Origin of the sequence: Bacillus sp. A260, assembly GCF_009861435.1 — a bacterium.
Lineage (GTDB): Bacteria > Bacillota > Bacilli > Bacillales > Bacillaceae_G > Bacillus_A > Bacillus_A cereus.
Genome location: NZ_CP046398.1, coordinates 520,001 through 725,000 on the forward strand (window position 1 = coordinate 520,001; position 205,000 = coordinate 725,000).

Consider the following 205,000-nt stretch of genomic DNA (forward strand, 5'->3'; position numbering starts at 1 on the left):
CGTGTGCCTACAAATAGTCAGAGCCCGTTAACGGGTGATGGCGTGCCTTTTGTAGAATGAACCGGCGAGTTACGATCCCGTGCGAGGTTAAGCTGAAGAGGCGGAGCCGCAGCGAAAGCGAGTCTGAATAGGGCGTTTAGTACGTGGTCGTAGACCCGAAACCAGGTGATCTACCCATGTCCAGGGTGAAGTTCAGGTAACACTGAATGGAGGCCCGAACCCACGCACGTTGAAAAGTGCGGGGATGAGGTGTGGGTAGCGGAGAAATTCCAATCGAACCTGGAGATAGCTGGTTCTCCCCGAAATAGCTTTAGGGCTAGCCTTAAGTGTAAGAGTCTTGGAGGTAGAGCACTGATTGGACTAGGGGTCCTCATCGGATTACCGAATTCAGTCAAACTCCGAATGCCAATGACTTATCCTTAGGAGTCAGACTGCGAGTGATAAGATCCGTAGTCAAAAGGGAAACAGCCCAGACCGCCAGCTAAGGTCCCAAAGTGTGTATTAAGTGGAAAAGGATGTGGAGTTGCTTAGACAACTAGGATGTTGGCTTAGAAGCAGCCACCATTTAAAGAGTGCGTAATAGCTCACTAGTCGAGTGACTCTGCGCCGAAAATGTACCGGGGCTAAATACACCACCGAAGCTGCGGATTGATACCAATGGTATCAGTGGTAGGGGAGCGTTCTAAGGACAGTGAAGTCAGACCGGAAGGACTGGTGGAGTGCTTAGAAGTGAGAATGCCGGTATGAGTAGCGAAAGACGGGTGAGAATCCCGTCCACCGAATGCCTAAGGTTTCCTGAGGAAGGCTCGTCCGCTCAGGGTTAGTCAGGACCTAAGCCGAGGCCGACAGGCGTAGGCGATGGACAACAGGTTGATATTCCTGTACCACCTCTTTATCGTTTGAGCAATGGAGGGACGCAGAAGGATAGAAGAAGCGTGCGATTGGTTGTGCACGTCCAAGCAGTTAGGCTGATAAGTAGGCAAATCCGCTTATCGTGAAGGCTGAGCTGTGATGGGGAAGCTCCTTATGGAGCGAAGTCTTTGATTCCCCGCTGCCAAGAAAAGCTTCTAGCGAGATAAAAGGTGCCTGTACCGCAAACCGACACAGGTAGGCGAGGAGAGAATCCTAAGGTGTGCGAGAGAACTCTGGTTAAGGAACTCGGCAAAATGACCCCGTAACTTCGGGAGAAGGGGTGCTTTCTTAACGGAAAGCCGCAGTGAATAGGCCCAAGCGACTGTTTAGCAAAAACACAGCTCTCTGCGAAGCCGTAAGGCGAAGTATAGGGGGTGACACCTGCCCGGTGCTGGAAGGTTAAGGAGAGGGGTTAGCGTAAGCGAAGCTCTGAACTGAAGCCCCAGTAAACGGCGGCCGTAACTATAACGGTCCTAAGGTAGCGAAATTCCTTGTCGGGTAAGTTCCGACCCGCACGAAAGGTGTAACGATTTGGGCACTGTCTCAACCAGAGACTCGGTGAAATTATAGTACCTGTGAAGATGCAGGTTACCCGCGACAGGACGGAAAGACCCCGTGGAGCTTTACTGTAGCCTGATATTGAATTTTGGTACAGTTTGTACAGGATAGGCGGGAGCCATTGAAACCGGAGCGCTAGCTTCGGTGGAGGCGCTGGTGGGATACCGCCCTGACTGTATTGAAATTCTAACCTACGGGTCTTATCGACCCGGGAGACAGTGTCAGGTGGGCAGTTTGACTGGGGCGGTCGCCTCCTAAAGTGTAACGGAGGCGCCCAAAGGTTCCCTCAGAATGGTTGGAAATCATTCGTAGAGTGCAAAGGCATAAGGGAGCTTGACTGCGAGACCTACAAGTCGAGCAGGGACGAAAGTCGGGCTTAGTGATCCGGTGGTTCCGCATGGAAGGGCCATCGCTCAACGGATAAAAGCTACCCCGGGGATAACAGGCTTATCTCCCCCAAGAGTCCACATCGACGGGGAGGTTTGGCACCTCGATGTCGGCTCATCGCATCCTGGGGCTGTAGTCGGTCCCAAGGGTTGGGCTGTTCGCCCATTAAAGCGGTACGCGAGCTGGGTTCAGAACGTCGTGAGACAGTTCGGTCCCTATCCGTCGTGGGCGTAGGAAATTTGAGAGGAGCTGTCCTTAGTACGAGAGGACCGGGATGGACGCACCGCTGGTGTACCAGTTGTTCTGCCAAGGGCATAGCTGGGTAGCTATGTGCGGAAGGGATAAGTGCTGAAAGCATCTAAGCATGAAGCCCCCCTCAAGATGAGATTTCCCATAGCGTAAGCTAGTAAGATCCCTGAAAGATGATCAGGTTGATAGGTTCGAGGTGGAAGCATGGTGACATGTGGAGCTGACGAATACTAATAGATCGAGGACTTAACCATATAATATGTAGCAATGTTATCTAGTTTTGAGAGAACATAAAAAACTTGTTGACTTTTAAAGTAAATAAGTTATAATAATGATTGTCTCAAAAGAATAATGTCTGGTAATGATGGCAGAGAGGTCACACCCGTTCCCATACCGAACACGGAAGTTAAGCTCTCTAGCGCCGATGGTAGTTGGGACCTTGTCCCTGTGAGAGTAGGACGTTGCCAGGCAATATTATTCCGCAGTAGCTCAGCGGTAGAGCTATCGGCTGTTAACCGATCGGTCGTAGGTTCGATTCCTACCTGCGGAGCCATTGGAGAGCTGTCCGAGTTGGCCGAAGGAGCACGATTGGAAATCGTGTATACGTCACAAGCGTATCAAGGGTTCGAATCCCTTGCTCTCCGCCATAGGATTTATAATATTTGGCCCGTTGGTCAAGTGGTTAAGACACCGCCCTTTCACGGCGGTAACACGGGTTCGAATCCCGTACGGGTCACCACTTTGGAGGATTAGCTCAGCTGGGAGAGCACCTGCCTTACAAGCAGGGGGTCGGCGGTTCGATCCCGTCATCCTCCACCATATAAATTTTATATGAATAGTATTATCGCGGGGTGGAGCAGCACGGTAGCTCGTCGGGCTCATAACCCGAAGGTCGCAGGTTCAAATCCTGTCCCCGCAACCAAATGGTCCCGTGGTGTAGTGGTTAACATGCCTGCCTGTCACGCAGGAGATCGCCGGTTCGACCCCGGTCGGGACCGCCATTTTAATAAGGCTCGGTAGCTCAGTCGGTAGAGCAGAGGACTGAAAATCCTCGTGTCGGCGGTTCGATTCCGTCCCGAGCCACCATTTATTTTAATAAAATACGCCGGCTTAGCTCAATTGGTAGAGCAACTGACTTGTAATCAGTAGGTTGGGGGTTCAAGTCCTCTAGCCGGCACCATGTAAGTTTCGGAGGGGTAGCGAAGTGGCTAAACGCGGCGGACTGTAAATCCGCTCCTTCGGGTTCGGCAGTTCGAATCTGCCCCCCTCCACCATTTACATAGGGGCATAGTTTAAAGGTAGAACTGAGGTCTCCAAAACCTCCAGTGTGGGTTCGATTCCTACTGCCCCTGCCAAATATATTTACACAACATGGCGGTTGTGGCGAAGTGGTTAACGCACCGGATTGTGGCTCCGGCATTCGTGGGTTCGATTCCCATCAGTCGCCCCATTTTTATTTTAAAAATTACAAATAATCTAATGGATACTTACATATAATTAAGTAAGAATTCGATGGGCTATAGCCAAGCGGTAAGGCAACGGACTTTGACTCCGTCATGCGCTGGTTCGAATCCAGCTAGCCCAGCCATTTTTGCGGAAGTAGTTCAGTGGTAGAATACAACCTTGCCAAGGTTGGGGTCGCGGGTTCGAATCCCGTCTTCCGCTCCAATAAAACTTTATATGGCGGCATAGCCAAGTGGTAAGGCAGAGGTCTGCAAAACCTTTATCACCGGTTCAAATCCGGTTGCCGCCTTTTCTTTTGTGCCGATGTGGCGGAATTGGCAGACGCGCACGACTCAAAATCGTGTTCCTTCGGGAGTGTCGGTTCGACCCCGACCATCGGTATCATGAACGGCGTAATAAAAGACTCTACACCAAATGTGTAGAGTCTTTTTATGTTTTCATCATACTATAAAATAAGCAAAAATGGTGTGTTGGTGAAATGGTTATAAATGATTAAGGTAAACTTATTCATTTAGTACATGCGATACAGTTGGGGAAAGCTACAAAACAATAAAGGGATAAATTTTTATCCCTTTATATAATTTCATTATTTTATAGAGAATTTCTCCAACCTGGTGACATGAAGTTAAATCCGACGCCACCAGTAGATATTAGTACATGATCAGCTGTTAATTTCGTAATTTCTAAGAACTTCTTTTCAAACTCTTCTCTGTTGTATTTGTACATAGTTGAGTGGCATGACCACATGTGCGTTGAAGTACTCAACCAGTCTCCTAATTCCTTTAATTCAGGAAACGACTCAAATCGAATTGGTTCATCTAATTTCATGAATCTCACTTGATAGATAGTTGGGTTTAACTTCTCTCCTATTCCTTTAAAAGCATGTGATTTTTTGTCTTTTGAATGTGTCATAATTCACCTTCTATCTTTCCTTCAAATTTTTTCCTATTTTTATTATACAACAATAGAAAACAATTATGGGAATAATATGGAAATCTTTATTGGCAATATAAAAAGACTGTAACAGAAATGTTAGAGTCTTTTTGTTAAATTATACTATGTGCTTCTAAAATTCGTAATAAACGTAGGAATTCATGTATAATATAACTTGTCGAAAGAACAAAATGATAGTGATTTATATTATGTCTGTAATATGAATCAAAAATGAACTTTTTATATTTCTTTTAAAAATGTGTTGAACACACATTATATTTCATATTAATATTTTTATGTAGATTTAAAACGGGAAAGAGAGTGGAAAGTATGGGCCGTAAATGGAACAATATTAAAGACAAAAAAGCATCAAAAGATGCAAATACAAGCCGTATATACGCGAAATTTGGGCGTGAAATTTATGTGGCAGCAAAACAAGGCGAGCCAGATCCAGAATCAAACCAAGCACTAAGAGTTGTATTAGAGCGTGCGAAAACATACAATGTTCCAAGAACAATTATTGATCGTGCAGTTGAAAAAGCAAAAGGCGGTTCAGAAGAAAATTATGACGAGCTTCGTTATGAAGGATTCGGACCAAATGGAGCTATGGTTATTGTAGATACACTTACAAATAACGTAAACCGTACTGCAGCAGATGTACGAGCTGCATTTAGCAAAAACAGTGGTAATATGGGTGTGAACGGTTCTGTAGCTTACATGTTTGATGCGACAGCTGTTATCGGCCTTGAAGGTAAAACATCAGATGAAGTTCTTGAAATTTTAATGGAAGCAGATGTAGATGCACGTGACATTCTAGAAGAAGAAGATTCTGTTATCGTGTATGCTGAACCAGATCAATTTCATGCAGTACAATCTGCACTTAAAGGTGCTGGCGTTGAGGAGTTTACAGTTGCAGAATTAACAATGCTTGCACAAAGTGATGTAACACTTCCTGAAGATGCTCAAGCACAATTTGAGAAAATGGTTGATGCATTAGAAGATTTAGAAGATGTTCAACAAGTTTATCACAACGTAGACTTAGGAGAGTAATACGATAGATGACCCTTTTCGCTTAGCGGATAGGGTCTTTTTTATGAAGTTAATTAAGGTGATGAAGTATTAAAGGTATTTTGTTGTAGGTAGGGAATATGATTATAGGGATATATAAAATATTCATTATCTCTAGGAGGCTTAATATGGAACATAAGACACCAAAGCATATCGTTGCTGTAGCAGGTTATTTAACAAATGAAAAAAATGAAGTGTTATTAACAAAAGTGCACTGGCGAGCTGATACGTGGGAGTTGCCAGGAGGACAGGTAGAAGAAGGCGAAGCGCTCGATCAAGCTGTCTGTAGGGAAATAAAAGAGGAAACAGGGTTAACGGTGAAGCCTATCGGAATTACAGGCGTTTATTATAATACTTCTATGCATATTCTAGCTGTTGTTTTTAAAGTAGCATATATAAGTGGTGAAATAAAAATTCAACCTGAAGAAATACAAGAGGCTAAATTTGTTGATTTAAATGAAGAGAACATAGATGAGTATATAACGCGTCCTCATATGAAATCTAGAACGCTTGATGCAATGAGAGCAACACATTTTATTCCGTATGAAACGTGGGAAGTACAGCCGTATAATTTAATAGGAAGATTGTAAAGAAAAGAGTAGCCGATTTGAGATACATTCGAATCACTACTCTTTTTTTGTATACTGTTTAAGAAAAAGGTCAAAATAATAATAGCACTAGTATTGATTTTGGGAACGTTTGTTCTGTATAATAAATCTATATGTTATATACATTTAGATTACTAGATAGTCAAAAGTATATATATTTGTAGATGATATAATTAAAGTGTAAAGTGAAAATATAATAGTCTTAAGGGTTTCTCTTTTATTGGTTATTCGTACTTTAACATAACCTATATTCAATATTTCAGATGAATAGTAGATAAAAAAAGACTGTGATACAATACTTTTTTATCCAACTATTTGCTGGGCAGTAAGCTTGATTAATGAGGGCCGATTAAAGTTTCACTTTATACCTTACAATGATGTAAGGTACGTGTAAGAGAAATCGATGGGATATTTTTTTACAACAATGTATTCTTAAAGTAAGAGTTATATGCTGTGTGGAAAAGAGGTGTTCAAGATGAAAGAACGAGTATTATCTAGGGTGAACTATCATCAAAAAGTTGCATTAAATCCAATGACTAAACTTTTTTATAAAGCCATTATATTATTATTATTGTTAAGTTGTACGTTATTATTCATTGGAAATGTAATGATTGAGAAAAGTGATATTAGTAAATTACATGTACCGGCTAAGTTAGAGGTGCCAGAATCATTAACACATGCATTTATTGCGACAGAAGATAAAAGATTTTATCATCATAACGGTTTAGATTATATAGCAATTATTAGGGCCTCTGTTGAGAATATAAAGGCTGGTGGTGTCGTGCAAGGAGGAAGCACAATTACACAGCAGCTATCTAAAAATGCCTTTTTAACGAATGAACGTACATTTTCTCGGAAGTGGAAAGAGATTTTTTATACGAAAAAAATTGAACGCACATTTACGAAGGATGAAATATTAAAATTATATGTAAGTAATATTTATTATGGAGAAGGAGCATGGGGAATTGAAAAAGCAGCAAACCTTTACTTCGGTAAAAAGGTGAACCAATTAACGTTGGCTGAAAGTGCAATGATGGCTGCTGTAGTAAAAGCACCTGCTTATTACTCACCTGCCCAAAATTATGATAAAGCAGTAGAGAGACGTAATGTCGTTTTGAGACTAATGGAGAAAGAAGGCTATATAAGCCATGATGAGTATGTTCAAGCAGTTAGTGAGAAATTGGTAATTCGTCATGATATAAAAATAGAGCAGTCGATGTTAAATAGCGCGCGTAAAAAAGCAGTAAGTTAAGAGAAGTTCCTACAGAGGAGCTTCTTTTTTTGAATAAATTGTGACAAATTGTGACACAATATCGTCACAATTATTGTGTTTTTGTAATTTATGTGAGCGTGTTCATTGCGTGACGTATATAAGTGTTGATATTATGTGTATTGTGTACAATGCTGTATACAGAATATGAATTTAAAGAGGAATGTATATGAAATCAAATAAACTCATGGCTCTTGGTATAGTTTTTTCTATCGCAGTATTGATTGTAATTGGAACAATTGCGTATAGCATCATAAATGACAAAAAAGATAAAGGGAATGAGATGTTTGCTTATTCTACGCAACAATCTTTAGGGAAAGATGATGCTCCAGTTAAGGTAGTTGAATTTGGAGACTTTAAATGTCCTGCTTGTCGTACTTGGGATGTAACAGTATTACCTCGATTAAAAGAAGAGTATATTGATAAAGGCAAAGTGCAGTTATACTTTATTAACTTCCCATTTATCGGAAAAGACTCAGATTTAGGTGCAGCAGCTGGTGAAGCAATTTATAAACAAGATAAAGATTCATTCTGGATTTTCTATGATGAGATTTATCAAAATCAAAAGAAAGATACGGAAGAATGGATTACAGAAGATTTGCTTCTTAGCATTGTGAAAGAGAAACTTCCAAAAGTTGATGTAGAGCAATTTAAGAAAGATTTACACAGTAAAGACATTAAAGAAAAAGTAAGTAAAGATTCAGATCGTGCTCAAAAATTAAAAGTTCAAGGTGCTCCTTCTGTATATGTAAACGGAAATCTTGCAAATCCTGATTTTGATAGTATGAAGAAGGCAATTGATAAAGAATTGAAAAAGTGATGAGGTCTCTCATCACTTTTTCGACTTTTTTCGATAAAATTCTTGCCTCTACTTTTTTTACATGCTATACTATTTTACATAAGTTATTCTAATATCTTATATGTAATTCATATTTGCGGGTGTAGTTTAGTGGTAAAACAAGAGCCTTCCAAGCTCTGGTCGAGAGTTCGATTCTCTTCACCCGCTCCAAATTTTATTAAAAGTTTTTCTATAAATTGTGATCAACGCAGTGTTTCGTTTCCGAGATAAACGAGGCATTGCGTTTTTTAATGTTTGAAAAATATAATTACATGCGAAAATAGAAGTAAATGATAGTATTCCAAACGTGAATTACTAACCAATAGAGTGGTTACATAAGGGGTGGATTCATCTGAGGAGGCGATTAAGAGTGGATTTTGAACAATTAAAGCAAGATGTAATTGCGTATAGTAAAACAATTGGCATAGATAAAATAGGCTTTGCGAGCGCTTCTCCTTTTGAGGAATTAAAGCAGCGCTTAATCCAGCAACAACAATTAAATTATCAATCTGGATTTGAAGAGCCTGATATAGAGAAGAGAACGAATCCGCAACTGTTATTACCGGGTGCTAAATCAATTATTGCGATTGCTTTAGCATATCCTTCAAAATTAAAAAATGCACCATTAAGTAAGCGTGGAGAACGCCGTGGGATTTTTTGTCGTGCTTCTTGGGGACAAGATTATCATCTTGTTTTACGAGATCGTTTGCAAAAATTAGAGGCATATTTAATTGAAAAACTTCCCGATATAGAAGTGAAGTCCATGGTTGATACAGGTGAATTAAGTGATCGAGCTGTATCAGAGCGTGCTGGTATTGGATGGAGCGGTAAAAACTGCTCTATTATTACACCTGAATTTGGTTCGTACGTATACTTAGGGGAAATGATTACAAATGTTCCATTCCCGCCAGATAAGCCGATAGAAGATCAATGCGGAGGCTGTACGAAATGTATCGATATTTGCCCTACCGGTGCTTTAATACAGGGGGGACAGTTAGATTCGAAGAAGTGCATTGCGTTTTTAACACAAACGAAAGGATTCCTACCTGAAGAATATCGCGATAAAATAGGAAATCGCATATATGGATGTGATACGTGTCAGACTGTTTGTCCGAAAAACAAAGGAATGGATTTTCATAATCATCCTGAGATGGAGCCGGATCCTGAGCTAGTTAAACCATTATTAACGCCACTTTTAACAATTAGTAATCGTGATTTTAAAGAGAAATATGGGATTATGTCAGGGTCATGGAGAGGGAAAAAACCACTGCAAAGAAATGCGATTTTAGCATTAGCACATTTTAAAGAAGCATCGGCAATTCCAGATTTAATTGGTGTTATGAAAGATGACCCAAGACCGGTACTACGCGGAACGGCAGCATGGGCACTTGGGAAAATTGGCGGAGATGGAGTAGGCGAAGCGATTGAGAAAGCGATGGAACGTGAGAAAGATGAAGAAGTGCTTCATGAAATGAATCGCGGGCTTGAATTGTTAGCACAGAAAAAAGAGTAGATAATATTTCCCTTTTTCATATTGTAATATGGGAGGGAGACAGAATGGTTGTAAAAACGAAGATTGAAAACCAAGTACAACAATTTTTAGCATATATAACGGAGAAAAGAACGAATGTGGATGGTATTGCTGAGGATTTACTACAAATGGCACTGAGAAAGAAACAATTGTTTCAAAGGCGAAGTGCACATATAGTGAAAGCAACTGCGGATGTTTCTTTCATTAGACAATTAAATAGTAATGACCATCAAGAAATTGATTATCAAATACATTTTAAATATTTAATTAAGCATAAAGAATTATTTTATATTGAAGAGGAACAATTAAAACGAAGAGTTTGTTTAAATAATAGTCGAATTATAGGCGATTCTGCTATTGAAGTGTCAGAAGAAATTAGAATGGGTGAGACATTAGAAAGGGATATTACGAAAGAGAAGTACGGTTCTTATCAGTATAATCGTTTAGAGGCAGTGAAATATGCAGAGCGTTGGTGGGATGACCGGAATCCTATGTATCGTAATTTCCCTGATAATTGTACGAATTTCATTTCTCAATGTCTTCATACTGGAGAAGTACCTATGAACGGGTATCCTAATATTCGTAAAGGATGGTGGCAAAGGGAGAATCAGTGGAGTTGGAGCTGGGCTGTTGCACATTCTTTTTATTGGTATTTGTCAGGTGCTACAACAGGACTTCGAGCAGAGGCGGTAGAGAGGCCAGAAGAACTTATTCTTGGAGATGTCATTGCTTATGATTTCGAGGATGACGGAAGATGGAATCATACGACGATTGTAGTAGCAAAAGATGCAGATGGTATGCCGCTTGTAAATGCACATTCAGCGAATAGCCGTCGACGTTATTGGAACTATGAAGACTCTAGTAAATATACACCACAAATGAAATATAAATTCTTTCATATTATTAATGGGTAGAGATTTTTCGCTCAAGTGGTATAATACGTAGTAGACAAAAAACAGAGGTGAATATCGCGTGGGAGTACATGTTGTTTTATATCAGCCAGAAATTCCAGCAAATACAGGGAATATTGCTCGTACTTGTGCAGCAACTGGAACAGAATTACATTTGATTAGACCGCTTGGATTTTCAACGGATGATAAAATGTTAAAGCGTGCAGGATTAGATTATTGGCAGCACGTAAAAATTACGTATTATGATTCAATTGAAGAATTTTATGAAAAAAATAAAGACGGTGAATTCTTCTATTTAACAAAGTATGGCGAGAAAGCTCATACAGCGTTTGACTATAGCAAGCGTGAGAAGGATTACTATTTTGTATTTGGAAGAGAAACAAACGGCTTACCAGCTAATGTAATCGAAGAAAACTTTGATCATTGTTTACGTATTCCAATGACAGATAAAGTACGTTCATTAAATTTATCTAATACAGCAGCAATTTTAATTTATGAAGCGTTCCGTCAACAAAATTACCCTGGATTAGATTTAGAAATCGTTTATTAAAAGTCGCCATATGGCGACTTTTTTTATAAAATAAAAATAATATATAATCATACATTTAAAAGAGAGGACATAATCATATAGAATGGGATATATGATTAAAAATAGATAAGACGGGTTGAGATAAATATGAAGGAAGAATATAGTAATCAAAATACCTTTTTAAGTATGATAGATATGGATTTAATTAGACAAGGATTATTACATGCTATTCAAGATTTAGTATTCATATTGAAAGTTATTGATAATGAAACGTTTCAATATATGTATGTGAATAAAATAGGAATGGATTATGCTAGGTTAAGCGAAGAGTGCTATGGAAAAACTTTTGCAGAAGTATTACCAAAAGATATAGCGGGGATATTGCAAAGGCAATATGCAAAAGTAGTGAGAGAAGCGAAAGCACACACCTTTTGTGATGTAGTCAATTTACCAAAAGGTGAGATACATTATGAATCTTCACTTAATCCTGTCTGCGACGAAGAAGGAATATGTCAATTTGTTATTTGCATTACAAGAGATATTACAGCTCAAATTGAGGAGAAGACAAAGATAGAGGAAAAACAAATGTTATTTAAGTCGTTACTGGAATATAATAATGACTCAATTATATCTATAGATTCTATAGGGAGAGTTACATATGCAAATCCGGCAACGTATGAAATATTTGGATACCGGTATGAGGAATTAAATAATAAATTTATTTTTGAATTCATTAATAAAGAATATGAAAAAGATTTTCAAATTATATTTAAGGGATCGATGCAAGGAAAAGCAAAACAAATTGTTTCAAAGAAATATGTTCATAAAGAAGGGTACGAGCTATATATTTCTTTGAGAACTATCCCGATTATTGTGAACGGTGAAATTGTTGGGATTTATATTGTTACGAGAGATGTTACAAGGCAAGTATTAAACGAAATGCGAACAGAATATTTAGCTTACTATGACCAGTTAACGGGATTAATGAATAGAATTTCATGTACAAATAAGTTAAATACTTTTTTAAATGAGAGTGTAAATTTTGCGCTTGTATTTATAGATTTAGATGAGTTTCATCGTATTAATGATACATTTGGTCATAAAGAGGGAGATAAAGTATTACAAAAAGTTACAGAATGTTTAAGCAATCTAAAAATAGAAGGTATGCACTTATTTAGAGAACACGATGATCAATTTGTTATGTTGATAGAAAATATAAAGAAAGAATATGTAGAGGAAGTTGCAAAAAGCATACTGAAAAATATTAGTGAATATTTTGTAATCGAAGAAGAAGATGTATATTTAAGTGCATCAATTGGAATTGTAATGGCTCCAGCAGATGGAGAAGATGAAAAAATACTATTTCAGAGGGTCGATGCTGCTTTAGAAAAAGCAAAAGAAAAAGGAAAAGGACATTATCATTTTTATTGTAGTGGATTAGACTGTGAGCGTGAACAAAGGTTTATAATAGAAAACCAGTTACATCGTGCTATAGAAAAAAATGAATTTTTCTTATATTATCAGCCACAAATTAATATTGAAACGAAAAAAATAGCTAGTATGGAAGCTTTAATAAGGTGGGAGAATAAGGAATTAGGATTTGTTTCTCCAAACCAATTTATTCCGTTGGCAGAAAGAACAGGATTTATTATTAAGCTCGATGAATGGGTAGTAAATCAAGTGTGTCAGCAACTGCGCGAATGGTTAAATAAAGGATATGAAGTGGTCCCAATTGCGGTTAATATTTCAGCTAGACACTTTCGTTCTATTACATTAATAGAGATGATTACACGGGCTTTAAATAAGTACAATGTATCAGCTCATTTATTAGCGATAGAGGTTACAGAAGGAGCTCTTATACATAAAGATATATCAAAGAGAGTGTTACTACAATTAAAAGAACAAAATTTAAAGATTCATTTAGATGATTTTGGAACAGGCTATTCATCTTTAAGTTATTTAAAAACATATCCAATTGATACTTTAAAAATTAATCGTTCTTTTATGGAAGGTATACATATAGATGAACGTGATACGAATATTACAGCTGCAATTATTCATTTAGCTCATACTTTAGAATTGAATATAATTGCAGAAGGAGTAGAAAAAAAGGAGCAAATACAGTTTTTGAAAGAAAAGAATGTGAAGCTTGTACAAGGTTATTATTATAGCCGACCACTATCCAAATATGATATGGAAAATATGTATTATAAATAAAAAAATGATGTGCTAAAAGCACATCATTTTTTATGTGTACCTGGTTTGTCATTGTAACCGGATGTAAAAATAGCTGTAAGAAATGTGAGTGATACACCTAAAATTAATAATAATTTCATACTAATATCCTCCTTACTGTTTTCGGTTTATGAGTTTTATTTATTATCCAAAATGTATGTAAGGTTCTTAGAAGAAAAGAATTTATTTATAATGAATAGCAGTGTAAAAATGTTAATACCTATATTATACAGAATTTTCTTTGAATTTTGGAGAGAATTTTAGCGTGCTATTATATATTTCGTTTTGATTTAAAGAATGTTTAAGGACATCCTAGCATACCTTTTATAATAATCCGATTGAACAAGGAGATGGGGGAGGAGCTATAATGGATATTCTAAAAAAGATTGAACAGCATCGAGCAGCAGAAGAACGTTTACAATGGGAAGGTACGTTTGCGGAGTATTTGGAGCTTGTGAAAGAAAGACCATGGGTGGCTCAAACAGCACACTCTCGCATTTACAATATGATAAAAGACGCTGGAATTGAAGAAGTTGATGGTAGAAGAAAGTATAACTTCTTTAGTAATCAGCTCTTTGGATTAGAGGATGCTCTAGAACGTCTTGTAGAGGAATATTTTCATCCATCTGCAAAACGATTAGATGTTAGAAAAAGAATTTTATTATTAATGGGTCCTGTTAGTGGAGGGAAATCAACGTTAGTTACAATGTTGAAACGAGGATTAGAAACATATTCAAGAACAGATCGCGGAGCAATTTTTGCAATTAAAGGATGCCCAATGCACGAGGATCCACTGCATTTAATTCCACATCATTTACGAGATGATTTCTTTGATGAGTATGGGGTTAGAATTGAAGGGAATTTATCACCACTAAATGTCATGCGTTTAGAGCAAGAATACGGATCAAGAATTGAGGATGTAGTTGTAGAGCGTATTTTCTTCTCTGAAGATCGCCGTACAGGGATTGGTACATTTAGCCCGTCTGATCCAAAATCACAGGATATTGCAGATTTAACAGGTAGTCTGGACTTTTCTACGATTGCAGAATATGGTTCAGAATCAGATCCGCGTGCGTATCGATTTGATGGAGAATTAAATAAGGCAAACCGAGGAATGATGGAGTTCCAAGAGATGTTAAAATGCGATGAGAAGTTTTTATGGCACTTATTATCGCTTACGCAAGAAGGGAATTTCAAAGCGGGAAGATTTGCGCTTATTTCAGCAGATGAATTAATTGTAGCGCATACGAATGAAACAGAGTATCGCTCATTTATAGCAAATAAGAAAAATGAAGCATTGCACTCAAGAATTATTGTAATGCCAGTTCCTTATAATTTACGAGTAAGTGAAGAAGAACATATTTATGAAAAAATGATTCGTGAAAGTGATGTATCGAATGTTCACATTGCACCACACACACTTCGCGTTGCAGCAATGTTCACTATTTTAACTCGTTTAAAAGATCCGAAGCGTCCGGATATTGATTTAATTAAAAAGATGCGTTTGTATGATGGAGAAACGGTAGAAGGTTATAATGCGATTGATGTAGAAGAATTACAACGCGAATATCAAGATGAAGGTATGAAGGGTATTGATCCTCGTTATGTCATTAACCGAATTTCGTCTACAATCATTCGAAAAGAGGTACCATCTATTAACGCGTTAGATGTACTTAGATCTTTAAAAGATGGGCTAGATCAGCATCCATCCATTAGTAATGAAGACCGTGAACGTTACATGAACTTCATCTCATTAGCGAGAAAAGAATACGATGAAATCGCGAAGAAAGAAGTACAAAAAGCGTTTGTTTATTCATATGAAGAATCAGCTAAGACGCTTATGGATAATTACTTAGATAACGTTGAGGCGTACTGCAATAAATCGAAATTACGTGATCCGTTAACAGGAGAAGAAATGAGTCCAGATGAAAAATTAATGCGCTCAATTGAAGAGCAAATTGGAATTTCAGAAAATGCTAAGAAAGCGTTCCGTGAAGAGATTTTAATTCGCATTTCTGCTTATGCCCGTAAAGGAAAACGCTTTGATTATAATTCACATGAACGTCTTCGTGAAGCGATTCAGAAAAAACTATTTGCTGATTTAAAAGATATAGTGAAAATTACAACATCAACGAAAACGCCGGACGAAAATCAGCTTAAGAAAATCAATGATGTTGTTGCGCGTTTAATTGATGAGCATGGTTATAATTCTTCTTCAGCAAATGAATTACTACGCTATGTAGGTAGCTTGTTAAACAGATAGTTTGATAACAAAACGCTGTCTCTTGTATTTTGCGGGACAGCGTTTTATTATCCGTTCATATGTGTATAAAGTGTCATACCTTGTCCAAATGTAATAAATTAAGATGCAATTTTATGAATTTATTGTCAATTATTTTTACAATATGCATATGATAGAGTAACCAACCATTCATACGAAAAAAGCCAACACAATACAATATGTTGCAAAGTAAAAATGTGTGCAACAATGCATTGTGTTTCTTTCTTATCAGTGGCTGAATATTTCTTTCTATTTATGTGAGTGGCAAAATTTTGTTTAGGATGCTCGGGGTATTGTATGAAAAACGTTATAAATGTTTATGGGATGATTTTCTGTGGGCAGTTACCTTTCAAATATTCTAGCTTGCATATTACAGAACAAAATTTATAGATTGCTGTTCATACAGGAAGACAATTACAGTAAGGAGGGAAAGGAATGGGCGAAGAAAATCAACCAAATTATACGATTTCACAGGAAAACTGGTCCCTCCATCGCAAAGGATATGACGACCAACAGCGCCATCAAGAAAAAGTACAAGAGGCAATTAAGAATAATTTACCCGATCTTGTAACAGAAGAAAGTATAGTTATGTCTAATGGCAAGGATGTTGTAAAAATACCAATTCGTTCTCTAGATGAATATAAGATTAGATACAATTATGATAAAAATAAACATGTTGGGCAAGGAAACGGTGACAGCAAAGTTGGTGATGTCGTTGCGAGAGATGGATCAGGTGGTCAAAAACAAAAAGGGCCAGGAAAAGGGCAAGGAGCAGGAGATGCAGCTGGGGAAGATTACTATGAAGCTGAAGTCTCTATTTTAGAATTAGAGCAAGCGTTTTTCAGAGAGTTAGAACTGCCTAATTTAAAGAGAAAAGAAATGGATGAAAACCGGATTGAACATGTTGAATTTAATGACATTAGAAAAACAGGATTATGGGGAAATATCGATAAGAAAAGAACAATGATATCCGCATATAAACGAAATGCGATGGGTGGTAAAGCATCTTTTCATCCGATTCATCAAGAAGACTTAAAGTTCCGCACTTGGAATGAAGTGTTAAAGCCAGATTCAAAAGCTGTTGTATTAGCGATGATGGATACGAGTGGATCGATGGGAATATGGGAGAAATATATGGCACGTAGCTTCTTTTTCTGGATGACAAGATTTTTACGCACAAAGTATGAAACAGTTGATATTGAATTTATTGCTCATCATACAGAAGCGAAAGTCGTTACAGAAGAAGAATTTTTCTCAAAAGGAGAAAGTGGCGGAACAATATGTTCTTCCGTATATAAAAAAGCATTAGAACTTATCGATAATAAATATTCACCTGACCGCTATAATATTTATCCATTCCATTTTTCAGATGGTGATAATTTAACATCAGATAATGCTAGATGTGTAAAACTTGTTGAAGAGCTAATGAAGAAGTGTAATATGTTTGGGTATGGGGAAGTGAATCAGTACAACCGCCACAGTACACTCATGTCAGCCTATAAAAATATTAAAGATGAAAACTTTAGATACTATATTTTAAAGCAAAAAGCAGACGTATTTCATGCGATGAAAAGCTTTTTTAGAGAAGAATCAGGTGAGAAAATGGCATAACCTCTTTTAAAGAGGTTCTTTTTTTGTAAACTTTTTATTTTTTCAGTTGACAATGATAATGAAAATCATTATCATTTATTCGAGAAATGATTACATTTTGAATTATATATTTCGGAGGAGATGTAAAGTTGAAACAAAATAAAAGAAAACGTATAAATGCAATGATTATAGCGGCGGCGTTATCACTTCCGTTTGCTGTGTATTCAACACCTGCTTTAGCGGCAGTAGCAATTGAGGCGAATAAAACTGGACAAGGTTTAGAAGATGGTACATATGACGCTGTTATTAAAGCGTATAAAGATAAAACGAATGAAGAGTCTATGGCAGCTGTTTATATAAAGGATCCGAAATTAACAATTGAGAATGGAAAGAAAATTGTAACAGCAACGTTAAGTGATAGTGATTTCTTTCAATACTTGAAGACAGAGGATATTCACACTCCAGGTGTGTTTCATGATGTGAAAGTAATATCAGAAGACAAAAAGAAAAATGGAACGAAAGTGATTCAGTTTGAAGTAGGGGAATTAGGAAAAAGGTATAATATGCGAATGCATATTTATATTCCAACAATGGCCTATGACAATAAGTACCAAGTACAGTTTGAAGTAAATACATTGAATTTAGATAAAGATGTTCCAGAAGCACAAAAGGAAAATAAAGAGGAGAAACAAGATGAAAACGGAAATGTAATATTAGATAAGCAATTACAAAAATATATTAATAAATACAACTTAGATAGAGATAATGTTGATGCGCCAATCACAAAGAAAGATTTATTAAAAATTAAAACGTTATCCATTTATTCTGGTAAAGGAATAAATGAAATAACTGGTTTAGAGTATATGACAAATTTAGAGAAGTTGACGTTACGAGAGTCTAATGTAAAAGACATATCAGCCATCTCGAAATTGAGAGGTTTGAAGTACGTTGATTTAACGTCTAATTCAATTGAAAGTATTCACCCAATTGAGCAGCTAGAGAATATTAATATGCTTTTTTTAAGAGATAATAAAATTTCTGATCTTACACCATTAAGTAAAATGAAAAAAATTAAAACATTAGATTTAATCGGTAATAACATTAAAGATATCCAGCCATTATTTACATTATCAACTATGAAACAATTATACTTAGCAAATAATCAAATCAGTGATCTTACGGGAATTGATCGATTAAATAATGTGGAACTATTATGGATAGGGAACAATAAAATTAATAATGTTGAATCTATTAGTAAAATGAGTAATCTTATTGAACTAGAAATTTCTGATAGTGAAATAAAAGATATATCACCATTATCTCAATTAGGAAATTTACAAGTGCTGAATTTAGAAGAGAATTATATCTCTGATGTATCGCCGCTGAGCACCTTAACAAATTTACATGAGATAAATCTTGGAGCAAATGAAATTTCTGACGTAAGGCCTGTTGAGGAATTAGGTAAGCGAATTTCAATTGACATTCAAAGACAAAAAATCTTTTTAAATGAAGCAAGTGTAGATGAAGAAATAAAAATCCCAGTATACAACCTTAAAGGAGAGCCACTTCAAAATATTAATCTACAAAGTGAGGGGGCTACTCTGAATAACGGATTTATAAAATGGAATAGTCCTGGAGAAAAAATATATGAATTTAAACTAGATACTAATTCTACTGAAAGTAAAATAAGATTTAATGGCACGGTTATACAGAATATAGTTGAAAAACAAAAAGAAAGTCAAAATGTAATTCTCGATAAAACTTTACAACAACATATTAATAAAGAGAATTTAGGTAGAGAGAATGTAAACGCTCCTATCACAAAAGAAGATTTATTACAGATTAAAAAATTAGAGATACTTAAAGAAAAAGGAAATGAGATAAAAGATATAACAGGTTTAGAATACATGACGAATTTAGAAAAACTTACTTTAGAAGGAGTAGGCCTGAAAAATATTGAGTTCATCTCAAACTTGAAACAATTGAATAATGTGAATGTATCTCATAATCAAATTGAAGATATAACACCACTATCTTCATTGGAAAATTTACAGTGGTTAAATCTTGCGGACAATCATATTAAAGATGTAACGGTTATTGGTTCCATGCTAAACTTATTTAGCTTAAATCTAGCTGGAAATGAGATTCGTGATGTAAGGCCGTTAATACAATTAGGTCAGTGGTTTACAATTGATGTTGGAAGACAAAATATCATTTTAAATGATGCAAAAATAAACGAAGAAATTCAAATTCCTGTATATGATTTAGAAGGAGAAAGTATTGAAAATATTCAATTGGTAAGTGAGGGAGGGACGTTTAATAACGGAGTAATAAAATGGAGTACCCCAGGTGAAAAGGTGTATAAATTTGATTTAGATTCTGATGAAATTAGCATAAGGTTTAACGGAACAGTTATACAGAATATAGTGGAAAAAGAAGAAGAAAAAGAGCCGGTAAAAGAAATTGAAGAAACAAAAGAAGAAGAAAAAGAGCCGGTAAAAGAAATTGAAGAAACAAAAGAAGAAGTGAAAGAGCCGGTAAAAGAAGTTGAAGAAACAAAAGAAGAAGTGAAAGAACCAACAAAAGAAGTTGAAGAAGCGAAAGAAGAAGTAAAAGAGCCAACAAAAGAAGTTGAAGAAACAAAAGAAGAAGTGAAAGAACCGGTAAAAGAAGTTGAAGAAGCGAAAGAAGAAGTAAAAGAGCCAACAAAAGAAGTTGAAGGGGTAAAAGAAGAAGTAAAAGAACCAACGAAAGAAGTTGAAGAAACAAAAGAAGAAGAAAAAGAACCGGTAAAAGAAGTTGAAGAAACAAAAGAAGAAGTGAAAGAACCGGTAAAAGAAGTAAAAGAGGAAGTAAAAGAGCCAACGAAAGAAGTTGAAGAAGCGAAAGAGGAAGTGGACGAGCCAACAACAGGAGTTGAAGGATCGAAAGCGGAGGTAAAAGAAACAGGAAAAAAAATTGAAGGTTCAAAAGACGCGGTAAATCAATCAGCAGTAGTCCAAGAACAAAACGTGAATAATCAAGTTGTGAAAGAAAATAAACCAGCTGTTAATAAGCAAGAAGAAAGTAAGAAATCATTAGGAGCAACAGGTGGACAAGAGAATACATCAACATTACTTTCAGGCATAGCGTTAGTTCTTTCAGCACTGAGTATGTTTGTATTTAGAAAGAGATTATTTAAGAAATAAAAAACGTTTTATCTTATTATAACGTAAGATGATTATATGAGTTTTTGAGAAGACATTATCATGGCGATTTCATTTTGAAATATGCTTATGGTGATGTCTTTTTTAGAAGGATATAAATGGAAAAGGTGTGAATATATTAGTGAAGGAGGAGAGGTTATGTATGTCAGTTCTATTTTGAAAATTGAAGAGGTGGCAGCATTTATTGCGAATATGAATAAAGATGCTACTCATCATGTTGGCTATTGTGGAGATGAGAAAGAGGAGTTGTTACAGACAATTATTCATGATTTTTCAGATATAGGCTGGGAACAATCTTTTGTTGCTACTTATGAGAATAATAATTTAATAGGTTTATTAGGATTTGATGTGGATGAAGTAAAGAAATGTGCAGAGATATGGGGGCCGTTTATTATCGCAGAGAATTGGGAAGAAGTTGCTTTACATATGTAGAAGGAACTTATAGAAAAGGTGCCTTTTCATATTGAGAGATTTTATGGTTTTTATCATGTGGAAAATAATAATTGTGCCCGTTTAATGAGGAATTTACATGCAAAAGAACAAGGTCGACATAGTATTCTCGTTTTAAATAATATTGTGGAGCACCGTATTATATGTAATGTAGAAGAGGCTTTACCACAAGTGTTTGAGCAGTTTATCGCTTTACACAATCATGTGTTTTCTAATACGTATTATGACGGAAACGAAATTATTGAACGTTTAAGTAATACGAATAAATTATTTGTAAGTATGAAGAATGATAAGTTAGAAGGTTATGTATATGTGGAAGTAAATCCAGAGTTTCAAAAAGCGAATATCGAATTTATTGCAACCGCTGAAAATAGTAGAAGAAAAGGTGTCGGAGAGCGGTTATTACAAAAGGCAATTCAGTATATTATTTCCTTCCAAGGAATGAAGGAGATAGAATTATGTTTGAATACGAATAATGATCGTGCGATGAAATTGTACAAGAAAGTAGGATTTGAGGAGAAGGCATGTTTACAACACTATATAATAGAGTGAAAACCCATTCGTATGAAAATTATATTTCATACGAATGGGTTTTATTAATCTACTTTTCCCTCAGTTGTTACGGATTCAGAAGTAATTTGAGGTGCTAATCGTTACATAACCTTTTTTATTTTTTGAGATACTTCTTTTGTTTGCAAATTAACATCTTCTTTTCGCAGCTCCTTAAAGAGCGAAATGACCATAAGAACGACTACGATAGAAAATGGTAGTGCTGCGATGATAGCTGCGATTTGTAGTGCATTTAATCCTCCAGCTTGTAATAAAATAGCGGCAATTATCGCGATTGTTAATCCCCATATAAGTTTTAAACTATTTTTCGGTGATAAGCTTCCGTTACTCGTTTGCATTGAAACAACAAATGTTGCTGAATCGGCAGAAGTAACGAAAAATGTGGCTACTAAAATTAACCCGATAATCGTTAAAAATGTAGAGAATGGTAGATGTGAAATAACAGCAAATAATCCAATCTCTGTACCATTTTTTGCAATTTCATCAGCTATTCCAAGCGATTGGAACATTTCCATATGAATTGCGGTACCACCAAATACTGCAAACCAAAATGTACAGATAAGGGTTGGGACTAATACAACTCCAAAAATAAATTCTTTTATTGTGCGTCCTTTAGAAATACGAGCGATGAATGTACCGACGAATGGAGACCAAGAGATCCACCATCCCCAATAGAAAATAGTCCAGTTTTCAATCCAAGCAGAAGATTTTTCATTAAATGCTCCTAAATTTAATCCCATACTAGGTAAAGCTCCAATATAAGAACCGAGTGTAGATGTGAAATATTTCATAATAAATACAGTTGGTCCTAAAAATAAGAAAGAGATGAGTAAAATACCTGCAAGAGAGAAATTCAAGTTACTCAAATATTTAATCCCACGATCTAAGCCAGTTTGTGCACTTGTTAAATATAAAACAGCGAAGGTAGCTATAAGTACGAGCTGGGTAAGTAAAGTGTTATGAATGGAAGGGAATAAATAGCTTAATCCTCCAGCAATTTGTTGAGCACCAATCCCAACAGATGGTACAATGCCAAACACTGTGGCTAAAACAGCTAAAATATCAACTGTTTTTCCGATACGAGAATTTTTCGATCGATTAAATAATGGAGTAACTGTAGCCCCGATAGTGCTACCTTTTTGTTTGCGGAATGTGAAATATGCAATTGTTAAAGCGACCATTGCGTATAGTGACCACGGAAAGAGTCCCCAGTGGAAAAATGAATATTGCATAGCGAGTTTGGCGCTTTCTTCTGTACCTGCTTTTCCTGTTAACGGATCTGTAAAATGTGAAATCGGTTCAGCGATTCCATAAAAGAGGAGTCCAATTCCCATTCCTGCCCCAAACAACATGGATAGCCAAGATGGATAATTATATTTTGGCTTTTCTCCATCTTTACCAAGACGAATAGAACCGTACTTGGAAAATGCTAAATAAGCAGCCAAAATAATCATTGTAGTCATAAGTAGAGAGTAAAACCATCCAAATTTATTGAGGATAAATGAGTTTAAAGAAGATGTAACACTTTGTAAATCGTAGCCTTGTATCCAACTTGCTGGGGTAATTCCCCATATAATGAATAATGTTGTTAGCAAGAAGGAGATATAAAATACACTGTTTTCTTTTTTTATCATAGAATCCCACCCTTATTTAATAAAGTTAACAATTATAATAATCATAACAATTAAGTTTTTAATTGTCAAAAAATTCCCTTTTTATAATGTGAAAGGATGCAATTTGTTTTAGGGAGGTAAAGAGTAATGCGTTCACGATATGTACAAATTATAGGAAGAAATAATATGAAATATTGCATTTTATATTGTTACATCCAGATTTTATGTTAAATTCTTGAATGGAATATTAAAATAGGGGGTCAGGATATGAACAAGAAATCAAAGATCAATAAAGTGATGCTTAGCATTAGTACAATGGCTTTATCGTTAGGCGCACTTCAAACTCATGCAGCAGCGGAAGAAAAAGTACCGTATAACGTGTTAAAAACGAAACCGGTTGGAATTGAAAAGTCGGTAGATGAAGTTGGACATATTTCAAAAGTTGATGAAACTTTATCATTTCAAGAACGTTTAAAAGTAGGAGATTTTTCACAGCGACCAGCATCTATTACGAAGAAAACTGCAGTAAAGCAGGTTAAAGAAAGCTATTCAATGGCTGATTTAAACAAAATGAATGACCAAGAATTAGTTGAAACGTTAGGCAGTATTAAATGGCACCAAATTACAGACTTATTCCAGTTTAATGAAGATGCAAAGGCTTTTTATAAAGATAAAGGAAAAATGCAAGTCATTATAGATGAATTAGCTCATAGAGGTAGTACATTTACGAAAGATGATTCAAAAGGAATTCAAACGTTTACTGAAGTGCTGCGTTCAGCTTTTTATCTTGCATTTTATAATAGTGAATTAAGCGACTTAAATGAAAGAAGCTTCCAGGATAAATGTTTACCTGCTTTAAAAGCAATCGCAAAAAATCCAAACTTTAAGCTTGGTACAGTTGAACAAGATACAGTCGTATCTGCATACGGTAAATTAATTAGTAATGCTTCAAGCGATGTTGAAACGGTTCAATACGCATCGAATATTTTAAAGCAATACAATGATAATTATACTACTTATGTAAATGATCGAATGAAGGGACAAGCAATATACGATATTATGCAAGGTATTGACTATGATATACAGTCGTACTTAACTGAGGCTCGTAAAGAAGCGAATGAAACGATGTGGTATGGAAAAGTAGATGGGTTTATTAATGAAATAAATCGTATTGCTCTTCTAAATGAAGTAACGTCAGAAAATAAATGGCTCGTTAATAATGGAATTTATTTTGCTAGCCGTTTAGGGAAGTTTCATAGCAATCCAAATAAAGGATTAGAGGTTGTTACACAAGCAATGCATATGTACCCGCGCTTAAGTGAACCGTATTTTGTTGCGGTAGAACAAATTACAACAAATTATAATGGTAAAGATTATAGCGGGAATACAGTAGATTTAGAGAAAATACGTAAAGAAGGAAAAGAGCAATACTTACCAAAAACGTATACATTCGACGATGGATCAATTGTGTTCAAAACAGGAGATAAAGTATCAGAAGAAAAAATTAAGAGACTATATTGGGCTGCGAAGGAAGTAAAGGCACAGTATCACCGTGTAATTGGAAATGACAAAGCGTTAGAGCCAGGAAATGCGGATGATGTATTAACGATCGTAATTTATAATAGTCCAGATGAATATCAGTTAAATAGACAATTGTATGGATATGAAACAAACAACGGTGGAATTTATATTGAAGAGACAGGTACATTCTTTACATATGAGCGTACACCAGAGCAAAGTATTTATAGTTTAGAAGAGTTATTCCGTCATGAATTTACTCATTATCTGCAAGGGAGATATGAAGTTCCTGGTTTATTTGGAAGAGGAGATATGTATCAAAATGAAAGGCTAACTTGGTTCCAAGAAGGAAATGCAGAGTTTTTCGCAGGATCTACTCGTACGAATAACGTTGTACCAAGAAAGAGTATAATTAGCGGATTATCATCTGATCCTGCAAGCCGTTATACAGCAGAGCGTACACTATTTGCTAAATACGGTTCTTGGGATTTCTATAATTACTCGTTCGCATTGCAGTCTTACTTATATACGCATCAGTTTGAAACATTTGATAAAATTCAAGATTTGATTCGTGCGAATGACGTGAAAAATTATGATGCATATCGTGAAAATCTAAGTAAAGATCCTAAGTTAAATAAAGAGTATCAAGAGTATATGCAGCAGTTAATTGATAATCAAGATACATACACTGTACCAGAAGTAGCTGATGATTATTTAGCTGAACATGAAACGAAGTCATTAGCAGCGGTGAAGAAAGAAATTAGTGATACGTTGCCTATGAAAGATACAAAAATGACAAAACATAATTCTCAATTCTTTAATACATTTACATTAGAAGGTACGTATACAGGTAGTGTCACAAAAGGTGAATCAGAAGATTGGAAAGAAATGAGTAAAAGAGTAAATGAATCTTTAGAACAATTGGCGCAAAAAGAATGGAGTGGCTACAAAACTGTTACAGCATACTTCGTCAATTATCGTGTGAATAGCTCAAATGAATTTGAATATGATGTAGTCTTCCATGGAATCGCAAAAGATGATGGAGAAAATAAAGCTCCAACGGTTAAAATAAATGGCCCTTATAGTGGTCTTGTAAAAGAGGGAATTCAATTTAAAAGTGATGGCTCAAACGATGAAGATGGAAAAATTGCTTCTTATTTATGGGAATTTGGAGATGGAAGCACAAGTGCAGAAGTGAATCCAGTACATGTATATGAAAGAGAAGGTTCTTATAAAGTATCGTTAAGAGTAAAAGATGATAAGGGAAAAGAGAGCAGAAGCGAAACAACTGTTACGATTAAAGATGGAAGTTTAACAGAATCAGAACCAAATAATCGTCCAGAGGAAGCAAATCGTATCGGGCTAAATAGTACTATAAAAGGTAGTCTTATTGGCGGGGACCACACTGATGTTTATACATTTAATGTAGCATCAGCGAAAGATATCGACATTTCTGTTTTAAATGAGTATGGAATTGGGATGACATGGGTACTTCACCATGAATCAGATATGCAAAATTATGCGGCTTACGGTCAAGCTAATGGGAATCATATAGAAGCAAAATTTAATGCAAAACCAGGTAAGTATTACTTGTATGTATATAAATATGATAATGGCGATGGAACATACGAATTGTCAGTAAAATAAGTGCTTTTCCAATGTATGTTTAACTTTACTTTTTGTGGAAAATAGTATATTATATAGATATATAATATATCGGTTATTTTCTAGGAGGAGCCTGTCACAATAGGTTTCTCCTGTTCTTTTTTAGAGGCCTGTCTTACAGGCTTTTATTTAAAAGATAAATGACTGAAAATTAAGAACAATAATCTTTGAAAGAGGTGGGGCATACACATAACAAAAAAGGGATTGTTTAAGAAAGGGGGATAAGAAATGGTCTTGTTTGGTTATCCACTTGAAACAATTTATTTATATGGATTTATTATTGCTACTATACTCACTGTTATTTATATCTTCTTTGGAGATATATTTGAATCGATATTTAGTTTTGGGGGCGGATCTGTATCCGTTGTTACTTTATTACTTAGTTTCTTCGCCATGTTATGTGGGCTTAGTTATATAGGAGAGTACTTATTTTCCTTTAATAGTATTACTATTTTCGGGGCTGCATTTGCTATATCTTTTATCGGTGTTTTCATCATGAAAATACTAATTTTAAAACCGATTGCAGAAGCAGAACAAAATACCGTACAACGTATGGATGAATTTATCGGTTGCAAAGGAGAAGTCATTACGACAATTCCTACAGAAGGATTTGGTGAAGTATTAATTTTATCCCAATTTGGAAGTAATGCAATCCCAGCTAAAACTGTTGGAAAAAAAGATATTTCGCAAGGAACAGAGGTTATTATCGAGGGAGTCCAAGATGGTGTTTTACTTGTACAAAACATCGCTTATTCTTTAAAAAAACCAAAATTATAAGGGGGAATTTACATGACGATTCCATTAATTATCGGTGGAGTTTTACTGGCAATTTTAATTCTACTCATTTTAGTATTCATTACGAAGTATCGTACGGTTGGTCCAGATGAAGCGTTAATTGTTACAGGGAACTGGCTTGGTGGAGGAAAGAATGTTGTTACCACGGATGATGGAAAGAAGATTAAGATTATCCGCGGGGGCGGTACTTTCGTAGTTCCAATTATGCAAAGAGCAGAGCCTTTAAGCCTATTAAACTACAAATTAGAAGTTGGTACACGTGATACGTATACGAAGCAAGGTGTTCCAGTTACAGTAAATGGTGTTTCTATTATTAAAGTAGGTTCTACAATTGAAGAAGTATCTACTGCAGCTGAGCAATATTTAGGAAAAGAAACAGAAGAGTTAAAAGTAGAAGCAAAAGAGGTTTTAGAAGGTCACTTACGTGCAATCTTATCTTCTATGACAGTAGAGGATGCGTATAGTAATAGAGAGCAATTTGCTCAAAAGGTACATGAAGTAGCTTCTACAGATTTAAAGAAGATGGGACTTCGCATTGTTTCTTTCACAATTAAAGAAATAATGGATAAAAACGGATACTTAGATGCGCTTGGTCAGCCGCAAATTGCGACAGTTAAGCGTGATGCAACAATTGCAAATGCAGAGCGTGAAAAAGAAGCACGTATTGAAAAAGCACGTGCTGAAAAAGAGGCAAAAGAAGCAGAATATCAACGTGATGCACAAATCGCTGAAGCTGAAAAACATAAAGAATTAAAAGTACAGTCCTATAAGAGAGAACAAGAGCAAGCACGTGCAGATGCGGATCTTTCTTACGAATTACAACAAGCGAAAGCACAACAAGGTGTTACAGAAGAGCAAATGCGCGTTAAAATCATTGAGCGTGAAAAGCAAATCGAGTTAGAAGAAAAAGAGATTGCGCGTCGTGAAAAGCAATACGATGCAGAAGTTAAGAAAAAAGCAGATGCAGATCGTTATGCTGTTGAGCAATCAGCAGAAGCAGAAAAAGTAAAACAAATTAAAAAGGCAGATGCGGATCAATATAAGATTGAAGCTGAAGCGAGAGCTCGTGCGGAAGAAGTACGTGTGGAAGGTTTAGCGAAGGCGGAAATCGAAAAAGCGCAAGGTCAAGCGAAAGCGGAAGTACAAAAAGCGCAAGGTACAGCAGAAGCAGATGTTATTAGATTAAAAGGTTTAGCAGAAGCAGAAGCGAAACAAAAAATTGCTGAAGCATTTGAATTATATGGTCAAGCGGCAATTATGGATATGGTTCTTAAAATGCTTCCAAGTTATGCGAAGGAAGTTGCAAGTCCGCTTAGTAATATTGATAAAATCACAGTTGTCGATACAGGCGGCGGTGGTAAAAATAGCGGGGCCGGAAAAGTTGCGGGCTATGCGACTGATTTAATGGCAACGATGCAAGAAACGTTAAAGGCTTCTTCTGGAATTGACTTAAAAGAGCTATTAGAAGGATTTGCAGGAAAAGGAGCAGTGCAACAATTATCAAGTGATAAACCTGTTGTATCTGTAGTAGAAGATAAGAAAAAAGAAGTAGAAAAAGATAAAGAATAATAAGGTGGAAAGAACCTCTAGTAAGTGAAATACTAGAGGTTCTCCTATGAATTATAATATTTCGAATAATATACATTTTTATACATTGTTTTAATTATTTAATTTATATAGAATGAAAAAGATATGTATCAATTCTTTAGATGTATAAAAAGATAGAGAGTCTCATTGATACATTTAAATCGTATTATTTTTATAGAAAGATTAAATGTTAATTAATTACATTTAAAACGGTATGGAGGGGTAGAAGTATGTTTCAAGGGAAATTAAGGAGTAGTAGTTTAAAAACAAAGTTACTTGTATCATTTATTATTATTTTAATTCTTCCAAGTATTGTAATTGGTTGGACGTCTTATCAACAGGCGAAGACGAATTTTAATGAAACGATTTTAAACTCGGCGAAAGATAATATAAAAATTTTGGATAATGTAATTAATAAAGAATTGGATAGTAAAAAAGTAGATGCAACTTATTTTACGAAATTATTCACACAATCAAGTTACCAAGCAGATCAAATTCAAAACATACAAAATAAACTAGAAGAATACAATAAACTGCATCCAGAAATGGAAGCAATCTATACAGGATCTAGTAATGGACAGTTCATTCAATCACCAGCTATTCAGATGCCAGATGGATATAATCCTACAGAAAGAGATTGGTATAAAGAGGCCGTGAAGAAAAGTGGAGAGGTAATTGTAACTGCTCCATATAAGTCAAAAACGACAGGGAATATTGTTATTACACTAGCAAAACAAAACGAGGATAAAAGTGGAGTTCTTGGGATTGACTTAATCATTAATAATATTGTTACTACTTCCAAGATGGTTAATATTGGTAAGGAAGGATATGTAGCGATATTTGATCAAGATAAAAATGTAGTAGCGCACCCGAAAATGAAGCCAGGAGAGAAATTAGAAGAGAAACTTAGTAAAGAATTGTATAAACAGGAAGCTGGGGATTTTCATTATTCATTAGATGGTGAAGATCGCAATATCACTTTTAAAACGAATAAGAAAACTGGGTGGAAAATAGCAGGAATTATGCCTTCCAAAGAAATTATCGAAGCGGCTGAACCTATTTTCTATAAAACAGTAACTGTTCTTGGAATTTCACTAATAATCGGTGGGATTGTAATTTACTTCATAATTGCGTCTATTATTAAACCGTTAAAACAACTTGTCATATCATCGAAGAAGATTAGTGAAGGTGATTTAACAGAATCAATTACAGTTCATTCTAAAGATGAAATTGGACAGCTAGGAGAAAGTTTTAACGAGATGGCTGCATCGTTACAAAGTGTCATTTCCAATATAAACACTTCAGCAAGTCATGTAGCGGCATCTTCAGAAGAATTAACAGCTAGTATGAAGCAGACAAGCGAAGCAACGGAACAAATTACACAGGCGATAGAGCAAGTATCAAGTGGTGCAGAAATACAAACGAAAGAAGTTGAAGAAGGAGCAACATTGTTAGAAGAAGTTACAGAAGGAATTCAGCGTGTTGCAGATAGTTCTTCATTAGTATCTACAGCCTCTATGTATACGAAGAAAAAAGCTGAAAATGGTGGGAAGTTAGTTGAACAAACTGTGAATCAAATGCAATTAATTCATGAGTCTGTTTCACAGTCAGACAAAATCATTGGTTTGTTAGACGATAAGTCGAAACAAATTGGAGCAATCCTTGAAGTGATTCAACATATTGCAGAACAGACAAATTTATTAGCGTTAAATGCGGCAATTGAGGCTGCGAGAGCTGGAGAGCAAGGAAGAGGATTTGCAATTGTAGCAGATGAAGTGCGAAAGCTAGCAGAACAATCAGGACAGTCTTCTACGGAAATTGGGAAACTAGTGAAAGAGATTCAATTTGATATAAAAGAAACAGTAAGCTCTATGAATCAAGTTGGAGCAGAAGTACAATCAGGACTTGTAGTTGCAAATGAAACGAAGCAAAGCTTTGCCGAAATATTGAAGTCTACAAATGATACAGTTGTACAAATTGATAGCATGGTAGATGTAGCAAAACAAATGACGGTAGATGCAAAACAAGTAAGTGCATCTATTAATGAAATTGCAGCCACAATTGAAGAAAATGCAGCAAGCGTTCAAAATATTGCTGGTTCTTCAGAAGAACAATTAGCTTCAGTAGATGAAATAAATGCAGCAGCAGTCCATTTATCACAAATGGCAGAAGAATTACAAGAGATGATTAGTAAGTTTAAAGTGTAATAACAAATATTAAGAAACGAGGTAATAATTTTACTTCGTTTCTTTTTTTATGAAGAGAAAAAGAAAGAAATATAGAGTAACCGTGTTATGATTAAGTATAATTAAAGAGACTGTATATTCTTTAAATTCTATCTTTAATCATGTTAGGGGAATGGTTTTGAAATTAAAAAAATTAAAACTCCAACCGAGAATTACATTAACTATTAGTACACTTATTTTAGTGGTACTTCTGCTAACGAGTTATTTATTTTATTACATATTATCTGAAACGGTAGAAGAGCAAATTGGGAAACGGGCTTTGCATGTTGCGAAAACAGTTGCCGCGATACCAGAAATTCAGGAAGCTTTTCAAAAAGAAAATCCAGCTTCTATTATTCAGCCAATCGCAGAAAAAATTCGAATGGATACAGAGGCTGACTTCATTGTAGTTGGAAACAAAGAGGGGATTCGTTATGCGCATCCTGAGCGAGATAAAATAGGAGAAAAAATGGTTGGCGGAGATAATAAAGGCGTTTTATTAGAAGGAAAATCATATGTTTCGAAAGCAACTGGATCATTAGGCCCTTCATTACGCGGAAAAGTTCCAATCCGTAATCAGGAAAATGAAATCATTGGTGTGGTGTCTGTTGGATTTTCAATGGCTGATATTCATGGAGCGGTAGAAGTGTATGGAAAGCGTGTATTTTGGATTACAATAATAGGGCTATTAATTGGAGTAATCGGCTCTATATATTTAGCGGCAAGTATAAAAAGAATGATGTTCGGGATGGAACCAGAAGAAATTTCATCTTTATATGAAGAGCATAGTACAGTGATTCAATCTGTACGTGAAGGGATTATTGTAATCGATAAAAATGGCATGATTAGTTTAGTCAATCAAGCAGCTTATGATATTCTTTCGCTAGATAAACAACAAAATATTATTGGGGAATTTATTTTAAATGTAATTCCTAATTCAACGATACTAGATGTACTTCAAACTGGTGAAGAACAGTTTGATCGCCAATTAAATATAAAAGGACAGGCTGTTATTGCGAACCGTCTACCTATTAAAGTAAAGAATAAAGTAACTGGCGTTGTATCGAGCTTACGTTTGAAATCTGAAATGGATCAGTTAACAGCAGAATTATCTCAGACGAAGCAATATACAGAGGCATTACGAGCGCAAGCGCACGAATATAATAATTTATTGTATACGCTTTCAGGTCTTATTCAATTAGAATCATACGAAGATGCTTTAGAGCTTATTCATAAGGAAACAGCGGTATATCAAGATTTTGTTCAATTTATTATGAAGCGGATTCAAAATCCATGGCTAGGTGGAATTTTAATTGGATTTTATAATAGAGCACGAGAGTTGAAGATTGATTTTATGCTAGATAGAGAAAGTGGTTTAGAAAAATTAAGTCCACATATTGAGAGTAATTATGTCGTTTCTATTTTAGGAAATTTAATTACGAATGCATTTGAAGCAATTGAAAAAAATGAAGAGAATGATAAGAAAGTAAGGATGTTTGTAACTGATATTGGAGAAGAAATATTAATTGAAGTGGAAGATTCAGGGCAAGGGATTCATGATGAAATAATTACTAGCATATTCTATAAAGGCTTTTCGACGAAAGAAGGAGGAGAGCGAGGATATGGATTAGCAAAAGTGAAAGAGTTAGTAGAAGATTTAAATGGAAGTATTGCAATTGAAAAAGGGGATTTAGGTGGTGCGTTATTTATTATTGCACTACCGAAAGAGAGAGGCGAATAGTAATGGATGAGGAGATTGAAGTATTAATTGTAGAAGATGATATTCGGATTGCTGACATTCATCGTCGTTTTACTGAGAAAATTGAGGGATTTAAAGTAATTGGAACGGCAACGACTGGAGAACAAGCGAAAGAATGGCTAGAGCTTGTGAAGCCACAGCTTGTTTTATTAGATGTGTACTTACCTGATATGCAAGGAACGGAACTTGTCACATATATTAGGCATCATTTGCACGATACAGATATTATTATGATAACAGCGGCATCGGAAACAGATGTAGTGAGGCACGCCCTGCGGGGCGGAGTAACAGATTATATCGTAAAGCCACTAATGTTTGACCGATTTAAAGCAAGTCTGGAAGGCTATCAAAAAAAGATTATACAGTTAAAGAAAAATAATCAATTATCTACGGAGCAAATTGAATATTTATGGTCTCAAAGAGGGGTGAAGGGAGATCAAATAGAATATGCCCCGAAAGGGATAGATCCTTTAACTTTAGCGAAAATAAAAAAGCATATGTTAACAGTTAATGAAGAAGGGATTACAGCAGAGGTGCTAAGTTCAATGGTAGGCGTAAGCCGATCAACTGCAAGGCGTTATTTAGAGTATTTGATATCTGGGAAGAAAGTCCACGCAGAGCTAATATATGGAAGTGTTGGGAGACCCGAGAGACGTTATTTTCTTGTTTCTTCATAATAAAAAACAGTAGAGGATTTTATTCCTTCTACTGTTTTTTTGCATCTTATATTGGAATAATCCCAATTACAATTCCGGTAATTAACATAACCATTGTCGTTCCAACGGCCCACAATAAAGTGAAGCGTTGATGTTCACCGAAATCAACTTTTGCCATTCCGACCAATAAATAAGTGGAAGCGACAAGAGGACTTAATAAGTGAACGGGTTGCCCAAGTAAGGAAGCACGTCCCATTTCAGCTGCACTAATTCCGTAAGTAGCAGCAGCTTTCGTCAAAATAGGTAATACCCCGAAGTAAAATGCATCATTAGACATGAAAAATGTGAATGGCATACTGAGAAGTGCTGTAATAATTGGCAATTGTGGTCCAAGTACATCTGGTATAAGAGTTACTACACTGTTAGCCATTGCATCTACCATTTTTGTTCCAGATAAAATACCAGTGAAAATACCGGCAGCAAATACGAGAGAAACAACTGCTAATACATTCCCAGCATGAGAAGCAATACGTTCTTTCTGTTGCTCTAAGTTTGGATAGTTAATCATAACAGCGATAGCAAAAGCGACTGTAAATAAAACAGGTAATGGCATAACTTCTAGTATGAGACAGACAAGTAATGTGGCGGTTAATAAAAAGTTAATCCATAGAAGTTTAGGGCGTTTATGCACTGCTGCTTCGACAGTTGCAGCTTGCTCATCCATTGTTTGCATTTGTTTTAAATACTGTACATCCATAATTCCTAAACGTTTTCTTTCTTTTTTTCCAAGATAGTAGGCAACAAAAACAACCCAAATTGCACCAGCAATCATTCCTGGAATAAGAGGTGTAAATAATTCGGAAGCCTCAAGTCCAAGTGCGCTCATAACACGAGCTGTGGGTCCACCCCAAGGTGTAAGATTTGTTACCCCTGCCCCTAACATAACAACTCCAGCTAATATGAGGGGGTTCATTCCAAGGCGCTTATATAGTGGATACATTGCGGAAACTGTAATCATGTATGTTGTTGTACCATCACCATCTAGAGAAACGATAATAGTTAATATAGCCGTTCCGACAACGATTTTTAAAGGATCTCCTTTTACAAATTTTAAAATCTTACTAATGACAGGATCGAATAAACCGCTATCAATCATAATCCCAAAATATAAAATAGCGAACATAAGCATAATACCAGTAGGTGCTAATTTTTGGATCCCCTCTAACATCATAGGCCCCATATTGGCATAGAATCCGCCAATTAATGCAAAAACACTCGGGATTAATATTAATGCTACTAGCGCTGACATACGTTTCGTCATAATTAAAAACATAAAGACAAATACCATCGCAAATCCAAGTAGTGCTAACATGTAATTTCCCCCTCAAAAGAATGATTGCGCTTTCAAAATAGAATAAAAATTCAGAAAAAGGTTTTTTATTTATAATAAAAGCATCTATTCAAATGGTAAATAATTTGAAAAATAACATCATTAGAAGCATAATTTTTATTTTGTTCATTTTGTTCACGGTAGTTAATTTGAATTTTTAAAAAGTAAGCTGCTTCTCGTAAGAATGGTAGAATAAGATGAAAATAGTGAAGTGTGAAATAGGGAGTAGATGTTATATGAAAACGAGAATTGAAGAGATTTATAGCTCTTATGAAGGAAAAGTAGAGGAGATTTTTATTAATGAATCTTCTTACGTATATGAATGGGAAAAATTACTGATGATCCGAAAAAATGACGGTGAGCTTAAAAAAATTGCAGTCGGGATTAGTGGAAATATAAGATTGGTAAATGTAGAAGTTGGACAGGAAATTAGTGCGGATACATTATTAGTTAAATTAGAAGATGATTTGTTAATTACAGGTTGCGAGTGATGAGAGATGTGTAGAAATAACTACACATCTTTTTTTGTTTCCTATATTACAAAAAGCACATTGTTTTTTCACAAATCTCACACAACCTTTTGGTATTCTTTTCGTGGAGTATACGGTTTCTAGGGAGGAATATTGATGAAAGTAAAATATGTCGTACTTGCTATATGTTTATGTTTCGTATTTACGGTAGTCGGGTGTGGGAAAAAGGAAACAGCAGCTGTTGCCATTGATGAGAAACATGATAAATGTGATATTTGCCAAATTGGGGTAACAGATAATCAATTTGCAACAGAAATTATTTTAGAAAATGGAAAAGCGTTAAAGTTTGATGATATCGGTTGTATGTATAAATGGATGGAGATCAACTCAGATGAAAAGACGAAAGAGAAATTTGTCCGAGATTATGATTCGAAAGATTGGATTTCGTTAGAAGACGCTACTTACGTATATGATAAAACAATAACGACACCGATGGCTTATAATGTCATTTCATTTAAAAATAAAAAAGATGCAGAGAGTTTTGTATCTAACTATAAGGGGAAAGTTCTTTCGTATAAAGAGCTAGCAGAGCATAAATGGGAAATGAATAAAGAGATGATGGGGAAACCGAAAGCAGGAAATCATGGTGGACATCATTAATAGAAAAAGACAACTATGTAGTTGTCTTTTTCTATTATTACTCAGGTGCAAATATAGAAAAGGTGTAAAATTTTTAGCAGAACGGTTACAATGGAATATAGTAACCTAAAGCAATCATTTATGTACTTTTTAGAAATGTATACAAATGCGGTAAAAACGTGCTAAACTAATTGCTTCATAATGTTAATGATGGGGCCATCAGGCGTATCATTTCAATAGGTTGAGAAACATAGTATAAGCTTAAGATAATCCGATTAAAGAAGGAATCTAAAGGGCTTATGGATAAATGTACTCAAGAAGAGTTATTGTATGTGATGGAGGAATGGTTAAGAAAACATTATCTTTCATAGGAGCTGTAGTTGTGAGAAAACAAAAAATTTTATTATGTATTTTATTAGGACTTTTAATGACGGTAGTGGCTTGCGATAAGCAAGAAGAACCAGAATCGAAACCGGTTCATGTGAAAAATGAGAAGAAAAAAGAGAAGCATAAAGAACAGGAAGAATCTAAAGAAGAGAAAAGTATAAATTTAATGGACAAACAGTTGTTACTTTCAGCTACTCTTGGAGACACAGAGACAGCTATGAAGTTGATTCAGGATGGAGCGAATATAAACGTAGAAGGTGACAACGGAGAAACGCCTGTCCTTGCAGCGACGTACCAAAATCATGTAGAGACAGTTAAAGCATTAATTGGTGCAGGTGCTAATATTGAAATTAAAGATGAGAAAAAAAGTAATCCACTTCTTTATGCAAGTAGAGAAGGATATACGGATATTGTAAAAGTATTAATTAATGCAGGAGTTAATACGAAAGAAACGACTAGGTCAGGTGGGACAGCACTTATTTCTGCATCTGAGCGTGGCCATGTAGAGGTTGTTAAAGAATTATTAGAGCATACAGATATTGATGTGAATTATAAAAATGAACGTGGTGGAACAGCGTTATTAGAAGCAATTGTATTAGGAAATGGTAGTGAAAACCATAAGAAAGTAATTCAATTACTTATTGATCACGGTGCAGATGTAAACATGGCTAACAAGGAACATCTGACGCCACTGCAATACGCTGAAAAAAGAGGTTTTAAAGATATTGTAAATATGTTGAGGGTAGCTGGAGCGAATGAAGTAGTACAGCCACAACAACCAGTAGAGTAAAAAACGAAAAATAATCCCATTTAGATAGACAGAATGAAGAAATCAGTTAGTATGATGGATTCAGTAATGTGTATTTGAATGGGATTTTTATTTTGAACATGAAAAATAGATTATGAATGGATGGTAAATGGAGTAAATAAGGAGGCAACCTTATTTGGCAATTGTAAAAAATGAAAAAGTAGTTTCTGTTTGTTGCAGTGCCAGAAGTACGCCCGTAGCTGCTGAGGCAAGTGTGGAAACTTTAGCGGAGTTTCAAGGGAACGGATATGGTACTGATGTTGTTACAGCCTGGGCCATATCAATACAAGAGAAAAGGCGCATTCCACTTTATAGTACTGCTTGGGATAACTTTAGTTTGCAAGCAGTGGCAAGCAAACTAAAAATCATTAACTATGGAATGAATTTACATATTGATTGAATTTTAAGTATTGTTTCGTTCTATTTATTTATATTTTAATATCTAGATTAATGTAAATAATGATATGGTGAATATTAACATTCGATTAACACCTAATTAACAATCTATCAAAACTGACTTAATAAATGCGTAATATAGTAAAGGTAACAAAATAACTAGGGTAGAGAACATTTGAGAACACCCACTTACATATAATGTGCCACTTTCTTAGGTGTGCTCTATTCCCTAGAGTTCAAATAAGGAGAAAGGCGTTCTATGTAAGTAGGTGTTTTTAGTTTGGATAAAAATAGAACAGTTAGGTGGAATAAATGTTTAAATAACCTTATATTGCGATGATAAAGGATTGGAAAGGATACAAAGCATACAAAAAATTGCCGAAAACAGTTTTTCTTATGACTGGTTCAATGCTGGAATTACCAGAGCGTGTATATGAATTACAGAAACATGGACATGATGTATTTCTTCATTGTGATTTTATACAAGGCTTAAATACGAATACAGAGGAAGCGCTTTTGTATATTCAAGATGTTATCGGGGCACAAGGTATTATTTCAACAAAGGGTTCAACAATTCGAAATGCTAATAAAATTGGATTGAAAACAATTCAACGTATTTTTATTGTAGATACTTTATCTCTTACTAAATCAATTGAAAATTGTAAAACGACTAAACCAAATGCAGTAGAGATTATGCCGGGGATTATGCCTTCTATGATTAAGCAGCTAGTAGAGGAAATAGAGTTTCCTATTATTGCAGGAGGGCTGATTCAAACGCGAGAAGATGCGGAAATTGCAATTCGTGCAGGAGCAAGTGCGATTTCAACAAGTCATTATGAAGTATGGATACAAGAAGAAAAAAGGAGTGCAACCTTGTGATTGAATTGAAAAATGTTTCAAAGGTATATAAAAATGCAGAAGAGACAGCGGTTAAAGGCATATCGGTTCATATTAAGAAGGGTGAATTTTTTGTTTTAGTTGGACCTTCGGGATGCGGGAAAAGCACATTATTACGAATGATCGCTGGCTTAGAAGAGATTTCTTCAGGAGATTTAATTATTAATGAACGTGTTGCAAATGATCTAGAGCCGAAAGACCGTAATCTATCAATGGTATTTCAAAATTATGCATTATATCCACACTTATCTGTAGAAGAAAATATTTTATTTGGACTTAAGGTAAGAAAAGTACAAAAAGAAGAGCGACAAAAGCGATTAATGGAAGCTATTGAAATGGTAGGACTGAAAGAGTATGTGAAAATGAAACCAGGCCAATTATCAGGCGGACAAAGACAGCGTGTTGCACTTGCCAGGGCAATTGTGAGTCAAGCGCCAATCTGTTTAATGGATGAACCACTTTCGAATTTGGATGCGAAATTACGTGCGCAAATGAGAATTGAAATTAGAGAAATTCAGCAGCGATTAGGAATTACGATGATTTACGTTACCCACGATCAAATAGAAGCGATGACTATGGGTGATCGTATCATGGTTTTAAATAAAGGAAGTATACAGCAAGTTGGAACACCACTTAACATATATAACGAACCAGCAAACGAATTTGTTGCAAGCTTTATAGGTTCTCCTTCTATGAATATAAATGATGGGGAAGTAAATAAAGAAAAAGGTGTATTACATATAGGACAATTGCAAATTCCATTATCTATTAGACAGTTAAAGCAATTACCAGAAGGAACAATTCGCATAGGCATGCGCCCTGAGCATATTGCACTGTCTGAGGAGGGACAAGAAGTGACGTTGCAATCTGTAGAAGTATTAGGGAATGAATCTATATTGAACTTTGCGGTAAATGGAACAACTTGGAGTGCGAAAGTTATCGGACAGTTACTCCTGAACAAAGGTGACAAAGTAAAATTATTATTCTCGCAAGAAAAGTTATGCTTCTTTAACGAAAACACGAATGAACGCTTAAAAGTGGTAGCTGAAGAAGAGTTGAAAGTGGTGGCGAAATAATGATCGAAGTAAGTAAGTTACCAGTTCAAACAAAGGTGTCAAAAAAGAAAAAATTATGGGAGAGAACGAAAGATTTAAGAATAGGATTATTGTTTTTGGCGCCATCTATTTTGCTATTTTCGATTTTTCTGTTCTATCCATTGTTTAGGACGATTTATTATAGTTTTTATTTAACCGATATACATGGAGAAGCTAATCTTTTCGTTGGCTTAGAAAATTATCAATATTTATTCTCTGATCCAGCCTTCTACAAAAGTATAAAATCAACTTTATTATTTGTTTTATATACAGTTCCTACGAGTATTATATTTGCTTTGTTTCTTGCATTGATTGCAAATGGAAAGGTAAGAGGTATTGGGTTATTCCGAGTTCTGTTTTCTTCGACGATGGGAATATCAGTAGCTGCTAGTGCAGTGATTTGGCTATTTTTATTTCATCCAAGTGTAGGATTATTTAATAATATATTAGCCTCTATGAACCTTCCTGCAATCGCATGGTTAACGAGTCCGGACTGGGCACTATTCTCTGTATCAGTTACAACAGTTTGGGTGAATACAGGTTTTGCATTTTTAGTTATATTAGGTGGTTTACAAAATATTGATACGTCTTTATATGAGAGTGCATCTATAGATGGTGCTAGTTATTTATATAAGCTTCGCCGTGTTACATTACCGATGCTATCACCAACTTTATTCTTTATTGTAACAGTAACATTAATTAGTGCGTTCCAAAGCTTTGGACAAATTGATATTTTAACGCACGGTGGACCAAATGATGCAACGAATTTAATTGTGTACTCGATTTACAAAGAGGCGTTTGTGAATCATCAATTTGGAACAGCAAGTGCACAAGCGATGGTATTATTTGTTTTCATTTTCGTTGCTACATTACTTCAATTTAAGTTTGCTGAGAGAAAGGTGCATTATAAATGATTGTTAAACAGTGGAAACAAAATTTCCTATTATACATGCTACTCATTATTAGTGCAGTGATGGTATTTTTTCCTGTACTGTATGCATTTTTAATAAGCTTTATGACACCAGACGATATTCAAATGAGAAGGTTATTTCCGACCCAGTTTACTTTTGATAATTTCATTAATATTTTTCAAAAAGTACCGCTTTTTACATACTTATATAACAGTTTAATTGTATCGACAGTCGTTATGATTGGACAACTTATCGTATCAAGTTTAGCAGCTTATGCTTTTGTTTTTCTTCAGTTTAAAGGGAGAAACTTAATTTTCTTCCTGTTTATTTCAACGATGCTTATTCCGTGGGAAGCAACGATGGTGCCTAACTTTTTAACGATTCAAAACTTTGGCTGGATCAATAGTTTCGCCGGGATGACAGTGCCGTTTTTTGCAACAGCTTTCGGTATTTTCTTGTTACGTCAACATTTTATGACACTCCCGAATGAACTGAAAGAAGCTGCTTTTATTGAAGGGATTGGAAATATAAGATTTTTATTCAGCGTTGTAATACCGTATTGTAAAACGAGTTTTATTACGCTTGGAGTATATAGCTTTTTAACAACATGGAATATGTATTTATGGCCACTTTTAGTGACCACTGATGAAAAAGTAAGAACAGTGCAAATCGGTGTAAAGCAGCTTCAGTCTCAAGAAGTTGCAACTGATTGGGGAAGCGTAATGGCCGGTGTTACGGTTATCGTTATTCCAACATTGATTTTACTATTTTTAGGGCAAAAGCAATTACAACAAGGATTAACAAAAGGTGCAATTAAATAACTAAGAGAAGGTGAGATTTAAATGAGTCTAGTTAAAAAAGGTGCTGCTCTATTAATGGTAGCAACAATGGCATTATCTAGTGCAGCTTGTTCAAATAGTAAAACAGAGGGAAAACCTGAAGTACAGGCAAAAGTAGCACCTGTTGAAAAAAATGGTGATAAAACTGTAATTCGCTTCTGGCATGCGATGGGTGGAAAAACACAAGGAGTATTAGATGGTCTTGTTGCAGACTATAATAAGTCGCAAAATAAATATGAGATAAAGGCAGAGTTCCAAGGGACATATGAAGAGTCTTTAACGAAATTTAGAACGATGTCTGCAACGAAAGAAGCGCCAGCTCTTGTTCAATCGAGTGAAATTACAACGAAATATATGATTGATAGCAAAAAAATCACACCAATTGATAGCTGGATAAAAAAAGATAAGTACGATACGTCAAAATTAGAAAAAGCAATTACAAATTATTATTCAGTTGATGGAAAAATGTATTCTATGCCATTTAATTCATCTACACCAGTATTAATTTATAATAAAGATGCTTTTGCAAAGGCGGGCTTAGATCCAGAGAAAGCTCCAAAAACATATGCGGAATTACAAGAAGCAGCGAAAAAGTTAACGATTAAAGAAGGCGGAAATGTAAAACAATATGGATTCTCCATGCTTAACTACGGTTGGTTCTTTGAAGAATTGTTAGCGACACAAGGTGCTTTATATGTAGATAACGAAAACGGCCGTAAAGATGCTGCAAAGAAGGCGGTATTTAACGGTAAAGAAGGACAGAAAGTATTTGGAATGTTAGATGATTTAAATAAAGCTGGCGCACTTGGAAAGTATGGAGCAAGTTGGGATGATATTCGTGCCGCGTTCCAATCTGGACAAGTTGCTATGTATTTAGATTCTTCAGCAGGTGTTCGTGATTTAATCGATGCATCTAAGTTTAATGTAGGTGTTTCATATATTCCGTATCCTGAGGATTCGAAACAAAATGGTGTTGTTATTGGTGGAGCATCATTATGGATGACGAATATGGTTTCAGAAGAAACGCAACAAGGTGCTTGGGACTTTATGAAATATTTAACGAAGCCAGACGTACAAGCAAAATGGCATACTGCAACAGGTTATTTCTCAATTAATCCAGATGCATATAATGAGCCATTAGTAAAAGAGCAATATGAAAAATATCCACAGTTGAAAGTAACAGTAGATCAATTGCAAGCGACGAAGCAATCTCCAGCAACACAAGGGGCTTTAATTAGTGTATTCTCAGAATCACGAGATGCAGTTGTAAAAGCATTAGAAGCGATGTATGACGGGAAGAATAGTAAAGAAGCGTTAGATGAAGCTGCCAAAGCAACAGATAGAGCAATTAGCATTTCAGCTCGTACGAGTCAAAAATAAGAGAAAGCCGTATCCTTAAAAGGGATACGGCTTTCTTTATAGGGAGATAAGGGATCAAAGAAATGATGAAGTCTTATCTCTTTTATATGAGTAAAGGGTCTAGAGTGAATGTTGTCCTTTTCATTATTTATTTAACTCCATTGCGACTTGTTTACCATTTACGAAAACCTCTACTACCGCTACTACAACTTCCATTACTTTTTTCATCTCTCATCTCTCCTTATTTTTTGTTTCATTTCTTACTCTCAGTATAAGGAAATACAGTAATTACAACTATCGAATTGGATGACAAGAGACTTACATTGTTGTAAGGATAATAGTTTAGTTTGTAATAAAGTGAAACTGTAATCAGTGGGGGGCTTACTGCCCGTTAATGCGGGATTTCAATTCTGAACTTTCTGTCGTTTTGAACTATAATTAGAAAGAGGGGGGATAATATGAAAAGAATTCTTGTTATTAGTGATATTCATGGAGAGATAGAAAAGTTCGAACATTTATTGGAAGAAGCTCAATATGATGCGAAACAGGATCAATTAATCTTACTGGGAGATTATGTAGATCGTGGTCCAAATGCGCGTGCTGTAATTGAAAAGGTAAGAGAATTGAAAAAAGAGGGAGCACTCATTTTAAAAGGAAATCATGAAGATATGATGATTAAGGCGTTAACGACAAATGAGGAACGTTCATGGAACCATTGGGTAAAAAGAAATGGTGGAGATAAGACATTATATAGCTATGGATTTGTAGAAGAAGATATTGCGGTTAATGAGAAAGACTTCCAAAAACCGATTTTACACTCTCGTGTATTAGAGGAACATATAAAGTTTATTCAAGAATTAGATCATTACATTGAAACAGAAGAGTATATATTTGTACATGCTGGGGTTGAACCGATGAAACGAGTTTCTGAATCTGAACCATATACATTAATGTGGATCCGTAATGAATTTCATAATGGATATAGCGGTGAAAAGGTTATTGTATTTGGGCATACGGAAACAAAAACGCTTCATGGTAGTGAGGATTGCGGAGTGTATTTTGGTAGTAATCGTATTATTGGGATTGATGGCGGGGCTGTGTATGGCGGTCAGCTAAATTGTTTAGAGTTGCCGAGTAAAAAGGTATATGTAATAAAAAATTGAAAGAGATAAGAGGAATCTTATTTCTTTCAATTTTTTATTAAGCTAAATTTAAGACAAAGTTTTTATAATAAAACTTCAAAATTTTAGAAGGAAATAGTTAAAAATGAAATTACGTAATGTAACTACATTCTTTTGTTATGAAGAGAAGAAATGTAATAATAAATAGAATTGAACTATTTGATGGAAGGTGAGAGCATGCGTTTACTTGTAGTAGAAGATAATGCTTCGTTATTAGAGTCTATCGTACAAATTTTACGTGATGAATTTGAAGTAGATACGGCAATAAATGGAGAAGATGGATTGTTTTTAGCTCTTCAAAATATATATGATGCAATTTTGCTGGATGTGATGATGCCAGGGATGGACGGATTCGAAGTGATTCAAAAAATACGAGATGAAAAGATTGAAACACCAGTCCTGTTTTTGACAGCGAGAGATTCTTTAGAAGATCGGGTGAAGGGATTGGACTTTGGTGGAGATGACTATATTGTTAAGCCATTTCAGGCCCCTGAATTAAAAGCGAGAATTCGTGCTTTACTACGCAGAAGTGGTAGTTTAACAACGCAGCAAACAATTCGCTATAAAGGCATTGAATTGTTCGGAAAAGATAAAGATGTTCAAGTAGATGGAAAAGGTATGAAGTTATCATTAAAACAATATGAGCTTCTAGAGTACCTTGTTCAAAATAGCGGAAAGATTTTAATGCGTGAACAAATTTTTGATCGTGTTTGGGGATTTGATTCAGATACGACAGTAGCGATTGTAGAAGTGTATGTGCATCATTTACGTAAAAAATTAGAGCCATTCGGTTATCAGAAAGATATTCAAACCGTTCGAGGTATTGGATATATATTAAAAGAACAATGAAAAAAGGAAGTATGTTTCAAAAAACACGCATTCGTTTGACTATAGTGAACTCATTAGTATTTATTCTATTAATAGGTATATTAGGCAGTATTATTTATTCGTACACATACAAGCGTATTTATAGTGAAGTAGATCAATCTATAAAAATGATAGCTCAGTATAGAGAAAAATTAGATGTTAAAGTACCACCAAGAAAACGCATGGAGAATATCCAAATTGGAGATCCGCGAGTAACTAGAATAACTTGGAATGGGAAAATAGTGAAAATAGAGGGCGATAACCGTAAATTCCGTTCTATTTTTGAAGAGAATTTGGAAAGTTTTTCTCCCGAAAAATTAGAGGAGTTACAAGATATTGAAGTACAAGGACGATATTTTAGAGCATTTTCGCTTCAAAAAGATGGAGAAATAGTTCAAATCGTGCGAGATATAACAGCGGAAGAAGGAATGTTAAATACTTTATTTTTAATTCTCGTTATAGGTTGTAGCATAGGAAGCCTCTGTGCGATAGGTATTGGCTTTTTCCTAGCTGGTAGAGCACTTGTACCTATTCAAAGTTCATGGGAGAAACAGCAACAATTCGTTTCTGATGCATCACATGAACTCAGGACACCACTTGCAGTTATTCAATCAAAAACGGATGTTTTATTCCAGTCACCATCCGCTACGATAGAAGAAAAAGCGATGGATATTTCTACAATTTCAAAAGAATGTAGGCGGTTATCGAAACTCGTTAGTAATTTATTATTGCTAGCACGTTCTGATTCTAATCAAATTGAGATGGATAAGAAAACATTTGAACTTGATAAATTGTTAGAAGAAATAGTAGCTCCATATAAAGAGATTGCTTCTTATCAAGAAAAAGAAATGATGCTAAAAGTAGAACGTGGTGTATCTTTTATGGGGGATAGAGAGCGGATTCATCAAATGATGGTCATACTGTTAGATAATGCGATGAAGTATACAAACGAAGGTGGGCATATTCAAATTGATTGCACGCAAACGAGTAGTTCAATTCGCATACAGGTGAAAGATGACGGGATAGGAGTGAAAGAAGAAGATATTCCGAAATTATTTGATCGTTTTTATCAAGGGGATAAAGCAAGAAGTACGTCAGAAGGAGCTGGATTAGGTCTTTCAATCGCAAATTGGATTGTAGAAAAGCATTACGGAAAAATATCAGTAGAGAGCAAATGGGGAGATGGCACTTGTTTTGAAGTGATTTTCCCTAAAAATCAAAAAATATAAGTAAGAAGACGACCTTGTTTTTACAAGGTCGTCTTTTTTTAAGGGAAAGTTAAGAAACTATTTATATTATGTATGGCATAAAGAAAGTTCGTTACATGAAGAAGAGATTAGGTGTATGTGAGTGGGGTTTATCAATCATAATGTTATCTCAAGCAGCGATGAGATGTATGTATAGTATTAAAAAAACTAGGGGAATGATGGGAAAGAAAGTATAAGAGGGAGGAATTAATTTTGAAAAAGAAAATGATGACGGTATTCACTATTGGAGTAATGAGTTTAAGTATATTAGGGGGTGCCTCTCCTTCTGAAACACAAAAAGGAAAGACAGATTACACGCAGCGCAGTAAAGAACAATTGAACAATGGTAAGATACATGCAGTGCATACAGAAGAAAAAGCAGAGAAACTAGGTATTGAAACGGAAGGAAAAGAACAAATTACACTAGAAAAAGAAATTCATGAAACAGAAGTAGGAAGGGAAGCAGAGCAGTTAGGCATATCGATTGAAGGAAAAGATGTTGGGATGCTGTCAGAAGAAATCTATGAAACAAAAGTAAAGCAAGAAGCGTTAAAGCTAGGTATATCTATAGAGAATACATCAATTGTAGATTTAATTACTCAAATTAATGCGATTAAAATTAAAGATGAAGCAGATAAATTAGGTATTTCGACAGATGGAAAAGAAATCGAAGACATCGCGGAAGAAATCTACGGAAAGAAAGTAAGAGAAGAAGCAGGAAAGTTAGATATTTCTCAAAAAGGAAAAGAAATTGAAGAGTTAGCACAAGAAGTGTACGAACAAAAAGTACAAGAAGAAGCAAAAAAACATCATATTGATTTGTATGGTAAAGATATATATCAAATATTAAGAGAAATTAATGAACAAAAGGTGCTACAAATGGCAGATGAGCTTAATATGGATAAAATGAATATGAATATTCAAGAGTTAGCGGAAAAGATAAAAAAAGATCAGCCTGAAAAAGGAAAAGAACTAAATTTTGTACCGATGGTACGAACGGATGCTGACGCATTTTATTCTTATTTAACGAATTAATAAGGGTGTGAAAGCGATAAGAAAATTGAAGTGGTATATATGTACAGCTTTACTAGGTGCAGCAATATGGAGTGTATATACAAATGGAATTCCAAAGTATGTAGAGAAGTTAACATTCTCAAATATACAAAGAGGAAAAGAAACGGAGTTTAGTAATAACGATGAAAAAGTCATCTTATCAAATGTTCCCTTAATTCAGCAGTTACCAGAATTGGATAGAGGCTGTGAAGTGACGAGCTTAGCGATGATGTTACAATACGCTGGTGTTTCAGTGGATAAGATGACATTAGCAAATGAAATAAAAAAAGTTGATTTTATAGACGATGGTGTGCGCGGGAATCCGAATGAAGGATTTGTAGGTAATATTTATACATTTTCTGAATCGGGATATGGTGTATATCATGGGCCACTTTTTCAGTTAGCGGAAAAATATTTACCTAATAAAGCTGTAGACTTAACAGGGAAGAATATAGAAGAAATTTATAAGAGTATAAAAGCAGGGCAACCTGTAGTCATGATCACAAATGCAACATTTGCACCATTAGATGCAGATGAATTTACTACATGGGAAACAAATAGTGGAGATGTTTCTATTACGTATAATGAACATTGTGTTGTACTTATCGGGTATGATCAGGAATCTGTATATATTCGAGATCCACTTGAGGGTAGCTTAGATGTAAAAGTACCGAGAGAAACCTTTGAACAGGCATGGGCGCAAATGGGAAGTCAGGCAATTAGTTATGTAAAGAGCGTCAAATAAATTAGGACGAAGAGTTTTAGTAATATGACTATAAGGCGAAGGATAAAGATTTGAGGATTATAAGAGAAGTTTTATAGAGTATAAGCTGTTAAGAAATAAGAGAACTTTAGTATATATAATGCTAAAGTTCTCTTATTTTTATGATTAAAATACGTATAAGGAGTGAATATGCAAAAATGCATAATTGACGAAAAATTTACATGTTATCATTATATATTGTTTTATATATGTTAATTGTATAAAATGACACAAGTATCCACATTACATAAAGGAGGCTTATTATGCAAAAAATATTTAACTGGGTTAAATGTATGAGTATCAAGAAAAAATTAATCATTTCATTTTTTCTAATTTTAACTATACCAGGACTTATTATCGGTGGTGTTTCATATCAAACTGCCAAAACAAATTTTGAACAACAAATCACAGGTAAAGCAAAGGAAAACATTTCGATTTTAAATACTGTTATTTCTCAAAATATAGAAGAGAAATTTGTTGATGCAGCATACTTTGCAGACATCTTAACAGAGGATACATATCCAAACGGACAAGAAGAAATAGTAAGAACGAAGTTAGCGCAATATATAAAACTTCATCCAGAAGTAGAAGGTATTTATATTGGAACAGAGACGGGAAAGTTTATAAGAGAACCATTTATCCAAATGGCTGATGGGTATAATCCAACAGATAGATCTTGGTATAAAGAAGCACATGAAAATAAAGGGAAAGTAATTGTTACTGCACCATATCAATCAGCATCTACAAAAAATATGGTAGTGACAATTGCAAAAGAAGTAAAAGATGGTAAAGGTGTTATAGGAATTAATTTAAACTTAGATAACATCTTAAAAATTTCCAAAATGATTAACATTGGTGAAAAAGGTTATGCAGTTATTTTAGATCAAAATAAGCAAATTGTTAGTCATCCATCTAGAAAACCAGGTGCAAAAGTTACTGATCCTTGGATTAAACCAATTTATGAAGATAAACAAGGAAATGTGTCTTATACAGAACAAGATGATAAAAAGAATTTAATCTTTGCAACAAATGAGAAAACGGGCTGGAAAGTAGTTGGTGTTATGTTCGATGAAGAAATTACCCAAGCTGCCAGTCCAGTGTTTTATAAGACTTTGATTGTCATTGCTATCGCTATTGCATTTGGTAGTATATTAATTTATTTCATTACAAAGTCTATTACAAGGCCATTACGAAAAATAGCTGAATCGGCATATAAAATTAGTAAGGGAGATTTAACAGAGAAAATTACAATCCATTCCAAGGATGACATAGGGAAATTAGGGAATTCATTTAATGAAATGTCTACGTCTTTACAAGATGTTATTACCCAAATTAGCTTTTCAGCAGAACATGTTGCAGCATCGGCAGAAGAGTTAACAGCGAGCGTACAGCAAGCAAATGATGCGACAGATCAAATTACAATTGCAATGGAACAAGTATCAGGTGGGGCCGAATCACAAAGTCAAGGTGTTGAAGAAGGTGCGGCTACATTGCAACAAGTAAATACAGCAATTCAAGATGTAACTGGAAGCGCAGAGTCAATTTCTATTTCCTCATTACATGCGCGAGAAAGAGCTGAAGAGGGAGAAGATTTAGTTGAACAAACCGCAAAACAAATGCAATCTATTTCTAGATCGGTATCCGAGTCAGATGCTATTATTAAACTTCTTGATGAGAAATCAAAGCAGGTAGGAGCTATTTCTGAAGCAATTCAAAACATCGCTACTCAAACGAACTTATTAGCTTTGAATGCGGCTATTGAAGCAGCAAGAGCAGGTGAACAGGGACGAGGATTTGCTATTGTAGCAGATGAGGTTAGAAAATTAGCAGAGCAATCAGGAGAGTCATCTGGAGAGATTGCAAATTTAATTGCAGAAATTAAGGCGGATATTGAACATACTGTTAAGGCGATGGATAATGTGAATGGAGAAGTTCAACAGGGCCTTGATGTTGTAACAAAAACGAAAGTAAGTTTTACGGAAATTTTAAGTTCTACTACACATATTGTTTCTCAAGTTAATCAAATGGTAGAAACAACGAAGAGAATTGCTGGGGATGCAAATGAAGTGACAAATGCTATTGATGAAATTGCAGCTGCTGCAGAAGAAAATACAGCTAGTATGCAAAGTGTTGCAGCTTCAACAGAAGAACAGGTTAATTCCATGGAGGAAATTAGTTCAGCTTCGCAAAACTTAGCTGAGATGGCAGAAGAACTACAAGCGATGACTAGTAAATTTAAAGTATAATAACAGCAGATAAGTAAGGTGAAAATAATATCACCTTACTTATTTTTCTATTCAGCAATTAGGGGAGTCATTAACGGGATGAAAAAAAGAAAAAGACTATGGAATTTATGGAAAACGATTACATTGTTAGTTTGTACAGTTGTAATTTTTTCTTTACTTGTGACAGATATATTAATTAGTCATAATGTAGAACGGACGACGGAGGATAGCCAAGCAGAGAAGGCAAAAACAATTGCACACATTGTGGCGAATGATTCGATTGTAATCGATGGTTTGGTTGGGAAAGCAGATACCTCTGCAATCCAAACGTATACAAATAGAATATTACAAAACACAGGTGTTCAGTTTATTGTAGTTATGGACATGAATGGAATAAGAAAGTCACATCCAAATCCTCAAAAAATAGGGCATCATTTTATTGGGGGAGATGAAGGGCCTGCATTGAAAGGAAAAGAACATGTATCGTTAGCAGAAGGAACTTTAGGTATTTCCATGCGAGTGTTTGTACCAATATTTTCTGAAACAGGTGAACAACTTGGAGCTGTGGCTGTTGGTATTTCAGCAGATAATGTAAAAGAGAGAGTTAAGGAAAGTAGACATATCATTTATATTGGTGTCGGAGTTGGTGTATTAGTCGGAATTATAGGAGCAATATTGCTAGCTAGACATATAAAGAAAAGTTTATTCGGTCTTGAGCCGCACAGGATAGCAAAAATTCTTGAAGAAAGAAATACGATGCTACAATCTGTAAAGGAAGGTATTATTGCTGTAGATAAAGAGGCTAGAGTAACATTAATTAATAATGAAGCGAAACGTCTATTTAAAAAAAGCGGACTTGAAGAAGATTTTATCGGTAAAGATGTTGAGTTGTATATGCCAAATTCACGTATAAAAGAAGTATTGCAAACGGGAGAAGTACAATTAAACGAAGAACAAAATATTTATGGAATTACGATTGTGACGAATCGAGTTCCTTTATATGTAAAAGGAGAAATAGTTGGTGCAATTGCAACATTTCGTGATAAAACAGAGATTAGAAAACTAGCAGAGGAACTAACTGGTATTAGACTATATGCAGAAGCATTACGGGCACAATCTCATGAGTTTATGAATAAGATGCATGTCGTATTAGGGCTTACACATATGAAGCAGTATGAAGAATTACAGAAGTATATAAGCGGCATGGTATCAGAGCATCAATATGAAATTGGTGGAGTTATGAAAAGAATAAAAAGTCCAGTATTTGCTGGTTTTTTACTAGGTAAGCTCAGCTATGCTAGAGAGAAAAATATAAAATTAATTATAAGTGAAGATTCTTATATGCCGGAAATAGATGATGAAAGTATTACTCATGAACTTATTACGATTGTCGGAAATTTAATTGATAATGCATTAGAGGCAGTTACGAATTGTGAAAAGAAGCGAGTTGAAGTTAAGATACAACATGGGGATATACTAACTATTACAGTACAAGATACGGGAAAAGGTATACAAGAAAAAGAAATAGAGCAATTATTTACGAAAGGTTATTCCACAAAGGGAGATAACCGCGGTTATGGTTTGTATCTTGTAAAAGAAAGTATACAGCGAATAAATGGGGAAATTCATATGCATTCATTAGTAGGTAAGGGAACAACGATAACAATTGAAATACCTAAAGGTAGGGATGAGAGGCAAATATGATTAAAGTTTTAATTGTAGAAGATGACCCGATGGTAGCAATGCTAAATACGCATTATTTAGAGCAAGTAGGAGGATTTGAACTTGTTCAAGCAGTTAACTCAGTAAAGTCGGCGATCGAAATATTAGAGAAATCACGAGTAGATTTAGTATTACTTGATATTTTTATGCCTGAAGAGACTGGTTTTGAGCTTTTAATGTATATCCGGAACCAAGAAAAAGAAATTGATATTATAATGATTTCAGCTGTACATGATATGGGAAGTATTAAAAAAGCATTACAATATGGTGTAGTAGATTATTTAATTAAACCATTTACATTTGAACGATTTAAAGAGGCATTAACTATATATCGAGAAAAAGTTACTTTCATGAAAGAACAACAAAAAATTAGTCAATCGGAATTAGATTTGTTAATTTTACAAAAAGAAAAAAGGGAGCCTACTGTCACGAAAGAGCTTCCGAAAGGGTTAACGAAGCAAACGTTGCAATTAATTTGGCAGAAGATCGAGTCGTTGAATGGAAGAGTGTTTACAACAGATGAAATGGCACAATTAGTTGGAATTTCAAGAGTTTCTATTCGAAAATATGTAATGTTTTTGACTGACATTGGAGTGTTAGAAAACGAAATGATGTACCAACATGTGGGCAGACCTGTAAGTAAATTAAGATGTGTTGATCAAAAGAAAATAGAGTTTTACGTATAAGCGACTTAATATAAGTCGCTTATACTTTTTTTAATTACAAAATCAATTACAAAACTTACAAAAACTATTTTTACTATTGAAAGCGTTTTAATATTGTTATTAAGAAAACGAGGGGGTGCCATATGGGAATTCAAAAGAATGTGGAAGCGGTATCATTTTCTGAAGGAAATGAAGTACAAAGAGAATCTTTCGCTTCTAAAATTATGAATGTAAAAATCGGTGTTATACCTTTACCGTTATATGTAGTATTGGCTGCTATTATTTATGGGGCATCTGTATATAATAAATTGCCAGCAGATATGATTGGTGGATTTGCAGTTATTATGATCATGGGGATTTTCTTAGGCGATATTGGGATGAGAATTCCAATTTTAAAAAATATCGGCGGTCCAGCAATACTTTCGTTATTTATTCCATCATTACTTGTATTTTTTAACTGGATGAATCCAGCTTCAATGGAAGCTGCGACTATGTTAATGAAAAAATCGAACTTTTTATATTTATATATTTCTTGTTTAGTAGTCGGAAGTATTTTAGGAATGAACCGTAAAGTGTTAGTACAAGGTTTCGTTCGTATGTTTATTCCTTTAGTAGTAGGGACGTTAGCTTCTGTAGCAGTAGGGTTATTGGTCGGTTCATTATTTGGATTTGAAATGAAGCACACATTCTTCTTTATCATCGTACCAATTGTGAGTGGTGGTATCGGGGAAGGGATTTTACCATTGTCGCTAGCTTATAGTGATATTTTAAATGAATCATCAGCGACGTTTGTATCACAGCTTATTCCAGCAGCTATTATTGGAAATATGTTCGCAATTGTAAGTGCAGGGTATATGAAGCGTTTAGGTGAGAAGAAACCGGAGCTTAGTGGTAACGGTGTATTAGTGAAAACAGACAATCAAGCAGAATTATTAAAAGAACAAAATACAGAGAAGCCAATTGACTTCTCATTAATGGGAGCAGGTTTATTAATTGCGTGTACGTTCTTCATCTTTGGAGGATTTGCTTCTAAGTTCATCGGTATTCCTGGGGCAATCATTATGATTTTTTCAGCAGCACTTGTGAAATACTTTAAATTAATGCCAGCAAAAATGGAGCAAGGAGCATTCCATTTATATAAATTTATTTCGAAGAATTTAACTTGGCCTTTAATGGTTGGATTAGGATTGCTATATATTCCGTTAAAAGACGTAGCAGCAGTTCTTTCAGTAGGATATGTTGTTGTGTGCGCATCGGTTGTTCTTACAATGGTAGCATCAGGTTTTCTTGTAGGGAAAGTGATGAAGATGTATCCAGTTGAATCGGCGATTGTAACTGGATGTCATAGCGGTTTAGGCGGAACTGGAGATGTTGCTATTTTATCGGCTTCAAATCGTATGGAATTAATGCCGTTCGCGCAAATTTCAACTCGTTTAGGCGGGGCGGCAATGGTTGTAACGGCGACAATATTATTAAAAATGTTTTCATGATCAAACAAGCTAGCTATATTCATATAGCTAGCTTGTCAAATTAAGGGGAGATTATAAGTATGTTAGCAAATCAAATTAATGAAAGATCATTGTTATTGCATAAAGAATTAGTAGGGAAAATTGAAATTACAAGTAAAGTGGAGGTAAATTCAGCGGATGATTTAAGCCTGACGTATACACCAGGTGTAGCGGAGTCGTGTAAAGCAATTGCGGCAGATGAAGAAACAGTGTATGACTATACAGCACGTGGCAATATGGTGGCAGTTGTTTCAGATGGAACAGCGGTACTCGGTTTAGGAAACATTGGACCGAAAGCGGCTATGCCTGTTATGGAAGGAAAAAGTATTTTGTTTAAGAAGTTTGCGAATGTAGATGCTTTCCCATTATGTTTAGGCACAACGGATGTAGATGAAATCGTTACCCTTGTAAAAAATTTAGAGCCTACATTTGCAGGGATTAATTTAGAAGATATTGCAGCACCGCGTTGTTTTGAAATTGAAAAACGATTAAAAGAAGAAACGAATATTCCTGTATTCCATGATGATCAACATGGAACAGCTATTGTCGTTTTAGCAGCTGTTATTAATGCATTAAAAGTTGTTAGCAAACAAATGGATAATGTGAAAATCGTTATTAACGGTGCGGGTTCGGCAGGAATTGCAATTGGAAAATTATTATTAAAGGCTGGTGCAAAGCACATTACGTTAGTTAGCCTAGAAGGTATTGTTTGTGAAGGTGAAACATGGATGAACGAAGCACAAATTGAAGTTTCAAAAAAGACAAATCGTGAACATGTGCGTGGAACGTTAAAAGAAGCAATTCACCAAGCTGATATTTTTATTGGCGTATCTGCTCCTAACGTATTAACGAAAGAACTTGTACAGACGATGAATGAGAAAGCAATTGTGTTTGCAATGGCGAATCCAATTCCAGAAATCTTCCCTGAGGATGCATTAGAGGCTGGGGCAGCTGTAGTAGGAACTGGACGCTCGGATTATGCGAATCAAGTAAATAATGTATTGGCGTTTCCCGGAATATTCCGCGGTGCGTTAGATGTGCGCGCAACTGATATTACAGAAGAGATGAAATTAGCGGCAGCATATGGGATCGCTAACATCATTACTGATGAAGAACGTAATGCGAATTATGTAATCCCGAATCCATTAGATAAAAGAGTTGTTCCAAGTGTTGCAGAAGCAGTAGCGAAAGCAGCTATTGATTCAGGCGTGGCACAAATTACGAAAATACCACGTTATTAATAGCGAAAAGCAGTGCCTAAAAGGCACTGCTTTTTTGAGATAAGAAATCAAAATAATGAAGAAGTGTAGAATTATTTATGTTTCTTCACTATTTATTTAATTCCATTGCAACTTGTTTACCATTCACTAAAACCTCAGTTACTGCTACGATCACTTCTATCATTTTTTTCATCTCTCATCTCTCCTCGTTTCATTTCTTACTTTAAGTATAAGAGAAGAGAGATAATTCAACTATCGAAGTACATGACGTAGAAATTACATTGTTGTAAGAAAGTGGTTTATTTTTGTCACTTTACTCAGCAGTGATTACAAACTGATCATAATATTTTTCATTCACATATATATTTAATAACCATAATCCAGATGAAGGTAGTGACATAGTGAGAGGGAGTTCGTTTGTAGTAGAATCGATTGTATTTGAAGTAGTCCAAGTTTGTTTGGAAGTTTCTTTTTGAAAGAGTACTTGTGTCGGAGTTACAGATCCTTGTTTTAGCGCAATAATAGACAATTTTCCAGTTGGTATTTCAGAATCTAGAAAGTGCCACATTATTTCATTTTGTTCATTTGCGATAATAGGACTATCAGCCATTGCGACTTTACCTTCGATGCCTTTTAAAGGCATTTTTCCTTCTACGAAAGAAGGTGTTTCTTCCCAATTTACATCTTTTAAAACACTAAGGTGAAAGAAGGAAGGTGCGTTCACTTGAGTGGATGACGTTGCTATTACGTCTTTTTTTTGTTCTTTTGAATCCGGTTGCGTTTGTGTGCATCCAGTGATGAGGAAGGAGAGAAGTAGCATAGTTCCGATTTTTTTCATGGTGCCACACTCCTAGTTTTTATTGTTAGTGTAATTGTATTTGCTAGAAGGCGGGACAATTCCTTTAAAGTATAAAAAGAGGTCGTAAGTTTTGTACGACCTCTTTTGACATTTTTATCCCGTAAAAGCCCGATTGGTGTAGGTTAATAATTAGTGGGAGATAGTCCCCACTAATTAAAGTTTCATTTTATATTTGTTCCGTTGTATAGGTTGGTTCGGTTTCTTTTTGAGGCATCGTCAAAAAAATAACGGACAGAACGATACATACGCCGCCTAATAATTGATATGTTCCAAAAGATTCATTTAGCCAAGTGATTGAAACGATGGCAGCTACAAGGGGTTCAATGCTAGATAAAATGCTTGTTTCTGTTGCTGCTAAATATTTAAGACTACCGATATATAGAAGGAAAGAAAGGGTACCACTAATAATGATAAGAATAAGCATAGAAAAAGTTTTTAGTGTAAGGGTTTGTGAAAATTGATTCCACCCGAATGAACGATTATAAATAAGTAGTGCAATTCCTCCGATTAACATCCCCCAACCAATTACTACAGTTGTCCCGCATTCTTTAATGAGAGAAGCCGGATGAAGGGTATAAAATGCAAATCCGATTGCTGTTAATAGTCCAAAAATAATAGCTTCTTTGGATAAAACAATGTTTTCAATTGAGCCATTTGTAATAATAAAGTATGTTCCTATTAGCGCGGCTATAATTGCGAATAGTTGCATGGAAGCAGGGAATTTTCTTTGTTCAAATGCAACATACATGGTAATAAGAACAGGACCTAGAAATTGAAATAGCGTTGCTGTGACTGCATTACTAATATGAACCGTTTCGATAAAGGCGTATTGCGCACCGAGCATGCCGAGAATAGAGAAAATAATAAGTTGTATAGAATATCTAGGGTGTTTCCAAATTTGAAATATGTTTTGTTTCTTTATAAGTAAGAAAGACAAAATAAATATTCCTGCAAGCAACAATCGAATTGTTAAAAAATCAATTGAGGATACATTAGTATGTTGAAATAGCCACTGAATCATTGGACCAGATAATCCCCATAATGTAGCCCCTGTAATAATCATAATGAGTCCGATACGTCTACCATTGTTCATTATCATGTTTCTCCTCTCCAGTATTTGATTTTTTATGTGTGACATGATAAAAGGAATTATATATAACTTCTGGTACTGTAAAAAGTATCAGATTTTAGTTTTATTAAGGGGTCAGATATTATGTTAGAATTAACGCCTAATTTAAATATGAATAGTAAAAAGGCATTGTATGTGCAATTGTATGAGTATATAAAAAAAGAAATTAAAGATGGATCGATTGTCCCTTTTACGAAATTACCGGCTAAGCGAAAGTTAGCGATACATTTACAAGTAAGTAAAAATACAGTAGAGGCAGCGTACGAACAATTACTTGCAGAAGGTTATATTGAGTCGATATCGAGAAAAGGTTATTTTGTATGCAAGATTGAGCAAATGGCTCATGTAGAGGATAGCGGAGAGAGAATAGAAGAAGTACCGTTTCAGGAGAAGAGTTATAAATTTGATTTTACACAAACAGGAATTGATACAAATGCTTTTCCATTCAATATGTATCGGAAAATTGTAAATGAAATATGGCAGCCGCATAATAACGAACTTCTCTTTCTAGGACACCCTCAAGGAGAAGCGAGCTTAAGAGAAGAGATTACGAATTATTTGTATGAATCTAGAGGTGTACGTTGTTCAGCTAGTCAAATTGTATTAGGAGCGGGAACACAAATATTAGTGAAACTATTGTTTCAATTGTTAAAGGGAAGCAATTATGCAGTTGAAAACCCAGGGTATCATAGAAAGATGGTTGTTTTTGAACAGGGAGAAGCAAGAGTCCAAATGTTATCTTTAGATAGAGATGGAATTTGTATTGCAGATTTAGAAAATAGCAATGCGAATGTTGTATTTGTTACACCTTCCCATCAGTTTCCGTATGGAATGATTATGCCTATTACGAGAAGGATGCAGCTTTTACAATGGGCCAAGAAAGAAGAGAGCAGGTATATTATTGAAGATGATTATGATAGTGAATTTCGCTATTCTGGAAAGCCTATACCGGCGCTGCAAGGGTTAGATACAGAGGGGAAAGTTATTTATATGGGGACGCTATCTAAAGCATTATTACCATCGCTACGGATGAGCTATATGGTGTTGCCGAAGAAATTAATTAAAAAGTATCAACAGCAATATTTATTTTATACACAAAGTGTTTCAAGAATGGACCAAGAAGTGATTAGAAGATTTTTAAATGAAGGCTATTGGGAAAAACATATTCATAAAATGCGTGTCGTCTACCGAAAGAAGAGAGATCGACTTGTTTTTGAAATAGAGAAGTATTTCTCTAATCGTGTTGAAGTGATAGGAGAAGATTCAGGATTACACATTTTATTAAAAGTGCATAATGGAATGCGGGAAGAAGAATTAATTCAAGAAGCTGCGAAACATAGTATCAAAATATATCCTGTGTCTACGTACTATAAAGACGATACTGCACCTGAAAATGTAGTTTTACTTGGGTTTGCGATATTATCAGAGGAAGAAATTGCGAAAGCGATTCAATTATTACACACGGCATGGTTTACAATAAAGTAAAAAACATCCTCCAAACATGAGGATGTTTTTTATTATTTATTTTCATCTAAGAATAAGACCATATGCTCTTCGTCCCAATATTGTCCGTTATATTTTAATGAACGTTCTTGTACACCGAATGTTTTAAAACCTAATGATTCATAAAGTTTTTTCGCTCCATCGTTGCCAACAACAACATCAAGCATAACTTGTTCTACTTCTAAAGATTTAGCAAGCTCAAGACATTCTTTAATAAGTGCTTTTCCTGCTCCAAGTCCGCGCGCTTTTGGAGATACATATACAGAACCGATTTTAGCTTTATGTTCTTGTTTTACATATGGTTTCGTTTCCAGTGTTGCAACCCCGATTAATTTTCCATCTTTAAATGCACCTAGCGTATAGTTTTCATCTTGTGCTAATTTTTGTGCTTTATATTCAATCGCACACTCTTTATTAATAATATCTTCATAAGAAGAGCTGAATGCTTCAGGGTTTTGCTTTAATCCTTCTACGCGAAGTTCTAAGTAAATTTCTGCTTCGTCTTTTGTTAATACATGGATATCCAATTATATCACCCTCCAAATCTTTGCAAATGTACCTTTATTTTATATTGAAATAAGAATAATTTCAAAAGCTTAGCTTATATGAGCTGTTTTTATGAACAAAATAACACCAGTAGTGTTTACTACTACTGGTGTTTTCACACGCATATTATTCAAAAGGTAGCTCGATTATAAAGTTTGTTCCCGCTCCTAATTGGCTTGTTACTAGAATAGAACCGTTATGCAATTCTACAATTTCTTTTGCAACAGCTAGCCCGATGCCTTTTCCACCTGTAGCTCGTGTTCTAGATTTATCAACACGATAAAAACGGTCAAAAATATGCGGGATATCTTCTTCAGGAATACCTTCACCTTCATCTTGTACACTTATTGTAAAAGAATCTGTTTCCATGAGTACACGTATCGTAATGGATGTGTTTTCTGGCGAATGTTGATAAGCGTTGTGTAATAAATTTAACATAACTTGTTCCATACGTCTTTCGTCTATGCAAACTTCTAAATCATCTTTGCAATATACATGAAGTTGCATTTGCTTATTTGTTAATGTTGTTTTTGTTTTTTCTACCATTCGTTCTAAAAATGGCTGAAGAAGCACTTTTTGTTTTTTTATAACAAATTGGTGTTGTTCTAATTGTACAAGCATAAATAAATCTTGGACGAGATCGGTTACACTATCCGTTTCATCCTCAATGATTTGTAAGTATTCTTCTCGCTCCTCTTTTGTTAAAGAGTCTCTCTTTGCTACCTTCGCATAACCTTTCATATAGGTCAATGGAGTTAATAGTTCATGAGCGACACTAGCGAGAAATTCATTGCGCTCTTTTTTCATATACGTAAGTTCACTCGATAAATCTTCAATTGTTTTTGCTAAACTTCCGAGTTCATCATTTCGTTTAATACCTAATTGAATTGGCTTGTTTAATTTTGACATTTTTTCTGTCGCTCTCTTCATTTTTACAAGTGGTTCTGTAATAACGCGTGAAAAAACAAAGACAGAAATTGTTGTTAAAATAATTGTTAAAACGCTAATGATAAGAAATTGGTTCATGAGTTTAAGTAACATATTTTCTAGGAAAGATGTTTTTAATAACATATATAGCTTTCCTTGAAACTTTGTTGTGTTAAGTGGGCTTACTGTTGTGATGAACTTTGATTTTTTCCAGTTCCTTTCAACGACCAATCCGCCGTCTGGGACAGTTTCTGTTTTACAAGTAAGTTGTTTTTGCATATCTTTTGTTACGGGTTCTGAGGTGGAAATAATTTTGCCGTTATGGTCAGTAATAATGATAGCTATATCGGAGTTAGAAATTGATTCCGATTCAACTAAGTGTGCAGCCTCATTCGTAATATCGAACTCAGGGTACACAGGACGTTTAGGATTTTTATTATGTTCAGCGTGTTTCATTTCTTTATAATATTCATCCCGTCTCTCGCGGCTTTTAATTTTTTTACTATAGCGATTACCTTTCTCTAAAAGAGCATCTGTTTCCTCTACAATACGCATTTTTGAAAGGCTTTTATAAAAAGATACGAAAGCAATTGTTTCAATACATAAAGCTAATATTAAAAAGTATGTCCCAATTTTAAGGGAAAGTTTACTCATTTTTTCACCATACCTTATTCATAATAAAGAGTCAGTGGTATACGATTTCCCACTGACCGAAGTAATTATTCACTTTTCCATTTATATCCGACTTTATAGACCGTTTCTAGGTAATCTTCAATAGGAAATCCTTTTTTGCGTAGTTTATCACGGATATTACGAATGTGTGAATCAATTGTTCTATATTCGATATCTGTTTCATAGCCCCAAATTTTTTCGATTAAATCATCTCGGCTATAAGCACGGTTTGTATTTTGTAAAAATAGTCCGAGTAACGAAAATTCGATAGGAGTTAATGAGATTTTTTCATCATAAACTGTGACAGTATGTTTCGTTTTATCCCACTCAATACCATTGAAACTAACAAAGCCATCTTTTTTTGTACGGCGTAATATAGCCTCGATTCGTGCGACTAATACATGCTCATCAAATGGTTTTGTAATATAATCATCTGCGCCCATCGTGAGGCCTTTCACCATATCGTAGTTTTGGTTGCGAGCTGTTAACATAATGATAGGAACGTTGGAAATTTGACGAATCTGATAGCAAGTATCCCATCCATCCATACTTGGCATCATAACATCTAATAAAATAATATCGAATTCTTTTTGTTCGATTAATTTTAGTGCTTCAAGGCCAGAGGTAGCTTTCATACAAAAATAGCCGCGAGGGCTTAAGAACAGATCTAATAATCGTAACATACGTTCTTCATCGTCTACTAATAAAATTTTTACCATAATCTTGTGCACCCCAAACTGTTCATTCTACTTGTATAGTTTACATGAAAATAATAAAAAACTCTTTTTATGTGATTGAATGGAGGGCTGATTTTTTCGCTCAGAGTAATTGACATAAAAAATGCACTAGTTTTGCACAACTATTTTTTATAATAGAAAACGTAGCGACACAAAATACCCTATGTTGCGACATAACGTCATGTCATTTTATTTATAAAATGACAATTCCATTCTATTGTGTATGTGAGATAGAGAGGGTTTTCGTATTCACCTCGCATCGGATAAGAAAAATTTCCTATCTCACACTTTTTTTTAAAGGAGATCATACACATGAATTCAAAAGAAGAAATTTCAAAAAAAGAAAAGCAAGATCGTAATACGGTTGTCATGTGCGTTGCCGTATCTATGGTTATTATTATAAGTTGCGTAAATAAAATTTTGGGGATTTTATAATATAAAAAAAGCTGATTGCTTCTTAAGAAGCAATCAGCTTTTTTCATTGTTAGGGGGAGTGTTCATATAATAAACCAAGGTAAAATTGCTAATCCAGAAGTTACAATTGCTGTAGTAAATATTAAAAGCATAGCTCGTTTGTTTTGTTTCATGTCACATTCTCCTCTACATATCAAGTACATGCGATCAGCGTGGGATGTAGTTCCCCACTGAGTAAAGTTTCACTTTATATTTTTAGTATAATGAATGGAAAGGTTTGGTACGATCGATAAAGGTGACATGAAGATTACATTGTTGTAATGAAAAAAGCATCTTTCTTAATAAAAAGATGCTTTTGGAAAACTATATTGAAGTATTAATCATTTAAGAACAGAACCATATGTTCCTCGTCCCAATATTGACCGTTATGTTTTAATGAACGCTCTTGTACGCCGTAAGTCTGGAAACCTAATGATTCATATAATTTTTTTGCACCAGCGTTACCAACTACAACATCGAGCATAAGTTGTTCTACATGTAATTTATCGGCATTTTCAATAATTGCTTTAATAAGAGCTCGTCCTGCTCCAAGGCCACGCGCTTTTGGGGAAACGAAAACGGAACCGATTTTTGCTTTATGTTCTTGTTTAATAAAAGGCTTTGTTTCTAAAGTAGCAATGCCGATTAAATCATCATCTTTGAAGACCCCTAGAGTATACTTATCCGGATTGCTTAATCGTTTTGCCATAGCAGCTACAGGATCCTCATGTTTCAAAACGTCTTCATAGGAAGAGCTAAAAGCTTCCGGGTTCTTCGTTAAACCTTCCATACAAACTTTTAAATATATTTCTGCGTCCTCTGTCGTTAATAAGCGAATTTCCATAGTTGTAACCTCCTTGGTCGATTTCAAATAAAATAAATCCATTACTTTTATAAGAGTGTGTATGTGTTTTGTTAGCAGTCTCTTTTAATTTGTAAAAGAATGAAAAGATATATGCTACAATGTTTTGTTTTTTAATATGTAATGAAATTATATATTAACTTTATTAACTATTCAAGTGTTTAATATGTTACATTTTTATAACTAAAATAACTCCTCGATTGAGGAGGTATTTTTTAAACATTGGATTGATAGCCATCAATTCGTTTTGGATGTGTGTAAATATTACAAGAGTCATTTCTAATAAACCCTACGACTGTAATGCCTAAATCATGGGCAAGTTGCAATGCTAGTTTTGTTGGGGCAGATTTAGATAGAACAATTTCACATCCGATTTTTGAAACTTTGAGTAAAATTTCAGATGAAATACGTCCGCTAAATGCGATAATTTTTCCTTTAACAGATATATCATTGCGTAAACAATGACCGTATATTTTGTCTAATGCATTATGTCTTCCGATATCCATTCTTGATAGAAGGATATTATTTCGATCACATAGCGCGGTATTGTGAACACCACCAGTTTGGCGAAAGGTAGTGGAAGATTGTTGTAAAGTATTCATTAAGTAAAAACATTCTTCAGGAGTAATTTTTACATGTATATCATGTAAGTCTTTTGCTTTTGCCGCATCGTTTACGAAAATAAAACCTTGTCTACCTTTTCCGCAGCAAGAAGTGATGTATCGTTTATTATATAAAGTTTGATAGAGCGGATTCACTTTTGATGATTTTACATGGACAATTCCGTTATCTTTTTGAACCCATATTTCTTCAACATCGTTATAGGAAGAAATAATCCCCTCAGAAATTAAAAAACCAATTACCATATCTTCAATATAATTTGGTGTGCATACGACTGTTACATATTCTTCACCATTCAATTTAATAGTAATAGGAGATTCTGTAACAATCTCGTCAAGTTGTTTTGAAAATGTACCAGATTGATAACGTACAATTGTATAAGTCTCTTGCGTAGGCCCCATATTTAATTCCCCTTTTATATGTATTTCTCTCCCACATTTATCATAAAACAATGGGAAAAATAAAAACACCTATTAACAAGAAGATCACAGATTATTTTGGTTATTATTGTATATGTACGATATAATAGAACTGTAGAATAGTGATATTTTCAAGCTTTCGTAGTTATACCTTATAACATCTAGAATCGACTTCATAAGAAAGTATTTGGGTAGAGCGTTTCAAAAATATGTACAGTAATGCGATTTTGAAAACGGATTCATGATTGTGTTGTACAGTTGGTTGTAAGGAGAGGGGAAACTATGGCAGAACAGACAGTCCGTGTAACCGTCGATGGTAAAGAATTTTCTGCATCAGGTGAAAAGACGATACTACAATTATTTAACGAGAGTAATTTGGAACATCCTCAAATTTGTCATGTACCAGAAGTAGATCCAATTCAAACTTGTGATACGTGTATTGTAGAAGTAAATGGAAAGTTATTGCGTGCTTGTTCAACGAAATTAGAGAACGGTATGCATATCGAAAGACAGTCCCAGCGTGCAAAAGAGGCACAGACTGAGGCAATGGATCGAATATTAGAGAATCATCTACTGTATTGTACCGTTTGTGATAACAATAATGGTAACTGTAAAGTCCACAATACAGTACATATGATGGGAATTGAGGAACAGAAATATCCGTATGAGCCAAAAGTAAGTGCGTGTGAAGTGGATATGTCACATCCGTTTTATCGATATGATCCAAATCAATGTATTGCTTGTGGACAGTGTGTAGAAGTATGTCAAAACTTACAAGTGAATGAAACTATATCGATAGACTGGAGCTTAGACCGTCCACGTGTTATATGGGACAATGGTGTAAGTATAAATGACTCATCTTGTGTAAGTTGCGGGCAATGTGTAACAGTATGTCCATGTAATGCGTTGATGGAGAAATCAATGTTAGGTGAAGCTGGATTCATGACTGGATTGAAACCGGATGTGTTAGATCCGATGATTGATTTTGTAAAGGATGTAGAGCCTGGATATAGTAGTATTTTAGCAGTTTCAGAAGTAGAGGCTGCGATGCGTAAGACGAAAGTGAATAAAACAAAAACAGTTTGTACATTTTGTGGTGTAGGTTGTTCATTTGAAGTATGGACGAAAGACCGCCACATTTTGAAAGTACAGCCTGTTTCAGATGCGCCGGTTAACGGTATTTCCACATGCGTAAAAGGCAAATTTGGATGGGATTTTGTAAACAGTGAAGATCGAATTACAAAGCCATTAATTCGCCAAGGAGATATGTTTGTTGAAGCTTCATGGGAAGAGGCTCTTGAAGTTGTTGCATCCAATATGCAGCATATTAAATCAGAATATGGCAGTGATGCATTTGGGTTTATTTCTTCTTCAAAAGTAACGAATGAAGAAAATTATCTTATGCAAAAATTAGCCCGTCAAATATATGGAACGAATAATGTAGACAACTGTTCCCGTTATTGTCAATCTCCAGCAACAGACGGTTTATTTAAAACTGTCGGTATGGGCGGAGACGCTGGAACAGTGAAAGATATTGCGGAAGCTGGCCTTGTCATTATCGTTGGAGCAAATCCAACAGAAGGACATCCTGTACTTGCAACGCGTGTAAAACGTGCTCATAAATTACATGACCAAAAATTAATTGTGGCGGATCTTCGTAAACATGAAATGGCAGAGCGTGCGGATTTATTCATTCATCCGCGCCAAGGAACTGATTATGTATGGCTCGCTGGTATTACGAAATATATTATTGATCAAGATTGGCACGATAAAAAGTTCATAGCTGAAAATGTGAAGAATTTTGATGAATATAGCAAAATGGTAGAAAAGTATACGCTTGATTATACAGAAGAGATTACGGGGATTTCGAAAGAAAATCTGAAAGAAATGGCTCGTATGGTATATGAAGCAGATGGTACTTGTGTACTTTGGGGAATGGGTGTAACGCAAAATACTGGAGGAAGTACAACTTCAGCAGCAATTTCAAATCTATTGCTTGTTACGGGTAATTATCGTCGTCCTGGTGCAGGAGCATATCCATTACGCGGACATAATAACGTACAAGGCGCTTGTGATATGGCAACATTACCAAACTGGCTTCCAGGTTACCAAGCGGTTTCAGATGATGCGCTCCGTGCGAAATTTGAAAAAGCATACGGTACTACAATTCCGAAAGCACCAGGCTTAAATAATATTGCAATGTTACTTGCGGCAGATGAAGGAAAACTGCGTGGTATGTATGTTATGGGTGAAGAAATGGCTTTAGTAGATTCGAATGCCAACCATGTACAACATATTTTAGCGAATTTAGATTTCCTTGTTGTTCAAGATATGTTCTTATCGAAAACAGCTCGTTTTGCTGATGTTATTTTACCGGCAGCACCAAGCTTAGAAAAAGAGGGAACATTTACGAATACAGAGCGCCGTATTCAAAGATTATATGAAGTATTGAAGCCGCTTGGTGATTCAAAGCCAGACTGGTGGATTTTACAAAAAGTAGCTCGTGCGCTTGGCGGGGACTGGAATTATGAAAGTCCAAGTGAAATCATGGATGAAATTGCATCGCTTGCACCTTTATATTCTCAGGCAACATACGATCGTTTAGAAGGATGGAATAGTTTATGTTGGGGTAGCCATGATGGTAGCGATACACCGCTATTATATGTGGACGGATTTAACTTCCCGGATAAACTAGCTCGTCTATCATTAGATGAATGGGTACCACCAGTTGTAGCGCCAGATGAGTATAATTTACTTTTAAATAATGGTCGTATGTTAGAACATTTCCACGAAGGGAATATGACGAATAAATCGGCTGGTATTTTATCTAAAGTATCTGAAGTGTTCGTTGAAATCTCGCCTGAACTTGCCCTAGAGCGCAATGTGAAAGATGGTGGCCTTGTAGAATTAGCATCACCATTTGGGAAAATTAAAGTACAGGCACTTGTTACAGAGCGTGTAACGGGGAAAGAGCTATATTTACCGATGCATGCAACGGTAAATGAAGAGGCAATCAATATTTTAACTGGAACGGCGACAGATCTTTATACGTGTACACCAGCGTACAAACAAACGATGGTAAAGATGCGTGTACTACGTGAAAAAGGGAATCGTCCGTTACCATCTTCAAACCCGAGAGATAAAAAGCGTAATCCGCAAAACGGTGTTGAAATCCAGCAAAAATGGCAAAGAAAACAATACGTATCACTTGTGGACTAGGGGGCGGAGATAGTGGCGAAAGAAATTACTGTAATTAAAAAGAAAGTTGTAACAGAGGAAGAACAGAAACAGCAAGTAGCAGATGAACTTCTAAATGAGCTATCTAATAATCGTGAAGCAGTAGAAGAAACGATGCAGCTTTTAGCACAGTTGCAGAAGGCTGGTATATTAGATGCGGCAATTAGTTTACTTGCTGCGAAGGAAGATGTTTCAAAAATCGCTGTGGAGCAATTAAATCGTGAACCCGTTAAAAATGCGTTAAATAATATGATGGGGGCAGGAGAAGCGTTATCTTCAGTTGACCCAGAAATAACGAAGCAAATTACGTCAAGTTTAGTTACAGGATTGCAATTTGCAACAGATGAATTAAATAGTGGTAAAAAAACAAAAGTGATGGATTTCTTTAAAGTATTAAAAGATCCAGATATCAATAGAGCTATTACATTCGGTTTTAGCTTCTTGAAAGCATTTGGACAAGGGCTAGAGAAAAAATAGAATAAATGAAAAAGTGATGGGAAGTAGCCATCACTTTTTTCATTATATGTATAAGTGTGTTCATGTTAAGCGGAATATATTATTATTAAAAAGATGGATTAGAACTGGAAATATGGAATCCATCTCAAATACCGTTTTAGAATTTGGAGGAATATATGCAACACCGTAAAAAACTATCTATACCAGGAGTAATGAGACATTCCTTTCAAACAGTTAAATTTGCCTTTTGGAATGTATTAACTTTTCAACTTGCTTATAAATTATTAGCAGCGATTGTGTTTGTTCCGCTATTTGGAATCATTTTTAATAAGTTATTGTATTTTGGTGGTTATGCAAATGCGACAAATGATGAATTATTAGCGTTTTTAAAGACGCCTTATGGCATCTTAGCAATCGTAATTTTATCATTGTTAGCACTGTTTCTTATCTTTACAGAATTTGCGGTGCTTATTATTATTTCGTATTTCGCTCATAAAAGACAGAAGGTGAAATTACGTCCGATTTTATATAAAACGGTAACGTATTTACCTACTCTTTTCACATATTGCTTACCAGGATTTATTTTATATGCTGTCGTATTGTTGCCTCTTTTAAATATGGGATATGAAACGGCATTAATCCCGCAAATTCAAATTCCTAACTTTATTACAGGAGAGCTGTTTAAGACAACGATGGGACAAGTTGGTTATTACACGTTCTTTGCTGTAGTCGCGTATTTGAATCTTAGATGGATTTTCGTTCTACCTATTGTTGTTTTAGAGCAAAAACCATTTCGCGTGGCAGCACGTAAAAGTGCAACTTTAGTAAAGGAAAGCTTTTTTAAAGTACTATTCTTTTTAGTAGGATTTTTTATTTCAATTGGAATTGTATATGTCATGTTTTTGGGAATGTATTTATTGTGCCTATGGGGTGTTTATGAATTTACAAACCCGAAAGGAACATTTGCATTATTAGCTGAATCAACGATTTCTGTATTTTTAACGAGTACATTGTATTTATTCAGCTTTATCGTGACGCCATTTTATATTATGGCGATTACGCGATTATACTTACAAAAGGTTCCAGTTGAGGATGTTTTATTAGAAGAAGGATTAGATTATTCGAAAACGAAAGCAGATAAATGTTTCTTCCAAAAACATCGTTGGAAATTCATTGGCGTATACATTGTAGGGATTATTACTGCGGGAATGGTCGTTGCCTTCATTGTAACGTTTATTTCAAATTCGTATAAAGAACCGATTATTATGGCGCACCGCGGGTATATATCAAAAGGCGTAGAAAATACGAAAGAAGCTGTGCAAGGTGCTATTGATGCAAAAGCAGACTACGCTGAAATAGATGTATTACAAACGAAAGACGGTGAGCTAGCGGTTATACATGATTTGAAGCTGAAACGTCTCGCAAATGCTAATGTGCATGTGTCAGATTTAACGATGGCGGAGTTAAGGCAGCTTACCCTTAGTCAAGATGGACTTTCAGGACAAATAAGTACACTTGATGAAATCATTAAGCTAGCAAATGGCAAAATCAAACTTAATATAGAAGTGAAGCTTCATGGGGGCGAAAAAGATTTTGTAAACAAAGTCTTAAAAACGATTAAAGATAATGAATTTGAGAAGCAATGTGTAATTCAAACGTTACACTATCCACTTATTAAAGAGTTTAAGCGTGCAAATCCAGATATAAAAGTAGGGTATATACTGTATGCAAGTAGAGCTAACTTAAAGAATGTGAAGGCTGACTTTTACGTAGCAGAAGAATATATGTTAAATAAGAAATTAGTAAAAGAAGCAAGGAAGTTAAACAAACCAATTTACGTATGGACAGTAAATGATATGGAAAATTTAAAGGCATATTATAAGTTAAACGTAGATGGTATTATAACCGATTACCCTGAAGATGCACGTGAAACAATTAAGATGTTAAAAGAGCAAGAAGCGGAAGAAAGTGATCTGTTTGATAAAATTACTGAAACGACAGATGATTTATTTTCTAAGTTATTTATAAGTTACCCAGCTGCTAGCTAAATGCTAGCAGCTGTTTTTTTGTGAAAAGAATATATCTCTAAAGTATTGAGTAAATTAATAACTGTATATGTATACGTTATCGCTTAGGTTTCTTACATTGTTAAATTATTGTCAAATAATAAATGATTGCTGTTTATTTTGAAGCAGTATAATAAAAATAGAGTGAAAGATAATGGAATGACACGAAACCCCTAATAGAATCAATGTTTTATATATTTACACTATTCTAAATATAAAAACTTTAGGAAAATGATATGTTAGCGTTTTCATAACTTTTAAGTTATGCTAGAATAAGGACATAAGTTATTAATTATTACAAAAAGAAAAAAGAATCTCTTTTTTCTGTTAATTATAAGGGGGCATTTCATTATGCGTATTGGGGTACCAGCAGAAATTAAAAACAACGAAAACCGTGTGGCAATGACACCAGCAGGTGTTGTACATTTAATTCGTAACAATCACGAAGTATTCATTCAAAAGGGTGCAGGTTTAGGGTCTGGTTTCACAGATGCTCAGTATGTTGAAGCGGGAGCAAAAATTGTTGATACAGCTGAAGAAGCTTGGAATATGGAAATGGTTATGAAAGTTAAGGAACCAATTGAAAGCGAATACAAACACTTCAGTGAAGGCTTAATCTTGTTCACATACTTACACTTAGCTCCAGAGCCAGAATTAACAAAAGCTTTAATCGAGAAAAAAGTTGTTTCTATCGCATATGAAACAGTACAATTAGAAAACCGTTCATTACCATTACTTGCACCTATGAGTGAAGTAGCTGGTCGTATGGCTGCACAAATTGGTGCACAATTCCTTGAGAAAAACAAAGGCGGTAAAGGTATCTTACTTGCAGGTGTTCCAGGGGTTAAACGTGGTAAAGTAACAATCATCGGTGGTGGACAAGCTGGTACAAATGCTGCTAAAATTGCAGTTGGACTAGGTGCGGATGTAACAATCATCGACTTAAGTGCAGAACGTCTTCGTCAATTAGATGACATTTTCGGAAACCAAGTAAAAACTTTAATGTCTAATCCTTACAATATTGCAGAAGCTGTTAAAGAGTCTGATCTTGTAATCGGTGCAGTATTAATCCCAGGTGCAAAAGCTCCAAAACTTGTAACAGAAGAAATGATTAAATCAATGGAACCAGGTTCTGTTGTTGTAGATATCGCGATTGACCAAGGTGGTATTTTCGAAACAACTGACCGTATTACAACTCATGATAACCCAACTTACGAAAAACACGGCGTTGTTCATTATGCAGTTGCAAACATGCCAGGTGCGGTTCCACGTACATCAACTCTTGCATTAACAAACGTAACAGTACCATATGCAGTACAAATTGCTAACAAAGGCTACAAAGAAGCTTGCCTAGGCAACTCTGCATTACTAAAAGGTATTAACACATTAGATGGCTATGTAACATTCGAAGCAGTTGCAGAAGCTCACGGTGTAGAGTACAAAGGTGCTAAAGAATTATTAGAAGCAGAAACAGTATCTTGCTAATAGAAGCATTATACAAAACAAAATCGAACAATATATAAAACAACATGATAAGAGCTAAGAGTGAAGATCTCTTAGCTCTTCTTGGCAAAAGGGGGCATACATCGTGGCCAACCTATTTAAAAAGAAATCCGTTACGCAATTGTTAGGGGAAAGTAAAAGTAAAACTTTGACGAAAACGCTAGGGGCATTTGACCTAACAATGCTAGGGATTGGTGCGATAATTGGTACAGGAGTTCTAGTATTAACTGGATTAGTAGCAGCAAGAGATGCTGGTCCAGCAGTTATTTTTTCATTCATGATTGCAGCCATCGTTTGTGGATTTGCAGCATTATGTTACGCAGAGGTGGCTTCTACACTTCCTGTTTCAGGTAGTGTGTACACATACTCATATGCAACTATTGGTGAGTTTGTAGCTCATTTAATGGGATGGACATTACTATCCGTATATGTTGTAACGACTGCCGCAGTAGCTGGCGGATGGACTGGTTACTTCCATAACTTAGTGAGTGGATTAGGGCTTGAAATTCCAAAAGCACTGCTAACGATTCCGTCTCAAGGTGGTATGGTGAATTTACCAGCAGTTATCGTTACATTAGTTATAACTTGGTTATTATCAAGAGGTACGAAAGAAAGTAAACGCGTGAATAACATAATGGTATTAATTAAAATTGGTATCGTTGTTTTATTCATTGCAGTTGGTGTATTCTACGTGAAACCAGAAAACTGGATACCATTTGCACCGTACGGTTTAAGTGGAGTTTTCGCGGGGGGAGCAGCAGTATTCTTTGCTTTCTTAGGATTTGATGCATTAGCAACTTCTGCTGAAGAGGTAAAAAATCCGCAACGTGATCTACCGATTGGTATTATCGCTTCGTTAGTCATTTGTACAATCATTTATGTTGTAGTTTGTCTCGTTATGACGGGTATGGTTTCTTATAAAGAATTAGATGTACCAGAAGCTATGGCATATGTGTTAGAAGTTGTAGGACAAGATAAAGTAGCAGGTGTAATCGCAATTGGAGCTGTAATTGGTATTATGGCAGTAATTTTTGCTTACATTTATGCAACGACACGTGTATTCTTTGCGATGAGCCGTGACGGTTTATTGCCAGAATCTTTCGCGAAAATTAATAAAAAGACAGAAGCGCCAACATTTACAGTTTGGTTAACAGGAATTGGTAGTGCTTTAATTGCTGGATTTATCGATTTAAAAGAATTGTCGAATTTAGCGAATATTGGAGCGTTGTTAACATTTGCGATGGTTGGTGTGTCAGTTATTATTCTTCGTAAAACACATCCAAAATTACAACGTGGATTTATGGTACCACTTGTACCGATCTTGCCGATTATTTCGATTGCATGTTGTCTATTCTTAATGGTAAATCTACCATTAAAAACATGGATGTACTTCGGTGCTTGGTTAGCAATTGGAGTAGTTGTATACTTTGTTTATTCGAAAAAACATAGTCATTTAAAAGACGATGGAAGTTCGCAGGATAATTTAGAACAAGCTAATTAAAAGCTTAATTAAAAGGGATATAAGTATAGTAAGCCTTGTGCGTCTAGGGAGCGCGCAAGGCTTTTTCTTTTGTTGAAATAAAGGGAATATATATTACTTTGTTGAATTTTTATGTCGGAATATGAAAAAAGGGTGGGAGCAAAATGGAAGAAACAAAAGTTGTAGTGGGAGCAGAGGGTTATAATAATAACCCTGGTTGGTTACATACGAATGAAGAAGAATTAAACTTATTACGGAGAGAAACTTGGCTTGATAAATTTCAACCTAATTCTTTATCAGTAATTTTGGCAGAACATGTATGGGAGCATTTATCATATGAAGAAGGAATTGAAGCTGCAAAAATTTGTTATGAGTTTTTAATGGAGAATGGATATATTCGTTGTGCAGTACCAGATGCATTTTTTCCAGATGAAGAATATCAGCAAGGGGTACAAGTAGGTGGACCTGGTCCATTAGATCATCCTGCAGCAAGCCATAAAATTGTTCATAACTATAAAACAATCACGTCCATGTTTGAATCAGCAGGTTTTCAAGTGAGGCTCTTAGAATACTGTGATGAGAATGGTAAGTTTCACTATAATGATTGGAATGAGAAAGATGGATTTATTTATCGTTCGAAACGTTTTGACCATAGAAATCGGGATAATCAGTTAGGATTTGTTTCTTTAATTGTGGATGCGGTGAAAATGAAAAGTAAGTAAAAAGGGGTGTGCGAATTGTGCATCCTTTTTTGTATGAGAATATAGAGGATGCGAAAAATATGTATACGACTTATTAAAATGTGAACGGAATGTTCATAAAAAAAATTCAGATTTCATTGACACATATGAGTAGGCGCTCATATAATAAGAGTATAAGATATATGAATGATTGTTCATATGTTCAATTAAAGAGGTGAGCTATAATGGCTGGAAATAAAGTAGAAACACCACAAGAGACATGTTCTCAAACGATAATTCATGAAGAAGTTGTAGAGCAAGTAAAACAAACAATTCCAACTGATGAAAGTTTAAGTAAAGTAGCAGAACTATTTAAAGTATTAGGTGACCGTACACGTACGAGAATATTACATGCGCTATTTGAAGCTGAAATGTGCGTTTGTGATTTAGCTTATTTATTAGGAATGACACAATCATCTATTTCGCATCAGCTTCGTGTGTTAAAGCAAGCGAAACTTGTGAAGAATCGTAAAGAAGGAAAGGTTGTTTATTATTCGTTAGCTGACCAGCACGTAATTCATATCTTCGAGCAAGCGTTTGAACACGTAAACGAAGAAGAATAAAAAGAACGCGAGGAGGGAGAACGATGGCTGAAGCGTTAGTGAAAAAGAAACTGATGTTAGAAGGTTTAGATTGTGCGAATTGTGCAATGAAAATTGAAAAAGGTGTTGGGAATATAGAAGGAGTAAATTCTTGCTCTGTAAACTTTGCAACAAAGACAATGATTTTAGAAACGGCACAAAATAAAGAAAACGAAGTTGTTACGGAAGCAAAACAACTCGTTACAAAATTAGAACCGCATATTAAAGTGCAAGAAGAACAAAAAAATAAAATTGCTAAAGAAGTATTTATATTAGAAGGTTTAGATTGCGCGAACTGTGCAATGAAAATTGAAAATAAAGTGAAGGAAATGCCAGCTGTCTCAGAAGCAACTGTTGATTTCGTATCGAAGAAACTACGAGTAGAAGTTGCGAATAAAAGAGAACTAGAAGCGACTGTAGCAAATATAACAAATGTCGTTCAAAAGTTAGAGCCAGACGTGAAAGTTGTTCGTGAAGAGAAGAACGGTCATGACCACGGGCATAGTCATGATCATGGTGAAGCAAATGTGAAAAAGATGGTAGGGAGATTAGTGGTCGGCGGAATTTTGACAGCAATTGCTGCATTAGCGGGCTTACCACAAATGGTAACAATTCCGTTATTCGTCCTTGCTTATTTATTAATAGGTGGAGATATCGTTTGGAGAGCGGTAAGAAACATAACTCGTGGCCAAGTATTTGATGAAAACTTCTTAATGGCAATTGCAACTGTAGGAGCTTTTGCAATTCAACAATACTCAGAAGCTGTAGCAGTAATGCTATTTTATCAAGTAGGAGAACTATTCCAAAGCATTGCGGTAAACCGCTCTCGAAAATCAATTACTTCATTAATGGATATTCGTCCTGATTATGCGAATGTAAAGGTTGGAAATGAAACGAAACAAGTATCACCAGAAGATGTACAAATTGGCGATTATATTATCGTTAAGCCAGGTGAGAAAGTGCCGTTAGACGGAAAAGTAATTGAAGGAACATCAATGGTAGATACTTCAGCATTAACAGGTGAATCTGTACCACGTGAAGTTGAAGTTGGAAATGATGTATTAAGTGGCTTTGTGAACCAAAACGGTGTGTTGACAATTGAAGTTACAAAAGAATTCGGTGAATCAACTGTATCGAAAATTTTAGATTTAGTTCAAAATGCAAGCAGTAAAAAAGCACCAACGGAAAACTTTATTACGAAGTTTGCACGTTACTACACTCCAGTTGTAGTTATTACAGCGGCAATCATGGCGTTTATTCCACCACTTATTTTAGAAGGAGCTACATTCTCTGAGTGGATTTATAGAGCTTTAGTGTTCTTAGTAATCTCTTGTCCATGTGCGTTAGTTGTATCCATTCCTCTTGGATTCTTTGGAGGTATTGGTGGTGCATCTAAAAGTGGTGTGTTAGTAAAAGGTAGTAACTATTTAGAAGCTTTAAATGATGTGAAATATATTGTTTTTGACAAAACAGGAACATTAACAAAAGGTGTTTTCAAAGTTACAAAAATGGAACCGAGCGAAGGCACTACAAGTGAAGAGTTATTAGAGTATGCGGCATTTGCTGAAGTATATTCTAACCATCCAATTGCCCAATCTATTCGAAAGGCATATGGAAAATCAATTGATGAAAAAATAATCGATGATTATAACGAAATTTCTGGTCACGGTACAGTCGTAAAAGTACAAGGAAAAGAAATTTTTGCAGGTAATGCAAAATTAATGAGAAAAGAAAATATTGAATTTAAGCAACCAGAAACAGTAGGTACATTAGTTCACGTTGCTGTAGATGGAAGATATGCAGGTTATATTGTTATCTCTGATGAGGTAAAAGAGGATTCGAAACAAGCGATTCAAAAGTTAAAAGAACTAGGTATTAAAAAGACAGTAATGTTAACTGGTGATGCAAAACCAGTTGGTGAAGCTGTTGGTAAAGAATTAGGCTTAGATGAAGTTCATGCGGAATTACTACCGCAACAAAAAGTAGAAGAGATTGAAAAAATTGATGCAGCAAAGCACGGAAAAGAAAAAATTGCCTTCGTTGGTGACGGTATTAACGATACACCAGTATTAGCCCGTGCAGACGTTGGTATTGCGATGGGTGGTTTAGGGTCAGATGCAGCAATTGAAGCGGCAGACATCGTTATTATGACTGATGAGCCTTCAAAAATTGCGACAGCTGTAAAAATTGCAAAACGCACAAGAAGTATAGTGTGGCAAAATATCATCTTTGCTCTAGGTGTAAAAGGGATCGTTTTATTACTTGGTGCCTTTGGTATTGCAACAATGTGGGAAGCTGTTTTCTCAGATGTTGGTGTGACACTACTTGCAGTGTTAAATGCAATGCGTGTATTACGAGTGAAAGATTTATAAAAAAGAGGACGCGAACCGCGTCCTCTTTTTTATTGGTGATTTTGTTGAAATTGACTCAATAAAATAATATCAAATATTATTTTACTTTAAAATAGTATAATATTAAAATTTACAAATAAGATACATTCGTCTTATTATTTTAATATATTTTTTACAAATATCCATATAGTATTGAAAAAACAGAGAAGGGGAAACTTCTCTGTTTACTTTTGTATGTTTTTTTCAACTTGTTCTCGAACTGTTTGAATGTAATTCATTTTATGATCCCAGCACTCTTGGCTTAAATCGACAGGGTATTCTTCAGGGTTTAAAGTTCGCATATATTCTTCCCAAAATAGAGAGAGGCTCTGTTCATTATATTTTTGAATATCTAATATACTTGGTAGTTCATATGTTCTTTCACCGTTAACGAAAATGTCTTTATGCAGTTCACGGGCTTCAAAGTTTGTTACGAATTTACTTATATATGTGTGAACTGGATGGAACATTTTTAAGCGCTCTTCTTTTCCTGGTTCTTCAGAATCTAACGCAATATAATCGCCTTCTGCATGATCGTTAACCCGATTGATAATACGATAAATTCGTTTCAGTCCTGGAGTGGTAATTTTTTCAGGGTTAGATGAAATTTTAATTGTATCATTTAATTTTCCGTCAGTATCTTCAATCGCAACGAGTTTGTAAACAGCCCCCAATGCAGGTTGCTCAAAGGACGTAATTAATTTCGTTCCAACGCCCCATACGTCAATTTTTGCTCCTTGAGATTTAAGGTGTATAATTGTGTATTCATCTAAATCGCTAGAAGCGATAATTTTTGTATTTGTAAACCCTGCTTCATCTAGTAGTTTTCGTGCCTTTTTCGATAAATAAGCCATATCACCACTATCAAGACGTATGCCATAGAAATCAATACGATCCCCAAATTCTTTTGCAACACGAATCGCATTTGGAACACCAGATTTCAATGTGTCATATGTATCAACGAGAAAGACGCACTTTTTATGAGTTTCAGCGTATTTTTTAAACGCGACGTATTCATCGCGATATGCTTGAACGAAAGAGTGAGCGTGTGTGCCAGCTACAGGAATCCCAAAGCGTTTCCCAGCACGAACGTTGCTTGTAGAGGAGAAACCACCAATAAAGGCAGCACGCGTCCCCCAAAGGGCAGCATCGAACTCATGGGCACGTCTTGTGCCGAACTCTAAAAGCTCATCATTACTTGCAGCATGTTTCATACGTGCTGCTTTTGTGGCAATTAATGTTTGGTAATTCACAATATTTAAGAGGGCAGTCTCAATAATTTGTGCTTCACCAAGTGGTGCATCAACACGTAATAAAGGCTCGTTATTAAATACAACTTCACCTTCTTGCATACTGCGAATCGTCCCAGTGAATTTCATATTTTGTAAATAATGAAGGAATTCTTCTTCGAATTGTAATTCTGCTAAGTAAGCGATATCGCTTTCAGTAAAACTGAAATTTTCTATGTACTCTACAATTTTCTCAAGGCCAGCAAAAACAGCGTAGCCGTTCTCAAATGGAAGCTTTCGAAAATATAAATCAAAAACAGAACGGCGATTATGAATACCATCTTTCCAATATGTATAAGCCATGTTGATTTGATATAGGTCTGTATGTAAGGCATAACTATCGTCTTTATAATGAGTCATCGCGAGAACACCTCCATAATTTGGTTATAGTATACCAATTTTTCACCATTCGTAGCAAAGAAGAGATATTGATGTGAAGTCAAGAGAGAAAAAAATGAAATTATGCATATTTTTTAGAAAATTTATATTTATCAATTTATATTTCTCCAAATTTTATGTATTATTAGAGTAATGGGGGTAATGAGAATGGAGGAGGACAATGCAACAAACATTAGAAAAAATAGGCAAACAAGTCTTTTATAAACGGCTCCAGCAAAAAATGACACAAGAAGAATTATGTCAGGGCATTTGTTCTGTCTCATACTTAAGTAAAATCGAAAATGGAAAGATCGAAGCATCAGAAGAAATTCTACAATTGCTCTGCACAAGACTAGAAATTGCTGTGACGGATTTGAGAGATGTAGAAGAAGATGTGAAGGGGAAGCTAGATGAATGGTTAAATGCACTAGTTCATTTAGACAAGCAACAAGTAGAACGTATATATGAAGAGTTGCAAGGTGAAATGAAGCATGTGTTGGATTTTGAAATTATAAATTATTATAAACTGCTGTATACACGTTATTTAATTATGAAAAGGGATATTTCTGCACTCGAAGAAGAATTAGATAAGTTGAAGAAGGTATATAAAAAATATTCTCCATTTCAGAAGTTGTTATATATGTATAGTAGAGGATTATTGTGCTGTTTACAGTATAGATGGAAGGATGGGCTAGATTACTTATTAAAAACAGAAGTAATGGCCAAAGAACAAGGGTATCATGAAACAGGCTTGTATTATAATATAGCGCTTGCATATACTCATTTAGATATTCATCATCTTGCAATTCATTTTGTAAATATGGCATTAGAAGGATTTCGTAGTGAATATAAGTTTAGAAATATAATTAATTGCCAAATCCTTATTGCGGTAAGTTATACAGAAAAAGGTCAGTATGAAGAAGCTTTAAAAATGTATGAGAGTATATTGAGAGAGGCCACATCTTTTGCTGATAAGGATGTACTATTAGCTATTACTTTAAGTAATATGGGAAGTATCTATTATAAAAAAGGTAAATATCAGCAAGCGAAAAAATATTATTTAGATAGTCTACAACTTCAAAAACAAATAGATTTAAACTATTTAGATACAATATACGAAATGGCATTAGTATGCATTAAATTAGAAGAATTGGAAGAGGCAAGGACATTAATTGATAAGGGAATTGATGCAGCAAAACAGGAAGAGAGATTTAATGCAAAATTATATTTGCTTTTAATGCTTAGATATAAATATTTTGAAGAAGCAAAAGATTATAAAGCATTTTTGGAAAATGAGGCTATCCCGTTGTATAAATCTGCAGGAAATAAAATAGAATTAAAGAAAGTATACGTTGAACTAGCAGAACATTTTTCCAGTTTATCGAGATTTGAAGAAAGTAATCGATATTATAGGTTAGTTATTGATTTAATGAATGATAATAAGGAGGAATAAACATGAAAAAGATGGTATTTGGAGTATTGGCGTTTATATTGACTCTTACAGTTGCTGGAGGAATACATCAATATAGCAGTAAACCTGATATTGTTGGTCAACAAGCTAAAACTGTTGAACAAGTTAATTTATAATCTCCACCCTTTCCAATCGGAAAGGGTTTTTTCAATATTTGTTCCTCAAAATTCTACAAAACTTGAGAAAATAATTATTTGAATTTTTAGTATATTAATAGTGGAAACATAATGCTAATATAAAACTACTCTTTTTCAAAAAAAATTTTTATTAGGGGGAAGGTTCATGAAAAAGAAAAGTTTAGCGTTAGTGTTAGCGACAGGAATGGCAGTTACAACATTTGGAGGGACAGGCTCTGCATTTGCGGATTCTAAAAATGTACTCTCTACGAAGAAGTACAATGAGACAGTACAGTCACCTGAGTTTATTTCTGGTGATCTAACTGGAGCGACTGGTAAGAAAGCGGAATCTGTTGTGTTTGATTACTTAAATGCAGCAAAAGGTGATTACAAGCTAGGGGAAAAGAGTGCGCAAGATTCTTTCAAAGTGAAACAAGTGAAGAAAGATGCTGTAACTGATTCAACAGTAGTACGTATGCAACAAGTTTACGAAGGAGTGCCTGTATGGGGTTCTACTCAAGTGGCTCACGTAAGTAAAGACGGTTCTTTAAAAGTATTGTCTGGAACAGTTGCACCTGATTTAGACAAAAAGGAAAAGTTGAAAAATAAAAATAAGATTGAAGGCGCAAAAGCAATTGAAATCGCGCAACAAGATTTAGGGGTAACACCGAAATATGAGGTAGAACCAAAAGCGGACTTATATGTATATCAAAATGGTGAAGAAACAACATATGCATACGTTGTAAATCTAAACTTCTTAGATCCAAGTCCAGGAAACTACTACTATTTCATTGAAGCAGACAGCGGTAAAGTATTAAATAAATATAATAAATTGGATCATGTAACAAATGAAGATAAATCACCAGTTAAGCAAGAGGCTCCTAAACAGGATGCGAAAGCAGTAGTAAAACCTGTAACAGGAACAAATAAAGTAGGAACTGGTAAAGGTGTATTAGGAGATACGAAATCACTTAATACAACGTTATCTGGTTCATCTTACTACTTACAAGATAATACGCGCGGGGCAACAATTTTCACATATGATGCGAAAAATCGTACTACATTACCAGGAACTTTATGGGTAGATGCAGATAATGTTTTCAATGCAGCGTATGATGCAGCAGCAGTAGATGCTCATTACTATGCAGGTAGAACATATGATTATTATAAAGCTACATTTAACAGAAACTCTATTAATGATGCAGGAGCTCCGTTAAAATCGACAGTTCATTACGGAAGTAAGTATAATAATGCATTCTGGAATGGCTCACAAATGGTATACGGAGATGGTGATGGTGTAACATTCACTTCATTATCTGGTGGAATTGATGTAATTGGTCACGAATTAACGCATGCTGTTACTGAAAATAGCTCGGACTTAATTTATCAAAATGAATCAGGAGCGCTAAATGAAGCAATTTCTGATATTTTTGGTACTTTAGTAGAATTCTATGATAACCGTAACCCGGATTGGGAGATTGGTGAAGATATTTATACGCCTGGTAAAGCAGGAGATGCGCTTCGCTCTATGAGTGATCCAGCGAAATACGGTGATCCAGACCATTATTCTAAGCGTTACACTGGTACTAGTGATAACGGTGGGGTTCATACAAACAGTGGTATCATTAACAAACAAGCTTATTTATTAGCAAATGGTGGTACGCATTCGGGTGTAACTGTAACGGGCATTGGTAAAGATAAGTTAGGTGCAATTTATTACCGTGCAAACACACAATATTTCACGCAATCTACTACATTTAGCCAAGCTCGTGCTGGTGCAGTACAAGCTGCAGCTGATTTATATGGTGCGACTTCTGCGGAAGTAGCAGCAGTTAAGCAATCATTTAGTGCTGTTGGTATTAACTAAGAATTTAAAGGATAGCTATTAATAAAATACCTCAAAAATAAAGAAGGAGCCTATGCTCCTTCTTTATTTTTTTCTCCATTTTTTCCACAAATAATATAATCCGATACAACCTGCAATTGTCACAATCCACTTTGCTTCATTTGTTCCGTTCATGACATGATAGGCAGAATATACTTCGATTAACAATGCCGGTATTTTCCCTATTGTGCTGGCAATACTGAAGGAGAGTAATGACATCTTACCTAGAGCCGCAAATAAAGTCACAATACTTGATGGGATGAAAGGTATCAAGCGAAACGATAGAACGAGTAGAAAGGCCTCTCTACCTTCTACATAAAGAAGACGCTCTACCTTTGGGTATTTATTTACTTTATCGTGAGTGAACTTTTGAAGGCCCATGCGGTAAATATAAAACGAGATAATAGCCCCTAATGCTTCGCCTGCGATCGAAATAACAGTACCATTTGTTACGCCAAAGAGCTGTATATTAATGGCGGTTAAAAAAATACTAGGGATAAAACCTAAAAGACTAATGATGATGTTAATTAAGATACTAAGTGGAATTGCGATTGAATAGTATTCTGTTAAGAAATTTTGAATCGTTTCAGCCATTGTTTAAAATCCTTTATCTTTTTTTGCATTACACCACATTTCGTTTGTATAGGCAAGGGGAAATTTACATAATGTAGAAAAACGTTGATAAGAAGGGTGTTTTATACCTTATATGGGTATTGGGTATGTAAAAATAGGGGTATTTTAAAATATTTTTAAAAATACTATAAAAACCTTTGTATAAAAGAGTTTTATAGTTATGTTATCGGTGATTTTATCTGGGAAATAACCGAAAAAAATAGGGGGTATATATTATAAAAGGCAAAAAATAGAGGGTTGATGAAATTGCTGGGGTAAATATGGAAAAATAGATAAAAAAAATGAAAACTGATAGATTTTTTCGTTGTGAAATTGACTTTTAGTGAAGTTGCGATAATAATCATGGAAGAGGTGATATGATGAAACGAATAAGTAGTCTTTTCTTCAGTAGTTTATTGGCATTAATGCTGATCTTAAGTGGATGTGCAGGAAAAGAACAAAAAACAGAGAAACAGACAGGGAATCAAGCTACATCGGTAGAAAAAATTAGTGATAATATTTTAGATGAAATGGAAGGACCACCTAAAAATGGTCATACGATTGAAAGACATGTAGGCAAGTCAGAAGAGGATTTGAAGAATCGCTTGAAGACAGATAAAGTGTCAGCCGCAAGTACATACTATGATAAAGAAACAGCGACGAAAGCTGTAAAAGATAGCTTGAAGCAACATGACAAGGAAATTCAAGATTGGTTAAAAAATTCTAAAGAGGCTCGTCTCGTATTAAATACAACTCATTCATTTCCTGTTGGAAAAACGGTAATAAAGAAAAATATGAGTGTAAAAGACAAGTTAGTAAAAACTGTTACTGTTTTAGCAAGAGATAAGTCAGGAGAATTAGGGTTTAAGATTATTACTTCTTATCCATCTGATAAATAAGAAGGGGGAGTACATTATGTATACGACATTACAATACTTTCTTAAATCGTACTGTACGTTAAGTATTCATGAGGATGAAATAGTAAGCGTGATGGAAGAGTTTATTGAACAAGAAGACGAAGAAATTGTTTTGAAATTACGTGATGAATTAATAAATATGAAGAAAAAGAACGCGTGGGAAGAGGCGTGTGTATTAGCTGCGAAGCAAGGAAATCGTATGTGGTCTTTAGAAGAAACGAAAGACCATCTTGAAACTTTTTTACTATTACTGCAAAAGAAAAAGGCGTGATTAAATCACGCCTTTTTCTTTATGCTATTCGGTTGATATTATCTATTCTTTTGGAGCGCTTTTATATACGCTTTTTGAAATTTGTCCATTTGATATTACTTCCCCGTTTTGTGTTACTTTTTTATACGTAACCGCGGTGATTTTATCACTAGTTCTACTAATTACTTGAGAAGAAACTTCAACATTTTTACCAGTATTTGTACCGAAAATGCGTGTAGTAATACTACCTCCATTTGAAAATGCTTGAATATAAATATGATTGCCTGTATTATTTTTAAATTTTAAATCTGGACCATAATCTGCTACTGCTGCATCTTGCCCAAGTGGTAAATAATTTACTGGCATAGAATGATTGCTTCGAGAAACAATGCCTAAATCTGCCCTTAAAGCTGCACTGTATAATGTACTACTGACTTGGCAAACTCCTCCGCCTGCACTTTGTATTACTTTACCTTGTGAATATACTGCTGCAGATTTATAGCCATGTGCAGCATCAGTTACGCCAACGCGACCGTTAAAACTAAATGTTTCATCAGGTGCGACAATAACCCCACTTAAAGTATTAGCTGACTTATTTACGTTAAATGATTGATTTCCGTTACGGCCAGCCATTGGAGTAGAATATTCAGCAATGACTTCTTTAATACCCATTTTCTGTATGTCTTCTGTAGAACGTTCTGGTTTTATGAATGTAACTGGTAATGTAACATCTGATTTACCAGTAGTAATAGCTTCATTTGTTAAACCGCTTAGTTTCCCTTTATCAATTTTTTCTCCGTTTTGGCTTTGACTAATATTTACTGTTGAGCCTTCAATACTTAATTCTGCGTTAACAGGATTTTTTAATGTTTCATTATATTTATCTTTTATAAAGGTTTCATAAGCTGTTGCATTTAATTGTGGTGTTAATTTATAGTCACGTTTTAATTCACCGTTTTCAGCTTGCTTACGCATTTTGTAACGATTCATTACGTTTCCTTCTTGTTCTTTGAAGATTTTGTCAATAATATCTTTCTCTTTATAATTTATCCCTAAATCTTTCCATGTGTAAGTTTGTTTATCGTTTTGGAATATGTAGGTAAGGGATTTTTGATCTAACTCAGTTACCTTTTGATTAATAATTGCTTGAATATCCTTCTTATTTTTTCCGTCGAGAGAAATACCTTCAAATGTAGTATTTGGTAATGCAGTAGTATCTAATTGATTATTTAATTTGGATACATATTGATATCCCCCAACACCGCCTACACAAAGTAATATGCCCCCAGCAATTGCAGAACCAATCAGTATTTTACTTAGCTTCATTTATTTCCCCCCAGAAATTTATGTATAAATATATGTATTACATTTTTTGTATAAAAATGATGAAAATAACATTATGTACGTACTAGTATACTATTATTTTCACTGTGTGTGTAATGTTTTCATAAAAAATGTTACACCGCTGTAATAATTGTCACTTCTTGTCACAATGTGTATGAAAAATATGTTGAAAAATATAATAAAAAGGCTGTCTAGAAAGATCTAGCAGCCTTTTTATTATAATTTTTTATGTTCATTTTTATTCGTAACACCGAGATGTTTTTGAAGGGTAGTTGAAATAGTATCGACGCTTTTTTTATTTGGAACGTAATAATAAATACCACCTATATATTTATCTGTACCCTCTACTTGCATTTTTTCCATTTTTAAATTTGAATCCATTGAATTTTTTGTAATTGTCATCATATCATCAAAAGTTAAATTAGTTTTTAAATCTTTATCGACAGCGTCTAGTAGGCCACCGATTTTATTAATGGAATTAAGAGATAGTGCCTTTTCAGCAATGGCCTCTAATACAAGCTGTTGACGTTGACCACGCATATAATCACTATCGATATGACGAGTTCTAGCTAGTGCCAGTGCCTCTTCTCCATTTAAATGTTGACGTCCTTTTTTTAGATGAATGGCATCTGCTTCATCTTTACTATTTTGCTCTGTGAACTCAACTGGAACGTCTACAGTAATACCACCAAGAGAATCAACAATTTTAATAAAGGATTTAAAATTGAATTTTACATAGTAGTCAACTGGAACATCTAAAAAGTTCTCTACCGTATCAATTGTGCTGTCTACACCACCGAATACGTGCGCATGTGTGATTTTATCGTATTTATCACGTGATTTAATGTAGACGCGTGAGTCACGTGGAATGCTTACAAGTTTAACGGATTTATCGTTTTTATTAATTGTTGCAAGTAATAACGCATCTGTTCGAGTTGCTTTTCCATAACCTTTTTCCCTAATATCACTTTCATCAACACCCATAATTAGTACGGAAATATTGTCGGTCATAGGTTTAACAGCTTTTTCACGTTTACTGGACTTATCTCCTCGACCTAGTTCAGCATAAGCATTATTTAAGACGGACTTTGCTTTACTGTATATATGGAAGGAGTAGCCTCCTGCTCCAAGTGCTACAATTAGTAATGGAATAAGAAGGAACCAAAGTAGGCGTTTTTTCTTTGAGCGTCCTTTTTTGGCTCGCGTATTGTTGTTCGTGTCGGATTTCATCATTTTTTCTCCTTTAAAACTATCAAAGTGTATACATTTAGAAGTGTATTCAAACACATAAAAAATATTTTACGCTAAATAAAAGCGATTGTACATGTATAAAAAATAGATGTCTTGATTATTTATAAGACACCTATTCGTTATTGTATACAAAAGATAGGGATAAGAAAATGATAAAATTTTACCTAATTACAACATAATGCTTACGATAATTGCAGATAAAATACTAACGAGAGTAGCTCCATATAGTAATTTAAGGCCAAACCTCGCAACAACGTTTCCTTGTTCTTCGTTTAGTCCTTTTACCGCACCTGAAATAATACCAATGGAAGAAAAATTGGCAAAAGATACAAGGAAAACAGAAATAATACCAACTGTACGGGGAGAAAGGCTATTAGAAATTTTACTAAGGTCCATCATTGCGACAAATTCATTCGTTACAAGCTTCGTTGCCATAATGCTGCCAGCCGCGACAATTTCAGAACTGGGTACACCGATAAGGAATGCGATAGGTGCAAATACATAGCCGATTAATTGTTGGAACGTAATACCGAATATAATGAGGAACAGGTCATTAATACAACTAATTAATGCGACGAATCCGATGAGCATAGCGCCGACAACAATGGCTACACGAAAACCATCAAGAATGTATTCTCCAAGCATTTCAAAAAAGCTTTGTTTTTCACCTTTGATTTCTAAAATATCTTCGTCATCTTTAACGTCGTAAGGGTTAATGATGAGTATGATAATAAAACCGCTAAATAAATTGAGAACGAGTGCAGTTACTACATATTTAGGTTCAATCATTGTCATATAGGCACCTACGATAGACATAGATACGGTTGACATAGCAGAGGCACAAAGTGTATAAAGACGGTGTTTTGGAATTTGAGCTAATTGTTTTTTCACTGTAATAAAAACTTCTGATTGGCCGACAATGGCAGAGGCGATAGCGTTGTAAGATTCTAATTTACCAAGACCATTTATTTTACTAAGAAAGTACCCGATCCAACGAATAAAAAATGGTAGTATTTTGAAATGTTGTAATATACCAATTAAAACAGAAATAAAGACGATTGGTAATAATACAGTAAGGAAAAATGGCATTTCACCTTTATTTGCAAGACCACCAAATACGAAATTTATTCCATCAGCAGCATACTCGAGTAGCTTGGTAAACAAACAGGAAATTATTCTAATAAGTATGAGGCCGATTTCTGTATTTAATAGTAAATAGGTTAAAATTAACTGTATAATAAGCATGATAAAAATTGGTTTAAATTTAATATGCTTCTTATTATTGCTAGCAATATAAGCGAGCAAGAAAACAACAATTAGTCCGACGAAAAAAGTAATGAATTTCATGGTAAGCCCCCTAAAAGAGATATTCTGCTATATATGTTTTTCATTTCAAGGGAGAATATGCATCTTTGGTAAAGAAAGGAATAGAGAGAGCATGAATATATGTAGAGTGCATCACGTTGCAATTATTTGTTCGAATTATGAGACGTCAAAGGATTTTTATACTAGGATATTAGGGTTTAAAGAGATAAATGAAGTATATAGAAAGGAACGAGATTCTTATAAATTAGATTTATGTGTAGGAGAAGAGTATCAAATCGAATTATTTTCATTTCCAAATCCGCCTGAGCGTAAAAGTTTTCCAGAAGCAGCCGGTCTTAGACATTTAGCATTTGCTGTTACAAATATAGAAGAAGCTGTGAAGCATTTAAACCAATGTGGTGTTGAGACGGAACCGATCCGTATTGATGAAATAACGGGGAAGAAATTCGTCTTTTTCCAAGATCCTGATGGTTTACCTTTAGAATTGTATGAGGTTTGAAAATTGGTGGATTTTATATAGAGTTGCTTTCCAATAATTGAAGAAACTAAAGTGAAACTTCTTTTTAAAAGGAGGTGTAACTTTAGCTAAGAAAGCTAAAGAGCATATGTGGATATTTTAAAATTATTGATGGTAGTCATTCTTATTGGGTTAACAGCATTTTTTGTGGCTGTTGAATTTGCAATTATTAAGGTACGTAGCAGTCGTATTGATCAACTCGTTAGCGAAAAAAGACGAGGTGCACTGGCAGCTAAAAAGGTAACTTCAAATTTAGATGAATATTTATCGGCCTGTCAGCTAGGTATTACAATTACTGCTTTAGGGCTTGGGTGGTTAGGGGAACCAACCATTAAACATTTACTCGAGCCGTTGTTTTTAAAATTAAAATTCTCACCTGCAATTTCCAGTACAGTTTCATTTATTATTGCCTTTGCAGTAATTACATTTTTACATGTTGTCATTGGGGAACTTGCTCCAAAGACATTTGCTATACAAAAAGCAGAACAAGTTAGCTTATTGTTATCGAAACCACTTATTTATTTTTACCGAGTTATGTATCCGTTTATTTGGGCTTTGAATGGTTCAGCGAGGGTTGTAACTGGTTTATTCGGATTACATCCAGCTTCTGAACATGAAGTAGCTCATTCAGAAGAAGAATTAAGGTTAATCTTATCTGAGAGCTATGAGAGCGGAGAGATTAACCAAAGGGAATTTAAATATGTAAATAATATTTTTGAATTTGATAATAGAGTAGCAAAAGAAATTATGGTACCTCGTACGGAAGTTGTAGGCTTATATGAGGACGAACCATTTGAAACACATATTAAAGTAATCGCGCAAGAAAAGTACACGAGATATCCTGTATTTGGTGAAGATAAAGATGAAATTATTGGGATGGTTAATGTAAAAGATTTATTTATTCGTTATATGGATGGTAATCGGGATGAGGAGTGCTCAATTATGCCATATACAAGGCCAGTTATTGAAGTGCTAGAAAATATTCCAATTCATGATTTACTATTACAAATGCAAAGAAAACACATTCCATTAGCTGTATTGTATGATGAATATGGTGGTACAGCTGGGATTGTTACACTAGAAGATATTTTAGAAGAAATTGTTGGAGAAATTCGAGATGAATACGATGAAGATGAGAATCCCCCTATAGAGCATATAAGTGAAGGTTATAAAATCGTAGAGGGAAAAGTGCTTATTAGTGAAGTAAATGATTTGCTTGGCATACATTTAATTGCTGATGATGTAGATACAATTGGTGGCTGGATTATGGTACAAAAACAAATCGTTGCTGAAGGAGATATTATTGAGAAACACGGTTTTTATTTTAAAGTCCTTGAAAAGGATATGCATCAAATTAAACGAGTGGAAATAAGGAAAGTAGAAGAATGATTTTCTATAAACTTTAATAAAAAGGATATACAGAAAAATAAATGTTTGCGCTTTCAAAAAAGGTGCTATATAGTGAAGGTGGATACTGAAAAATTCTTCTGAATGATACTCGTGTTTTTAGAGGGCGGATTTTTTGGATAAGGATTTAGAATGAAAAAGTATAGGTGATAAAAATGATAGCAACGAAGGATATACGTATAGAAAAAGATTTTTTAGGTAAAAAAGAAGTACCAAGTGCAGCTTATTATGGTGTACAAACATTACGTGCCGTAGAAAACTTCCCAATTACAGGATATCGCATTCATCCATCACTCATTACAGCAATGGCAATTGTGAAAAAAGCGGCGGCGCTTGCGAATATAGATACTGGTTACTTAGCTAAAGACATTGGACATGAAATTGCAGAAGCAGCGCAAGAAATTGTTGATGGAAAGTTTCATGATCAATTTATCGTGGATCCTATTCAAGGCGGAGCCGGAACTTCTATTAATATGAATACAAATGAAGTAATTGCGAATAGAGCGTTAGAACGTATGGGATATGAAAAAGGGGCGTATGCGAAAATTAGCCCAAACACTCATGTGAACATGGCCCAATCAACGAACGATGCGTTTCCAACAGGGATTCATATTGCAACTCTTATGATGTTAGAAAAGCTTCTTATTACAATGGAAGAACTTCATTCTGCTTTTCGTAAAAAAGCAAAAGAGTTTGATCACGTTATTAAAATGGGACGCACACATTTACAAGATGCAGTTCCAATTCGCCTTGGACAAGAATTTGAAGCGTATAGCCGAGTGCTTGCGCGTGATATAAAAAGAATTAAACAGTCTCGTCAGCATTTATATGAAGTGAATATGGGGGCGACAGCTGTTGGTACAGGATTGAATGCAAATCCTATGTATATTGAACAAGTGGTAAAACATTTAAGAACGTTTAGTGGATTCCCACTTGTTGGTGCAGAGCATTTAGTTGATGCAACGCAAAATACAGATGCATACACAGAAGTATCTGCAGCACTTAAAGTATGTATGATGAACATGTCTAAAATTGCAAACGATCTTCGTATTATGGCGTCTGGACCACGTGTTGGGTTAGCTGAAATTCAATTGCCAGCACGTCAGCCAGGTTCATCGATTATGCCAGGTAAAGTAAATCCAGTTATGGCAGAAGTGATTAACCAAGTCGCATTCCAAGTAATCGGAAACGATCATACAATTTGCTTAGCATCAGAAGCAGGACAATTAGAGTTAAACGTAATGGAGCCTGTGCTTGTATTTAATTTAATTCAATCTATTAGTATTATGAATAATGGATTCCGTGTATTCCGTGAATATTGTATTGAAGGAATTACGGCAAATGAAGAATTGCTGAAGCAATATGTTGAGAAAAGTGTTGGAATTATTACAGCAGTTAATCCTCATATTGGTTATGAAGTAGCATCTCGTATTGCACGTGAAGCAATTGAAACAGGGAAATCTGTTAGGGAGTTATGTTTAGAACATGGTGTACTGACAGAAGAGGAATTGGATATTATTTTAGATCCATTCGAAATGACTCACCCTGAAATTGCTGGAGCTTCTTTATTAAAAAATAAAAAAATGTAATGTGAAAAACACCGATCCACTTGGATCGGTGTTTTATTTTTAAAAGATATTAAATACAGCGTTTAATTGAAGTAAGCTAATAACAGCTAAGAAGATTAAACTGTATTTCATTGCTGTTTTAAATAGAGCAGATTCTTTACCAACTAGTCCAACTGCGGCACAAGCAACTGCTACAGATTGTGGTGAAACCATTTTTGCCATTGTACCACCTACTACGTTTAAGGCAACGAGTGTAGAAGGAACGATGTTTAACTGGTCTGCTGTTACTGCTTGAAGTGGTGCGAATAAAGAACCACTTGAAACTACTGAACCTGTAATGAATACGCCAATCCATCCTAAGATTGGAGAAAGAACTGGGAATGCATTACCAGTAGAAGAGAATGCAAGTCCAAGTGTAGATGACATACCAGAGTAGTTTTCTACGTAAGCTAAAGCGATAACGCTACAAATTGTATATACTGGAGCTTTTAATTCTTTCATTGTTTCAATCATTAATTCTTTAACCATTTTACCTTTTACGCGGTAAACGATAAGTGAAACGATAATTGCTAGTACAATCGCAGTAGTTGTAGAAGAGAATACATCAAATTTGAAAACAGCTGCGAAAGGTGTATCAGCTTTTGTAATTGGTGTAGTTTTCATAACAGCATTATGAAGACCAGGGAACTGAATGTTAAATACTAAGTTTGCTAACGCACCATCTGGAGCAAATAAAGCTTTAATCGGTTTTAAGTTAAAGATTGTTACAAATGCAGTTAAGAATACGAATGGAGACCAAGCGTATAAAATTTGATTGAATGTATGTGATACTTTAGTTTCTTGTTTTTCTTCTTTAGTAGAAGATTTTGGTTGCCAAACACGTAAGAATAATGCAAGAGCAATCATACTTACAACTGCTGCGAAAATATTAGTAAGTTCTGCACCTAAGAAGTAAGTCACAGCGAATTGAGTAATAGCGAAAGAAACACCACTTACAAGAATACCTTGCCAAGTTTCTTTAATACCTTTAATTCCATCGACCATTGAAACAAGTAAGAAAGGTAAAATAATACTAATGAAAGGTAAAATAAGAACAGTTTGACGACCAATAGTTAATGCGTCAAGTTGAGTTAATTGTGCTGGCACTGTAACTGGAATACCCATAGCACCCATAGCACCACCAGCAATATTAGCTACTAAACAAATACCTGCTGCTTTTAATGGATTAAAGCCCATACCTACAAGTAGTGCGGCTGTAATAGCAACTGGAACCCCTAGACCAGCTGCACCTTCTAAGAAAGCACCGAAAGAATAAGCGATTAATAATACTTGTAAACGTTGATCATTTGTAATGCTTGAAATACTATCGCGAATAATATTGAATTGCTCTGTTTTAACAGTTAATTTGTAAAGGAAAATTGCGGCGATAACGATAGTACAAATTGGATAAAATCCAGATAAAACACCGAATCCAGCAGATGCTACAGCTACTGTTGCTGGCATTTTATAAACAAATATTGCAAGGATAATAGCGACAATCACACTATAAAGACCAGCCATGTAACTTTTCATTTTGAATCCCATTAAACAAATGATGAAACAAAAGATTGGAAGTGCTGCGATTAGTGCAGATAACCAAATATTGTTTAATGGGTCATAAATTTGTGTCCAAGTACTCATAATAATGACAACTCCTATCTATTATATGTGAAGAAATTCACATTATTTGTGAAACTATTCACAATCAACTTACATGCTTAGTATATTCTCCTTCAACACTATTGTCAACGTAAAAAAGTATAATTATTCCATAATAGTGTTAAAAGAAAAGCTTTGTTCATAAAGTAGACAAAAAACACACTCAAATGAATTTAAGTGTGCTGTATAAACTATTTGCATATTATTTTGCTTATTCAGCTGGCATGTTTCCTATAAGTGTATATTAGATGCCATCTTTTATATCGAGTATAAAGTTTGATATATGAACTGATCTGTCCTATTTGATCTAGTGTGAGGGAGGATTGGTGAGTGGATTTAAATAGGAAGTTTTGCACAACAGTCCAACCGCTTGCAATACGAATAAAAAATTAGAAACAAATTTTTAATATCACATCATCTCTTTTTACTGAAAATTCCTTTTAGCGTAACAAAGAGGTTAATTATAGTTCAACTACATTACGATAGGTTATCAATTATAGACGGTATTTTACAATACCGTTACTGTGCGTTTCAATGAGGTGAAAATATAACAAAAAGCTTGATAAAACAACGTTTGCAAGCAAAGTATTCGTAGGCCATTATTTTGCTTTTTCGTTATATCATATAGTATAATATTCAAAATCAGCAAGGATTTTTTCCTGAATTTTTGCTGATAAAGATGGAAAAATTTTTCGGCTTTATAGGTTGATAAAGTTATGTCGTAACAGGAAATATAAGAACAGATATATAAATAAATAAAAAGAACATAAAAACGCAAATAAAAACGAAAATGAGGGGAACTTTATGAGCCAAAATCAATTCGAATGTCGTATTTCAGAAGAAGATGTACAAATGTTAAGAGCGTTAGCTCACCCACTTCGTCTACGTCTAGTAATGGAACTTATGCAAAGAGGAACATGTAATGTAACACAACTACAGGAAGTATTAGAAATTCCGCAATCAACGGTTTCACAACATTTAACGAAGTTAAAGCAAAATAAAGTAGTGCGCTTTGAAAGACGAGGATTAGAAGTGTATTATCAAATCCATAATGATAAAGTAAGTGCGGTAGTAAAAACATTATTTTCTTAAAATTTGAATATTATGGAAAAAGACGTATGGAATATACGTCTTTTTTTATTTGTCAGAAAGGTAGTGAGAGAGTAAATATTAGCATGTGAGGAAGAAATGACTATCAATCAACATGCTGCCTTACGGAATATATTCTAAAAGGAAAAGAAAAAATAGAAAGGAGTGTAGTAAGCAAAAGGAGGGATAGTAGTATGGATGTGAAACGTGTGAAACAAATTTTATCTTCTTCAAGTAGAATTGACGTTACATATGAGGGCGTACCAGTATGGATTGAGAGCTGTGATGAGCAGAAGGGGAGTGCTCAAGTGTATGATGTATCTAATCCTGGTGAGAGCGTTCATGTGGACGTGACAGCTTTAGAGGAGAAATAATAAAAAAGACGCTTCTCAATTGAGAAGCGTCTTTTTTATTATTCCATCATATGTGCAATTTTCTTAGAGAACATAAGAAGTACTAATCCCAGTACAATTACGATAATACCGATACTTGCGAATACTTCTAAATATCCTAAAGATTGAGTGAAAGCAGCTAATTGTCCTGCTAATAAGTTTGCGAAGCCAGTACCAGCTAACCATACACCCATTAATAATGATGCTAATTTAACAGGAGCAATTGCACTTACCATAGATAATCCGATTGGTGATAAGAATAACTCACCGATTGTGTGGAACATGTAAGTGAATACAATGAATAGTAAGTTTGCTTTCATTGTAATGTTACCTTCATCGCTACCAGTTTTTAAAACAGCTAAAGTTAGAACTAAATATCCAATCCCTAGTAAAATCATGCCTAATGCCATTTTTGTTGGGATTTTCAAATCGCCATTTTTTGTTTTTGAAAGCTTAATCCATAACGCAGAAACAGGTAATGCTAGTAAGATAATGAATAGTGGGTTTACAGATTGGAACCAAGGTGTTGGAATTGTAAATCCACCAATTGTACGATCGACGAACTTATCTGTGTAAAGTGTTAAAGAACTACCAGCTTGCTCAAATCCTGCCCAGAAGAATACTACGAAACAAGTTAAAATTAAAATTGCAGCAGTACGTTTTTTCTCTTGTGTTGTTAAAGGTTTTTTCTCAATTGCTTTTGCATTTTTTTCTTTAGATTGTTTACCTACAACAGTTGTTCCGATAGACCCTAAGTAACGAGGTGCTAAGAAATTAAAGGCAAGCTGCCCAATAATCATACCGATACAAGCTGTTAAGAAACCGTATCTATAATCTGCAAAGTAACCGCAAATGAATGGAGCGATAAGAGCTCCTAAGTTAATCCCCATGTAGAAGATAGTGAAGGCACTATCACGACGAGAATCATTTTCGCTATATAATTGACCTAATAAAGTCGAAATATTTGGTTTGAAGAATCCGTTACCAATAACTAATAATCCTAATCCTAAGAAAAGTCCAGTTTTTGTGTTCATTGAGAATAATACAAAGTTACCAATTGCCATGATGATACCACCAATAGTAATGGCATGTCGCTTCGTAATGAAATGGTCAGTTAACCAACCACCAATAATAGGTGTGAAGTATACTAACATTGTGAAAATACCGTAAATTTGAACTGCAACTGCTTTATCAAATCCTAAACCGCCGCTTACTAAGCTCGTTGTTAAATAAAGAACTAATAAGCCACGCATTCCGTAATAACTAAATCTTTCCCATGCCTCTGTAAAGAACAACAAGTATAACCCTGGTGGATGTTTTTTTGGTGATTGTTGCTCTCCAGCTTTGTCTAATTTTAAAGCTGCATCCATTTTTGTTTCCCCCTAATCCTGTATAACGGATATTTATGTAATCATTTTAATTTACAAAATATTTAGAAGTCAATAGAATTATATGGAAATAGAAAGAAAATTTCTAAAAAAGTTCTATTTTTCTTCGACCGTTACTGTATTTTGCCCTGAAAACGAGATGATAAGCGTTTTCAAATGTAATAATTGAATTCTAAAAGAAAATAAAATAGTGATTAATCAGAAAATTTAGATTAAAACATTTATTCTGATATAAAGAAAATATATTCTATTTACTTTCTCAATATAACATATTGGGAATAAAAATACAAAACGAAATAATGTGACATTTAAGTGAATTGAAAAATAACCAGCTCCACAGAAGGGAGCTGGTTAAGGAAATATTATTTAACAAAGCGTTTTTCGATGTCATCTAGTAATAGGTTAGCAGCAATTACACCGCCAGCTGTATTCCAAATAACATCGTCGACTTTGTATGCTTTACCATTCTTTACGGCATTTAAATTTTTAAATAGAGGATCGTTTATATATTCTTTTTCTAGTTCAGATCCTTTTTTCTCATTTCCTTTATCGAATGTGAAGTAGAATAATACGTCACCATCCATAGCAGAAATACGCTCTTTAGATACGTTACGCTCTGCAAAATCATCTTTGTTTTGATCTCCAGGACGTTTAAATCCAAGTTCTTTTAAAATAACACCAGAGAATGTATCGCCATGATAAATACGAACATCACCAGGCATGAAACGAACCATAGAGATTTCTTGATTTACTTTATCGCCAAGTTTGCCTTTTAAATCTTTCATACGTGATTCGTAATCAGCTACAACTTTTTGACCTTCTTTTTCTTTATTTAATGCTTTTGCATAAAATTTGAAGTTATCTTTCCATTCACCACGTAATGTTTCTGAGAACACAGTAGGTGCAATTGCTTTTAATTGTTCGTACACTTTTTCGTGGCGCATTTTGTTACCGATAATTAAGTCTGGTTTTAAAGAAGCGATTGTTTCAACGTTAACTTGTCCTTCATCACCAACAACTTTTACATCTTTCATTTTATCCTTAATATGTGGATACCATGGGTCACCAGTCCAAGACTTTACAGCACCAACTGGTTTCACACCTAATTCAAGTAAAGCTTCAGTTCCTTCATTTGTTAAGATAACTACACGTTTTGGATTAGCAGGAACTTCTGTTTTACCCATTGCATGTTCTACAGTAACCACTTCTTTTTTATTATCTTCTTTTGTAGATTCTTCTTTGTTATTTGATTTTCCACAAGCGCTTAAAAGCATTGAAAATGCTAGTAAAAATACAAATACTGTAAACGATTTCTTCCGCATGAAATTCATTATGTACCCCCTATATGTTGAGAATATTTTTCAATAGCAAGCATGATATTAAGCCTTTATCTTTTGATTGTCAATACATATGGGTGAAAATAATTCTCATTTCCGTTGACAATGAGAATTAAGTTGAAATACACTAACAACGTATCATTATACATTGAAGGGGAAACGCTGCATGTTATTAAAAACAAATCGAGCAAAATGGATTGGATTATTTGTTGGAATCATTGCAGTCGTTATTTGTATTTGGGGAAGTATTATTTTCGGATATACAAATACGAGTTGGAAACTAGCATTGGATGCTTTTTTCCATTTTAACGGTTCCAATGAACATATTATTATTCAAAATGTACGTCTGCCTAGGGCGTTAATTGCAGCTAGTGTTGGTGCTAGTTTAGCCATTGCTGGTTGTCTTATGCAAACTTTAACTAAGAATCCACTTGCTTCTCCAGATTTTATTGGATTAAATTCAGGTGCTGCGTTCTTTATAGTTGTAGCAATTGTAATCTTTTCAGTAACATCATTATCAGCTTTCACATGGATTGCCTTTTTAGGAGCGGCGGTTGCAGCTGTACTTGTATTTGCTTCTAGTTCTTTAGGAAAAGAAGGGACTACTCCTCTTAAGTTAACGTTAGCAGGGGTCGCAATTAGTGCATTATTTTCATCATTAACACAAGGATTACTTGTGTTAAATGAAAAAGCACTTGAAGAGGTATTATTTTGGCTTGCTGGATCTGTGCAAGGGAGAAAGTTAGAAATTTTACAATCTGTATTCCCATATTTATTAATAGGATGGATTGCATCTCTTATGATGGCAGGGAAAGTAAATACATTGATGATGGGAGAAGACGTCGCGAAAGGACTTGGACAACGAACAATTTTAATGAAATCATTCGTGTTACTTATTATTGTACTGTTGTCTGGTGGTTCAGTTGCGGTTGCTGGCCCAATTGGATTTATTGGAATTATTACTCCGCATTTTGCGAGATTTCTTGTTGGAGTTGACCACAGATGGAGAGTGCCTTATAGCGGATTGTTAGGTGCAATACTACTAATATTGGCTGATATAGCAGCAAGATATGTCATTATGCCACAAGAAGTACCAGTAGGAGTTATGACAGCATTTATTGGAGCTCCATTCTTTATTTATATTGCACGTAAGAGAGGGCTTAGCAAATGAAGAAATATATTCCGTTTCGTATAGGAAAAGGTGAGCTCTCGTTTTTAATGTATAAACGAGCTTGTCTCGTCTTGTTAAGTTTACTAGTTGTTTTAATAGGATTATTCTTTGCGAGCGCAGGTATGGGAGACATGAAAATTGCTCCTTATGACGTATGGCAAGCAATTACCGGAAATGGCGATGCAATGTCAAATATGGTTGTAAATAAGTTTCGTATGCCACGTATTTTAATTGCTATCCTCGTAGGAATTGCGCTTGCGGTAGCGGGCTGTATTTTACAAGGGCTCGTTCGAAATCCACTTGCTTCTCCTGATATCATCGGGATTACGGGCGGGGCAAGTGTCGCAGTTGTATTATTTTTAGCGCTATTTAGTGATAAAAATAATGCGCTAACTGTAAGCATTCATTATATGCCGTTAGCAGCTTTTGCAGGAGCAACGATTGTAGCGGTTTTTGTATACTTATTTGCATGGAAAAATGATGGATTATCACCAATTATTCTCGTTTTAATTGGTGTTGGATTTTGGGCATTAACGAAGGCGGCAACAACATTATTTATGTTGTTAGCACCAATTTATCAAGCGAGCCAAGCGAATGTATGGATTACGGGTACCGTTTATGGCTCTTCTTGGCAAAATGTTATGGTACTTGCACCGTGGGTTCTCATTTTAACAGTAATATCATTTATAGCTGCTAGACATTTAAATGCGCAAGAGCTAGGGGATGATATTGCGGTAGGACTTGGTGTTCCTTTAACGAAGTCACGCGTATTCATGTTATTACTTAGTACGGCTTTAATTGGGGGAGCAGTTGCCTTCGCCGGAGGGATTGGATTTGTCGGTTTAATGGCACCTCATATTTCACGAAGGCTAGTTGGTTCTTTATACGGTGCATTGCTCCCAGTTGCAGCTATTGTCGGTGCAATTCTAGTACTTGCTGCAGATTTAATAGGGCGTACAATTTTCACACCACTTGAAATTCCAGCAGGGGTATTTACATCAGCAATTGGTGCACCTTATTTTATTTATTTACTTTATAAAAGTCGGAATTCATAAAGGGAGATGAATATGCAAAAAGCATTGGAGACGAAACGCTTGACGTTGTCTTATGGTGAAACAATTATTATTGATGAGTTGAATTTAGAAATTCCAAAAGGTGAAATTACAATCTTTATCGGTTCCAACGGTTGCGGGAAATCAACTTTATTACGTTCACTAGCTAGATTATTAAAGCCAACAACTGGTGACATTTTGTTAGATAATCAAGCTATTCAAAGTATGCAAACGAAGCAAATTGCTCGTCAAATGGCAATTTTACCGCAAGGACCGCAAGCACCAGAAGGGCTTACAGTATTGCAACTTGTAAAACAAGGACGCTATCCATATCAAACATGGCTGAAACAGTGGTCAGAAAAAGATGAGGAAATGGTACAGAAGGCACTTGCAGCAACAGGTATGACAGAATTTGCTGAGCGTGATGTGCATGCTCTTTCAGGTGGGCAGCGTCAACGTGCTTGGATCGCAATGACACTTGCACAAGATACAGATATCATTTTACTGGATGAGCCAACTACATACTTAGATATGACTCACCAAATTGAAGTGCTAGATTTATTATTCGAATTAAATGAAACAGAACAAAGAACAATTGTTATGGTATTACATGATCTGAATTTAGCATGCCGCTATGCAGATAACATTGTAGCAATTCAAGATAAACAAATATATGCACAAGGTAAACCTGAAGAAGTGGTAGATGAGAAACTAGTACGTGATGTATTCCGAATGGAGTGTCAAATTAGTACGGATCCGTTGTTTGGAACACCGCTTTGTATCCCTCACGGAAGAGGAAGACGTGTAGTTAAAGAAGTTGCTCAGGCAATGAGATAAAAAAACGATGAGTGATTCATCGTTTTTTTTATTTGGTACAAGAAAATAAGAGGAAGAGAGGAATACGTAAGCGACGTTTATACTCTTCTTCATCTTGAAAATAGGTTGGATTTGGTGTAGCTTCTTTTAATGATGTAATGGTAAATCCGGCTTGCTGTAATAATGTGAAATACTCTTCCGTTGTACGATGATATTTAATAACTTCTTGGTCAATCCATGGTTCAACCCGTTTGCCTAGTTTAAAGTAATCATCGACGAGCCAAATCGTTCTTTTACCACTTGTTTGTAAGCTTTCAAATGAAGAAGTAATAACGGGATGTTGAACGCTAAAGGTAAAGGTGCCATTTGTTTTTAAAGTTTGAAATACATTTTGAAAAATAGTATCAAGATGTTCAATATAATGTAAGGCGAGTCTAGATGTTACTAAATCAAAAGTGGAAGAGGGGTAGGTATAATCTTTGAGGTTTAAAAAATGAACAGATCCATTTTTATTTTCTAGTTGTTTTTTAGCTTTTTCATACATAAGTTCGGAGCCTTCAATGCCGGTATAAGAGTAGCATCCCTTCTCTAATAATTCCGCACCAAACTTAGCATCACCACAGCCTAAATCGAGAATTTGTTTTCCTTGTACATGACCAATGAGCTGAAAGAATACTGGTTTTTCAATGGATTCATTTGGGCTATTTTCTCGGTATCTTCGTTTCATATATTGTTCGAAAAATGCTGTGTTATTGTATACATCAGATTCTGTAAATGCCATGTTTGAAACCTCCCGAAATATTTTTTTAATTCTATCAAATATGAAAAGTAAATGATAGATTTATTGTAATGAATCATATATAATCTAGAATTGTAAGCGGTTACTTTAAACTATTTTTCTATAATAAATTCTGAAAACGTGTTAAGCTAGTAGAGGGATTATTAGAACTATTAAGACAATAATCCGCTTACATGAACGATGGGAGGCTTCACGATGTCTAGTAAAACACTTGCGAAATTTTTAGAAGAAAATTTAGAGGATTTAAAATCAAAGGGGCTTTATAACGTAATTGATCCGCTTCAGAGTTCAAATGGACCGATCATTACAATTGGCGGAAAAGAATATATTAACTTATCTTCAAACAACTATCTGGGATTAGCAACAGATAGCCGTTTGCAAGAAGCAGCAATTGGTGCTATTCATAAGTACGGTGTTGGAGCAGGGGCTGTTCGTACAATTAACGGTACTTTAGATTTGCATATTAAGTTAGAAGAAACAATTGCAAAGTTTAAACATACAGAAGCAGCAATTGCTTATCAATCAGGATTTAACTGTAATATGGCAGCGATTTCAGCTGTTATGGATAAAAATGATGCGATTCTTTCAGACGAATTAAATCATGCATCTATTATTGACGGTAGTCGTTTATCAAAAGCAAAAATTATTGTTTATAAACATTCTGATATGGAAGATTTACGCCAAAAAGCAATCGCGGCGAAAGAATCAGGTCTTTACAATAAATTAATGGTAATTACAGATGGTGTCTTTTCGATGGATGGAGATGTTGCAAAACTACCAGAAATTGTTGAGATTGCAGAAGAGTTAGATTTAATGACATACGTAGATGATGCACACGGTTCAGGTGTACTTGGAAAAGGTGCAGGAACTGTAAAGCACTTCGGTCTTTCTGATAAAGTTGATTTCCAAATTGGTACATTATCAAAAGCAATTGGGGTAATTGGTGGATATGTAGCAGGGAAACAAAACTTAATTGACTGGTTAAAAGTTCGTTCACGTCCATTCTTATTCTCTACAGCATTAACACCAGCTGATGCAGCAGCTTGCATGAGATCAATTGAAATCTTAATGGAAAGCACAGAGTTACACGATCGCTTATGGGAAAATGGCCGCTACTTGAAACAAGGATTAAAAGAACTTGGCTTTAACATTGGGGAAAGTGAAACGCCAATTACACCTTGTATCATTGGGGACGAAGTATTAACACAAGAATTTAGTAAACGTCTAAATGAAGAAGGTGTATACGCAAAATCTATCGTGTTCCCAACTGTAGCAAAAGGAACAGGGCGCGTTCGTAATATGCCTACAGCAGCTCATACGAAAGAAATGTTAGATGAAGCAATTCTTAAGTATGAAAAAGTAGGAAAAGAAATGGGCATCATTTAAGTAACGACATCTTTTGAATAGCTTGCAAATGAGGAGTGGGGAAAATGAAAAAAATTCTAGTAACCGGTTCTTTAGGGCAAATTGGTTCTGAACTAGTAATGAAACTTCGTGATGTATACGGCGCATCAAATGTTATTGCAACAGATATTCGTGAAACAGATAGTGAAGTAGTAACGTCTGGTCCATTTGAAACGTTAGATGTAACAGATGGACAAAAACTACATGATATCGCAAAGCGTAATGAAGTAGATACAATTATTCATTTAGCAGCTTTACTTTCAGCAACAGCAGAAAAAAATCCGTTATTTGCATGGAATTTAAATATGGGTGGACTTGTAAATGCTCTAGAAGCAGCTCGTGAATTAAACTGTAAGTTCTTCACGCCAAGTTCTATCGGTGCATTTGGTCCATCAACGCCAAAAGATAATACACCGCAAGATACAATTCAGCGTCCTACTACGATGTATGGGGTAAACAAAGTGGCAGGAGAATTACTGTGTGATTATTATCATCAAAAATTTGGCGTAGATACGCGCGGTGTCCGTTTCCCAGGTTTAATTTCTTACGTAGCGCCTCCAGGAGGCGGAACGACTGATTATGCAGTTGAAATTTATTATGAGGCGATTAAAAAAGGTGCATACACCTCATACATTGCTGAAGGAACATATATGGACATGATGTATATGCCTGATGCTTTACAAGCGATCATTTCATTAATGGAAGCTGATCCAAGTAAGCTAGTGCATAGAAATGCATTTAACATTACAGCAATGAGCTTCGAGCCAGAGCAAATTGCAGCGTCAATTCGTAAACACATTCCGACGTTTACAATGGATTATGCAGTAGATCCAGCTCGTCAAACAATCGCTGATAGCTGGCCAAACTCTATTGATGCAACAGCAGCAATGAAAGAGTGGGGCTTTAAAGCAGAATACGATTTAGACAAAATGACAACTGACATGCTGGCTAAGTTAAAAAAAAAGCTCACAGCTGAGTTAGTGATGAATTAATAGGAAGAGTCGATTCTTAGGAATCGGCTCTTCCTCATTTTTGGAAGGAGAGAAGTCTTATGCAAAGAGTTGATGTCGTATATGCACTAATACATGACGAAGAAACAGATAAAATATTAATGGTACATAATGTAGAACAAAACGTTTGGTCATTGCCAGGTGGGGCTGTGGAAAAAGGTGAAATATTAGAGGAAGCACTAATAAGAGAAGTGAAAGAAGAGACAGGTTTAACTGCTACGTTAGGTGGACTTGTTGCGATCAATGAAAAATTCTTTGAAGAATCAGGGAATCATGCGCTATTTTTTACATTCCGAGCGAATGTAGAAAAAGGTGAACTTATTGCGGAAGATGAAGGTGAAATTTCTGCAGTAGAGTGGGTGGGTCGAACAATTGCGAATGAGCGCTTCCCATACTATGACGGAGGATTTGAATATTTGTTAGAAGTAGCCATTCCATACAAGTTTCAACCAGAAACAAAGTAATTGAACGAAAAAACAGGAGCCACAAGGCTCCTATTTTCTATTCAATCGTCTTCAGTAATAATTTTTTCAGTAATGGTTTAATCTTCAGTCGTAAATCTTCAGCGTGATTTGCAACTAAGAAGTGATGGTTATAAATGTTTTTCATCAATTGATAAGTTGCTTCTTTCGCTTCGCCTTCTTCGATGAAGATACCGATTACTTCCATACCACTTTTACGCGCGAGTTTAACAGCTTCATGCGTATCTAAAATTCCGTCTTGTTGATAGTCTAGCGCAGAAGGCTCACCGTCTGTGAAGACTAGTAAGAATTTATGTTTCTCAGGTCTTTTGGCAAGCTTTTCAGAAACGATACGAATAATATATCCGTCGCGGTTATCTTCTTCTTCACGAAGTTGCATAATTTCTGGACCAACGTTTGGTAACGTTGAGTTTTTATAATTTACAACTTCATGGATAACGTTCGGCTTATCTTCAGGTTTAGCGCTAGAGGCATCTTCCCAAAATCCGCTAATAGCGTGCGGGATTTTTAAAGATTTTAAAGCTTCATGGAATAGTACAACACTCTTCTTCGTTTCTTCCATTTTGTTATACATAGAACCAGAACAGTCAACTAACAGTTGGAATGCAACGTCGAGCTCTTGTGATTCTTGCCCTCTTTTATAAAACATGCGAGGCTGCTTTTCAGTATAAATACGAAGGAATTTCTTACGAAGTCTTCCGTAATATTTATCACTATTTGCATTCGTTTTATTTTCAATCGTTTTTTCGATAATTTTCTTTAATTCTTTTACATCTTTATTAACGACTGATTTGATAGCTTGGTAATCCTTTTTCTCATCAGGATTTGGTTTACGTGCTTCTTTAAATGTATGAGAAGCGCCAGTGTTATATTTACCATATGCACCATCATTTTGACTAGAAGCGTGTGAAGCCCTTGCTTCTTCTGTATCAGCGCCATCAAAGTTGGATTGTGTACTTTTTTGAGAAGTACCTTGTACAGAACCAAGTGCTTGGTCGCCATCTTCTGATTCACGAGCAGTATCGCCCATCATGTTTGTTTTTGTTCCGCTTTCTAATTCAAAGCGTAAAAAGTTCTCGTTTTCGTTATTTTTATTTTCACGATGCCATGTGGAGAAACTTTCATCCATTTTGTTTTTATTTTCATCGTCATCTATAAGCTGCGTATCATCATTTGCTAAATCTTCGACGCGACAGTTCTTTTCGTCTGCAAGAACAGATAAATAAAGCGGTGCATGTCCGAAATAGTTGTTAAGCATATCACTTTCAAGAAGCTCCTCTAAGCGGTAGCGAATTTTCTCAACGATATACATAATATCTTCCGTATTACGAGCTTGGAATGTTTCATGCAAAATAGCTTCAATTTGTTCGAAATATTCATTATTAAACATTTCATATTTATCGCTCGTTAATGAAAGATAGCATAGGCAAAATAGACGATCACCGTGATAGTTACGAACGCGATTGATTTCATTTTGTGAGCTAAAGTAATTGCGATACATTTCTTTTCTTCTTTTAAAAACATGCTTCGTGCCAGGACGTAAGTTCTTTACAATTTCCTCAACGCGTAAATCTTCTAATAGAACAAATAATTGTGTTAAAAACTTTTTTAGGGGCGATTCTTGCAATTCAATCGCATAAGAACGAATTAAAGTCATGTCCGAGTAATGTTTATTACCAAGTGCTTTTAAGAACACTTCGCTTTTTAATCCGATTACTGTATCTTCTTCTTTTCGATCATCCCAAAAGTGACTAATGACAACTTTCTTTTCAATTTCGTCGTAGTATGCTTTATAGCCATATTCAAGATAGGCATCGTCTTCTTTTAGAAGGGCATACATTAAGTTTTCCATTTGTAGAAACAGCGACGCATCAATTTTTTTGTCACTAAAAATTTGTCTCATAAATTATCCCTCAAAGAAATAACTTTCTGCTAATTCACGGACAGTCATTTGTTCTGTTTCATCATTAAGTTTTGCAATTATGCTTCGTTCAATCGCTCGCATAACAGGAATATATACACCTAAATCACATGCGTCGATAATGCCACGAATACTTGCCGCTTCTTCACTTACACGTCCATCGCGAGCTAAAGGCATAAGGTCGCTTGCAAAGGCAACGAACTTTTCAATTGTTGCAACATCTTTTAATTTTGATTCTGCTAATAATAATTCTTTTAATGTATCACCTTGAATGTAAGGAACTTCAATAATAACGAAACGGTTTTTTAACGCTTCGTTTAGTTCACTTGTTCCAACGTAACCTTCGTTAATCGCAGCAATTACACGGTATTCGTCATCACCGTATACAACCTCTTGTGTAAATGGGTTTGTGATCATTTTACGGTAATCTAATGCGCCGTGAAGAAGTGGTAACGTTTCAGGTTTTGCCATATTGATTTCGTCAATATATAGGAAGTGACCGTTCTTCATTGCTTTCATAAGAGGACCGTTAACGAATGAAACTTCAGATGCACCATTTTTCGTTTGTAGTGTGTTGTATCCTAAAATACCCTCTACATCTAAGTCGACAGAGCAGTTAATGCTATGCATTGGTTTTTGGAATAAAGAAGAAAGAGTTTCCGCTAGTACTGTTTTACCACTACCAGTCGGTCCTTTTAATAGAATGTTCTTGCCAAGAAGAAGTGCTGTAATCGCATCTTCAATAATGCTATTATCAGACGCTTTATATATTTTCGTTCCGATTAAATGTGCGTTTTCACCAGCTTCTTGCTTATTCTTTTCATGAATCGTAGAAAGCTGTTGTTTTAAATCAGCATGTATATGAAATTGTTCTAACATGTATTTCCCACCTAACATTATTTTCATAAAGTAATACATCTTATGATAACTTGTTTTAATATGGTATGCAAAGAAAAGGAAGGAGGATAAAGGGAAAAGAAAAAGCAATCAAGATGAAGTTGATTGCCTACAGTAAAGGAGAAATGAGCCTCATGAAAGACTCCAATATGCGTTTTTTTATACTTCTTTTTTGGAAAGAGTTCCATTTAATTTCAGTTGAATGTTTAAAATCTTCTTCAAAATCACGTTTAATATCGTGAACTGTTTTTGATTCATAAAGTACACTAATAATTTCGTAATTCAATTCAAAGCTACGTACATCCATGTTCGCTGTTCCAATAGTTGCAATTGTATCATCAACGAGTACAATTTTTGCATGCATAAAACCATCTTTATAACTGTAAATAGAAGCACCAGCTTTTAAAAGCGGAGTGAAATAGGATTGAGATGCTTGATCACTAATGATGCTATCACTTTTACCTGGATATAAAATCCGTACATCTATTCCGGCAATTGCACTTAAGCGTAATAATGTTAAAGTTTCTTGATCTGGAATAAAGTAGGGTGTAGCGATCCAAATGGATTTTTTTGCAGAGCCCATAACAGCTAATAATGTATTACGAATACTTTTATCATCGGAGCTTGGTCCGCTTGCTACGATTTGAACAGCACCTTCTGCATTTGAAATCTCTTTACCTGGGAAGTATTGTCTATTCATGAATTGATCCCAGGAATAAGTATTTAAACCACTAGAGGCATAGAGCCAGTCTTCTAGAAAGATTGCTTGTAATTTATATAATGCTTTTCCTTCTATTTTTAAATGACTATCACGCCAAACAGGAAATTTCTTGGAACGGCCAAGATATTCATCACCGACATTGAGTCCTCCGGTAAAACCAATTTCGCCATCTACAATAACAATTTTTCGATGGTTACGATAATTGACAGTTTCAAGTAACCAAGCTGAAAAAATAGGGTCAAATTCTACAATTTCAATCCCAGCTTCTTTCATAGGTTGCAAAAATCGTCGTCTTAACGTATTACTTCCAAGGCCATCATAAAGGAAGCGTACAATAACACCATCTTTTGCTTTTTGTATTAAAGCATCTCGAACTTTTGTACCAATTTCATCAGATTTATAAATGTAGTATTGAATATGTATATGATGTTTTGCTTGCTCTATAGCTCGCAAAATTTCTGAAAATGTTTGATCTCCGTTTGTTAAAAGTTTTGTAGTTGTTTTATCTGCAGCAGGACCGCCTCCAAATTTTTGTATGACTTCTGTTAAATGTATGGAACGTTCATTTAGTGGGACTGTGAGTAATAACTCTAGTCTTCTTCCTTCTAATATTTCACGGAATAATTTTCTTTGTTCTTCTGAACGATGGAGATGTTTTTTTCTTCTCCAGCGGCTGCGCCCGAAAATAGCGTATAATAGCACACCTATAATAGGAAGAAGTGCTAATACTAAAAACCATGCTAATGTACTTTGTGGAGATCTATTTTCTATAAAAATAACGAATGAAATTCCTACGATTGTGATGGACCATAGAGCACCGACAAATGTATATAACGAGATATACGATGTATTTAATAGGAACAGAACGATAGATACAATTGTAAATATTAATAGTAATTGAACGATAGGCTTCTTCATTTCTATATAATTCCCCTAATCTTTTTTCAATATAGACTTCTTAAATAGAAGATGTAATATGACATCTTTATTATAAGGTGTTTTGCTTTTTTTACAAAATATAGACATTTCACCTATACTTTCCGCATTTGTCCTACATACAGTGTACTATCCCATTTTTTATCCCACTCTTAACGCATATGAAAATGAAAAAATCGAAAAGGAGCGGAGAAACATGAATTATATAGAAAATAATGGATTGTATTATCGAAATCATCATGGAGGACACAATCATGGTGGGCACAATCATAACGGTGGACATCATCACCATGGAGGACACAATCACTATGATCACCATCATCATCACGGAGGCGGATGGGGCTGGGGTGGTGGTAGTTCATGGGGAGGCGGATTTTTCCCTGGAAGCTTTGCAGGAGGAGTGTTAGGCGGACTAACAGCTGGTGCATTAACAGGTGCAACAAGTGGAGGGTATTATCCGGCTCCATATCCAGTAGCTTATCCGTCGCCATACCCTGTAACGTATCCAATGCCATACCCAGGTTATCAGCAAATACCATATTCGTATTAAACTAAAAAAGAGGCTATCCTCTTTTTTAGTTTAATACGGTATTTATTTATAAAATACTTCCAAAATTAAGGTGAAAATATGTTAATATTTTGTTATTGTAATTCAAAAACATATACATTGATGTAGAGTTTTATATTATTATTCGTGAATAATTATGTAGTATGTTCTAATTTCTATTTCGTTATTAAAAACAAAGAGATCAGATGTGAGTGGTATTAGTTGGAAACAAGGCTTGCATAGAGCCACTTAAAGGGATTGCAGTATAATAAGGTACGAAATAATTAGGGAGATGAGAAGCTACTATTTATAATTAGAACGGTATAATATTGCTTTTTATTACAAATAATATTATGTTATTTTAATCGGTCTATTCAAAAAGATAATTTATGTAATGGGCTAGTATTAGAAAATGAAATATCTCTATTTCTATGAAGAGAAACAGGTTGTGTTTTAGTCAGATAGAAGCAAGGAGAGATGCGCATGCTAGAACAGAGAGGTCATGCATTATATGACTCTTCATTGCGAGATTTAAAGTTAGCATTAGATGAGTCTTCAATTGTTGCAATTACAGATCGAAAAGGTCTTATTACATATGTAAATGATAAATTTTGTGAAATCTCTAAATACAAAAGAGAAGAATTAATTGGAAAAGATCACCGTATTTTAAATTCAGGACATCATCCAAAAACCTTTTTTCAAGACTTATGGAAGCGTATTTTGAATGGGAAAGTATGGACAGGTGAGATTCGGAATCGAGCAAAAGATGGTACATATTATTGGGTCAAAACAACAATTGTTCCATTTTTAAATGAAAAAGGAGAGCCATACCAGTTTATCGCAATTCGAAATGATATTAGTAGTAGAAAAGAAGCGGAACATAGATTGCGGCTAAGTGAAAGTCGTTATAGGGAACTTGCCTATCATGATGCTTTAACGAGTTTGCCTAACCGTTTACAATTAATAACGACCGTTAACGAATTGATTGCAGATAAAAAAGAATTTGGTATGATTTACTTTGATTTGGACCGTTTTAAATTAGTAAATGATACATTAGGTCATATGATAGGGGATTTACTTTTAAGTGAAGTTGCTTCAAGGTTGCATTATGTACTAGGAGAGAAAGATGTTCTGGCTAGGCTAGGTGGCGACGAATTTGTGCTGTTAACAAAAAATCATAGACAAGATGATATGAGTCAGTTAGCGACATCTGTGTTGTCATGTTTTCAGGCACCATTTATGCTGGAAGGCCATGAAGTATACATTTCAGCTAGTCTAGGACTTTGTTCTTATCCACAAGACGGACAAGATGTGGAAACGTTATTGAAAAACTCTGACTTAGCTATGTATAGTGCAAAAGAACAGGGGAGAAACGCTGCGTGTTTCTTTACAGATGAGCTACGCGCGAAAATAAATCGTAGAATGAAAGTTGAGTTTGCTTTGCAAAAGGCAATTCGTGATGAAGAGTTAGATGTAGCATTGCAGCCTATTATTGATTTGAAAACGAAGAGATATTCTGGTATAGAAGCTCTAGTACGTTGTATGACAGAAGACGGACCTATTTCACCAAGCGAATTTATCCCTGTAGCTGAAGAGTCTGGACTTATTATAAAACTAGGAGACTGGGTATTAGAAAAATCATGTCGCTTGTTTAAAACATTGCCGAATTATCAAGAAGGACTAAAGTTATCTGTGAATTTATCTATACAACAATTAATGCAGAAACGTTTTATTTTATCAGTACGTAGCATTTTAAAGAGAACTGGTTTTCCTCCGAACCGTTTAATATTAGAAATAACGGAAAGTATTGCAGTCCGCCATTTTGATTATATTATTGCTACATTACAAGAATTAAGAAATATGGGTGTTTTAATTGCTTTGGATGATTTCGGAACTGGCTATTCTTCCTTATATTATTTAAAACAACTACCACTGGATATTGTAAAAATTGATCGTAATTTTATTCGTGAATTTCATTATGATCACGCACAACCAGAACGAACGATTGTAAAATCCGTTATTGAAATTGCTCATAGTTTAAATTTAGCAGTAGTTGCTGAAGGAGTAGAAACAGTAGAGCAAGAGAGTTTGTTACAATCAATGAGCTGTGATTATGTACAGGGATTTTATTATGCGAAACCTTTATCTGTAGGAGAGCTAAAAGAAAAGTTAATTACAGATTTTTAATAAAAAAGAGAAGCCAGCAGCTTCTCTTTATTTAATCCGTTTTTTGTGAGTCTTTCATTAGTACTGGATAAAGAATAAGACCTAATACGAACAATCCAATTCCTAAGAAGAACGTTTTTAAATCAGCAGTTCCCGTTTTGATAACCCAAATGGAGTATACCAACGCCAATGTAGTAATGATTCCATCTTTTACTCGAGATCCTGGCAGTATATCATACGTTTCTCCTGTAATAACTAATTTTAATTGGTACAAGGTAGAAACAAGGTATGGAATTAAATACGCTAATGTTGCTACGACGATAGCGAAACTATACGCTTCTGAAACAGTACCAGAAATCGTTGAAAATAAGAAAATTTGCGTCATTACATTTGTAATCAATAATGATTTTGAAGGACTACCTTTTTTATTTGTTTTCCCGAAAAACTTAGGGAAAAGTCCATTTTTTGCTGCCTGGTAAGGTACCTCTGAACTAACAACAATCCAGCCAACTGTAGATCCAAATAAAGATATAAGAGCGAGTAAAGCCATTATATATGCACCTTTATTTCCAATTGCTAAATTTAATGCGTCTACTAATGGTTTTTGAGACTCTTTTAAAGCATCTTGCGGAAGAGCTCCCATTGTAAGTAAAGTAATTGACATGTAAATAAGAAGAGCGATAATTAATCCAAAAATCGTAGCTTTTTTTACATCGCGCTGTGATTTTGCACGATTAGAAAGCATAACTGCTGATTCAATACCGATAAATGCCCAGAGTGTTGCAATAGCAGCTGAATTGATTTGTCCACCTAATGAGATTGATTGTCCTGCTTCATTCATAAAGGTTTGACCGTCTCCGAAATTAGAGGCGTTGAAAATGAATAATGTAATTACAATAAACATTGTAAATCCAATAATTTTTGCAATGGTAGCAAGTAAATTCATGTTTCCAGCTCGATCAATATTTTGAGAAAGAATATATTGAATTCCCCACAGCATAAGGCTACATACGAGGAAAGTTAATCCTTTTCCGAGTTCCAGTGAAAATCCATTTATTGAAAAAAGAATTTGCTTACTTTGTAAAACTGGAAAGAATGTTGATAAATATCCAGCAAAGGAAATAATAACAGATGCTGTTGCAGCCCAGTTAGCAGCCCAATATCCCCATGCCATACTATATCCTGCAACTTTACCAGCTTTTTTTGAAGGAAACATCGCTTGAGCATAGCTTTGTGGTCCAGCTTTTAATTCTGGTTTCCGAATCGCTAAATTTCCAAATACAAGTGCAATCATAAATACGCCAAGGCCTGTAATACTCCATGCGAGTGTAGAACCCATTGGCCCTGATACTTGTGCTAAATTTGCTGGAAGCATAAATACGCCACCGCCAACCATATTCCCGATAACAAATGCTGTTAAAACCCATAATCCCCATTTTTTCGTTTCCATTTTTGTTAACTCCTTTGTAGTAAGTTTTGCTTAAACATCATTTTTTACTAGCTTTTTGACAATAAAAAAAGAGCCATGTAGATAAAAAAATACCTACATGGCTCTTTCGCCAAAGCGTAGGTACAACGGGAATAACCCTTGTACCTACGCGTAATTTTTCCGCTAGGTTTCAAGGGTTACGTATGATGATGATGTTTTTGTGCAAATGTAACTACAGTTGTTGTATAAGTAAGCATAGTTCTTTGCTCCCTTTCTCCTCTGATTTTGAAGTTAGTATACTACATGTTTTTTTGAATGAAAAGAAAAATATAAAAATTTTTATAAAAATACGTTTTAAAGATTAAATATTTACCTATATTTTTCTTGTACTGGAAAATAAGTGAGAGATTGGCAGAAGAGTGAAGCATGTTATAATACATATAGAATTAGAAGGTGACAAGGGGCTATTGTAGATGATGAGTAAGTATGAACAAATTTATACAGAAATCAGTAAATCTATTGATAATAAACAATTAAAAGAGGGATGCAAAATCCCATCAGAAACAGAATTAATGAAGCAGTATGAGGCAAGCCGAGGCACGGTAAGAAAAGCTGTAGATTTACTGCAAGAGCGTGGATATGTGCAAAAAATTCATGGAAAAGGTGTTTTTGTTTTAAAGCGAAAAAATATTGAATTTAATTTTGGCGGTATTGTAAGTTTCCAAGAAGAAAATGAACGTTTAGGACGTCATTGTATTACGGAAGTTGTGGAAATGGACAAAGAAAAAGCCACAAAAGACATTGCGAAATTATTAAATGTAAAAGAAAAAACAGAGATTGACCATATTAAACGTGTACGAAATATTGATGGAGAAAAAGTAATTTTAGATATAAATCATTTTGTATCTGAGTTTATTCCAGGATTAACGAAAGAAATTGCAACTGCATCGATTTATAAATACATCGAGAAAGAGCTTGGGCTACATATTAGTTATTCGCAGAGGGTAATAGAAGTACAGCCATGTACAGAGGATGACAGAAAGTATTTAGATTTAAATGGAACAGACTATGTTGTCGTTGTGAAAAACTTTACACATTTGTATGATGGAAGTCAGTTTGAATATACAGAATCACGCCACCGTTTAGATATTTTTCACTTTTCGGATGTGGCACGCAGGAAGTAAAGAGGTGGAACAAAATATTGTTTCATCTCTTTTTTTTATAAAAAAAACACAAACTCGTATATACGAGTGTTGACTAACTTATATATACGAGTTAATATGTAATTGTAAACGGTATCAAAAAAAGAAAAGAGGGACGGGAATATGGGGAAAGACTATCGTAAAACAGCAGAGGAAGTGTTGCAGTATATTGGTGGGAAAGACAATATTGAACAAGCTGCACATTGTGTGACGAGGCTCCGTATCGCTTTAAAAGATGAAAGTAAAATAGATAATGATAAATTACAGTCTGTTTCATTAGTGAAAGGAGCGTTTCATAACGCTGGTATATTTCAAATTGTAATTGGTCCAGGGGATGTAGATCGTGTTTACGCTGAATTGATAACGCTTGCAGGTATGAAAGAATCGACTGTAGCGGACGTAAAAGACTCTGGAAATCAGAAGTTAAATCCAGCTCAAAAGTTTGTGAAAATATTTTCGGATGTATTTATGCCGATATTACCAGCGATCGTAACAGCTGGTCTACTAATGGGTATTAACAATCTATTAGGCGCAAAGGACTTATTTTTTGATGGGAAAAATTTATTAGATGTTTATCCGAACTTAGGCGGGCTTTGGGATTTAATTAATATGATGGCCAATACAGCATTCGTATTCTTACCAGCACTTGTCGGTTGGTCAGCAACGAAGCGTTTTGGTGGTAGTCCAATACTAGGGATTGTTATGGGATTAATGCTTGTGCACCCGGCCTTATTAAACGCTTGGGACTATGGAAAAGCAGCGACTGGTTTAGAGGGTCAAAAGATTGAGTACTTCAATATTTTAGGACTATTCCAAATTGAGAAGGTAGGATATCAAGGACAAATTTTACCTGTTTTAGTAGCAGCATTTGTATTAAGTAAAGTGGAAATTTTCTTAAAGAAACATGTACCAAATGCAATTCAATTATTAGTTGTACCAATTACAACAATCGTTGTGACAGGTGTGTTAGCACTAGGAATTATCGGTCCGGTTACACGTCATATTGGAGATTTATTAACAGTAGGATTAGTAGGTGTATATGAAACAGTACCAGTAGTTGGAGCAGTATTATTTGGAGCGTTATATGCACCGCTTGTAATTACAGGTATGCATCATATGTTTATTGCAATTGATTTACAATTGATTGCACAACATGGCGGGACATTTATTTGGCCGATGATCGCTCTTTCTAACATTGCGCAAGGTAGTGCGGCACTTGCGATGTTCTGGATTTCTAAAAATCAAAATGATAAAAGTATGGCATCAACATCAGCCATTTCAGCATACTTCGGTATTACAGAACCAGCGATGTTTGGGGTGAATTTACGAAATAAGTTCCCGTTCTATGCAGCGATTATAGGATCTGCTGTGGCAGCGATATTCATTACATTAAATGGTGTATTAGCGCCTGCTATCGGAATTGGCGGATTGCCAGCATTTATTTCTATCATTCCGAAATCGATTCCAATGTTTATTGTAGGAATGATTATTGCAGTTGTAATCCCGTTTACTTTAACATGGTTATTTGCAAAAAGAGTCAAACAGAAGTAGGAGGAAGTTAAACATGAAGGATTGGCATAAAAGTGTAGTCTATCAAATTTATCCGAAGAGCTTTAATAGTTATTACAATAGAGAAACCGGGGATATAAAAGGTGTTACAGAGAAACTAGATTATTTAAAAGAACTCGGAGTGGATTATATATGGTTAACACCGATATACCAATCACCACAAAATGATAATGGATATGATGTAAGTGATTACTACAGTATTGATCCATCTTACGGAACGATGGAAGAGTTTGAAGAACTTTTAGCAGAAGCGAAAGTACGTAACATTGAAATTATGCTTGATATTGTTGTAAATCATAGTTCGACTGAACATAAGTGGTTTAAAGAAGCGAAGGAAGATAAAAATAGTCCATATCGTAATTACTATATTTGGCGTGATGAAAAAAATAATTGGCAGTCTAAGTTTGGTGGATCTGCTTGGAAATATGATGAGAAGACGGAGCAATATTATTTACATTTATTTGATGAAACACAAGCTGATTTAAATTGGGAAAATGAAAAACTTCGTGAAGAAGTATATGATATGATGCGTTTTTGGCTGGATAAAGGAGTAACAGGATTCCGATTAGATGTCATTAACTTAATTTCAAAAGACCAATGTTTCTTAAACGATGAAGGTAGTACTGCGACAAGTGATGGACGCAAGTATTATACAGATGGTCCGCGTGTTCATGAATATTTACAAGAGATGAACCGAAATGTTTTTGCAGGAAAAGATGTAATTACAGTTGGAGAAATGTCATCTACGACAATTGATAATTGTATTAAATATTCAAACCCTGAGCGTAATGAATTAAGTATGACGTTTAGTTTCCATCATTTAAAAGTAGATTATCCGAATGGTGATAAGTGGACGAAGGCTGATTTTGATTTTATTAAATTAAAAGAGATTATGTCTAGCTGGCAAATTGAAATGCAAAAGGACGGAGGATGGAATGCGTTATTTTGGTGTAATCATGACCAGCCTCGCATCGTGTCACGCTTTGGTGATGATGGAAAGTACCGAAACGAATCTGCAAAAATGTTAGCGACAGCCATGCACATGCTGCAAGGAACGCCTTATATTTATCAAGGGGAAGAAATCGGTATGACGGATCCTAAATTTGAGTCCATCGAGCAATATCGTGATGTGGAATCGTTAAATATATACGATATAAAGCTAAAAGAAGGGCTATCAAAAGAAGAGATTATCGGGATTTTAAAGCAAAAATCTCGTGACAACTCTCGCACTCCGATGCAGTGGAATGAAGAGATGAACAGTGGTTTTACAACAAGTACACCTTGGATTTCAGCGGCTGAAAACTTTAAAGAAATAAACGTAGAGAAGGCATTAGAAGATAAAGAGTCCGTATTTTATCATTATAAAAAGTTAATAGAACTTAGGAAAACGTATGATGTAATTACAGAAGGAGAATATGCTATTTTGGATAAAAATGATCCTAAGATTTGGGCATATACTCGTACTACAGAAAGTGAAGTGCTGCTTGTTATAAATAACTTCTATGGAGAAGAAATAACGTACTCTGTACCAGCGCACGTTCAATTAGATGGAATGAAACAAGAAATACTACTGTCGAATTATAAAGATGCTAGCAAGGATATTACAAAACTTAGCTTAAGACCATATGAATCAATTGTGTATCGATATACGAAATAAAAAGGTTGTATGCCCATGCGGCATACAACCTTTTATTTTAGGACACCACTGTACAAAATGTTTACCTCTACCTCAGGTTTGAATTTTACTTTTGCATAATCTTTATTCCAATTTTTCTTCCTCCATAAGTCAGGGTGGTAGGCGATAAGGTGTCTGCCGATACCGAAAGCATCACAGTTTGCTTTTTGTAACTTTTTCGTTATCTTTTTAGCTTCTTTCGTAAGTTGTTTAGACAATTCTTTATTTAGTTTTTTTCTTTCATCCATTTTGTAAAGATTATCTCTCGGAGCTTCAAGCGCTATAACTTTTAGTTGGAGCTTAATGTGAGCATAAACATTTCCTTTTTTATCTGTTGTTATTTTTAAGTCTCGTTTTAACTTTCGGTTGCTAATTTCCATTGTTAAATAATCAGATGTTTTCTCTGATTCATCGCTAGTAAGCTTCTGGGTTATACGGGCACTTGTTCCCATTTTTCCGGTTAATAATACGAATAAAACAGATTGTTTCAAAGGTAAATGCCCAGTTAATTTATCATTGTTAAATAAAGCTAGACCGTTTGTAATTACTTCTTTTCCTTTTATTTTTATAGAAGGGAGGGTAAAGTCTTTACCGGGATCTAACATTTTTGTAGCAGCTGTCTCTAAAGTTTCTTTTGGAAATACACTCATATCTTCTAAGCTTTTCACTTTTTTCTTTAGAAAATCTCCAATTAGTAAATTTCCTACTTTCTTTTTTTCTAGTATCTCGGATGTTTCACCATCTACTGCAATAAGTTTTACTAAAGCAGTTGGGTTTGTTGGGTCCCGAAAACTGACATCTAAATAAGGTAATATACCTTTTTTTAGGATTTTGGTTCCTAGTAATTGAACACCATATTTAAAATAACGAATATTCCCAGTAACATTTTTTTTTAGGGCATCGCTTGTATCCCTTATGTTATGCCCCGTTGCTGAATGTATTTCATTTTCGAATGAAGATTGCTCTCCGCTTGAACTTTTTACGAGCTCGATTGTTTGCTGGAGTTGATTCTCTTCCGTAATATCAGATCCAATACTATAAGCTAACCTTGCCTCCCTTAATGGTTCTTGATCCCAGCATCCAGAAAGGAGGGAACTAGTACATAATACAAAAAGTAATTTAACTCTTTTTTTGAACATACTGTTCTCCTTTCTTATTTCGTATCACAGAATAAAGTAGAAATAAAAGAGGAAGGACAACTATGAAAATATAGGTGAACTTATCAGTGAAAGTTGAGATTACTTTTAATTCTTCAGGTGTATCTATAAATAAGGCTACACTAAAAGCAATAATACCAATGATTGGAACAGCTTTTTTATGATTAGCAAGATTGAATATATGTCCTATTCCGATTGAAGCAGCGCAATAATAACTAGCGATAGAAGCTGCAACAGTTATCATCCAAATTGGTATAAATAGTAAATCAGTTCGGTCTATAATTCCGATATGTAAGGAGCGTAATAAGTAAGCAACTGGTTCTGGAATAAGCTCAATTTGTTTTGGACTAAATACGATAAAGCAAATCCAAACAGTAAAAGTATAAAAAAGTGTTACAAATCCATTAGCGATAGAAATGGCCTTCAGTTTTGCGACAGAACTGCCATTTACTTTTGGAAAAGCGATAAGAATGATTTCAAAACCATACATGGCTGTAATTGTTTCCTTGGATGCTTGAATTATATTCCACCAGCCGGCTTCTGTAATGGGAAAAATATAAGAGAAATCAGCTCGGGAAAGCCCTAGGGCAATTAAAAGGGCCATTGGAATAATGAGGATAGAGGCCATGACATAAAATCGTACGATGACTTTAAATGTATTATAGGCTATATAGCAGCAAGCTATCGTAAATAGCATGAGAATGGCAGACCAAGGAGTAGCTTGTAATATCCATACTTTAATGACATTACAAGCATTCAACATAACCGTCATACCAATAAGCGTAAAATAAAAAACATAAGCAAAACCTAATAGTTTTCCAAACTTATTACCAAATAGCATACAAACGCTTTCATACATATCTGCATCAGGAAATCGCTTTAAGAAAAGCCACATAAGTAAAATAATAAGTTGAATTGCAAGCCCAGCGACGAGAGCGGAAATCCATCCACCTCCTTTTGCTATTGGGTGAAGACGGTTAGGTAGAGAAAGGATACCAACTCCGATTTGGCATTGAATAACGAAAAAGGTAAATTGAACGAGCGAAATTTTACTTTGCGTGTTTGTCACCGTCCTCATCCTCTCTCGTTACATGTTGTCGTTGCATTTTTTTCGGTTTTGGATCATGTGGTCGTTCCCAAAACGACCAAATTGGAAGTCTTACGAAAGAATCTTTCATATCTTTTATCCGCATCGGGGCAACAGGAGAAAGATATGGCGTATGAAATGAATGTAATTGACATAAATGAACGAAAGTTATAATTAGACCGAATGATATTCCGACGTATCCGAATATAGCAGCAAGAATCATTAATGGAAAACGAAGAATTCGAACTGCTGAACTCATATCGTTTGATGGAACGAGAAAAGATGAGATGGCAGTTAAAGCTACAACAATAATCATCGTATAAGAAACAAGTCCAGCTTTTACAATTGCATCACCAATTACTAAACCACCTACAATACCGATTGTTTGTCCAACTCGGCTTGGTAAGCGAATACCAGCTTCCCGTAATAATTCAAAGATTAATTCCATTAAGAGAGCTTCAAAAATAGGAGGAAGTGGTACTTTCTCTAATGAAGCTTTAATTGTATACACAAGTTCGAGCGGCAATACATCAGGATGAAAGGCTACGGTTGCGATATATATAGCTGGTAAGAGAAAAGCAATCAAGAAACTCACTAAGCGAATCATTCGGACGAAAGAACCGACAATCCAGCGGTTATTATAATCGTCTGGTGATTGATAGAAAGCAAATAACGTAACAGGAACGATAAGCGCTGTGGGATCTCCATCAGATAAAATAGCAACTCGTCCTTCCATTAAATTTGCAGCGGTCCTATCTGGACGCTCTGTATTTAATTGCTGCGGAAATGGTGAGAAAGACGTATCCTCTATAAATTCTTGTATATATCCTGGAGGCATAAGTGCATCTGTCTTAATCGTTTCTAACCTTCTTTTTACTTCTGTAACTAAATCGTCATTCGCTATGTTTTGCATATAAGCAATTGCCACTTTCGTATGCATTTCTTCACCAAGTGTGAAATATTTAACGACGATATTTGGACTTTTTATGAGCTTACGAATCGAAGCTAAATTAGTTGCTAGATCCTCTACAAAACCAGTATGTGGACCGCGCACAATCCCTTCATTATCAGGCTCTGCTATATCTCGCTTTAAAGATAAAGCTGTTTCGAAAATAAAAAAACTGTCGACGTGTTCATGAAAATATAAGGATTTACCTTGTAATAAAAGCTGCACACCATAATTTAAATTCGTTTCTTTTTTCATATTTAATGTGGCAAAAGCTTTATCTAAAGCCAAATCCGACCGAGTTAATAAAGGATCAAGAGCTAATTGGTGAATCAAATTTGGGTCTGCTAAAGATTCGATATATAAGATTGTTCCTTTTCCGTTTTGAAATGGGACATCTAATTTTTTTATATCATCTGAGTGACATAGCTTATTTTCAATGTAATTAATATTTTCCGGAAGTGATGGAAACATATGCTTTTGGCCCGTACTCTCTTGTTGTTCTTTTTTCTCTGTCATAATTTCCACCTCTTTTAGATAAAGTTACTTCTGTTAATTTTTGCTTTTTGTGAGAAATTTATGCTTGGATTATTTTTGACAAAGTAGCTTGAAAGTTACGTTACGTCATCTTTTATACTATAGAAAATAGGGTATAGGGGATGATATAAATGACTTTGAGGGATATGTGGGGATGGAAAGAAATTTTATATTTATTTATGTTTGTATTTGTTATTGTTCCAGTAACTGTTGAATCTCTTTTTTATAAATATATTTTAGAAATAATAGGTAACTCACTATATGCTGGAGTATTAATGGGCTTTATAATGGCAGTGATATTTACTACTGTAGTTTATCTTTTTTGTATCAAAAGATATAAACTCTCGTGGAAAGATATTGGAATTCGGAAGCTTTCATGGAAAGATCTTTTATGGACAGTTGGAGCGGTTATTTTCTTAATTGTAGCTAGTATTGCTGTATTAGTGATAATGGAGAAAATGGGTATTTCCTTTGAAAATAGTAAGACGGAGACGGTCCAAAATGATAAATCAATCTATTCATTCTGTATCGTGGTAATTGGAGCAGCAATTATATCACCAATCTATGAAGAGATTTTATATCGAGGTGTTTTTTATACATTTTTTCGTGATAGATATGGCATGTGGGGCGGTATGTTTATTAGTTCCATAATATTTACCGTTGTCCATATCCCTACATATAACACATTACTGGTGAATTTTTTGAGTGGGGTAGTATTTGTATGGTTATATGAGAAAACAAATTCTATTTTATCAGCTATGATTGCCCACGCATTATTCAATTTCATAGCAGTACTTCTAACATTTGTGTCGAATTAAGAAGATATATAGGAGGGATATATATGGAAATAGCTGTAGAACGTGTTTTTACGAAAGAGATTTTAAAAAGAGCAGCGGGTTTGTTTCATGTAACAGTAGAAGAAAAGCCACTTGGAGATTTTGAGAATTATATTTTTAAGGCGAAGGGTGATAATGATGAAGATTATGTATTACGTTTAACACATTCTTCTCATCGTTCTAAACAAGAGGTAGAGGCTGAACTAGATTTTTTACGATATGTTGCGGAGAATGGGGCAAAGGTAGCAGGACCTCTTTATTCAACGTCTCGAAATCTCGTAGAAGAAATCGTAGCAGAGGATGGGACTTTCTTTTTCGCTTCTTTATTTATATATGCAAAAGGTGAGCAAGTAAAAGGAGCAGAATCGCCTTATTGGGGAGATGCTTATTTTGAAGCGTGGGGAAAAGCGATTGGGCAACTGCATCGCCTTACAATGGATTATCCTAAAACAGACTACCGTGATACGTGGGAAGAAGACGAAAGTGGAATTGTTAATGAATTAGAAGATGGTCAAGTGAAAGAGATTGCAGCAGTATTAATGGATGAAATTAAGGCTCTTCCAGTTGAAAGAGAAACGTTCGGTCTTATGCACGGTGATATTCATCAAGGTAATTTTCATTATGATGGTAAAGAGCTAACAATCTTTGATTTTGATGATGCTGCTTATAATTACTTTATACATGATTTAGCGATGGTTTTATACTACTCTGTTCTATTTACACCGTGGACAGCAGAAGAGAAGACAGATTTTGCTCGTAAACAGTTACAAGTGTTACGAAAAGGATATGAGTATGAGCACAGGCTGGCGGATAGTTGGTATGAATCGTTACCACTATTTTTACGTTTACGTGATATAGGTTTATATGGAACGCTTCAAAAGAAGTTTAAAGGGAAAGATATGCCTGATAACTTCTTGAAATTATCAGAAGAGCTATACGAAAGAATTATTAAAAGAGAAGCAATTGTGAATATATAATACATTCAGTTCAAAACAAAGTATATAAAACAAATATATACTTTGTTTTTTTATACAAAAATATGTTTACTTTATTAAAATAATATTGTCCTAGATTCGGTATACACTTATAATTTTATATATATTCTGAATATTCTTTATAAAAAAGGAGGGGGAATGTTGGAAGCTTTCGTAAATTGGTTAAATAATATTGTTTGGAGTCCAGCACTTGTTTATTTATGTTTAGGAGTAGGTTTATATTTTTCTATTCGAACGAAGTTTTTACAAGTAAGACATGTAGGAGAAATGGTGAAGCTGACATTTCAAGGGGAAAAATCAGAAGCTGGTGTTTCTTCATTCCAAGCGTTAGCACTTTCGTTATCAGGACGTGTTGGAACAGGGAATATCGCTGGGGTAGCAACAGCGGTTGCATTCGGTGGACCAGGAGCTGTATTTTGGATGTGGGCAGTAGCCTTTTTAGGGGCAGGATCAGCTTATGTAGAATCAACACTCGCGCAAATATATAAGACGAAACATCAAGGGCAGTTTCGTGGTGGACCTGCTTATTACATTGAAAAAGGTTTAGGTGTGAAATGGTATGCTTTAGTATTCGTTGCAGCGACAATTCTTGCAACAGGACTTTTACTACCAGGTGTACAAGCAAATAGTATTGCTGTAAGTTTAGAAACTGCTTTTGGTATTAATACTACCGTATCAGGGGCTATATTAGTTGTCGTATTAGCTCTTATCATTTTCGGTGGAGTAAAGCGAATTGTTAACGTAGCGCAAGTTGTCGTACCGTTTATGGCAATAGGCTATATTTTAGTAGCTTGCGTCATTGTTGCTATGAATATTGAAAAATTGCCAGAAGCATTTATGTTAATTATAAGAAGTGCATTTGCATTAGAAGCTGCTTTCGGTGGTATTATCGGTTTAGCAATCTCTTGGGGGGTAAAACGTGGTATTTATTCCAATGAAGCAGGACAAGGGACTGGACCACACGCAGCAGCTGCAGCCGAAGTATCACATCCAGCTAAGCAAGGGTTAGTACAAGCATTTTCCGTTTACATTGATACATTATTTGTTTGTTCAGCAACAGCATTTATGATGATTATTACAGGCATGTATAACGTATTTGATGCAAGCGGAAAAAACTTTATCGTTAATAAACTAAACGGCGCTCAGCCAGGACCAGGATATACACAGGCGGCGGTAGAATCTGTTTTCCCTGGATTTGGAAATGGTTTCGTTGCAATCTCGTTATTATTCTTCGCGTTTACAACAATTATGGCGTATTACTACATTGCAGAAACGAATATCGCGTACTTAAATCGTGATAAAGACCGTCCTTGGATGTCTATGGTATTAAAATTTGTATTTTTAGGAGCTGTATTCTACGGTTGTATAAAAACAGCAGCAACGGCTTGGGCTTTAGGTGATATCGGTGTAGGGATTATGGCATGGGTAAATATCATTGCGATTTTATTGTTACAAAAACCTGCATTAGTCGCATTAAAGGATTATGAAAAACAGAAAAAAGAAGGAAAAGATCCAGTATTCGATCCAGGGCCATTAGGAATTAAAAATGCTGATTTTTGGGAGCATGAATACGGGAAAGATAAGAAAGAAGAAGTATCTTAACTTAATAGAATAGAAATGAAAAAGCAAAGGGAAAATGCCTTTGCTTTTTTTATGGACAAAATGAGGCTGGAAGTTATTTTTTTGCCTATTTTTGAATATAAAAAGAATGTACATGCATTGTTAGGGGAAGGGGGAGTATGTTGATAGAATTTCGTAATGTAAATAAATATTATGGTAGCTTTCAAGTTTTGAAAAATATTAATATGCAAGTGAAAAAAGGCGAAGTGGTGGTAGTTGTCGGGCCTTCAGGATCAGGAAAAAGTACATTGCTTCGATGTATAAATCAATTAGAGGCAATTACAGATGGAGAATTAATTGTACAAAATACAGAGGTACACAATAAAAAAACGGACATGAATGAATTGCGGCGAAATATTGGGATGGTCTTTCAACATTTTTATTTATATCCACATAAAACGGTTCTTCAAAATATTACATTAGCACCGATTAAAGTAAATAAAGTTTCCAAAGAAGAAGCAGAGAAAACAGCAATGTTTTATTTAGAGAAAGTAGGAATCCCGGAGAAGGCTAACGTATATCCACATCAATTATCCGGAGGACAACAGCAACGGGTGGCAATTGCTAGAGGACTTGCAATGCAGCCAGAAATTATGCTATTCGATGAGCCTACGTCTGCTCTTGATCCAGAGATGATTGGAGAGGTACTTGATGTTATGAAAGCACTGGCTAAAGAAGGGATGACAATGGTCGTTGTCACGCATGAAATGGGATTTGCGCGAGAAGTAGCAGATAGGATCTTATTTATGGATGATGGCCAAATTATTGAAGATACAACACCGGCGAACTTTTTTGCAAACCCTGAACAAGAAAGAGCCCGTTTATTTTTAAGTCGGGTACTAAATCATTAGAGGAGGAATTTCATGCTTAAAATGAAAAAGTTATTTACTTTAATCGTATTTTCATGTTTATTCGTGCTTGTTGTTGCTGGATGCGGAAGTAAGAAAGATGAGGCAAAGGAAACAAATACGAAGCAAGGCGGGGCTGTTGAGCAAATTAAGAAACGAGGGAAATTAGTAGTTGGGGTGAAGAATGATACGAATTTATTTGGATTAAAAAATCCTTCAACAGGGCAGGTAGAAGGATTCGATGTTGATGTCGCCAAGGCACTGGCGAAAAAGATTCTTGGAGATGAAAAGAAGCTAGAGCTGAAAGAAGTAACGTCTAAAACACGCATTCCAATGCTGAAAAATGGTGATATTGATGCAATTATTGCAACAATGACAATTACGGAAGAACGCAAAAAAGAAGTGGATTTTTCAGATGTATATTTTAAAGCAGGACAATCGTTACTTGTGAAAAAAGGAAGCAATATTAAGAGCGTCGATGATATAAAACAAGGCGTTAAAGTATTAGCTGTAAAAGGATCAACATCTACAAATAACATTCGTCAAAAGTCACCAGAAGCGACTGTATTAGAGTTTGAAAATTATAGTGAGGCATTTACAGCGTTAAAGGCAGGTAAAGGTGATGTGTTAACGACAGATAATGCGATCCTTTACGGAATGGCAAAACAAGATTCTAATTATGAAGTAGTAGGAAAAATTTTCACAGATGAACCGTATGGAATTGCAGTGCAAAAAGGGGCAGATGATTTAACGAAAGAGATTAATACTTTAATTAAAGACATGAAAGCAAGCGGGGAGTATGACAAATTATATGAGAAGTGGATTGGACAAAAACCAGAAAAGTAGATAGTAAAAGTGAGAGGATGAGAGTACTCATCCTCTTCTTGTAAAGAAAGAGGGGAGAATATGTGCCTGATTTTTCTATATTAACGAATAACATTGATATGTATTTAGAAGGGTTTAAATATACAGTTATGTCTAGTGTAATTGCATTGATAGGTAGTTTTATTTTAGGAGTAATTTTGGCAGTAATGCGTATTGCACCTATTCGCATTTTAAATTGGATAGGATCAGCTTTTGTGGAGTTTGTAAGAAATATTCCACTTGTATTAATTGTATTTATATTCTATTTTGCTTTACCTGTAATAGGAATTACTTTAAATGGTTTTGTAGCAGGAACAGTTACGCTTACGGTATATACGGCAGCTTTTATTGCAGAAGTAATTCGCGCTGGTATTTTATCAGTTGCGAAAGGGCAGATGGAAGCTGCTCGCTCTTCAGGGCTAACGTATGTGCAGGCGATGTATTATGTTGTCTTACCCCAAGCAGTGAAAATTGTAATTCCCCCTTTAGGAAACCAGTTTCTCAATTTAGTTAAAAACTCTTCAATACTTGGAATTATTGCTGGTGCTGATTTAATGTATCAAGGAGATTTAATTTCAACGAAGACGTTTGTTACGTTTGATGTTTATATATTTGTCGGGATGTTTTATTTAATATTAACAATTCCGCTCAGTATGCTAGTGCGTTATTTAGAAAAACGCTTAGCAAAGGAGGCGGTGTAAATGGATTTCAAGGGAGCAATTACAGGAGATCATATTCTATTTTTATTAAAAGGATTACTTATAACATTAGAGGTAGCGCTCATAGCAATTGTACTTAGTTTTATTATTGGAAGTGTAATCGGTATATTGCGCTACACGAAAATACCTGTCGTCTCACAAGTATTAGGAGTTATAGTTGAAGTGATTCGAAACTTACCACTACTGTTAATTATATTTTTCACGTATTTTGCACTTCCAGAAGCAGGCTTGAAATTAGAAATTATAACAGCTGCAATTGTTGCTTTAACAATATTTGAGGCAGCAATGATATCTGAAATTGTTAGAAGTGGTCTATTGTCTATTGAAAAAGGGCAGGTTGAAGCTGCAAGATCTTCGGGATTAACGTATGTTCAAGCGCTTTGGCATATTATTTTGCCACAAGCATTAAGGAGAATGGTTCCACCGCTTGTCAGTCAATTTATTTCATTGCTGAAGGATACGTCGCTAGCGGTTGTTATATCACTCCCTGAGCTTATGCATAATGCTCAAATTATTAGCGGGCAAAATGTGAATTACATGATTCCGACGTTTATAGTAGTAGCTTGTATGTACTTTATCGTAAATTATAGTTTATCAATTTTATCGAGAAGATTAGAACTCCGTTGACTCTTACAATATATGTAAGGGTTTTTCCTTGTTTCTCCTTATTTTCCTCTAAATAGAATCTAAATCTTGCAATAATTCGATTTTTATATTGTTTTATCAGAAAAGTTTTAATTTTATATAGAAAATGTAATCGCTTTCGTGTATATTTTTATTATCAGAAAATTTTAACAGGATATAGGGGTATGGTAGGGGGAGGATTTAGATGCAGCAACCAACGAATGAGAAATTACATCGTACGATGAAGAGTAGACATTTATTTATGATCGCACTTGGTGGTGTAATCGGAACTGGTTTCTTCTTAGGTTCAGGTTACACCATTAATCAGGCTGGACCAGGGGGAGCCATCCTTTCATATTTAGTAGGCGGATTTATTATGTATTTAACAATGCTTTGTCTTGGAGAGTTAACGGTAGCGATGCCGGTTTCAGGATCTTTCCAAAAGTATGCGACGAAGTTTATTGGACCAGGAACGGGCTTTATGATTGGCTGGTTATACTGGCTCGGCTGGGCAGTAACAGTGGGTCTAGAATTAACGTCAATCGGTTTAATGATGAAAAGATGGTTTCCAAATGTTGATGTTTGGGTATGGTGCCTTGTATTCGGCGTTATTTTATATGCTTCAAACGCAATTTCGGCGAAAAGTTATGCTGAATTAGAATTTTGGTTCTCTAGTATTAAAGTAATTACAATTCTTGCATTTGTTGTGCTTGGTGGTAGTGCATTATTAGGATTTATATCATATGACGGAAAAGAAGCAGCACCTCTTTTCTCTAACTTTGTAAGCGATGGTGGACTTTTCCCGAATGGACTAGCTGCCGTATTACTTACAATGATTACAGTTAACTTCTCGTTCCAAGGAACAGAGTTAATCGGAATTGCAGCGGGAGAAAGTGAAAATCCAGAAAAAACAATTCCACGTGCAATCCGTAATACAGTATGGCGCATTATGTTATTCTTCATTTTAACAATGACGATTTTAGTAGGATTAATTTCTTGGAAAGAAGCAGGCGTAATTGAAAGCCCATTTGTAGTCGTATTTGATAAAATTGGTATTCCATACGCAGCTGATATTATGAACTTCGTTATTATTACTGCGTTATTATCTGTAGCGAACTCTGGATTATATGCAGCGACGCGTATACTATGGTCACTTGCAAATGAAGGAATGGCACCAACTTCCTTCCAGAAAGTAAATAAGCGTGGTATTCCAATTACAGCGCTAGTCGTAACGATTGCGGTAGCTGGATTATCTCTATTCACAAGTTTCCTTGCAGAAGATACAGTATACATGTACTTATTATCGATAGCTGGTTTATCGGCTGTTTCAAGTTGGATCATTATTGCTTTATCGCAACTTCGCTTTAGAAGTCAGTATATAAAAGGCGGAGGAAAGTTAGAGGACTTAAAGTATAGAACACCACTATATCCGATTGTTCCAATTTTAGCTTTAATTACAAATAGCATCGTTGTTATTAGTTTAGCGTTTATTCCTGAACAAAGAATGGCGTTATACTGCGGTATTCCATTTATCATTTTCTGCTATATATATTATTATTATATGAGTAAGAAACAGCAGAAACCGATGAAAGTGGAGATGGACAAAACAAATGAAACTAACAATCAAATACGATGATATAAAGGCAGATTTATCGTACGCTCAATTAGCGATTGGAAAAGAAAACGGGTATTCACCGTTACAATTACTCGTTTCTTCTATCGCAGGATGTAGTGCAATTGTCTTTCGAACAATTTTAGAAAAGAAACGTATTACATACGATACGTTTACGATCGAAACTGAAATTGGTAGAAGTGAAGCTTTATCCAAACCAGTTGAAAGTGTTCATTTGCACTATAAAATTAAAGCGAAAAACATTACAGAAGAGCAGTTGGACAAAGCATTGCAGCTTGCAGTGAAAAATTGCACGATTGTTCAATCTGTAAAAGACAGTATAAAAGTTACGGAAACAATTGAACTAATAAAATAAAACATAAAAACGTGAGAGCCGTATTCTCACGTTTTTATGTTTTTAGAAAGAGGGGAAAGTGTAGTGGACTGTTTAGGTTGTAAATTAGCAAATGAAGAGGAAAAAATATATAAAATATATGAAGATGACTATGTAACATGTTTTTTAGATCATGAACCTTTCTATACAGGACATACTTTAATTGTGCCAAAGCAACATGTTGTAGAAGTAGACGAATTAGATGATGTTGTAGCAAAATCCATTATGGATGCTTCTAAGCTGATTGCAAAAGCGATTAAGGTATTATATAAACCTGACGGAATTACGATTTGTCAAAATGGTGGAATCTTTAATGAACTTACGCACTATCATATGCATGTTGTACCGAGATATAAAGAGCGTTCATTTGCTGAGTTTTATACGGTACAATCGGGAGAAAAGAAGAATCATAATTTGGAAGAAATAAAGACGTTGTTAAAAGAAGAGATAGAGCAAGTGTTGCTGACTGAAAAGGCATAAGAGGAATGTTCTTTATGAAACAGTCAGGAAAATTCGAATAAACAAAAGCCCGATTTCTTAGTTAAAATAGAGAAATTGGGCTTTTGTTTATTCTATTATTAAATTTTATCTATAAAAAGATTTTGCAGTGTCACAAAGTTACAGTGCTCATTCGTTATATAGAGTGAGAGGAGGAATTATATGAAAGTTACAAACAAAGATTATGAAAAGATGGAAGAGCTATATGAGTTGTATGAACAAAAAATTTATTATGTAGCTTATTCTATTTTAAATAATATTCAACAGGCTGAAGATGCGGTTCAAGAGACGTTTATTACTCTTTATAAGAACTTGGAAAAGCTCCATAGCTTGAGCACTGAAGAGCTTAAACGCTATATTTTGAGGGTCGCGAAAAACAAGGCGATTGATAGTTACCGGAAAAATAAACGACATGAAACATTTTTAGAAGAATATGAAAGAGAATCAATAGAAGCAGTAGATGAAAATATTGAAGAGTGGGAAAAACGTAAAATGTCTGAGGTTCAAATTGATACATTGCTAAAAGAGTTAAATGAATCTAACAGACAGGTGTTTAAGTACAAAGTCTTCTATAACTTAACGTATCAAGAAATTTCAAGTGTAATGGGGATTACGGAGGCTAATGTCCGCAAGCAGTTTGAACGCGCTCGAAAACGAGTCCAAAATATGATAGGAGGTATACAACATGACGAATTCAAAGAACTCCAAAGAAATATATGAACTTGCTGAAAAAATTGCTTTAGATGATTTTGATAAATCCGAAGAACAACATGAATTTTCACATACATATACGCGCAAAAAGAAATTGTTTATGGAAGAAATGAAGCTGAGAGGCGAGCGACCACAGAAAAAGCGTAAAAGACATCGTATGTTAATCGCTGCTGCCTGTTTATTAATTGGTATGCCAACAACTGTTTTTGGTGCAGTGAAAGTCTATAATATGATTGTTCAAAAACAAAATTACGAAGTAAATGTTTCCTTAACAAATAAGGATTCGAAAAAGAGTAATCAGTGGTATAAGTTGAAGATTGGTAAATTGCCAGAAAATATGGAAGCAATTGATGATAGTGCTATGAAATATTCATTTAAAGATAACGACGCAATGGGCGGGTTTTCATTTGTTCTTTCGAGAGTGGGAGAAAATGCGGATTTTCAAACTTTATATTCAAAAAGTTATGAAGAAAAAGAGATAAATGGCAGGAAAGCAGTAATTGTCCATAAAGAAACTGGAAACAACAACGTAATGTTTGACAGAAAGGTCTTTCTCTTTTTTGAGAAAGAAGGGATTATGTTAGAAAGTTATATTGGATCCGATGTAAACGAAGAACAAATGATAGATGTGTTAGGGAGTATTTCACTTGAGCCTACGTCAAAAGAAAAGGCATCATATATAGCAGATTATGATGAAAATCGCTTTACCAAAGCAGCTGAACCGAAAGAAAATAAGGTGATTCCATTGAAAAAAGATAGTAAACGACTATTTCATATAGGACAAAAGGTTCCAGTAACGATATCTATGGATAACAGCCAAATTGAATATGTGATAGAAAAAGTTGAAGTCTTTGATTCAATTAAAGATTTTAAACAAGGGAATTTTAATGAACTTGGCCTAGAGATATTAAGCAAGAATAAGGCTTTAGATCAGATGGGAAAATTACTATCGTACAGACGAGATGAATATAAATTAGGGAATGGTAAAGATTCAATTGATACATTAGTAGATTCGAAATTAGTTAATGTTAAATTTGTCTATTTAACAACAACAGTGAAAAATATTGGTAAAAAGTCGACAGAAGAAATCTATATGCATCCATCCATAAAACAGCTTAAATTTGAAGGGAATGCATGGAACTACGCTAAAGAAGAGGGAATGGACGCAACGCGTATTATGACGGGTGAAGTTGATTACTTGGAACCTCACGGAGACGGGAAAAGCTTTTATAATATTGGCAGTATCACACCAGGACAAACGGTGAAGGTTAACTTAGGTTATTTTGTAGATGAGGATAAACTAGATTCAATCTTTTTGGATGCTTTCCATTACAGAGGGAATGGTGGCACTGAAAATATGAATGCGGAATATCGTTGGTGGATTGATATTCGTCAATAGTAACAAAGAGACTAAAAAGCTGCTTACATCTAGCAGCTTTTTTCGTCTTCATACATATGTAAAATTTCTTTCGCACGTATACGTAAACCATCTATCAATTCTTTCGGTTCTAACACTTTTGCATCTTTTCCAAGTCTATAAAATAAAGGAGTAATAAAGTTAATCTCACCTTTATCAATTGTTGAGTGTATATATCCTGTCCCATCCTCGTTTACTATAACGAATTCCTCAAGATAAGGAACGCTTTTACATTGGCGTACGCCTTCTGTTGTCAGTAAAACATGTAACTGAGTAGGGATGTGTACTACGTTAGAGTTAGAGGCAAACCACTCTTCTAAATTCATGAATGTATCCTCATTTTCTTCCGTTGATAATATGGAAAGAATACGATCGATGCGATACAGTAATACTTTTTTTCTACCGAAGTCATAGGACGGTAAGTACCATAACCCGTCGTGAGCATATACACCAATCGGATGAACATGTTTTGTTTTTATCCCTGATTTAGATTCGTATTGAAAGTGTAAATTTTTATTTTCAATAGCCGCTGTTAACACTTCGTTTAAAAGTGGGGTCTCAATTGTTCTCTTCGGATTCCAAAAGGCGATATAAGAACGTATTTTATCAACTTTCACTTTCGCATCATGTTGTAGGGAGCTATACAGTTTATGTGTAACGGAATTGATTTCTGTGTTAAAAGGTAAGTCGCGATAGTAACTTAAAGATTGAAAAGCAAAAAAGATAGAGACTGCTTCTTCTTCCGTAAATAAAATAGGCGGAATTACTCTATTCGTTAATACTTTATAGCCGCCGTTACGACCTTGTTCTGCGTAAATGGGCAACCCCATATCACTTAAATCTAAAATGTATCTATGGACAGTACGAACGGAGATATTAAATTCATCAGCTATTTCTTGCGCTGTAAATGTCTTTTTGGCAGAAGCAAATATAAGAATATCTAATAAGCGTTTAGCTTTTGACAAATGTATCACCTTTTCTTTTTAACGTGACATAAATTGTCATGTTTTATTGTTAGTATATTGTTTACATCATATGTTATCAAGATGAGATACAAGGAGGAAAAGATATGTCACGTGAAATAGTTTTATTTATTGCGGCGAGTTTAGATGGATATATTGCGAAAGAAAATGATGATTTAGAGTGGTTAATGGAAACGGAAGGAGAGGGAGATAACGGTTATACAGAAATGTACGAAACGATTGATACAATAATTATGGGAAAGAAAACGTACGATTATGTAGTAGAGCATACGGAAACATTCCCGTACTTAGATAAAGCATGTTATGTTTTTTCTCGTTCAGAAAAAGGTTCAGACGGAAACGTGGAATTTGTAAATGAAGATGTAGTGGAGTTTACAAAAAGGTTAAAAGCACAAGAAGGGTCTAAAATATGGATGGTTGGTGGAGGAGAGCTACTGAGAGAATTCTTTAAGAATAATCTAATTGATGAATATGTTGTTACGATTACACCGCATATATTAGGTTCTGGAGTTCCGTTATTTCAAGACAAGAACCCAGAAATTAATTTAACTTTGATGGATACGAAACGTTTTGGGCAATTTGTAAATTTATATTATAAAGTAAAGTGATAAAAAAACACGACTATTGATGATAGTCGTGTTTTTTTATGGATGGTAATGAAATTATAAAGCAAGACCCGTAATCGACTTCGCTCGTTACAGTAATATTTCCGCCGTGTAGTTCTACAATTTCTTTTACGATAGATAGCCCTAAACCAGTTCCGCCTGTAGATCGTGTTCTTGCTTTATCGACACGGTAAAAGCGGTCAAAAATGTGAGGGAGGTCTTCAAGCGGAATACCTTCGCCTTCATCTTCAATTGTAATGGAGATACGTTTATGTTCTTCTGTAATAGAAATGTTTATATGAGAATGCTCTTTTGAATGTCTATAAGCGTTATTTAAAATATTCACAACAACTTGTTCGAATCGTTGTTCATCTAAGTTTACTAGCAGTGTAGGAGGACAAGAGAAAGAAACTTTAATGTACCTTTCTTTATACATGGCGTTTACTTTTTCACATATACGCGTAAGGAAGGTGTGTAAATGCACTTCCTTTACTTGAATAGAAAAGTTATGTTGTTCCATTTGTGCAAGTGAAAATAAATCTTGAACTAAGTTTGTAATGTAATCAGACTCATCTTTTATAATTGATAAATATCGCAAACGTTGTTCAGAAGGGGTGCTTTCTTTTAAAGCAATGTCAGCATAACCTCTTACGTATGTTAACGGTGTTCGTAATTCGTGAGCAACACTTGCTAGAAATTCACTTCGCTCTGTTTTCATATAATGTAGATCATTTGCGAGCGTCTGAATAGATGATGCTAGTTCACCAATTTCATCATTTCGAGTAGTTGTTAATGAAACAGATAAATCACCTTTACTCATTTTTTCAGTGGCATGTTTCATGTGTAACAATGGTTTTGTTAATAATCGAGATAATAGGAAAATTGTGATGACTGTGAGTAGAAATGTGATGGCACCAGCAATAATGAATTGTTTTGTTAATCCATTAACTAACTTTTCAATTGATTCTGTTCCAAGAAACATGTACACATAGCCTTCATGTTTTCCATCTACTACAATGGGGCTAACTGTACATATATAATTAGATGTTTTCCAATGATTTTCTATAATCGCTCCATTATGGTCTGTTCGAGTTTGCATTTTACTAATATGATCGTTTATAGTCGTGTTTATTTCGTTAGATTTAGCTAGTATTTCTTTATTTGCATTTGTAATAACGACAGTTGTTTCAGCTTCAGATTCCATTAATGCTACGTGAGAGATGGTTTGCTCATCGTAATATTTTTCAAGTACATCTCGATGACTATTTCCTCGCTTTAATAAAGCTGTCATTTCTTCATTTACTCTAGTGTTTACAAGACTATAATAGAGCAAAATAAAGAGAACACTTTCAATTAAAAGTGTAACAATTAAAAAATAAAATCCGAATTGAATTGAAATTCGTTTCATCGTTTTGCCCCTTACTGTTCAGTATTAATCCATCGATAACCTACTCCATACACGGTTTTTAAATGATGATCAATAGGGAAATTTGCTTTTCGCAATTTATCACGTAAATTACGAATATGTGAATCGACTGTGCGATCTTCTGTATTTGTGTTTAACCCCCAAATTCGTTCGATGAGCTGATCACGGTTTAATACGTAGTTCACATGGCGTAAAAATAATCCGAGTAAAGAAAATTCAATTGGTGTGAGAAGGAGTTCTTCATTATGGACAGAAACGAAGTGTTTTGTTTCATCCCATACAATACCGTGATATTGGATTTGTTTATGTTCATTTGTACGTCTTAAAACGGCTTCAATTCTTGCGAAAAGTTCTTCTTCATGGAAAGGTTTCGTTACGTAATCATCGGCTCCAATTTTTAATCCTTGAACGACATCTACTGTTTGATCACGAGCTGTAACCATAATAATAGGAATGTTACTAAAAGATCGGATTTTTTTGCACGTTTCCCATCCGTCCATCTTTGGCATCATAATATCGAGTAAAACAAATTTAAAGTTTTGATTTTCTATATGTAAAATAGCTTCTTCTCCTGAAGTCGCACATACGCAGTTATATCCAATTGGTGTAAGATAAAGCGTTAATAATTCAAGCATTCTCGGTTCATCGTCTACGAGCAGTATATCAATCATAGAGAGCCCTCCATATTTATAATCGTTACTTAAAGTGTAATGCAAAATCATGAAGAAATGGTGCAGATTATGATGTGTCTGCATAATTTCTTCAGAATTGCTTGTTATTGTGGAGTTGAAATTACATTTTAGGTAATCATATTGGCTCAAAAATGATTAATACGGAGGCGGTATAGTGAAAAAAATGACCCGAATTTTTGGGATAACAATAATTACAGCAGTTGGTCTTGCTGCATGCGGACAAACGAATACAGACCATAAAAACCATGAATCTACAAAAGAGAAGAAAACAGAGCAAAAGGAAATGAAAATGAATCAGGAGGTAACGGCGCCAAAAGAAATGAACCAAGGTGCATCTAATGATTTATTAACGACAAGTTTAAAAAATGTAACGAGATTAAACACAAACGATCCTTCGCAAATGGCAGTATTAACTTCGCAAACGATATGGCCAGCAACTCATAAGGAGAACCAGCCAGGTGCTGTTATTTTAGTACCAGCAAGCGAGTGGCAATTAGGTATTGCGAGTGCAGATTTTATTCATCATCCGAATAACGGGCCGATTTTATTTATAGAAAAAGAAAAGATACCGGAAATGACGTTAAAAGAAATAAAACGATTAAATCCAATCGGAACGAAAGATGGAACACAAATTATGGTGATGGGAGATGTAGGTACTAGCGCGCTTGAACAATTAAAAGGTTATAAAGTAAAACAAATAAAAGAAACGGACCCAGCTATATTTGCGAAGGATGTTGATAAGGAGTATGCCGATATAACAGGAAGCTACCCAAATAGTGTTATTATCGGTTCGTCTGCAGAAGAAGGACGTTTATATACAACCCCCGCTGTAAATTGGATTTCTCATATGCCGGAACCACTACTCTATACAGAAAAGAATAAAGTGCCAGAAGCGACAATAGAGGCACTAAAAATGAGAAAAGATAAAGCAAATATATATGTATTAGGGCCAGAAAAAATTGTTTCAAAAGAAGTAGAAAAAGAGCTAAGCAAATACGGGAAAGTAACGCGTATTAGTGGAGAGACCCCTACAGAAAACTCGATTGCGTTCGCTAAATTTAAAGATGAAAAAACAAAATTTGGCTGGGGATTCACAAAACCTGGTCACGGTTTATCATTTGTTTCAAGTAAAACACCAGATTTAGCAGTTGCTGGGGCACCTTTTTCACATATGGGTAAACATGCACCTGTTGTATTATTAGAAGAAGGTAAAGCTTCACAAACAGTGTATGACTTCCTTGCAAGCATTCAGCCGAAGTTTAAAGATGATCCAACACTTGGACCATATAATCACGGTTTCTTATTAGGAAATACGAGTGATATTTCATTTGAAACACAAGGAATACTAGATGAGAGGTTAGAAATTGTTCAGGAAAGTGGTCAAGGACACGGTGGACATTAATGAAATGAGAAAAGATGCTACTAAGGTAGTGTCTTTTTCTTTAGGAAACTTTTACATAGCAAAAAATCTTCTACTCGTTATATAATAGCTTTCGTGCAGTCGGCTAGATTTTCTTATGGAGAAAACCAAATTATAAAGGAGTAGAGGAGTGATACTTTGTTTCAAACGATAAAAAATGACTGGTTTTCTAATGTGAAAGGGGACGTGTTATCAGGAATTGTCGTTGCTTTAGCGTTAATCCCTGAAGCGATAGCCTTCTCTGTTATTGCAGGCGTGGATCCGACAGTTGGACTATACGCAGCCTTTTGTATTGCAGTTACCATTTCATTTGTTGGCGGAAGAACTGGAATGATTTCAGCTGCAACAGGTGCAATGGCATTATTAATGGTAACGCTTGTTAAAGATCATGGTTTGCAATATTTATTTGCTACAACAATATTAACAGGTATTGTCCAGATTGTTTTTGGCGTGTTCAAACTGAGCTCATTTATGAAGTTTGTTCCGAAATCTGTTATGAGTGGTTTTTTAAATTCACTTGGAATTTTAGTTTTTACAGCGCAATTGCCACATTTTAAAAATGCAACTTGGCAAATGTATGCACTCGTTGTATTAGGACTTGCAATTATATATTTATTTCCACGTATTACAACGGCTGTACCTTCTACGCTTATTTCAATTATTATTGTGACGAGTATTGCACTTATGAGCGGATTACAGTTGAAAACAGTAGGAGATATGGGAAGCCTGCCGAAAGAATTACCGTTCTTTAGTATTCCTGACGTGCCTTTTACACTTGAGACATTAGGGATTATTTTACCTTATGCAGTTATGCTTGCAATTATCGGTTTACTAGAATCATTATTAACAGCTTCAGTTTTAGATGATATGACGCATACGGAAAGTAATAAGCATAAAGAGGCACGCGGACAAGGGATCGCAAACATTGTTGCTGGTTTCTTCGGAGGAATGGCAGGTTGTGCAATGATCGGTCAATCTGTTATTAATATTAAATCAGGTGGACGAGGTCGCCTATCAACATTTGTAGCGGGCGGATTTTTAATCGTATTACTATTCGTTTTAGGAGATTATGTCGTTCATATTCCGATGGCAGCTTTAGTTGCGGTTATGATTATGGTTTCAATCGGAACGTTTGATTGGAATTCTGTAGCAACGATTCATAAAGTGCCAAAAGGGAACGCATTCGTCATGATCGTAACAGTCGTGGTCGTTCTTATCACTCATAATTTGGGATTAGGTGTAATTATCGGAACAGTAATTAGTGCGGTTTTATTTGCATTCAATATGGCAAAGATTCACGTGAAACATTTATATATTGAAAATAAGAAAATATACGAAATTCACGGTCAACTCTTCTTTGCATCTACAGCAGATTTTATAAATGCTTTTTCATTGGATGAAGGTATAAAAGAAATCGAAATGAACTTTACTCATGCGCACGTATGGGATGATTCGGCAGTGGCATCAATTGATAAAGTTATTATGAAATATGAACAAAGTGGCGTGAAAGTAAGTATAACAGGATTAAATGAACGTAGCTCAAAACTTGTTGCAAATTTAGCTACTTATAATAAAAGAATTGCTAGTTAAAAGCCTCCTTTTTAGGGGGCTTTATTATATAATACGAGTAGGATAACGAAAAGGGGATTCAGCATATGTACAAACAAATTATATTAGCATGTGACGGTTCTGAACATGCACTTCGAGCAGCGGAACATGCAACATATATTGCAAAATGTAGCGAAGAAACAAATGTTGAAGTTGTGTACGTAGTAGATAATAGAACGGCAAAATCAGATATTATACAAGGTCAAACAGATTTAGAAACAATATCAGCTAGTCGAAAAGATAAATTAAAAGAGATTGAAGGTTTATTAAAGAAAGAGAACATTTCTTATACAATTACGATATTACATGGTGATCCTGGAGATACAATTGTTCAATATGTGAATACAGGAGATATAGATCTTGTCATTGCTGGAAGTAGAGAGCTCAATACACTGCAAGAAATGGTGCTGGGAAGTGTAAGTCATAAAATAGCAAAGCGTGTGAAATGTCCAGTGATGATTGTAAAATGAAATAGAATGTAACGAAGATCTTAGTATAACTGAGGTCTTTTTTTATGTATAAATGACTCTTATCTGTGGAAATACTAGATATATAAGTTGAAAAGATGTTAACTTACAAATTTGTAAGTTAGTTGTTAGAGAAATCGATGTTATGAAATTTTTCCCATTGGTAAAATAAAAGTATCAAAGGGGAGATAGGGAGGATGGAAGCAATGAAATCATTTCAAAATTTGTCATATAGCCAAGGTGTCAGTCTTATTTGTTTAGGGGGATTTGCTGCATCTGTTACGTTAGCCGTTTTAATAAAGGTGTTTCATCAAATCTTTTAATCTTATAGTAGGGAAGGAATGGGTTGTTATCATTAGTAGGAACAGCAATGAAAATAAAAAATAGCTCTTAGCATGTATGTAAATGCTAAGAGCTATTTTTATGCTTGTTATATATTATTTAAGCTTGTTTTGATTTTACTGACCCTGTATTTAAAGTAAGAGCAAGGAAGAACATTGCAAGTACGCAAGATGCAAGTAATAAGATGAATCCGCCATCCCATCCGAATGCATCTACGATAAAGCCCATAGCTGCACTAGCGAAAGCTGCTCCGCCTAAGTAACCGAAGAATCCAGTTAAGCCTGCTGCAGTTCCAGCAGCTTTCTTTGGTGCTAAATCTAGAGCGTGTAGACCAATTAACATAACCGGTCCGTAAATTAAAAATCCAATTGCGACAAGTGCGATACTATCAACCATTGGATTACCAGGAGGGTTTAACCAGTAAACAAGAACTGCGATAAATACACCAACCATAAATAGAATACCAGCAGGTGCACGACGTCCTTTAAATAGTTTATCACTCATCCATCCGCAAAGAAGTGTACCTGGAATACCAGCCCATTCATATAGAGCGTAAGCAGTACGTGAGCTACTATGAGTAAAGCTTTTTTCTTCTACTAAATAAGTAGGAGCCCAGTCTACAACGCCGTAACGTACGAAATATACGAAAACGTTCGCAATAGCGATGTACCATAAAAACTTATTGTTTAATACGTATTTAAATAAAATTTCCTTTACTGAAAGTTCGCGTTCGCGATCTTTTACTTTTTCATCTGGTGGATATTCCCCAGTATGTTCTTCAATAGAAGGTAGTCCACAAGATTGAGGTGTATCTTTCATCGTAATTAATACATAAATACCAACTAAAATTGAAAGAATACCTGGGAAGTAAAAAATACTTTTCCAGTCATCTGCGAAGAAGTATAAGCCTAATGTTACAAGGGAAGGCATAAGCGCTCCGCCAACATTATGAGCGACGTTCCAAATAGACATTTTTGTACCACGTTCGCTAATAGAGAACCAGTGAACCATCGTACGACCACAAGGAGGCCATCCCATACCTTGTACCCATCCATTTAAAAACTGAAGTACAAACATAAGTATAATGCTCGTTGTAATGAAAGAAAATGAGCCGAAAATAATATTAATGATACCTGATAAAAATAGCCCAGCTGCTAAAAAGTAGCGAGGATTACAACGATCGGATACGATACCCATAAGAAATTTACTTAATCCGTAAGCAATAGAAACTGCTGAAAGGATAACCCCAAGTTCCCCTTTACTAAAGCCTTGCTCGATTAAGTATGGCATTGCTAGTGAAAAGTTTTTTCGAACAAAGTAGTAGCCTGCATAACCGATGAAGATACCTAAGAATACTTGTAAACGTAATTTACGGTATTCGCTATCAACGCGATCAGCTGGTAAGCGTTCCGCGTGGGGCGCAGGTTTAAATAATTGTGTAAAAAACATAAAATGAAAATCCTCCCCTAATTAATTCGAAGCGTTTTAAGACAGAGAATATAAAAAGGCCATGAAATATAAAAAAGTTTCCTTTTTTATGATTCATAGCCGTGTACTCCGTTTCTCCGTGACTGTCAATATTAACTTCGTCGAAAATTATACAACTTTGTGACAAAAATGTAAACGTTTTTATGAATAAAAGTATTGACGGATTTTGTTCGCGGGATTAATATTTAAATACGTTAAATATTTTATTGTTTAAATAAGAGGTGGATAACATGCCAAATGATATGACGCATATCGATAAAATTCAAGCTCTTGCCTTTTCGATTGGAAAGAAAATGCAGACGGAGTTATTAGAACAAATGCAAGCAACAGGACTTACACCACCGCAGTTTTATATTTTAAAGATTTTAGATCATTATGGGGCTTCAAGAGCGACAACATTAGCAAAAAAGATGTATGTGAAGCCTAGCGCAATTACAGTGATGATTGATCGTCTAATCGATCAAGAACTTGTAGAACGCTATCACGACAAAGATGACCGTCGTGTTGTCATCATCGAGTTAACGAAAAAGGGGAAAGCTAGAGTAGAAGAGGCAATGACAGCTCGCAACGAGCATATTGCAAAATACTTTTCACATTTAGAGTTGCAAGAAAGAGAAGATTTATTACGTCTCTTTGAGAAGTTAGAAACCATTATTTGCGGGACACAAGAGAAAAAAGAGAATAACTAAGAGGAATTGAGGAGATTACATGGAGCAACAAGAAAATCAAAATAGAAAGTTGTTGTTAATCGGTTTAGTAATCGCGATGCTATTTGCTGCATTAGATGGAACAATTGTTGGTACAGCAATGCCACGTATCGTCGGTGACCTAGGCGGATTAAGTTTAATGACATGGTTAACGACAGCTTATATGTTAACATCAACGACAGTTGTACCAATTGCAGGTAAATTAGCGGATTTACTTGGTCGTCGTAACGTATATATAACAGGGCTAGTTATTTTCATGATTGGTTCGGCGTTATGTGGTATGGCGAATGGTATGACAGAATTAATTATTTTCCGTGGTATTCAAGGTCTTGGTGGCGGTATTATGATGCCAATGGCTATGATTATTATTGGAGATATGTTCACGGGAAAAGAACGTGCGAAATGGCAAGGTATTTTTGGTGCGTTATACGGTCTTGCTTCTGTAATTGGACCGCAAGTTGGTGGTTGGATTGTAGATGCAGTGAACTGGAGATGGGTATTCTACATTAACTTACCGGTTGGTATTTTAGCAACAATCTTTATTGCAATGGGATTAAAATCACATAAACAAACAGGACCAATTAAAATTGATATCGCTGGAATCTTTACGATGATTCTAGGTGTTGTAAGTTTATTACTTGCGCTAACGTTTGGCGGAAAAGATTATGCATGGGATTCTTGGCAAATTATCGGTTTATTCGCACTAGCTGTAATTGGTATCGTTAGCTTTGTTATTGTTGAAACGAAAGCTGAAGAGCCGATTTTACCAATGCATTTCTTTAAAAATCGCACATTTACAATACTGAATGCGATTGGATTCTTTATGAGTATTGGAATGTTCGGCGCGATTATGTTCGTACCATTCTTCATGCAAGGTATTGTAGGAGTAAGTGCTGCTGAATCAGGAACAATTATGACTCCAATGATGATTACAATGATTGTAATGAGTATTATCGGTGGGCAACTTGTATTAAAAGTTGGTGTAAAACCACAAATTATCGCAGGTATGCTTATTATGGCTGGTGGTTTTTGGTTATTAACAACGATGGATATGCACACAACGAAGCTTACAGCTACTTCTTATATGATGGTTATCGGTTTAGGAATGGGTCTTGTAATGCCGACATTAACATTAGCGTTACAAGAAAGCTTCCCGAAAAAAGACCTTGGTGTCGTAACGTCATCAAGTCAGTTCTTCCGTCAAATTGGTGGAACATTTGGTATTACAATTTTAGGATCAATTATGAATAACACTTCAGGTACAACGTTAACAAATAAATTAGTACCTGTATTAGATACATTCCCGAAAGAAGCGGGACAAATGGTAACGAAATTTAAAGATATGATTCACACAGATCCACAAGGTTTATATTCGATGCTATTTAGCCCAGAGGCATTAAAACAAATGCCAGAAGCGTTTGCTAACAGCATTGTACCTATTTTGAAAAACTCTTTAGTAGACTCGCTTCATACTGTATTCTTAACAGGATTAGTATTTATCGTAGTAGGTGCCATCTTTACGATTTTCTTACAAAAAATTAAACTATCAGATCGTAAAAAAGATGCTGAAGAGCCTGCTGTTGAAGAAAAAGAAAAAACTGTATCATACTCGTAATGAAGAAGCATCGCCTTATGGCGGTGCTTTTTTGAGTATAACCTTAAAAGCTTTTTAGTGAGAAATGATTGACGTATTTTTAGAAATACGTTATATTATTTTCTGTAAACGGTTACATGAAATGAGGAGAAAAGAGAATGAGTACGATTAAAGACGTTGCGAAATTAGCGGGAGTATCTGTTGCGACCGTTTCCAGAGTTCTAAATAAAAATGGATATGTTCATGAAGATACATTAAAAAAGGTAGAGCGTGCAATAGAGATGTTAGATTATAAGCCTAGTACAGTAGCGCGTTCACTGTATAATAAAAAGTCTCGTTTAATTGGCTTAGTTGTTCCGAATATCGTGAATCCGTTCTTTCCAGAAGTTGCACGTGCCGTAGAAGATGTAGCACATAAACAAGGTTACACAGTTGTTCTTTGTAACTCTGATGAAAGTTTAGAAAAAGAGAAACAATACATTGATGTACTTAGACAAAATAATGTAGATGGATTTATTGTAGCAACGAATCCACAAAATAGTGTTAATTACATGAATTTATCTGTTCCGGTTGTTGCGATTGACCGTATGTTTAATGAGCGTATTCCTACTGTATATGCAGATAACTATGCAGGAAGTCAGGCTGCGACAAAGTTGTTACTAGATAAAGGATGTAAACATATTGCACATATTCGCGGACCACGTGATGTGAGTACTGCAAATGAACGTTTTGAAGGTTTTGTAGACGTTATTACGCAAAATAATCTTTCGTATATGATTGCGGAGAGTACGTTTGAGCCAGCAAATAGTGAGCGTGTAGCGATGGAATTATTAGAAGAATACCCGCATATTGATGGTATTGTTGCTGGGAATGATTTAATTGCGATTGGTATTGTAAAGGCTGCACTTCAAAAGGGGATTGCCATTCCAGATAATTTACAAATTATCGGATTTGATGGCATTTCTTTAACGGAAATGATGTATCCATCTATTACAACAGTTGCACAACCGATATATGAAATGGGGAAAATTGCAACAGAGTTGTTGTTAGAGCAAATGGAAGGGAATACATTAGAAGAGAAACACTATCGTTTGCCAATTGAAATTATAGAACGAAATACAACGAAGTAAGGAGATGAAACAGATGCCAAATATTGCAGTAGTAGGAAGCATTTCAATGGACTTAGTGGCTGTTTCAAAAAAACGGCCGAAAGCAGGAGAAACAGTAATTGGTGAAGCGTTTCATACAATCCCAGGAGGGAAAGGGGCAAACCAAGCAGTTGCTGCAGCTAGGTTAGGAGCAAATGTAGCAATGGTTGGAGCGGTAGGAAATGATGATTATGGAACAGTAGTTAGAAAAAATTTAGAGAACGAACGCATTTTTATCGATTATGTGGTACCGGTTACAGATAGAACGACAGGAATTGCTCATATCGTTTTAGCAGAAGAAGATAACAGTATTGTTGTCGTACAAGGGGCAAATGCTCTTGTAAATAAGTCAGTTGTAGATCGCTCCAAAGACCTTCTTGTAAAAGCGGATATGGTTGTTCTTCAACTAGAAATTCCACTTGAAACAGTAAAATATGTATTGGCTATTTGTGAGGAACATAATATTCCTGTTATGTTGAATCCAGCGCCAGCACAAGTTTTATCAGAAGAAATTTTAGAAAAAGCAACTTATATTACGCCAAATGAACATGAGTGCCGCATCGTATTAGATGATTTTACATCACCAATTGAAGATTTATTGGCGAAGTATCCAAATAAATTATTGATGACAGAAGGTTCTAACGGTGTTCGTTTCCATAATGGAACAGAGATTGTACATGTTCCTAGCATTGCTGTTGATGTAGTGGATACAACTGGAGCTGGTGATACATTTAATGGTGCGTTAGCAGTTGCACTTTCTGAAGGAGAGACACTTCAAAAAGCAATTCGTTTCGCGAATATTGCCGGTGGTCTTTCTGTAACGAAACTTGGGGCACAGGGCGGTATGCCAACGAGAGATCGAGTACGTGAAGTGCAGGTGATTGTTGGATGAAAAAGCATGGTGTATTAAACAGTGAAATCGCGGCAGTCCTTGCTTCACTTGGGCATACAGATACGGTTGTAATTGCTGATTGCGGTTTACCAATTCCTGACGGAGTAAAACGAATTGATTTAGCTGTTGAGATTGGAAAACCGAGTTTTTTAGAGGTGTTACAAGTTGTAGCTGATGATATGGCAATCGAAAAAGTGACGTTAGCAGAAGAAGTCATTATAAATAATGCGGAAGTAAATAAAGAGATCGAACAGAAATTAATAGAGCCAGCATTTGAGTATGTATCTCATGAACAATTTAAAGAGCATACAAAGAAAGCGAAGGCAATTATTCGTACAGGCGAGGCTACGCCTTATGCAAATGTAATTTTACATGCAGGCGTGATTTTTTAATAAAGGGAAGTGATGGGAATGCATATTGAAATGAAAAACATTTCAAAGGCGTTCAATGGCAATCCTGTTTTGAAGAATGCACAGTTTATGATTGAAACAGGAGAAGTCCATGCATTGATGGGGGAAAATGGAGCGGGTAAATCAACGCTCATGAAGATTTTAACAGGTGTATACAAAAAAGATGGTGGGACAATCAAGATTGATGGGCAAGAGCGCACCTTTAAAAATGCGAAAGAAGCTGAAGAGTACGGCATCGCATTTATACATCAAGAACTAAACATATTGCCGAATTTAACAGTAGCTGAAAATATGTTTCTCGGTAAAGAGTTAATGTATGGGAAAACAGGTATTTTACGCACTCGACAAATGAACGCGATTGCGCAGCAGCAACTAGCAGAGCTAGGGCTGCATGTAAGAGGCGCTATGTTAGCAGAGGAATTATCGGTTGGACAACAGCAAATTATCGAAATTGCGAAAGCATTAATGACAAACGCGAGCGTTATTATTATGGATGAACCTACTGCGGCACTGACGGATCGTGAAATCGAAACGCTCTTTACAGTAATCAATAAGTTACGTAAAGAAGGTGTTTCATTCGTGTACATTTCGCATCGTATGGAAGAGATTTTCTCAATATGTGATGCTATTACGATTTTGCGTGATGGAGAATACGTGGGAAAGAGATTAATTCCAGAAACATCATTTGATGAAGTAGTGAGTATGATGGTGGGGCGCAGCATTGGTGAACGTTACCCAGAGCGAAATAGTCAAATTGGTGATGTCATTTTTGAAATGCGTAATGGAACGAAGAAAGGGAAATTTGAAAATGTTTCGTTTCAAGTGAGGAAAGGTGAAATCCTTGGTGTAGCTGGTTTGATGGGGGCTGGTCGCACTGATATTATGAAAGCGATATTTGGTTATGAACCTTTAGACTCTGGACAAATTTTTATAAATGGACAAGAAGTAAAGATTGATAGTCCAATAGATGCAATTAGACAAAGAATTGCTTTCATTACAGAAGATAGAAAGTCTGAAGGATTAGTGTTAGATTTTTCAATTCGAGAAAATTTAGCTTTACCGAATTTAGAAAATCTTTCAAAGGGAAGTGTTCTAAGCAATGAGCTAGAACAACAGTTTACAGAGGATATGATGAAGCTTCTTAATGTGAAAGCATCTAGCGGGGAGCAGGCAGTGAAATCTCTTTCTGGTGGAAATCAGCAAAAGATTGTAATCGCAAAATGGCTAGGCATTCATCCGCAATTACTCATTTTAGATGAGCCAACAAGAGGTGTTGATGTTGGAGCGAAAAAAGAAATTTACTCTATTATGAATAAGCTTACAGAGCAAGGCGATGCCGTTATTATGGTATCATCTGAGCTTCCGGAAGTTTTAGGGATGAGTGATCGAGTTCTTGTTATTCATGAAGGAAAAGTCGGCGGAATTTTAGGGAAAGATGAGGCATCACAAGAGTCTATTATGGCACTAGCTACAGGGGGAGAGTAAGGATGGCTAAGAAGGGGAATGTATTACAACAACTCGGTTCTTTAATCGGTTTAGTATTAATTATCGTCGTAATTACAGCTTTAAATCCAGCGTTCATTGAAATTCCAAATTTATTTAATATACTGCGTCAAGTATCGATTAATGCGCTTATTGCATTTGGAATGACCTTCGTAATTTTAACAGGGGGTATTGACTTATCGGTAGGTTCTATTTTAGCATTATCAAGTGCACTTGTTGCTGGAATGATGGCAAGTGGCATGGATCCGTTCCTTGCAATGGCAGTTGGACTATTAGCAGGTCTTGTAATGGGAATTGTAAACGGTATCATCATTGCGAAAGGAAAAGTAGCTCCATTTATTGCAACTTTAGCAACAATGACTATTTTTCGTGGGTTGACGCTTGTTTATATGGACGGACGTCCGATCACTGGTCTTGGTGATCATTTAATGTTCCAAATGTTTGGCCGCGGTTATTTTCTTGGTATTCCGGTACCAGCTGTTACAATGATGATCGCTTTCGCAGTACTGTACTTCATTTTGAAGAAAACGACATTTGGTCGCCGTACATTTGCAATTGGTGGAAATGAAGAAGCAGCAGCACTATCAGGTATTAATGTTACGAGAATTAAAGTAATGATTTACGGTCTTTCCGGAATTTTGGCAGCGCTTGCAGGTATTGTCTTAACATCACGATTAGATTCTGCACAGCCGACTGCAGGTACTTCTTATGAATTAGATGCAATTGCAGCAGTTGTATTAGGTGGAACAAGTCTTTCTGGGGGAAGAGGATGGATTGTTGGTACATTCATCGGTGTACTTATTATCGGTGTACTAAATAACGGTTTAAATTTATTAGGTGTATCTTCTTTCTTCCAACAAGTTGTAAAAGGACTTGTAATCTTATTAGCTGTATTAATTGATCGTAGAAAAGAAGCGTAATGGAGGGACAGTTCATGAAGAAATGGTTACTTATACTCGTTGCATGTATTATGGTCATTACTGCTGGTTGTTCAATGGAACCGCCAGAATGGGCAAAGGATTCTAGCGATAAAGGTCGAAATAAAACTATTAAAGTTGGATTCTCTGTTTCAACTTTAAATAATCCCTTCTTTGTAACTTTGAAAAAGGGGGCAGAAAAGAAAGCGAAAGATAGTGGCATCGAATTGATTGCTGTTGATGCGCAAAATGATGCAGCAAAGCAAACGAACGATGTTGAAGATTTAATTCAAAAGGGTGTCGATGTAGTTGTTATTAATCCGACCGATTCAGATGCTGTTGCTTCAGCAGTAAGTGCAGCAAACGCAGCAAATGTTCCTGTTATTACAGTAGACCGCGTTGCGAATTCAGGTAAGGTTGTTTCTCACATTGCATCTAATAATATCGATGGTGGTCAAATGGCTAGTGATTACATTCGTGAATTAGTCGGCGAAGGAGCAAACGTTGCTGAGTTAGAAGGAATCCCTGGATCGTCTGCTGCTCGTGAACGTGGGAAAGGATTCCATAACGTAGCCGATAAGTCTTTAAAAGTAGTTGCCAAACAAGCGGCTGATTTTGATAGAGCGAAAGGATTATCTGTTATGGAAAACATTTTGCAAGCAAATAGCGATATTAAAGCCGTGTTTGCTCATAACGACGAGATGGCATTAGGTGCACTTGAAGCATTGAAGTCTGCTGGAAAAACAGATGTAGTAGTTGTTGGATTTGATGCAACAGAAGATGCTGTGAAAGCGGTTAACGATGGGCGTATGGCTGCAACAGTCGCTCAAAAACCAGAATTAATCGGAGAGAAGGCGATGCAAACAGCAAAAGAGATAACACAAGGTAAAAAAGTGGACAAATCTATTCCGATTGAATTAGAGCTTATTAAGAAAAATAAATAAATATAAAATGAAAATTAGGAAGGAAGAACAACAAATGAAATTCTTTATTGATACAGCAAACATTAACGAAATTAAAGAGGCAAATGAATTAGGCGTATTAGCTGGAGTAACGACAAATCCATCACTTGTAGCAAAAGAAGGCGTAGATTTCCACGAGCGCATTCGTGAAATTTGCAACGTTGTAGAAGGACCTGTAAGTGCAGAAGTAATTAGCTTAGAAGCTGATAAAATGATTGAAGAAGGAAAAGAATTAGCGCAGATTGCTCCAAACGTTGTTGTAAAAGTTCCAATGACAACAGAAGGTTTAAAAGCAGTAAAAGCGTTCTCTGATTTAGGAATTCGTACAAACGTTACATTAGTATTCTCAGCAGTTCAAGCATTACTTGCTGCTCGTGCTGGTGCAACGTACGTTTCACCATTCTTAGGTCGTTTAGATGATATCGGTCATAACGGTATGGATTTAATTCGTCAAATCGCAGAAATCTTTGCAATTCATGGTATCGAAACAGAAATCATCGCAGCATCTGTACGTCACAGCGTTCACGTAACTGACGCAGCATTAAACGGTGCACATATTGCAACAATCCCAGCAAACGTAATTGCTTCATTAGTGAAGCACCCATTAACAGATCAAGGAATTGAGAAATTCTTAGCTGATTGGGAAAAAACACAAGAGAAATAATAGAAAAGTAAGAATCCTAGTTTAATTGACTAGGATTCTTTTTTATTTAAAAGAATTTTCATGCAATTTTGCATATTGTCTTTTAAATTTGTTATATAAGATATTTAATATATATCACATAACTCTTTATTTTTAATATTTCGACATAAAGTGAAACTTTAATCAGTGGGGGCTTTGTTCATCCCCCCACTGATTATTAATTGAACCAAGGGATAAAAAGATAGAGGGTCTGACCAGAAAACTGGAGGGCATGATTCTATAACAAAAAGCTTAATGTTTATAGAATTATGTCTTTTTATATAGGGAGGGTAGTAAACAGAGATTTGGACAAAATGCACCGATTTATCTTAATTTTAAGTTTTATAAAGGGGAGAAATGGAATGAGAAGAAAAGCACCATTTAAAGTGTTGTCATCATTAGCAATTGCGGCAATTATCGGATGTACATCTGTAATGAGTGCTCCGTTAGCATATGCAGAAACGGTAGCAAAAGAGAAAGATAGTGTATCTACAACACCAATTGATTACAATTTAATTCAAGAAGATCGTTTAGCGGAAGCTCTGAAAGAAAGAGGAACAATTAATCCAGCATCTTCTAAAGAAGAGACGAAAAAAGCTGTTGAGCAATATATTGAAAAGAAACAAGGAGATCAGGCGAATAAAGAAATTCTTCCAGATGCTCACTCACAAGAAACATCTGATTTCACAAAAAAAGTAAAAGAGAAAAAGATGGAAGAAAAGGAAAATGTAAAAAAGGCTGAAAAAAATGTTAGCCTTGAGCAAAAGCCAGAACCAAATAAAAAGCAATTGAATGGGCAAGTTCCAACTTCAAAAGCAAAGCAAGCTCCATATAAGGGATCTGTTCGATCGGATAAAGTATTAGTGTTACTCGTTGAATTTAGTGATTATAAACATAATAATATTGATCAAACACCAGGTTATATGTATTCGAAAGACTTTAGTAGAGAACATTATCAAAAGATGTTGTTCGGTAATGAGCCGTATACTTTATTTGATGGTTCAAAAGTAAAAACGTTTAAACAATACTATGAAGAGCAGTCTGGTGGTAGTTATACGACAGATGGATATGTAACGGAGTGGCTAACTGTTCCAGGAAAAGCATCTGATTATGGAGCTGATGGTAGCAGTGGTCACGATAATAAAGGTCCAAAGGGTGCACGTGATTTAGTGAAAGAAGCTTTGTATGCAGCTGCTGAGAAAGGACTAGATTTATCTCAGTTTGATCAATTTGATAGATATGATACAAACGGGGACGGGAATCAAAATGAACCTGACGGTGTAATTGATCATTTAATGGTAATCCATGCTGGTGTTGGTCAAGAAGCTGGTGGCGGTAAATTAGGTGATGATGCGATCTGGTCACATCGTTCAAAATTAGCAGTAGATCCAGTAGCGATTGAAGGTACGAAATCAAAGGTAGATTACTTTGGTGGTAAAGTAGCAGCACATGATTACACAATTGAACCAGAAGATGGAGCTGTAGGTGTGTTTGCACATGAATTTGGACATGATCTTGGATTACCAGATGAATATGACACGAAATATACTGGAAATGGTTCACCAGTCGAAGCTTGGTCATTAATGAGTGGAGGTAGTTGGACAGGGAAAATCGCAGGAACAGAGCCGACTAGTTTTTCACCACAAAATAAAGACTTCTTACAAAAGAATATGGGTGGCAACTGGGCAAAAATATTAGAAGTAGATTACGATAAAATTAAGAGTGGTGTGGGAGTTCCTACCTATATTGATCAAAGTGTTACGAAATCAAATCGTCCAGGCGTTGTACGTGTTAACTTACCAGGTAAAAGTGTTGAAACGATTAAACCGGAGTTTGGAAAGCATGCATATTATAGTACAAGAGGCGATGATATGCATACAACGTTAGAGACACCATTCTTTGATTTAACAAAGGGAACAAATGCAAAATTCGATTATAAAGCAAATTATGAGTTAGAAGCAGAGTGCGATTTCGTCGAAGTACATGCAGTAACAGAAGATGGAACGAAAACATTAATTGATAGACTTGGGGAAAAAGTAGTCCAAGGAGATAAAGATACAACAGATGGGAAATGGATTGATAAATCATATGATTTAAGTCAATTTAAAGGCAAAAAAGTGAAACTACAATTCGACTATATTACAGATCCGGCTGTAACATATAAAGGTTTTGCGATGGACAATGTAAATGTAACTGTTGATGGACAAGTTGTATTTTCTGATGATGCAGAAGGACAGTCTAAAATGAATTTAAATGGTTTTGTTGTTTCTGATGGGACAGAGAAGAAAGCTCATTATTACTACTTAGAGTGGAGAAATTATGCGGGATCAGATAATGGTTTAAAAGCAGGAAAAGGTCCAGTGTATAATACAGGTCTTGTCGTTTGGTATGCAGATGATAGTTTCAAAGATAACTGGGTTGGGGTGCATCCAGGTGAAGGATTCCTTGGTGTTGTAGATTCTCATCCAGAAGCGCTAGTTGGTAATTTAAACGGAAAACCAGCATACGGTAATACAGGCATGCAAATTGCAGATGCAGCATTTTCATTTGATAAAACACCAGCATGGAGTGTAAATTCATTAACACGTGGTCAGTTTAACTATTCTGGATTACAAGGTGTTACAACTTTTGATGATTCAAAAGTATATAGTAACAAGCAAATTGCAGACGCAGGAAGAAAAGTTCCAAACCTTGGACTTAAATTCCAAGTTGTTGGACAGGCAGAAGATAAATCGGCAGGCGCTGTTTGGATTAAACGTTAATAACATAAAAGCACATTCTTCATATGAAGAGTGTGCTTTTTAATTTGTACAGTAAGTTATTATTTTAGTTTATCCCGCATTAACGGTCAGTAAGATCCCCACCTCAAAATTCAGTGGAAGTAAAGAAGTTAGTTGGGAGATCAACTGCCCGTAAAAGCCCGATTGGTTCAACTAATAATCAGTGGGGAGGAACAAAACCCCCACTGATTAAAGTTTCACTTTATGTAATACAAGTGTTTATTCATGTGTACTGTATCAAATTATGTGGGGAAAGGAAATATTTCCAAGGAAATTGTCGAAGTATCGTCAGTATTTATAAACTTTCTGTTTAAAAGAAGAGATGTATTATTGCCTTTACGGCTCAATTTATTTACATTGTTATTTGGTTATACACAAAAGTAATATATTGGGCAAAAAGAGTTCTATTCGATAGGGCTCTTTGGTTTTGTATTTGATATACAAATATTAACCTCGATTGTTTGGAAATGTATCTTCTTGTTTAGCGTCAGTTGGACTTTAACTGCAGTTTTTGTTTTTCGTTTATATGAAGAGCGAGATGAGCCATTACCTTTTATATTTATATTAATTGGCATTATTCCAACGCTTCCATTGTATTATGGATTATATAAATATGCAAAGTAAAAAAGACAACGATGGATTATCCCATCATTGTCTTTTTTACTTTGCTTCTTACATAAATCATCCCAGCAAATGTTAATAAAAATGCTGTCCCGATAATGAAGCTGATGCTAGGTGATGCTCCGATTGCGCCGACTGTAAAGGAGCCAGCAACAACTCCTAATGAGAAGAAGGCATAAAATAATCCGAATGCCTTTCCGCGATTATCGTCTGTAGTATTTTCAACAAGTAAAGCGTTAATAGACGGAAAGAGGATTGCGAATCCAATTCCATAAATCATCATTACGATAAAGAGCATACCTTTTGTAGCAAATAATCCGAGTAAAGATAATGCGAATGCCATAACTGCAATTCCGATTAGCATTAGTTTCGAACGATTAAATCGATCATAAATACGATTTGTTGGAAGCAAGAAGAAGAGGATAGCAGTTATACCAAATACACTTAACATCATGCCTGTTGTAGATGCTTTAAGCGCTAATGCCTCAACTTTTACTGGTAACATATAAGTGACAATTCCTTGTGAAAACATTAATGTGAAAGCACCAATATATGCTTGTAATAACGGTTCTGATTTTAAAAGTTCAACCATATCTTCTTTGTTCATCATTTGTGTTCTTGATGTATCTTGTCTTGATACGTTATTTGGTAAGAAGAATAGAGATACGATCGTACCAAGAGCCATTAAAATAGAAATAGTAATGAAGACCCACTCTACGCCAGCTGTTGCTTTCATAATACCGCTGAAAGCAGGTCCTACGATTGCGGCTGTTCCAACAGCAGCACCAGATAGAGCCATTGCTTTTCCTTGTCTTTTTGCATTTGTTTGTTTTGATAAAAATGTAAAGGCAGCAGGAATTAAAAAGCCATCACTAAATCCATGCATAAAGCGCACAACTAATAGTTGTTCACCACTTTGAACAACGGTGTATAACAAGACTATGAAACTCGTAATTCCCATGCTTATATAAAGGATTTTTTTTGCACCAAATTTATCGACAGCGGCTCCAGCAATAATATTACCGATCATATTAGCGAATGAGTACATACCGACAACTAGCCCGATAATAAGAGGAGTTCCTCCAAGGCTTTGAGCGAAAGTACTCATAATAGGTAATTGTGAAAATGTATCTAAAAATGCCACGATAACGATAAAGTAAATAAAATATTTCAAGCGATATTCACCTCTCCTATGCTATTATGGCACAATGCTAATTTCACCTGCAATGAAATTGAATTAACAGATGTGGAAAAAAGTACAAAGTGACAAAATATTGAACGTTATTTGTAAAAAATTAGTGGGGATGTGATTGTTTTTTTGAAATATATGGATAGAAGTATTATAATAGAATTGTAAACTTCACCAGGTTAAGTATATACATAGAGAGGGATGTATAAAATGAAAGCACTACTTTGGCATAATCAACGTGATGTACGAGTAGAAGAAGTACCAGAACCAACAGTAAAACCAGGAACAGTGAAAATCAAAGTTAAATGGTGTGGTATTTGTGGGACAGACTTGCATGAATATTTAGCAGGGCCTATTTTTATTCCAACAGAAGAACATCCATTAACACATGTGAAAGCACCTGTTATTTTAGGTCATGAGTTTAGTGGTGAGGTAATAGAGATTGGTGAAGGAGTTACATCTCATAAAGTGGGAGACCGCGTTGTTGTAGAGCCAATTTATTCTTGTGGTAAATGTGAAGCTTGTAAACATGGACATTACAATGTTTGTGAACAACTTGTTTTCCACGGTCTTGGCGGAGAAGGCGGCGGTTTCTCTGAATATACAGTAGTACCAGAAGATATGGTTCATCACATTCCAGATGAAATGACGTATGAACAAGGTGCGCTTGTAGAACCAGCAGCAGTAGCAGTTCATGCAGTACGTCAAAGTAAATTAAAAGAAGGGGAAGCTGTAGCTGTATTTGGTTGCGGTCCAATTGGACTTCTTGTTATCCAAGCAGCTAAAGCAGCAGGAGCAACTCCTGTTATTGCAGTTGAACTTTCTAAAGAACGTCAAGAGTTAGCGAAATTAGCAGGTGCGGATTATGTATTAAATCCAGCAACTCAAGATGTGTTAGCTGAAATTCGTAACTTAACAAATGGTTTAGGTGTAAATGTTAGCTTTGAAGTAACAGGTGTTGAAGTTGTACTACGCCAAGCGATTGAAAGTACAAGCTTCGAAGGACAAACTGTAATTGTTAGTGTATGGGAAAAAGACGCAACAATTACTCCAAATAATTTAGTATTAAAAGAAAAAGAAGTTATTGGTATTTTAGGATACCGTCACATCTTCCCAGCCGTTATTAAATTAATTAGCTCTGGTCAAATTCAAGCAGAGAAATTAATTACGAAAAAAATTACAGTCGATCAAGTTGTTGAAGAAGGATTTGAAGCACTTGTAAAAGATAAAACACAAGTGAAAATTCTTGTTTCACCTAAATAAGATAGAATCGAATAGAGTAGCCCTTTTCTAGAAATAGAAGAGGGCTACTTTTTTTCTATACTGAAAGGTGATAGACTTTCCTTTGACTCAATGTATTTTTGTTTGGAAGGGAGAATCTAATGCTTTCATTTTTGTTAACTTTAAAGCGAATGTTAAGAGCCTGTTTACGAGCGTGGAAAGATAAAGAATTTCAAGTATTATTTGTATTAACAATTTTGACTTTAATATCGGGTACGATTTTTTATAGTACAGTTGAAGGATTACGTCCTATTGACGCTTTATATTTTAGTGTGGTCACGTTGACGACTGTCGGTGATGGGAATTTTAGTCCGCAAACTGATTTCGGAAAGATATTTACAATCTTATACATATTTATTGGGATTGGACTAGTGTTTGGATTTATTCATAAGTTAGCAGTTAATGTACAATTGCCAAGTATATTATCGAATAGAAAAAAAGAGTAAAGCATTCAGATGCTTTACTTTTTTTTTACATTAGTTTAGACAAGCCTTAATAATAGTTTATTAAAATGAAAGTGTATTCATTCATTATATTCACTGTGTATAAAGTTATAATGATATGAACATTTGCATATTTTAATTTATTGATAGAAATTTCATGAAAGGTGGGATATTCTAGTCATAGGTTAACCGGACGACATCATAGGATCCTAACAAAATGTTTACAATAATTCAATTATAAAATGGAGGATTTTATATGAAAAAGAAAGTACTTGCTTTAGCGGCAGCTATTACATTAGTTGCTCCATTACAAAGTGTTGCATTTGCTCATGAAAATGATGGGGGACAGAGATTTGGAGTTATTCCGCGCTGGTCTGCTGAAGATAAACATAAAGAAGGCGTGAATTCTCATTTATGGATTGTAAACCGTGCAATTGATATTATGTCTCGTAATACAACACTTGTAAAACAAGATCGAGTTGCACTATTAAATGAATGGCGTACGGAGTTAGAGAACGGTATTTATGCTGCTGACTATGAAAATCCTTATTATGATAATAGCACATTTGCTTCACATTTCTATGACCCTGACAATGGGAAAACTTATATTCCGTATGCAAAGCAAGCAAAGGAAACAGGAGCTAAATATTTTAAATTAGCTGGTGAGTCTTATAAAAATAAAGATATGAAACAAGCGTTCTTCTATTTAGGATTATCTCTTCATTATTTAGGGGATGTAAACCAACCGATGCATGCGGCAAACTTTACGAATCTATCGTATCCACAAGGATTCCATTCTAAATATGAAAACTTTGTAGATACGATAAAAGATAATTATAAAGTAACGGATGGAAATGGATATTGGAACTGGAAAGGTACGAATCCAGAAGATTGGATTCATGGAGCGGCAGTAGTTGCGAAACAAGATTACGCTGGCATTGTAAATGATAATACGAAAGATTGGTTCGTGAGAGCTGCTGTATCACAAGAATATGCAGATAAATGGCGCGCTGAAGTTACACCAATGACAGGTAAGCGTTTAATGGATGCACAACGTGTTACTGCTGGATATATTCAGCTTTGGTTTGATACGTACGGAAATCGTTAAGTATTTAAAAAAGGTCAAATCTCAGAATAGAGTATTTGGCCTTTTTATCACTATACAATACATGGAGGTATGAAACGTGAAAGGTAAATTGCTAAAAGGTGTACTTAGCTTAGGTGTTGGTTTAGGAGCTTTATATAGCGGAACGTCAGCTCAAGCAGAAGTGTCTACAAATCAAAATGATACATTAAAAGTGATGACGCATAATGTATATATGCTATCAACAAACTTATATCCGAACTGGGGACAAACTGAGCGTGCTGATTTAATCGGGGCGGCAGATTATATAAAGAATCAAGATGTAGTTATATTAAATGAAGTGTTTGATAATAGCGCTTCAGATCGTTTATTAGGGAATTTGAAGAAAGAATATCCAAATCAAACAGCAGTATTAGGTCGTAGTAGTGGAAGTGAATGGGATAAAACGTTAGGAAACTATTCATCTTCAACTCCTGAAGATGGTGGCGTTGCGATTGTGAGCAAATGGCCAATCGCTGAAAAGATTCAATATGTATTTGCAAAAGGATGCGGGCCAGATAATTTATCGAATAAAGGATTTGTATACACGAAAATTAAGAAAAATGATCGTTTCGTTCACGTGATTGGGACGCATTTGCAGGCTGAAGATAGTATGTGCGGAAAAACTTCACCAGCATCTGTACGTACGAACCAATTAAAAGAAATTCAAGATTTTATTAAAAATAAAAATATACCAAATAATGAGTATGTGTTAATTGGTGGTGATATGAACGTAAATAAGATAAATGCAGAGAACAATAATGATTCAGAGTATGCATCTATGTTTAAAACATTGAACGCTTCTGTACCATCTTATACTGGACATACAGCGACTTGGGATGCAACGACAAACAGTATTGCAAAATATAATTTCCCTGATAGTCCTGCCGAATATTTAGATTATATTATTGCAAGCAAAGACCATGCGAACCCATCGTATATAGAGAATAAGGTGTTACAGCCGAAATCTCCACAATGGACTGTTACATCATGGTTCCAAAAATATACGTATAATGATTACTCTGATCATTATCCAGTAGAGGCGACTATTTCTATGAAGTAGTTTCAAAAAGTTTCTTCGTAAAGAAGAAACTTTTTTTATTTGCAAACAGGAAAATCATACTTTCTTTCCAATATGTATAAGACATATTGAAAAGAGGAGAGAAAAATGTGGATCGAGGAATTTTTAAAGAAGTTCCATTACCGTGTGCATTTTTGGATGAAGTGGCTTTAGATAGAAATATTCAATCGATTATAGAGTTAAGTGGAAATAAGAAGATTCGTATAGCGAGTAAATCGTTACGTTCTGTTCCGATTATGCAAAAGATTTTAGCTACAAATGATCGATTTCAAGGTATTATGTGCTTTTCACCTAGAGAGGTTTTATTTTTAATAGAACAAGGATTTAATGATTTATTGCTCGGATATCCTGCTTATGATGAAAGAGCTTTGTGTGAAATTAGTTTGCTAACAAAGAAAGGTTTCATTATAACTTGTATGGTGGATTGTGAAGAGCATATTGTGTATTTAGAAAAAATTGCTGAGAAATCTAAAGGATGTTTTCGTGTTTGTTTGGATATTGATATGAGTAGTCGTTTCTTTCAATTTCATTTTGGTGTACAAAGATCCCCAGTAAAAAATGTGCAGGATGCGTTGAAAGTAGTAGAAAAGGTGAGAAGGTCATCATATTTAATGTTAGATGGTGTGATGGGTTATGAAGCTCAAATTGCTGGGGTGGGAGACCATATACCGAATCAATGGCTGAAAAGTAAAGTGATTTCGTATTTAAAGCAGAAATCAGTGCTAGAAGTGAAAGAAAGAAGAGAACATATTGTAAAAGCAATACAAAAACTTGGTATTGAGCTAAGGTTTGTAAATGGAGGCGGAACAGGAAGCATAAAAACAACTGAGAAAGATAATTCAGTTTCAGAGATTACAATAGGTTCTGCTTTTTATTCTCCGAAGCTGTTTGATTATTATAAAGAGGTGAAATTTCATCCAGCGGTCGGATTTGCTTTACCAGTTGTGCGTAAACCAGTCCCGTTTATTTACACTTGCCTAGGTGGTGGATATATTGCTTCAGGAGCAGTTGGAAAAGATAAAGAGCCTGAAGTTTGGAGACCGAAGGGTGCAAAACTATTAGCTTTAGAAGGTGCTGGCGAGGTACAAACGCCAATTTTTTATAGCGGCGAGGAACGAGTGGATATAGGAGAGTCCATTTTGTTTCGTCATAGTAAGGCTGGTGAATTATGTGAGCGCTTTCCTTTTTTGTATCGTGTTAAAAAAGGAGAGATTGTTGGGGAGTATTCAACATATCGGGGGGATGGCCAATGCTTTCTATAAAGGGACAAAAGTGGAGGAATTGGACAGGGAATGTAGAAGGAACGCCGCATTATACGATGTATCCAGAAAGTATACAAGATGTAGTAGAAGTAGTGGGGCTTGCACGAAAAAAGGGGCGGAAAATTCGTGTTGTTGGTTCAGGACACTCGTTTACACCCCTTGTGCAAACCGAAGAAGTTTTAGTTTCTTTAGATGAATTGAAGGGCATTGTGAATATTGATGAAGAGAAGATGGTCGCTGAAGTGTGGGCAGGAACAAAGTTATATGATTTAGGGAAGTTACTTGAGGAAAAAGGCTATGCGCAAGAAAATTTAGGGGATATTGATTCACAATCTATTGCAGGAGCGATTAGTACGGGGACTCATGGAACGGGTATTACCTTTGGGAGTTTATCAACACAAGTTATAGAGATTACGGCAGTTTTATCTAATGGTGAGAGTATAGTTTGTTCGGAAACTGAGAACGTAGAATATTGGAGAGCGTTTCAGTTGTCACTTGGAATGTTAGGTATCATTGTAAAGATAAAATTAAAGGTTATTCCAGCGTATTCACTCGTTTATGAAAGTGAAAAACAGTCATTATCCACTGTAATGAACAAACTAGAAGAATATAAGAAGCATCGTCATTTTGAATTTTTCGTTTTTCCTTATTCTGATGAAGTACAAGTAAAACTTACGAACGAAACAACGAATACAGGCAGTGATTTGAAATGGCATAAATTAAAGGTGGAGTTACTTGAAAATAGGATGTTCTCTTTACTATCTAAAGGGTGTAAATGGTTTCCTTCTATAAGTAAAGGAGTGAGTCGATTATCAGCTAAAGCTGTACCAAACACAAAAATAATTGGCCCGAGCTATGAAGTATTTGCTACATCACGTACGGTACCATTTTATGAAATGGAGTATAGCATTCCTTCAAAGTATATGAGGACGGTTGTAGAAGAAATCTCAAATCTTATTGAAAAGAAAAAGTATAAGGTGCACTTCCCGATCGAATGCCGCTATGTGAAAGGTGATGATATATGGCTTAGTCCAGCCTATGGAAGAGATTCAGCGTATATCGCTGTTCATATGTATAAAGGTATGAAATATGCTGCTTACTTTGGCGAAGTGGAAAAAATTTTTCTGAAGTATGAAGGGCGTCCGCATTGGGGGAAAATGCATACATTATCGTATGAGCAATTACAAGATATATATCCAGAGTTTCATTCGTTTTTACAGGCGAGGAAGCCTCTAGATGAACTTGGAATGTTTTTTAATCCTTATGCAGAAAAGTTATTTATCCCGCTATTTGCCGGGCAGTAAGACCCCCACTGATTAAATTTTCACATTATGTATATAAAAAAGCTGACAAATAATTATTTGTCAGCTTTTTTTAGTGTAATTGCATTTCTTGTATGACTAATATGTTCATAAAATAGTAGTTTATCACGGCTAAATACATGCAGTAAAACATGAATAATGAATAGGCCGTTAATGATAAATAGGAATAACAATGTAATGAGTAATACTAAAGGTTCTGTATGATTTAACATAGAGCTACTAGAAAGAATATAATTGATTCCGCCTAACGCAAAATAAAATATACCGTAGCGAATAAATAGTTCTTTTAATGTAATACGATCTGATTTTCCTTTCAGATGAATGCGAAGCAATGCTTTCCCAATTGTTTTTCCATTTGTAAAGTATGGAATAAGAATAAAATAAATAAGGATTGAACACGTAATGAAAATGAGTTCATACATATTCGTGTAAGATTGCATATTAGAAACGAAGAAAGAATTTCCTTTGTTTTTAACGACAGGTACGACGATAGATAAGAAAATCCAATCAATTTGCATCGCGATAAGGCGACGAATGAATCCGACTGGTTTCGTTTCCAAATCAATATGACCATCTAACTCGTTTGTCTTCGGAAGGAAGTACGTAAATATTGGTGCAATGATAAAACCAATTACGCCACCTAATGTATTTAAAAACAAATCATCGATATCAAATAATCGGTATGCACAATTGTATATACCGTATAATCCAGTCACTTGTGTTAGCTCGAAAAATAGTGAAAGGAAAAAGGAAATGCAAATTGTTTGTAAGAAACTACGTCGGAAATAATAACGTAAGTAAATACCGAATGGAACAGTTAATAGAACATTAAATGCAACTTGTAAAAACGCAGACTCTTTTAATAAGTAGAAATAAGTAGCTGGTTTCGTTAAAACTGCCGATGTATGACTACTAATCTCTTGTATGAAATAAAATGGTGAGAGTTGCATGTGTTGTGTATTAGCTGGTTGTAGGCTACAAGTATCAAACGTTTGTGGTAACGGCAAAATAACAAGAAAATAGGCATTTAATAAGTAAAGTAATAATGAGTATAAAATAAATGAGCGCCATTTATTTAAATAACCGTATTTTCGATAATTAAATATTAAAAAAGGGATTAAAAGAAACATTGCTAAAAAGGGGAATAAAATAAATGCTGTTTTTACTGGAAATAAATATGCAGTCAAAGTAAAACTCCTTTCAATGAAAATTCGTTTATCATTATAGCGCTAAAAATATTTAAATACAAAGTTAAAATCTTTCGAAATAGAAATAATTACTAATTTTATAGGAATTAAGTTATAATAAATTTAATATAAGGATATTATGATTATGTAAGTTGAGAGAGGGTACAAGAGATGCGATATGAACTTTTTTCTGTAAGTGGGGATCATATTACGACTTTTGAAAGTGCATGGCGTTTTCAGGAGGGAGAACAGATTTTTGTTCATGATGATCAAACAAAAAGAAACTTTATTATTATTCGTCTGACGCATGATGTATTTCAACAAAATAAACATGTTATTCGTTTGTATTGTCAAGAGAAGAAAGTGTATGCATAAGAGAAGCCCTCTTACAGTATGAAAAGTAAGAGGGCTCTTTATCCCGCTATTTGTGGGAAGCACAATTGGTGAGGATTAAAGTTTCACTTTATCATTTTGCCCCTCGTAAGGAATAAAAAGAGAAGGGTTAATGCACATAGGTAGCATTTGATTTGGAAGAAAGTATATAGCCTTGTATTTTGTGCTTCAAAGTTACATGGCCTTCTCTTTGAGAAAGCCATGTATGGTAATCTTGTTGTGTTTTCCATAACAGACGAATCATATATTCTGCCTTATCATTTGTACGATGAACATGTGAAAACTCTATGTTAATACAACCGTTCGTTCCAGGGGAAGGATAATATTGTTTAAGCCCATAAAGTAGCTCATTTTCATATTCGTACTTAATGTGAATGAGTTTAGTAACTATAAACATATAAACACCTCTTTTACGATAATAGTAGGAAAGATAGAATTACTGTAATAGTAAACTTAAATGATATTATACTATTCAGAAAATTCTAAGTAAATAATAGATTTTAACTTAATAGAGGTATAAAAAAGCGAGTCATTCTATTACACTAGATGACTCGCTTTCAATTTGTAAGTTTTACTTTATAAGAAAATAAGAGTAAGTACACCTACGATAATACAATAGAAAGAGAAATATTTTAAATTTCCTTTTGCCATAATGTTCATAAACCATTTTAGTGAAATATACGTCATGATAAATGTTGCGATGAATGCAACGACATATGGTACGAATAATGTGTCTAGATTTGGATCATTTGCAATGTCTGTAATGCTTAACAATAAGCCACCTAAGCTAACAGGAATGTATAGTAAGAATGAGAAGCGAAGTGCTGTTTCTTGCTTCATACCAAGTAACATTGCTGCTACGATTGTGGCACCAGATCGGCTTATTCCGGGAATCAGTGCGCAAGCTTGTGCTAATCCGACGATGATTGCATCTTTCATAGAAAGGTCGCCATCATTTTTACGACCGCGTAAATTTCTAATAATCCAAAGGCCGACAGCAGTAATAAGAAGGGAAATCCCAACCATCTTCACACCTTTTAAGTACTGATCGATGTAATCTTTAAATAAAACACCAATAACACCTGCTGGAATGGTTGCAATAACAAGATAAATAATAAAGAAGAAATCTGATTTTGCGTCTTCTGCTCTTGTAAATATATAAGAGAGACCATTCTTCGTTAGACGAATTAAATCATTTCTATAAATAAGTAATACAGCTAATAATGAAGCTGAATTAACAAGTAGTTCGAAGCTAAACCCTTCTATTTTTAGTCCTAGCAAATGTTGTGCTAAAACGAGATGACCACTTGAAGAAATCGGAATTGGTTCTGTTAGTCCTTGGAACAGACCGAGAATTAAATATTTTAAAACGTAGTAAAATTGTTCCATAATAACCTCCTTGTTTATTAGTTGAAAGAAACAACTTTTCCATTATAACAAAGATATGGATGAATATTGAAAAGAAATAAATATTCAAAATAAAATAAAAATCCCTTATAGCAGTATAAGGGATTTTTATTTTTAATTAAGAAGTTACTGTTTCTTGAAGACTTTTAGACAATTGAACATCGACTTTTTCAGCATCATGAATATGATTCATAATAGTAGTATTTAATTTTTGGAACATTTGTTGTGTGTTAGCGAATTCTCGTAATATGTCATCATTACAAGACTTTTGGTTTTCGATAGCCTTAATAACATTTGTAGCACCATTTTGTAACGTTTGAATCATAACTAAAATATTTTCAATTCTAGCATTTGTATCGGCACTCATTTCTACACCTTCATCAACTAAATGTAAATTATCTTTTGTGTTATCATATGCTTTTTCAATTTCTTCTTGAATTTTTTTCGTTAAGTTGCCGATGTTTTTTGTACTTTCTGCTGTACTTTCCGCTAGTTTTCTTACTTCATTGGCAACGACAGCGAATCCCTTACCATGCTCTCCAGCACGCGCGGCTTCAATACTCGCATTTAAAGCAAGTAAATTTGTTTGTGCTGCAATGTTTTGAATGACTTCTACAATTTGCTCGATTTCTTTTGAGCGTTCGCTTAGATGATTCATACTATTAGACGTGCGTTGAGATTGTTCACCTAATTTATTAATTACAATAAGTAAGCGGTGAACGGATTCTTTTCCTTCATTAGAGCAGTCAATAATTTCTGCAATAGACTGAATTAAGCTTTGTTCCTTTTGTAACATTTCATTATTTAACTCATTGGAATGTGTCGTACGTGTTGAAACATTTTCGAAACATGAACTTAATTGTTGAACTAAGCTTTGAAGTGTATTGTGTTGGTTATTTACAAGTTGATGCTCTTGGACAACGCTTTGTACACGATCGTGGATAGTAGAAATAGTCTCTTGTTTTTCAATATCTTTTTGTTTTAATTCTAATTCTAATTCTTGTATACGCTCTTCTAATTGAGAAATTGTATGTTGGAGTGATTTTTTTTGAGTAAACATGTATTTATTTCAACCGCCTTCGAAAGTTATATTTTCTCTATATTTGGATTTTAGCATCTTTTGTATTTTTTAAATATAGGAATTGTTAAATATTTAAGAATCTATTACATTTTATTCATAATTCTCTTTTTTTCGTCACGAAAAATAAACTGTATTTAATCGTTTTGTAAACAAACTGTAAAATAAATCATGTATAACTGTATAAGAAGGGAGTCGGATTATGAACTATTTTAAGCGAATCAGCTGTCTAGTATTAGCAGGAATTATCGGTCTTTCTAGTACAGTCGCTGTTAAAGCAGAGTCAAACGACGAGAAACTTAACAACATGCAACAGCAATTGCAACAAAACGATGCAGAAATGCAAAAGAAAGAGCAAGAAAAGCAAGCTGTTAGTAAAGAAATTAAAGGTATCGAAAACGAACTACATAATTTAAATAATACAATTGCAAAAAATAAAGAGGATCAAGCTGCTATTCAACGTAAAATTGATGAAACACATAAGCAGATTGAACAAAAAAAGGAAGAAATTATCGTTTTAGAGGATAAAGTCCTTGCTCGTAAAGATATTATGAGAAAACGTATGGTTTCTGTTCAAAACAGTTCAAATACAAGTTTAGTAGTAGAAGTTGTAGTAGAGTCAAAAAACTTTGCAGACTTCTTACAACGTATGAACGCAGTTTCTACTATTCTAGAAGCTGATAAAGAAATTTTACGTCTACAAGAACAAGATCTTCGTCAAATTGAAGAAGATAAGAAAACAATTGACGAAAAAGAAGCATCTTTAGTAGTAGATAAACAAAAATTAGCAAAAGCGCAAGCTGAACTGCAAGATAACTTGAAAAAACGTCAAGATAACTTACAAACAGTTCAAGCTAAATATAATGAAGTGGCAAGCCAACTTAATTTAGCAGCGGAAGAGAAAGCTAAAATTGAATCAAATATGAAGGCAGTACAAGAAACAATTGCTCGTGAACAAGAAGCAGCAAGAATTGCGGCAGAAGAGCGTGCAAAAGCAGAAGCGGCTGCAAAAGCAGAGCAAGAAGCTTTAGCGAAAGCGCAAGCGGAAATTGCTGAAAAGCAAAAGCAAGAAAAAGCTAGTAAACCGGCTGAACCAGTTGCTAATAATAATTCGAAGGTAGAACCTGCACAACCTGAACCATCTTCTAAGCCAACTGCTGGTGGGAAAGAAATTTATGTAGAAGCTACAGCTTATACAGCTGATCCAGCGGAAAATGGTTATGCACCAGGTCAACAAGTATTTTCTGCATGGGGACACTATAACTTAACTGCAAACCCAGGAATGAAATTAATTGCTGTAGATCCAAAAGTTATTCCATTAGGCAAAACTGTAAATGTTGAAGGGTATGGAGTCGCAATTGCAGCAGATACTGGTGGAGCGATTAAAGGTAACAGAATTGATGTGTTAATGCCTGATAAAGGGTCTTCTAGTCAATGGGGAAGAAAAATTGTTAAAGTTACAATTTTAAACTAAAACGTAATCCAACTTTACAATACGTAGAGTTGGATTTTTTTATAATAATAATGTTAAGTTGAGTTTACATTTTGTTAAGGGTAGCATACAATAATGGTGAGAGGTGGTAAATTTGACCATTTTAAACAGAGTAAAAGAATTAAGAGCTCGTTTTAACTTTACGCAAAGTGTATTAGCAGAAAAGGTTGGAGTAACGAGACAAACAATTGCTGCAATTGAAAAAGGGGATTACGTTCCTTCTTTGTTATTAGCACTTACGATTTGTGATGTGTTCCAGTTAAAGATGGAAGACGTGTTTGTTTTAAATAAGGAGGAGGAAGAGGATGAATAGAATTGTTTTTTCTTATATTATAAATGTACTCTATACTGCACTAGCATGTTGGACATTTGTTGAATTTTATAGTGTTATTACAGAGTTAGCAGATATAATTAAAAACGACAAATTCCCATTTGAAGTATGGTTTAATGGAGTACCATTCATTTTATTATTTATTGGAGCAATTATAGTTACAATTTTTTATAGAATTCAAAAGAAAAAATATAAGAATTTATCTTTTTGGATGTATCCATTATTATTTCCGCTAGAAGATGAACGTGAAAAAGCGATTACGGATAAAGCTTGTCGAACAACATTTGTATCGTTATGGTTTGTGTTACCTTGTGCAGTTGGATTTTTAACTTTTTCGCCTATTATTAATGAATATCTTCCTGGATACCCATTATATATTCTATTTTCTTTATTCAAATGACAGTATTTCACGTATCACTATACAGAAATAAATTAGCTTGAAAAGAAACCTTCTTGCATCGGCAAGAAGGTTTCTTTTCAAGCTAATACTTGTACATATAGCGATATTATTTTATCATTTTATATAGAGTAAGATTTTGTAAGGGAAAGGAACTGTGTATGAATAAGCAAAGAATTTATAGTATAGTAGCAATTCTGCTATTTGTTGTAGGTGGCGTGTTAATTGGAAAGCCATTTTATGATGGATATCAGGCTGAAAAGAAACAGACTGAAAATGTGCAGGCTGTTCAAAAGATGGATTATGAAAAGCATGAGACGGAATTTGTAGATGCTTCCAAAATTAATCAACCAGACTTGGCGGAAGTAGCGAATGCATCATTAGATAAGAAACAAGTAATTGGTCGTATTTCGATTCCAAGTGTTTCAGTAGAACTGCCTGTTTTAAAAGCTTCTACTGAAAAAAACTTATTATCAGGTGCAGCGACAGTAAAAGAGAATCAAGTTATGGGAAAAGGAAATTACGCATTAGCAGGACATAACATGTCTAAAAAAGGTGTTTTATTTAGTGATATAGCTTCTTTGAAAAAAGGCGATAAAATTTATTTGTATGACAATGAAAATGAATATGAGTATGCGGTTACTGGTGTATCTGAAGTGACTCCTGATAAGTGGGAAGTTGTAGAGGATCATGGGAAAGATGAGATAACGCTTATTACATGTGTATCTGTAAAGGATAATTCTAAGCGTTATGTTGTTGCTGGTGATTTAGTAAGAACGAAGGCGAAGAAGTAAAAAAGAAGGTGAACTCTTTAAAGAGTTCACCTTCTTTTTTACTAATGTTGAGAAATAATAGAATATTTCGGTTTTGTATTTAAATATTATTCTATTTATGTATAATAAAGTTAGGATTCTATATTTTGGGAGGAACAAGAGTGAGACAACAGGTGAAGAAACTTCTTTTAACAACGAGTATAGCGTTATTGGTAGCTCCGATTTCAGCTTATGCACATCCAGGGCGTACAGATGCTAATGGCGGACATACGTGTCGTACAAATTGTGAGAAATGGGGATTACAGTACGGGGAATATCATTATCACAATAAACCAGCTTCTAGTAGTGGCGCAACGAGCCCAGCTCCTAGCCAGAATAATAATAGTGCTGTAGAAGCTGAGAGACAAGCAGAAGCACAGCGCAATACCGAGGCGGAAAAACAACGTGCTGCAGAAGTGCAACGCAACGCTGAGGCGGAAAAACAACGTAATGCAGAAGCACAGCGTAAAGCTGAAGAAGAGAGACAACGTGTAGCCGAGGAACAAAGAAAAGCTGAAGAGGCACGTAAGCAAGAGGAAGCGCAGCGCCAAGCTGATATGGAAAAAGGTCAACTTGAAGGTCAAAAGAATGGAGAAACTGATTTTAAAGCAGGAAAAAATGATGCAGAAGTGCATGTAGCTGGAAAATCTGATGCATATAAACAAGCGTTTAAAGCGACTTATGCAGCCGTATGGTCTTTAGAAGAGCAGAAGAAAACGCATTTTGAAAAAGGAAAAGAACAAGGTTTAGCACAAGAGACGATGGACGATAGTCAAGTTGCTCCAGAGTTTAAGGTAAACTTTGCAGACGGATTCAAAGTAGGGAATAAAGAAAGAACAGAAAAAATTGAAAAAGAGCAAGCTGAGTTAGGGGAAAAGACAGGGAAAGAACTAGCTGAAAAGAATCCTGGAAATAGAGAGAAAGAAGTATACGTGAAGGCATATGAAACAGCGTATGAAAAAGGCTATAAGTCTACAAAAAAGGTAGTAGAAAAGGCTGGCTATAAGTATGCATTTGAAAACTATGATTTAAAAGTTCCTGCTAAGTATGAAAGAAATGAATTGTTAAAGAAATGGTTTACTGAAGGATTTAAATCGAATAAAAAAGCAGCGGAAATTCGAGAAGAAGGGTATAAAAAGGGAGACAGCTGGTTCTCATTCTTCTATAAGAGTTTCGTACCAAGTGAATATAAAGAACATAAAGAGCTGTACGAACAAGCAATTGAAAAAGGTAAAACAGCATAAAAAAAGATGAGGAGAAATTCCTCATCTTTTTTAATCCATCCATTTCACTAATTTCTTAGAAATTAATAATAAAACACAACCTAGTACAATTGCCACAGCGCCAATAACTGTGAATACTTCAGCGTATCCAAGTGAAGTTGTGAAGCTTGCAAGTTGTCCGCCTAAAATGTTGGCGATACCTGAACTTGCTAGCCATACACCCATTAGTAAAGATGCTAATTTTACCGGAGCAAGCGCACTAACCATTGATAGTCCGACAGGTGATAAGAATAGCTCACCTAACGTATGGAAAAGATACGTAAAGACGATAAACAGTAAGTTTGCTTTTTCTGTAATGTTATGTTCATCACTACCTGTTTTTAATGTAGCGATAACGAGAATGATATAACCAATACCGAGCAAAATCATACCAAGTCCCATTTTAGTTGGGATTTTTAAATCACCCTGCTTGCGAGTTGCAAGTTTTGCCCATAATGCAGAAATGACTGGAGCAAGTAAAATAATAAATAATGGATTGACCGATTGGAACCAAGATGTTGGAACTTCCCATCCGAACACAGAGCGGTCTACAAATTTGTTTGTATATAATGTTAATGAGCTACCAGCTTGTTCAAAGCCAGCCCAGAAGAAGACAACGAAGCATGTTAAAATGACGATAACTGCGGTACGTTGTTTTTCTTTTTTTGTTAATGGTGTATCTCCTACTGATGGTTGTCCAGCAGCTGTTTGTAAATCGCGAGTTGGTTTTTTACCGATATTACCAAGGAAGCGATTTGATAGTGTTGTAAATAAAATTTGTCCAATGATCATTCCGATTGAAGCGGCTAAGAAACCGTAACGGAATCCGTAATGTACAACGCCATCAACTGTTGTTTTGAATAAATTTTCTGATAAAAATCCGCAAACGAGTGGAGCTAAAAATGAACCGACGTTAATACCCATATAGAAAATGGTAAATGCACTATCACGTTTTGGATCGTTCTCTTCGTATAATTCTCCAACCAGTGTAGAGATGTTCGGTTTGAAGAATCCGTTACCGATAATAATAAGCGCTAATCCGAGGTATAGGCCTAATTGGTTTTGCAAGGCAAATAGTGTAAGGTTACCGATTGCCATTGTTATACCACCAATTGTGATTGCTTTTCGTCTACCTAGAAAACGGTCTGTTAAGTATCCACCAATCATTGGTGTGAAATAACAGGCTCCAGTATAAAATCCGTAAATAGAGAGTGCCCATGCGGGACTAAACCCAAGACCACCGCTTACTAAAGCTGTCGTTAAATATAATGTTAATAATCCTCGTAATCCATAGTAACTAAATCTTTCCCACATTTCTGTAAAGAAGAGTAAGTATAAACCTGGAGGATGTTTCTTTTTTCTTTGTTGTTCTCTTTCTAGTTGTATCGCTGATTCCATGTTATTTTCCTCCTGACACAAACAAAAACAAAGTTAATAATTTTGTACATTTAATATTTTACTTTATTAACTATTATAAGTCAATAAAGGTTGATTTTTCAGAAGAAATTGGAAAAGAGGAATAGCTATAGAATAGGTGTTTCTTTTGTGATAGACTATGGACTATGTTTTCTTTGTAAGGAAGCGGGTTATTGTACTTTTTTATATGTGAAATTGATTTCATAAAAGATGAAATTAAAGAAGGAGAAAGAAATGAAATTGTTACAGAAAAAAGAAATTTTACTTATTAGCCTTATGTTATTCTCTATGTTCTTTGGAGCAGGGAATCTGATATTTCCACCTTTCCTTGGGTATGAAGCAGGAGAACATGTTTGGATTTCATTAGTAGGGTTTATTATATCAGCAACAGGTCTTCCTATATTAGGTGTTATCTCTATTGCAAAAGCAGGAAGTTTTCAAACGTTAGCGGGTAGGGTTCATTCTTCATTTGCAATTATTTTTCCATGTATCGTGTATGTATTTATTGGACCTGGGCTTGGTATACCCCGTGCGGGAAGTTTAGCTTTTGAAATGGGGCCAGGTCAGTTATTCCCTGAAGCAGGAAACGGATTATTATTGTTTTACACAGTTATTTTCTTTAGTATTGTTTACTGGTTAAGTTTATCCCCATCTAAATTAATGGGGTTGTTTGGAAAAGTCTTGACGCCGTTATTATTATGTATGATTGCACTCATTTTTATAAAGAGTATGTTTACAACAGTAGGAGATATGAAAGAACCAATAGGGAACTATGGCCAAGCTCCTATGTTTCAAGGGTTTTTAGATGGATATTTAACAATGGATGCGTTAGCTGCTTTAATCTTTGGAATTGTTATTGCAAATGCATTACGTGCAAAGGGTATTGAAGATGATAAAGGTTTAGCGAAATATATGAGTATTGCTGGAATTGGGGCAGGACTATTATTATCTATTATTTATGTCATCCTTGGATATGTGGGGGCAATTAGTGGCTCATTAGGAACATTTGATAACGGTGCGAAAGTGTTAGCACAAGTTATGATTACATTATTTGGACAGGGCGGAGTCGTTTTATTAGGTCTTATTTTTACTATCGCGTGTTTATGTGTTTCAATTGGACTTGTTACGTCTTGTAGTCAATTTTTTGCGAGTGCATTTCCGAAAGTATCTTATAAATTGTGGGCATTTATAGTAAGCGTTGTTAGTATGATTTTAGCTAATTTAGGGTTAACGCAAATTTTAAAAGTATCAGTACCAATTCTTGGATTTATTTATCCAATTGCGTTAACGCTTATTATTCTAGGGTTATTCCATCAGTATATTGGAAAGTATGCATACGTATATGCAGTAACTGTTTTGGTTGTAGCGATATTTAGTGCAATTGACATTTTAAATAAAAATGTAATGATGAATCAGTGGACGTCAGCATTAAAATACATCCCGTTTTATACAGAAGGTGTTGGGTGGATTGTTCCAGCTATTGTAGGCATGTGTCTTGGTTTTATCGTTAGCATTTTTCTAAATAAGAATAAATGAGTAAAAAGGTGTTTTCCTATTTTGGGAAGACACCTTTCTTTTTTTGGAAAAATACTATTGAAAATGAATAGACTAAGAGTATGATAAAGATAATTGGTAATATATAGGTTCAATGAGAGTTACGAATAAGGGGGGAGCGTATGAAGAAGGATTTGGATAAGAAAATAGAAGCACTCGAAACGGCAATTGAAACAATTCAAGAAGCACTTGCTGAATTAAAAGTAAAGCAGAGGGAAATAGAAGTAGAAAACGCTCAGCAACATGTTAGTAAGAACAAGAAAGAATATATTGAAACGGTAATGGAGGAAAAGCCAAAAGAAGAAATAGTTAAGATAAAAGAGCCTTTGCAAGAACCTGAGTTAAAACAAGTAGATATATCGGCTTTTAAACCAGAGCCATTTAATATTATTAAGTTTTGTCAGACGTGGTTACCGCGTGTATTTGTCGGTATTATGTTGCTTGGAGTGATCTGGTTATTTAAAGCAGGGGTAGATGCTGGTTTATTAACACCAGCGATACGAATTGTGTTTGGTATCGCATTATCTATCGGGTTGTATTATATAGGAGATATTCAAATTAAAAGAGAGCGGCAAGCGTTAGGATTAGTATTAGCTGGAGGAAGTATTACCGGGATTGTTCTAACGACGTTTGCAGCACATTATTTATATGGATTTATTCCGGCAAGTGTCGCGTTTCTCTGTAATATTGCATGGGTTATTTTAGGGATTTATTTAGCGAAAAGATATCAATCGGAATATCTCACTATTTTCGTAGCGGTCGGTGCGTTCTTCGTACCATTCTTGTTAAATAGTACGACTCCTAATCCTTATATTTTCTTTGGATATGAGACAGTATTAACACTTAGTTTATTATGGTATGCGTTGAAAAATCGTTATAAATACTTATATATGATTTCTTACGCTGTTGCTGCCATTGTCCTTTTCGTTTTCTTTGCTGTTATGTCAATGTTAGTAGAGAACTTGCAAATACAGTTAACGATTGTATATGGTTTGATTCATTTACTATTATTTTGGCATATGTTTACGGAGAGAAGTTTTATACTAGAACCACGTTTGGCGATATTTAGTGCGAATGCAGTGTTCTTTATACTAGCTATTTCAAAAATACCTGATTTTACAACATGGGGATTAATTATTAGTGCACTCGTGCATGCCGCTATGTTCGTATGTGAATATAGGAAAAATAGACATTCTACATTTACAAATCTCTTATTTGGTTTCGCAATGGGAGCATTTAGTTTAGCAATTTTATATGAGTATAGTTTAGTGAATGCAGCGATTGTACTATTGTTACAAGGTTTCCTCGGCATGGTCACTTCTATTAAAGTAAAACAACAGATAAAATTGTATGTTAGTGCGACGGTTTACGCAATTGGAATGATACAGACTATTTTTAGCCCGTTTGATCAATTTATTTCGGCAGGCTTTGTTGCTCATCTTATTTTAATAGGAACGTTCTATTATTGCATGAGAGAAGCGAAAGAAGTATTAGCGAGCTTCGGCAAATATATGTATTCTATAGTGCTCTATTGGTTTATGATAATTGTATTTATTACAATTACGAGAATCGGTGAAGTTTTATCTGCAGATGGAAGCGTAATTAGTGTATCAGTATCGTTATTATGGATGGTATATGCATTATTTGCGGTTTGGTTTGGAAGAAATAGAAATATGGATGAAATATTATATGCTGGTTTAGTCGTTTTAGTCGTAACGGTAGGGAAGTTATTCTTACTTGACTTACCAGAGGTATCGATGATGATTAGGGCAGTGTTATTCCTAATCGTCGGTAGTATAGGTATCGTTATTTCAAGAATGTTTTTCTCGAAGGAAGAGAAGTGAGAAGAAGGCAATCCATGTATGGATTGCCTTTTTTATTATTTCTTATTAATCGTTACAGTTTCATTATATTTCGTTGTTGTATTTTGGCGTAGACGAAGCGTTGCTTGTCCAGTTGTATTTGAATCAATCTGTACATTTACAACTTTCTCAGCAGAGCCTAAGCTGTTTGTTGTGAAAGAAAATGCACTACTATATCCGAAAGTAGATGGCCAAGTGCCGTTTGCATTTTGTACTTTAGCCACTTGTGTTCCACCAGTAGTGAAGATACCTAAAGAATAGTTGTTATACGTTGTATTAGGTAGTAAGTTATTTACTTGAATCTTCATTTGGAAAATTTCATTGTTTGGTAGAATGCTAGGGTGTGTAACGACGTAGTCGCTTGTTGTTACCGCACCGTTATAACCGTATGAACCTGGTTTAAAAGTATTTGTATTAAACCATTGATAACCTGCATTTGGTGCACTCCAAGGTTCAGGTTGTGGTTCTGTTGATAAGCTTGGCTGTTCAAATGTTTGTAGAGCTGTAGGTGAATCAAGTTGTAAACCATTTACTTGATCTAAACTTGTAAATGTCTCTTTATTTGATAACCAATTTACGATGTTTTCTAATAAAATCGCATCGTTTTCTTCTTTATAACCATCGTAAGTTTTCTTTGTTTGGCCAGAATCTTCACGAACGTATTTTGGCGTAGCATCTTCAACAGGAGAAGAGTCACCAATAAAGGCAGCTTTTCCAAGTCCTACTTTTGCGATAGCAGCATATGGGCCTTCTGCAATACCACCGCCATTATAAACGCCACTATCAACAGCGTTATTCCATTTTGATGGATTTTCTGGAAGGTAAACAAGTCCTTTTGCTAGTTTTGGGTTTGTAATTGCTAGAGTAGAACCAGCATGCATTGCTACAGACGAAACACCTTTTGTAATTCCGAAAGATTGTTCAGGCGATACAATTGTTTTCGCTGAAACATCACCAAGTGCATTGTAGCGGAAGCGAATACCGAAGTTGTCAGAGAGCCAATCAGAGCTTTCTACTCCTTGCATAGCTTGTGAATTAGCTTCTTCATTAGACATTCCTTTTGCTGGATTATCCCAAGCACCGCGTCTATATCCATTAAATACTTCAGAAGAGTCCCAGCGATTTTTATTACGATCTGCATTGTAATGATCAGCAATAAAGAAGATACTACCACCATTTTTTACATATTGTAACATAGCGTCCTGCTCAGATTTTTTGTAAGGAATATTAGCTTCTGGAACGATAAATACATTGTAATCTTTTAAGTCTTCGTACGTAATAGGTGTTGATTTACGAAGTTCCTTTACGTGATATCCGTTTTTTGCAATGCCGTTTCCGAAGTCAGAAAAGCCGCCGTCAATAACCCAGTCAGCTGTCCCAGCAGTTTGACCGTGTGTATTATCGAATAATACTTTCTTCCCATTGTTTTGATTTACAACTTTTGCAGCAATTTCAGGAGCTGGGTCTACAGAGCTTTCGGCATAAGTAGACGATATGAACGAGGTCCCTATACTTAGTGTAATTGCTGTTGCTAAAGAAAATGTAATCCATTTTTTATTCTTCATAGAAGAATCCCCCTAATAATAAATATATGTGCTTTAATAATGTAATTTATTTTTCTGTAAAAATAAAGACGGAAAACATAAAAAATATTAAAAAATTGTAAAAATACCGTGAATTTTGTTGAGAAATATTTATATAGATATAAAAACATCCCTTCCAAGTAATAAGGAAGGGATGTTTTGCTTAACTAATTTTTGAGTTAGGTGTTTCATCAATCTTATGAAACCCTTTCATGTAATATACGATTGCTAAGCCGATAAGCCAAATTGGGCCGACAATCAATGCAATTCGTGTATCTTCTGAATACGCCATTATACCTAATACTAATACAAGGAAAACGAGTGAGAAATATGAGCTTAATGGGTATAAAGGCATTTTATACGATAACTTTTGTTTATTTTGAGTAGGCAAGCTTTTACGGAATTTAATTTGAGCGACTAATATAATTCCCCAAGTCCAAATTGCACCGAAAGTTGAAATGCTAGTAAGCCATGTAAATACCTTTGCAGGTACGAGATAGTTTAATATAACACCAATTAGTAAAACGATAGCAGTTGCTACAATTCCTTGGCTTGGAATGCCATTTTTATTTAAACGACCAAATCTTTCAGGAGCTTTTTTCTGCTGAGCTAATGTATATAGCATACGGCCTGTACTAAATAAACCACCGTTACAAGAAGAAAGAGCTGCTGTTAATACGACAAAGTTAATAATACCTGCTGCTTTTGCGATACCAATTTGTTGGAATGTTAATACGAATGGACTGCCTTTCTCACCAAGTTCGTTCCATGGATAAATTGCCATCATAACGAATAATGCCCCAACGTAAAAGAGTAGAATTCTCCAAAATACGTTATCGATTGCCTTTGCGAGTGTTTTCTTCGGATTTTGAGCCTCACCAGCTGTAACACCGATTAATTCAACGCCTAAATAAGCGAATAGTACCATCTGCATGGAGAGTAGTAACCCAGAAAATCCATTTGGGAACCAGCCACCATGTGACCAAAGATTTGAAATACCAGTAGCGATACCACCGTTTCCGAATCCGAATAAAATAATACCAGCTCCGACTACTATCATACAGATAATTGTGACAATTTTAATGAGAGCAAACCAAAACTCAAGTTCTCCAAATACTTTTACCGATAAGAAGTTAAAAGCGCTCATTAATAATAGAGCAAGTAATGCCCAAGTCCAGCGCGGGATATCTGGGAACCAGTACTGCATGTAAATACCAGCTGCTGTAATTTCAGCCATACAAGTAACAACCCATAAGAACCAGTAATTCCAACCAGTAATATAACCAGCGAGTGGTCCAATATAATCATATGCATATTTACTAAAAGAACCAGCAACAGGTTGTTCAATTGCCATTTCCCCAAGCGCTCGCATAATGAAAAAAATAACGAGACCGGCAATCATATAGCCTAGCAAAATAGAAGGACCTGCTAGTTTAATGGCGGAAGCGGATCCTAAAAATAGCCCAACGCCAATAGCTGAGCCCAGTGACATTAAAGTAATATGTCGTTCTTTTAAACCACGATTTAAAGTTCCAGATTTGTTTGTGTGCTGCATAAGAAGAATCCCCCTTGTAGAGTGAACGATATTTGAATGCGTTTACTAAATATTTAACTATTTCAAATTATAAAACATTTCTATCTGTTATGCTACAAAAATAATCATAATGAACTGTACTACATCTGTACTTGTCAGACTTAAACTTAAAATTCTAACTATTAGGGAATATATTGACTCTTCTTTTTATTGATTGTTAAGATTAAGTATTATATTTTCTCACATACTAGTAAGAAAAAGAATGTGTGATAATAATTCAGGTGTAGGAAGGGTACATAAGCATGTTTCAATTACAAAAATATAATACTTCTGTGAAGCAAGAGTTTTTAGCTGGCATCACAACTTTTTTTACATTTGCGTATATTCTTGTCATCAATCCAAAAATATTATCTGATGCAGGTGTACCATTTGACCAAGCGTTTACAGCAACAATTATTGCAACCGTTGTTGGAACAGTAGGTATGGCGATTTTCGCGAATTACCCGATTGTTATTGCTCCAGCTATGGGAATGAATGCATATTTTGCTTATTCTGTTGTACAGAAGGCAGAAGGGATTACATATGTAGTTGCCTTTTCAGCTGTATTTGTAACGGGGATTATTTTTCTTTTATTATCTTTTACTTCGTTTAGGCAAAAGTTAATTTTAGCAATTCCTGATAGTTTAAAGCATGCAATTGCAGGTGGAATTGGACTATTTATTGCTTTTATTGGATTGCGCCTTTCTGGAATTATCGTGGATCATCCGTCTAATTTAGTTACGATTGGTGATTTTCATTCTCCAGCTGTTATTTTAACTTTAATTGGTTTAATATTAGCGGCGGTATTAATGACATTGCGTGTGAGCGGTGCATTATTTATTAGTATGATTGTGACAGGAATTATTGCCTTCTTTACAGGGCAATTGAAGTTTGCTGATAAAATTGTGGCGATGCCTCATTTACCAGAGGGTATCATCGTTTCAAATCCAATCAATGCCTTTTCAGATGTAATTGAATACGGATTATACGGCGTTGTATTTTCATTTTTACTTGTACTTTTATTCGATACAACAGGTGCATTACTTGGTTTAATTAAACAAGCAGGTTTAATTACAGACAATACAGAGAAGCGTTTTGGTAAAGCGTTTATTGCAGATGCAATTGGCGGGACTACAGGTTCTATCTTTGGAACAAGCCCAACAGCAGCGACGATTGAATCGTCAGCAGGTATTGCTGCAGGTGGTAAAACTGGGTTAACAGGGATTGTAGTTGTTGGTCTAACAATTATAACGGCATTTTTTAGTCCTGTTATTGCTTCTTTATCAAGTGTAGCCGCTATTACAGCTCCTTCATTAATTATAGTAGGTAGTTTAATGGCACAAAGCATTCGAGATATTAATTGGAATGAATTTGAAGATGCGTTACCAGCATTTTTAATTTTTATAGGTATTCCGTTAACATCTAGTATTGCGAATGGAATTGCAATTGGATTTTTAGTGTATCCAGTCTTGAAAATTGTGAAAGGGAAAGGGATGGAAGTGCATCCGTTACTATACTTATTTACAATTTTATTTGGATGTCATTTATTCTTATAATATAGGAGAGGGGGCTTCTTATGAGGGGCTCCTTTTTTGTGTATAATAAAGTGAAACTTAAATTAGTAATGTAAAATATAAATTACTTATTGGAATATATATTATAATAAGGGTGGAGGAGAAAGAAACAGTAAACAAAAACATAGACAAAAGTAGGCATATATAGTGAAAAGTAATTATGAAACAATATAAACCGAAAGAATTTTCAGAAATGCTTAATGTCTCTGTTAAGACATTGCAAAGGTGGGACAATCAAGGTGTTTTACCTGCTTACCGAAACCCAAAAGCAAGAAGATATTATACAGAAGAACAGTATAAGAAATATATGGGTATTCAAGAAGAACTTGTTCAGGATTTAATATCTATCATTCATGTATTTAGCTGTAGAATATATGGGTTGAGAAAATACAAAAAGAAAATGTCGGAGGATGAAGACTTATGAAAAGAGCATATTTAATAGAAATCAAACCGACAACTGAACAAATTAGTAAAATCCGTCAAACTATTGGGGTGTGTCGATATGTATATAACCTGTATATCTCTAAAAATAAAGAGGTATATGAGTCGGAGGGGAAATTTCTTAGTGGTTATGACTTTTCCAAATGGTTAAACAACATTCATACAAAAGAGTGTGACCAGTGGATTAAAGAAGTGTCGAGCAAAGCGGTAAAACAAGCGATTATGAATGGAGATAAAGCTTTTAAGCGGTTTTTTAAAGGTTTATCTAAGTTTCCACGATATAAAAAAAAGAAGAAGCAAGATGTGAAGTGCTACTTTCCGAAAAACAACAAAACAGATTGGACAGTAGAAAGACATAGAGTAAAAGTCCCTACAATTGGTTGGATAAGGTTAAAAGAGTATGGATATATTTCAAAAAATACAACTGTAAAAAGTGGTACAGTATATCAAAGAGCAGGAAGATACTATGTGTCTATACTCTGTGAAGTGAAAGAGGTAAAACCAAATGCAACTCTCAATACAGTAGGTCTAGGAATTGATTTGGGAATTAAAGACTTCGCTGTACGTAGCGATGGAAAAACTCACAAAAATATAAATAAAACAGTACAAGTAAAAAAGATAGAAAAACGGTTAAAACGTGAACAACGCTCTTTATCACGCAAATTTGAAAATATAAGAAAGAGAGGTGAACAACCTGTTACTAATAAAAGAGCGAATATAAACAAAAATATTCTTAGGGTGCAACAACTACATGCTAGGCTAGCAAATATTCGATTAGCGTATGTAAAGTCTATTGTAAATGATGTGGTGAAAACCAAGCCAACGTTTATTGTAGTAGAAGATTTGAATGTGAAAGGTATGATGAAGAACAAACATCTATCTAAAGCTGTAGCGCAACCATGTTTTTATGCTTTTAAAACATGGTTATTAATGAAATGTAGGGAATATGGAATTGAACTACGGCAAGTAGACAGATTCTATCCATCTTCTAAAATGTGTTCATGTTGCGGTCAAAAAAAGTCGGATTTAAAGCTGTCTGACCGAGTATATACATGTGAATGTGGCAATGTAATAGATAGAGATTTAAATGCGTCAATCAACCTTTTACAAGCAAAAAAATATACAATAATAACGTAAATAGATTGTATATATGTACGGTGGGCTACATCGGAATTTACGCCTGTGAAGTGTCACAGCAAACTGTAGTAGCAAGTGATTAGCGAGGCAGGGCACGTAGAAGCAGGAATACTCTAAGAATATACATTTGTCTATATTTTTAGTAGCAGGAACATGAATGGCTGTAAGTAAAATAAAAGTCGCGCGTGTTCAATTAGATTTAACACAGCAACAATTAGCAGAAAAAGTAGGCGTTACAAGGCAAACGATTAGTTTAATTGAGAAGGGGAAATACAATCCATCTTTAGATTTATGTTTAAAAATTTGTTATGCAGTAGATAAAACGTTGAATGATTTGTTTTGGGAGGAAAAGGAGTGGTAGGATGAAAATCGTGAAAGATGAACGTTTAATGATTGAAGGGTTAAAACATATTAGATTAGCTTTCATCTTACAAAATATCGTCATACTAGCTATCGTCTTTTACCGCTATGTCTTGCAAGGGGCAGGATATGAAAGTGTTTCGGATTTATTAATGGTATTTATGGGCGGGATAATAATTATTAACTTTTTAAATCTGAAAAATTCAGTGGAAGTGTATGAGCATACGGGCGGAGTGTCGCGTCGTTATTTTATGAAGCTATTATTCATTCCGGTAGGTATTATTATTGGGATTTTAGCTATTTGTATCGTTGTAACACCAGATATTTCGATAAAGGAAATTAGTATGACAGGACTTATTATGTTTGCTTGTTTTTTAGTTCCAAGTTTGTTTATATACATATATATGAAAAAAATAAAAAGAGAAGATTGAAATATAAGAAAGGCTTTCCCATATTGAGGAAAGCTTTTCTCATATTCTTTTATATAGTACTTTATGAAGGCCAATCGGTTCAATTTCAAAGATTTCACCATATTCCTGAAAGCCTAAGTGTTTGTAATAGTCAGCTACAGTAATTCGGCCATTACACCATAATATATTTGCTTGGCGTTCTTGCAAGATTTGTTCCGCCTTCTGAATTAAGGAGCTTCCAGCACGGTTGTTTCGAAATGCAGGTAATGTTGCCATTCCTCGTAGACGATAATGAATACCCGTTGGTAAGTCGGGATATATTTCTTTTGAGAAGGAAGCGATACTAATTAGTTCATCGTTTATAAATGCGCCTAAGTGGAAGGTGTCTGTTTCATAATCGGAAGGGTATTTACAATCTGCTAATGTTTGATTGGGGCGTAAAATTTTTTGACGTAATACGTAAGTTTCAGATCCCTCAATATTTTTCACGGTAATCATATTAACATCCTTTCTTATAACGCTTTTTCTGTTAATTGTATAAAGAAATAGGCAGGTGCGGCGAGAAGTCCGAGTATGCTAGCAGTTCCAAGAAGGAGTGAAAGTAGGAGGCAAGAATATTTTATTCCATTCGATTTTTTCCATCCGTAACTACAAATCTCAATACTAACACCGATGAGAATAATGGCAACGAGTATTTCGGCTAATAATAAGAGAGCTAAAGTTATAATAGACATAATGTAATCCATCCCCATAATATGTGATAGTAACATTTTACCATATGAAATGGAAAAAATGCCCCTCAATTATGTGAGGGGCATTTTTTTATTCTAATATGTTTTTTAGTGTATCGATATGTTCTTTTGAGCCTGTTACAAGTAATGTATCACCGTGTTGTAGTCTTGTATCCCCATGTGGGATTAATGCTTTATTTCCACGATAAATTTGAATGACTAGTACATCACCTAAAAACGGAAGGCGACGAAGTGCAACGCCGTTATATTTATTGCTCCGTAGTTCAACTTCACGGACGGTTTCGTTTGCTGTTGTAATTAAGCGAACGAGACTAGGTTTATCAATAAGCGCACGTAATAAAATACGTGTAGAGTTAATTGTTGAGAATACAGCGATATGTTCTTGCGTTGCTTTTTCTTGTAGAAGTGGATCTTCTACACTTGCAATAACATGTTCAACACCTAGCTCTTTTGCATGTTCTGCCAATAATAAGTTTTGTTCATCATCACTTGTTGCAACAACGACGCGATCTGCATCAAATGCTGTTTGTTCAGTTAATGATGCGATTGTGATGTCATCCAATTTCACGATAGGGAAGTCGTGCGATTTCGCTTCTTCATCATTTATTTTGTTTTGACGCATCATATATAGCATTACGTCATAATCTTCTCGTTTTAAATCTAGTGATAACGGAAGGGTAATTCTGCTTGCGCCAATAATAGCTACTTTTGGTTTTGGTGTTTCTACTTTTGGGAACATTTTTTTAAACAATATAGGTGCAAAAATACAAGTAATAACTGCGCTTAAAATAAGAGAGGCAGATAAACTTGGACTGATGATCTCCAGTTTTTCACCAATTTGTGCAGCCGCAATAACTAAAGAAAGTGTCGATGTTAATAAAATTGCACTTCCAAGTACGATATTACGTGGATACCATTTTCTTAAGACGAGTGATGGTAAGAGTTTTGAAATAAAGAGTCCTACAATTAAGATTGGGATCATTAGCATGCTAGAAGGTTCTTTGAAAATAGACCACACCTCTAGATTTACACCAACCATTACGAAGAAAATAGGGATGAAGAAACCGTAGCCGATAGAATCAAGTTTTTCCACCATATCTTCATTTGGTGATAATAACGATACAAGTACACCTGCTAAGAAGGCGCCTAAAATATTTTCTGCTCCAACAGATTCCGATAACCCAACTAAGATTAAAATGAGTGCAAAAACAGCTCGTGTATCAATTTGTACACTACCAGCTTTTAAACTATCTAAGTATGGAATGTTTTTAAAACGTTTTGCAACGAAGTAAATAACAATACCAGCGCCGAATAGAAGAAGAAGAAGCCACATGCTTTGGCCGCTTTCGGAATTTAATCCGACGAATACAGCGAGTAAAATCATTGTAACTAAATCCGCAATAACAGCGACTAATAAAATGATTTGCCCAATTGCTGTTTTTCCTAAGTTATTCTCTTTTAATGTTGGTACAACAACACCTAAAGAAATAGTTGAAATAATTAAAGTCATGAACATTGCATTATCTACGAATCCTAGCCATACGAATAGTAATGATAGGGCATAAGATAAGATGAAAATAAATAAGAAGATAATGCTTGCTGCCTGAAATGTATTTGGTTCGTTTGTCGTATTTTTTTTCCCTTTTTGTTTAAAGATAGAAAAATCAATTTCTAAACCGCTTAAGAACATGAGGAAGATAAATCCTAATGTTGATAAAACTTGAAGCCATATATCTGGCTCAATAATATTAAACCCACTTTTACCTACAAAGATTCCTGCAATAATTTCTGCAACGACCACAGGAAGTGCTTTTAATTTAAAGCGTTGTAACAAAAGGGGAACGAAAAACGCGATTGCAACGACAACCATAAGTGATAGAACAGAAGTATGATGTTCCATTGCGTTCTCTCCCTTCAAATAAATATAGTACCTATTTAGCCATATAATAGGTAGAAAAGCAACGCATATGGATTCGATTTCATAAAGAAAGACTTTTCTTAACATTTGTCATAATAAGTATATTTTTCATGATTATGCTGTTAATTCCGTAATGTGGATGTAATAGGGGAGGGAATCGTACTGCTCGTTAATGCGGAATAAAAAAAGACTGCTGAGGAATCTCAGCAGTCTTTTTCATGTACATTACATTGAGAAGAAGATCCATACAGTTAAACCAACTGTTGCAGTTGCAACGAAGAAACTGTATATCATTGTAAGAATTTGAACTCTTCCTTCTCCTTCTTTTAAATGCATGAACATAATTAATTGTAACAATGCTTGCGCAACAGCCATTATGATAATAGTTGTTAAGACTGTTGAAAGTGGCAATGTTGTGTAAAGTGCCACGTATAACGCTAGAAACGTTAATGCAAGCGATAAAATAAATCCGAAAACGTGTGACCAAGGGAATCCGCTATGCGCATGTCCGTTTGCTTGATTGTTGTTTTGAGCCATTTACGCCACCATCCCGTTCAAGTAAACTAGTGTGTAAATAAAGACCCAAACAAGATCAAGGAAATGCCAGTATAAGCTGATAATGAATACTTTACGAGCTGTAACTGGTGTTAAACCTCGTTTTAAAATTTGGATAATAACACAAATTGCCCAAATGATACCGCCTGTTACGTGGGCTCCATGCGTTCCAAGAAGAACGAAGAATCCAGATAAGAAAGCACTTGTTTGAATTGTTGCGCCTTCACCAATGTACATAATGAACTCTTCGATCTCGAAGAATAGGAAACCTGCACCTAAAAGTAATGTAAGGACGAACCATCCAAGCATCGCTTTTTGGTTATGCTTACGCATTTCATGAATTACGATACCGCATGTAAAACTACTTGTTAAAAGTAGTAATGTTTGAATTAAAAGCGTTTTAAGTTCAAACAATTGCGCTGGTGTTGGGCCATCTGCCGTACGACCAGCAAGGACTAGATAAGAGGCGAAAAGTGTTGCGAACAGCATAATTTCAGCCCCAAGAAAAATCCAGAATCCTAGGATATTCAATCTGCTTTGTTCGGATTGATATTCCAAAGGTAAGCTTTTATCTAAAGCCGCCATGTCATTTCACCTCTCATGCTATATGTTCTGTTTTTTTAATTTCATCAACACTGATATAGTAGCCTTCATCATAATCGAATGAACGATAGATTAAGCAAGCTAAAATACCAATACCACCGATTGCTGCAAGCCAGAACCAGCTAAATACTAATGCGAAACCTGCAAGACCGAAGAATCCAGACGCAATAATAGGCACACCAGAGTTACTTGGCATGTGAATTGGTTTAATATCTTCTGCTGCTGGTGTAACTGTTTCTCCGCGTTTTTTCATGTACCAGAAAGCATCAGCTTCTTTAATTTCAGGAAGCTTCGCGAAGTTGTAATGTTGTACAGGAGAGTGAGTTGCCCATTCAAGTGTACGACCATCCCATGGATCTCCAGTTGTGTCACGTTCACCGTGACGTGCACTCCAAATTACGTTGTAGCAAAGAAGTAGGAAGCCGATACCCATCATTACCGCACCAACAGATGCGATTTGGTTTAGCCATCCCCATCCAAGACTTTCAGAGTAAGTGTACATACGACGAGTCATACCGTCTAAACCTAAGAAGTACATTGGGAAGAAACAGATGTTGAATCCGCTCATAAAGATCCAGAATGTCCATTTACCTAGGCGTTCATTTAACATATGACCAGTCATTTTTGGATACCAGAATGTGAATCCAGCAAGCATAGCGAATACTGTACCTGCGATTAATACGTAGTGGAAGTGAGCGATTAGGAAGTAGCTGTTATGGTATTGATAATCAGCTGCTGCCATTCCAAGCATAACCCCTGTAACCCCACCGACTACGAAGTTTGGAATAAATGCCAATGACCAAAGCATTGGAACTGTAAAACGAATCCGTCCTTTATACAGTGTAAACAACCAGTTAAAGATCTTAACCCCGGTTGGAATCGAAATCGCCATTGTCGAAATCGAGAAGAATGAGTTAACCGCTGGACCTGCACCCATCGTGAAGAAGTGGTGAAGCCATACGACGAAACTTAGTAAAGAAATTGCAACCATTGAGTATACCATTGCACTGTAACCGAATAGACGTTTACGTGAGAATGTACTAATGATTTCAGAGAAAATACCGAATGCCGGTAAAATAACGATATATACTTCAGGGTGACCCCATACCCAGAACAGGTTGGCCCATAACATTGGCATACCGCCGCTCGCCATCGTAAAGAAGTGAGCATCGAATAGACGGTCAAATGTCATTAATGCAAGAGCAACTGTTAATACTGGGAAAGCGAAAATAATGATAATTGTTGTAATTAAGATTGACCAAGTAAACATTGGCATTCTCATTAAAGTCATACCAGGTGTACGCATTTTTAAGATAGTAACAAGGAAGTTAATACCGGTCATTAGCGTACCGAGACCTGAAATCTGTAATGCAATTGCGTAGTAGTTATTTCCTACGCCCGAAGTAAACTCTGTACCTGCCATTGGGAAGTAAGAAGTCCACCCAGCGTCTGGAGAACCACCGATTACGAAAGCGATGTTGAATAACATTGCTCCGACAAAGAATAACCAGAAACTTAAAGCATTTAAGAACGGATATGCAACGTCACGAGCACCAATTTGTAATGGTACTACAAGGTTCATTAATCCCATAACGAATGGCATTGCCATGAAAAGAATCATTACTGTACCATGTGTTGTAAAGATCCCGTTATAGTGTTCAGCGTTTAAATAAGTTGTTTCTGGGAATGTTAACTGTGCACGGATCATTAAACCATCCATACCACCACGGAATAACATGATAACCGCAGAAATAATATACATAGCTCCGATTTTTTTATGGTCAACAGTTGTTAACCATTCGTCCCAAAGCCATTTCCATTTTTTATACTTTGTTAGTACGAAAATGATTGCTAATGTCACAAGAACGATAGAAGCGTCTGCACCGTAAATAATCGGGTCACCTGTGACAAAGAATTCATCAAGCTTCACTGTGTTCACTCCAATCTGTTGGAATAATAGCTATTATTTTTTGTTTTTGTAGTAGTTGTAATCACAATATTCAAGTGATTTTGGATCTACATAACTTAAGTGGTGACTAGAGAATGTCATACGACCAACTACACCAGGTTTAACAATTTCGTTGTACTTAGCTTCTGTTAGTTTAGGAGCAGTTTCTTGTACTTCTTTAACCCACTTGTCATATTTCTCTTTAGTTTTTGCTTCAACTTCGAACTCCATGTGTGTGAATCCTTCACCAGAGAAGTTCGCACTACGGCCTAGGTAAGAACCTGGCTTATCAGCTTGTAAATAAAGATCCATAATCATGCCATCCATTGTGTACTTCATACCACCAAGTTCTGGTACCCAGAAAGCATTCATTGGGCCGACAGAAGTCAGTTTGAATTGAATTGGTACACCAGCTGGGATGTTTAAATAGTTAACGGTTTCAATTTTTTCCTCTGGGTAACTGAATAACCATTTCCAGTTTGCAGATGTAACATAAATTTCAACTGGTTTAATATGTTTGGACTCTTTCGGAACCTCTTCCGAAGCATAAGTTGCTTTTACTGTTGGAATCGATAATGCGATAACGATAATAACAGGAACAAGCGTCCAAATAATTTCTAGTAATGTGTTACCGTGTTGTTCAGGTGGCTCATAGTCCATATTCTCTGGTTTTTCACGATAACGAATCAAGATGACTGTAAACAGAATGAATACAATTGCGATAATTAATGACATAAGCAAGAATGACCAAACAATTAAATCATACTGTGCTTTTGCAACAGGTCCTTGCGGATTTAATACTGCGAGTTTTTTATCACAGCCACCGAGGAACAGAAGTAATGATAACGGAAGAAGCGAAGCCAACTTCCAAAACGCTTTCTTTAGTTGCACGATTGAAAATCTCCTTTCTCCTTGGATTGAAACTATGCCAATAAAACAATATAAACCTATTAATTTATAGAAGGCAATAGTTTTTGATATATTGTTAAAAAATAGACACAAATGCACACTTTTTAAGGTGAATATCATTTGTAACTTGATTACATTGTAAACTATTTTCCAGAGAAAAACGTGATTGTGAAAATTTTAAGATAAATAAAGTTATACCAGGATATCCAAGAAATAGAAAAAAGCTATCTTATCATAAGAAAGATAGCTGAATATTTTGTATATTTAGTTTATTTCTCGTATGACAGTTCGTGGCTGTTCAAGTGTGACAATTTTTTTATATTTAACTTGATATAAAATGTAACAAATAATCATAAATGGAATGCCACAATAAAGAGCAATTCTTTGATCTGGAATGAAAGCCAAACTAACAAATGTAATGAAATTCAGCGAAAACGCTACGATTGGAACTAGTGGATAGAGCGGTGTACGATATTTTAAATCATTTATGTTGCCACCGTTTTTCACGAAATTTCTACGGAAGAAAAACTGTGAAGCGGCGATTGACATCCAAACGACAACGGCAGCCATTGCTGCAATAGATGTTAAAACTAGAAAGACAGTATCTGCCGCAAATACACTTGTTAGTAAGGACAGGCTAGCGAAAATTAGGCTGAAAATTAATGCATTTAGCGGTACACCTTTTTTAGTTAATTTCGTAAATGCTGGACTTGCCATTCCTTGTTTTGCCATCGCCCACAGCATACGAGAATTTGCGTAGAGACCAGAGTTAGCAACGGATAATACAGCTGTAATAATAACAAAGTTCATAATGTCTGCTGCATATGGGACACCGGCTACATCAAATACAAGTACAAAGGGACTTTCGACTAGATTAGCCTCTTGCCATGGGAGTAAACCTACAACAACTGATATCGCTAAGACGAAGAAGAAGAGAGTTCGCCAAATTGTGTTTTTAATTGCTTTTGGAATTGTTTTTTCAGGATTTTCACTTTCGCCTGAAGCGATTCCGATTAATTCTGTTCCTTGGAAGGAGTAATTTACTGTAATCATCGTAAGAAGAACAGCTAATGCACCATTTGGAAATAGCCCGCCATTTTCAGTGAAATTATGAAGCATTGGAGCTGGCTTTCCATTAAAGTCTAGTAGACCGAACATAACAGCGCCGCCAAGTACGATGAAAATAACAATTGTTGCGACTTTTACACTTGCGAACCAAAACTCTGCTTCTGCATATGCTTTTGCTGATAAAGCGTTTACGAGGAAGAGTGCTGCTGCAAATGTAACGCACCAAATCCAGGAAGAAACGTCTGGAAACCAGCGTTTCATTAAAATACTTACAGTTGTTAACTCTACGCCAACTGTAACAGCCCAATTTAACCAATACATCCAACCGACAACAAATCCAAAACCAGGTGAAATGAATTTGCTTGCATAACTTTGGAATGAACCTGCTTCTGGCATAGCGACGGATAATTCACCAAGACATAACATCGTTAAATACATAACAAATCCACCGACTAAAAATGCGAGAATAGCACCGCCAGGTCCGGCATTATGGACAATTTGACCAGATCCCATAAATAACCCGGTTCCGATAACACCGCCGAGTGCAATCATAAATAGGTGTCTACTTTTCATTGTTCGTTTTAAATCTGTTTGTTCAATTTGTTGATTCATATGCCCCTCACCCCGTATTTTCTTGAATGTGTGAACTTCGTTTTATTCTGAGTTTTTAATCATTAGTGGGGGATGCAACACACACTCGGTTTATTTGCTATGAAATGAATGGAGTATGTAAAAAAACGAACTATGACTAAATACTCTAAGAATGTTTGTTAACATGGTGATATCTTCACTATGTTAACAATTTTGATTTTAGCAAAATATTCTGTAAATGTATATTTATTTTTCTTTTTATTAAAAATAATTAGAATTTTTATAATTAATTCTATGAGCGATAATTCACATGATCTTTCTAGCAAACTAGTAAGAAGAAGGGTACAATGATAAGAGGTGTATCTGTAAAATAATAATTAATGGAGTTTTGTTTATAATGAAAAAGTTAAAATATCTTTTTGTTTTTGGGATTATACTTGCTGCTGCATTTTTTATAGGAAAAGATAAAATCATGCAAAAGGCGCAAGTTCTACGCTTAGAGTTTCTATCTGAAATGAAAGAAGCAGCTATGATTGAAGATGTTCCGTTTATTAAACAATTACCAGAATTGCCTAGAGGGTGTGAAGTGACAAGTTTAGCTATGTTGCTGCAATATAAAGGTGTACAAGTAGATAAGATGCAACTTGCTAGCGAAATTCATCGTGTTCCATTTGAACAAAATGGTTTGCGTGGAAATCCTTACGAGGGATTTGTGGGAAATATTTATACAAAGGCAGAGCCTGGATATGGTGTATACAATAAACCAATCTTTGATTTAGCAGAAAAATATGTTCCTGAAAAAGTAATTAATTTAACAGGTAGAGACATGCAAGATATATATAAAGTAATTAGTTCTGGCTCTCCGGTATGGGTCATTATTAATACGACGTTTAAGCCGCTAGCTGAAAGTAGTTTTGAAACATGGAATACGAGTTCAGGCGAAGTGAAAATTACATATTATGAGCATAGTGCAGTAGTAATTGGATATGATCAAAACTTTGTATATGTAAATGATCCTCTTAAAAATAATCCACGTTTGGCTGTTCCGCGAACAGAATTTGAGAAAGCTTGGGAGCAAATGGGAAAACAAGCAATTACTATTTTATAATAATGAAAAAGTCATCTTTGGGATGGCTTTTTCTTTTTGGTTTATTAACACTGAAAATTCAGAAGATTCTTTTAAAAGTTAACGATTCACGTTATAATAACATTTAACTTGGTGAAGAAGGGGAGAAGAGAAATGGATGTTGCAAAGGAACTTGTTTTGTCAAAAAATCAGTTAGTTGAGTGGAGAAGGCATTTTCATAAGTATCCAGAGTTATCTTTTCAAGAAGAGAAAACATCGCAGTTTGTGTTCGATATACTTCGGAAATTCCCATATTTAGAAGTGTCACGGCCGACTAAATATAGTGTGATGGCAAAGCTAGTAGGTAAACATCCGGGCAAAACAGTTGCGATTCGAGCCGATATGGATGCTCTTCCTATTCATGAAGAAAATGAGTTTGATTTTATTTCTACATATAAAGGTGTAATGCATGCATGTGGTCATGATGGACATATAGCGATATTACTTGGGGTTGTACATAAGTTGGTAGAAGAAAGAGAGAAGATTAAAGGGGAGATTCGTTTTCTATTCCAACATGCTGAAGAGAATTTTCCTGGTGGTGCAGAGGAGATGGTTGCTGCAGGTGTAATGGAAGGTGTGGATTATATTATTGGTGCTCACCTTTGGGCGTCGTTAGAGGTTGGGAAAATAGGTGTTATTTATGGTCCTGCAATGGCTGCACCGGATGTTTTTAAAATTAAGATAGAGGGAAAAGGTGGACATGCTGGAATCCCTCATGAAACGGTGGATAGTATTGCAATCGGAACACAAGTCGTTTCGCAACTTCAGCAAATTGTATCTCGCCTCACGAATCCATTAGATTCTCTCGTAATATCTGTTACGCAATTTCATGCTGGGACAACTCATAATGTAATACCAGAGCAAGCTGAGATTGAAGGGACAGTAAGAAGTTTAAGACATGAATTACGAGGTGAAACAGAGAAGAAGATTGAGCGGATTGTGAAGCATATTACGGAATCTTACGGAGCAAAATATACATTTTCATATGAATATGGATATCGACCAGTTGTAAATGATTATGAAGCTACAGAGCTTATTGAACAAACGGCATTACAACTTTATGGAAGGGATAGAGTTGTTCGTTTACAGCCGACGATGGCTGGAGAAGATTTTTCAGCGTTTTTACAAAAGGCACCGGGGACATTCTTTTTTATCGGAGCGGGAAATAAAGAGAAAGGTATTATATATCCTCACCATCACCCTCGTTTTACGATTGACGAAGATGCATTACCGATTGGAGTGGAAGTCTTTGTATCAGCCATTATGAACTTTATAAGTAAAGGAGAATGAGATGAAGAAAATACACATTCTAGCGCTTATCCCAGTTCTTTGTTTAGTAGTTGGGCCAATATTTGCGAATTCAGTTACTCCTTACGTATTAGGGATGCCATTTTTATTATTTTGGGTATTATTATCAGTGTTTATTACATCTTTTTGTATGGGGCTTGTGTACGTGTTTGATCCTGCTAATAAGGAGGATGTAAAATGACTGCATTACTTATCATTATTTTATTTTTGTTTCTCGCACTATTTTTAGGGGTTCGGGCACAACATGGAAAAGATATGAATTTAGAACAATGGTCAGTTGGAGGAAGAGGATTTGGCACTATTTTTGTTTTTCTCCTTATGGCAGGTGAAATTTATACGACGTTTACATTTTTAGGGGGAAGCGGCTGGGCGTATAGTAAAGGAGCACCTACCTTTTATATTTTGGGATATGGTGCTTTAGCTTATCTTTTATCGTATTTTTTATTGCCACCCATTTGGAAGTATGCGAAAGAGCATAACCTTGTTTCACAGTCAGATTTTTTTGCGAAGAAATATAGAAGTAAAGCGCTTGGACTTATTGTTTCGATTGTTGGTGTTGTTTCCATTATCCCATATCTTGTTTTACAGTTAAAAGGACTGGGAATTATCGTTTCAGAAGCTTCTTACGGAAGGGTGTCACCTGTTGTTGCAGTATGGATCGGTGCTATTGTTATAACTATATATGTAATGGTTTCAGGTATACATGGTTCGGCTTGGACGGCTGCTTTGAAGGATATTATGATACTGTTTATCGTTATGTTTTTAGGTATATATTTGCCGTATCATTATTATGGAGGATTTCAGCCGATGTTTGAGGCTGTAGAGGCAGCGAAACCGGGATTTTTATCTTTACCTGAAGAAGGAATGAGTATTTCTTGGTTTGTTTCTACTATTATATTAACGGCCCTCGGTTTTTATATGTGGCCTCATACATTTGCTTCTGCTTTTTCTGCAAAAAATGAAAAAGTATTTCGTAAAAATGCAGCAATTATGCCATTGTATTCTTTAGTTTTACTTTTCGTATTTTTTGCAGGATTTGCTGCTATATTGCAAGTTCCTGGGTTAAAGGGAGCGGATGTAGATCTTTCGTTATTCCGTCTTGCTTTACAAACTTTTGATCCTTGGTTTATTGGAATTATTGGTAGTGCGGGAGTATTAACGGCATTAGTTCCAGGGTCTATGCTTGTTATGGCGGCTTCTACACTGTTAGCAAAAAATATTTACCGAACGATAGTCCCGTCTGCTTCAGATAGACAAGTTGCTAAGATGGCAAAATTATTTGTGCCTGTAGTAACGCTCGTGGCAGTTTTATTTACATTTAAAGGAGGAGAAACAATAGGAGCACTTCTATTAATGGGATACAGTATCGTTACACAACTTTTCCCTGCACTTGTATGTAGCTTGTTTCCACGTCAAATTATTACGAAGCAAGGGGCGATTGCAGGAATGGGAGTTGGGCTATTAGTGGTCGCATATATTACCTTATCTGGTTCAACTATAGCCACGATGTTTCCGAGTTTCCCGCAGTATATAAAAGATTTGAATGTAGGTATAGTCGCATTGTTGATTAATATAATTGTGATGTTTGTAGTTAGTGGATTTACAAAAGGTGTATTTATAAAGAAAAACACTATAATAGTAGAAAAGTAATTCGTTTATCCTGCATTAACGGGCAGTGAGACCCCCACCTCAAAATTCAGCGGAAGCAAAGAAGTTAGGTGGGGGCCCTGCTGCCTGTAAAAGCCCGATTGGTGAGGGTTGATTAAAGTTTTACTTTATTAGAGCTATCTTTGAAAAGAGATAGCTCTTTTTTGTATATATTTTCTTCAATTAGCGGAATCTAACTAAAAACTTGTTGAAAAGGAAGTTAGGTGGGGAAATTGTTAGAGCTTGAAGGTAACTTATTTGAAGTTATGAAAGAAATTAGGGATGAGTTAGGTTCGCCTAATGATTTAACAATTAGAGAAGTTGCTCTTGCTGGGAGTTTTACACGTTGTGCGGTTGTGTTTTTATGTGGATTGACAGATAAGGATAATGTTTATAAATATGTCATTCGCACACTGCAATACGAAGAAATTATAAATGAGGAAGCTGTTGTTCAAACGTTATTGGATCGTTTTATTTCTATCGCAGAAGTGGGTGTAAAGACGAAGTTTCCAGATATTATGAATGCGATATTAGCGGGAGATACAGTTATATTAATTGATAATATTCAAACCGCTATCGTTATTAATAGTAGGGCCTGGGAGAAGCGAAGTTTAGAACCACCAGTGACAGAAGATTTAATACGCGGACCGAGAGTTGGATTAAATGAAGATATTAATGTGAATAAAATGTTAATCCGACGCAGTTTACGCGATCCAAAGTTGAGGTTCCAATCTTATATTATGGGGAAGCGATCGCAGAAAGAAGTAACCCTAGTATATATAGAAGATATTATTAATCCTCACATTGTAAAAGAGTTAGATCGCCGTCTTCAATCAATAGTGACAGATGTCGTTTTGGAAACAGGTACGATTGAACAATTAATTCAGGATAATAATTTATCCCCATTTCCACAGTTTTTGAATACAGAGAGGCCTGATAATATTATAGCCTCATTAGCGAAAGGGAAGGCAGCCATTTTAGTAGACGGATCCCCGTTTGCTCTTATTGCACCACTTGTGTTTGTTGATATTTTTCAATCTGTAGAAGATCATTACGAGCGCTGGGTGATTGGAACGTTATTAAGATTTTTACGTATGGGTTCAGGCATAATTGCGGTTTTGTTACCAGCTATGTATGTAGCACTTGTATCTTATCATCAAGGACTTATTCCTTCTAAACTGGCTTATTCAATTGCAGGTGCGAGGGAAGGTGTTCCGTTTCCTGCATATATTGAAACGTTAATGATGGCCTTGACTATGGAATTAATACGAGAAGCTGGAATCCGATTGCCGAAACCGATGGGACAAACGATAGGGATTGTAGGAGGTCTTGTAATTGGAGAAGCTGCGGTAAATGCAGGGATTGTAAATCCGTTTTTAGTTATTATTATTGCAGTTACTGCGATTGCTACGTTTTCGCTTCCTGTATATAGTATTACGATTACGTTCCGAATTTTACTTTTCGTCTTTGTATTAGCTGCAACGGCTTTTGGGCTGTATGGGATCATTCTAGCTCTGATCGCACTTGCTATTCATATTACAAATTTAACAAGTGTTGGTATACCGTATACAACTCCAATTGCTCCTGCATTTTATAAAGATTGGAAAGAAGAATTTATTCGCATGCCAAAATCGATGTTGAAAGATAGACCAGAGTACTTACAAACAAAAGATTCTACAATACGTCCAAAGGAGCGAAAATAAGTGAAACCATTTGAGTATGGCGATGAAGAGATTGGATCTCGTGAAATTGGGTTTGCGGTATCATCGACCATTATTGGTATAGGGGCATTGTCTATGCCAAGAGATATCGCTAACCAAACTTTATTTTCGGACGGTTGGATTATCTTGCTTTTGGGTGGATTGATCTGCGCGGTTTTAGGTTGGTTTGTGACGAGAGTGGCTATCTTATTTCCAAAACAAAATTTTGTTCAATATACGAGTGCGCATTTGACGAAGCCTGTTGCATACACAATTAGTAGTATTTTAGTATTAACGTTTGCTGCTTTGACAGCATATGAATCGCGAATGATTTCAGTTATTTCTCAAACGTATTTATTTAGTGATACACCAATACAACTACTGTCTTTCTTCTTCTTATTAGTTGTTATTTATGGAATAGCAGGATCAAGAGCAGCCTTATTAAGGTTAAATGTTTTATTCTTACCTATTGTTTTAATTGCGATAGTACTTCTTTCTTTATTGAATATAAATTTAATGGAAATAAATAATTTACTACCAGCTTTTCAAACGAAAGTAAGTCAATATGCTGTTGGAGTTAAAAATTCTATTTTTACGTTTATTGGATTTGAAGTAGCGTTATTTTATGCGGTTTTGCTGAATGATAAGACAGCGAAAAAAGCGCCAATGGCAGTCGCGAAAGCGGTGATGGTAAACGTGCTGTCATACATTTTAATTTATGTAACTTGTATTAGTGTTTTTACTTATATGACAACACGTGGATTGACATATCCAACAATTGAATTAGGGAAAGAAATTGAAATTGGTGGAGGATTTTTAGAAAGGTTTGATGCGATTTTTTTTACGACTTGGATTATTACTATTTATAACACTACAGCAATGTATTATGATGTCGCATCTTTATTGTTTTGTGCTATGTTTCCGAAAGTGAAGAAACATATTTTTATTTTCGTAAGTGCCCCTATTATTTTTATGGTGAATATGATACCTAGTAGTTTAAATGCTTTATCAAGTTATGGGACTTATTTAGCTTGGATAGATATGGGGTTTGTTGTGTTAGCGCCTTTGCTCGTTTTAATTGTATATAAAATAAAAAGAAGGAATGGTGGAAATGAAACACCTTCTTAAAATTATAATGGTTATGGCTTTAACTGGATTTATGAGTGGGTGTTCTGAGTTAGAAGAGATAGAAGAAAGAGGATTTGTAGTAGGAGCGGCTTACGATATCGTAAAGGAGAAGAAAGCGAATCCAATTATGAAAGGAACCTATCAGATGGTACTCCCTAGTAAATTGTCTCAACAGGGTGGACAAGGGGGTGGGGATAGCGAAAATTATATTAATGTTAGTGCAAAAGCAGATAGTGTATTTGAACAAATAAGAATAATCGCCAAAAAAATTAGTCGTACATTATTTTTCCCTCATATACAAGTGATTATTTTCTCTGAAGAATTACTTTCACATCCATACATTTTGCAAAATACGTTAGATGTATATATTCGCGATCATGAGATGAGAAGAAATATTCGTTTGTTCGTTTCTAATAAAAATGCCGAAGCTATTTTAAAACAAAGTGCCAAGCCTGAAAATTTACCGGCGCAGTATATTGATATGTTAGCTGAACACCCTCCAAAAAATGCCCAAATGATTGAGGCTGCAAGAATTGGTGAGGTGCAGGAAAAGATGATCTCTAACCGAAGTTTTGTATTACCTATTCTTGAACTAACAAAACAAGGGGTACAAATGAACGGTGCAGCATTGTTTCGTGGAAAGGATAATAAGTGTGTAGGCAATTTGAGTGGGGAAGAAACATTAGGGATGAATTATATAATAGGTAAAAAAATTGGAGGTTTTTTTACCATTCGTAAAAAGGATCAACTTATTACATATGAAATTCATAAGTTACGTCGAAAAATTAAAGTATCCACAACGAATGCTACAAAACCGAAATTTAATATTCATTTATCTCTGGAAGGTACAATAGCTGAGTTGCACTTTAGTGATCATAAAAAGGTTTTGAATGAAAAACGTTTAGAGAAGGATATATCGGAAGAAATGGAGGAGCGTATTCAAAAATCGATTAAGCTTGTTCAAAAAAAATATAAGGTAGATGTATTAGAGTTAGGGGAAGTGTATAAGAGACATAATTATAAAGAATGGACAAAAATAAGTAAGAATTGGGATCAAGGCGAAAATTACTTTAGTAATGCTGAAATTACTGTTCACGTTCATCCAACAATTGAACATTCAGGTTCAGCTTTACCGAAAAGAGTGAAATAAGGTGATGAAAGTTGTTTACTGGATTAGGAATTAGTTGCACGATATTAATGGCGGTGCTGCCGGGGGCTATATATTTCATTCATAAAAAACTCACAACGTATGGAGCGCAGCCGTGGAATACTGATGTACAAAAAAAGAAACCTGAATGATTTTCAGGTTTCTTTCGGACAAAGCATATGTGAAGGGGGATGCCTTCTATGTATGCTTTGTTTTATACAAGCCCTAACCAATGTACCAATTGTGTAGAGAGGAATGTAACAACAATGGCGATAACGGTAGGGATTGCAAACGATAAGAATGTCCATTTTGCACTTTTTGTTTCTTTGTATATGTTAACCAGTGTTGTTCCGCACGGGAAATGAAGAAGTGAGAACAACATTGTGTTTAACGCTGTTAACCAAGTCCAACCATTTTCTAGGAATAGATTTTTAATTTGATTAAAATCATCTATTTCAGTTAAAGCCCCAGTTGATAAGTAAGACATTAATAAAATTGGGATTACAATTTCATTAGCAGGTAGTCCAAGAATGAATGCAGCTAGAATAAACCCGTCAAGTCCTAACATTTTAGCAAATGGATCTAGGAAGTTTACAAAATACATAAGTAAGCTTGTGTCACCAATAAAAATGTTAGCAAGTAACCAAGTTAATGCAGCCGCAGGGGCAGCAACAACTATAGCTCGTTTTAAAACGTAGATTGATTTATCGAGTGTTGCGCGAACAATTGTATTCCAAACTTTTGGCTTGCGGTACGGAGGTAACTCAAGTGTGTAGTGAGTTGGAACCCCTTTTAAGGCTGTTTTTGATAGTACCCAAGAAACAGTTAATGTCATAATAACACCAAGTACAACCATTCCAACTACAACGCCAGCAGTAACCAATGTTTGCATACTGCCTGTATAACCAGCAGCCATAAATAGTGAAGCCATTAAAATTAACATAGGCCAGCGACCGTTACAAGGAACGAAGTTGTTCGTTAAAATTGCTAGCATACGTTCACGTGGTGATTCAATGATACGTGTTGACATAATGGCTGCTGCATTACAACCAAATCCCATTGCCATTGTTAAAGATTGTTTCCCGTGTGCGCCGGATCGTTTGAATAAGCGGTCCATATTAAACGCGACACGTGGTAAGTATCCGTAATTTTCTAATAGCGCGAACATAGGGAAAAAGATTGCCATAGGTGGTAACATAACGCTAATAACAGCACCGATACCACGGAACAAACCAAGTATTAAAATGCCATGTAACCATTCAGGTGCATGCGCTGCTTGGAACCAAGATGTTAAATATCCTTCGGCCCATCCGAAGAATTCGGCAATCATATCAGATGGTACGTTAGCGCCTGCAATTGTAAGATAAAAAATAATAGATAAAATACCGAGCATAATTGGGAATCCCCAGATTGGAGATGTGAAAATTTTATCTAGTTTTTCGGAACGATATAATTTATCAGTATTTGTATATTGGACAGATTCTTTACATATGCTTGCAGATGTTCGGTAAATATCTCCGACTATATCATCTCGTATATCTTCTTTTGAAAGTGTTTGTGCATGTTGAATAATATAGTCTAATGGAAGAGCTTTACTGGCTGAGTGAGATTCCATTAATTACGACCTCCCTTACAAGTGGTTCATTATGGTGTTTTTGAAGTGTAGTTAAGAAATTTTTATCTCCATCTAATATACGTAACGCAATCCAACGTGCTGGATACGTATCACCGAACACTTTATAAATTTGTGGTTCTAATTCCTGAATCATATTTTCGATTTTTTCGCTGTAAGTAATTTTAATTGGTGTTGGAATTAGTTTTTTATTTGCTACTTTTGCAATAACATTTAGCAAATGACCAATACCTACTCGGTTACGTGCTGAAATTTTAACGACAGGTACACCAAGTGATTTTGCTAATTTCTTTTCATCGATAACAATCCCTTTTTTCTCGGCTTCATCAATTAAGTTAATGCAAATGACTACATTGTTTGTCATCTCCATCACTTGAAGTGCTAAATTTAAATTTCTTTCCATAGCAGTTGCGTCTATAACAACTACAGTTACTTCTGGTTTTTCAAATATAATATAATCCCTCGCTACTTCTTCGTCTGCGGAATTTGAGTATAGTGAGTAGGTTCCAGGTAAATCTATTAATGTATAATTACTTCCGTTATGTTCATATTCTCCTTCAGCTTTTAAAACAGTTTTTCCCGTCCAGTTTCCAGTATGTTGTTTTAAGCCTGTTAAAGTATTAAATAATGTACTTTTCCCTGTATTCGGGTTACCAGCTAAAGCGATACGATGTTTGCTCATCTGAAATCATCTCCTATTAATACCCCGAAAATAAGGGAGCTTTCTTCTTTACGCAGTGCAATAGTTGTGTTACTCACTTGATAAGCGACCGGATCTCCAAGTGGACTGCGTTGCAATACTTTAATCGTCGCCCCCGGGATAAATCCCAAATCTAATAAGCGTCGTTTCATAGTTCCTTCTAATTGTATCTTCTCAATTTGTACAAACTCTCCTATTTTAAATTCGGAAAGTGGTTTTATATTAGCCGATACCATAAAAGTTACCTCATCTCTATATTTTTAGTTTGAGTTTAAAAAGTTTCCTAAGGTAAACTTTTTGTTAGTAATATAGTAGACTACATTGGATTATGTTGTCAATTAGTACTTTAAAAATATTCATTTATTTTTAGAATTGTTCCAATTTATTTAGTTGTACTAAAAAATATTACTGAAATTATTTTTAATGTGCATAAATTAGGTGTGTGAAAATTACAAAATACAGCGGAATTGTAAATGTAACTTTAACGAAAAGGGAAAAAGAGAGAAAAACATTTACATTGAATTTACATTGTTAAGAATATATTTACATTGCAGTGTAGTTAGTGTGGTTTTTGTTTGGTTATTTAACTATAAATGTTGGGATTTCTAGCTTTTAAGGATTATTATCGTCATTTACTTAAAATTAAAAATTGCTTAACACTCACATAATATTGTTGTCCTACAATGAATTTGTGTTCGAAAGAAAATGAATTCGAAAAGTGATAATCCAAATGGGGGTACAAGACATGGTTATGAAAAAAGGTATTAAATTTTCTTTAGCAGCTTTAGTGGTAGCAGGAGCATTAGTTGGTTGTGGGAAAGCAGAAGATACAACTAGTAAAGACACTGCTAAAGGAAGCGATAATACAAAACAAGAATTATCAGGTACGATTGCAGCGGCTGGTTCTACAGCTCTTCTACCTCTTGCGGAGGAAGCTGGAAAGAAATTCATGGAGAAAAATTCAAAAGTTTCTATTCAAGTTCAAGGTGGCGGTAGTGGAACTGGGATTAACCAAGTAGCATCTGGTGCAGTACAAATTGGTAATTCAGATGTTCCGTCCGGAGATAAAATAAAAGATGCTGAAAAGGCGAAAGAATTAGTAGATAACAAGGTAGCGGGTATTGCATTCGCTCTTGTCGTAAATAAAGATGTAAAAGTTGATAACTTAACAATGCAACAAGTACAAGATATCTTCACTGGAAAAGTAACAAACTGGAAAGAAGTAGGCGGAAAAGATGAAAAAATCAATGTAATTAATCGTCCGGCTTCATCTGGTACACGTGCTACATTTGAAAAAACGATTATGAAAGACGCGAAAATTAATGATGGAACTGGTACAACACAAGATTCTAACGGTGCAGTAGAGCAAGCGATTAACTCTACTCCTGGTTCGGTGAGTTATTTAGCAATGTCTTACATGGTGGGCGAGAAAAAAGGCGCACTACAAACAGTGAAAATTGATGGTGCTGAACCGAAAGTTGAAAACATCGCGTCTGGTAAATATCCATTCTGGTCTTACGAATATATGGTAACAAAAGGTGAAGCGAAGGAAGCGACGAAAGCTTATATCGATTATGTAAAAGGTAAAGATTTTGAAAAGCAAGTAGAAGATATGGGCTACATTCCAATGTCTAAATTAAATAAGTAATAAAATTTTATGGGGCTGGCTGCAAGGCCAGTCCTGTTCATTTCAATCTGTGAAGTGGGGTCTGTCCTGTGATGAAGGGGAAAAAGCAAATTAATTACGTGAAAAGTGAATATATAGGAAGATCACTTGTTACGTTTTGTGGTATTTTTATTGTTTTAATTACATTAGCTATTATTGCGTTTATTTGTGGTAAAGGTATTCAATCTTTTACACAAAGTGGTATCTCATTTACTGAGATGTTAACATCGACAAAATGGAATCCAAATGCTGATCAAGGATCCTTCGGGGCTTTAATTTTCATTGTAGGTTCAACGGTGGTTTCGTTAGGTGCGGTTATTATTAGTGCACCAATTGCTATAGCTCTTGCTATATTCATGAATTTAATTTCGCCAAAGTTTGGAAATAAAGTATTGAAGCCTGTTCTAGAATTGTTAGTTGGTATTCCTTCGGTTGTATACGGATTATTAGGTGTTACGATTTTAGTACCACTATTACGTGATTCGTTTGGGGGAGTAGGCTTTAGTTTAATTGCAGGTATTGTTGTATTAAGTATTATGATTTTACCTACTATTGCTAGTATCGCTTCTGATGCAATACGTTCTGTTCCATTTGATTATTTAGAAGCTTCTTATGGTCTAGGATCAACGAAATGGCAAGCGATTAGCCGAGTGATTGTTCCTGCTGCGAAAAAAGGGATTTTAACAGGTGTTGTTTTAGGCTTAGCGCGTGCTTTCGGTGAAGCGTTAGCGGTTCAAATGGTAATCGGGAATACGATTAAATTACCAGAAGGAATATATAGTCCGACAGCGACGTTAACTGGTATTTTAACAATGGACATGACGAATACATTGAACGGAACTGCTTGGAACAATGCGCTATGGACTTTAGCGATGATTTTACTTGTTATTTCATTCCTGTTTATTTTAGTAATTCGAGCGATTGGGCAAAGAGGTGAGCGATAATAATGAATGCAAGAACGGTAAATAAAGTTTGGACGGGTATCTTTTATGCGGTTGCGGCTTTAGTTGTAGCTTTGCTAGTGTTCTTAGTATTTGAGATTTTACAAAAGGGATGGGGATTTTGGGATCCTAATTTCTTGTTTGGAGAACCAAGCAATACAAGAGCTGGTGGTGGGATTGGTCCGCAGTTATTCAATTCCTTCTACATGCTTGTTATAACGCTTATTATATCTATTCCTCTTGGATTAGGTGCTGGAATATATTTAGCGGAGTACGCAAAACAAGGACGTTTTTTAAATTTTGTTCGTCTATGTATAGAGACGATGGCGTCTTTACCTTCTATTGTTGTTGGTTTATTTGGTTTGTTAGTGTTCGTTACAATGACAGGTTGGGGATACACAGTAATGGGTGGTGCTCTTGCTTTAACTATTTTAAATTTACCAGGTTTAACGCGTGTTTGTGAAAATGCGATTTCAGAAGTTCCTCAGAATGTAAAAGAGGCAAGTCTTGGATTAGGTGCAACGAAGTGGCAAACAATCGCTCGTATTATTATCCCATCGTCATTACCACAAATTATTACAGGGATTATTTTAGCGGCGGGTCGTATATTTGGGGAAGCGGCAGCATTAATTTACACAGCGGGTTTAACATCCCCGATTTTAAATTCAGCAGCGGATTTCTCAAGTCCTGCGCATCCTTTAAATCCATTTAGACCAGCTGAAACATTAGCGGTTCACATTTGGAAATTAAATTCTGAAGGAGTTATTCCAGATGCGAAGTTGATTGCGACAAAATCTGCAGCTGTATTAATTATTATGGTATTACTATTCAATGTTATTTCACGCTTGATAGCATCTATATTACACAAGCGCTTTACAGGAACGAAAAGAAAAAGTAAAACAACGAAAAAGGTAAAAGCGGCATAAATTATAAAGAAGAACTCTCTATTTATAAGTAGGGGGTTCTTTTGTACTTTAATATAGAAGGAATGGATGTAATGATTGTTGAATTTGTGATTAATTATAAAGAAGAACAGATGTAATTTAGAGAGGAGCTTTAATTTGTTTTTTCTGCAAATGTCAGGTTTTCCTGGGTCAGGAAAATCGACAGTTTCTAAGTATATAGCGAAATTAACAGGTGCTGTAATTATAGATCATGATGTTTTGAAATCCGCGTTGTTAAAATCATTAAAAGTAAAAGGAATTGAATCAACGATTGTTGGTGGGCTTGCGTATGATGCCGAATGGGTATTGATTGATTCTTATTTAGAACAAGGGCATAGTGTTATATTGGATAGTCCGTGTTTATATGAGGGAATGGTTGAAAAAGGGATTGAACTATCAAATAAACATGGTGTGAAATATAAATATATTGAGTGTTATCTTAATGATATGGAAGAGATTAATAGGAGACTGCAAACACGTAAGCGTATGATCAGTCAAATTGAAAAGGTGGAATCGGAAGTAGGTTTTAAAAAGTGGTTAAATGGTAGTAAAAGACCTTCAAATAATGAATACCTTATTGTGGATTCTAGTAAACCTATAGAGCAATATGTGGAAAAAATGATGGATTATATGACTAAATAGAGAAAAGGCGTTATCTTCATTTGTGAAGATAACGCCTTTTGTTTTTAAATATCAGGTGTTTCTGTAGAAGTGCTTATTTTCCTACGGGAGCGTCTTTTTCTCCCGATTTTATCTAGTAGTTCATACATAACTGGAACGACTACTAATGTAAGAGCAGTTGAGACTGCCAAACCGCCGATGACAACGACGGCTAAACTTTTTGATACCATACTTCCTGCTTGGGATTGGCCAAATAGGAGTGGGAGCATAGCAACGATTGTTGTAATAGCTGTCATAATAATTGGGCGTAGTCTAGTAGAACCTGCTTCAAGTAAGGCTTCTCTAGTTTCCATTCCATGTTCCCGATTTTGTTGGACTCTTTCTATTAATACAATAGCGTTTGTAACAACAATCCCGATTAACATTAATGCGCCGATCAAGGAATTTACATCAACAGGTGTTCGTGAAATGATTAATCCTAAAATACCACCGACAGCAGCTAATGGTAAGGAGAATAGGATTGCAAAAGGAGCACGTGCTTGCCCGAAGGTGATAACCATAATTAAATATACAATCCCGATTGCAATCCCCATAATTTTGAATAAATCTGTAAAATTCTCTTGCATAGATTCAGTAGCTCCTGCGATATTTACTTTTGCACCACCAGGTAAATCTAAGTCAGTCATCGCTTTATTTACTGCTGTGTTTACTTTACTCAAATCTTCATTTGAAGCTTCGGCTGTAATTTGGATTGTTTCTTTTCCGTCTTTATGGAAAATTTCTGTTTGTGTTTGTTTTTCTGAAATAGTTGCAATGTCTTTTAAAGGTATTGGTCCATTAATAGGTGATAGTATGTTTGTATTTAAAATATCTTCTTGTTTATTAATGTTTTCTTTTTTGTGTTCTATCATAATAGTAGCTTTTTCATTATTAATTGTAATTTCGCCAATAGGTGATTTCTTCATAAGGAATGCTACTTGTTGCGCAGCTATTTCTGGTGTTAAACCTAGTTGTTCAGCCTTTGTTTGATCAATATGAATTTGCCATTCTTTCTTAGAGTCTTCTAAATTTGTTTTTACTTTAGAAAGATCATCCATGCTTTTTAGTTTTGTTTCAACGATAGTAGCCGCTTCTTTTAAATCCGCTTCGTTAGTAGCTGTTACGTTAAATTGTAAGTTATTGCCGCCGCCAGAGCTTGAATAACTTGTTTTTATATAATCAAGTTCAGCAGGCTCAAAAGTTTTATGTTCCTTTTTTAACTCTTTAATATATTGATCAATATCAGAACCTTTTTTAAAGACTACGAATATACTAGCGAGGTTATTTTTAGTTGTTTGCCCCCATTGTGCATCTTCTGCGCTAGATCCCATTCGTAAAATAACGTCTGTTATATCTGAATTAGAAAGTAATTTCTTTTCAAAATCAAATGCTTTTTGTTTTTGAGATTCAGCATTATAATGGGCTGGAAATGTCATGTTAATAGATAACATTGTGTCGTCTTCAGATTTTATGTTTGCTTTCGGTAGTAATATATAAGCTGCAATTGATCCTACAAATAATAAAAATGCAGTAAGTAGAATAATGAATTTATGAGAAAGAGCCCACTTTAATGTAGCGACATATCGTGATGAAGAACTTGGCTTTCGATGCTTTGTTTTTTTGAGTAGTAAAAAAGCCATAAGTGGAACAACTGTTAGTGCAACGATTAAGGATGATAATATAGAATATACAACTGCTAATACCATAGGTAA

173 protein-coding genes, 16 tRNA genes, 2 rRNA genes and 6 pseudogenes (2 of these 197 cut by a window edge) are annotated in these 205,000 nt (G+C 35.3%); 147 read left to right on the forward strand and 50 right to left on the reverse strand.

Translation table 11 applies throughout. The annotated features are described in order from the left end of the window. The 17 genes from GD442_RS02665 to GD442_RS02745 all read left to right on the forward strand — a co-directional run. Positions 1-2,360 (forward strand): 23S ribosomal RNA (locus GD442_RS02665); it begins 562 nt to the left of the window's first position. Between the two features lie 100 nt (positions 2,361-2,460). Then, a 5S ribosomal RNA gene (rrf, locus tag GD442_RS02670) occupies positions 2,461-2,576 on the forward strand. Between the two features lie 8 nt (positions 2,577-2,584). Then, positions 2,585-2,659, forward strand: a tRNA-Asn gene (locus tag GD442_RS02675). A 2-nt stretch (positions 2,660-2,661) separates the two neighbouring features. Continuing rightward, a tRNA-Ser gene (locus tag GD442_RS02680) sits at positions 2,662-2,753 on the forward strand. A gap of 17 nt (positions 2,754-2,770) precedes the next feature. Beyond that, positions 2,771-2,845: transfer RNA gene (locus tag GD442_RS02685), tRNA-Glu, on the forward strand. Between the two features lie 4 nt (positions 2,846-2,849). Then, positions 2,850-2,925 (forward strand) — tRNA-Val (locus GD442_RS02690). A 26-nt stretch (positions 2,926-2,951) separates the two neighbouring features. Continuing rightward, positions 2,952-3,028, forward strand: a tRNA-Met gene (locus tag GD442_RS02695). A 3-nt stretch (positions 3,029-3,031) separates the two neighbouring features. After that, a tRNA-Asp gene (locus GD442_RS02700) sits at positions 3,032-3,107 on the forward strand. A 9-nt stretch (positions 3,108-3,116) separates the two neighbouring features. Beyond that, a tRNA-Phe gene (locus tag GD442_RS02705) sits at positions 3,117-3,192 on the forward strand. 18 nt (positions 3,193-3,210) lie between these two features. After that, a tRNA-Thr gene (locus GD442_RS02710) sits at positions 3,211-3,286 on the forward strand. A gap of 10 nt (positions 3,287-3,296) precedes the next feature. Beyond that, positions 3,297-3,380, forward strand: a tRNA-Tyr gene (locus GD442_RS02715). 7 nt (positions 3,381-3,387) lie between these two features. Next, positions 3,388-3,461, forward strand: a tRNA-Trp gene (locus tag GD442_RS02720). A gap of 19 nt (positions 3,462-3,480) precedes the next feature. Further along, a tRNA-His gene (locus GD442_RS02725) sits at positions 3,481-3,556 on the forward strand. Positions 3,557-3,619: 63 nt separating this feature from the next. Further along, a tRNA-Gln gene (locus GD442_RS02730) sits at positions 3,620-3,694 on the forward strand. Between the two features lie 5 nt (positions 3,695-3,699). After that, positions 3,700-3,774 (forward strand) — tRNA-Gly (locus tag GD442_RS02735). A gap of 14 nt (positions 3,775-3,788) precedes the next feature. Next, positions 3,789-3,859: transfer RNA gene (locus GD442_RS02740), tRNA-Cys, on the forward strand. 10 nt (positions 3,860-3,869) lie between these two features. Next, positions 3,870-3,951, forward strand: a tRNA-Leu gene (locus tag GD442_RS02745). A gap of 210 nt (positions 3,952-4,161) precedes the next feature. On the opposite strand, the gene GD442_RS02750 is transcribed toward GD442_RS02745, so the two are convergent. Continuing rightward, complete coding sequence (locus GD442_RS02750) at positions 4,162-4,482, reverse strand: DUF3884 family protein (protein WP_000149743.1); 321 nt, start codon at positions 4,480-4,482, stop codon at positions 4,162-4,164. Between the two features lie 351 nt (positions 4,483-4,833). Between GD442_RS02750 and GD442_RS02755 the strand changes: the two genes are divergently transcribed. The 13 genes and pseudogenes from GD442_RS02755 to GD442_RS02815 all read left to right on the forward strand — a co-directional run bounded on the left by GD442_RS02755 (position 4,834) and on the right by GD442_RS02815 (position 21,572). Further along, the gene (locus GD442_RS02755) at positions 4,834-5,553 is read left to right on the forward strand and encodes a YebC/PmpR family DNA-binding transcriptional regulator (protein ID WP_000532952.1); all 720 of its coding nucleotides are present in this window, start codon (positions 4,834-4,836) and stop codon (positions 5,551-5,553) included. Positions 5,554-5,699: 146 nt separating this feature from the next. Continuing rightward, the gene (locus GD442_RS02760) at positions 5,700-6,161 is read left to right on the forward strand and encodes an NUDIX hydrolase (protein ID WP_000400455.1); all 462 of its coding nucleotides are present in this window, start codon (positions 5,700-5,702) and stop codon (positions 6,159-6,161) included. A 493-nt stretch (positions 6,162-6,654) separates the two neighbouring features. Beyond that, entirely contained in the window at positions 6,655-7,431 is a 777-nt protein-coding gene (locus tag GD442_RS02765; RefSeq protein ID WP_000664715.1) for a transglycosylase domain-containing protein, read from the forward strand. Between the two features lie 187 nt (positions 7,432-7,618). Continuing rightward, positions 7,619-8,269 carry a DsbA family protein gene (locus tag GD442_RS02770; RefSeq protein ID WP_000841307.1) on the forward strand — a complete coding sequence of 217 codons (651 nt, stop codon included), beginning with the start codon at positions 7,619-7,621 and terminating at the stop codon, positions 8,267-8,269. A 115-nt stretch (positions 8,270-8,384) separates the two neighbouring features. Beyond that, positions 8,385-8,458, forward strand: a tRNA-Gly gene (locus GD442_RS02775). A gap of 199 nt (positions 8,459-8,657) precedes the next feature. Next, positions 8,658-9,800 (forward strand): tRNA epoxyqueuosine(34) reductase QueG, encoded by a 1,143-nt coding sequence (queG, locus tag GD442_RS02780; RefSeq protein WP_000345215.1) that lies wholly within the window; start codon positions 8,658-8,660, stop codon positions 9,798-9,800. 44 nt (positions 9,801-9,844) lie between these two features. Then, positions 9,845-10,732, forward strand: a complete 888-nt coding sequence (locus GD442_RS02785; protein ID WP_000260591.1) for an amidase domain-containing protein — start codon at positions 9,845-9,847, stop codon at positions 10,730-10,732. A 58-nt stretch (positions 10,733-10,790) separates the two neighbouring features. Further along, positions 10,791-11,279: a tRNA (uridine(34)/cytosine(34)/5-carboxymethylaminomethyluridine(34)-2'-O)-methyltransferase TrmL gene (trmL, locus tag GD442_RS02790; protein ID WP_000538147.1), complete on the forward strand. Its 489-nt coding sequence runs from the start codon at positions 10,791-10,793 to the stop codon at positions 11,277-11,279. 126 nt (positions 11,280-11,405) lie between these two features. Continuing rightward, the gene (locus GD442_RS02795) at positions 11,406-13,475 is read left to right on the forward strand and encodes a sensor domain-containing protein (RefSeq protein WP_159365033.1); all 2,070 of its coding nucleotides are present in this window, start codon (positions 11,406-11,408) and stop codon (positions 13,473-13,475) included. A 385-nt stretch (positions 13,476-13,860) separates the two neighbouring features. Continuing rightward, complete coding sequence (locus tag GD442_RS02800) at positions 13,861-15,756, forward strand: PrkA family serine protein kinase (protein ID WP_000353273.1); 1,896 nt, start codon at positions 13,861-13,863, stop codon at positions 15,754-15,756. 453 nt (positions 15,757-16,209) lie between these two features. Then, positions 16,210-17,385 carry a sporulation protein YhbH gene (gene yhbH, locus GD442_RS02805; protein WP_000503517.1) on the forward strand — a complete coding sequence of 392 codons (1,176 nt, stop codon included), beginning with the start codon at positions 16,210-16,212 and terminating at the stop codon, positions 17,383-17,385. Positions 17,386-17,513: 128 nt separating this feature from the next. Next, positions 17,514-20,552, forward strand: coding sequence for a leucine-rich repeat domain-containing protein (locus GD442_RS02810; protein ID WP_086407850.1), 3,039 nt, complete (start codon positions 17,514-17,516; stop codon positions 20,550-20,552). 156 nt (positions 20,553-20,708) lie between these two features. After that, positions 20,709-21,572 (forward strand): annotated as a pseudogene (locus GD442_RS02815) (GNAT family N-acetyltransferase). A gap of 101 nt (positions 21,573-21,673) precedes the next feature. Here the strand turns inward: GD442_RS02815 and opuD are convergent. Further along, on the reverse strand, positions 21,674-23,224 hold the full coding sequence (gene opuD / locus GD442_RS02820) for a glycine betaine transporter OpuD (RefSeq protein WP_000591577.1): 1,551 nt from the start codon (positions 23,222-23,224) through the stop codon (positions 21,674-21,676). A gap of 246 nt (positions 23,225-23,470) precedes the next feature. Here opuD and colA point away from each other — a divergent pair, with 246 nt between their 5' ends. The 7 genes and pseudogenes from colA (at position 23,471) to GD442_RS02850 (ending at position 33,429) form a co-directional block, all read left to right on the forward strand. Next, positions 23,471-26,368 carry a collagenase ColA gene (gene colA / locus GD442_RS02825; RefSeq protein WP_086407849.1) on the forward strand — a complete coding sequence of 966 codons (2,898 nt, stop codon included), beginning with the start codon at positions 23,471-23,473 and terminating at the stop codon, positions 26,366-26,368. A 246-nt stretch (positions 26,369-26,614) separates the two neighbouring features. Further along, positions 26,615-27,163 carry an NfeD family protein gene (locus tag GD442_RS02830; protein ID WP_000242445.1) on the forward strand — a complete coding sequence of 183 codons (549 nt, stop codon included), beginning with the start codon at positions 26,615-26,617 and terminating at the stop codon, positions 27,161-27,163. A gap of 12 nt (positions 27,164-27,175) precedes the next feature. Beyond that, positions 27,176-28,750, forward strand: coding sequence for a flotillin lipid rafts scaffold protein FloT (locus tag GD442_RS02835; RefSeq protein WP_000155021.1), 1,575 nt, complete (start codon positions 27,176-27,178; stop codon positions 28,748-28,750). 248 nt (positions 28,751-28,998) lie between these two features. Continuing rightward, positions 28,999-30,033, forward strand: a pseudogene (locus tag GD442_RS28450) (HAMP domain-containing protein); the annotation flags it as partial. Positions 30,034-30,114: 81 nt separating this feature from the next. Continuing rightward, a complete protein-coding gene (locus GD442_RS28455; protein WP_370622813.1) occupies positions 30,115-30,975 on the forward strand; it encodes a methyl-accepting chemotaxis protein in 861 nt (286 codons plus the stop codon). A gap of 151 nt (positions 30,976-31,126) precedes the next feature. Continuing rightward, the gene (locus GD442_RS02845) at positions 31,127-32,734 is read left to right on the forward strand and encodes an ATP-binding protein (RefSeq protein WP_002025277.1); all 1,608 of its coding nucleotides are present in this window, start codon (positions 31,127-31,129) and stop codon (positions 32,732-32,734) included. A 2-nt stretch (positions 32,735-32,736) separates the two neighbouring features. Continuing rightward, on the forward strand, positions 32,737-33,429 hold the full coding sequence (locus GD442_RS02850; protein ID WP_086407848.1) for a response regulator: 693 nt from the start codon (positions 32,737-32,739) through the stop codon (positions 33,427-33,429). Between the two features lie 46 nt (positions 33,430-33,475). Here the strand turns inward: GD442_RS02850 and GD442_RS02855 are convergent, their stop codons facing one another. Further along, on the reverse strand, positions 33,476-34,780 hold the full coding sequence (locus tag GD442_RS02855; protein ID WP_086407847.1) for a CitMHS family transporter: 1,305 nt from the start codon (positions 34,778-34,780) through the stop codon (positions 33,476-33,478). Between the two features lie 254 nt (positions 34,781-35,034). Between GD442_RS02855 and GD442_RS02860 the strand changes: the two genes are divergently transcribed. From GD442_RS02860 to GD442_RS02950, 20 genes and pseudogenes are all read left to right on the forward strand, one after another. After that, complete coding sequence (locus GD442_RS02860; protein ID WP_000857376.1) at positions 35,035-35,289, forward strand: hypothetical protein; 255 nt, start codon at positions 35,035-35,037, stop codon at positions 35,287-35,289. A gap of 135 nt (positions 35,290-35,424) precedes the next feature. Next, complete coding sequence (locus GD442_RS02865) at positions 35,425-35,928, forward strand: nitrous oxide reductase accessory protein NosL (protein ID WP_000865665.1); 504 nt, start codon at positions 35,425-35,427, stop codon at positions 35,926-35,928. A 286-nt stretch (positions 35,929-36,214) separates the two neighbouring features. Then, on the forward strand, positions 36,215-37,084 hold the full coding sequence (locus GD442_RS02870) for an ankyrin repeat domain-containing protein (protein ID WP_000287336.1): 870 nt from the start codon (positions 36,215-36,217) through the stop codon (positions 37,082-37,084). 142 nt (positions 37,085-37,226) lie between these two features. Continuing rightward, positions 37,227-37,502 (forward strand): annotated as a pseudogene (locus GD442_RS02875) (GNAT family N-acetyltransferase); the annotation flags it as partial. Positions 37,503-37,834: 332 nt separating this feature from the next. Next, the gene (locus GD442_RS02880; RefSeq protein WP_071740684.1) at positions 37,835-38,377 is read left to right on the forward strand and encodes a glycerol-3-phosphate responsive antiterminator; all 543 of its coding nucleotides are present in this window, start codon (positions 37,835-37,837) and stop codon (positions 38,375-38,377) included. Further along, positions 38,374-39,471 carry an ABC transporter ATP-binding protein gene (locus GD442_RS02885; RefSeq protein ID WP_000571372.1) on the forward strand — a complete coding sequence of 366 codons (1,098 nt, stop codon included), beginning with the start codon at positions 38,374-38,376 and terminating at the stop codon, positions 39,469-39,471. The genes GD442_RS02880 and GD442_RS02885 overlap by 4 nt, the downstream gene beginning before the upstream one ends. Then, positions 39,471-40,403, forward strand: coding sequence for a carbohydrate ABC transporter permease (locus GD442_RS02890; protein WP_000573797.1), 933 nt, complete (start codon positions 39,471-39,473; stop codon positions 40,401-40,403). The genes GD442_RS02885 and GD442_RS02890 overlap by 1 nt, the downstream gene beginning before the upstream one ends. Next, the gene (locus GD442_RS02895) at positions 40,400-41,221 is read left to right on the forward strand and encodes a carbohydrate ABC transporter permease (protein ID WP_000635946.1); all 822 of its coding nucleotides are present in this window, start codon (positions 40,400-40,402) and stop codon (positions 41,219-41,221) included. The genes GD442_RS02890 and GD442_RS02895 overlap by 4 nt, the downstream gene beginning before the upstream one ends. Before the next feature lie 21 nt (positions 41,222-41,242). Continuing rightward, the gene (locus GD442_RS02900; RefSeq protein WP_086401957.1) at positions 41,243-42,619 is read left to right on the forward strand and encodes an ABC transporter substrate-binding protein; all 1,377 of its coding nucleotides are present in this window, start codon (positions 41,243-41,245) and stop codon (positions 42,617-42,619) included. A gap of 437 nt (positions 42,620-43,056) precedes the next feature. Next, positions 43,057-43,761 carry a metallophosphoesterase family protein gene (locus GD442_RS02905; protein WP_000821952.1) on the forward strand — a complete coding sequence of 235 codons (705 nt, stop codon included), beginning with the start codon at positions 43,057-43,059 and terminating at the stop codon, positions 43,759-43,761. Between the two features lie 195 nt (positions 43,762-43,956). Beyond that, on the forward strand, positions 43,957-44,628 hold the full coding sequence (locus tag GD442_RS02910; RefSeq protein ID WP_001238621.1) for a response regulator transcription factor: 672 nt from the start codon (positions 43,957-43,959) through the stop codon (positions 44,626-44,628). Then, complete coding sequence (locus tag GD442_RS02915) at positions 44,625-45,875, forward strand: sensor histidine kinase (protein WP_086404038.1); 1,251 nt, start codon at positions 44,625-44,627, stop codon at positions 45,873-45,875. Before GD442_RS02910 ends, GD442_RS02915 begins: the two co-directional genes overlap by 4 nt. Before the next feature lie 231 nt (positions 45,876-46,106). After that, complete coding sequence (locus GD442_RS02920; RefSeq protein WP_000728585.1) at positions 46,107-46,928, forward strand: hypothetical protein; 822 nt, start codon at positions 46,107-46,109, stop codon at positions 46,926-46,928. A gap of 7 nt (positions 46,929-46,935) precedes the next feature. Then, entirely contained in the window at positions 46,936-47,691 is a 756-nt protein-coding gene (locus GD442_RS02925) for a C39 family peptidase (RefSeq protein ID WP_033689794.1), read from the forward strand. Positions 47,692-48,002: 311 nt separating this feature from the next. Next, positions 48,003-49,016, forward strand: a pseudogene (locus GD442_RS28460) (HAMP domain-containing protein); the annotation flags it as partial. Positions 49,017-49,136: 120 nt separating this feature from the next. Beyond that, a complete protein-coding gene (locus tag GD442_RS28465; protein WP_432804035.1) occupies positions 49,137-49,955 on the forward strand; it encodes a methyl-accepting chemotaxis protein in 819 nt (272 codons plus the stop codon). Positions 49,956-50,033: 78 nt separating this feature from the next. Continuing rightward, positions 50,034-51,638 (forward strand): sensor histidine kinase, encoded by a 1,605-nt coding sequence (locus GD442_RS02935; protein WP_000746421.1) that lies wholly within the window; start codon positions 50,034-50,036, stop codon positions 51,636-51,638. After that, a complete protein-coding gene (locus GD442_RS02940; protein WP_159365034.1) occupies positions 51,635-52,342 on the forward strand; it encodes a response regulator in 708 nt (235 codons plus the stop codon). Before GD442_RS02935 ends, GD442_RS02940 begins: the two co-directional genes overlap by 4 nt. Positions 52,343-52,464: 122 nt before the next feature. Continuing rightward, positions 52,465-53,811, forward strand: coding sequence for a 2-hydroxycarboxylate transporter family protein (locus tag GD442_RS02945; protein WP_000512722.1), 1,347 nt, complete (start codon positions 52,465-52,467; stop codon positions 53,809-53,811). Positions 53,812-53,870: 59 nt separating this feature from the next. Next, positions 53,871-55,070 carry an NAD(P)-dependent malic enzyme gene (locus tag GD442_RS02950; protein WP_000880780.1) on the forward strand — a complete coding sequence of 400 codons (1,200 nt, stop codon included), beginning with the start codon at positions 53,871-53,873 and terminating at the stop codon, positions 55,068-55,070. Between the two features lie 292 nt (positions 55,071-55,362). On the opposite strand, the gene GD442_RS02955 is transcribed toward GD442_RS02950, so the two are convergent. Then, a complete protein-coding gene (locus GD442_RS02955; protein WP_000719692.1) occupies positions 55,363-55,887 on the reverse strand; it encodes a DUF4871 domain-containing protein in 525 nt (174 codons plus the stop codon). A 187-nt stretch (positions 55,888-56,074) separates the two neighbouring features. After that, positions 56,075-57,001 (reverse strand): DMT family transporter, encoded by a 927-nt coding sequence (locus tag GD442_RS02960; RefSeq protein ID WP_001059054.1) that lies wholly within the window; start codon positions 56,999-57,001, stop codon positions 56,075-56,077. A gap of 120 nt (positions 57,002-57,121) precedes the next feature. Here GD442_RS02960 and pdxR point away from each other — a divergent pair, with 120 nt between their 5' ends. Further along, the gene (gene pdxR, locus GD442_RS02965) at positions 57,122-58,522 is read left to right on the forward strand and encodes a MocR-like pyridoxine biosynthesis transcription factor PdxR (protein WP_000891872.1); all 1,401 of its coding nucleotides are present in this window, start codon (positions 57,122-57,124) and stop codon (positions 58,520-58,522) included. A 32-nt stretch (positions 58,523-58,554) separates the two neighbouring features. Here the strand turns inward: pdxR and GD442_RS02970 are convergent, their stop codons facing one another. The 3 genes from GD442_RS02970 to GD442_RS02980 form a co-directional block, all read right to left on the reverse strand. Beyond that, positions 58,555-59,067 carry a GNAT family N-acetyltransferase gene (locus GD442_RS02970; RefSeq protein ID WP_000351212.1) on the reverse strand — a complete coding sequence of 171 codons (513 nt, stop codon included), beginning with the start codon at positions 59,065-59,067 and terminating at the stop codon, positions 58,555-58,557. Positions 59,068-59,212: 145 nt separating this feature from the next. Beyond that, on the reverse strand, positions 59,213-60,667 hold the full coding sequence (locus GD442_RS02975; RefSeq protein WP_000041024.1) for a HAMP domain-containing sensor histidine kinase: 1,455 nt from the start codon (positions 60,665-60,667) through the stop codon (positions 59,213-59,215). Between the two features lie 65 nt (positions 60,668-60,732). Next, entirely contained in the window at positions 60,733-61,404 is a 672-nt protein-coding gene (locus tag GD442_RS02980) for a response regulator transcription factor (RefSeq protein ID WP_000238957.1), read from the reverse strand. A gap of 330 nt (positions 61,405-61,734) precedes the next feature. Here GD442_RS02980 and GD442_RS28240 point away from each other — a divergent pair, with 330 nt between their 5' ends. Further along, complete coding sequence (locus tag GD442_RS28240; protein WP_001085006.1) at positions 61,735-61,857, forward strand: hypothetical protein; 123 nt, start codon at positions 61,735-61,737, stop codon at positions 61,855-61,857. Positions 61,858-62,212: 355 nt separating this feature from the next. Here the strand turns inward: GD442_RS28240 and GD442_RS02985 are convergent, their stop codons facing one another. Continuing rightward, a complete protein-coding gene (locus tag GD442_RS02985; RefSeq protein ID WP_000405868.1) occupies positions 62,213-62,719 on the reverse strand; it encodes a GNAT family N-acetyltransferase in 507 nt (168 codons plus the stop codon). 233 nt (positions 62,720-62,952) lie between these two features. Further along, positions 62,953-63,759, reverse strand: coding sequence for a formate dehydrogenase accessory sulfurtransferase FdhD (gene fdhD / locus GD442_RS02990; RefSeq protein WP_000529233.1), 807 nt, complete (start codon positions 63,757-63,759; stop codon positions 62,953-62,955). A 300-nt stretch (positions 63,760-64,059) separates the two neighbouring features. Between fdhD and fdhF the strand changes: the two genes are divergently transcribed. The 8 genes from fdhF (at position 64,060) to GD442_RS03030 (ending at position 76,212) form a co-directional block, all read left to right on the forward strand. Then, positions 64,060-66,996: a formate dehydrogenase subunit alpha gene (gene fdhF / locus GD442_RS02995; RefSeq protein WP_000840664.1), complete on the forward strand. Its 2,937-nt coding sequence runs from the start codon at positions 64,060-64,062 to the stop codon at positions 66,994-66,996. Between the two features lie 12 nt (positions 66,997-67,008). After that, on the forward strand, positions 67,009-67,491 hold the full coding sequence (locus GD442_RS03000; protein WP_001040540.1) for a helical membrane plugin domain-containing protein: 483 nt from the start codon (positions 67,009-67,011) through the stop codon (positions 67,489-67,491). Positions 67,492-67,646: 155 nt separating this feature from the next. After that, a complete protein-coding gene (locus GD442_RS03005; protein ID WP_001164716.1) occupies positions 67,647-69,518 on the forward strand; it encodes a glycerophosphodiester phosphodiesterase in 1,872 nt (623 codons plus the stop codon). A 369-nt stretch (positions 69,519-69,887) separates the two neighbouring features. Continuing rightward, the gene (gene ald / locus GD442_RS03010) at positions 69,888-71,021 is read left to right on the forward strand and encodes an alanine dehydrogenase (RefSeq protein ID WP_001219742.1); all 1,134 of its coding nucleotides are present in this window, start codon (positions 69,888-69,890) and stop codon (positions 71,019-71,021) included. A gap of 103 nt (positions 71,022-71,124) precedes the next feature. Then, the gene (locus tag GD442_RS03015; RefSeq protein ID WP_001284893.1) at positions 71,125-72,540 is read left to right on the forward strand and encodes an amino acid permease; all 1,416 of its coding nucleotides are present in this window, start codon (positions 71,125-71,127) and stop codon (positions 72,538-72,540) included. 143 nt (positions 72,541-72,683) lie between these two features. After that, positions 72,684-73,241: a class I SAM-dependent methyltransferase gene (locus GD442_RS03020; protein ID WP_000393177.1), complete on the forward strand. Its 558-nt coding sequence runs from the start codon at positions 72,684-72,686 to the stop codon at positions 73,239-73,241. A gap of 203 nt (positions 73,242-73,444) precedes the next feature. Further along, complete coding sequence (locus tag GD442_RS03025) at positions 73,445-73,822, forward strand: ArsR/SmtB family transcription factor (RefSeq protein WP_000918378.1); 378 nt, start codon at positions 73,445-73,447, stop codon at positions 73,820-73,822. Positions 73,823-73,845: 23 nt separating this feature from the next. Continuing rightward, positions 73,846-76,212 carry a heavy metal translocating P-type ATPase gene (locus GD442_RS03030; protein ID WP_000796569.1) on the forward strand — a complete coding sequence of 789 codons (2,367 nt, stop codon included), beginning with the start codon at positions 73,846-73,848 and terminating at the stop codon, positions 76,210-76,212. Between the two features lie 203 nt (positions 76,213-76,415). Here GD442_RS03030 and GD442_RS03035 read toward each other — a convergent pair whose 3' ends face one another. Then, positions 76,416-77,879, reverse strand: coding sequence for a nicotinate phosphoribosyltransferase (locus GD442_RS03035; protein WP_000150182.1), 1,464 nt, complete (start codon positions 77,877-77,879; stop codon positions 76,416-76,418). Between the two features lie 199 nt (positions 77,880-78,078). On the opposite strand from GD442_RS03035, the gene GD442_RS03040 reads away from it, so the two are divergent. The 3 genes from GD442_RS03040 to GD442_RS03050 all read left to right on the forward strand — a co-directional run bounded on the left by GD442_RS03040 (position 78,079) and on the right by GD442_RS03050 (position 81,351). Continuing rightward, positions 78,079-79,350 (forward strand): tetratricopeptide repeat protein, encoded by a 1,272-nt coding sequence (locus tag GD442_RS03040; protein WP_001187961.1) that lies wholly within the window; start codon positions 78,079-78,081, stop codon positions 79,348-79,350. A 2-nt stretch (positions 79,351-79,352) separates the two neighbouring features. Next, the gene (gene nprX, locus GD442_RS03045; RefSeq protein WP_000738910.1) at positions 79,353-79,484 is read left to right on the forward strand and encodes a quorum-signaling peptide NprX; all 132 of its coding nucleotides are present in this window, start codon (positions 79,353-79,355) and stop codon (positions 79,482-79,484) included. Positions 79,485-79,650: 166 nt separating this feature from the next. After that, a complete protein-coding gene (locus tag GD442_RS03050; RefSeq protein ID WP_000730383.1) occupies positions 79,651-81,351 on the forward strand; it encodes a M4 family metallopeptidase in 1,701 nt (566 codons plus the stop codon). Between the two features lie 63 nt (positions 81,352-81,414). Here the strand turns inward: GD442_RS03050 and GD442_RS03055 are convergent, their stop codons facing one another. Then, on the reverse strand, positions 81,415-81,963 hold the full coding sequence (locus GD442_RS03055) for a TVP38/TMEM64 family protein (RefSeq protein ID WP_000852222.1): 549 nt from the start codon (positions 81,961-81,963) through the stop codon (positions 81,415-81,417). Positions 81,964-82,361: 398 nt separating this feature from the next. Between GD442_RS03055 and GD442_RS03060 the strand changes: the two genes are divergently transcribed. Both GD442_RS03060 and GD442_RS03065 read left to right on the forward strand, forming a co-directional pair. Then, entirely contained in the window at positions 82,362-82,880 is a 519-nt protein-coding gene (locus GD442_RS03060) for an RNase A-like domain-containing lipoprotein (RefSeq protein WP_000822694.1), read from the forward strand. A gap of 16 nt (positions 82,881-82,896) precedes the next feature. Continuing rightward, positions 82,897-83,169, forward strand: a complete 273-nt coding sequence (locus GD442_RS03065) for a hypothetical protein (RefSeq protein ID WP_000288803.1) — start codon at positions 82,897-82,899, stop codon at positions 83,167-83,169. A gap of 42 nt (positions 83,170-83,211) precedes the next feature. Here GD442_RS03065 and GD442_RS03070 read toward each other — a convergent pair whose 3' ends face one another. The 3 genes from GD442_RS03070 to GD442_RS03080 all read right to left on the reverse strand — a co-directional run bounded on the left by GD442_RS03070 (position 83,212) and on the right by GD442_RS03080 (position 87,090). Beyond that, positions 83,212-84,474, reverse strand: a complete 1,263-nt coding sequence (locus GD442_RS03070; protein WP_000777355.1) for a VanW family protein — start codon at positions 84,472-84,474, stop codon at positions 83,212-83,214. Between the two features lie 234 nt (positions 84,475-84,708). After that, a complete protein-coding gene (locus GD442_RS03075) occupies positions 84,709-85,725 on the reverse strand; it encodes an LCP family protein (RefSeq protein WP_159365035.1) in 1,017 nt (338 codons plus the stop codon). A gap of 186 nt (positions 85,726-85,911) precedes the next feature. Beyond that, the gene (locus GD442_RS03080; RefSeq protein WP_159365036.1) at positions 85,912-87,090 is read right to left on the reverse strand and encodes a NupC/NupG family nucleoside CNT transporter; all 1,179 of its coding nucleotides are present in this window, start codon (positions 87,088-87,090) and stop codon (positions 85,912-85,914) included. 91 nt (positions 87,091-87,181) lie between these two features. Here GD442_RS03080 and gloA2 point away from each other — a divergent pair, with 91 nt between their 5' ends. The 3 genes from gloA2 (at position 87,182) to aspA (ending at position 90,582) form a co-directional block, all read left to right on the forward strand. After that, a complete protein-coding gene (gloA2, locus tag GD442_RS03085; RefSeq protein WP_001017675.1) occupies positions 87,182-87,568 on the forward strand; it encodes an SMU1112c/YaeR family gloxylase I-like metalloprotein in 387 nt (128 codons plus the stop codon). A 108-nt stretch (positions 87,569-87,676) separates the two neighbouring features. After that, positions 87,677-88,975 carry a hemolysin family protein gene (locus tag GD442_RS03090; RefSeq protein ID WP_000353313.1) on the forward strand — a complete coding sequence of 433 codons (1,299 nt, stop codon included), beginning with the start codon at positions 87,677-87,679 and terminating at the stop codon, positions 88,973-88,975. 173 nt (positions 88,976-89,148) lie between these two features. Continuing rightward, positions 89,149-90,582 carry an aspartate ammonia-lyase gene (aspA, locus tag GD442_RS03095; RefSeq protein ID WP_000562170.1) on the forward strand — a complete coding sequence of 478 codons (1,434 nt, stop codon included), beginning with the start codon at positions 89,149-89,151 and terminating at the stop codon, positions 90,580-90,582. Positions 90,583-90,621: 39 nt separating this feature from the next. Here aspA and GD442_RS03100 read toward each other — a convergent pair whose 3' ends face one another. After that, complete coding sequence (locus GD442_RS03100; RefSeq protein ID WP_000109096.1) at positions 90,622-92,241, reverse strand: L-lactate permease; 1,620 nt, start codon at positions 92,239-92,241, stop codon at positions 90,622-90,624. A gap of 822 nt (positions 92,242-93,063) precedes the next feature. Here GD442_RS03100 and GD442_RS03105 point away from each other — a divergent pair. Then, a complete protein-coding gene (locus GD442_RS03105) occupies positions 93,064-93,351 on the forward strand; it encodes an ArsR/SmtB family transcription factor (RefSeq protein WP_000081428.1) in 288 nt (95 codons plus the stop codon). A 191-nt stretch (positions 93,352-93,542) separates the two neighbouring features. Next, entirely contained in the window at positions 93,543-93,722 is a 180-nt protein-coding gene (locus tag GD442_RS03110; RefSeq protein WP_000382679.1) for an acid-soluble spore protein H, read from the forward strand. Positions 93,723-93,760: 38 nt separating this feature from the next. Here GD442_RS03110 and GD442_RS03115 read toward each other — a convergent pair whose 3' ends face one another. Both GD442_RS03115 and GD442_RS03120 read right to left on the reverse strand, forming a co-directional pair. Then, positions 93,761-95,110 (reverse strand): peptide MFS transporter, encoded by a 1,350-nt coding sequence (locus GD442_RS03115; RefSeq protein ID WP_000338314.1) that lies wholly within the window; start codon positions 95,108-95,110, stop codon positions 93,761-93,763. A gap of 380 nt (positions 95,111-95,490) precedes the next feature. Further along, positions 95,491-96,459 (reverse strand): ABC transporter substrate-binding protein, encoded by a 969-nt coding sequence (locus tag GD442_RS03120; RefSeq protein WP_001010276.1) that lies wholly within the window; start codon positions 96,457-96,459, stop codon positions 95,491-95,493. A 172-nt stretch (positions 96,460-96,631) separates the two neighbouring features. Here GD442_RS03120 and GD442_RS03125 point away from each other — a divergent pair, with 172 nt between their 5' ends. The 3 genes from GD442_RS03125 to GD442_RS03135 are packed head-to-tail and all read left to right on the forward strand — an operon-like array spanning position 96,632 to position 99,525. After that, positions 96,632-97,636, forward strand: a complete 1,005-nt coding sequence (locus GD442_RS03125; protein ID WP_000925232.1) for a FecCD family ABC transporter permease — start codon at positions 96,632-96,634, stop codon at positions 97,634-97,636. Next, entirely contained in the window at positions 97,633-98,691 is a 1,059-nt protein-coding gene (locus GD442_RS03130; protein WP_000760056.1) for a FecCD family ABC transporter permease, read from the forward strand. The genes GD442_RS03125 and GD442_RS03130 overlap by 4 nt, the downstream gene beginning before the upstream one ends. Positions 98,692-98,703: 12 nt before the next feature. Then, a complete protein-coding gene (locus tag GD442_RS03135) occupies positions 98,704-99,525 on the forward strand; it encodes an ABC transporter ATP-binding protein (protein WP_001167962.1) in 822 nt (273 codons plus the stop codon). A 28-nt stretch (positions 99,526-99,553) separates the two neighbouring features. On the opposite strand, the gene GD442_RS03140 is transcribed toward GD442_RS03135, so the two are convergent. Beyond that, positions 99,554-100,285 (reverse strand): class I SAM-dependent DNA methyltransferase, encoded by a 732-nt coding sequence (locus GD442_RS03140; RefSeq protein WP_000885971.1) that lies wholly within the window; start codon positions 100,283-100,285, stop codon positions 99,554-99,556. A gap of 213 nt (positions 100,286-100,498) precedes the next feature. Between GD442_RS03140 and GD442_RS03145 the strand changes: the two genes are divergently transcribed. Genes GD442_RS03145 through GD442_RS03155 form a run of 3 tightly spaced genes read left to right on the forward strand, consistent with a single transcriptional unit; the run spans position 100,499 to position 103,181 of the window. After that, positions 100,499-101,689 (forward strand): glycine C-acetyltransferase, encoded by a 1,191-nt coding sequence (locus GD442_RS03145; protein WP_159365037.1) that lies wholly within the window; start codon positions 100,499-100,501, stop codon positions 101,687-101,689. A 44-nt stretch (positions 101,690-101,733) separates the two neighbouring features. Continuing rightward, positions 101,734-102,699, forward strand: a complete 966-nt coding sequence (locus tag GD442_RS03150; protein ID WP_000723125.1) for an L-threonine 3-dehydrogenase — start codon at positions 101,734-101,736, stop codon at positions 102,697-102,699. Positions 102,700-102,758: 59 nt separating this feature from the next. After that, complete coding sequence (locus GD442_RS03155; protein WP_159365038.1) at positions 102,759-103,181, forward strand: NUDIX hydrolase; 423 nt, start codon at positions 102,759-102,761, stop codon at positions 103,179-103,181. 37 nt (positions 103,182-103,218) lie between these two features. On the opposite strand, the gene GD442_RS03160 is transcribed toward GD442_RS03155, so the two are convergent. The 3 genes from GD442_RS03160 to GD442_RS03170 all read right to left on the reverse strand — a co-directional run bounded on the left by GD442_RS03160 (position 103,219) and on the right by GD442_RS03170 (position 107,656). Continuing rightward, on the reverse strand, positions 103,219-105,102 hold the full coding sequence (locus tag GD442_RS03160) for a vWA domain-containing protein (RefSeq protein ID WP_001248876.1): 1,884 nt from the start codon (positions 105,100-105,102) through the stop codon (positions 103,219-103,221). Positions 105,103-105,105: 3 nt separating this feature from the next. Next, the gene (locus GD442_RS03165) at positions 105,106-105,999 is read right to left on the reverse strand and encodes an ATP-binding protein (protein ID WP_000892983.1); all 894 of its coding nucleotides are present in this window, start codon (positions 105,997-105,999) and stop codon (positions 105,106-105,108) included. Between the two features lie 127 nt (positions 106,000-106,126). Continuing rightward, on the reverse strand, positions 106,127-107,656 hold the full coding sequence (locus GD442_RS03170; protein ID WP_000743030.1) for a cardiolipin synthase: 1,530 nt from the start codon (positions 107,654-107,656) through the stop codon (positions 106,127-106,129). A gap of 214 nt (positions 107,657-107,870) precedes the next feature. Between GD442_RS03170 and GD442_RS03175 the strand changes: the two genes are divergently transcribed. Both GD442_RS03175 and GD442_RS03180 read left to right on the forward strand, forming a co-directional pair. After that, positions 107,871-108,224 carry a hypothetical protein gene (locus GD442_RS03175; RefSeq protein ID WP_001106379.1) on the forward strand — a complete coding sequence of 118 codons (354 nt, stop codon included), beginning with the start codon at positions 107,871-107,873 and terminating at the stop codon, positions 108,222-108,224. A gap of 480 nt (positions 108,225-108,704) precedes the next feature. Beyond that, positions 108,705-110,408, forward strand: coding sequence for a putative bifunctional diguanylate cyclase/phosphodiesterase (locus GD442_RS03180; RefSeq protein ID WP_000893345.1), 1,704 nt, complete (start codon positions 108,705-108,707; stop codon positions 110,406-110,408). A gap of 31 nt (positions 110,409-110,439) precedes the next feature. Here GD442_RS03180 and GD442_RS03185 read toward each other — a convergent pair whose 3' ends face one another. Then, positions 110,440-111,837, reverse strand: coding sequence for an amino acid permease (locus GD442_RS03185; RefSeq protein WP_000448449.1), 1,398 nt, complete (start codon positions 111,835-111,837; stop codon positions 110,440-110,442). A 452-nt stretch (positions 111,838-112,289) separates the two neighbouring features. Between GD442_RS03185 and treR the strand changes: the two genes are divergently transcribed. The 3 genes from treR to treC all read left to right on the forward strand — a co-directional run bounded on the left by treR (position 112,290) and on the right by treC (position 116,244). Further along, positions 112,290-113,000: a trehalose operon repressor gene (gene treR / locus GD442_RS03190; RefSeq protein ID WP_000987240.1), complete on the forward strand. Its 711-nt coding sequence runs from the start codon at positions 112,290-112,292 to the stop codon at positions 112,998-113,000. Between the two features lie 141 nt (positions 113,001-113,141). Continuing rightward, positions 113,142-114,569 (forward strand): PTS system trehalose-specific EIIBC component, encoded by a 1,428-nt coding sequence (gene treP, locus GD442_RS03195; protein WP_000513935.1) that lies wholly within the window; start codon positions 113,142-113,144, stop codon positions 114,567-114,569. 13 nt (positions 114,570-114,582) lie between these two features. Next, positions 114,583-116,244 (forward strand): alpha,alpha-phosphotrehalase, encoded by a 1,662-nt coding sequence (gene treC, locus GD442_RS03200; protein ID WP_159365039.1) that lies wholly within the window; start codon positions 114,583-114,585, stop codon positions 116,242-116,244. Between the two features lie 32 nt (positions 116,245-116,276). Here treC and gerKC read toward each other — a convergent pair whose 3' ends face one another. From gerKC to gerKA, 3 genes are read right to left on the reverse strand one after another with little or no spacing between them, the layout of a single operon-like run. Then, the gene (gene gerKC, locus GD442_RS03205; protein ID WP_000474044.1) at positions 116,277-117,401 is read right to left on the reverse strand and encodes a spore germination protein GerKC; all 1,125 of its coding nucleotides are present in this window, start codon (positions 117,399-117,401) and stop codon (positions 116,277-116,279) included. Beyond that, positions 117,382-118,488 carry a GerAB/ArcD/ProY family transporter gene (locus GD442_RS03210; RefSeq protein ID WP_000185798.1) on the reverse strand — a complete coding sequence of 369 codons (1,107 nt, stop codon included), beginning with the start codon at positions 118,486-118,488 and terminating at the stop codon, positions 117,382-117,384. Before GD442_RS03210 ends, gerKC begins: the two co-directional genes overlap by 20 nt. After that, complete coding sequence (gene gerKA, locus GD442_RS03215) at positions 118,469-119,971, reverse strand: spore germination protein GerKA (protein ID WP_086407842.1); 1,503 nt, start codon at positions 119,969-119,971, stop codon at positions 118,469-118,471. Before gerKA ends, GD442_RS03210 begins: the two co-directional genes overlap by 20 nt. Positions 119,972-120,120: 149 nt before the next feature. Here gerKA and GD442_RS03220 point away from each other — a divergent pair, with 149 nt between their 5' ends. From GD442_RS03220 to GD442_RS03275, 12 genes are all read left to right on the forward strand, one after another. Continuing rightward, a complete protein-coding gene (locus tag GD442_RS03220) occupies positions 120,121-120,807 on the forward strand; it encodes a CPBP family intramembrane glutamic endopeptidase (RefSeq protein WP_086407841.1) in 687 nt (228 codons plus the stop codon). 23 nt (positions 120,808-120,830) lie between these two features. After that, positions 120,831-121,802: a phosphotransferase enzyme family protein gene (locus tag GD442_RS03225; protein WP_000401640.1), complete on the forward strand. Its 972-nt coding sequence runs from the start codon at positions 120,831-120,833 to the stop codon at positions 121,800-121,802. A gap of 159 nt (positions 121,803-121,961) precedes the next feature. Continuing rightward, a complete protein-coding gene (locus GD442_RS03230) occupies positions 121,962-123,422 on the forward strand; it encodes an alanine/glycine:cation symporter family protein (protein ID WP_000387160.1) in 1,461 nt (486 codons plus the stop codon). A 137-nt stretch (positions 123,423-123,559) separates the two neighbouring features. Then, positions 123,560-124,291 carry an amino acid ABC transporter ATP-binding protein gene (locus GD442_RS03235; protein WP_050551988.1) on the forward strand — a complete coding sequence of 244 codons (732 nt, stop codon included), beginning with the start codon at positions 123,560-123,562 and terminating at the stop codon, positions 124,289-124,291. A 12-nt stretch (positions 124,292-124,303) separates the two neighbouring features. Then, positions 124,304-125,134: a glutamine ABC transporter substrate-binding protein GlnH gene (gene glnH, locus GD442_RS03240; protein ID WP_000916491.1), complete on the forward strand. Its 831-nt coding sequence runs from the start codon at positions 124,304-124,306 to the stop codon at positions 125,132-125,134. A 62-nt stretch (positions 125,135-125,196) separates the two neighbouring features. Next, positions 125,197-125,853, forward strand: coding sequence for an amino acid ABC transporter permease (locus GD442_RS03245; RefSeq protein WP_086407839.1), 657 nt, complete (start codon positions 125,197-125,199; stop codon positions 125,851-125,853). Further along, positions 125,854-126,498: an amino acid ABC transporter permease gene (locus GD442_RS03250; RefSeq protein ID WP_000345960.1), complete on the forward strand. Its 645-nt coding sequence runs from the start codon at positions 125,854-125,856 to the stop codon at positions 126,496-126,498. It abuts the gene before it with no gap. A 202-nt stretch (positions 126,499-126,700) separates the two neighbouring features. Next, positions 126,701-128,131, forward strand: a complete 1,431-nt coding sequence (locus GD442_RS03255) for an amino acid permease (RefSeq protein WP_001187098.1) — start codon at positions 126,701-126,703, stop codon at positions 128,129-128,131. Further along, positions 128,106-128,483, forward strand: a complete 378-nt coding sequence (locus tag GD442_RS03260) for an OsmC family protein (protein WP_086407838.1) — start codon at positions 128,106-128,108, stop codon at positions 128,481-128,483. The genes GD442_RS03255 and GD442_RS03260 overlap by 26 nt, the downstream gene beginning before the upstream one ends. Before the next feature lie 36 nt (positions 128,484-128,519). After that, the gene (locus tag GD442_RS03265; RefSeq protein ID WP_002025299.1) at positions 128,520-128,981 is read left to right on the forward strand and encodes an HIT family protein; all 462 of its coding nucleotides are present in this window, start codon (positions 128,520-128,522) and stop codon (positions 128,979-128,981) included. A gap of 180 nt (positions 128,982-129,161) precedes the next feature. Continuing rightward, positions 129,162-129,719: an RNA polymerase sigma factor gene (locus tag GD442_RS03270; RefSeq protein WP_000869257.1), complete on the forward strand. Its 558-nt coding sequence runs from the start codon at positions 129,162-129,164 to the stop codon at positions 129,717-129,719. Continuing rightward, positions 129,685-131,109, forward strand: coding sequence for a DUF4367 domain-containing protein (locus GD442_RS03275; RefSeq protein ID WP_159365040.1), 1,425 nt, complete (start codon positions 129,685-129,687; stop codon positions 131,107-131,109). The genes GD442_RS03270 and GD442_RS03275 overlap by 35 nt, the downstream gene beginning before the upstream one ends. Before the next feature lie 29 nt (positions 131,110-131,138). Here the strand turns inward: GD442_RS03275 and GD442_RS03280 are convergent, their stop codons facing one another. Then, a complete protein-coding gene (locus tag GD442_RS03280; RefSeq protein ID WP_113732210.1) occupies positions 131,139-132,101 on the reverse strand; it encodes a helix-turn-helix transcriptional regulator in 963 nt (320 codons plus the stop codon). A gap of 95 nt (positions 132,102-132,196) precedes the next feature. On the opposite strand from GD442_RS03280, the gene GD442_RS03285 reads away from it, so the two are divergent. After that, positions 132,197-132,718, forward strand: a complete 522-nt coding sequence (locus tag GD442_RS03285) for a dihydrofolate reductase family protein (RefSeq protein WP_000085780.1) — start codon at positions 132,197-132,199, stop codon at positions 132,716-132,718. Between the two features lie 13 nt (positions 132,719-132,731). On the opposite strand, the gene GD442_RS03290 is transcribed toward GD442_RS03285, so the two are convergent. Next, a complete protein-coding gene (locus tag GD442_RS03290) occupies positions 132,732-134,123 on the reverse strand; it encodes a sensor histidine kinase (protein ID WP_000822525.1) in 1,392 nt (463 codons plus the stop codon). Between the two features lie 11 nt (positions 134,124-134,134). Further along, entirely contained in the window at positions 134,135-134,812 is a 678-nt protein-coding gene (locus GD442_RS03295) for a response regulator transcription factor (protein ID WP_000565469.1), read from the reverse strand. A gap of 175 nt (positions 134,813-134,987) precedes the next feature. On the opposite strand from GD442_RS03295, the gene GD442_RS03300 reads away from it, so the two are divergent. From GD442_RS03300 to GD442_RS03315, 4 genes are all read left to right on the forward strand, one after another. Next, positions 134,988-136,235 carry a hypothetical protein gene (locus GD442_RS03300; RefSeq protein WP_000738878.1) on the forward strand — a complete coding sequence of 416 codons (1,248 nt, stop codon included), beginning with the start codon at positions 134,988-134,990 and terminating at the stop codon, positions 136,233-136,235. 156 nt (positions 136,236-136,391) lie between these two features. Next, on the forward strand, positions 136,392-137,843 hold the full coding sequence (locus GD442_RS03305) for a SulP family inorganic anion transporter (protein ID WP_000487896.1): 1,452 nt from the start codon (positions 136,392-136,394) through the stop codon (positions 137,841-137,843). A gap of 65 nt (positions 137,844-137,908) precedes the next feature. Further along, positions 137,909-138,331 (forward strand): universal stress protein, encoded by a 423-nt coding sequence (locus GD442_RS03310; protein ID WP_086407836.1) that lies wholly within the window; start codon positions 137,909-137,911, stop codon positions 138,329-138,331. 203 nt (positions 138,332-138,534) lie between these two features. Continuing rightward, complete coding sequence (locus GD442_RS03315; protein WP_000834733.1) at positions 138,535-138,651, forward strand: DUF4027 family protein; 117 nt, start codon at positions 138,535-138,537, stop codon at positions 138,649-138,651. A 118-nt stretch (positions 138,652-138,769) separates the two neighbouring features. Here the strand turns inward: GD442_RS03315 and glpT are convergent, their stop codons facing one another. Further along, positions 138,770-140,119: a glycerol-3-phosphate transporter gene (gene glpT / locus GD442_RS03320; protein ID WP_000466385.1), complete on the reverse strand. Its 1,350-nt coding sequence runs from the start codon at positions 140,117-140,119 to the stop codon at positions 138,770-138,772. A 269-nt stretch (positions 140,120-140,388) separates the two neighbouring features. Here glpT and GD442_RS03325 point away from each other — a divergent pair, with 269 nt between their 5' ends. The 11 genes and pseudogenes from GD442_RS03325 to GD442_RS27995 form a co-directional block, all read left to right on the forward strand. Beyond that, the gene (locus tag GD442_RS03325; RefSeq protein WP_001132365.1) at positions 140,389-140,847 is read left to right on the forward strand and encodes a MarR family winged helix-turn-helix transcriptional regulator; all 459 of its coding nucleotides are present in this window, start codon (positions 140,389-140,391) and stop codon (positions 140,845-140,847) included. Between the two features lie 19 nt (positions 140,848-140,866). Further along, a complete protein-coding gene (locus GD442_RS03330; protein WP_000437647.1) occupies positions 140,867-142,480 on the forward strand; it encodes an MDR family MFS transporter in 1,614 nt (537 codons plus the stop codon). 137 nt (positions 142,481-142,617) lie between these two features. After that, positions 142,618-143,589, forward strand: coding sequence for a ribose operon transcriptional repressor RbsR (gene rbsR, locus GD442_RS03335; RefSeq protein WP_000104052.1), 972 nt, complete (start codon positions 142,618-142,620; stop codon positions 143,587-143,589). 13 nt (positions 143,590-143,602) lie between these two features. Next, on the forward strand, positions 143,603-144,499 hold the full coding sequence (gene rbsK / locus GD442_RS03340; RefSeq protein ID WP_001132865.1) for a ribokinase: 897 nt from the start codon (positions 143,603-143,605) through the stop codon (positions 144,497-144,499). Continuing rightward, entirely contained in the window at positions 144,496-144,891 is a 396-nt protein-coding gene (gene rbsD / locus GD442_RS03345) for a D-ribose pyranase (protein WP_000716151.1), read from the forward strand. The genes rbsK and rbsD overlap by 4 nt, the downstream gene beginning before the upstream one ends. An 18-nt stretch (positions 144,892-144,909) precedes the next feature. Next, positions 144,910-146,394, forward strand: a complete 1,485-nt coding sequence (rbsA, locus tag GD442_RS03350) for a ribose ABC transporter ATP-binding protein RbsA (RefSeq protein ID WP_000546778.1) — start codon at positions 144,910-144,912, stop codon at positions 146,392-146,394. Between the two features lie 2 nt (positions 146,395-146,396). Continuing rightward, positions 146,397-147,332, forward strand: a complete 936-nt coding sequence (locus GD442_RS03355; RefSeq protein ID WP_001074641.1) for an ABC transporter permease subunit — start codon at positions 146,397-146,399, stop codon at positions 147,330-147,332. Between the two features lie 14 nt (positions 147,333-147,346). Next, positions 147,347-148,273 carry a ribose ABC transporter substrate-binding protein RbsB gene (gene rbsB, locus GD442_RS03360; RefSeq protein WP_086407835.1) on the forward strand — a complete coding sequence of 309 codons (927 nt, stop codon included), beginning with the start codon at positions 147,347-147,349 and terminating at the stop codon, positions 148,271-148,273. Between the two features lie 34 nt (positions 148,274-148,307). Beyond that, positions 148,308-148,955, forward strand: a complete 648-nt coding sequence (fsa, locus tag GD442_RS03365) for a fructose-6-phosphate aldolase (RefSeq protein WP_086407834.1) — start codon at positions 148,308-148,310, stop codon at positions 148,953-148,955. A gap of 380 nt (positions 148,956-149,335) precedes the next feature. Next, positions 149,336-151,735: a M6 family metalloprotease immune inhibitor InhA2 gene (inhA2, locus tag GD442_RS03370; RefSeq protein WP_001252988.1), complete on the forward strand. Its 2,400-nt coding sequence runs from the start codon at positions 149,336-149,338 to the stop codon at positions 151,733-151,735. 429 nt (positions 151,736-152,164) lie between these two features. Beyond that, positions 152,165-152,377, forward strand: a pseudogene (locus GD442_RS27995) (hypothetical protein); the annotation flags it as partial. Between the two features lie 16 nt (positions 152,378-152,393). Here the strand turns inward: GD442_RS27995 and GD442_RS03375 are convergent. After that, complete coding sequence (locus GD442_RS03375) at positions 152,394-153,548, reverse strand: MFS transporter (RefSeq protein ID WP_086407832.1); 1,155 nt, start codon at positions 153,546-153,548, stop codon at positions 152,394-152,396. 225 nt (positions 153,549-153,773) lie between these two features. Here GD442_RS03375 and bdhA point away from each other — a divergent pair, with 225 nt between their 5' ends. The 6 genes from bdhA to GD442_RS03405 all read left to right on the forward strand — a co-directional run bounded on the left by bdhA (position 153,774) and on the right by GD442_RS03405 (position 160,057). Further along, complete coding sequence (gene bdhA / locus GD442_RS03380; protein WP_000645827.1) at positions 153,774-154,826, forward strand: (R,R)-butanediol dehydrogenase; 1,053 nt, start codon at positions 153,774-153,776, stop codon at positions 154,824-154,826. A gap of 119 nt (positions 154,827-154,945) precedes the next feature. Then, complete coding sequence (locus tag GD442_RS03385; RefSeq protein WP_000948210.1) at positions 154,946-155,290, forward strand: potassium channel family protein; 345 nt, start codon at positions 154,946-154,948, stop codon at positions 155,288-155,290. A 253-nt stretch (positions 155,291-155,543) separates the two neighbouring features. After that, a complete protein-coding gene (cerA, locus tag GD442_RS03390; protein WP_000730997.1) occupies positions 155,544-156,395 on the forward strand; it encodes a phospholipase CerA in 852 nt (283 codons plus the stop codon). Between the two features lie 76 nt (positions 156,396-156,471). Continuing rightward, complete coding sequence (sph, locus tag GD442_RS03395) at positions 156,472-157,473, forward strand: sphingomyelinase C (RefSeq protein WP_000676803.1); 1,002 nt, start codon at positions 156,472-156,474, stop codon at positions 157,471-157,473. A gap of 107 nt (positions 157,474-157,580) precedes the next feature. Continuing rightward, positions 157,581-158,753, forward strand: coding sequence for an amino acid deaminase/aldolase (locus tag GD442_RS03400; protein WP_000373761.1), 1,173 nt, complete (start codon positions 157,581-157,583; stop codon positions 158,751-158,753). Further along, entirely contained in the window at positions 158,741-160,057 is a 1,317-nt protein-coding gene (locus GD442_RS03405) for a D-arabinono-1,4-lactone oxidase (RefSeq protein ID WP_086407831.1), read from the forward strand. Before GD442_RS03400 ends, GD442_RS03405 begins: the two co-directional genes overlap by 13 nt. A 53-nt stretch (positions 160,058-160,110) precedes the next feature. On the opposite strand, the gene GD442_RS03410 is transcribed toward GD442_RS03405, so the two are convergent. Continuing rightward, positions 160,111-161,262, reverse strand: coding sequence for a VanZ family protein (locus tag GD442_RS03410; RefSeq protein ID WP_159365041.1), 1,152 nt, complete (start codon positions 161,260-161,262; stop codon positions 160,111-160,113). Between the two features lie 171 nt (positions 161,263-161,433). Between GD442_RS03410 and GD442_RS03415 the strand changes: the two genes are divergently transcribed. Then, entirely contained in the window at positions 161,434-161,637 is a 204-nt protein-coding gene (locus GD442_RS03415; protein ID WP_001268332.1) for a hypothetical protein, read from the forward strand. Positions 161,638-161,764: 127 nt separating this feature from the next. Here GD442_RS03415 and GD442_RS03420 read toward each other — a convergent pair whose 3' ends face one another. The 3 genes from GD442_RS03420 to GD442_RS03430 form a co-directional block, all read right to left on the reverse strand. After that, positions 161,765-162,052 (reverse strand): hypothetical protein, encoded by a 288-nt coding sequence (locus GD442_RS03420; protein WP_000471238.1) that lies wholly within the window; start codon positions 162,050-162,052, stop codon positions 161,765-161,767. 179 nt (positions 162,053-162,231) lie between these two features. Beyond that, positions 162,232-163,044 carry an undecaprenyl-diphosphate phosphatase gene (locus tag GD442_RS03425; protein WP_000434794.1) on the reverse strand — a complete coding sequence of 271 codons (813 nt, stop codon included), beginning with the start codon at positions 163,042-163,044 and terminating at the stop codon, positions 162,232-162,234. 136 nt (positions 163,045-163,180) lie between these two features. Then, positions 163,181-164,122 (reverse strand): methyl-accepting chemotaxis protein, encoded by a 942-nt coding sequence (locus GD442_RS03430; protein WP_000495039.1) that lies wholly within the window; start codon positions 164,120-164,122, stop codon positions 163,181-163,183. A 220-nt stretch (positions 164,123-164,342) separates the two neighbouring features. On the opposite strand from GD442_RS03430, the gene GD442_RS03435 reads away from it, so the two are divergent. The 5 genes and pseudogenes from GD442_RS03435 (at position 164,343) to GD442_RS03455 (ending at position 168,416) form a co-directional block, all read left to right on the forward strand. Next, positions 164,343-165,614, forward strand: coding sequence for a 3D domain-containing protein (locus tag GD442_RS03435; RefSeq protein WP_070179719.1), 1,272 nt, complete (start codon positions 164,343-164,345; stop codon positions 165,612-165,614). Positions 165,615-165,717: 103 nt separating this feature from the next. Then, the gene (locus GD442_RS03440; RefSeq protein WP_011109823.1) at positions 165,718-165,945 is read left to right on the forward strand and encodes a helix-turn-helix transcriptional regulator; all 228 of its coding nucleotides are present in this window, start codon (positions 165,718-165,720) and stop codon (positions 165,943-165,945) included. Next, a pseudogene (locus tag GD442_RS03445) lies at positions 165,938-166,404 on the forward strand (DUF2178 domain-containing protein). The gene GD442_RS03440 and the pseudogene GD442_RS03445 overlap by 8 nt, the downstream one beginning before the upstream one ends. Positions 166,405-166,521: 117 nt before the next feature. Further along, positions 166,522-167,154, forward strand: coding sequence for a class A sortase (locus GD442_RS03450; protein ID WP_001041726.1), 633 nt, complete (start codon positions 166,522-166,524; stop codon positions 167,152-167,154). Between the two features lie 140 nt (positions 167,155-167,294). Beyond that, positions 167,295-168,416 carry a YHYH domain-containing protein gene (locus tag GD442_RS03455; RefSeq protein WP_001249819.1) on the forward strand — a complete coding sequence of 374 codons (1,122 nt, stop codon included), beginning with the start codon at positions 167,295-167,297 and terminating at the stop codon, positions 168,414-168,416. A 30-nt stretch (positions 168,417-168,446) separates the two neighbouring features. Here the strand turns inward: GD442_RS03455 and GD442_RS03460 are convergent, their stop codons facing one another. After that, positions 168,447-169,832 carry a peptide MFS transporter gene (locus GD442_RS03460; protein ID WP_000443143.1) on the reverse strand — a complete coding sequence of 462 codons (1,386 nt, stop codon included), beginning with the start codon at positions 169,830-169,832 and terminating at the stop codon, positions 168,447-168,449. A gap of 252 nt (positions 169,833-170,084) precedes the next feature. Here GD442_RS03460 and brnQ1 point away from each other — a divergent pair, with 252 nt between their 5' ends. Then, the gene (gene brnQ1, locus GD442_RS03465) at positions 170,085-171,386 is read left to right on the forward strand and encodes a branched-chain amino acid transport system II carrier protein BrnQ1 (RefSeq protein WP_000771689.1); all 1,302 of its coding nucleotides are present in this window, start codon (positions 170,085-170,087) and stop codon (positions 171,384-171,386) included. A gap of 140 nt (positions 171,387-171,526) precedes the next feature. After that, a complete protein-coding gene (locus GD442_RS03470; RefSeq protein WP_000710918.1) occupies positions 171,527-173,248 on the forward strand; it encodes a DUF2339 domain-containing protein in 1,722 nt (573 codons plus the stop codon). A gap of 35 nt (positions 173,249-173,283) precedes the next feature. On the opposite strand, the gene GD442_RS03475 is transcribed toward GD442_RS03470, so the two are convergent. Both GD442_RS03475 and GD442_RS03480 read right to left on the reverse strand, forming a co-directional pair. Continuing rightward, positions 173,284-174,831, reverse strand: a complete 1,548-nt coding sequence (locus tag GD442_RS03475) for a hypothetical protein (RefSeq protein ID WP_000791522.1) — start codon at positions 174,829-174,831, stop codon at positions 173,284-173,286. Between the two features lie 181 nt (positions 174,832-175,012). Then, positions 175,013-176,404: an amino acid permease gene (locus tag GD442_RS03480; RefSeq protein ID WP_001164897.1), complete on the reverse strand. Its 1,392-nt coding sequence runs from the start codon at positions 176,402-176,404 to the stop codon at positions 175,013-175,015. 281 nt (positions 176,405-176,685) lie between these two features. Between GD442_RS03480 and GD442_RS03485 the strand changes: the two genes are divergently transcribed. The 5 genes from GD442_RS03485 (at position 176,686) to GD442_RS03505 (ending at position 180,365) form a co-directional block, all read left to right on the forward strand. After that, positions 176,686-177,978 carry an NCS2 family permease gene (locus GD442_RS03485; RefSeq protein WP_000487192.1) on the forward strand — a complete coding sequence of 431 codons (1,293 nt, stop codon included), beginning with the start codon at positions 176,686-176,688 and terminating at the stop codon, positions 177,976-177,978. Positions 177,979-178,156: 178 nt separating this feature from the next. Continuing rightward, a complete protein-coding gene (locus GD442_RS03490) occupies positions 178,157-178,420 on the forward strand; it encodes a MerR family transcriptional regulator (RefSeq protein WP_086407830.1) in 264 nt (87 codons plus the stop codon). Beyond that, a complete protein-coding gene (locus tag GD442_RS03495) occupies positions 178,417-179,574 on the forward strand; it encodes an RNA-guided endonuclease InsQ/TnpB family protein (protein ID WP_086407829.1) in 1,158 nt (385 codons plus the stop codon). Before GD442_RS03490 ends, GD442_RS03495 begins: the two co-directional genes overlap by 4 nt. Positions 179,575-179,731: 157 nt before the next feature. Then, complete coding sequence (locus GD442_RS03500; RefSeq protein ID WP_000301183.1) at positions 179,732-179,935, forward strand: helix-turn-helix transcriptional regulator; 204 nt, start codon at positions 179,732-179,734, stop codon at positions 179,933-179,935. Position 179,936: 1 nt separating this feature from the next. Further along, positions 179,937-180,365, forward strand: a complete 429-nt coding sequence (locus tag GD442_RS03505; protein ID WP_000706629.1) for a hypothetical protein — start codon at positions 179,937-179,939, stop codon at positions 180,363-180,365. A 39-nt stretch (positions 180,366-180,404) separates the two neighbouring features. On the opposite strand, the gene GD442_RS03510 is transcribed toward GD442_RS03505, so the two are convergent. The 8 genes from GD442_RS03510 to GD442_RS03545 all read right to left on the reverse strand — a co-directional run bounded on the left by GD442_RS03510 (position 180,405) and on the right by GD442_RS03545 (position 188,709). Continuing rightward, a complete protein-coding gene (locus GD442_RS03510) occupies positions 180,405-180,842 on the reverse strand; it encodes a GNAT family N-acetyltransferase (protein ID WP_000633767.1) in 438 nt (145 codons plus the stop codon). 14 nt (positions 180,843-180,856) lie between these two features. Continuing rightward, positions 180,857-181,114 carry a DUF4022 family protein gene (locus GD442_RS03515; protein ID WP_000926991.1) on the reverse strand — a complete coding sequence of 86 codons (258 nt, stop codon included), beginning with the start codon at positions 181,112-181,114 and terminating at the stop codon, positions 180,857-180,859. Positions 181,115-181,166: 52 nt separating this feature from the next. After that, positions 181,167-182,996: a monovalent cation:proton antiporter family protein gene (locus GD442_RS03520; RefSeq protein ID WP_086407828.1), complete on the reverse strand. Its 1,830-nt coding sequence runs from the start codon at positions 182,994-182,996 to the stop codon at positions 181,167-181,169. Positions 182,997-183,239: 243 nt separating this feature from the next. Then, entirely contained in the window at positions 183,240-183,551 is a 312-nt protein-coding gene (qoxD, locus tag GD442_RS03525; protein ID WP_000068425.1) for a cytochrome aa3 quinol oxidase subunit IV, read from the reverse strand. Continuing rightward, positions 183,552-184,154, reverse strand: a complete 603-nt coding sequence (qoxC, locus tag GD442_RS03530) for a cytochrome aa3 quinol oxidase subunit III (RefSeq protein WP_000729317.1) — start codon at positions 184,152-184,154, stop codon at positions 183,552-183,554. Between the two features lie 13 nt (positions 184,155-184,167). Further along, complete coding sequence (gene qoxB / locus GD442_RS03535) at positions 184,168-186,102, reverse strand: cytochrome aa3 quinol oxidase subunit I (RefSeq protein WP_000762366.1); 1,935 nt, start codon at positions 186,100-186,102, stop codon at positions 184,168-184,170. Positions 186,103-186,135: 33 nt separating this feature from the next. Continuing rightward, complete coding sequence (locus tag GD442_RS03540) at positions 186,136-187,011, reverse strand: cytochrome aa3 quinol oxidase subunit II (protein WP_001176165.1); 876 nt, start codon at positions 187,009-187,011, stop codon at positions 186,136-186,138. Positions 187,012-187,293: 282 nt separating this feature from the next. Next, positions 187,294-188,709: an amino acid permease gene (locus GD442_RS03545; RefSeq protein WP_001075759.1), complete on the reverse strand. Its 1,416-nt coding sequence runs from the start codon at positions 188,707-188,709 to the stop codon at positions 187,294-187,296. A 376-nt stretch (positions 188,710-189,085) separates the two neighbouring features. Between GD442_RS03545 and GD442_RS03550 the strand changes: the two genes are divergently transcribed. The 8 genes from GD442_RS03550 (at position 189,086) to GD442_RS27585 (ending at position 196,896) form a co-directional block, all read left to right on the forward strand. Further along, positions 189,086-189,796, forward strand: coding sequence for a C39 family peptidase (locus tag GD442_RS03550; protein ID WP_000734490.1), 711 nt, complete (start codon positions 189,086-189,088; stop codon positions 189,794-189,796). Between the two features lie 132 nt (positions 189,797-189,928). Further along, entirely contained in the window at positions 189,929-191,104 is a 1,176-nt protein-coding gene (locus tag GD442_RS03555) for an amidohydrolase (RefSeq protein ID WP_000382128.1), read from the forward strand. 1 nt (position 191,105) lies between these two features. After that, positions 191,106-191,303, forward strand: a complete 198-nt coding sequence (locus tag GD442_RS03560; RefSeq protein ID WP_000719833.1) for a DUF3311 domain-containing protein — start codon at positions 191,106-191,108, stop codon at positions 191,301-191,303. Then, positions 191,300-192,772: a sodium:solute symporter family protein gene (locus tag GD442_RS03565; RefSeq protein ID WP_063225511.1), complete on the forward strand. Its 1,473-nt coding sequence runs from the start codon at positions 191,300-191,302 to the stop codon at positions 192,770-192,772. Before GD442_RS03560 ends, GD442_RS03565 begins: the two co-directional genes overlap by 4 nt. Before the next feature lie 221 nt (positions 192,773-192,993). Next, complete coding sequence (gerLA, locus tag GD442_RS03570) at positions 192,994-194,472, forward strand: spore germination protein GerLA (RefSeq protein ID WP_002023287.1); 1,479 nt, start codon at positions 192,994-192,996, stop codon at positions 194,470-194,472. Next, positions 194,473-195,597 (forward strand): spore germination protein GerLB, encoded by a 1,125-nt coding sequence (gerLB, locus tag GD442_RS03575; RefSeq protein WP_000802005.1) that lies wholly within the window; start codon positions 194,473-194,475, stop codon positions 195,595-195,597. It abuts the gene before it with no gap. After that, positions 195,581-196,747: a spore germination protein GerLC gene (gerLC, locus tag GD442_RS03580; protein WP_000681629.1), complete on the forward strand. Its 1,167-nt coding sequence runs from the start codon at positions 195,581-195,583 to the stop codon at positions 196,745-196,747. Before gerLB ends, gerLC begins: the two co-directional genes overlap by 17 nt. Before the next feature lie 11 nt (positions 196,748-196,758). Next, positions 196,759-196,896 (forward strand): hypothetical protein, encoded by a 138-nt coding sequence (locus tag GD442_RS27585; RefSeq protein ID WP_000493991.1) that lies wholly within the window; start codon positions 196,759-196,761, stop codon positions 196,894-196,896. Between the two features lie 62 nt (positions 196,897-196,958). On the opposite strand, the gene GD442_RS03585 is transcribed toward GD442_RS27585, so the two are convergent. From GD442_RS03585 to GD442_RS03595, 3 genes are read right to left on the reverse strand one after another with little or no spacing between them, the layout of a single operon-like run. Beyond that, positions 196,959-198,359 (reverse strand): nucleoside recognition domain-containing protein, encoded by a 1,401-nt coding sequence (locus GD442_RS03585; RefSeq protein WP_000443605.1) that lies wholly within the window; start codon positions 198,357-198,359, stop codon positions 196,959-196,961. Continuing rightward, entirely contained in the window at positions 198,337-199,059 is a 723-nt protein-coding gene (locus GD442_RS03590; RefSeq protein WP_000033865.1) for a FeoB small GTPase domain-containing protein, read from the reverse strand. Before GD442_RS03590 ends, GD442_RS03585 begins: the two co-directional genes overlap by 23 nt. Beyond that, positions 199,056-199,313 carry a FeoA family protein gene (locus tag GD442_RS03595; protein WP_000252982.1) on the reverse strand — a complete coding sequence of 86 codons (258 nt, stop codon included), beginning with the start codon at positions 199,311-199,313 and terminating at the stop codon, positions 199,056-199,058. The genes GD442_RS03590 and GD442_RS03595 overlap by 4 nt, the downstream gene beginning before the upstream one ends. A 509-nt stretch (positions 199,314-199,822) precedes the next feature. On the opposite strand from GD442_RS03595, the gene GD442_RS03600 reads away from it, so the two are divergent. The 4 genes from GD442_RS03600 (at position 199,823) to GD442_RS03615 (ending at position 203,270) form a co-directional block, all read left to right on the forward strand. After that, positions 199,823-200,725, forward strand: coding sequence for a phosphate ABC transporter substrate-binding protein PstS family protein (locus tag GD442_RS03600; protein ID WP_000245108.1), 903 nt, complete (start codon positions 199,823-199,825; stop codon positions 200,723-200,725). A gap of 71 nt (positions 200,726-200,796) precedes the next feature. After that, a complete protein-coding gene (pstC, locus tag GD442_RS03605) occupies positions 200,797-201,687 on the forward strand; it encodes a phosphate ABC transporter permease subunit PstC (protein WP_000676676.1) in 891 nt (296 codons plus the stop codon). Positions 201,688-201,689: 2 nt separating this feature from the next. Further along, positions 201,690-202,610 carry a phosphate ABC transporter permease PstA gene (gene pstA, locus GD442_RS03610; protein WP_000994141.1) on the forward strand — a complete coding sequence of 307 codons (921 nt, stop codon included), beginning with the start codon at positions 201,690-201,692 and terminating at the stop codon, positions 202,608-202,610. 135 nt (positions 202,611-202,745) lie between these two features. Beyond that, entirely contained in the window at positions 202,746-203,270 is a 525-nt protein-coding gene (locus GD442_RS03615) for a P-loop nucleotide/nucleoside kinase family protein (RefSeq protein WP_000465755.1), read from the forward strand. 44 nt (positions 203,271-203,314) lie between these two features. Here GD442_RS03615 and GD442_RS03620 read toward each other — a convergent pair whose 3' ends face one another. Then, positions 203,315-205,000, reverse strand: the 3' portion of a protein-coding gene (locus GD442_RS03620) for an efflux RND transporter permease subunit (RefSeq protein WP_000375549.1). 1,359 nt of this gene lie beyond the right edge of the window; 1,686 of the gene's 3,045 nt are visible here — the last part of the coding sequence; its start codon lies beyond the right edge, outside the window — the gene reads right to left on this strand; the stop codon is at positions 203,315-203,317.

Excerpts from the sequence above, each read along its gene's own strand:
- GD442_RS02750 (WP_000149743.1), bottom strand. The coding sequence starts at position 4,482 with ATGACACATTCAAAAGACAAAAAATCACATGCTTTTAAAGGAATAGGA.
- GD442_RS02755 (WP_000532952.1), top strand. The coding sequence starts at position 4,834 with ATGGGCCGTAAATGGAACAATATTAAAGACAAAAAAGCATCAAAAGAT.
- GD442_RS02760 (WP_000400455.1), top strand. The coding sequence starts at position 5,700 with ATGGAACATAAGACACCAAAGCATATCGTTGCTGTAGCAGGTTATTTA.
- GD442_RS02765 (WP_000664715.1), top strand. The coding sequence starts at position 6,655 with ATGAAAGAACGAGTATTATCTAGGGTGAACTATCATCAAAAAGTTGCA.
- GD442_RS02770 (WP_000841307.1), top strand. The coding sequence starts at position 7,619 with ATGAAATCAAATAAACTCATGGCTCTTGGTATAGTTTTTTCTATCGCA.
- GD442_RS02785 (WP_000260591.1), top strand. The coding sequence starts at position 9,845 with ATGGTTGTAAAAACGAAGATTGAAAACCAAGTACAACAATTTTTAGCA.
- GD442_RS02795 (WP_159365033.1), top strand. The coding sequence starts at position 11,406 with ATGAAGGAAGAATATAGTAATCAAAATACCTTTTTAAGTATGATAGAT.
- GD442_RS02800 (WP_000353273.1), top strand. The coding sequence starts at position 13,861 with ATGGATATTCTAAAAAAGATTGAACAGCATCGAGCAGCAGAAGAACGT.
- yhbH (WP_000503517.1), top strand. The coding sequence starts at position 16,210 with ATGGGCGAAGAAAATCAACCAAATTATACGATTTCACAGGAAAACTGG.
- opuD (WP_000591577.1), bottom strand. The coding sequence starts at position 23,224 with ATGATAAAAAAAGAAAACAGTGTATTTTATATCTCCTTCTTGCTAACA.
- colA (WP_086407849.1), top strand. The coding sequence starts at position 23,471 with ATGAACAAGAAATCAAAGATCAATAAAGTGATGCTTAGCATTAGTACA.
- GD442_RS02830 (WP_000242445.1), top strand. The coding sequence starts at position 26,615 with ATGGTCTTGTTTGGTTATCCACTTGAAACAATTTATTTATATGGATTT.
- GD442_RS02835 (WP_000155021.1), top strand. The coding sequence starts at position 27,176 with ATGACGATTCCATTAATTATCGGTGGAGTTTTACTGGCAATTTTAATT.
- GD442_RS28455 (WP_370622813.1), top strand. The coding sequence starts at position 30,115 with ATGAAGCAGACAAGCGAAGCAACGGAACAAATTACACAGGCGATAGAG.
- GD442_RS02845 (WP_002025277.1), top strand. The coding sequence starts at position 31,127 with ATGGTTTTGAAATTAAAAAAATTAAAACTCCAACCGAGAATTACATTA.
- GD442_RS02850 (WP_086407848.1), top strand. The coding sequence starts at position 32,737 with ATGGATGAGGAGATTGAAGTATTAATTGTAGAAGATGATATTCGGATT.
- GD442_RS02855 (WP_086407847.1), bottom strand. The coding sequence starts at position 34,780 with ATGTTAGCACTACTTGGATTTGCGATGGTATTTGTCTTTATGTTTTTA.
- GD442_RS02860 (WP_000857376.1), top strand. The coding sequence starts at position 35,035 with ATGAAAACGAGAATTGAAGAGATTTATAGCTCTTATGAAGGAAAAGTA.
- GD442_RS02865 (WP_000865665.1), top strand. The coding sequence starts at position 35,425 with ATGAAAGTAAAATATGTCGTACTTGCTATATGTTTATGTTTCGTATTT.
- GD442_RS02870 (WP_000287336.1), top strand. The coding sequence starts at position 36,215 with ATGTACTCAAGAAGAGTTATTGTATGTGATGGAGGAATGGTTAAGAAA.
- GD442_RS02880 (WP_071740684.1), top strand. The coding sequence starts at position 37,835 with ATGATAAAGGATTGGAAAGGATACAAAGCATACAAAAAATTGCCGAAA.
- GD442_RS02890 (WP_000573797.1), top strand. The coding sequence starts at position 39,471 with ATGATCGAAGTAAGTAAGTTACCAGTTCAAACAAAGGTGTCAAAAAAG.
- GD442_RS02895 (WP_000635946.1), top strand. The coding sequence starts at position 40,400 with ATGATTGTTAAACAGTGGAAACAAAATTTCCTATTATACATGCTACTC.
- GD442_RS02900 (WP_086401957.1), top strand. The coding sequence starts at position 41,243 with ATGAGTCTAGTTAAAAAAGGTGCTGCTCTATTAATGGTAGCAACAATG.
- GD442_RS02905 (WP_000821952.1), top strand. The coding sequence starts at position 43,057 with ATGAAAAGAATTCTTGTTATTAGTGATATTCATGGAGAGATAGAAAAG.
- GD442_RS02910 (WP_001238621.1), top strand. The coding sequence starts at position 43,957 with ATGCGTTTACTTGTAGTAGAAGATAATGCTTCGTTATTAGAGTCTATC.
- GD442_RS02915 (WP_086404038.1), top strand. The coding sequence starts at position 44,625 with ATGAAAAAAGGAAGTATGTTTCAAAAAACACGCATTCGTTTGACTATA.
- GD442_RS28465 (WP_432804035.1), top strand. The coding sequence starts at position 49,137 with ATGGAACAAGTATCAGGTGGGGCCGAATCACAAAGTCAAGGTGTTGAA.
- GD442_RS02935 (WP_000746421.1), top strand. The coding sequence starts at position 50,034 with ATGAAAAAAAGAAAAAGACTATGGAATTTATGGAAAACGATTACATTG.
- GD442_RS02940 (WP_159365034.1), top strand. The coding sequence starts at position 51,635 with ATGATTAAAGTTTTAATTGTAGAAGATGACCCGATGGTAGCAATGCTA.
- GD442_RS02945 (WP_000512722.1), top strand. The coding sequence starts at position 52,465 with ATGGGAATTCAAAAGAATGTGGAAGCGGTATCATTTTCTGAAGGAAAT.
- GD442_RS02950 (WP_000880780.1), top strand. The coding sequence starts at position 53,871 with ATGTTAGCAAATCAAATTAATGAAAGATCATTGTTATTGCATAAAGAA.
- GD442_RS02955 (WP_000719692.1), bottom strand. The coding sequence starts at position 55,887 with ATGAAAAAAATCGGAACTATGCTACTTCTCTCCTTCCTCATCACTGGA.
- GD442_RS02960 (WP_001059054.1), bottom strand. The coding sequence starts at position 57,001 with ATGAACAATGGTAGACGTATCGGACTCATTATGATTATTACAGGGGCT.
- pdxR (WP_000891872.1), top strand. The coding sequence starts at position 57,122 with ATGTTAGAATTAACGCCTAATTTAAATATGAATAGTAAAAAGGCATTG.
- GD442_RS02975 (WP_000041024.1), bottom strand. The coding sequence starts at position 60,667 with ATGAGTAAACTTTCCCTTAAAATTGGGACATACTTTTTAATATTAGCT.
- GD442_RS02980 (WP_000238957.1), bottom strand. The coding sequence starts at position 61,404 with ATGGTAAAAATTTTATTAGTAGACGATGAAGAACGTATGTTACGATTA.
- GD442_RS28240 (WP_001085006.1), top strand. The coding sequence starts at position 61,735 with ATGAATTCAAAAGAAGAAATTTCAAAAAAAGAAAAGCAAGATCGTAAT.
- GD442_RS02985 (WP_000405868.1), bottom strand. The coding sequence starts at position 62,719 with ATGGAAATTCGCTTATTAACGACAGAGGACGCAGAAATATATTTAAAA.
- fdhD (WP_000529233.1), bottom strand. The coding sequence starts at position 63,759 with ATGGGGCCTACGCAAGAGACTTATACAATTGTACGTTATCAATCTGGT.
- fdhF (WP_000840664.1), top strand. The coding sequence starts at position 64,060 with ATGGCAGAACAGACAGTCCGTGTAACCGTCGATGGTAAAGAATTTTCT.
- GD442_RS03005 (WP_001164716.1), top strand. The coding sequence starts at position 67,647 with ATGCAACACCGTAAAAAACTATCTATACCAGGAGTAATGAGACATTCC.
- ald (WP_001219742.1), top strand. The coding sequence starts at position 69,888 with ATGCGTATTGGGGTACCAGCAGAAATTAAAAACAACGAAAACCGTGTG.
- GD442_RS03020 (WP_000393177.1), top strand. The coding sequence starts at position 72,684 with ATGGAAGAAACAAAAGTTGTAGTGGGAGCAGAGGGTTATAATAATAAC.
- GD442_RS03025 (WP_000918378.1), top strand. The coding sequence starts at position 73,445 with ATGGCTGGAAATAAAGTAGAAACACCACAAGAGACATGTTCTCAAACG.
- GD442_RS03030 (WP_000796569.1), top strand. The coding sequence starts at position 73,846 with ATGGCTGAAGCGTTAGTGAAAAAGAAACTGATGTTAGAAGGTTTAGAT.
- GD442_RS03035 (WP_000150182.1), bottom strand. The coding sequence starts at position 77,879 with ATGACTCATTATAAAGACGATAGTTATGCCTTACATACAGACCTATAT.
- GD442_RS03040 (WP_001187961.1), top strand. The coding sequence starts at position 78,079 with ATGCAACAAACATTAGAAAAAATAGGCAAACAAGTCTTTTATAAACGG.
- nprX (WP_000738910.1), top strand. The coding sequence starts at position 79,353 with ATGAAAAAGATGGTATTTGGAGTATTGGCGTTTATATTGACTCTTACA.
- GD442_RS03050 (WP_000730383.1), top strand. The coding sequence starts at position 79,651 with ATGAAAAAGAAAAGTTTAGCGTTAGTGTTAGCGACAGGAATGGCAGTT.
- GD442_RS03055 (WP_000852222.1), bottom strand. The coding sequence starts at position 81,963 with ATGGCTGAAACGATTCAAAATTTCTTAACAGAATACTATTCAATCGCA.
- GD442_RS03060 (WP_000822694.1), top strand. The coding sequence starts at position 82,362 with ATGAAACGAATAAGTAGTCTTTTCTTCAGTAGTTTATTGGCATTAATG.
- GD442_RS03065 (WP_000288803.1), top strand. The coding sequence starts at position 82,897 with ATGTATACGACATTACAATACTTTCTTAAATCGTACTGTACGTTAAGT.
- GD442_RS03070 (WP_000777355.1), bottom strand. The coding sequence starts at position 84,474 with ATGAAGCTAAGTAAAATACTGATTGGTTCTGCAATTGCTGGGGGCATA.
- GD442_RS03075 (WP_159365035.1), bottom strand. The coding sequence starts at position 85,725 with ATGATGAAATCCGACACGAACAACAATACGCGAGCCAAAAAAGGACGC.
- GD442_RS03080 (WP_159365036.1), bottom strand. The coding sequence starts at position 87,090 with ATGAAATTCATTACTTTTTTCGTCGGACTAATTGTTGTTTTCTTGCTC.
- gloA2 (WP_001017675.1), top strand. The coding sequence starts at position 87,182 with ATGAATATATGTAGAGTGCATCACGTTGCAATTATTTGTTCGAATTAT.
- aspA (WP_000562170.1), top strand. The coding sequence starts at position 89,149 with ATGATAGCAACGAAGGATATACGTATAGAAAAAGATTTTTTAGGTAAA.
- GD442_RS03100 (WP_000109096.1), bottom strand. The coding sequence starts at position 92,241 with ATGAGTACTTGGACACAAATTTATGACCCATTAAACAATATTTGGTTA.
- GD442_RS03105 (WP_000081428.1), top strand. The coding sequence starts at position 93,064 with ATGAGCCAAAATCAATTCGAATGTCGTATTTCAGAAGAAGATGTACAA.
- GD442_RS03110 (WP_000382679.1), top strand. The coding sequence starts at position 93,543 with ATGGATGTGAAACGTGTGAAACAAATTTTATCTTCTTCAAGTAGAATT.
- GD442_RS03115 (WP_000338314.1), bottom strand. The coding sequence starts at position 95,110 with ATGGATGCAGCTTTAAAATTAGACAAAGCTGGAGAGCAACAATCACCA.
- GD442_RS03120 (WP_001010276.1), bottom strand. The coding sequence starts at position 96,459 with ATGAATTTCATGCGGAAGAAATCGTTTACAGTATTTGTATTTTTACTA.
- GD442_RS03125 (WP_000925232.1), top strand. The coding sequence starts at position 96,632 with ATGTTATTAAAAACAAATCGAGCAAAATGGATTGGATTATTTGTTGGA.
- GD442_RS03130 (WP_000760056.1), top strand. The coding sequence starts at position 97,633 with ATGAAGAAATATATTCCGTTTCGTATAGGAAAAGGTGAGCTCTCGTTT.
- GD442_RS03135 (WP_001167962.1), top strand. The coding sequence starts at position 98,704 with ATGCAAAAAGCATTGGAGACGAAACGCTTGACGTTGTCTTATGGTGAA.
- GD442_RS03140 (WP_000885971.1), bottom strand. The coding sequence starts at position 100,285 with ATGGCATTTACAGAATCTGATGTATACAATAACACAGCATTTTTCGAA.
- GD442_RS03145 (WP_159365037.1), top strand. The coding sequence starts at position 100,499 with ATGTCTAGTAAAACACTTGCGAAATTTTTAGAAGAAAATTTAGAGGAT.
- GD442_RS03150 (WP_000723125.1), top strand. The coding sequence starts at position 101,734 with ATGAAAAAAATTCTAGTAACCGGTTCTTTAGGGCAAATTGGTTCTGAA.
- GD442_RS03155 (WP_159365038.1), top strand. The coding sequence starts at position 102,759 with ATGCAAAGAGTTGATGTCGTATATGCACTAATACATGACGAAGAAACA.
- GD442_RS03160 (WP_001248876.1), bottom strand. The coding sequence starts at position 105,102 with ATGAGACAAATTTTTAGTGACAAAAAAATTGATGCGTCGCTGTTTCTA.
- GD442_RS03165 (WP_000892983.1), bottom strand. The coding sequence starts at position 105,999 with ATGTTAGAACAATTTCATATACATGCTGATTTAAAACAACAGCTTTCT.
- GD442_RS03170 (WP_000743030.1), bottom strand. The coding sequence starts at position 107,656 with ATGAAGAAGCCTATCGTTCAATTACTATTAATATTTACAATTGTATCT.
- GD442_RS03175 (WP_001106379.1), top strand. The coding sequence starts at position 107,871 with ATGAATTATATAGAAAATAATGGATTGTATTATCGAAATCATCATGGA.
- GD442_RS03180 (WP_000893345.1), top strand. The coding sequence starts at position 108,705 with ATGCTAGAACAGAGAGGTCATGCATTATATGACTCTTCATTGCGAGAT.
- GD442_RS03185 (WP_000448449.1), bottom strand. The coding sequence starts at position 111,837 with ATGGAAACGAAAAAATGGGGATTATGGGTTTTAACAGCATTTGTTATC.
- treR (WP_000987240.1), top strand. The coding sequence starts at position 112,290 with ATGATGAGTAAGTATGAACAAATTTATACAGAAATCAGTAAATCTATT.
- treP (WP_000513935.1), top strand. The coding sequence starts at position 113,142 with ATGGGGAAAGACTATCGTAAAACAGCAGAGGAAGTGTTGCAGTATATT.
- treC (WP_159365039.1), top strand. The coding sequence starts at position 114,583 with ATGAAGGATTGGCATAAAAGTGTAGTCTATCAAATTTATCCGAAGAGC.
- gerKC (WP_000474044.1), bottom strand. The coding sequence starts at position 117,401 with ATGTTCAAAAAAAGAGTTAAATTACTTTTTGTATTATGTACTAGTTCC.
- gerKA (WP_086407842.1), bottom strand. The coding sequence starts at position 119,971 with ATGACAGAGAAAAAAGAACAACAAGAGAGTACGGGCCAAAAGCATATG.
- GD442_RS03220 (WP_086407841.1), top strand. The coding sequence starts at position 120,121 with ATGACTTTGAGGGATATGTGGGGATGGAAAGAAATTTTATATTTATTT.
- GD442_RS03225 (WP_000401640.1), top strand. The coding sequence starts at position 120,831 with ATGGAAATAGCTGTAGAACGTGTTTTTACGAAAGAGATTTTAAAAAGA.
- GD442_RS03235 (WP_050551988.1), top strand. The coding sequence starts at position 123,560 with ATGTTGATAGAATTTCGTAATGTAAATAAATATTATGGTAGCTTTCAA.
- glnH (WP_000916491.1), top strand. The coding sequence starts at position 124,304 with ATGCTTAAAATGAAAAAGTTATTTACTTTAATCGTATTTTCATGTTTA.
- GD442_RS03250 (WP_000345960.1), top strand. The coding sequence starts at position 125,854 with ATGGATTTCAAGGGAGCAATTACAGGAGATCATATTCTATTTTTATTA.
- GD442_RS03255 (WP_001187098.1), top strand. The coding sequence starts at position 126,701 with ATGCAGCAACCAACGAATGAGAAATTACATCGTACGATGAAGAGTAGA.
- GD442_RS03260 (WP_086407838.1), top strand. The coding sequence starts at position 128,106 with ATGAAACTAACAATCAAATACGATGATATAAAGGCAGATTTATCGTAC.
- GD442_RS03265 (WP_002025299.1), top strand. The coding sequence starts at position 128,520 with ATGTTTTTAGAAAGAGGGGAAAGTGTAGTGGACTGTTTAGGTTGTAAA.
- GD442_RS03270 (WP_000869257.1), top strand. The coding sequence starts at position 129,162 with ATGAAAGTTACAAACAAAGATTATGAAAAGATGGAAGAGCTATATGAG.
- GD442_RS03275 (WP_159365040.1), top strand. The coding sequence starts at position 129,685 with ATGACGAATTCAAAGAACTCCAAAGAAATATATGAACTTGCTGAAAAA.
- GD442_RS03285 (WP_000085780.1), top strand. The coding sequence starts at position 132,197 with ATGTCACGTGAAATAGTTTTATTTATTGCGGCGAGTTTAGATGGATAT.
- GD442_RS03290 (WP_000822525.1), bottom strand. The coding sequence starts at position 134,123 with ATGAAACGAATTTCAATTCAATTCGGATTTTATTTTTTAATTGTTACA.
- GD442_RS03295 (WP_000565469.1), bottom strand. The coding sequence starts at position 134,812 with ATGATTGATATACTGCTCGTAGACGATGAACCGAGAATGCTTGAATTA.
- GD442_RS03310 (WP_086407836.1), top strand. The coding sequence starts at position 137,909 with ATGTACAAACAAATTATATTAGCATGTGACGGTTCTGAACATGCACTT.
- GD442_RS03315 (WP_000834733.1), top strand. The coding sequence starts at position 138,535 with ATGAAATCATTTCAAAATTTGTCATATAGCCAAGGTGTCAGTCTTATT.
- glpT (WP_000466385.1), bottom strand. The coding sequence starts at position 140,119 with ATGTTTTTTACACAATTATTTAAACCTGCGCCCCACGCGGAACGCTTA.
- GD442_RS03325 (WP_001132365.1), top strand. The coding sequence starts at position 140,389 with ATGCCAAATGATATGACGCATATCGATAAAATTCAAGCTCTTGCCTTT.
- GD442_RS03330 (WP_000437647.1), top strand. The coding sequence starts at position 140,867 with ATGGAGCAACAAGAAAATCAAAATAGAAAGTTGTTGTTAATCGGTTTA.
- rbsR (WP_000104052.1), top strand. The coding sequence starts at position 142,618 with ATGAGTACGATTAAAGACGTTGCGAAATTAGCGGGAGTATCTGTTGCG.
- rbsK (WP_001132865.1), top strand. The coding sequence starts at position 143,603 with ATGCCAAATATTGCAGTAGTAGGAAGCATTTCAATGGACTTAGTGGCT.
- rbsD (WP_000716151.1), top strand. The coding sequence starts at position 144,496 with ATGAAAAAGCATGGTGTATTAAACAGTGAAATCGCGGCAGTCCTTGCT.
- rbsA (WP_000546778.1), top strand. The coding sequence starts at position 144,910 with ATGCATATTGAAATGAAAAACATTTCAAAGGCGTTCAATGGCAATCCT.
- GD442_RS03355 (WP_001074641.1), top strand. The coding sequence starts at position 146,397 with ATGGCTAAGAAGGGGAATGTATTACAACAACTCGGTTCTTTAATCGGT.
- rbsB (WP_086407835.1), top strand. The coding sequence starts at position 147,347 with ATGAAGAAATGGTTACTTATACTCGTTGCATGTATTATGGTCATTACT.
- fsa (WP_086407834.1), top strand. The coding sequence starts at position 148,308 with ATGAAATTCTTTATTGATACAGCAAACATTAACGAAATTAAAGAGGCA.
- inhA2 (WP_001252988.1), top strand. The coding sequence starts at position 149,336 with ATGAGAAGAAAAGCACCATTTAAAGTGTTGTCATCATTAGCAATTGCG.
- bdhA (WP_000645827.1), top strand. The coding sequence starts at position 153,774 with ATGAAAGCACTACTTTGGCATAATCAACGTGATGTACGAGTAGAAGAA.
- GD442_RS03385 (WP_000948210.1), top strand. The coding sequence starts at position 154,946 with ATGCTTTCATTTTTGTTAACTTTAAAGCGAATGTTAAGAGCCTGTTTA.
- cerA (WP_000730997.1), top strand. The coding sequence starts at position 155,544 with ATGAAAAAGAAAGTACTTGCTTTAGCGGCAGCTATTACATTAGTTGCT.
- GD442_RS03405 (WP_086407831.1), top strand. The coding sequence starts at position 158,741 with ATGCTTTCTATAAAGGGACAAAAGTGGAGGAATTGGACAGGGAATGTA.
- GD442_RS03415 (WP_001268332.1), top strand. The coding sequence starts at position 161,434 with ATGCGATATGAACTTTTTTCTGTAAGTGGGGATCATATTACGACTTTT.
- GD442_RS03420 (WP_000471238.1), bottom strand. The coding sequence starts at position 162,052 with ATGTTTATAGTTACTAAACTCATTCACATTAAGTACGAATATGAAAAT.
- GD442_RS03425 (WP_000434794.1), bottom strand. The coding sequence starts at position 163,044 with ATGGAACAATTTTACTACGTTTTAAAATATTTAATTCTCGGTCTGTTC.
- GD442_RS03430 (WP_000495039.1), bottom strand. The coding sequence starts at position 164,122 with ATGTTTACTCAAAAAAAATCACTCCAACATACAATTTCTCAATTAGAA.
- GD442_RS03435 (WP_070179719.1), top strand. The coding sequence starts at position 164,343 with ATGAACTATTTTAAGCGAATCAGCTGTCTAGTATTAGCAGGAATTATC.
- GD442_RS03450 (WP_001041726.1), top strand. The coding sequence starts at position 166,522 with ATGAATAAGCAAAGAATTTATAGTATAGTAGCAATTCTGCTATTTGTT.
- GD442_RS03460 (WP_000443143.1), bottom strand. The coding sequence starts at position 169,832 with ATGGAATCAGCGATACAACTAGAAAGAGAACAACAAAGAAAAAAGAAA.
- brnQ1 (WP_000771689.1), top strand. The coding sequence starts at position 170,085 with ATGAAATTGTTACAGAAAAAAGAAATTTTACTTATTAGCCTTATGTTA.
- GD442_RS03470 (WP_000710918.1), top strand. The coding sequence starts at position 171,527 with ATGAAGAAGGATTTGGATAAGAAAATAGAAGCACTCGAAACGGCAATT.
- GD442_RS03475 (WP_000791522.1), bottom strand. The coding sequence starts at position 174,831 with ATGAAGAATAAAAAATGGATTACATTTTCTTTAGCAACAGCAATTACA.
- GD442_RS03480 (WP_001164897.1), bottom strand. The coding sequence starts at position 176,404 with ATGCAGCACACAAACAAATCTGGAACTTTAAATCGTGGTTTAAAAGAA.
- GD442_RS03485 (WP_000487192.1), top strand. The coding sequence starts at position 176,686 with ATGTTTCAATTACAAAAATATAATACTTCTGTGAAGCAAGAGTTTTTA.
- GD442_RS03490 (WP_086407830.1), top strand. The coding sequence starts at position 178,157 with ATGAAACAATATAAACCGAAAGAATTTTCAGAAATGCTTAATGTCTCT.
- GD442_RS03495 (WP_086407829.1), top strand. The coding sequence starts at position 178,417 with ATGAAAAGAGCATATTTAATAGAAATCAAACCGACAACTGAACAAATT.
- GD442_RS03500 (WP_000301183.1), top strand. The coding sequence starts at position 179,732 with ATGGCTGTAAGTAAAATAAAAGTCGCGCGTGTTCAATTAGATTTAACA.
- GD442_RS03505 (WP_000706629.1), top strand. The coding sequence starts at position 179,937 with ATGAAAATCGTGAAAGATGAACGTTTAATGATTGAAGGGTTAAAACAT.
- GD442_RS03510 (WP_000633767.1), bottom strand. The coding sequence starts at position 180,842 with ATGATTACCGTGAAAAATATTGAGGGATCTGAAACTTACGTATTACGT.
- GD442_RS03515 (WP_000926991.1), bottom strand. The coding sequence starts at position 181,114 with ATGTTACTATCACATATTATGGGGATGGATTACATTATGTCTATTATA.
- GD442_RS03520 (WP_086407828.1), bottom strand. The coding sequence starts at position 182,996 with ATGGAACATCATACTTCTGTTCTATCACTTATGGTTGTCGTTGCAATC.
- qoxD (WP_000068425.1), bottom strand. The coding sequence starts at position 183,551 with ATGGCTCAAAACAACAATCAAGCAAACGGACATGCGCATAGCGGATTC.
- qoxC (WP_000729317.1), bottom strand. The coding sequence starts at position 184,154 with ATGGCGGCTTTAGATAAAAGCTTACCTTTGGAATATCAATCCGAACAA.
- GD442_RS03545 (WP_001075759.1), bottom strand. The coding sequence starts at position 188,709 with ATGAATCAACAAATTGAACAAACAGATTTAAAACGAACAATGAAAAGT.
- GD442_RS03550 (WP_000734490.1), top strand. The coding sequence starts at position 189,086 with ATGAAAAAGTTAAAATATCTTTTTGTTTTTGGGATTATACTTGCTGCT.
- GD442_RS03555 (WP_000382128.1), top strand. The coding sequence starts at position 189,929 with ATGGATGTTGCAAAGGAACTTGTTTTGTCAAAAAATCAGTTAGTTGAG.
- GD442_RS03560 (WP_000719833.1), top strand. The coding sequence starts at position 191,106 with ATGAAGAAAATACACATTCTAGCGCTTATCCCAGTTCTTTGTTTAGTA.
- GD442_RS03565 (WP_063225511.1), top strand. The coding sequence starts at position 191,300 with ATGACTGCATTACTTATCATTATTTTATTTTTGTTTCTCGCACTATTT.
- gerLC (WP_000681629.1), top strand. The coding sequence starts at position 195,581 with ATGAAACACCTTCTTAAAATTATAATGGTTATGGCTTTAACTGGATTT.
- GD442_RS03585 (WP_000443605.1), bottom strand. The coding sequence starts at position 198,359 with ATGGAATCTCACTCAGCCAGTAAAGCTCTTCCATTAGACTATATTATT.
- GD442_RS03590 (WP_000033865.1), bottom strand. The coding sequence starts at position 199,059 with ATGAGCAAACATCGTATCGCTTTAGCTGGTAACCCGAATACAGGGAAA.
- GD442_RS03595 (WP_000252982.1), bottom strand. The coding sequence starts at position 199,313 with ATGGTATCGGCTAATATAAAACCACTTTCCGAATTTAAAATAGGAGAG.
- GD442_RS03600 (WP_000245108.1), top strand. The coding sequence starts at position 199,823 with ATGGTTATGAAAAAAGGTATTAAATTTTCTTTAGCAGCTTTAGTGGTA.
- pstC (WP_000676676.1), top strand. The coding sequence starts at position 200,797 with ATGAAGGGGAAAAAGCAAATTAATTACGTGAAAAGTGAATATATAGGA.
- pstA (WP_000994141.1), top strand. The coding sequence starts at position 201,690 with ATGAATGCAAGAACGGTAAATAAAGTTTGGACGGGTATCTTTTATGCG.